Origin of the sequence: Photobacterium lipolyticum (assembly GCF_003026475.1) — a bacterium.
Taxonomy (GTDB): domain Bacteria; phylum Pseudomonadota; class Gammaproteobacteria; order Enterobacterales; family Vibrionaceae; genus Photobacterium; species Photobacterium lipolyticum.
In genome coordinates, this window is record NZ_PYMC01000001.1 from 115,343 (window position 1) to 346,028 (window position 230,686).

Consider the following 230,686-nt stretch of genomic DNA (forward strand, 5'->3'; position numbering starts at 1 on the left):
ATAATTACTCCAAAACAGACTTGATATGTAGCTGGCAGTTGTCCTTTCTCATCTCGAAACTCATCGTAGGCGCTTTCTAATGCCTTAATCGTTTTACGACCGGCCAAGCCTGCTTTGCGCCCTTGTTGCAGATGTGTCGCCCCTATCCCTTTAAGATCCTTCATGAGTCCAACTGCCGCTGGATAGTTCACTCTAATTGGCGTGAATTCTAGGGTATCGATTACACAGCCCGCTTGCGCCAGCGCAAGTTTTATGGCGTTTTGCGAAAGAAATTGGTTCACATGTTGATATTGATCAACCTGCTTCCACGCTTGGACAAGCTCATACAGAGAACCCTCTACTAAAGTGGTAAAGAGGATCAACCCACCCGGTTTAACTACTCGCTTCAGTTCTTTCAGCGGCACTGACAGGTCATCACACCACTGCAACGCCAGGCTGGAAAAGGCGGTATCAAATTGGTTATCACTAACAGGCAGACACTCGGCGTCGGCTTCAAGGTACGTCACCTCATCGCCGCAACGTAACCTAGCTTGATCCAGCATTTGCAACGACAAGTCTGCAGCACAAACCTGATAGCCCCGTTGGCTTAAATGCTGCGAAAAGTAGCCAGTACCGCAACCTAAATCAAGCGCTTTACTTCCGGCATGGGAGCCGGCCGACAGCCGGTCTAATAACCGATGGCCGACTTCACGCTGAAACGCCGCAGCATTATCATAGTGCTTGGCCGCTCGGCCAAAGGCTTCTGCAACCGCTCGTTTATCGACTGGCGACATTTTATCAACGTCCATTGAGATCTGCGCCATGTGCGTCTCATGAGTGACAGCATTCATTCTGTTAGCCATGAATCACCTCATTTAAAGTTGTTGCCAAGTACTCAATATCGGCAAGCGTATGTGCTGCAGTTAAGGTGATTCTTAAACGTGCACTGTTTACCGGAACAGTGGGCGGTCGTATGGCGCTCACCCACAGCCCTTGTTCTTTTAAAGCCTGTGACGCAGCCACAGCCTGCGCACTCTCACCAATCATCAGCGGCTTTATGGGGGTTTGGGTGTCAACTAAACGGATCCCACCATCTAGCCTGGCGGTCAGGTGATGACTTAGCTCTTGCAGTTTTTCGCGACGCCAATCGCCCTGTTGGATCAAGCGGCAAGCGGTACTTAAGGCATACGCTTGTGCCGGCGGCATGGCTGTTGAATAGATAAAGTGGCGGGCAAATTGGATCAGGTATTCCGCGGTATTTTCATCACATAATACGGCCGCGCCTGATAAGCCAAACGCTTTACCAAAAGTGACGACTAAGATATCAGCCTTCACATTAGCATGCGCACAACTACCGCGTCCTTGTTCACCTAAGACACCACAGCCATGGGCATCATCAACCATCAACCAGCTGTCATGCTGACGACAAAGCTGAGCCATTTCGGCGAGTGGCGAGAGATCCCCATCCATGCTGAATACGCCTTCGGTGATCACCAAAGGCGTTGCTTCTTGTTTATCGGTATTCACAGCCGTTTTGCCATTGCCGAGTTTATTAAGAGAGCGGGTTAATGCTGTCATATCGTTATGGGCAAAACGACGCATGGAGGCAGGAGATAACATGCCCGCTTCCATCAGCGAGGCATGATTGAGCTTATCTTGCAGCAGAAGGTCGTTCTTCTCCGGCAAGGTAAAGAGTACGGCCTGGTTAGCACTGAATCCGCTGTTAAACAGCAAGGCACGGTCATAACCCAACCAGTCGGCTAGCTGAACTTCAAGTTCTTGATGAGCGGTATGAAAACCCGTTACAAGAGGTGATGCACCACTGCCCGTGCCGTAGCGCGTTAAGCCTTCCTGCCATGCGGCAAGCAAAGCCGGATCTTGCGCCAGACCGAGGTAATCGTTGCTGGAGAAGTTAACGAACGATTGACCGTAAGCCTGAACCCTTTGCCTGTCGCGAGACAAGCAAGCACGCTGGCGATATAACCCCCGGCTCTTTCGCTCAGCCAGTGCCTGCTCAATTTTTTGATTAAAGCTTCGATTAAATTGACGCATCGTAGAACAAGTCATCTTTGTCCGGACGGGCAGCAACCCGCTGTGCTACTTGCCCCAGCAGTTCTTGCTCTTGAATTTCATCAGGTTTAGTCACTTTTTCCTGACTATTAATACCCAGTTTCGCAAATAGCTGCATATCTTTATCTTCACCTGGGTTTGGTGTGGTGAGTAATTTACAACCGTAGAAGACTGAGTTCGCCCCCGCCATGAAGCACAGCGCCTGCATTTGTTCATTCATGTCTTCACGGCCCGCAGACAGACGAACTGCCGACATTGGCATGATGATACGGGCAACCGCGATGATCCGGATAAAATCAAACGGGTCAACATCATCGACATCTTCAAGTGGCGTACCTTTGACTTTTACCAGCATATTAATTGGTACACTTTCCGGGTGAGTCGGCAAAGTTGCTAGCTCAACTAACAGGCCGGCACGGTCTCGAGAGCTTTCACCCATACCGATAATACCGCCCGAGCAGATTTTCATTCCAGCATCACGGACATGGCTCAGGGTATCTAAACGATCCTGATAAGTACGGGTGGTGATAATGTTGCCGTAGTATTCCGGCGACGTATCCAGGTTGTGGTTATAGTAATCCAGACCGGCATCAGCCAGTTCATCAGCCTGATCACCGGTGATCATTCCCAGTGTCATACAGGTTTCGAGGCCCATTCCTTTCACGCCGCGGATCATATCCATCAAATAGGGCATATCGCGTTCTTTCGGGTTCTTCCAAGCCGCCCCCATACAGAACCGGGTTGCACCAGACGATTTCGCTTTCTTCGCGGCGTCAAGTACACTCTCCACTTCCAGTAAGCGCTCACGTTCTACATCAGTACGATAATGCGCACTCTGTGGACAGTACTTACAATCTTCCGGGCATGCACCGGTTTTAATTGATAATAAAGTACTTACCTGCACTTTGTTTGGTTCGTGATACTGGCGATGTACCTGCTGCGCTTCAAACACCAGATCCATAAACGGCTTTTCAAATAAGGCTTGAACTTCCTCGACTGTCCAGTCGTGACGTACTTCCACGTGTAGTAACCTCTTCTTTATTATCATTTCACATCTGAACAATGCACCTGTCGGTTTCTAAGGCGAAGACTTCACAAATCATTGTTCAAACAGGTTTCAATACTTGGCTAGTCTACTTCTAGTGAGTAGACTGTCAACCAAGAATAAGATTGAAGGTTTACAACTGTGCAAAACTCAACCAGCTACATTGATCTGGAATTTGACCAACAACACGTTTGGCACCCTTATACATCGACTATCATTCCGCTGCCTTGTTACCCTGTCGAAAGCGCACAGGGCGTATACCTGAAACTTGAAGATGGTCGGGAATTGATTGATGGCATGTCATCATGGTGGTCTGCCATACATGGCTATAACCACCCGGCTCTGAATCAAGCAGCTAAAAGCCAGCTTGATAAAATGTCGCATGTCATGTTTGGTGGCATTACCCACCAGCCTGCCGTCGAGCTGTGTCGCAAGCTGGTAGCACTGACTCCAGCGCCACTACAACACGTTTTTTTGGCCGATTCCGGCTCTGTCGCCGTTGAAGTTGCACTGAAAATGGCCTTGCAATACTGGCATGCAAAAGGGCAGCGTCGTCCGAAATTTCTGACCGTACGTCATGGCTATCATGGTGATACATTTGCCGCGATGTCGGTCACCGATCCCGACAATTCTATGCACAGCCTTTATAAAGGCTTCTTACCCGAACACATTTTCGCAGAATCCGCTGAGTGCGGTTTCTATGATGAGTGGTGTGAAGACGACATCACTGATTTTAGGAACAATCTGATCGCCTATCGCAACGAACTGGCGGCTGTTATTATCGAGCCCGTCGTTCAGGGCGCGGGGGGGATGCGTATTTACCACCCGACTTATCTGACCCGTATTCGCCAATTATGCGATGAGTACGATGTGCTGCTTATTGCCGATGAAATCGCCACCGGATTTGGTCGTACGGGCAAAATGTTTGCCTGTGAACATGCCAATATCAGCCCTGACATCATGTGTGTAGGAAAGGCACTGACAGGTGGCTACATGACATTATCAGCCACTTTAACAACCAAACATGTTGCCGACACGGTATGTAGCGGGGAAGCCGCCTGCTTTATGCATGGCCCGACTTTTATGGGCAATCCATTAGCTTGTGCGGTAGCAAATGCCAGTCTTGAACTGCTGATGCAAGGTGATTGGCAGCAGCAGGTTCATAATATTGAGCGGCAACTGGCTGAAACGCTTCCTGAAATCGGAAAACTTAATAAGGTGAAGGCAGTACGCTGGTTAGGGGCGATAGGCGTCGTCGAACTGCATGAAACGGTCAACATGGCCGAAATTCAAAAATCCTTCGTAGACAAAGGTGTCTGGATTCGCCCTTTCGGCAAGCTTATCTACATCATGCCACCTTTTATTATTAAGCCTCAAGAACTTAGCTGTCTCACTTTAGCAATTTTGCAAATACTTCAATAGTATCGAAAAGCAGACAAATTCCTATATTTGTCTGCTTATAATCAATATTGGTAGTACTAGTACTGCATCACAGAAGTTTTGACGAGTTCAGTCACCAAACGTCGTCATTCCGTAAAGTGGGGAACGAACTTATACGGAATCTAAGGCGCACACGGTTAGATCTGGATCCCGGATATCTCGTACCTCGATTCCGGGATGACGTGTTTAGCTGCTTCAACTATTCATAATTTATGTGAAACAGACACTAATGATCATTTCGATCACTTGAGCGAATTCGCGCTACCGGAAATCATTACTAGTAACGATATCAGTAAGGATTAAGAATGATGCGTTTACCCCTTTTCCCTCTGCAACTTTACTTGTTACCCGGTGGTATTAGTAAGCTGAGGATTTTTGAAGCTCGATACACTCGTTTAGTCAAGCTGGCTATGGCGTCAAGCGATGGCTTTGGGCTCTGTATGAAAGACGATGATAAAATCTGTCATTTTGGTACCCGTGCCATCATAACCGACTTTGAGAGTCTGCCCGATGGCCTGTTAGGCGTAACGATTCAAGGTGTTGATAAGTTCATTATTAATGACTATTGGCACGAAGATGACGGCTTGCACTTTGGTGATGTTAGCCTGATGGACAACTGGTCAAAGACTGAAATTAGATCCATTGACCGTGACGTCCCCAATACCCTGAGAGTTTTGCTTAAAGAATACCCTGAACATTCAGTCAATTATCCAACCCCTGATTTTGAGGATATGACATGGGTCTGCCAACGGTGGTTGGAAATTCTTCCTTTAGATACAACTCAGAAACAGTGGTTTATGAGTAGAAACGATCATCGTGCCGCACTCTCTTTTCTGCATGGCGTGATTGATGAAAAATATAGAAATAATTAGTCCATTTCATATCTCAATAGATGCTAGCGGATCCTAGCATTGTTGAGACTTTTTGTTGTAATTTTACTACAATTGTTGTGCTTGATAATTAATTCCTTTTTCCAGCATCGCTCTAGACTTGCCTGCTACCTTGATACCCAAACTATTTCAATTAGGTAACAATCACAAAATCATTGTTTCCAATAACCCACCAATCAAGATAACCGCTCGACTGTCCCATTAATACAACTAGATGATAACTAGGTTAATAATCTAATATTGTGATTATTAACAGATCGATTTTAGTAACAATTAGTTCAATTTTCAGAACATTTACGATAAATAAATTCATAGCCAGCCAGTATTTCCTACTTAAAATACTCTCCCGATTGTGACTCCGGCAAGTTCGTGTGCAGCAACTGTAAAAAAGTACCCGAAATATCTGGCTGATGAGCCAGATTGGGCTGAACGTGCACAAAATATTGCAGATCGCCTTTATGAACTGACATTGTTCATTGTCGGTCAGCTGGGTGTTGAGAATGTTGGTGCTCGCCTTAACGGCCGCGCGGTTTATCACCCTTCTTGTAGCCTGATCCGCAAACTGGGTGTACGAGAAGAGCCACTTCGTTTGCTGGCTACACCAGAAAACCGGCAAAAAGGATCCAAGCTCTAATCGAGCATATCCGTGAACGTTATATGGAAATCAAAGATCATTTCTGATACCGACAAGAAGACAAAAAAAACACAGCCTGAGCTGTGTTTTTGATACCAATTAGTATTAGTGGCTAAGTTAACCTTCAACCAACTTCATCAGCAAATGGCCGTCATACATGGCTTGCTTGACCAGTGCCGCCCCCGGCATAGTTGCCTGAGTATAAAAACAGCTTTCTTCAATCACTAATTCCCGGTTATAGACCGGCAGCGACTGAGTACGAATACACTCCATTATCGCTGGATAAAGAACATTCTTTGCTCGATTAAACTCACCACCGATCAGGATCTTCTGCGGATTAAACAGATTTACCATAATGGCAATGGCTTGCCCCAGGTTATGACCCAACTCAATGATTACCTGCCTTGCCAAACTGTCACCGGCCACTGCTGCGTCACAAATCTTCTCGATGGTCAGTACCGTGCCATACAGGCTGGACGGATGCCCTTCCCTTAGTCGTTGGTCAATCTGCTCCAAAATAGCGCTGAGACTGGCAACGGTTTCTAAACAGCCATGATTGCCACAGAAACAGCGTTTGCCATAGGGTTTGATCTGGATATGCCCCAATTCTCCGACATTACCCGTACTGCCCTGCAATACCTTGTCATCGAGGACAATACCTGCTCCTACTCCCTGATGAACAGAGATCAGGATAGAATTTGCCACGCCACGTGAATTGCCAAATAGCTTCTCAGCCAGCGCCCAGGAACGGGTATCATTACCGATAAATACGGGCAATCCCGTTGCCTCATGAATAACCGGCCCCAGTGACAGATTACGAACATTGTAGTGCGGCATCTGCAAGACAATGCCTTCCTGCGCATTGACTAATCCCGGTAGTGTCACCGCAATGGCGGTGATCCGATCAAGCTCACTGACATGATTGGCAAAAAACACATTAATTTCAGACAGTAACTTCTCGACGACGGCATCCTGATTAAGTTCTTCAATATTCTGGCGTTCCTCAACCAGAATATCCCCCCCCAACTCATGCAAGGCGATCGTCAAGTAACCACGCCCTAGCCTTAGAGATAAAAACTGCCAACCTTCATTGGCCGGCAATAGCCCAATAGCTGGCCGGCCTCGGCTGGTAGACTCTTGATATTCGGTTTCTTTTATAAGGTGAGCATCAATTAACTCACGGGTAATTTTAGTAATACTGGCCGGTGCGAGCAGGCTTCGCTTAGATAATTCAATGCGCGAAATAGGTCCATATTGATCAATAAGCTTGTATACGCTGCCAGCATTATTTCGTTTTATATGGTCAATATGTCCTGGCTGTGCGACATACATCTTGTATGCTCCCGTAATAAAAATCAGAAAAACAACAAATTAATAAATAGATGCTAACACCACCAACTACAAAAAACAAAATTTGTTAACAACCTTTAATTCTCAGCCTAAAAAAAAACTGATTTTCACTAAAGCATGAACAGCTTTTTTTGAATATTAGCCTCAACAAACCTCTCATTAAGAGGATTAGCTCACAGATTTCATTCTCCAAGCAATCTAAAACATGATCAAATTTTCGTGTGAAGGATGTGAAGTGCATATCACTAACAACATTTTTCATGGTCTAAATTAAATCAATCCCTTCCTTGTTCGATGTATATCACACCACTGTTATAATAACGATACAATCAGCATATAAAACACAATGCTTAAGCTGATATTTTTCCTGAAAGCGAGTCTTCACCAGATTTAACCGCGTTAAATCTGTTATAGGGGGACGTCTGTGTGAAATTTTTGCTATGTAAGCATTTTCGCGGTATCGGAGAGACGTTAGGTCTAGAGAAAGCGATGCACTGCATTCAGCAACCTTTCCCATCCATACGGATGCGGGTATTCTCACATTTCAACATTCCCGTAAATGTTACGCTAATAAGCTGATTGTCCTCAGCTTTGTTGATAATTTCAGAATCATTATAACGCGCCATGGCAGTCACAAACATTCTCTTACTTACCCATGAACCACACGAGGCCCGCGGCCCTTCCGAGCGTCAGGTTCGTATCGTTGCCAGGCACAAGTCCATTAACAGGAGATAATATGCTGTATTTTTCGGATCATGAACTCGATACCTTTTTGCTAGAAGATGCTTACCGGGGAGATTTAACGACCCGCACCCTAGGGATCGAGCAACATACGGCAAAAATGGTATTTAAGAGAAAACAATCAGGCCGTGTTGCGGGGATCGCGGTGGCGAGCGCCTTATTGACGAAACTCGGGCTTCAGCCTGTCAAACATATAGAAGATGGTGTCGACGTTGATGCCGGTACGATCTTGCTTGAAGTCGAAGGGAAAGCAGAACAATTGCACAGTGGCTGGAAAACCGCGCAGCTGGTGCTGGAATGGTGCTGTGGCGTCGCCCAGTATACCGCGGATATGGTTGCGCAAGTTCAGCGGGTCAATCCTAATGCCATTGTCGCTTGTACCCGAAAAAGCATCCCGGGAACCCGTAAGCTGGCCACAGCTGCCGTATTGGCCGGCGGTGGGCATATTCATCGTTCGGGACTTAGCGAAACTTTACTGGTTTTCACAAACCACCGTCGCCTCTGCCTAGAACCTGAAAACTGGCAACAGCATGTCAGCCTGTTACGCCAGCAGGCACCGGAAAATAAAATTACAATTGAAGCAGATACACCCGACCAGATAGCAGAGCTAGTGAAAGCCGCACCGGATATCATTCAGCTTGATAAGTTTTCCGTATCAGAAGTGATCCAATCACAGCAACTGTTAGCCAAGTCAGGTCAGCAAACGATGCTTTCTGTCGCCGGAGGGATCAATCGTACGAATGCTGCGGAATATGCTCAGACAGGAGTAACCTTGTTTATTACCTCTGCTCCATACTATGCCGCACCAGAAGACATTAAAGTAATTATCACGCCAATTTAAAGGTAATAATTAACATGATCTGCGCATAAGCAATGAACTAAAGGCCCAAGTCGCGATCTGGACATTTGACAGAACATAGAACCTTGGGCATGTTCAACAAAGCCTCTCTTAGCGCTTCATAAAACGTGCAGTACTTTTTGCCATAAGCTGTCGATCAACATAAATATCTGCTTCAACTTTATAGAGCGTTAAGTAGGAAGAATTTATTTTGCCTCGAATAATAATATCCGCTGTGAGTGGAATTTCTGCAAGGTAGCGGATATTTATATCACCTGTTACAGCTTCAACGCCTTGATTAAAAATCGCGTTGCACATTCCGGCATCAAGTAACGCCGCAATAAAGCCACCATGTAAAATGCCTTGATAACCTTGCTGATGAATACTCCCTTTAGCCTTTGCCCAAACGACACCCTCTTGATCATTGTAAAAATCAAGTTTCAAACCAAAGGTTGATTGTGTGCCACATAACATACAGTGTTGATGGCTCTTTTGTTTATTCACTTTATCCAAGAGAAGCGTTGACTTGAATAAATCGCATTTCTTAATCTCATTTTGTAAAAATCTTTTTTCCGGATTATTCATTACAGATGAAGACATGGTGGATCCATTTTAAAATAAATCTGATGCTAAATAGGCTCCCGGACTTTCTCAGGAGCCAAGTTATTATTTGTGCTATTGAGGCCCTAATACTCGCGGTATGACAACCACAGTTTTCCTTATGCAGCTTGGTCAGTTACCTGAGCGAAAAATGCAATAAACTAAACAGGGGTCGTGCGGCAACAGTGGCTGCCTCTCGACGTACCATGTCCACATCGACCATGGCCTCGGTTATGAGCATTGTGACCATCTTTATGGTGATGTCTTCCATGTGCCTCATGACCGTCAGTCTGCTGCTGACAACAGCGTCCCTGTTTGGATATAGACACTCTCTTATGTCGACAACCACCCTCTTTTTCCTTTACTTCATGATTGAGAGACGGACGTCCCTGGTCGGCTTCAGTCAGAGGAACCAACCCGGCGGCTTCCGGATTGGCCAGCTCTACTGTGTTGCGACGACCACAGTTGGTTTGAAAAACGGTAAGCTGATGCGCGAGTAGTTTGGCTAACATCTGCATACCAATGTTACGTACGACGATGCGCTCAGCATGTTGCTGGATTAGCAGATCCAGCAGATTCTGCTTACCAGCACAATGGCTGCTGTGTGCCGGATTGGCATGGCGGCTAACTTCCTCGCCTTGCTCATTGATAAAACTAAAGTTTTCAGCCTTAGTGAAATGATTGGCAATACGATCTTCATTCATCGGAATTGCGGTGATCATAATTTGTTACTCCTTTTCTTCCTCACAGTGCATGATGAGGGCCTTGCCCTGAGTAAGGCAGTCCATTACTTTAAAACGGGCTGATTTCAGAACATTGGCCAGGGTCTGCCGGGAGACACCCATCTCGATTGCCGCTTCTTGTTGCTGCATTCTCAATAGATCAACCAGTCGCAACGCCTCAAACTCATCATTGGCAAGTTGAACCTGTTCAAGCTGACTCATTGGGATCCTGTTGGGTTTAAAGCAACTATCAGCAGGGCGACCACAAATATTTCTTGGGATTTTTGGTCTTGGCATGAGGCCTCCTATAAATGGCATATGCTATTTATACACCTAGTTATTGGCTTATGCCAGAAACTTTTTACTCCATGGCATCCATCACGTCGAATGGCTAAAGACAACCGCTTTTGGTTCTGACATAATGTTCTGCTGCTGTTTTTATCGCATATATTTTCCGAAATAGAATTGCAGTCATTCAACATTTCTCTCTGTTTCGGCTCAATTGACACGTAGTTCGTTCATGAAAAGAGAAATAAGTCGGTGTTTATTAGCGCTTAAGATCGGTGTTGAACAAAACAGCAAGAAGTGAATAGTTATTAGGTATTTTCCAATTCACCGCGAGGTTAGCAGTGTACAAGATTAATGAAGTCTTCGAGACGATTCAGGGTGAAGGTGTCTTCACCGGGGTTCCAGCCATTTTTGTTCGCTTACAAATTTGCCCTGTTGGCTGTTCATGGTGTGATACCAAACAAACCTGGAATGCCGAGCCTGCTGATTATGCGTCTGTAGATGACATCATGGCGAAGAAGGGCGATTCCCCGCTCTGGACCAATATTGATGCACAAGGCGTTGTAGCATTGCTTCGTGAGCATGGTTATACCGCCAAGCATATTGTGATAACTGGCGGTGAACCTTGTATCTATGACTTAATACCACTAACTCAGGCACTTGAGCAGGCCGGTTACCGTTGTCAGATCGAAACAAGTGGTACCGCAGAAATTCGTGCAACCGATGATACCTGGGTAACGGTTTCACCGAAAATCAATATGAAGGCGAAATTACCGGTTCTCCCTTCTGCACTGCAGCGTGCCGATGAAATAAAGCATCCGGTTGGTACCGCTAAGGATATCGAACAACTTGATAACCTGCTTGACGGCGTGCCGCTAAAAGAAACAGTGGAAGTGGCTTTGCAGCCGATCAGCCAGAAACCACGCGCAACTGAGCTTTGCATCGACACTTGTATAAAACGCAACTGGCGTTTATCAATCCAGACTCATAAATATCTGGCGATTGCATAAGCCGTGTAAACAGATAAGAAACCGCTGATTCAGCGGTTTTTTTATTCTCAGATTCTTATGATAATCTCATAAATTAGATTCAGAACTATCTGCGAGATCCCCCTGCAGCTTTTACATTATTAGAATTTCACCTACCTATACTAACCAAAAACATAGACATCATAGACAGCAATGTTTTCTATTATTGGGGAAATTAGTATGCGCGCTTATCTTGGCCTTTTTCTTTGCGCTGCCGCCGCAGGATTATTGCAGGCCTGCGGTGGGGGTAGTGGTGATCCCGTGAACGTAGCCGGTGAACAAGTACCGGTTTCAACCCAGTTTAGTATCAACGTCGACTCCCCCGTGGGGCTGACAACCGCTTATAACACTGGCTTTACCCTGATTAATCACGCTTACGCCGATGCTCAGGTCAATCTGACTGATAACAACTTTGCTATCGTATTACTCGACCAGGTTGGCAATATTTACCGGCAAGCCAATATTACCAGCTGGGAAAAACAGTCGAATGGCCTCTATATCATCGATGCAAATGTAGCGAAGCGTTTTAATGCAGTTTTGTTAGTTGATCTGTATAACACACCTGATTTTACGGTTGGTGAACCCTTGCCTGATAACCTGTTAATGGCACCACTCACAGCATCCGATGTGGTGGTGACATTAAATTCAACAATGGCCTATTCCGCCCTCGCCAAGCGAGTAGTACAAGACCAAGAATGGAGCATTTTCTACGAAGTTGTCAGCGATCCCAGCCGCCGTAAGTTAGCTGCAGCCCAAGACTTTGTTGATGATGTCGGAGAGGAACTTGATGTCACATTAATGCCGCAAATCGGCACCCTGGGCATGAGGATCCGTGATTTGATGACCCTCAGCATCGTGAAAAGAGTTACGGCAGGAATTATTGAACGTAAATACAGCGAACAAACTGGTAATAAAGACAGCGTTGAAGCGGTATTAAACGGCGGCTATTGGCGTTTAAACAGCTTTGCTTCGAATGATGGCAGCGGTATCAATGCCGATAACATGCAATATATCAATCCGATCACCACAACGACGGAATACGACTGGGGAAAAGACGGGGTTAATGACATTGCCCTGACGGAACAGTTTACCTATATCAGTGAGAATACCACCTTTACTTCCAATGACATTAAAAACCAAGTGCTCACCGCTCGAGGTTGGGTCGGTCTTTACAACTATTCCAAGGTGTTACTTGCGACATCCAGCACAGCCATGCTCACCGATGCCGCACTAACGGAGAGTGATAATGCCGGAACCTTCTTAGAAGTCAGTTCATATTCACTGGCAGGCAAAAAGCTCCACGACTTCTTATCGACCAAAGAGAACCACCACTTAATCAAATACATTGCAGAAGGTGCTGTCTTTGAAGACGGTGCAATTGGATATTACTTTACCTGGCGGCCTGAAAATGAGCGCTATACGCTATGCAACAACCGTAATGACTCCGCCGCTTGTCGTATCTCACCGATAGCGATGCCTGTTACCTTTTATACCGCTGTCAACGATGTAATGAACAGCGAAGCCAGTGGAACCATCCTAAATGTTAACGGCTTTAAGCTCTCTGACAACGTCATTGTGGAATTCGTCAAAGATGAAGATGAACCTAACGGCGGCAGCGTCCATTACTGGTTCAATATTGCCGGTGACAACTGGCAAATTCAAAAAACTGCCAGCTGGGCATCTGCGCAACCATTTGGTTTCAATATGATTCAGTTCGAAGTACCTGAAGCGATCACCCAGCTCGACAACAGTTATCGCTTTAACACCCGGTATCTGTTTCTGGTCGAAGACCAAGGTTACGTCAACATTGGTGAAACCATACTGGATCCTCAGGAATTTCACTATTCAGGCTTTAATGACGCAGCTAAAGAGCAAATTTTTACTGCTGCCAGCCGAGACAACCTGCCACCGTTTGGCTACTGTTACTTTGGCGACAATCAAGCTGCAACAGAAGACAAATTCTTAAATGCGGTGATCGAGTGCGGCGGCGATGAACGCTTCACCACCCAATCAGTGTCGGATCTGTTTGACCAGCAGCTGGTACAAATCGACCCAGAGGGCAATATCAAAACCATTATCTTAAAAGAAAACAACATCTGGGAGTTTTATACTAATGGCGTCTTACAGGGCTCGGAAAAAACCTGGTCGCTGACCGAACAAGGTTATTTGCGTCTTAACTGGAACCCGCCGTTAAAAGATGATGATTTCGATCTTTGGGCGTTGACCAGCCGAGACCCGGATAACAAGTTACTGGCAATCAAAACCTATATGGCTCGCAAAGAGGACATAGGTGCACCGACCCGTGAAATTTATACGCAAATCACCAAAGAGTATGCGCCAGACGAACTAGCGGTTTGTGCAGACAACGATTCGGGCTGGAGTCAGGAAACCACCACCCCGACAGTTAAAAAATCTCTGCCTCAATATCAGGATCAGGCAGCTAGCTGTATGGTTACCTGGGATAACAAAACCACCCGCTTCACCGAAGCGATGCTGATCGGCCAAGACGGCGACAACAGTGATGACATGGCGTTAACTTTCCGCAATGACACATCCCGTTATCTGAGATTAAGCGATAGTTTTAGTGGCGATTTCTTCTTAGGCAAGTATGTCGATTCGGACGGATGTGGATTCAACTTCGATATCAAATGGAAGATAAACGAAGATGGTACGCTTTACTACGAAGCGAGCGACGGTTCGATGAACGAACGCATAACTATCACTGAATCAGACGGCTTAGACTTTGCGATTAAAGCCTTTAACCATCAGACCCGCTGGCAAACCGACGAAACACTGCAATACACCGCTGAAGAAGGAGAAATCTGGAGCGACACCGTCACCTTGATAAGGGCTTCTGACGTACCAGACGTAGAACATAACCCAGACGGCGCTGAGCCCCTGGCAGGAGGCACAATTCTAAATGACGGGCAAGAGTGTGAACTCCCCCCTCCTCCGGCAGAAGGTTAGCAATATCAATGAGACGAGTATTGAAATACTCGTCTCATTGATTGTGCCATACAACAAATTAAACCATTGCTTAGCATGTGATTTATTCAATCAAGCTCATCACCCCTGATTATCTTTAATTACTAAGCATTCAGCATAACCATCTCTGCTCAAATAATGCACAAATGCTACAACCTTACGAGATTAGTGTAATTATTGAGCAGCTATCAGAACAACAAGAGCAATTACTTCATCAATTTACCCTTTCAAGTGATAACAAAGCTTGATGCTTGACGTAAGACAGGTAATATTGCTCTTTCGGAATGAATCTTAAAGCACAATATATCTTTAATGACAAAGTAAGTGCCTTAACGGAGAGTAATTTAAACATGACTTACGCGCCTGTAACAGACGTATTAAGCGGAAAGCTAGCAGTAGACACTGAAGTCACTGTTCGTGGCTGGATCCGCTCACGTCGTGATTCCAAAGCTGGGATCTCTTTTCTTGCCATTTATGACGGCTCTTGTTTCGACCCGATTCAGGCCGTGGTCCCGAATGAGTTAAATAATTACCAGGAAGAAGTACTTAAACTGACAACTGGTTGCTCTGTTGAGGTAACAGGCAAGATTGTTGAGTCTCCGGCTAAAGGTCAGGATTTCGAACTAGCAGCAACTGACGTTAAAGTTGTTGGTTTAGTTGAAGACCCTGATACGTACCCAATGGCGAAAACTCGTCACTCAATTGAATACCTACGTGAAGTCGCTCACCTACGTCCGCGTACTAACGTGATCGGTGCTGTTGCGCGTGTTCGTAACTGTCTGTCTCAAGCCATTCACCGCTTCTACCACGAGCGAGGTTACTTCTGGATGTCAGCGCCACTTATCACAGCATCTGACTGTGAAGGTGCCGGTGAGATGTTCCGCGTGTCGACTCTCGATATGGCTAACGTTCCAATGACTGACGCTGGTGAAGTTGATTTTGATAAAGACTTCTTCGGTAAAGAAACCTTCCTGACGGTATCTGGCCAGTTGAACGCTGAAACGTACGCTTGTGCACTAAGCAAAGTGTATACGTTTGGCCCGACGTTCCGTGCAGAAAACTCAAACACCAGCCGCCACCTTGCAGAGTTCTGGATGGTCGAGCCCGAAGTGGCGTTTGCTGATCTTGATGACGCAGCAAAACTGGCTGAAGACATGCTGAAGTATGTATTCAAAGCCGTGCTTGAAGAACGTCGTGATGACCTTGAGTTCTTCGCACAACGCATCAACAAGGAAGCAATCACTCGCCTTGAGCAATTCGTCGACTCCGACTTTGCGCAGGTTGACTACACAGACGCAATTGAAATCCTAAAAGCCTCAGGCCGTGATTTTGAGTTCGACGTTGAGTGGGGCATCGATATGTCTTCTGAGCACGAGCGTTATCTTGCAGAAGAGCATTTCAAAGCACCTGTTGTCGTTAAAAACTACCCGAAAGATATCAAAGCGTTCTACATGCGTATGAACGACGATGGTAAGACAGTTGCAGCGATGGACGTTCTAGCACCAGGTATCGGTGAAATCATCGGTGGCTCTCAGCGTGAAGAGCGTCTAGAGCTTCTGGACAAGCGAATCGAAGAGATGGGGATCGACCCTACTCACCTAGATTGGTACCGTGACCTACGTCGTTACGGCACAGTTCCTCACTCAGGCTTCGGTCTAGGTTTCGAGCGTCTGGTCACTTACGTAACCGGCATGGCAAACATCCGTGATGTGATCCCATTCCCACGTGCACCGCGCTCTGCAAACTTCTAATTGACGCTTTCTCAATAAGCTGAAGTTTCAAACATATTAAAAAGGCTACCTTCGGGTAGCCTTTTGTTTATATGTAATACCTGCAGTACATCAAGGCATTCGCTTTAACGTCCGCTCATCATCGTTATACTAAAGGTGTCATCCACACTGCATTACGCGTCAGATTGTTCGTTACCTTCATCGCTCTGTTCTGCAGCAGATTCTGGGCGTATATCCAGCTGAATACCTTGTAAGAAATTACGCAGAATTTGATCTTTACACTCGCGGTAGTGCTTATTTTCAGGTTTACGGAAGAACGAGCTAAGTTCGTGCTTACTAAGGCTAAAGTTCGCAAGCTTCAAGATATCAATAATATCTTCCGCTTTCAGATTTAACGCAATACGCAACTTCATGAAAATCATATTGTTGGTTAAGCGCTTTTCGGGCTCAGCTTGAGGGCCTTCTTTCTTACCACGCTTAACATTGATCAAACCATTTAAGAAGATCGCTAATTCAATGTCTCTGCATTTTTTAAATGCTGCGTCTTCTTCTTTCTTTAACCAATCGCTGACCTGCTCCCGCGTTACCTCATGATCGGCCGCGCCGAAGATCTCAATCATTGTTGAATCATTAAAATCAAAGGTATAGCGGATACGGCGCAAGATATCGTTATTGGTCACAAATATGTCCTAGTTCAATTGCAGTTGTGTCACAACGACTCACTGCCAAGTTAGCCCGCTATTTTAACAGATTTCACCGCATTCTATGCCCCTACCCGCTATTTATTTATCAACCCACCTTAAATAACGGCCTTAACTACATACTAATCAATTCTCGTAAAACTCTGCATCTCAAGTTAGTTTGGGTATAATCACTTTATATTTTTGAACGAATAACTTCATAATAACGGATAGTGCAATGGAAGCAGAACAGCTCGAAATACTTAACTTTATCAGCCAGTTTCCTCCTTTCGACAAGTTGCCTGAAGAAAAGTTACAGCATGTAGCATTACAAGTCGAAGTTGCATATTACCGTGCGGATTCCATCATTTTTAATTTGGGTGATGAGATCCATGATCTTTTCTTAATTCGTAGTGGCGTAGTTGAGATTTATCGACGTAAAGGTGAGCTTTACAACCGTATCGATGAAGGGGACATTTTTGGCCAAATGGGGCTGCTAATGAACAATCGCGTACGTATGCCAGCTAAAGCAATAGAAGATACCCTTGTTTACTGTATTCCCGAGGAAACTTTTCACAACCTTTATGAAGAATTTGAAAGCTTTGCCGACTTTGTAGACGTTGAAGATAACGCACGGCTACGTCATGCAGTCTCGTCTCATACCGATGCTAACGATCTCACTACTTCTAAGGTTCGCACTTTACTCACCCGTGAAGCGGTTATCATTCCAAAAACTGAAACTATTCAGGTCGCCGCGCAAACCATGGCTGAAGAAGGGATCTCTGCACTACTACTGAGTGATCCGGACTCTGCTGGCGACGAAGACGGTAAAGATGACATGATAGGCATCATCACAGATCGCGATCTCTGCACCCGCGTGCTGGCAGCAGGTATGGATCTCTCATCACCCGTATCTGAAGTCATGTCAACAGAACTCATTTCGCTTGATTACAATGCATATGTTTTTGAAGCAATGCTAACCATGCTGCGCTGTAACGTGCATCACCTGCCGGTACTGCGCAACAAACACCCCATAGGTATCATTGGCCTAACAGATATCGTTCGTTACGAGTCACAAAATAGTCTCTTGTTAGTCAGTACTATTTTTCAGCAACAAAGTGTCGACGAGTTGCAAATATTATCAGAGCAAGTAAAAGATTGCTTCGTCCGTATGGTAAACGAAGATGCCAACGCCCATATGGTTGGCAGTGCAATGGCAGTGATTGGTCGTAGTTTTAAGCAAAGGCTACTGGAGCTTGCTGAAGAAGCACTAGGTCCACCGCCGATCCCCTACTGTTTTCTTGCTCTTGGATCGATGGCTCGAGATGAACAACTTATCGTTACAGACCAAGATAATGCGCTGATCCTCGACAATGCTTATGATGAACTTCATCATGGTGCGTATTTTTCCAAACTAGCCACTTTTGTCTGTGATGGTCTTGCGGCTTGCGGTTACAGTTACTGTGAGGGTGAAGTGATGGCTACTAATCCTGAATGGCGAAAAACACGCCATGATTGGGAAGTCTGCTTTGCCGACTGGATCGACAATCCAAAACCACAAGCGCTGCTCAATAGTTCTATCTTTTTTGACCTCGATGGTGTCTGGGGCCGGGTCAAATGGGCTGAACAATTGAATTCCTTTATCCGCCGTAAAGCTCAGCGAAACAATCGTTTTCTCGCTTGTTTGGCTCGTAACGCCTTAAATCGCACACCACCGCTTGGCTTCTTTAAAGACTTCGTCATGGAGAAAGATGGCCGACATAACAATTCAATTAACCTTAAACGACGCGGTACCGCCCCATTGGCCGATTTAATCCGCGTTCATGCTCTTGCTGTTGGGTCTCATTCTCAAAATTCGTTTGAACGCCTGGATGATATAATTGAATCAAGCATTCTGCCAACAGGCAAAGGACAAGACCTTCGTGATGCGATGGAATTTATCTCCATGGTTCGCATTCGACATCAGGCACTGGATATTGAAGCCGGTACAGAACCCGATAATAGTATTGAACCTGAAAACATGTCCGATTTTGAGCGTCGCAACTTAAAAGATGCCTTCCAGATCCTCAGTAATGCGCAAAACTTCATGAAATTCCGTTACCAAGGCAATAGACGCTAGCCACCATTAGGGTATTTATGTTCAACCAGCCAACAAAACGTTTGTTAAACAATACTGCAACCCCTGACTGGCCGGAGTTTTTTGCCAGGCTTGCCAGTCAGGCCAAAGATCCCCGTCTCAAGAAGTACTACAGCACCGAGATGGTCAGCGGTGACACGCCATTACGTAATGTTCCATTTGTCGCATTAGACTTTGAAACGACAGGCCTTGATCCCAATAAAGATGGCATTGTTAGTATCGGACTCGTGCCATTCACTCTCCAGCGTATTCGATGCCGTGAATCGGCTCATTGGGTCATCAATCCCCATCAACCTCTTGGCGAAGAGTCAGTGGTAATCCATGGTATTACCCACTCAGATGTAAACAATGCACCTGATTTATTGCGAATTCTCGAAAAAGTACTGGATGCTTTAGCGGGTAAAATAATTGTGGTGCACTATCAGCGTATTGAGCGGGAATTTATGGACCGGGCATTAAAGAAGCGACTCAATGAAGGGATTCAATTTCCTGTTGTCGACACGATGGCGATCGAATCAGCGATACAGTATCGCCAATCAGGGGGATTTTGGAAACGCCTGCAAGGGAAAAGACCGGATTCCGTTCGGCTAGGTAAAGCCAGACAACGCTATGGATTACCCGCGTATCAACCACACCACGCCTTAACCGATGCATTGGCAACTGCTGAACTGTTACAGGCTCAAATTGCCCATCACTTTGATCCTGATACACCGTTATCGGATATTTGGCAATAGCTCCTGATAATATACGCACCACCCGTCTTGCAAAAGACGCGTATAAAAAACGCCGCTGTCACTTATTTAGAGTGCAGCGGCGTTGTGTTTTACTCTCTGCGCACTTCGCTAATTAACGAAAACGCTCAGTACGGAAGCCTAATATCAAGCTCACGCACATTAACAACAGAATAAAGGTAAACGGTAATGCGGTTGAAATTGCACCAGCCTGCAGTGCTTCAATAGCCTGTGTACCACCAACCCACAACAATACGGCTGCAATGGCACCTTCAACAGTGGCCCAAAATACCCGTTGTGGCAGTGGAGAATCAATTTTGCCACCAGAGGTAATATTGTCGATAACCAATGAACCTGAGTCAGATGATGTGATGAAAAACACCATCACCAAAACAATGGCAATCACAGACAATAGCGTACTAAATGGCAGTGCATCGAACATCTGGAACATCGCCAGAGGCACTTCTGTTATACCATTCTCACCTAAACTGCCGACACCATTTATCACCTGATCAATCGCCTGACCACCAAATGTAGACATCCAAAGCACGGTTACCATGGTCGGAACAATCAACACGGCAGTCATAAACTCGCGAACGGTACGACCTTTTGATATACGAGCGATGAACATACCAACAAATGGTGACCAGGAAATCCACCATGCCCAGTAGAATACAGTCCAGCCATGAAACCACGTTTGATCTTCACGGCCATGTGGATTGCTCAGTGCAACAAAGTTATCAAGATAAGCACTTACCGTCGTTGGAATTGATCCCATTGACACAGCAAAGCCCACCAAAGCGACAAATACCAGCAGCGCAACAGCAACCAGCATATTGATATTACTTAACAGCTTTACACCGCCGTCGATACCGCGAGCTACCGAGAAAACAGCCAACAGAGTCACCACGACGATAACGCCGATCTGCATGCCTATATCACTCTCGATACCAAACACATGTTCAATACCACTTGCCGCCTGCTGAGCACCTAAGCCTAATGACGTTGCCAGACCAAATAAGGTCGCGAGAACAGAAAATATATCAATAACATGCCCTGGCCATCCCCAAACGCGATCACCAAGAATTGGATAAAATATCGAACGAATCGAAAGTGGTAGGCCTTTATTGTAAGTAAAGAAGGCCAAAGATAGCGCAACAACCCCATAAATAGCCCAAGGGTGAAAACCCCAGTGGTACATCGTTGCACCTAGTGCCAGCTTAGCCGCTTCAGGGGTATTAGCTTCTACGCCCAAAGGCGTTCCATACCAGCCTGTATAATAAGCAACAGGTTCTGCTACGCTCCAAAACATCAGACCGATGCCCATACCGGCGGCAAAAAGCATAGATAGCCACGACATACGTGAATAGTCTTTTTCCGCCTCTTTACCACCTATACGGATTTTCCCGTATGGTGAAAAAATCAAACCCAAACAGAAAACGACAAAAATATTTCCTGACCATAAAAACAGCGCATCAAAATTATTAATGATGCTATTTTTCACCCCATTAAGAACCGCTTTTGCTGTTGCTGCATCGCTGACTAAAGCTGCAATCAAAAACAACGCGATTAAAGCAACACTTATTCCGAAAACAGGGTTATGTACATCAAATCCCCATTTTTGGATATTATCTTGCCCAACCGTGTAATCCGTATTATCTATACTGTACTTATCATGTTTACTCATCATTGAATCCCATCCTGACATTCAAGCCGCCAAGATACTTAGCCCTGTAAATAAATCCCAACTAAGAGATCAAATCACTTATGTGGTTTATGTGTCAAGTTTAATTGGAAAATACTAGACAAATCGCGTTTCCATGCATGCTTTTAGCTTAAAAACAGAATATTGCCAGCCAATAAAGATAAAATAATATTTCGATCACTAATCATTGCCCTGCATTTTTGGAAAGCTGATTCATTTAAAAGCCCTATGGCGGAATGTTAAGTAAAAGCAACAACAAATGAGGGCTATGCAATTTTCTCTCAGGAAATTGTTGCATTGTCTTGTCAACCTTCCACTGCAAAGGGTATAAATAGAATTCTTGACCGAATCATTTATCAGCATGGATGACCACTAATGTTTGAAAAAATCACTGCAGCACCTGCCGACCCTATTCTTGGCTTAACTGATGAGTTTAAAAATGATGCCCGCCCGGGGAAAATTAACCTTGGTGTTGGGATCTATAAAGACGAATCAGGTAATACGCCTGTACTGGCAACAGTAAAGAAAGCCGAAGCCATTTTACTGGAAAAAGAAACCACCAAGTCTTATCTAAGCATTCCCGGTACGGCAGAATATGGCCTGGCAGTACAACAACTGCTGTTTGGTGCTGACGCTGCTATTATTTCAGACAAGCGAGCGCAAACCGCTCAGGCTCCTGGTGGCACCGGTGCCCTGCGTGTTGCCGCAGAATTCATTAAGCGCCAGCTTGGCAATGTAAAAGTGTGGATCAGCAACCCGACCTGGGCCAACCACATGGGTGTCTTTGGCGCTGCGGGCTTAGAAACAGCCCAGTACGGCTATTACAATGCTGAAACTAAAGACATGGATTTTGGTACCATGCTGGCCGACTTGGCTGGCGCACAAGCCGGTGATATTGTTTTGCTTCACGGATGCTGCCACAACCCGACAGGTATCGACCCAGATGCTGCTCAGTGGGAGCAACTCGCACAGCTATGTGTCGAGAAGCAACTGCTCCCTATGTTTGACTTCGCGTATCAGGGCTTTGCTAAAGGGGTTGAAGAAGATGCACAAGGTCTACGTATCTTCGCCGCACAGTGTAAAGAGCTGCTGGTTGCAAGTTCGTTCTCGAAAAACTTCGGTCTTTACAATGAACGTGTTGGTGCTTTTACGCTGGTCGCCGAAAATGCAGATCTGGCTGTAACCGCCTTTAGCCAAGTGAAAAGTATTGCACGTGTTATCTACTCTAATCCACCCGCGCACGGTGCTGCGATTGTTACTGAAATTCTGAATGATGACGCTCTGCGTGCTGAATGGGTACAGGAAGTCGCTGATATGCGTGACCGTATTCAAGAAATGCGCACCCTGTTCGTACAGACGCTTAGAGATCTAGGTATCGATGCAGACTTTAGCTTCATTGAACGTCAGAACGGTATGTTCTCATTCTCAGGCCTGAATAAAGCCCAGGTTAACCGTCTGAAAGAAGAGTTTGCGATTTACATCGTAGGCTCCGGCCGCATCAGTGTGGCAGGTATGACTAAAAACAACATGCTACCACTCTGTAAAGGCATTGCTGCGGTTCTTAGCTAAGGCTAAACCTGTCAATGTCATCTGACTAAATTAACAAAAAGGGCGCAAAAAGTGTCCTTTTTTATTGCTCAGAAATACCCAAACTCTTTGTAATCATTATTTTGCTGCTGGTCATTATCCGGATTTATCTAGAGGCAACACATTACAAAAAAGCTCTCTTTCATACTGGCGCTCCAATTGCTCACGCCAGGGCTTATTAGAGAGCGGGATCAGATAGAATACTTCTCGGGACGTATCCGTGACGAATGCCATGCCATGCTGCATCAGTTCGTAATGAATATCGTGGACAAATCCCAGAGAAAAGCTCTGTCTGCCTGTTAACTGATTAATATCTTCGCGCGTCAAACAGACCCCTTGATTATCTTCAGCAAAGCGATTACGAAGCCAGTCAGAAAATTCTCTAGCACTTATCATTGTCATAAATAATCACTCCCGAGTGTCTCGAACCCTGAAAAAATCACTCTTTCATAAATAAGTTATAGCAGAGGCAGGCAAAACCGTCAGGTTCTAAGTATTGGTGACACTTATGGAAAACAGCCTTGGGTACTTCAATCACACGTTGTTGGCGGTTTTATAAAGGCAAAAAATAATTCGGGGGGATGTTACAGAGGTACGCGGGGGGACACCTGCTCCTTAATACTAAGGAGCAGGTCTAGCAGTCATTAAGCAGCTTTATAAAGTACTTTGTTTCCTGCTAATTGGATGCGCTCAACCAGACCTTCTTCAGTCAGTTTCTTTAGCGCACCTGTAGCCCATGAAGCTGCTTTCGCATCTTCCTGACCAGCCTGAAGGCCGATACCTTTAGGGTTAAGGCCATCTTGGTTTTTAACCACGATATCCAGCACTTGTTGCTGTTTCGGAGTCAAAGACACTTGAACTGCAGCAGATGCCGCCGTTTCAACTGGCTTTTGCTCTTCAACAGGCTTTGCCGCTGGAGCAGCTTTTACCGTTTCTGCAGTTGGTGCTTTTTTCACAGCGTCTTTCTTCGCTGCTGGTTTTGCTACTGCTACAGATGCCTGTACTCGCTTTTGTAGCTTAAGCTGAACTTTACGTTTGTGAGAGATTCTCATTAAATTTCCTACTCCGTTGCACTACTTTCAGTCACCACTGTACCAGCGGGAAAAAGTAAGCGCGTGTTATACCAAGGATGCCAGGGAAATGCCAGCAAACGGCTATTTAACCGACAATAAAACATGATTTCACTCAAAAACAAGCGATAAGATCTCGGTTTTCACAAAAAACCAACGCGATATGAGGTGAATTTTGGCAACTTTGCAATGTTCGTTTTTGGATAAAAAACCACCAGCAAATGCAACTAAAGTACTAAACAAAAGTCACTTTTCCGGCTGTTAACAGTATAAAATACGCATCCTGTTCATTTTGATGCATATCGCCGAGCCACCTCAAGATACAGAGTTCAGCCATACTTATGATAAGCCTGTATAAGCAAAACAGACTGTAGGGGGTTACTTGGATACGTTATTTATCAGGCCACCGATACCTAAACCCAGCGCTTATTTATTGGTCTTCAGCCTCATTGCGTTTATTGCGATTGGAGTGGGGGTGTTTTTGTATCCAGAGGCCAATGGCGCTGCTATCGCTATTTTGCTGATTGCTGCTCTGACCCTGCTAATCGTCGCGATAAAGCAATCAAACGAACCCGACCTCTCATTTACCCTGACCTTCATGCATATTCAGTCTCATAGCCCTGCTGGTGGATGGCTGGCCAGATGGAGAAACATCACGGAGATAGGCCCGGTCTCGCTCTCTTACGAAGGCTGGCACCGCCCATTGCCTTGGGTAGGGATCAAATTAAAAGACTACGACGAGTTTCTGGAATCCATCTGCCCTCGTATTGCCAGCAAAATATTGCTGGAGCAGCGCGGGCTACTGATCCTTGCCTATAAACGGGCCGATGTTCCGCCCCATGATATTGAGGACATGTTGTTTGATGATACGCATTACGTGACACATAACGGTAACGTCATCAAAGGACTGTTGGCTATGTTAGCAAACCGGATGCGCTATAACCGAGAGTTACTGGGATTTGATTTTTTCATCTCTGATGATTTGCTCGACAGGCCTGTCGATGATTTCATTGGCCTGCTCCGCCGTTACCTCGCGCAATCGAGATAGTCTCTGTCACAAACACCATGATGAACGTTGTGGTTACTCAACAAATACACCAACGTCATTAGCTTCAACAGCAGGTGCCTGCGCTTTTAAGAAAGGCAGCAGAAGTAAACCAACCACCGCCGCCGCACAAGAGATCACGGTAAAAAAACCGGTCCAGTGATATTGCTCCATCACTAACGCCAGCGGATAACCCGCCAATGCCGCACCCATGTACGCAAAAAGGCCGACAAAACCGGTCGCGGCTCCTGCAGAGTCTTTATGGGAGCACTCTGCGGCCGCCATGCCGATCAGCATCTGTGGACCAAAGACAAAGAATCCGATAGCAAAGAAACAGCCCGCCTGGAGCACAAAACCGGTCATAGGCATCAACCATAATGCGGCGACCGCCAGAAAAATCCCAATGGCAAAAATCAGATTCATGGGCCCACGGTTCCCGCCAAACAGTTTATCCGACCCCCAGCCTGCAACCAGCGAACCGATAAACCCGCCGACTTCAAACAGTGATAAAGCCGTATTGGCGGTGATCAGGCTGTAGCCATGCTGTTCGGTCAGGTAGAGGTTGCCCCAATCATTAATTGCCGTACGCACGATGTAAACCAGCACATAGCTAAAGGCCAGCAACCAGATGTATTTATTGGTCAGCACGTACTTTTTCAGTATCTCGGTGTGGCTTAAGCCTACGCCTTCATTTTCATGGGCCAGCTCCAATACATCCTGCCGCCAGTGCCCTACCGTCGGTAATCCCAGCGTGATGGGTTTATCGCGTAGTCGCCAGCATAAGAACAGCCCGACAACCACCGCTATTATTCCGGGTATAATTAAGCCGTAACGCCAGCTGTAATGCAATGTCAGGAAACCCACTAGCAAGGGGATCAAGGCGCCACCGACATTATGGGCGGTATTCCAAAACGCCCACCGGAATCCGCGTTCTGACCGGGAATACCAGGTTGTCAGCAACTTAGAGCACGGCGGCCAGCCCCACCCCTGAAACCAGGCATTTAGCATCCACAACGCGGTAAACATCATCATCGAGCTGGAGAAGCCGAACAGAATATTGACCACGCCAGTCGCAATCAACCCGATCCCCATGAAGTAACGGGGATTCGAACGGTCAGAGATGATCCCTGACAGGAACTTAGAGCAGCCATACGTAATGTAAAACAGCGTCCCCATGATCCCGATATCCGATTTATCCAGCCCCAGATCGGCAATCAAGGCCGGCATCACATAGTTAAAGCTTTTACGGGTGAAGTAGAACAGTGCATAGCCAATATACATGGTAAACATGATATGGAAACGCCAATGATGATAGAGATCATCCACCTGGTCAGGATCTGTCACTGCGGGAGCGTGTGGTTCAGACTTAAAAAAACCGATCATAACTTCATATCTACAACTAATAAAATGTGCAAAGCATCGTTAATGCAAACCAAGCTAAAGGACCGGCAATACAACTTGCAACTCAGTTCCCCGCCCATCTCCATTCTGGCAACTGATCAGAGTGAACCGGCCGCCTAAAGCCTGTACCCGTTCTCGCATACCGCGCAGACCAAATCCACGGGTTGTCTCTTCCGGTTGAAAGCCGATACCGTTATCTTTCACCACCAGAAATGCATCTTTCTGGAATGACAAAGTAATACTGACTTCCGTCGCTTCTGCATACTTCACCACATTATTCAGTGCTTCCTGGCAGATCCGATATAACGTCACACTCATCGCATCGCTTAACTCAGTATCACTTTCATTGAGTTCATCACAGGTTATCGAGGTACGAATACCGCTCGCTTCGCATTCCATCTCTCGGACTAACTGGTATATCGCTTCTTCAAGCCCTAAATCATCAAGAGTTTTAGGACGTAACTGAGTCAGCAAACCTTTAGTTGTGTCATAAATATTCAGAGACAGATGCTCGATAGTCGAAGCGCAATTTTCGCCTAGCGGCGTATTTTCAACCCGCTTCAGGATACTGGCCTGAGTTCTGATCGCCGTGATGTTCTGCCCAATTTCGTCATGCAGCTCACGGGCAATATCCCGTCGTACTGACTCTTCAGCCTTCACCAATTGACGTGACAAGCTATGGTTTCTCGCCAGCTCATGCCTGAGTTTCTGATTGAGTTCACGCTGGCGCTGAATCCCCATCCCCAGCAAAATACCAGTCAGGCTTTGTGCCGACAGTGATAACAGCAGATCGGTAATTTCCATATTACTGACACCGCTTCGCGCGGCGATTAACGCCACACTATTTAATAACGTACCAAGTAACGCTCCCTGCCAGCCATAGCGAAATGCCAGCAGAATAATGGGGATCGCTAAGCAGAACGGGGCAAAACGTCGCATCTCATCCGGTAATCCCACCTGAAGAGCAATACTGAGTGCGAACAGGATGACGTAAAACACCACATGCCGACTACGCAGCTCGACAGGCTTTGATACCAGATTGACCGTGAGTGGGATCCAGGCATTCTGGAACAAATAGCTCCAGATCAGGTAACAGCTGGGCACTAGCATCAGGCCCCCTGTGATACTCACCAGTAACACCATCCAGGGGGAGTGGCTGACGACACCGATAGCCAGGGTATTCACCAGCGCGGTCAGTGCTATCACCGCCCCCATCACACACAGTCGTCGCCACTGAGAACCGTAATAATATTTTTGTGCTAACCACAAAATGGGCACACTGACGATGCTGGCAATGATCGCCGAGAACCACTGCGATTGTTCGAGCAATACCGCCAGCGACACCATGAGCCACCATTCAGCGCTATACACCGCGGCCCAGTAGGCTTTCGGAGTATGCAGCGTTATGCCAAGTCGCAGGGCAAAGGGAAAGAGTAAAATAGCCAGCTCAGGGTCTAAGGTAAAATAGTAGGACAGGACCCACAGACAAAACCAGCAGCATGAGATCAGTAACCAGCCACACAGTGAGGTAATGAGGTAACTGCGCATTAAAGCGCCTCACTCTCAAAACATTTCGCCAGCTCTACGTTATTTTTCACCCCCAGCTTATCCATCGCATTGGCACGATGAACATGAATGGTTTTATGGCTTAACCCTAAACGAACGGCAACGGCTTTGACATCCAGTCCCAATGCCAGCATCTCGCCGATCTCGCGCTCTCGTTTTGTCAACTGGCCAAGAAGCTTACGCCCCCGATCGGGTGCTGCCAGCTTCATTGCTATATCAGGGGTAAGGTAGCAACCACCAGCGGCTGCCGTGCGTACGGCCTGCACCAGCTCATCAGGGCTGCAACGTTTAGTTAAATAACCACGAGCACCAGATTCCAGGGCTTTTTCAACGATTGCCACAGAATCATGGACACTGAGCATGATACACGCTATCCCTTTAGGCAAATCAGCCAATAAGGAGAGTCCGCTCTCGTCCGGCATGGATATATCGAGGATACAAACATTCGCATTCGATCCGGGTAAGCCTCTGCGAGCTTCATCGGCCGAACCAAATTCACCCACCACCTCAACATCAAGTTCCAGTGATAACAGCTGAGCAAAACCCGAACGTACAATGAAGTGATCATCAACTAACGCAACTTTGATCATCTAGAAAAATACCCAGTCATAGCGAAAAGAGGCATAAACTACATCCATCCTTCGGCGCAAGCAAGATAGAAAAATGAGATACCATAATAATTAGAATTACTCTTCGTTTACCATCATGATTCTATTGCCATAAATAGTTGAAATTGGCGTTGGCACAAACAAAATAGCCACCGTAAAGGTGGCTATTTTCATCGACTATCAACCAAGACAATGGTTATGCTGCTGTGGTCGCTGTTTTAAGCAGACGTTTTTCATGACGGATCTTTTTCTCTTCGGCAATGGCAACGAAAACCAATAGCCCGATACAAATAGCGGCTGAGGTATCCAGAGCTGCGAATGTCCCCTTCCAACCGGTCAGGCCAAAGATAGGCGTACCGTCAGCAATCATGCCTAAACCTAGTTTGGCAAAACTGTCACCAATCAGGTAAGCAAACGTACCTTTGACACCATCTGCAACACTGATTGCTTTCTTCGGTACAAAACCAACCGCAGCCACACCAATCAGCAGTTGAGGTCCGAACACAAGGAAACCTAGTACAAACAGTGAACCAAGGTACATGTACTCGCTTGTCGCATGTTGGTAAAACTCTAAGGCGAAAATGATCAGAACAAGTGAGACACAAGCAACTAGTGCGCGGCGACCATTAGCAAGGTCAGACAGATAGCCCCACATCAGCGTTCCCACAAGTGCGCCGACTTCGAATAACGTGAAACCAGAGATAGCCGTTTCTTTCGATAGCCCCAGCTCTTGGTAAGCATAAACGGTAGACCACTGGTCGATACCAATCCGTACGATGTACAAGAAGATGTTAGCGAAGCAAAGCAACCAGATGATTTTGTTCTTAAGCACGTATTCCATAAAGATTTCGCGCTTGGTCATTTGATTTTCTTCAGCTTCCAGATCTTCGGTACTGATCTCTTCACCAAAGAGCTCTTCCGCGGTGCCTAAACCGTAAGCTTCCGGTGAATCATTACCAAAACGCAGGCCGATAAAACCAACAACCAGTGCAATGATGGATGGGAAGATGAACATACCAATAACATGACCATCAAACAGGTAGTTAGCACCGAATAGTGCAACACCGGCAGCACCCGCACCACCAACATTGTGGGACATATTCCATAAACCAAGGTACGAACCACGCTTGTTACGCGGGGTCCACTTGGTGATCGTAGAATAACTTGAAGGGCCGCCCGTACTTTGGAAGAAACCACTCAAGCCGTAGAAAGCAATCATCAGGAACAGACTCACACCTGAACCACCCATGCTGACACTGAAGCCCAGCATAGCGATACCTGACAGAATTAACATGAATGGAAGAAACTGCTTGGTATTTTTTCCGTCAGCGTAATATGAAACGACTGTTTTACCGATGCCGTACGTAATAGAGAAACCAAGGCCGATCAAACCCAGCTCTGTCATCGACAAGCCATATGTCGAGATCATGTCATTTTGGGCAACATTGAAGTTCTTGCGAATCAAATACATTGCCATATAGCCAATAAAAACAACCAAATATGATTGAATAAATGGCTTGAACCACATTTTACGGCGTTCTTCTACAGGCAGGTCTAAAGTAGGCTTTCTGACCTGTTCCAACAGTTTAAACATGTGAAACCCTCAACAGATTTACTCGGAATAAGCCTGCTTACTAAATGCTGCGACTATCGGCACAGCATCCAGTAAGCAGAATCGCTGGGTATCATCAGGAGCCAGAGGAATTGTTATATGTCCAAGCCATAGCAACTAACTGCAAAACATACATCGGGGGTGAGTATTATTTGCGGGTAAGCGGCCAAAGATGATGATTAACCAGATTTGCTGAGGATTCTAAAGAGTGGGCAGTTAACTGGCTTGAGAAGGCGGCCTAAAACCGTTAGGAAAAATTCCTAGTTTCTGGGGGCCAGATAAAAAAGCGTGAAAGTAATCACAAAAAAATGGGTTTCGAGGGACAAGAGACCAGGAATGAGAAAGCATCAATATACCTCTCCTACTTCCCCTCCAATAAATACTGGAAAAAAAGCGCTTCTCCCTAAATAGAAAAGCGCTTCTCAAACAAGCTGCTGCAATCTAGCGCTCTCGCTACTCGAAACTTAATAGATCGGCATCTCATCAGCAACAAACGGGTTTGATGCTCGTTCATGGCCGAACGTGGATACCGGGCCGTGACCAGATACAAAGGTCACATCACTACCCAGCGGCCATAGTTTTTCTTTGATCGAATTAATCAGGGTTTGATAGTCACCCTTAGGGAAATCAGTTCGACCAATCCCCCCTTTGAAGAGTACATCGCCGACAAAAGCCACTTTGGCTTCAGTGCTGTGAAAAATCACATGACCAGGAGTATGGCCGGGGGTATGCAAAACCTGCAATTTTTGGTTGCCGATGGCAATCTCATCACCTTCAGCTAACCACTGATCAGGATCGAATGCATCTGTTAGCGGAAAACCAAACATCTCACTTTGACGCGGTAGACCTTGCAACCAGAAAGCATCATCTTTATGAGGACCAACAACAGGAACACTGAGCTCAGCAGCAAGTGGGGCTGTACCGCCAACATGGTCAAGATGGCCGTGAGTCAAAAGTAGCTGCTTCACATTCAAACCAAGCTGCTTAACTTTGTCGATAAGAAGATGAATATCGCCGCCAGGATCGATAATTGCGGCGTCTTTGGTTTCATCGCACCAAACGATAGAACAATTTTGTTGGAATGGAGTTACAGGAACAATTTCAAACTGGAGACTCATACGTCCTCTTTTCCTAAACGGGCATAAAAACTAGGGGGAAGGATGCCACGGTTACAACAAAAAGGGAATGACGACTCTTACCAACGACGAACGGGGCCGGTATCAATATGGACAAAGTTACTCTTCGGGTAGTAGCCCACGCCGCCGAGCCGCAATTCAAGTGCCGCCTTTCGGACTTTTGACAGTGGCACGCCTTCTAAGTTGAAGTCAACGGCCTCTCCCTTCATGTGATAACTCTTGGTTGCAACGCCACCTTTTTTCTGCAGCATCTTATTCGTCGCCGGCGAGCGATAACCCGAAATAATTCGCACCTGACCTTTATGGCCTAAATTCGCCTGAATTTCCGTTATAGCATCAAACAGACGGCGATCCATTTTAGCCGCTTCATTTCGTCGGAAATCACGACACAGATGATTAATGCGCTGTAACTCAGCGGGGATGTAACTTTTACCGTTAAAATATTCCGTTTCTAAATCTTCACGCGTGTGAATATTACAAAGAGAAATTTTACGTGGGTTCGTTGCTTTAAACGGGCTGGCAATCGCCACTCCTGGCAACAAGCATGCGCCCAGTGTTAGCCCACCAGCAACTAAGAGCTGACGGCGCGTGTAATCAATCTCAGACATCCTAACCAAAACCAAAATCAGACAAGAAGCGGACCATAAGGCCTCTATTATCCAAGCACGATAACGCTCAGATAATGTTCAGTCAAACGACGCGATCGCAAAAAAACACCAATTTATAACTAAAGCGGCGTCTACCTATTGAGTTATAGATAAATTATTATTTGTGCGGTATGTGAATTTTTTCTCTAATTGCGAACTGTCACTCACTGTATCATAGCGATATACATCATCACGGAAGTTCACCATGCCTTGGGTATCAACCCATGCAGTCTGGTAAATGACATGAACTCTCACCCGGTTCTTTAAACCCACTGTCTTGGTTTCTGTATAGGATTTCAGATCGTTTATTTGCTGCTGTGACATACCCGAGTAATTCAACAATATCATAACCAGATGTTCTGCTTGCTCAACACGTACGCATCCTGAACTGAATGCCCGCTCTTCTTTATTAAACAGACTCTTTGCCGGCGTATCATGCAAGTAAATGGCATTTGTGTTGGGAATATTAAATTTATAAAGCCCGAGAGCATTCTTGTCACCCGGTTTTTGACGTAAACGGTACGGGAACAACTTGGCATTCACAATACGCCAGTCGATTGTATGGATAGGTATCTGCTCTGTATTTGTCCAGCTTCGGATAACGGCATAGTCATGGCGATACAAATATCCCCGGTCACGCTGTGCCTTGGGTAAAATATCTTTGCGCATAATAGAGATCGGGACATTCCAATATGGATTAAATACCACCGAATCAACCCGAGAACTCAACAACGGTGTGCGCCGGCTAGGACGCCCGACAATCACTTTACTGTCCAGCACATGCTCGTTGTCGAGCCATAGGTTCATTTCATAATCGGGAATATTGACTATCAAGACCGATGAATACTTGACCGACCATAACCGCACTCTTTGCGAATTCAATGCCAATACGCGGATCCGCTCCTGCGGTGGTATCGCTAACCAATAACGGGTCTTCGGCCCAATAACCCCATCACTTTTTAAACCGTGACGACGTTGAAAATGTTTCACCCCGGCTGATAAGTCCAGATTCAAAGTACCAACATCCATCGAGCGCAAATGCTGCGCCTCATACCTGCTGATATCTCCCAAGCTTTCCAAAATAGTAATTAATGCATCAGGCCTCTGTAACCGGTCACCTAGCCGGATAATACCTTGCTGGTAAAAACCGGGCCAAGGTGCCGCTTTTAGCGCTTCGAGCTCTGTCATTGCCTGTACGATTTTGGTGTAACTCTCATCAGCAGGCTTTAGCGAAGCAATAAAAAATCGCAGACGGTTACTTTCAACAGCTCGTAACATACGTTCGATAGCCATTTCCGATGGTAAGGGCAATCGCAAATCAACTCCGGCACCAAACAGCCAGCCCCTGCCGTACGCTGGTAAATTTTCAACATAGCTCATGAACGCAAGCAAGGTATCTGTCGCCAAAAGATCGTACTGACGCCAATCGTTAGACGACTTGTAATACTTGAGCCGGGAATAACGTTGGGAAAAATCAGAGCTGATTGCGGATAAGGCAACGATGCGGAGTTGCTCTTCAAATTCAGTCGCGGCAAGAGAATCATGCCATAGCGGGGTATAACCGATGTTGAAATAAAATACCGCCAACTCATCAACATACTGGATTTCAGATAAATCATCCGAAACTTCCTCTACCCATAGTTTTGCTTGTTGATATTGCAAAGCGATATCAGGTTTCACTGTTGGCTCAGACAGTGCCTGCTGCTCTGATAAAACATCAATTAAAGGTGTCGTCAGCAGCGGTTGTTTTGCCAATACCTGCGAGCTAAAGGCGAATATCAAAACCAGCGCGATACAAGATTGCCTTATCATTGCCATTTCAGCTCCCCGAAGAACGTCAATTCAAGTATGGCAAATTCACATACCTTTGGGCTTAAATGTAGCTTTCAGTGCTCATTTCTACCAATTCTTATCAAAATCTTGCCATCCGTAACGAACACGAATGATTCTCAGGTTTTTAACAATATCTTTTACAGTAAAATCATCACGTTCATAACATTTCAAATTAGCCAATAGAGCCAAACCAGTACACAAGATGGTAAAGTTATAAAAACAGGCGAAAATATCACCATAACATTACAATAAGGGTCGTGATGTGATGATTTATCAAACACACACGTTAAAACCCAAAGTATACCCCCAGTAGTACACTAAACTTTTCATGTCAAAGTTTAGTGTACTATTGAGACGACACAAATGTCGTCCCTGTAAGCAACAAAGGCTTTCATGTTTAAGCGGTTTGATGTACCTTCGCGACAGTTATTTTGGGAGAGTTAAATGGACAAACACGAAGAAGTTCTCATTGCCCTTCGACAGATAATCCGAGCCATTGATTTACATTCGAGAAAACTCAATAAAGATGCAGGATTAACGGGCCCTCAATTGGTGTTGATGCGAGCAATCCGGGGCTCTGGCGAAGAAATCACGATCCGACAGTTATCAAATAATACCAACATGAGCCAGGCGACAGCGACAACGATTCTTGATCGTCTTGAAAAACGAGAGCTGGTGGTTCGTGAAAGAAGCAAGCTTGATAAGCGAAAAGTTCATGCTCATTTAACTGAAAAAGGTAAAGAGCTGCTTGAAAAGGCGCCACTCCCTTTGCAAGACAATTTTGTATCAGAATATCAGCAACTTGAAGATTGGGAACAATCGCTGCTTTTATCATCGGTACAGCGCATTTCATCGATGATGAATGCGGAGCACCTGAATGTTGCCCCGCTGCTTGAAGTCGGTAGCATTACCCAGCAAGAGACGCCTCCTGAATAATTGAAGAAAGCCAGACCTACTGGCTTTGTTGCGCATTGGTTCTGGCTTTCACTCCTTACTATCATTATATTAATGCCATAATTTCAATGATCGGAATGCGTTGTGTTACTAGAAGGAATTGAAACCTTATTGGTTCTGGCAAAAGAAGGAACCATGAGCAAGGCCGGAAGCCGCTTATATATCAGCCAATCGGCGGTCAGCAAGCGCATTGCCAATTTGGAAAAACGGTTAGGAAAAAAGCTGATTGAGCCTGTAGGCAGGAAAATAAAGCTCACCTCTGATGCCATGGCTTTAATCGAGAGTGTCGCTCCGAGCCTGACCGAAATTCAGGGGGCATTGTTTGACCATCAGGCCATACAAGATCACTCTCCAATCTTGCTTGCTTGTTCTGAAACACTGGTCTCGGCCTACCTGAGTAAAATGATGAAGCGCTATCTTGCGCAAGATCCTTATATCAATATCTCAACCCATCAAACGCCATTTATCGTTGAACGAGTGCAATCCGGCGATGCCAGTTTAGGTTTTTGTGCCGGACACCTTCCCCCCCAGCATGGCTTAGCAACCAAGCATATTTTCAACGAGTCGTTTACCATAGTCAGTAATACGCCGCTAGAAAAGGCACCATCCGCCCTATTAACCAACGACCTAAAAAACCCGGCTAATACCTATCAAGCGGGAATATTACAGAAAGCCGGGATCAAGCCGCTGATGCAAATGGACTCCTATACGGCAGCTGCACTCTTAGCGCTCGGTGGAGTAACACCGGCCTTGGTACCCGAGTCTGTGGTAAAAACACTCAATATAAATTCAGAGCATTGCCATCATTTTGATTTTCTCGACGATTTAACCAGACCGGTCAACCTTTGTTATCGCCCCAATAGTTACAAAGTTGATAGAATTAAGCAGCTTATTGAAACCATTGTGGATTTTGTTCGATCAACAGCTTGATAGCCATAACCATAGAAACAATCACCACCAAGGGACGGATAAGTTTCTGTCCCTTGGTAACCACAATTTTGGCCCCCGATCTCGCGCCAATAAATTGACCGGCGGCCATCAGCAGACCGACTTCCCATACCGGAAGCCCCCCGATAATAAAGAACAATAACGCCGCGATATTTGATGTAAAGTTCAGCACTTTTGTTTTAGCCGTCGCCTCGATTATTCCTCGTTTCGCAATCGCAACAAAGCAGATGGTAAATAAGGAACCAGCACCCGGACCAAAAAAACCATCATAAAAACCGATTGATGTACCTACCGTTAAGGCAAACATATTCTCGGACAGCTTAGACTCACCCGGCTCGGCAATGGATTTTGGCGCCAGAAGAAAATAAAATGAGATCCCGAGCAGCAGTAACGGAATAATCGCGGTTAATACCGACGCATCAATTTTTTGTACCAATACAGCGCCTAATGCCGCACCGATGAAAGTACAAATGATCCCATTTCGCATCTCACTGAATTTCACGACGCCATTACGGATAAAATAAAGGGTGGCGGAAAAACTACCAAAAGATCCCTGAAGCTTGTTAGTCGCTAAAGCCTGTGCCGGTGATAACCCGACAGCTAAGAGTGCGGGAACGGTTAATAATCCTCCCCCGCCCGCTATTGCATCGATAAATCCAGCCAATGCCGCAACACCGAAAAGAATGGTGATAATCTCGAGCGATAAATCCATCTATTGTTTCCCTAGTCATAATCATCGGCCGCTAGATTACCTGTATATATCAATAAACAACAACGAAACACACGACAGCAACCCATTCCAGTTTGGAATAGGTCGCCATACCAAATCTATTCGTTATCTAACCATGTTGCACAGCATTTGCCATACTTGCTCACCGGCAGGGTGCAACCGAGCCTGATAACGATACGCGTAATAAGCAATAGGTAACCTCAGATAGGGTTCACCGATTAAGGCCACTTTTCCTGCGGCTAATTCCCGCTCAATCGAATAATCAGGCAACCATGCCACCCCTAACCCTTGCAGCACCTGAATTTTCAGCAGATCCGTCATCGACGAAGAAAACACGGCCTCTAATTTTACCTGTTCTCGTATCGCTTCGACTTGCCGTCCCATATAGGAACTCGGGTTATAAGCAAGCCAGGGTACCGCTTTATTATTATCAAGCAGGTATAACGGCTTTCCTGCACTATCGCAGGCACAAACCGGTAATAGCTCTGCTTCCCCAATGCGCAGTGACTGGTAGGGAGGTAATCGCAACAATTCGTTATCGAACGCAAGTAACAAATCGCACCCCCCTTCCTGCAGTTCTACGATCGCCTGATCAACATCAATCGCTTCAACGCTTAGTAAAGGGTTATGTTTGCCGGATAGTAGCTGGGGTTGGATTGTTGGCACTAAGCTGGTTGCCAGGGAGTGGGCAGCAGCAACCCGCACAATATTTCCGCCAAGCTTTGAGAGACCAGATAGCTGACCAATGCCATCCACCATCTGATTAATTAAGTTACGTGCTGAAATCCGAAAGAGCCTTCCACTTGGTGTTAACTCGATAGGAATTTTACTTCGATCGACCAGCTCTGCACCCACGGCATGTTCTAATGCTCTGATACGGCGACTAAATGCCGGTTGTGTCACATTACGTTTTCCTGCTGCCTGGGAAAAATTACGAACATCCGCCAGTGTCAAAAAATCTTCCAGCCACTTACTTTCTATATTCATGCGTTATAGTCGCGAAATAAAAAACAGTATAACGGACCATTAGTGTATATCGACCAGACTTCAAGCGATCAAGCTCACAACTCCAATCATTCACCATACCGATCCGGCATGGGAATGACAGCAATGGCATTTCTCAATGTGAAGGTTCTATTTTATCGTTATTACAGTTAAAAACACTGTAGGGATAAGAACATGAGCAGGAAATTAGGTATTTTGGGCGGAATGGGTCCATTAGCTACTGTGGAATTTATGCAGAAAATCATCGCACAAACTCCCGCTCGTAATGATCAACAACATATTCCTATGCTGGTTCGTAATATCCCCCAGATCCCGGACCGGACCGATTTTCTGATTGGAAATGGTTTGGACCCTTTCCCTGCATTAAAAAAAGGCTTTGAAGAACTTCAACAAGCTGGCGCTGAGTGCATCGTTATACCGTGTAATACCGCACACTATTGGTATCCACGACTTCAGGCAATCAGCAAGGTGCATACCATCAACATAATCGATAGTGTCGTTACTGAAGCAAAACAGCGTGGTTATAGTCAAGTGGGCATTTTAGCAACATCAGCCACTATGATGACGCGTATGTATCAGGAAAAACTGGCGCAATGTGGGATTGATGCAATAGAAACCACAGAGCATGAGCAACAGGCTGTTATGGAAGGTATCTGTGCAGTCAAAGCCGGGGACGTTAAACGCGGGCAACGCTTAATGGCACCTGTTTTTGAGGCCATGCTTTCCCGCGGTGCAAATGCCGTTGTTTTCGGGTGTACTGAAATTCCCGTAGCCCTGGCAAAACAAGGCCTCCAACACCCTGATCAGTGTCTGGATTCACTTGAAATCTTAGCGACTGAGTGTATTTCCTGGGCGCAAGACGAATTTCACGAACTTGTCGCCTAGTGGTTTCACCTCATATCGGCTGCGCTCAAAACCTCATGGGCAACGCAGCCATGGGTGTCACTATTATGGGTTTTGTCGCAGAGTTTAACTACACGCGCACTGATTTCCATCCTAAACATTGATGCATTTTACCTTTCACTCTGCGGTGACTTTGCTCTGCGATATTGTACAGATACTTGATTGAAATGATTTCAATTAGACTCAGCATATACCCGTTATGCCAAAGTCCAACATTGATGCCACGCTCTGCCAATATATCTTCAATTTCACGGTAGCTCAGCGTGTAGGAAAAATAGTAACGAACAGACTGCAGTATGATCTCGGAAGGAAGATGATGGCCTGCGAATTTAATAGTCATAATGTTGGAAGTGACGAATATTGATGGAGAGCACAACTTACTACTCCAGCTTGCGACAGAACCGTTTTGGCTGCCTAAATACCTCAACCTCAGAAAAATCTGTGACCCCGCTTCAATATTCTGTTCAACTAAAAATTACAGCCGGTAAATTAACAATACAAAACAACTGAACAGTATTTTTAACAAACACTCCCACTATGCATTAAAAGCATTATTGCTTACTTTTTTGCATTTCACTTTGAAAAATAAAAGGACCATTGTGTTGGTGTCATCTCATTATCAATAAAGGTAAAGGCTATGCTCGATACTGCAAATAAGGTTCGTATTGAAGAAGATCTACTAGGTGAACTTGAAATTCCAGCATCTGCTTATTATGGGATCCATTCACTTCGTGCCTATAAGAATTTCTCTATTTCATCGTCGAGAATTTCTGATGTTCCTGAGTTGGTTCGCGGTATGGTGTTTACCAAAAAAGCAGCCGCCAGAGCAAACATCGAACTAGGCACTATCCCTAGCGATGTTGGCAAGTACATTATTGAAGCCTGCGACTTGATCATCGACACCGGCAAGTGCATGGATCAGTTTATCTCTGATGTGTATCAAGGTGGTGCCGGTACCTCAGTAAACATGAACGCCAATGAGGTTATCGCCAATGTTGCGCTGGAACTAAAAGGCCACGAAAAGGGCGAGTACCACATCATCAATCCAAACGACCATGTCAACCGAAGCCAGTCGACCAACTGCGCCTATCCAACTGGATTCCGTGTAGCCGTATACAACAGCATCATGAAAATGCTCGGTTCGGTTCAGTACCTGCAGACAGCCTTTGATGCAAAAAGCGAGGAATTCCAAGACATCCTTAAAATGGGCCGAACCCAACTTCAAGATGCCGTGCCAATGACTGTGGGTCAGGAGTTTCATGCTTTCAGCATCTTGCTAAAAGAAGAAATCAAAAACCTGAAGTATGCAGCCTCGCTGCTGCTGGAAGTGAACCTTGGTGCAACAGCTATCGGTACCGGACTTAACGCAGCTAAAGGTTATCAGGAGCTGGCAGTAAAATACCTTGCCGAAGCAACCGGGCTGGACTGTGTACCGTCCGAAGATCTCATTGAAGCCACTTCTGACTGTGGTGCCTATATCACCGTTCACGCTGCACTAAAACGTTTAGCGGTCAAACTGTCAAAAGTCTGTAATGACCTCCGCCTGCTTTCTTCCGGACCGCGCACGGGCTTAAACGAGCTTAACCTGCCGGAAATGCAGGCTGGCTCATCAATTATGCCTGCCAAGGTTAACCCGGTTATTCCTGAAGTGGTAAACCAAGTCTGCTTTAAAGTATTCGGCAACGATACCACGGTGACATTTGCCGCTGAAGCCGGTCAGCTTCAGCTCAATGTGATGGAACCTGTAATTGGACAGGCTATTTTTGAATCCATTGAACTGCTGAACAATGCCTGCATCAACCTTGCCGATAAGTGCATCCGCGGGATCACCGTAAATAAAACGGTGTGCGAAGACTTCGTCTTTAACTCCATAGGTATCGTTACTTATCTTAATCCGTATATTGGCCACCACGAGGGCGATATTGTCGGTAAGATTTGTGCAGAAACGGGTCGAAGTGTTAGAGACGTGGTGCTGGAACGCAAATTACTGGCCGCAGAGCAGCTGGACGAAATTTTCGCCGTACAAAACCTGATGCACCCTGAGTACAAAGCTAAGCTATATAACTAATAAAAACAATAAATCAGAGGGCTAATTAATAGCCCTTTTTTATAACAAAAACGATTCGAAGAGGAATCATTATGAAACATAATCCAATACGTTTAGGTCTGATCATTGCCGGCTTGTGTGGCAGTTCGCTTTCTTACGCAGCAGATCTTCCTAATATAAAGATTCTCGCAACCGGCGGCACAATTGCAGGTGCTGGCCAATCAGCAACTGAATCTAGCTATACTTCAGGCAAGGTTGGGGTAGATGAACTGATTGCAGCGGTGCCAGAGATGACTAAAATCGCTGACATCAGCGGTGAGCAAGTAGTCAAGATTGGCTCACAAGATATGAATGATGAAGTGTGGCTGACTCTAGCAAAACGCGTGAATGACTTGCTAGCGCAAGATGATGTCGATGGCGTGGTGATCACCCATGGTACAGATACCATGGAAGAGACAGCATACTTCCTTGATCTGACAGTGAAGAGTGAAAAGCCAGTGGTACTTGTTGGCGCAATGCGTCCGTCAACAGCGATGAGTGCTGACGGGCCAACGAATTTGTACAACGCCGTTGTTACTGCCACTGACGAAGATTCTAAGGGCCGTGGAGTACTGGTTGCGATGAACGACAGCGTGTTTGATGCGCGTGATGTGACGAAAACCAGTACCACTGCGGTTCAGACTTTCCAGTCACCAAATTTTGGTACCTTGGGTTTCATCCATAATAGCGATGTGAAGTATCAACGTAGCCCAGAACGTAAGCATACCACAGACACCCCATTCGACGTCTCAAAATTAAACGTACTGCCTAAAGTGGGTATAGTTTATAACTATGCGAATGCATCTGAATTACCAGTAAAAGCGTTAGTGAATGCGAAATATGACGGCATCGTGAGTGCTGGTGTAGGTAACGGTAATATGTACCACACCGTTTTCGACGAACTTGCTAAGGCGAGTAAAAATGGTGTCATGGTTGTTCGTAGCGCACGTACGCCAACAGGTTCAACAACCCTCCATGCTGAAGTGGATGATGATAAATACGGTTTTGTTGCATCAGGTACTCTGAATCCACAAAAAGCCCGTATCCTACTGATGCTCTCTTTAACTCAGACCAAAGACTACAAAGAAGTTCAGAAGATGTTCCAGTTCTATTAATCAGTGGTATTTTAAACTCATTGAATCGTGAGTAAATAAAAGTCATATAAAAAAGGGCTATTATTTTTAGCCCTTTTTAAATAATTATATTAAATAAAATTATTTTTTAGTGATATCTTTCAAATACAGTTGAATATCATACTGTGGATATCTTACACGACTTAACCGCTCAGCTCTTTTATCGGACTTACTTGACTTAACTCGTTCCATATAGCTTCACATGATGAGTGCAGCTTAGAATAATAGCGATAAACATACAGGTCTAAGGGTACTGGCTCTCTCTCTGTGAGTATTTTTAATTTGCCTGACGCTAACTCTTCTTTTATCGCATAATCAGGTAGCCAGCTAATTCCCTTGCCTTGCAACACTAAAGCCTTAATAAAATCAGTCATTGATGATGAACAGACCGTATTAGAAGTAAGCTTGCTATTGGCTCGATGAAGTGCTCTTCCCATATAACTTTCAGGAGTATAGTCCAGACATGGGACATCATCATTATTTGCCAAATCATAAAGCGGATTTCCGCTTTCATCCACAGCAGAAACACAATACAAATAACTACGACCAAGATAAATAGACCGGTACGGGGCAACTTGCAGCCTATCTTCATAAAATGAAAATAAGAAATCACACTTACCGTCTATAAGCAATTCAACGGCGTCATCAACTTCATTCGCCACAACAGATAAACTGGTATTCAGCTCAGGATTAAACAGGCTCGAATGAAGCTTGGGAAGCAAACTGATGGAAATAGAGTGAGCAGCACTTAATCGCACCGTATGTCGGCCATGAAATGAGCACCCGGCTAAACGACTAACTTCTTCATCTATTTGATGAATAATAGATTGTGCCGTGGTTTTAAACTGCTTGCCGCACAGAGTCAATTCGATAGGTGATTTGCTGCGATCAATCAAGACTAAACCTAATTCTGCTTCGAGCGATTTTATTCGTCTGCTAAATGCTGGTTGAGTAACATTGCGGACAGCTGCAGCATGGGAAAAATTTTGTAGTTCAGCAAGGGTAAGAAAATCTTGTAGCCACTTTGTTTCTATATTTTTCATTTATCTTTCTCAATACTGTTGATTTACGGCAGTCATCACCCCAAAAATAATCCCTTATAAAAACAATCCATTACATATACAATCAAATGTTGCCAGCTAAATAAGAACAATCATCAATAACTTCTTAACGCTTGTCTATTAAGTTGATCACAAACCTTAAATTTAACCTGATGCTTTTTAATAACCAAGTCTTTATTTTCAGCATTTCACAAGCATGAAAGATAACCATAATATCCACCTGCAACATTATTAAAAACAACAATACCATTGTGTTAACAAGTGCAATGAGCAATACACATACAAATAGATTCAATATTAACCGTTCAATCCAAATTAGAAACAAGTGAATATATTATTATAAGAAACTCGTATCCTAATAAAATTAAAGGTCAATAAAATGAACTTAATCGTTAAATTATTGTGTGGAATATTAGTGGGCATACTGATGGGTATGTTTGCACCAGATGTCCTTATTCAAGGACTGATCACGGTAAAGTATTTAGTTAGCCAGTTAATTAAATTTACCATCCCCTTATTAATTCTCTTCTATGTCACCAGCGGTATAGCAAGCCTGCCCAAAAACTCCGGAAAATTACTCGGAAAGACCGTTGGTCTATCTTATATGTCGACTCTCGGCGCCGGTATTCTTGCGTTCTTGGTCGCAAAAAGCCTGTTCCCTATTTTGCTTGATGGTGCAGGCCAACTGCCCGAGGCCAAAACCGCTCTCGCGCCATTTTTAGCACTTCAGATCCCACCAATCATGAATATAATGACGGCATTGACCATTGCCTTCATTTTTGGTCTCGGCATCTCAAGTATGGGTTCGGAACACCTGAAAAAATTAAGCGATCAGGGCCGTGATATCATTGAGTTGTTCTTAAATAAAGTCATCATCCCGGCACTGCCGTTTTATATCGCTGGCGTCTTTGCCGATATGACGGTAAAAGGCACCGTATTTGCTACCTTGCAAACCTTTAGCCTAGTGCTCATTGCTGTCATCGCGATGCACTGGGTTTGGTTGACCTTCCAGTTTGTCACTACAGGTATCGCCATACAGCAATCTCCGCTAAAGATCCTTCGTACCATGATGCCAGCCTACTTTACCGCTGTTGGTACTATGTCTTCCGCCGCGACCGTTCCGGTCACTTTGCAACAAACTAAACGCAATGGCGTATCAAGTTCAATTGCCAATTTCGTCGTGCCATTGTGTGCCAACATCCACATGTCAGGCTCGGTGATCAGTATCGCCAGTGTTGCGGTAGCCGTCATTCTTATGACCGGTGCAGGTCCTGTACCTAGCCTGCTCGAAGCCCTGCCGTTTATCGCCATGTTAGGTATCACTATGGTTGCGGCACCGGGTGCGCCAGGTGGTGCCGTCATGGCTTCTGTCGGCTTGCTTGGCTCAATGCTGGGCTTTACCGAAGAAATGATTGCACTGCAAATTGTTCTTCACCTAGCGCAAGACAGTTTTGGTACCGCCTGTAATGTAACCGGCGATGGCGTGATTGCCCTGTTGATTGACAAGATGTCTGCCGAGACAGCAGATGCTGAAGAAGGATTAGAGCTGGCAGAAGAGACTATCTAACCAAGCTTAATTTGATTCATTGAATATCAATAAGAGTTGTTTCAGGGCAACTCTTTTTTTAAAGATAAACTGGATGAGTTGCTAAATGTACGAAAATAATAAAACGTTATACCTTCCCTATGCCGGTCCAACCCTGCTAGAAAATGCCCTGCTCAATAAAGGCAGTGCATTTTCGCCGGAGGAGAGACAAAACTTCAGCCTGATGGGACTGCTGCCAGCAACAATCGAGTCCATTACCGAGCAAGAAGAAAGAGCATACAGCCAATACCAAACTTTCAATGATGATATGGATAAGCATATCTACCTACGCAATATTCAAGACACTAACGAGACTCTCTACTATCGTTTGATTGATAATCATATCGAAGAGATGATGCCAATCATTTATACCCCGACGGTGGGTGCAGCCTGCGAGAAATTTTCCAATATATATCGTCGCGGCCGCGGCCTGTTCCTTGGCTATCCCGATAAAGGCAACATCGTTGATATCTTAAACAACGCAGCCCGTCAGGATGTGAAAATTATCGTTATTACCGATGGCGAGCGTATTCTTGGCTTAGGCGACCAAGGCATTGGCGGCATGGGTATTCCTATCGGAAAACTGGCTCTATATACCGCTTGTGGTGGCATCAATCCTGCCAACACATTGCCAATCGTATTGGATGTTGGCACCAATAATACTCAACTATTATCAGACCCTATGTATATGGGATGGCGCCACCCGCGCATTACCGGGCAGGAGTATGATGACTTTGTAGAAGAATTCATTCAGGCCGTAAAGAGCCGCTGGCCGAATGCATTAATCCAGTTCGAAGATTTTGCTCAGAAAAATGCCATGCCTCTGCTCAAACGCTATAAGGATAAAGTTTGCTGTTTTAATGATGACATTCAGGGAACAGCCGCTGTTACCGTCGGCAGCTTACTTGCCGCCTGTAAGGCCGCCGGTTCAAAGCTTTCCGAACAACGCATTACCTTTGTCGGTGCAGGATCGGCCGGATGCGGAATTGCTGAAGCCATTGTGGCACAGATGATCGCCGAAGGGCTAAGTGATAGTGCTGCACGCGAACGTGTCTTTATGGTTGACCGCTGGGGACTACTGACCGACGACATGCAGAATCTGCTCGACTTCCAGAAAAAGTTAGTCCAGAGAAACGCCCTCGTCACTCAATGGAATGAAACCGGTAATATCTCGTTATTGGATGTGATGCGCAATGCCAAGCCAACGGTTTTGATCGGCGTTTCGGGGGTTCCCGGTCTATTCAGCCAAGAGGTGATCACAGAGATGCATGCACATTGCAAGCGTCCGATTGTCTTGCCGTTGTCAAACCCCACCAGCCGTGTCGAGGGCACGCCGTCCGACATTATTCGCTGGACAGAAGGCGACGCGCTAATTGCTACAGGCAGTCCGTTCGACCCAGTTATTTTTGCTGAAAAAACCTATCCAATCGCGCAATGTAACAACAGTTATATTTTCCCCGGCATAGGTCTTGGTGTGCTGGCATCTGGCGCTACCCGTGTCACCGATGAAATGTTGATGGAGAGCAGCCGTGCTTTAGCCGAATGTTCTCCACTTGCCCGCCATGGTAAAGGGGCTTTATTGCCGCCGCTACAAGAGATCCAACAGGTTTCTCGCCATATTGCTATGGCTGTGGCCAAAAAAGCCATTGAACAATATAAAGCGCCGCAACGTACAGATGAACAGTTGCTGGAAAAAATTGACAGTTTTTTCTGGAAACCTGAATACTTAAAATACAAAAGAACCGCACTGTAAATTTATACCAGTCTGATTAATGCCCCCACATTATTCAGATTGGTATTTTTTGGGTTTTTAAGGGCCTGTCAACAGCTGACAAAATGGCTTGGAACATTTTTTACGCCCCAAGCCATTTGTGCCAAAGCTTATCTAACTGTCATAAAGCGGCCCGCCAAACGATGTCACTGGCGGCACGTCACCGCTGAACTTCTCAAGATCTACATTACAGGTGTTAGCACTGGTTGCCTGAGCCAGTTCTGATGACGCAATATCCTGAGTGAGCGTATTCGGATCACCGTAAGTATCGATAGCACCCACCTTTTCATTCAGTGGGCCATACCACGCACCTTCTTCGATGCGCACCACACCAGGGGCATAGCTATCAGAGAGTACGGCGCCGGCTAATAGCTGACCACGGTCGTTAAATACGCGAACCAGGTCACCATTCTTGATCCCTTTTGCTGCGGCATCTGCCGGATTGATATAAATCGGCTCACGGCCCTGTACCGTATAAGTCTCACGGAACTCATCAGATTCACACATCTGCGAGTGCAAACGCTTATCCGGGTGACAAGACTGCAGCCAGAACGGATGTTTATCTGAGCCGGGACCACCATGAGATCGCTCGCTCTTCTCGAACCACATTGGATGGCCCTGGCACTGTTCATAACCAAAACGGTCGATTTTACGGCTGAAAATTTCAACAAAGCCAGATGGTGTACCTAATGCATTGATTTCCGGATCTTCACGGAAGTCAGCATGACGAACCCAGGGTTTACCACCACCAAAATCAAGTACCCCCTTTTCCCAGAACACGTCAAACTCAGGCATCTCAAACTTGCCTTTATTAGCGTTACGACAGTCGGCATAGAGTGAACGTACCCATTCCATTTCGTCCATACCACGGGTGTATTCTTTATGGCGGCCGAAACGGCGGCTTAATTCTGTAAAGATCTCGAAATCCGTTTTTGACTGAAACAGTGGGTCAACCAGCTTGTGCATCGCAAGCAGGCCACGACCACTGTATGAACCATAAACATCAATGTCATTACGTTCGAACTGGGTACAGGCAGGCAGGACGATATCAGAGAAGCGACAGGTCGCGGTCCAGGCAAACTCAATGGTGACAACAGTTTGCAGCTTCTGAAACGCTTTTTTCATTCGATTACGATCCTGGTGGTGATGCCATGGATTGTTCCCACTCACCACCATCATTTTGTAATCCGGTAGTTTCACTTTTGAGCCGTTGTAACGAATTTCTTTACCCGGCTCCAGCAGACAATCCACCCAGCGCGCGACAGGGATCGTACGGCTGTAACCCTTGAAGTCGTCATTATCCCATTTAGGCTTCTGGCCTTGGTCGACGTTACGAGGGAAACCACCCGGTGCAGCAAAACCGGTCGAAGGTACACCAATAGAGCTGTAGTGGTGACCATAAGAGACCCCGCCACCAGGCAGACCAATCTGGCCAATCATTGCAGCTAGCACAGCCCCCATCCAGTAGGGCTGCTCACCATGTTGCTGACGTTGAACAGCCCAGCCAAACAGGAGCTGAGTGCGTTCAGCCACCAACATCCGCGCAAATTCGCGGATCTTGTCAGCCGATATACCACAAATTTCAGCTGCCCATTCCGGCGTTTTCTCTATTTTATCTTTACTCTCACCTACTAGGTATGGGACAAAATCCTCAAACCCTAAGCAGTAAGTCTTAATAAAATTCTTATCGTACAGATCTTCTTTATATAAGGTATGCGCCAACGCCAGCATAAACGCCACATCAGTCTGCGGGTTAATATAAAGATGCTCATTAGCCAAATAACGTTGAGTTTTATTTTTAACCGGATCAACAGAAACAACGTTGATTATTCCTTCCGCAACTTTCTCTTTCAGCAGTTCCAGGTAAGCAAACGATTCATGAGTTTCACAGTTCCAGCCAACTTGCAGGTTCTTGTTTGGATCGCACGCCCATAAGATAATATTCTTACTGTTATCCAGAATTTCTGACCAGGACGTACCTTGCGCATAGACTTCGGTTGAACCAAGGACATACGGAAGAATAGTCTGACCGGCACCCGTCGAGTAGTCACCCACTTTGGTAATATAGTTGCCGTGCATACCCACTGCACGTTGCATATGGCTGGTACAACTGTGGAACTGACCGGTCTGACGCCAACCGGTCTGGCCGGCATGCAATGCCCACGGGCCGTAATCTTTCTGTACGCGTTCCAGCTCCTGATAAAACAGATCCAATGCTTCATCCCATGTCACCCGAACAAAGCGATTATTACCCCGGGTTTCACCACTGTATTTATGCTTTTTCAGCCAATCAAGGCGAACCATCGGGTAACGTACCCGCGACGGATTATAAATAATTCCCTTGATCCCGTTGATCATCTCCGTCGGATGCTTATCCAGCTCTAATGGTTTAATTTCAGCCACTTTGCCATTATAAATACGAGCCCGAAAAGCGCCCCAGTGCGAGCCTGAGACCTTCCAGATACCGCTAGCTTGATCACCTGCCGCTTCTGTTGCGGCTTTAGCCGCTGACATTAACAAACCCGGCCCGATGACAGACGCAGCGCTTGTTGTGGCCAACCCTTTTAAAAATTTACGTCGACTCAGAGACATATTAAATCCCTCGCTTACTCTGTCACCTTAATGGCCTGCGTCAGAAAAATCTGACGAGTGTTTTTGTAGGTATTTCAATACCAAGGCTTGACTGTCATGATCGAAGTTAACAAACGCTTGCATTCCGTCGTACATACCAGGCCAGGTATTGGCGTCAAAGTGATTTTCAGCCGGTTGGGTATGGCACACACTACAGTTGGTATTGTAAGCAGATTTCGCTTCATCCCAGATGACTTGAACATCATCAATTAATGAATCTTTCGACATCCAGAGCTTCACCGTTACACGCTGCCAAGGAAGCCCCGTCAGTTCGTCTTCTTTTTGTTCAAATTGTTCTACCAGGCTATCATTCTGGGCAGTCTCTTTACTCAACGCCGCAGTTGAAATATTAAAACCAAAGTCTTCATTAATTACCCGCCCGAATCCTTTCATTTTGCGCCAGCCGGCTAGCTCGACCTGTATCGCCTTCTCGGTGACGGCTGCAACCTTAATCGCAGAAGCGGGATTCAACAGGCCGCCATCAACGGTTAACGCTTCGTCTTCATATATCGGCAAATGACGCACGCTGTAATAGGTTTCTCCGGCGCTAAAGCTTGTACTGGAAGATTGCTGAACCAATTGGGAAATCATTCCACCGGAACTTTCCATATCGGCGGGTAGCTGGTGAGCAATGCCTTTATGACAGTCAATACAGCTCTGATCACGCTCGGCGGCCTGCTTCATCTGTACATTGGCAAGGCTCGACATCTCTTCCCAATTCAAACTGTCGTAATCGTGGCAATTCTTGCATTCCAGCGATTTATTCGACGAAAACCGCTTCCACTCATGCTGTGCCAGCTCTAAACGTTTTTCCAGAAACTTTTCGCGGGTATTAATGGTGCCAAAAATAGAACCAAAAACTTCTTTGCTGGCTTGCATTTTGCGCGCAATTTTATCGGTCCAGTTATGGGGAACATGGCAGTCCGGACAAGTCGCCCTAACCCCCGAACGATTCGACCAATGCACCGTTGATTGCAGCTCTTCATAGACGTTGTCGCGCATTTCATGACAACCAATACAAAATTTTTCGGTGTTGGTCATTTCCAGGGCAGTGTTAAATCCACCCCAGAAAAGCACTCCGGCAATAAAGCCACCCAGGGTTAATACGCCCAAACTAATATGCACTGCAGGACGCCAAAAGGTAGCCCACAGCTTTTTTATCAAACTCATCATAATAACCTACCTGTTTTCATTGGCCGTGATTTTGATTTAGCCGTGACCAGGAGGACCGAGAAAGAAAACCTGGATTGCCCAGATAAGAAAACCGTAGCCACCAACTAATGCAACTGCAAGAATAGGGAACAGGCAGACGGCGATAAATAAGAAGGAGCCCCACTCATATTTAGCTCGTTCTTTTTCTTCTACCGCATCAGAGTTTCTCATTGCTGACATCCTATTACTGTTATCCCCCTTAAAACCTAAAGGGGCTGCCATGCCTGACAGTATAGTTAAACGCCAGAATTGTTTTAAAAAACTATCGTCGCAAAAATAAGAAAGGAGCCTTTCGGCTCCTTTCTCTGATACTAAATAGACAATCGATTTATTATAGTGATGCGTTGTACATTGTCTGGCTCTGTTTATATAACTCTAAACGCTGTTCGAATTTTACAAAACGTTGCGTATTTGTGTTTTCCAATTTACCAATGGCTTCTTGCTCCGCCTTCACAGCCGCTCTGAATTCTCCGCATGCCGCGTAGGCCGCTGCCAGATTATCATAGTCACCAGCATCTCCGGTTCCGCTACGACTCAACACTTGCTTTGCCAATTTTAGTGCCCGCTGACCATCACGCACACGTGCATCAGAACAGGTCGCATACAACCAAACTAAGTTACGCTTCGATTCCAATGAGCCGCCATTTGCTGCTTCATTGAACCATTTAATTGCATTCGCGCAGTCAACCTGACCAGAAGCACCCGAAGCATAATACCCCCCGAGTTCAACCATTGCAGGCACTGAACCTTCTTCAGCCGCTTTTGTATACCACTCTACTGCCTGTGAAGAATCTTTTGGCAACACCTGACCGGCTTTGAACAAGTCACCAATCATTGTTTTCACTTCTGGCATATCAACGGCAGCTTTTTGCAACCAGTACAAGCCTTTCAAGGTGTCCGATTTTAAGCCGTTAGAGCCTTCAAGATATGCACGCCCAAGAAACAGTTGCATGTTTGTATCACCCTGCTCTGCTTCCAGTTCAACGTATTTAAGTGTAGAAAGCAGGTGATTGGCCGGGGAGGTCGTCACTGAAGCGGTGGCAGTAGAAATACTGTACCCCGTAACAGCCAAGCCAAATACGGCACTGAGGGTGAATTTTTTCAGAGTCATAACAGCTTGCATAAAAAGGTCTCTTTCAAAAGGGGGCTAACTGGTGTTGGAATAGAATTTATATAAGCGGCGATTAAAAAACAACCAGAAAGATATAGGCAGATATGACTGACTTCGCTGACAAAACGCGTTATTTATAGTTTGGTCAGGATGTTATCGCAGATGAAAGTGTGTAGCACATTCTTAATAATGAGAGGTAGATCTAGCTTAGTATCGTTATACTGGCATATGTCAACTGACCTATTACTGAACAAACTATCAACAATCGCCTCATGCTCGTGACGAAAAGCCGACAAACTCTCAAGGTTCATCGGCTTTGATTTTATATGGCAGAAAAATATTAGAAAGGTTTGTAGTACTCTTCACCACCATGTACAGACTGATCTTCATGCATAGATTCTGCATCTAAATCGATATCTAAATCAATTTGATTCGGTAGATCTACCGAAGCATTACACGCCAATACAACGTCATACGTACCCTCAGGGACATATTTCATTGAATATTTATTATCGATGACCTTGGCAGTCTTCACTGGCGCATTTATAGAACCTAAATCACCATAACCGGAACCGTCTGTGTGATAAAGATATACATAAGCATTATCTGAAGTGTCGCATGTTGCTGGATCAACATCCCCGTAAATGACACCCGCCAGTGAATTGTCGACTAAACTCAATCCTTGATTTTTCATGTAATAAACATTTTCAATTAACTGCAACATGCTTCTGAGATCAAATGACATTGTATAAGTTGTTGGCACATCAATATTAATATTTAAACCATCAAAAGTCAGTTCATCAGCAATTTCCATCTTGTGTTTATCAACTAAGTTACCGATATGACAATATGGCGTATCATAAAAGTCACCGTAGCTTCCTTGAAGAATAGAGAGTGACATACTGGTATATTCTCCAGCCGTAACCAACTGATCTGTCAGCAACTGAACAATATCGATACCTGTCAAATCATGAAGATCTATCACAATAAACTTAGGATAGCCGTCACTATCAATAGGAATTTCGGAATCCGCCGGTATGCATTGCTGAGAATTATTATTAATGCCCTCAGGATCATTCATACTTCTTGTTGTCCACTCTGTAACCGTTCCCGCTAAATCTGTCACGCTGATAGCATCAATTGCAATACAAGCCTGTAATTCATCTTGATCTGGGACTTCTGTCGGCGGTACTACCACATCAACAGATATTGGCACCGGATCAGATACCAAACCCGGCTCACCTGTATCTGAGCTTGAAAGTGTTAAATCTAGTTCCGTATCTCCAGAAGAGCCGCCACATCCTGCCACCACAAACATGGTGAGCACCATTAAAATTATTTTTTTCATGTCATCACCCCTACGACAATGTGAAAATAGTCATGTTGGATGGCCGAATCCAACACTAAAATTTTAGGAGCTAATCAGAGCGCCAAATATTTATCGAAGGTGTTATTAACTATTGAGAAAGGGATCTTACTCTCAAGACAAAATTGTCCGAGTTATGCTGACATATCTTTAGGTTACGCCAGGCCGTAAATAAAAAAGGCCAGTCGATCCGTTTTAACGAAATCATACTGGCCTTGATTGTAAATTACCGCGTTAACAGATAATCATATTGAACAGATTGGGATTATGCAGGATCCAATTCTAGCATTTCCTGAATATTGAGTTGAGGCTTAACCTCTTGACCAAATCCACGCAGACCCACCACATGTACGTGTTCGCGATCTTTAAAGATCTTACGTACCAGCTTGTAGGTGGTGCCTTTTTCAGGACTGATATTTTCTGGTGCCGCAATCAATAACTGCATATCAAGACGATCACACAACTCGAATAAGGTGGCGATTGATTTGCCATCCAGGCGGGCCGCTTCATCAAGGAACAGCAGACGACATGGGATGATGTCTTTACCACGCAGACGACGAGATTCTTCTTCCCAGCTCTGTATTACCATCAGCAGGATTGCCTGACCGGTACCGATCGCTTCACCTGTTGATAATGCGCCCGATTCTGCTTGTAGCCAACCGTCTGTACCGCGGTTAACTTCAATGCTCAGTTCCAAATAGCTACGGTAATCCAATAGCTCTTCACCCATGATCTGTGGTGAGCGCTGGCCCATTTCGATATGCGGATTCAGGCGCTGGAACAGCTTCGCAATGGCTTCAGAGAACGTCAGGCGGTTATTACCGAACAAATCCTGATGCTGATCTTGCTGTTCAGCCAGACCTGTCAGTAATGATTCGTGGGTATCCCGTACCTTCACGTTCAGTCGCACACCATTGACCTGACCAAAGCCAATATTTTGCAAGCCCTGGTTCAGCATCCGAATGCGGTTCTGTTCACGCTGGATTGTTTTACGAATGATATTAGCGACAGAATCAGAGCTGATTGCCAGACGCTGTTCACGCGCTGTCAGTTCTTCAGTCAGACGAGCCAGTTCCACTTCCATCTCTTCGATTGCTTCAACCGGATCATCGGTACGAATAATATCATGACGGATCCGTTCGCGAAGGTGCTGATACACTGCGATATAGAATAGTACTTTTCGCTCCGGACGAGACACATCTTCTGATGCACGTAATGCATCCCGCAGATCTTCGTTATTAGCAACAGCAAGACGCAGAGCACCCAGTGATTTATCTGACAGCGAACGCAGTTCATCGGCAGACATATACGCCATTTCACGGCGGTGCAAGCGGCGTTCAACATCACTTTCGCGCGCCAGACGCAGTACTGCACACCAGCCCGCTTTGGCATTCACCACCAGCTTACGGATATCCTGGTAATCTTTACCGACTTTGCGCAGGCGCTTCATCAAGCCTTTCATTTCAAGCTCGATGGATGTGAGCGCTTTTTCCAGCTGGCTACGACGAGCACGTGAGCTATGCAGGCGCTCAGTCAGTTCATCTCGACGTACACGTGCCCGCTCTTCTGCTTCGAGATCGGCACGAACACCCAGCTCTAGCAGTTCACGTTCAAATTCCTGAACCGTTTCCTGTTTTGCCTGGTGCGAACTCTTCAGGGATGCAAATAGCTGGTTGTACTGGTTCGCCTGAGCACGCGCTTGTTTCAGGCTTTCACGGCAGCGTGTACGTTCACGTTCTGCTGCAACTAATTTCGCTTTCAGCTGTTCATTCAGCTCTGAGCTCTTATTGAGCAACTCAACAGAATCGGCGTAACCGAAGTGGTGACGACGCTCAACCAAATCAGCAACCGCAAACATCTGGGTTTTCAGTCGTTGAAGGGCGCTATCCGCTTCAACATAATTTGCTTGCAGGGCATCAAATTGCTCAGGATCGGCATCTAGGGCAGAGACCAGACCTTCTAGCTCAGTAATTGCCTTACCGTGACGGTCAAGATAATTACGCGCTTCATCAAGGTGCGACAACTGTTGCTCAACGTCGGCGAAACGTTCGGTTAAGGTCTCATCTTCCAGCAGGTTAACGACCGGATTCAGTTTACCCAATAATGCTAAACCTTCACGTGCAGCGACAAGTTGGCTACGTTGCTGCTGCTCTTTGGCATCCACATCGGTCAGTTGGCGTACAACCTGATTACGCTGGTCACGAGCGACTTTCAGCTGCGCTTCAGGATCGGCATTGAAGGCCACGCCCATATGGGTTGCCACAAAGCTATTGAAGCTCTGGTACAGGCGCTGCAGTTTTTGCGAATCAAATGCGGCTTTTGCATGATTTTCGACAACTTGCTCACGTTCGTCACGCAGCTGTTCCAGACGTTGCTCACGGGCAGCACGGCCAAACAGCGGCACTTTAGGAAAACGCGAATAACGTAACTGGCGATCATTAAGATGAACGCATACCGCGCCATCCAACTCGTCGACATCAAAACCACTGTCATCAAATGAATCGACATCACCTTCGATGATATACAGATCATCCGGGCAATCATCCAGGGCGCTCAATTTCTCTTTGATGCCTTTCAGATCGGGAACGACGATGGCGTGACGTGACGGGCCATACATCGCACTAAAATACGGCGCATCTGCCAGAGTAATATCATCATAGATTTCTGAAAGCAGGCTGCCACCTAAGGTCTCAGCCAGTCCACTCAGACGTGAATCATCACTGCCACCCGGCTGTGCAAGGCGTTCAATGCTCTCTTCAAGCTGCTGTTTACGCGCAGCCAGCTGGTCACGGTTTGCTGACGCTGTACGCTCTTTATCCAGCGTCACCTGCATGGCGTTCATCACGGCCTGGCTATCGAACAACTCTAATTCAGACTGTTCCGCCAGCTTTTCTAATGCGTCAGATGCGGTGAACCATGCCGGTGCCGTCGCTTCCAGCGTTTTGATCTGTGCAGCCAACGTTTGCTCATGACGGCGCAGGTCGCTGCGTTGTTCAACCAGCAGATCCTGTTCTTGCTCCAGGCTTTCCAGCGTCGCTTCGTGACGCGCCTGCTCTTCAACCAGCGCCAGCTCACTGTCAATTGCCGTGGCAAAACGCTTGTTATAGGTTGCAGCCAGTTCTGTTGCCTGGCGTTGATTGTGAACACTACGCTCAAGATCGCGATACTGTGCCTTGAGCTGCTCACCACGTTCAGCAACGGTACTAAGCTGACGGGCACGGGCAATCAGTTCGCGCGCTTTGTTACCCGCCGTCGCACGATCAATCACACCGGCGATCGTGGTCACAATCTGCAGGCCTTTATCAAACTGCTGCGCCGCAGCTGATGACATATCTAACTTATGTTTCAGTGCCAGCAATGCGGTTGTTTGTAACTCTTGCTGCTGCTTCAATTGAGAAAGCACTGCGGGTGCGTTATCAGCAAGAAGCTCATCATCACCTGAAAGCTGACGGGCTTTTTCAAGCGCCTGAACAGCCTGCTGATACTGCAGTGCCCGTGTTTGCTGCATATCCAGCGCTTGCTGATAATCAGCCAGCTGGGTTTTCAGGCTATCAACTTCTTCTTCCGTCAGCTGTGCCTGTTCTTCCGTCATCGCAAGTTGTTCAGCAGCTTCTTCCACCACCATTACTTGCTCTTCAAGACGTTCTGTCAGCTCTTCAAGATCTTCTTTATAACGCTCGATCTTTTCTTGCTGACGAACTGCCGTTTGCACGAGTTGCAGATGATCAGAAGCCGCCTGATGATCCTGCTCCAGCGCCCCTTCGCGCTCTGTCAGCTCATCAAGTTCGCCGGTCATATTGATCAGCGATTTTTGCTGATCGTCTAAGATCTGGCGTGAACCTAATAGTTCGCCCCGCAGACTAAGTGTTTTTTCCAGCTTCTGACGACGCTCGTTGGCATGGCGCATATAATCTGCTGCCACGTAATTGGTCGCTTCGGTGATCAGGTGCTTAAACAGATCACGGTCGCTTTGTGTCAGCTTAATTGCTTCCAGCGTCATACGGTTTTCACGCAATGCCGCTTCCATATCCTGAAAGGCTTTCTTAACACCGGTATTCTGTGGCAACAGGTAGTCACGTAGGGAGCGGGTAATGGCACTGGAAATCCCCCCGTAAAGTGACGCTTCAATCAAACGGTAGAACTTAGAGCGATCCTGGCTGTTACGTAGCTTCTTCGGTAATACACCGAACTCAAACATTTGGACATGGTAATCGGTTACCGAGCTAAATGCTTTGAACTGCACACCTTCATGTTCGCTAACGATTTCTTTTACTTCGTTAATTTGGCGAACACGAGCCTGGTTTTCAGACAAGGTTTCAACCAACAACTCGGTTGGCTTAATATGTGATGGTAAGCCTTGAATGATAAACGGCTTAATATCGACTTTTTTGTCGCGACCAGCCACTTGCTGCAATTTCACTGCAAAAACAATGCGCTGCTTTTTCGAGTTAACCACATCAAGGGCCGCATAACATGCGCCGGGTTTCAATTTACCGTGCAGGCCTTTATCACGTGAAGCATTCGAACTACCCGCTTCCGTGGTATTACGGAAGTGAAGCAGGCTCTGATCGGGGATCAGGGTGGTAATAAATGCTGCCATGGTAGTGGATTTACCCGCACCATTACCGCCGGATAAAGTGGTTACCAGATTATCAATATCAAAAGTACGGGCAAAAAAACCGTTCCAGTTGACCATTGTGAGCGATTGATACTTACCGCGTTCCATTAGGCTTCGCCCTCCAGTCCTGCGTACTCGGTTTCTAATTCTTGTTGTTCTGTACCATCTAGCAAGCTTGACTGGCTTGGCTCTTGCTGGTGAACAACGGCTTCACCATCACGGATCAGACGCAGCTGAGCTTCACGGACATCATCGCCGGTACGTACATCAGCACCAAAACGGAATACCGCCTCACTGATCCGGAATTTACCATTTTCACCAATTGGGATGATCATGCCGATACGACGAAGGCGACGGAGTGAGGTTTTCACTTTGTCGTACAGTTTTTCGCGATCTAAGTCAGAACCACTCGCACGGTTAGTCACCAGCTTCATCAGCTTGTTCTCATCAGCCAGTGCCAGTAACTCTTCGAACATCTCCTGATTGGTAAAAATCCCTTCATGGGCCAGGCGCTCAGGGCTGAGGTAAAGGAAACACAGCACTTTACCCACCAGCATGTCAATTTCAGACAGAACCGAGCGGCTGATTAGTGAGGTTGAACGCGGACGCAGATATAAAAAACCTTCTGGCGCGCGTACCAGTTCCGCATTGTAGCGGCGGTAGAACATACCCAGCTCTTGTTCAAATTCAATCAACAAAGCATGGTTGTCTAAATCTTCGCTGGAAATATGGCGTCCAGAACGAAGCGCATTATCCAGCGCCGGAAAAAGTGGGTTAGCAATTGCTTTTGCCAACTTTTCAGGCATGAATTCTTCAATATTTATCGATGACATTGGCTTGTACCTTGGCTCCGTATTCATTAATCGCTTCCCAATCAGGCTGAATCGCATTGAAATCCGATTCTGAGTAACCGAGTCGTACTGCCTGATCAATCACAATTCGCGCTAAATCAAAATGTTGCGCGTATGGGTGTTGAGCCAAATAATCTTTCAGAAGCAGACTCAAATTAATGGCTGCACCTGTCGCTTTATGGGCTTGTAGCATCTCGGCAACCTGTTCGGCAAGCTGATCATTGACGAGGCTGAGTTCTTCAAATTCCATCTCTTCCGGCACGATACCCATGACCTCATCATCACGTAATATCAAGGCTTCATCACGCATATCCAGTAAGCGATCTGCATCGGCATAGGTCAGTAACCACGGATCATCGAAATAGTCGGTCACAGACTGACGTAAACGCTGACTGAAGGCCCGGTTTTTATCCATGTCGATCGCGGTTCGAATAAATTTATGCACATGACGGTCATAACCAATCCACAAATCAATCGCTTGCTGACCCCAGTTAATGATGCGATCTAACTTCATCTGCAGAATGAAGATCATTCCATCAATGAAATCTAACTCCGGGTTACCCTGCACTTCTTCCTGGATCGCCAGTAACTGACTCTGCAATTGATCACCTGCAGCCTGCAAAGTATCTTGCAGTTCTCGCAGCGTACTGGACGTTTCGTTCAGCAGGCTTTCACAACTGGTAATCGCCGCACGCCAGTCCTGGTTTAACAGCTCAGCAATATCGGTTTTCACTTGTTGCTGTTGTTCATCCATGGTGCGCTGGTTTAAATCGATTCGATCGAAAATTTCAGCAACCGAATACTTCAGTACTGCGAAAACGTCCTGGCGCCAATGTTTTTCATCACCGCCCTCTTTTGCTGCCTGAGCCGCTTTGTTAATTTCATCGGCCACCATGGCTAACTGGATCGACAATTTCAGCGTCGAATATTCGCGCTGGCGGATGTAGTAATCGGTAATGCCCAAGGCAAGCGGGCTCAGACGGTAAATACTGGCACCGTCAGTAACTTCACTGGTAAAACGCGTAATTAGGCGCTGGCGTACCAGTTCATTTATGGCGTTATTGGCACGAAAGGCCAGGGTTTCCTTCGACTGATCGAACATATCGCTCACGATGCGGAACGCATCAACCAGCTCGCTTTCCCCTAATTCTTCATCAAAGCGATCGCCGCTTAATACCGCAATCGCCAACAAGAACGCCAGCCGCTCGGTTGGTAGGTTAAGCGCAAAGTCATGTTGCTTAACCCAGTTAACCAACTCAGGAACGGTCTGGGATACTTCACTCATCCGTTGTCCTTATTGCTGTCATATCATTTTCTTAATAAGGCTTCTGGGCATACACGTGAATGTAGCGGCCAAGAGACAAATAGGGTTCCTGACGACAAAGCTGCTGCTCCATCTCAAGAACTTGTTCAAAACTGTAATCACCGACCATATGGTTTTGCATATAGTCGTGAAAGGTACGTACGCCCGTTTTGCCTAAAATCGTTAACCCTGATTTTTCTAGACAACTATACACCTCTTCAGGCTTGATACCTTGCTGCGGCTGTAATTTAAAACGCTTCCGATGAGGCATTCCTTCTTCGATGTGCGTCAAATTTCCACAAACAAGATTTTTAAATAACAAGCCGTTGTAGTTATAAAACATGACTGAGATAACCCCGCCAGGTTTTACTTGTTCTAGTAACGCCTCAAGCGCAGCGATTGGATCTGCCAACCATTCCATGACGGCATGAAATAGCACCAGGTCAACAGGCTGTTCAAGATGCTCGCCTATCTGTTGCACCGGACAATGAACCAGACGATATTGCTCAAGCAGATCCTTTTTAGCAATTTCTTGCTCTGCTAATTTCAGCATTTCACCAGAAAGATCACATAAAGTGACGTGATGACCTCGCTGGGCGATTTTTTGTGACAATTGCCCAATCCCACCGCCGGCATCCAAGATGCGTAGCGGTGTTGCTTCATTGAGCACAGCAAGAATCTGCTCTATGTCTTGCCAGACGACTGTCTGGCGGATCTGCCCTTTGGCAGTTCCATAAATGTTTTTCGCAAATTTTTGCGATAAATCATCAAAATTTCGATCTTCAATCACGTCTGCTTTACGCTATGATGGCGATTCTAAAAATGAGGCTTATTTTCTCACAAGCGTTAAAGGAATAAAGGCTTGTGATGCTTTTTCAAGCTCAACTGCTGAAATTTCGGACTACATTGCATGTTTGAACTAAAAAAAATGATATCTGCTTTACTCATGCCCTTGCCCGCGATGCTCATTCTCGGGTTCATCGGGCTATTGGTATTATGGTTTACCCGACGAAAAGCTCTCGCATCCTGTTTTATTGCTTTTGCTTTTTTGGGTATCTTCCTGGTGTCCTTCCAGCCGGTTACTACCAGTCTGCTAAGGCCGCTGGAGCGTGAACACCAACCATTTGTTCCGTCTTCAACCCCCGTCAACTACATCATGGTACTCGGTAGTGGCCATGTTATCGATAAGGCGATGCCGATCACATCGGAACTTTCCCGCACGGCCTTAATGCGTCTGGCCGAGGGGATACGGATCTATCGTTTATTCCCGGACTCAAAGCTCATCCTGTCTGGCTATGGCGGCGGTACCGGGATAAGCCAGGCTCGAATGATGGCAAAAGCCGCACTCGCGTTAGGGGTCAACAAAACGGATATTTTACTGCTGGAAACAGCTCGTGATACCTGGGAAGAAGCCTTCCAGGCGGCATCGGTTGTTGGCAGTAAGAAAATGGTGCTTGTCACCTCTGCCAGCCATATGTCGCGCGCATTATACGAATTTAAACAGGCAGGTTTGAATCCAACCCCTGCACCAACCAATTTCCTAGCGAGCAATAAGATTAAGCAACCGTGGGTTAGATACGCGCCAAAAGCACAATATCTCGAACAAACAGAACGTTACTGGCATGAGACCATGGGGCAATGGTGGCAACAGCTGCGTAATATGGCATCGAGTACAGAAAAAAGAGAAGCCGACCAACACTCCACTGACAGTCCGGCTGAAATGTTATTGGATGAAGCAGAGATACAGACGCCTTAGCTCAGCTTTAAAGCAAAAGCAGCCAGCTCTTTCCATGACAGAAATAAAAAAGGCCATCCGTTCGGATGGCCTTTTTTATCTGTCACCTAACCGAGTAATGCCCTGACTTTTTCAAGATCTTCCGGCGTATCGACACCTGCTGGCGGCGCATCAATAGCGACATCAACATGGATTTTTTCACCGTACCAAAGTACACGAAGCTGCTCTAACGCTTCAATTTTTTCCAGTGCACTTGGCTCCCAGTTAATATAGGTATTAATAAAGCCGGCCCGGTACGCATAGATCCCAATATGACGCATCAGATTATGATGAATTTCTTGTGGTTGTTTGGCGTAGTTATCACGGTCCCAGGGGATCGATGCACGACTGAAATACAGCGCATACCCATCTTTATCCGTTACAACTTTCACCGCATTTGGGTTAAAGACTTCATCAGGTTGATCTATCTCAACGGCCAGTGTCGCCATTGGCGCACTGTTATTAGCAAGGTTATCAGCCACCTGACGAATGATCGTATCAGGGATCAACGGTTCATCACCCTGCACGTTAACCACGATGTGGTCATCAGCCAATTGATACTTCGCGACAACTTCAGCCAAACGCTCGGTACCGGACTCATGGTCGGCACGGGTCAGACACACTTCACCACCGAAACCTTTCACCGCATCAACAATGCGCTGATCATCGGTTGCCACAATAACCTGGTCGGCACCGGCTTTGCTTGCTTGCTCATAAACCCACTGAATCATTGGCTTACCGCCAATATCAGCCAATGGTTTACCAGGCAAGCGGGTCGACTGATAACGAGCCGGAATGATAACCGTAAATGACATTATTTAACCTCGTCAGAACTTAGCGTACGAGCTTCTACTTCCAGCAACACAGGAATGCCATCCTTAATTGCATAAGCAAGGCGATCGAACTTGCAAACCAGTTCACTCTTATCTTTATCGTAGTTCAACTTGCCTTTACAAACTGGGCAGGCCACGATTTCAAGCAGACGATGATCCATACTCTTCCTTTACCTCAATAATCCGGTTAATAATGGCTTGCGCATCAAATTCGGGCAGCACTGCGTCTACAGGTAAATACCACCAATTTGATTGTGCGAAAGTGTGGCATTTCACCGCATCTTTCTCTGTCATTACTAAATGTTGCCCCTGCTGGGCCAATTGGTTTAATCCATTTTCTGAAAATGCCTGATGATCGGCAAAAGGCTGACAATGAACAGGGTTCACTCCCAGCTCATTCAATGTGTTGAAGAAACGTGGCGGATGGCCTATTCCGGCCATTGCAACAATATCTTCCAGCTCTGTTACGGCGCAACGCGCTCCGGTTTTCAGATTAATGAGCTGTGACGGCTTAAGTTGCATCGGTGCTTCACTGGCCTGAGCCTGGCCACCATTGCAAATCAGAAAATCAACGTCTGTTAATCTTGCACAGGTTTCACGTAGCGGCCCCAACGGGATCAGCTGCTGATTACCGAAGCGGCGCTGACCATCAATGACGACAATTTCAATGTCTCGCGCTAAGGCGTAATGCTGCAAACCATCATCGGTAATAATGACGTCGACATCATGTTCAAGCAGCATTTTTACCGCTTCAGCTCGCTTTGGCGAAACGGCAACAGGTGCCCCTGTTCTGCGGCTGATTAATACCGGCTCATCACCCGCAATATCGGTTGAGGTCTGTTCCGTTACGAAATATGGGTAATACGGTGCTTTTCCACCATAACCACGGGACACCACACCGGGTTTCAGCCCTTGGGCCTGCAATTGCTCCACCAGCCAGATAACAACCGGAGTTTTACCATTGCCACCTGCGGTAATATTGCCCACCACAACAATGGGCAGGGGGGCGCGATATGATGTTTTCTGACCGGATTGATACTGCATACGGCGTCGCTGACTGATCAAGCCAAACAGTTTACTTAGCGGCCACAATAGCGGCCACAACAACACAACTAATAGCAACAACAGCCCGCGAGGGTGGTGCTGGAACCAGATTTTTTCAATGAGCGTAGCCATTAGTCACCAAATTGAATGCGATGAAGTTGGGCGTAAGCACCATCATGTTCAATCAGTTCGGCGTGTGTACCACGTTCAATAATTTCACCGTCATCAACAACCAGAATTTGGTCGGCATTTTCAATCGTCGACAGACGGTGGGCAATCACCAGTACGGTACGATCTTTTTGCAGCTCATCCAGCGCCGACTGAATGGCACGCTCCGATTCAGTATCGAGTGCAGAAGTCGCCTCATCAAGGATCAACACAGGCGCGTTACGCAGTAACGCACGCGCAATCGCTAAACGCTGGCGCTGACCGCCAGAAAGACTGACACCATTTTCACCAATAACGGTATCAAGCCCTTTATCCATGTCTTTGATGAAGTCCATCGCGTAAGCCAGTTCAGCAGCCTTTTCAATATCAGCTTGGCTATACTTATCACCACTGGCATAGGCGATATTGTTGGCGATGGTATCGTTAAACAGATGAACATTTTGCGAGACAACCGCGACCTGATCACGCAGGTTCGACAGTTTATAGTCACAGACATCGTGACCGTCTAAGCAAAGCTCGCCAGAATCAATATCATAAAAACGGGTCAGCAAGTTGGCAATGGTACTTTTACCGGAACCGGAACGCCCGACTAGGGCTAGAGTCTTACCCGCAGGAAGTGTGAAGCTTATATTGCGCAATGCCGGTGTATCTTTGGTTGGGTAGGTAAAGGTGACATTTTTCGCTTCAATATCACCTTTCGCACGCTCAACCTGATACTTCCCGTTATCTTTTTCAGCGTCCAGATCCATCAGCTCAAACAGGGTCTGACAGGCCGCCATACCACGCTGGAATTGTGATGTGACGTTAGTAAGGGCTTTCAATGGACGCATTAAGCCAAACATAGCACCGAAAACAACCGCAAAAGTACCTGGGGTTAACTCTGCCCGCAAAGACTCTGAATTCGCTAATACAAGAACCACAACCAGCGCAAGCGATGCAATAAGCTGAATGATCGGATTGGCCGTCGCCTGAGCAGATACCAGCTTCATGGTCTGCTGGCGCATACGGTTGCTCACGGCATCAAAACGTGAACTCTCAACCTGCTGGCCACCATAACTTAATACAACTTTATGGCCCTTCAGCATTTGCTCGGCAGAGGATGTGACGGATCCCATTGCATCTTGCATATTTTTGGAAATTTTACGGAAACGCTTTGATACCACCCGAATGCTGATTGCAACAACAGGTGCAATAACCAGCAAGATGGCGGACAGCTGCCAGCTGTTCCAGAACATCAAAGCCATCAAACCGATGATTGACGCTCCTTCACGTACCATACTCACTAATGCACTACTGGTGGCAGCTGCAACTTGCTCTGAGTCATAGGTAATACGAGAAAGGAGCGCACCTGACGATTCTTTGTCAAAGAAGCTGACAGGCATTTTCATAAAATGGTTGAACAATTGGCGACGCAAATTCATCACCACATTGCCGGAGACCCAGGACAGGCAGTAAGTCGAAACAAAACCACTGAGACCACGCAGGAACATTAATCCAACTAAATAAAATGGCATCATGGTTAGGAAATCTGACTCTATCTGATCAAAGCCGCCAAAACTTTCATCAAGAAGCGGCTTTATCATCGAAAGCATCAGGGTATCACCCAGTGCATTAATAATAAGTGCAACGACCGCGACCGTTAAGCCGGCCTTATAAATGCTGATATATGGCCAGAGTCGCTTATATGTATCCAAGGTAGACTGTTCTGTAGATTGCGTCATGAAAACCAGTTTTTTTAAAAACAATTCCGCCTATTCTACTCCTAACCGGCGAATGCGCCAAATAAGTTAAAACATCTATGCTTGACCCGGCTAATTTTTGTACAGCCATTAATCATCTGTATTTACTCGGAATAAAATAAACGTCGATACCAGGAATCAGAAACATCTTGCCGGTATCGCTGAACATCAAGTTCACCACTATTAATTGTTATTGATACCTGCCCTGTTTGTGCGGTGTTTAGCCAGGTTGTTCCTTTTGCAAGAAACCGCTGCTTTACCTCTTCGGATGGTAGCTGCCAGGGATTATGTTTTGCGACGGAAACCAATGCATAATCAGGCGACATGCCCGCTAACCAGGTTTCCGTCGAGGAAGTCGTACTGCCATGATGAGGAACAAACATAATATCGGGCTTTAGATCTGGCGCCTGACGAGCCAGCAACAATTCAGATATTGCATCAATATCCCCGGTAAACAGCACTGTCGTCGGCATTGTTTGGCTGATTGCCTGATCGCTGACCTGGATCACACACGAATGTGGATTGGCAGCACGCGAGACCCTTTTCGGCGGCCAAAGCACGATAAAGTCTAAGCCTTCCCATTGCCACTGAGTATCTTTTATACAGGCAAGAAAACCATCTCGATAATCACTGCTTCTCTTCCAGCCCGGTTGTAACCGCTTTATCACTTGCCTCGCACCACCAGCGTGATCGCCATCAGCATGACTTAAAATAAGTCCGTCGAGTTGATAAATGCCTTTGTCACGCAATACAGGTTCTATGACAGCTGATGCAATACTGCCTTGTTCCCACCTCTCACCGGTATCATACAAGACAGCCTTATCATTACGTTCGATCAGTATCGCAAGACCGTGTCCGACATCAAGCATCTCTATCTTCCAGTCCGATGCTAATGTCTCCGGCACTGCAGACTGAACAAATAGCTCGGCGCGCCAGCTGGTAATAACCAGTATTACCGAAAGATGCAGCCACTTAAATGACCGCCATGGCAGGAACCATAACAGCAGCGATCCCACCATAATCCCCCAGATATATGGCAACCATCGTGATGATACTGCCCACCAGGTTCCTGCTGATAAATCAGCTAACCACATCACCGGGTAAAGCGTTAGATCGGCGAGTAGCCAGAATAGATTTGACAGCCCCGGCCACCATAATGTCGAGATAGCAGCTAACACCAGTGGTACCGTTAAGATGCTCACCCAGGGCACCGCAAAAAAATTAATAACCGGGGCAAAAAGAGAAACCCCGCCAAACCACTGCCACTGTAGCGGCAGCATAAAAACCAGCAATGCGCATTGCAGCAGGGCAAGCACCTTCACTTTGCTCCACCACAAGGCCCGTGTTTGTGCTGCCGATGGCTGAGTCCGCATACCGCTGAGATTAGCCAGATATAAAATCATCACGGCGGCGAACGACATCCAAAAACCTGCAGCATACGATCCCAATGGGTTTAGCACTAAACAACTTGCCAAGGCTACGATAAACACTTGCCAGCCAGCCCACTGTGCCCGAAACCGGATTAACACCATCACTATGCTACTCATCAGCAAGGCGCGCTGGGTCGGTAAACTAAACCCCGCCAGCCATGCATAGCCGAATGCACTCCATAAACCGCACCATAGCGGTAACCAGACGAAGCAATTGCGCTCTGGCAGCAGCGCTTTCACTTTACTTCCCAGCCCCCAGCCAAGCAGCATTGCCAGACCAATATGCAAACCAGAGATAGCCATCAGATGTGCTAACCCACTGTCGCGAAGGCGCAACCAGTCTTGCTCACCTAATGCATCCCTGACGCCAAACCCCAAAGCGATCAGATACGACATATGACGTTTATCAGCCAATACGACCATCGCCCGATCAAAAACTTGCTGCCTCAGGGTTCGTGAGTCATAGGAATGATCGACTTCACGGACATAAGCTGGTGTTAATTTATGACCTGATTTCACCGTACCCCGTCCATGAAATCCATGGCCGACATAGTACTGTTCGGCATCAAATCCGGCGCTATTTAAACGCCCGTAGGGACGGCGCAATTTCACCCTGAGTTGCCAGGTTTCACCCTGTTTCAATTCAGGAGCTTGCGGCCAGTCAAGGCGCACCCGCAGAGGGTAGAAAAAGGGGACTGGCTGCGTATTAAGCGATACAATAATGAAATCTATTTTTGTACTGGGGATCTTTTCATTTAAAAGGCTGCTAACCTGGCCAACTATGGTAATATTTCCGGGTTCAACAGGTATTGTTTTTACCGCAGCTGAATAGCTAATTGCTGACAAACCAGCCAAAAGAGCGCCAACAGTGGCCCAGATCAACAAACGGGTTCGCGAATAGTAAGAAACTACACCTGCTATCATCAGGGCTGTAATAAACCAAAAGAACCCTGGAATAAAGAGCCACCAATGAAGTGATAAAAGCCCCAAAGCAATACCAGCGGCTGCTTGATTCACCCCTGTATTGCCTTAGATACCGTAACTTTTAAAACCGTTAGTTTTAAAATCATTGCTTTCAAAAACCTTTGCTTTTAAGAACATATGTAACGATGCCAAGACTATTAATTAAACGTTTCTTGCCAAGCCATGAGCTTATAAAACGTCAGAAAGCCCTGAAGATATTTGGCAATGTACTGTATAACCCCAATTTGTGGTGCCTGAACCGCCGTTCGGCATCGGGGGCCTTTGCTGTCGGTCTGTTTATGGCATTTGTTCCTCTGCCCAGTCAAATGATCATGGCCGCAGGGCTGGCCGTTCTACTCGGTGTGAACCTGCCTTTGTCTGTCGCCTTGGTTTGGGTCAGTAACCCAATAACCATGCCCGTACTTTTCTATGGTGCCTATAAAGTGGGAGCCTGGTTGATGAATACGCCCCATCAGCCTTTTCACTTTGAACTGTCCTGGGAATTTCTACTGCACCAAATGAGCCAAATCGGTCCTCCTTTCCTGTTAGGCTGCTTTGTCAGCAGTATGCTGTTCGCGCTGTTGGGCTACTTTGGTATCCGAGGCCTATGGCGCTACTCTGTCGTTCGAAGCTGGAACAAGCGTAAATCCCGCTAATAGTATAAATACTTGTCTTATATAACCATATACAGCAAACGCTTCAGAACTCCTGAACTTGAAGTGAGAGTGAATTAACGACAATATTTTCAACATTCAACACGTATTCACCATTATCTTGGCACTACTCACATATCTCCCTTTCACAAAAAACGGAGCCAGAGGCTCCGTTTTTAGGTTTATTTCCGACAGTCGCCGCTATTTAGCACTCAACACCTGCGCAGGATGCAATGCACTGGCTCGTCTGGCCGGATACCAGGTTGCCAGTAAACTTAAGGCAATGGCCGTCATGGTGACAATGGCAACATCCTGAATCGCCAGCTCGGTCGGTAAAAAATCGACAAAATAGATATCACCTGACAGAAATTGATGGCCAATAAGACCTTCTAAACCTTGTATCAGGCGAGTCAGGTTTACCGCGACAAGTGAACCTATCGCCGAACCAATCAGGCTTCCTACAACACCAGATAAAATACCATGCCAGATAAAAATCGATTTCACTAAACCATCGCTTGCGCCCATCGTGCGTAAAATGGCGATATCCGGGGCACGATCTTTCACCGCCATCATCAGGGTCGATACAATATTAAAGCAGGCAACACCAATCACCAGCACCATGACCAGGTACATAATGGTCCGTACCATCTGGATATCACGATAAAGATAACCAAACTTTTGTGTCCAGCTTTTCAGATAGACATACACGGGTAAGGTAAAGCCAACTTCTTTCACTATATATTGGGCATCCAGCACTTTATCGACATTGATCGAAATTCCGGAAACACCCTCGCCCATCGATAGATATTGCTGGGCATCGTTTAACGGAACCAGCGCAAAATTATGATCAATCTGCCCGCCCAAGGCCAGCAAACCTGCGACTTGCAGCCGAATACGATGCGGTGCTTTAAGCTTCAGTGCCGGATCAGAATTCGGGATCATCGCCGTGATCCAATCGCCGACATCGATACCTAATTTATCCGCGACACCCTGACCAATAATGATCTGTTTTTTTCCCGCTGAAAGCTGCTGCCAGGCATTATCTTTCACATATTGAGGTAAAGCGCTGATCTGTATCTCAGACTGCGGATCCACCCCCCGTACTTCCACGGCTTTTAAGTTGCTGCCTTTTTCTAATAGAGCCGTAAACGAAATATACGGTGCCGCCCCCGTCACTCTAGGGTGCAGCCTGACGGTTTCCAGTACTGATTGCCATTCAGTAAAAGGCGGTTCCACCGCTTCCAGCTCGCCATGAGGGATCACCGCCAGCACCCGATTTTGCAGCTCACGCTCAAAACCGTTCATCGCAGATAATCCGATGATGATCACTGCGACGCCAACTGCGATACCCAAGGTGGAAGAGATCGAAATAAACGACACCAGTCTATTTCGTTGTTTGGCACGGCTAAAACGGCTGCCGATATAAAGCGATAACGGTCGGAACATCAGGCTACCTCTACCTGAACTAACTCACCATCTTGCATGTGCATGCAGCGATCAAGCTTAGCGGCTAATTCGTTATCATGAGTAACCACCAGAAAAGCCGTCCCCGACTCTTTATTGAGCTTACGCATCAGATCGTAAATCTCTAATGCCGTTTTATGGTCCAGGTTACCGGTCGGTTCATCGGCCAGCACGACCGATGGGTTATTAACTAACGCACGGGCAAAAGCCACTCGCTGACGCTCCCCGCCACTTAATTCAGAGGGCCGGTGTTCATAACGGTGGCTCAAGCCGACCAAATTAAGAATATCTTTGGCTTTCGCTTCTGCCTTATCAGTTGCAATACCGGCGATCAAAAGAGGCATCGCAACATTTTCCATTGCGCTGAAATCAGACAGCAGATGGTGAAACTGGTAAACAAAACCAAGTTCCTGATTACGGATCTTGGCCTGTTTATTGGCATTCATCGCATTCAGCTTCTGGCCTTTGAAAAACACATCCCCCCCGGTCGGTTCATCTAATGCACCAAGCAGGTGTAATAAGGTACTTTTACCAGAACCCGATGAACCAACAATCGCGACCAATTCACCGGCATCAATAGCAAAACCGACGCCTTTCAATACTTCGGTTTCAAGCTGGGCTTCACGGTACACTTTACGCAAACCATGACAAACTAATAACGAATTACTCATAACGCAGTGCCTCCGCAGGACAAACAGATGCCGCACGATAAGAAGGAAAAATAGTTGCTAATAAACTCAGAAAGATAGCGCCCAGAATAACAAGGATAACTTGTACAGGTTCAACGACCACAGGCAGTGAGCCTCCGACCATCAACAGTTGCACTCCCAGTACAGACAGAACGGAATTGAGGTTGAGTGCCAATATCGTACCTAGCAGGCCGCCGCTAATCGCACCGATAACACCGCTGCTTGCCCCCTGAACCATAAACACCGCCAGTATCTGGCGATTCGTCATACCTTGAGTTTTTAAGATGGCGACCTCGGCTTGTTTTTCCATTACCACCATGATCAAAGCGGAGATAATATTAAAGGCGGCGACACCGATAATCAGGCCCAGCATTAAGCCCATCATGTTCTTTTCCATTTTTACCGCCTGAAACAACTCACCACGCTGCTCTCGCCAGTCAGACCATACCCAATCATTCGGCATCGTCATTTTTGCCAGCTCAGTCACAGCAAAGGGATCATCTAAAAACAGCCGCCAGCCTGACATCTGATCCGCTTTAAACCTAAGGAGTTTTCCGGCATCGGTAATATTAGTCAGGATCAGTTGCTTATCGACATCGGAACCGGTATTAAATATCCCTTCCACCTGAAAATTGCGTTGGCTGGGAATCCGCCCTAATGGCGTATACTGACTGGCACTGGTTACCATCAGGCGAACCTTGTCACCGACCTTGACACCCAGTTGAACAGCTAATGCCTGACCGATCACGACCCGGTAGCTGCCTGGTGTCAGGTTCTCTAACTTACCCCGTGTCATATTAAATGCGACGGGCTCATAAAATTCCGGGGCAATCCCCATAAGGCTTCCGGCGGCTAATGATGAGGCACTTTGCAACACTGCCTCACCTCGGGTGATCGGGGTAACGCGTGTCACATGAGGCAGTTGTTCCAGTGACGGCGGAGGCGTACTCGAAATTATCATTCGGTGATCGGTTGGCGACTCAGTTTGAGAAACGGGTTGGGAGATCACTGCCTGCGGCAACACCCCCAAAATGCGCTCCTTCAATTGTTGTTCGAAACCATTCATGACAGACAGTACGGTTACCAGCGCTAATACGCCAATAGTAATGCCTGCCGTTGACATATAAGAGACAAAACGGCTGAAACGGTCACCGGAACGACCTCGCAGATAACGCAGACCGATAAAAAAAGATACTGGATGAAACATAGAATTGAGAAATCGTCCTTATGGGGATTAAAGCAAGAATACCTGTTGCAGGCAGTGATTACCATTCAGTGGCGCAAAAGTAATGCAAAAACAGTGAGTAAAATCTATACGGTCAGTTCCGTTTACTTGCTCGAACGCGATACCTAAGTGATAATCGAATAATAGTTAATTAATTATGAGTGCGACATGAATCAGGATGAGTATTTTTCAGTCAATACCGGGCTAACCATCAATGTCGAGCCACTCGGCGGTGACGAACACTTGCCCGATGAGCTTGATTTTATTAAGGAAATCCCGCCTCTGTTTCGTGTCGCCAGTGAGTGCAGTGGCCTGGAAGAGAGCGCAGATCGATCTCTCGCGGGATTTGGCAAAGATGAGAGTAAAGCCTTATTAGCGTATCTCGCTGCACAAAACAGTAAAATCAACTTGTTACTCTCTTTTGTGTTATCTCAACAGGATGATCCTGCTATTCGGTATACCACCGAAACTTTTGGAGCCAGTAAACTCACCTACCTCTCAGGTACGCCTTTTATTGTCGGCAACTCTGTTCGCGTTAAGCTATTTTTAGACCATCCTCCCGCAGCCATCTACTGCTATGCCGAGGTGAGCAACTGTGAAGCCAAAGATGACAAATTTGAAGTGACGCTGCGCTATAATCGGTTACAGGAAGAAGATCGGGATCTGCTGATCCGTGCTGCACTGAATATTCAACAAAAACTTCTGCGCCAACGCGCCCAACAGCGAACAGATGCATAATTAAGTCTCATGAAATCATTATCTATACTCTCTCTTCCCTTACCGAGTAAAAAAGGGGATAACCGTTTCATTGGTAACTTATCAGGCGCCGCCCTGGCCCTGTCTGTCGCGGAACTGGCGCATACACACCAGGGCCCGGTACTGGTTGTTGTTCCTGACACTCAAACCGCACTGCGTCTGCAACCAGAAGTCTGTCAGTTTACCGATGTTGAAGTGAGTGTGTTCCCCGATTGGGAAACCTTGCCGTACGATAATTTTTCACCGCATCAGGATATTATTTCTGACCGTTTGGCGCGTCTTTATAAGCTACCTACTCAGGAAACGGGCATTATTCTGGTTCCTATCAGTACCTTATTGCAGCGCTTAACGCCGCGTGAATTTATTCACCAGCATGCCTTAATGGTCAGCAATGGTGATCGCCTGTCCCTCGATAAACTTCGCCTACAACTTGAAGCATCCGGCTACCGTCACGTCGATCAAGTGATGGAGCACGGTGAATACGCGAGCCGGGGCTCATTACTCGACCTGTTTCCAATGGGCAGCAATCACCCCTACCGGATCGACTTTTTTGATGATGAAGTCGATTCTATTCGTCAGTTTGATCCGGAAAACCAGCGTTCAATTGGTGAAATCGACAATATCAACCTGCTGCCTGCACATGAATTTCCAACCAATGACATTGCCGTCGAGAGCTTCCGTATGCGCTGGCGTGAACGCTTTGAGGCGCGACGTGAGCCCGAGTCGATTTATCAGCAAGTCAGTAAACGTACCTGGCCGGCGGGTATCGAATACTGGCAGCCACTGTTTTTTGACCAGACAGAGACCCTGTTTGATTACCTGCCGGAGCCCACGCTGCTAGTCACGTTAGGCGATCTGGAAACCTCGGTTGATCATTTCCTCGCGGATGCAGAATACCGCTATGATCAGCGCTGCGTTGATCCGCTACGTCCACTATTAGCACCCCGTGAATTGTGGTTGACCAAAGATGAAATGTTCATCGGCTTTAAAGGGTTGCCTCAAGTTCGTATTCGCCAGGACAAAGAACCGGAAAAGGCTGGTCGTTATAACCCGAGCCTGAAACCCGTTCCCGCACTTACCATCAACCACCAGCTGAAAGAGCCTCTGGCAGAGCTGCGCCGCTTCTCTGAGCAGTTTGATGGCAAAATTATTTTCTCGGTCGCATCTGAAGGCCGCCGCGAAGCCTTACTCGATCTGCTGACGCGCATTAAGCTGCGTCCAATGGTATGCACCAGCCTGGAAGATGCCATTAACGCACAATCCAAGTTTACCTTAGTGATCGGTGCGGCAGAACAAGGCTTCATTCTTGAAACACCGTCGCTGGCCTTTATCTGCGAAAGCGATCTGCTAGGCGAACGGGTAATCCAGCGCCGACGCCGGGAAGAGAAGAAGAGCGTCAATGCCGATATTATTATTCGCAATTTGGCAGAATTGCAGATCGGCCAGCCCGTCGTGCATATTAATCATGGTATTGGTCGTTATCAGGGCTTACAGACACTGGAAGCGGGCGGCATAAAAACTGAGTATGTCACTCTTGAATACCAGGGTGGCGCCAAGCTCTATGTACCTGTTGCATCGCTGCATTTGATCAGCCGATACTCTGGTGGCGCTGATGACAATGCACCGATCCATAAACTAGGCGGTGAAGCCTGGGTCAAAGCGCGTAAGAAAGCGGCAGAAAAAGTACGTGATGTGGCAGCAGAACTATTAGATGTTTATGCCAAACGAGAACTGAAACCTGGCTTTAAGTTCAAGCTGAATCGTGAAAGCTATGCCGATTTCTGCACCGGTTTCCCATTTGAAGAAACCCATGATCAGGCCCTGGCGATCAACGCCGTACTGTCAGATATGTGTCAGGCTAAAGCGATGGATCGTCTGGTATGTGGTGATGTTGGTTTTGGTAAAACCGAAGTAGCCATGCGTGCGGCATTTGTTGCAATCGACAACAACAAGCAAGTGACCGTGTTAGTTCCAACCACTCTGCTGGCCCAGCAACATTTTGAAAATTTCCGCGACCGTTTTGCCAATACACCGGTTCGTGTCGAAGTACTTTCGCGTTTCAAAACAGCAAAAGAGCAGAAGCAAATTCTGGCTGATGTGGCTGAAGGCAAAATCGACATCCTGATCGGTACCCATAAGCTGCTGAATGCATCAGTCAACTATTACGATCTGGGCCTGTTAGTCGTCGATGAAGAGCACCGTTTTGGGGTCCGCCAGAAGGAGAAAATCAAGGCCATTCGTGCCGATATCGATATTCTGACCTTAACAGCAACCCCGATCCCTCGTACCCTGAATATGGCAATGAGCGGCATGCGAGATTTATCGATCATCGCAACGCCACCAGCGCGTCGTTTAGCCATTAAAACCTTTGTCAGAGAAACTGAAGAAGCTATTGTGCGTGAAGCGGTACTGCGTGAAATCATGCGTGGCGGTCAGGTTTATTTCCTTCACAACGAAGTCGATACGATAGAAAAAACCGCTGAAGAGCTGGCAAAGCTCATTCCCGAAGCGCGAGTGACCTTAGCCCACGGCCAGATGCGCGAACGCGAACTGGAAAAGATCATGGGAGACTTCTACCATCAGCGTTTCAACGTCCTCGTGTGCACCACTATCATAGAAACCGGTATCGATGTTCCGACGGCCAATACCATCATTATCAACCGCGCTGATCACCTTGGCCTAGCACAGCTACACCAGCTTCGAGGACGTGTTGGCCGTTCGCACCATCAGGCTTACGCCTACTTGCTGACACCGCACCCGAAACGGATGACCAAGGATGCGGTGAAACGACTGGAAGCCATTGCCTCGCTGGAAGAGCTAGGGGCAGGCTTTACTCTTGCCACCCACGACCTTGAAATTCGTGGTGCCGGAGAATTGTTAGGGGATGAACAAAGCGGCCAGATCCAATCAGTCGGCTTTACCCTGTTCATGGAAATGCTGGAACAGGCTGTCGAAGCTCTCAAAGAAGGTAAAGAGCCCTCTCTGGATGATCTACTGCGCGAGCAGACAGAAGTCGAACTGCGATTACCGGCATTGTTACCAGATGACTATATCCCGGACATCAACACCCGTTTATCACTTTATAAGCGTATTGCCAGTGCCAATAACGAAAACGGCTTAAATGAGCTGAAAGTCGAGCTGATTGACCGCTTTGGTTTACTACCGGATGCAACTACCAACCTGCTCACTATTAATAAGATCAAGCTGAAAGCGGCAGGAATTGGTGTTCGCCGCATTGAAGCCGGTGAAAAAGGCGGCTACTTTGAATTTAGCCAAAATGCCTCAATCAATCCGGGGTTCTTAGTCAATATGTTACAATCACAGCCACAGTATTATCGCATGGAAGGCCCGACTAAACTCAAGGTCATGGCGCCTATGGCTGATCGTAAAGACAGAATTAAATTTGTTGACGGACTTTTAACAAAGCTGGCAGAAAACACTTTATAATCAATACCAATTGCATTAAGTAACCAGAGCTTTGGTTACTTAATCCCAGATTGCTATATTGCACAACAGTGCGGAGTCTTATCTTGAAAAAACTGGTTTATATACTGCTTTTAGCCGTGAGCTGGCCGACATTTGCAGCAAGACAGTTCGATGTGGAAATCATTCTGTTTAAGCGTAATATCAATCCGGATCAAGTCAGTGAATCCTGGCCGGATCAGCTAAAACCTCTTGATATGCGCGGAACGATGACGTTTGGCAATACCGACAGTCTGGCCGCCAAGGGGGTTACCCCGCTTTCACCGGACCAGTATCAGCTGACGAATCAGTATCAAAAACTGCAGAATCACGCGGGCTTTACCCCGCTGGCACATGTGGCATGGCGCCAGGGCGATGAGGGGAAAGGGGCCGCACCTAAGTTCCACCTGGTTTCAGGCAAAGATTTTTCTGACCGTTATTTAGCTGACGGTACATCGAAAGCTGAATTACGCCGCCGTCAGTTATCAGCGCCAGACAGTACTCATGATCCTGAACTGGGATCTGATATTACCATCACAATCGGTCAGGAGGGGGCGGATACTGATTTAGCCACCGATGCTGCCGACAGTGAAGCGCCACTGTATCAGCTGGATGGTAGCATTCAGGTCTATGTCCAGCATTACCTCTTTGCTGATGTAAACCTTGATCTGCGTGAGCCCGGTCGCCGTGAAGTGATCGTAGGGACTGAACCACTTGAAAGCGATAGTATCGAAACTGAAACAGAGACTAACGTGCAGGTTGGCCACCTGCAGGAAGTGAAGAAAAAAGTTGAAGTGGAAGAGTTTCTTAAATCTTACCGCTTATCTCAGCAACAGCGTATGCGCAGCGGTGAAACCCACTATCTGGATCACCCTCTGATGGGGATGATCATCCAGGTACGTCGTGTCGGCGAATAGCGTTCCTACTGCTACTGGCCCTCGCAATTGCGAGGGTTTTTTTATTATAATTAACACTAACATTTGAGTTTCATTTCCAAGCCAGAATAAACAGAATGAAATAGCAGAATCGAAAGCGTGATTTCATTCCACATCTCAGATCAAATCTGTATTATCCCTTATCCTCAACAGCTCACACATGCCAGCATGGTCACATTATTACTGAAGCCATAAAGAGGTAGTTAATAGTGTTGTTTAATAGAATATGCCCGGCTTGTGCTGCCTCTACACAGTTCATTCAAATACACCGCACTTTTGTCGAAAAATTTATCACAAAAAAACATTGGTCAAAATATCAATGCTGTCATTGCCAATCAGAGGTCTTTGCTCATCGCTTTAAACTCGGAAAGATGGTGTTGCATCAAACTACCCTTGCTTCAACGAAATAGAACTTTATTCACATTGTGAGATGTCTGTTTATTCAAATCACATAGAAAAACCGTTACTTTGCTCTAACCTGAATGCGGATCTACTCTGAGCTTATGAAACTGGATTTCTCTCTAACGACTCCTCGCCTGATACTTAGGCCCTATAAAACTGTCGATCTGCTGGAATATTTCGCAGCAGTTCAGGAATCCGCAGAGCAACTCTCTCCTTGGTTGGAATGGTGCTACCCGGACTACAACCAGCATGATGCCCATGAGTGGATCACATCCAGCAGGCTCAGCTGGCAGACAGATATAAGCTATGAGTTAGCCCTCTTCAGCCGCCATGACGATACCCTTATTGGCAGCGTAACGCTCAGTACCCTGTTTCCGATGTGTAATAGCGCTAACTTAGGGTATTGGATCCGCTCGTCTCACCATCAACAGGGACTCGCCAAGGAAGCGACGATAGCTGTCGCCAACTTTGCTTTTCAGGCGCTGGATCTGACGCGACTTGAGATTGTGACTCATACCGACAATATTGCTAGCCAGAATACCGCCCTCGCCTGCCATGCAAAATTTGAATGCGAAGCAAGAAACCGTATATTTGCCCATGGCCAGGTATGCAATGGGCTGGTTTATTCTTTGATCCCGGAAGACCTATGCTAAAGTAAATGTGTTTAATTTTTACTACTCAGGGACTTACCGTGTTTAAAATTATTGTCGCCGTTGCCATTATTGGCTTAGTCATTCTCTTCATGCAATACTCGAAAAACAATAATCAGGCCGCTGATGAAAACATCAAAATTGGTCAGCAATTTCTGGAAGATAATAAGCATACTGAAGGGGTCAAAACGACCGCATCAGGCCTGCAGTATTTAGTGTTACAGGAAGGTACAGGTACTGTGCATCCGAAAGCATCCGATAAAGTCACAGTGCATTACCACGGTACGCTGATTGACGGCACGGTTTTCGACAGCTCGGTAGAGCGAGGAGAGACTATTGCTTTCGGTCTGAACCAGGTGATTAAAGGCTGGACCGAGGGGCTGCAGCTCATGGTTGAAGGTGAAAAAACACGCTTGTTTATTCCGGCAGCGCTGGCGTATGGCAACCGGGCAACTGGCGGTATTCCACCAGGTTCAGTACTGATTTTTGATGTTGAGTTAATCGGCATTAATTAGTTAACCGACTAGTATCGAGTATCGAGTATCGAGTATCGAGTATCGAGTATCGATAAGTCTAAGTAAAAAACCGCCAAAGAAGGCGGTTTTTTTATTAAGCTTTTAAACCTGAATTAGTGTAGTTTCAGGTTCGGACGTAATACACGGTTGATACGACCAACCAGCATCATCAAACCCGTTTTAAATACACCATGCAACGCAACCAGGTGCATCCGGTACAGGGAAATGTAAACGATACGGGCAATCCGCCCCTCAACCATCATTGAACCTTTGGTCAAATTCCCCATCAGACTGCCAACGGTAGAGAAACGACTCAGTGATACCAGAGACCCATGATCACTGTATACATAAGGCTTCTGATCGCGGTCCGTCATTTTCGCGACAATATTAGAGAAACAACGACTTGCCATTTGGTGAGCAGCCTGGGCGCGAGGTGGTACAAAACTTCCATCGTCCTGGGCACAACAGGCAAGATCGCCGATAACATAGATGTCGTCGTCACGTGTTGTCTGCAACGTAGGCTTAACCACTAACTGGTTAATACGGTTGGTTTCCAGCCCAGCAATATCTTTAATAAAGTCAGGCGCTTTAATACCTGCAGCCCAAACCATTATTTGCGCGGCAATATGCTCGCCATCTTTGGTGGTCAGGCCGGTTTCATCGGCTTTTGTCACCATGGTCGCAGTACGGACATTAACACCCAGCTTAGTCAGCTCGCTATGAGCGGCAGACGAGATACGTGGTGGCAATGCCGGGAGAATACGTTCACCCGCTTCAACCAGGTTCACATTCAAGCGTGAGCTATCAAGATCACCGAAACCATAAGTACGCAACTCTTTGACAGCATTGTGCAATTCAGCCGACAATTCTACGCCTGTCGCGCCTGCGCCAACGATGGCTATATCAACCGTCTTCTGATCTTTATTAGCATGCAATTTCAGGAACTGGTTATTCATCTCGGTACGGAAACGATGAGCCTGCTCTGGGCTATCCAGGAATATGCAGTGATCACAAACACCTGGTGTATTAAAATCATTTGACGTCGAACCAATCGCCATGACCAGAATATCGTATTCCAGCTCACGCTCTGGCATTAAGAGATCACCCTGCTCGTCATGAAGCGGGGCCAACTTAATTGTTTTATTCTCACGATCAATCTCTTGCAAACTCCCCATCTGAAACTCAAACGAGTGGTTTTTAGCATGGGCTCGATAGCTCAAAGCATCAACCCCGGCATCCATCGATCCGGTTGCGACTTCGTGTAAAAGCGGCTTCCACAGGTGGCTAGCTTTACGATCGACAAGCGTGACAGTTGCACGGCGTTTACGACCCAAGGTACGACCTAACTTTGTCGCAAGCTCAAGACCGCCCGCTCCGCCACCGACTACGATAATTCGCGTCATGATAACTTCCTCTTATTTGTAATAATTTTCTATTGCTCAGGGCCTTATCTCGGTTCTTCATCCTTAAATTACAGATGATAATGCTCTGGCTGGCTGACTAATACCAAACAGAACAATGCTCTGGCTGTGCGAGCCACACCAAAGTTCGCTGTTCAATTTGGTATCGATGCAGACGGATCGGCTCCGTCTGCGGAGGGTAGGAGGTCGCTACAATGTTTCTTTAAAGGATTTTATAGTTTTTAGATGCTGTGAGATCTTTTTAAATTTATGTGTTTCTGTCTCATCCCAGATGATTTCATAGTAATCATCCAATGCATCACTTGTAAGGCGATTATCTAATACTTCGTCATTAGTTGAAAGGATACAGAGGCAATTACCCGCATTTTTTTTACGAAAATCTGTAACACATTTTGTCCCAATGTCGGCGTATTCTTCCGGACGGTCGATCCGTCCTTCCATATTGATTTCAGGATGGAGGTTAGGGTTAAAGATAACCTGTCGAATGCCGCTTAAGAAGCCAATACGTTCAGACCAATAACCGCCTAATCCGACACCGCAAATTAATGGATTGGGATCGTCCGACTGCTCCTTTAACTTATGCACTTCTTTGAGGATATGTTGCATATCGTGTTTAGGATGCAAAGTACTGTAGTTAACGAAACGAACATCGGGGTCAATAAACTGAAGCTGTAATACTTTTTCGTGATTACCCGGGCTTGTGGAATCAAAGCCATGTAGATAAATAATCATCTCTTCTCCCCTGTCGTTCTTATTGTCCGTGGCACTAAATGTGCGCCTGAATTTAATCTAACATGTTTTTTATACCCAAGTAACCTCAAGGTGCTCGTTTCAGCGAGAATTTCCAGGCGCTAAGGTCAGGCGCTGATTTGTCGATATAGTTGCTCTACATCAAAAATCAGCAACGCAACATTAGTGCCTGGAAAACTCGCCCTTCGGGAGTGATCCAGCATCTTGAGGTAACCTGGGTATGTAGTTTAAAAGAACAAATATACCCTTATTGATGAATCAGAATCGCCAAATCGATACGAATACCAGACAATTTCCGGTCGAGATATCGACGTTGTTTATCGTTCAGACTGTTATTCAACCGGCGCATGACATCAAAGCGACGATTAAGGTAGACATTAATATCGATCTGAAGCTGCTCATTCTCCAGTGCAACAAACTTCTGCAACATCTGACTCAGCTTTTCGTCAAAGTCAGGCTCAAAGCGTTTTTCCATCAACCCTCGCCAGTTCTGCAAGAAACTGCGATAAAAAGAGAAGAATATCGGCTCCATTTCGACTTGATATTCGGCCAGTTCGTGTAATAGCTGCTTCTGCTTATAAGTTAGCGTGCCAATCCAGTCCAGTGATATCTCTTGCAGCTGTCTCGTTCGCTTGGCCATCTTTTGTTTAGTCGGCAGTATTGCTCTTTCAGCGATCACGTCCTCTATACTTTTTTCAATATTGCGGTTGAGCTCAGCGATTTGATCTTCATTAAGATCACGGATCATTGACGCCAGAGGTATCGCCAATAATCCTATTGAATCTTGTCCTACTTTGGTAAGTTTAAAATGATAACCGCGGGTCTGGCTGAAAGTGAGTGGCTTTTTCAGATCTGATTGCAACTCAGAGATCAGACGGTGTAATTTTGGAAGATCGCGATCACGATGAATAAGCAGTGCATTATCAAGGTCGACTTCAAAATCTCTTTCCTGACTAGAATTGAGACTGACATAATCGGCCAGGTAATAAGAGATCCAGAAGTCTAATGTGTTATAAGCCAGACGCATAACACAGCCGGTCAACAACACCGAAATCAGTAAACAAAAGACCCGTTGTTTAATCCGACCAGAGAGCTTCACCTTAACCACCTTCCTGCTATTAGCTAAAAGCCGACAACCTCAAGATCAGTGTAGACCTGTGTTTTCTCGGAACATGAGAAAAATCAAAACAGCGGATTAACGATTGTTTATCGAGGAAGAAAGCTCAGTTTCTGTTGCAGCTGATTAGCCGACTCTAAATACGTTTGCTCTTGCCAGATATCAGCCCCGACGAAGAACCATAGCATGGCCAAATAGTCACACCAAGGTTGCCAGTCAGCCACAGCATCTAACCACGGTTGGTTATTGCTGATCCTACGGTGCTGACAATACATCTTTACGGCCCCATTTGGTTCAAGGCCATTAGCATTGATGGTCAGTGCTAAATCTAATGAAGGATCGCCCGCAGCAGCATATTCCCAATCGATCACCACATCACGTCCGTTATCGGTGTGAATAATGTTATAACGCCCCAGATCATGATGACAGCAAGTATCTGCAAACTTAGTCTCGAGTTGCCGGTATTGGAAATGATGGAAAATTGAGATAAGTTCAGGAGTTTTAAAATGTTGCGGTATAAATTGCCAATAGTGTGCCGCTTTTTGCTGTACATCTAACCGCCAGTGAGGCACTGGCAATGTGTGAATATCAGCCTGAAGCTTCAGTAAAATCGTATCTGATAATTCATTACTGGCTTCTTCCCCTTCAATCCATTCCACTAACAAGCCATGTTCCAGCAAGTAAGCAGGCTTAGGTGCGATTCCACTGGGCGCAATTTGTGCTAAAACTCGATATTCATGATGCCGAGAGACGCCAAAAGCGCTTGATGAGGCGGCTATCGGTCGCCAGACCAGAGAAGAGTATTGACCGGAAGTACCATTACGGATTTTCAGTAACCAGCAACGGTTAGTCAGGCCGCCGGAAAGCGGCCTGGCAGATATAAGCTCAACGTCATGTAACGCACTAAGCAAAGATTGGTCGAATATTTCCACTTAGTGCCTCAATAATACCAATCGGAACAATTATCCCGATTGGTATAACATATTGCTATTCGCTGCTTAATTACAACGATAAGATCCCCAGCTAACGGCGATTACCAGCCAAGAAGGCTTTTCGCTTCTTGCTTACGGATCTCGCTTTCGTCAGCCCATTCGATCAGACCCGTTTCCAGATCCATCAGACGCATCGTCATTTTGTAGTAAACGTCTTTATCACTACCCGCTTGCTTCACAATGCTCGCAAGGTTGCCATAAAGCATATACTCCGCACCGACCATTTTACCGAACTGAATCGCAGTGCTCTGGTTAACCAGTTCATCGTTATTCTGGAAGTTCAACTGCTTACGAGCGGCTTCTACACGCGTCATATCAACAAAACGAAATTTTCCAGAGTTTAGCAGACGGGTACTGACAGAATCGGTAATGGATTCGGTATCAATATGCTCGCTGGTTTTGTTCTTAATACCATCAACCACGATAATAGGACGCTGGTTGTTTCCCGTAATGTAAGCAACGGAGCCCGAAGCCAGCATGCTGTCGGTCATCTCTTCCGCAATTTTTTGCAGATCGGTTGAACCAAATTCAATGGTTGTCGTTTCCGCCTCTTGGGCATCACCATAGCTGACTTTCTGCGCACAACCACCCAATAAAACAGCGACGCTCAATAATGCAATAATGCTTTTTTTCATTTTAGACCTTCAAGGGTTGTGATTAATAATTTGCTTGACGAATATAAATACGGTATTGCTTCGCTTTCGGGCTTCTTGCAACAGCTTGCAGCGTCATTGTATCCTTGCCATGAAGTACAAATTGCCGCCATGGTGCATCACTGCCATCCACTTCTAACCCTTGAGCATCATACCAATAAAAACGGTATTGCAGTTTCATATCATCGCTAACCTGACTGGTTACCGGTACACCGGCTTTCATCAGACCGTTAACGTCACCAACAATGGCCCTTTCAACCGCGACACGGCTTGCCAGCGATGAATTACCAATAACCACATTCTGGTTACTGCTTTCAATACTGATCCCCGATGTTGTTGTGGTACATGCCGCTAAAAATAATGTAACTAGCAATACTGAGATATATCTCATTAGATTCCTCCTAACAGTGCCGACCACCAGCTGACTTGGTTTCCTTGTCGAGACACCCAAACCATTGTGGTTCGTCCGGCTTTAATATCTACATTTAACTGTTGTCCATTCCAACTCAAGCTATGCGTGCCTGCAGCTAGATCGGTATGGAAAACATCAACACTGGCAGGTAAAGACTGCCAACTACGCGTATCTGGCTGTTCGGTTAGTGTATTGAAAATGTTTGCAAGTATATTGCCTACATCGTTTCCTTTACTCGCAGCGGTTTTGCGAACTTCATTTTTCGCTAATACACGCAGCGCCTGTCGAACCACAATGACAGGTAGATCTTCATTCAGGCTATTCCTTGCCATGGCGTTCACATCAGCCAGCTGCGCCCCCTTCACGGTATTGTTTTCCAGTTTTAACGGCGTAAGACGAGGCATTGTTGCGGTAGGGTAATATGGCAATGCCAGGTTATAAATCACACCATCACCGCGACTGTCGTACAACCACAGCGGCAAGCGCCAACCGTCTCGAGCCTGAACCACCCCCTGCTCATCAAAAATAATGACCCGGCCTTCATTCGGCGCAGGCTTGTTATACTTACCGTAACGCGCTTCTAGGGTTTTTAAGTCACCCGTCATATTCATAACGGTCGCCACTCGCAGTACTGTATTGGCAATATAGAGATTGCCCGGGGCTACTGCTAAAGCCCGCTTATAATCAATATACGCATTATTCAGATCACCATCGGCTTCATACAACACCCCTGACAGATAAAACAGATAACCATTCTGCACTGCGCCTAATTTTTCACCCGCATCAGGGTAACGAGCCAGCACCGAACCAATGTTATCGTTGATACCTTTGCTCTTTACTTCTTTTTCTGCCCGCAGCAGTTCTGCCGCCCGCTGTTTTCGGGCCGCTTCCTGGACCTGATTTGCACGACGAACCTCTACCAGCGCCCCTTCAAGGTTTTTCTGTTGCAGGTAGTTAAGCGCCAAATAAAGGTGCAAAAAACCTAATTCATAATCGGCAGGCTGGTAGGTGATCATATTGTCATTGGTGAGTAAGGCACCAGCCTGGTTAATTCCTTCAGAGAGCTGAATCGTCGCCTGACGTTGCTGCTCTTTCACCGCCATATCGGCATGCTTTAATGCGGTAAAACTAAATGGATATTGTTCTGCAACAAAATGAACCCTGCCGCGTTCCATGCCATCAAGAATATCGCCTGCAGGGGCATCGGGTAATGCTTCTGCCGCTTCGGTGTAAAGGCCTTGTTGCATGGCCTGATGAGCATCTGCATTCGCGGCGCTGTAATGGCTAAACAAACTCTGGGTGGATAAATTGGCACAGGCCAGCAGATTTAGAGAGAGTAGCGCAACTACAGCATGTTTATGTATCGAGTTAATGACCACTTTCCTATGAAAAAGCCTGAGTAATTAAAAAATATCTCAATATACCCAGACTTTACTTAACAAGCACTTACTCAAAGATAAGAGACGGTTTAACCAACTAACATTGGACCCAATGGGCGACCACCCAGTAAATGCATATGAACATGGTACACTTCCTGGCCGCCATGTGGGTTACAGTTAACAATTAAACGATAACCGTTTTCAGCAACGCCTTCTTTTTCTGCCAGCTTACGCGCTACGGTAAACAGTCTCCCCATCATCACTTCGTCATCAGCTTCAATCTGATTCACCGTCGGGATCAGTTTGTTGGGGATAATTAAGATATGGCTTGGCGCACGCGGGTTAATATCGCGAAACGCAGTGACCAGATCATCTTGGTACAATACGTCTGCAGGAATTTCCTTACGAATAATTTTGCTGAAGATAGTTTCTTCTGCCATATCAAGCTCCATTTCAATTTTTACCTTTGATGTAAAGTATGCTTGAGTCCGTCTAAGAGAGCAATATTGAACATCGTTTTAAACGTTAATTCTAGTGAAATATTCATAAATTACGTTTTTTTTTGATGCCGCCGTCAAAGTATGTGCACTATGAATTCAATTATCATTAAGCATTGTAACGAGCTTTCGCTACAGGGTGTTGGAGTAGCAATTGAGTCAATAGTGTCAATTTTATGCAACTTTATTTACTGCTTGAAATTTAGACCTCACACTCTTTGCAAGGCTCCATTAACAACAGCAAAGCTTAGTACCATTATGATCGTGAGCATGTTGCTGCTGCACGCCTTTTGCTATTTTTAGGGACATTATGAATACAATGAGACAAGCCTCTGTCATACGCCGTATGTACGCCGGGTTTGCGGTGATGGTCGGGCTTATGGCTGCGGCAATCGTTCTGATGCTTGATGGAACAAGCCGCATTCACCAGCAATTAGAATCTGTAACAGCAGTTGCACTCCCATTAGTATCAACAACCAACCAGGCCAGTGTCAGACTTCTTGCTGCTGATAAAATATTTAAAGATTTTCTGACCAGTCAAGATCCTGTCCGAATGAAAGTCTACGAGGCCAATTTCACCCAAGCTCATGAAGCCTTTGCCGATGCGCGTGATCAATTGGTAAAAGCAGCCGAAAGTAATCCGGAACTCAGCGCACACCTTAGCAACCTGCTCGCTTTAGAAGAACGCTATTTCACCGAAGCGCGTACCGCAATGAACAACTACCGCGCCCAGTTGTTAGCGCAGGATGAACGACTGCAGTCGACACGTCGTTTTCAGCAACTTCACACCGAACTTAGCGTTCGCATGAAGGAGTACATTGACGATCAAGATAATATTTCTGTCAAAATGATGGCAAAAAGTTATTTTCTAAAGCTGAAGCAAACTGAAACCGCCACCTCTGACGCCCTTGCCACCGACGATATTGTCAAAATTACCGCCGCAGTTAAATCCAATAAAAAAAGTGTCAATCATCTTGGCCAAAGCTATCGCGGCCTGTCTGCCCACCTTCCGGCTTTGAAAACGATTTTTGATAAAACGGTCGAACAATATACCCAGGATATCGGTAAAAAAGGAGGCGTACTTGACCTTCACTTTGAATATATTGACGCCAGAAATCGACTTTACGACAATATTGCAACCCTAGCCGCAGAAATTAACCAGGCCATGGGACTGTTAGATAACTTCAGAGCCCAGGCAAACACTCAAATGGATACCGCAATTGAGACGGCCAACACAGCTTACGATCAGAGTTACACGAACGCTGTACTTATCGGGGTCTGCGTTACCCTGCTTGCAATTTTTATTGGCTGGTATCTCGCCGGTAGTGTTCGCAAGCCGCTTGAATCAACATTGAAAGCTCTGGAAGCCCTGACTGATGGCGACATGACCCAGCGGATCGACAATAACAATTTTATTGAATTCGATAAGTTAAGCCGTCATATCAATACCCTGGCTGATAATTTACAAGAAATTCTGGGGAAACTCAGCCAAGCTTCAGAAGATCTGACCGCAGTTGCGGCTGAAAACCAGACCACCACCACCCAGGCCAAACATCGCCTCAATGAACAACGCCAGCAAACCGCGTCTGTGGCCACGGCAATGACAGAAATGGAACAGTCGGTTACCGACGTCTCGCACAGCGCACAAAACACCATGGAAAGGGTCCATGAGGTAGAGAAGGCATCAGCAACAGGCCGTGATGTGATGAGCCGCAATATCAATACGACTCATCAGCTTTCTGAACGCTTAGACGAATCCGTTAACGTTGTTTCACAGCTTCAGGAAATGAGCAGCAACATTGGCTCTATACTGGATGTTATTCGCAACATTGCAGATCAAACTAACTTGCTGGCACTGAATGCGGCAATCGAAGCCGCACGAGCCGGTGATCAGGGCCGAGGATTCGCTGTCGTTGCCGATGAAGTACGGGTACTGGCTAAACGTACCACTGACTCAACCTCTGAAATCGAAAATATGATCCAGAGTCTGCAGTCCAGTTCAGGTCAGGCCGTATCGGTAATGCAAGGCTGTGTTACCGAAATGGAAAACAGTATTTCGCAAGCTTCTGATGCTAACAGCGCGATGGAAGAAATTCAGGCCATCATTATCGAAATCAGCCAGATGAGCGCTCAGATTGCACAAGCGGCAGAAGAGCAGCAAAGCACCACAGGCTCCATTGCGCGCAGTCTGGAAGATATCAGTCATATTGCTGATGCAAACTTCAGTTCAATGGAAGAAGTCGCCGAAGCCAGCACAAAACTGGATGAACTGGCTAACCAGCAAAATACATTGGTGCATCGCTTTAAGTTGTAGGGGGCAAGAGCCTAGAAAGAGCAAGTTCTAGGCCCTAAGTAAAGCAAAGGCGCACAGAGGTCCATCCCCTCACCCTATAAGCTTATAAAGCCAGCAATTATTGCTGGCTTTATTATTTCCCCTCTTCATTGCCCCCACCAGCAGCAAACGATTGCGCTATTAATCATCAATTAAATACATTGTTTGATAATTGACCTTTACTTACTATGTGGATGATTTTAGAATCGGGCGAATTTTTTGGGAGGGAAGCAATGATGACAACGATTACTATTACACGTCCTGATGACTGGCATGTACATTTACGTGATGGCGACGTACTAAAAGATACGGTTCGTGACATCAGCCGGTATATGGGACGAGCGATAATCATGCCGAATCTGGTTCCTCCGGTCACTGATACAGACGCTGCATTATCCTATCGCGAACGTATTATTGCCCAAGGCCCTCAAGGCAATTTCTCCCCTCTAATGGTTATCTACCTCACCGACAACACCACCGCTGAAGAAATTCACAAGGCAAAATCCTCCGGTCATATCTACGCTGCAAAACTTTACCCAGCAGGCGCAACGACTAACTCTGATTCTGGTGTCACGTCTGTCGAAAATATTCGCCCAGCACTGCAAGCCTTGCAAGAAACCGGTATGCCTCTACTTGTTCACGGTGAAGTGACGACTCACGATATCGATATCTTCGACCGTGAAACCGTATTCCTTGAAACGGTACTGGCGCCGATTGTTGAGCAGTACCCTGATTTAAAAGTGGTGCTTGAGCACATTACGACAGCTGATGCGGTAGAGTTTGTGACAAACGCCGGGCCTAATGTCGGCGCGACAATTACCGCGCATCATCTGATGTTTAACCGCAATCACATGCTAGTTGGCGGTATTCGTCCCCACTTCTACTGCCTTCCGATCCTAAAACGTAACGTTCACCAGCATGCATTAGTTGCAGCCGCCACCAGCGGCAACCCTAAATTCTTTTTAGGGACAGACTCGGCGCCCCATGCTCAGGGCCGCAAAGAATCAGCCTGTGGTTGTGCGGGTTCTTACACTGCCCATGCGGCCATAGAGCTGTACGCTGAAGTGTTTGATGACGCAGGAGCTTTAGATAAGCTTGAAGCTTTTGCAAGCTTCAATGGCCCTGATTTCTACGACCTGCCACGTAATACCGATAGCATTACGCTGACAAAAGAAAGCTGGACAGTTCCTGAGACTATGGCATTCGGTAACGATGAGGTGGTGCCTATTCGTGCCGGTGAAGCGATGGCGTGGAAAGTCATTTAAGCGATATTGATAGTCATACCAATCGGGATAAGACTAAACCGTAATTAAAAAGGGCTCCTTCGGGAGCCCTTTTGCTATTTTGATTTATCACCAAACCGCATTATTGTTCCTGAGGGATCTTCAAACTATGGAACATTCGATACAGTACTGGCACAACGATCAATGTCAGTACTGTCGCAAAGCCCAGCCCGAACATAATCGTTACCGCCATGGGTTTAAAGAACACATCAGGCAACAGCGGGATCATACCGAGTACTGTTGTGATTGCCGCCATGCATACCGGACGCACGCGGCTCACTGCCGCATCAACCACAGCCTGGTACTTCTCTTTACCACCGCTGATTTCAATCTCAATCTGATCAACCAATACGATACCGTTTTTGACCAGCATGCCAGACAGGCTCAAGAATCCGAGTAATGCCATAAAGCCGAACGGAGTATTCAGCACCAACAAACCGGTTGTGACGCCAATTATTGCCAGCGGTACTGTCGCCCACACAATCACCGCTTCTTTCACTTTGTTAAACAGGAAGATAGTGATCAAAAACATGAACAGGTAGCCCATCGGCATGGTCTGGAACAGTGACGCTTTCGCATCTGCCGATGATTCATATTCGCCTCCCCACTCCAGTGAATAACCGGGAGGGAAATCCAGTGCTTCTATTTTTGGCTGAATACGGGCCTGCAGGGTTGCCGCAGTTTCATCACCTAATGGATCAGGATCCGCCATGATTGTCAGCATACGCTTACGGTTCTTACGGACAACCAATGGATCTTCCCATCGAACATTTACGCCTAGTATAACCTGTTGCAGTGGTACATAGCCTTGAATTGCCGGGCTCCAAATCTTCATGCCTTCAATCGTGCTCACATCTACACGCTCCGCTTCCGGTAAACGTGCAACGATTGGCATCAAATTGGTGCCATCACGATAGATACCAACAGACAAGCCAGAGAATGCCATTTGCAGCAAATCATCAACATCAGCTTTGGTAATACCATAACGGCGAGCCTGACTTTCATTGAAGATTGGCTCAAGTACTTTCGTACGTTCCCGCCAATCATGACGAACGTTAAAACTACCCGGATCAGCACGCATAATATCCAGCGACTGCTGGGCGAGACCACGTAAAATCGTTGGATCGGGGCCTACTAGACGCGCTTCAATTTTAGAACCGGATGACGGACCTAATTCAATTCGCTTTAATTTATACTCAATGTCAGGGTGCTTAATATCAAGCTCGTTACTGACTTTTCGCATCATCGGCATCACGTCATCATAGCTGTTAACACGGATGATTAGCTCACCGTATGACGAGTAACTCTTCTCTGGCGCATACGTCAGCATGAAACGCTGCGAACCTTTACCCGCACTTGAAGATACGTGACTTACGCTGTCTTGCGTACTCACTAACTCTTCCAGTTGGCGTAATTTGTCATTGGTTGAACGAATGTCGGTCCCTTCCGGTAGCCACACATCGACCATGAACATCGGTGTAGTAGAGGATGGGAAGAAGGACTGTTTTAACTGAGTAAAACCATACAGACTGGCACCAAGCATCACAATCAATACGATCACGGTTGTCCATGCGTACTTCATGCACATTTCTAAAAATTTCTTGTACATCACGAAAAAGACACCTTTATAGGGGTCATTTTCTTCCTCTCCGGCATTGTTTTTAACACTTTTGAAGAACATGTCGGCAAAAAATGGGGTCAATGAAATCGCCGTGAACCAACTCAACATCAGTGAAATTAACAGTACGCTAAATAAAGTCGCACAATACTCACCCGTCGAATCCTGAGACAAACCGATCGGCGCAAAGGCAGTCACCGCAATCACGGTAGCCCCTAACAGTGGCCACTTCGTCTGGGTTACGATATCTGATGCCGCCTGCATCCGAGTTCGCCCTTTTTGCATCCCGATCAGCACGCCTTCGACAACCACAATGGCATTATCCACCAGCATCCCAAGTGCAATAACCAAAGCCCCGAGCGATATACGCTGCAAATCTATAGCCATCGTGCTCATGAACACGAATGTACCCAATACCGTTAACAGCAGGATCAATCCGATCAGGAGACCTGAACGCAATCCCATAAAAAACAACAGCACCACAATAACAATCGCTACCGCCTGTCCGAGACTGATAATAAAGCCCTGAACAGACTTATCCACTTCATCGGGTTGGCTATAGACGACATCAATATCGATACCAACAGGCTGTTGTTCTTTCAGTTCATCCAATCGGCGATAGACGGCTTTACCAATATCTACAACATTGACTCCCGACACAAACGAGATGCCGACATTCAGTGCCACTTTTCCATTGTAGCCAACAAGATTATCGGGTACTTCTTTAAAGCCGCGTTCGATCGTTGCGACATCACGTAAATAAATCAGACCTTCAGCACCATTGTCGGTGATGATCAAATCACCTAGCGCATCTACATCAGTAAATTCACCAGTCGGGTGAACACGGATATATTCCGTTCCAATTTTTACCGCACCTGCGCTAGAAACGAGATTCTGCGTCGCCAGAGTGTTATAGATCGTTTGCAATGAAACACCCAAACTACTCAAGCGCTGCACCGATATTTCAATAAAGACCTGCTCTTGCTGAGTGCCTGTTACCGCAACTTTACCGACTCCTTCAACCAGTTCTATCTCACGACGAAAGTAATCCACATAGTCGTTCAGTTCTTTATACGAATAGGCATCACCAGTAATAGCCAGCAAGATCCCGTACACATCACCAAAGTCATCGATAATCGATGGGTCAGCCACCCCAGGTGGCAACATCGGCCTCAGGTCGTTTACCTTTCGGCGAAGTTCATCCCAGATTTGTGGCAAATCATCGGGACCAAAATTGTTTTTCATGGTGACCGTGATTTGTGATAAACCGCGACTGGAAATGGAGTTTACTTCATCAACATAGGTAAGCTGCTTAATTGCCTTCTCGATCGGGTAGGTAACTTCCTCTTCCACCTGTAGCGGTGTTGCGCCGGGATAGGCTGTCACCACCATTGCATCTTTGATGGTAAAATTAGGATCTTCCAGCCTTCCCAAGCCAAAGAAGGCCATGGTACCGCCAACCAGAAAGATCAATGTGACCATCCAGCTGACAACTTTGTTCTTGATAAAATAGGCGGCGATATCTTGTTTCATTATTGTCCAGCCTCCATGTCAACGAGCTTCACTTGCTGTCCATCCCGCAAGCGATTTCCCCCGGCAATCACAATTTGCTCACCTTCTTCCAATCCGGATTGCAGACGAACACCTTCTGGAACAACTGTATTGGTAACAATACGGCGCTTACTCACCGTGTTATCTGCACCCACTACCCAGACAAATTTATTATCCAAATCCAAATCATCCCCATCTTCATTGAAGATAGCTTCCAGCGGAATAACGGCTTCACCGCGAGGGTAGATTTTCAGTTTTTCCGCATCGGCTCTGACTTCAACAGACATACCATCAAGAATAAAAAGGTCTTCAGGCATCGGCATGGTTAAGGTCACCATAAACGACCCTGATTCCGGATCCGGCTCGGTGGTGAACTCTTTAAGGTAAGCTTTATATTCCAAACCATTTGTCAGTATAATTCGGGCTCCTGGCCTTGAATCTTCAACGTCAACCGCTGACCGTTGTGAATAGATCATATCCGGAGCCTGAATATGAATATCGACCATATCTACACTATGAATATTCATAACTTGCTGTCCAACCTGCACATTTTCAAATTGCTCGGCAGGTACACGCGAAATCACGCCATCAAATGGTGCCTTCAGCTGGGTAAAGCTTAAGCTTAATTTCGCCAGGTTCAGTCTCGCTCGGGCAATACGACGCTGGGCTTTCAGTTCATCAAACTGTGACTGGGCTAAATAGCCTTTGTCGACCAATTTGGCGGAACGTCGGTACTGGCTATCCGCAACATTATACTTTGCCTGGGCATCGTCAACTTCTAACCGATAATCAGTCGGTTCAAGTTGCGCCAATAACTGACCTTTTTTGACTAAGTCGCCGGGACGTACCGCTATTTTTATGATTTCCCCCTGGATACGAAAAGACAGGCTTGATTTATCAGCTGCCGCAGCGACTCCAGAATACGCTAGCTGAGGCGATGCCGATGCTAAAACCACTGGCATCACCGTCACGGGTTGCACCACTTGCCTCTCTTCAATCAGTGGCTTTTCACACCCCTGCAGGGTCAAAACAGTGCCAACAGCGAAAACAATTAAGGATAGCTTTTTCATATTACAGTCCTCGCTCCTTAATCCAGGCCCTTACTTTCTGGCCTTCTTGTAATTCATTAACACCTGAGATAGCAATTTGGTCGCCATCCTTCAAGCCTTTAACCACGCGTCCTTTATCATCCAGTTCGACCCGGGTTTTGTGGACAATACCCGCCTCATCGACATACCAGACATAAATGCCATCATCTTCCTCTATGATGGCGCGCTTTGAAATGGCACCTGAGTTACCTTTAGGAATGGCAATTTTGACCTGACTCGCCATACCAGGAAGAATATTTCTACCTTCCGGGCGTTCCATAAATAAGGTCACTTTATAACTGGATGTTTTTGCATCAGCCTCGGTATCAATTTCTTTAAATTGAGCTGCAAAGCTTTTCCCAGGAATGGTATCGAACATGACAGTAGGCTGGCTATCATACTGCCCTTGAAAACGTGCCAATAAATGATCCGGAAGCTGGAAAGCGACATTAATAAGTCCAGCACTTTGAATATGCATCACTGGCTGTTTCGCCATCACATATTCATAATTTTCCACCAAAGACAGCGATAAAGTACCCTCATAAGGTGCAACCAATGTTGCATAGCTGAGATTGGCTTTTTGCTTATCCAACGCTGCTTGAGCCTGTTTCAATGACGCTTTAGAGGTATCATAATCGAGTTCAGATACCACGTTTGTTTTCCGCAATTCTTCATCACGTTTAAACTGAACATACGCCAGTTCATATTTCGCTTGTGCCTGCTCAACCAATAGAGAAAGCTCATCTGTATTCAGACTGGCTAGTTTTTGACCATGCTTAACCGTTGTTCCCGGATTAACATCAACGGAGGACAACTGGCCTGAGACCCTGAATGCCAACACCGCCTTATCGCCCGCTTCAACCGTTGCAGGAAATGTTCGAAAAGTTTGATTATTACCCACAGATACCGTTTGTAATTTTACCGGACGAGACTCCGGCTCGGGAACCTCCACCTGTTTTTCACCGCACCCTGTCAGCAATACACCTAACAGTAATGCGGCAGATACTATGCGCCCCATAGATTCTCCCCAATCCTTATGATTGTCAGACTATTCTTAATATTTTGATCTTCTTATCCGTAGCCAGATAGATTCTTATTCAGGCTACTCAATCGCGACAGAAACGCCTACAACACATCAAACCGCGCAAGCTATCAGTGTAGCCAATAATAGACAACAAAATACCAACAAGGTACTAAAAAACAAGAAAAACCATAGAAAAGGGTACATTGGCAACTCACCGGGCTGATTAAACCAATCGGGGAATAGCCTGATCATTACGTAGAGTGAAAGGGACGAAGACAAGGCGAGTCACAACGAACAAAGATCGGCTTTATGTACTTGGCTGATGAGGTGACTTTCAGATCAACGAAACTAGAAAAAAGGAGCCAACTGGCTCCTTCATACAAGATGTAATACCCACCGGTATAAACGCTTAATGCTTACGCATCCATTTCGGCGATTTTAACTTTCCAGGTATCCGGTCCCGTCTGGTGAGCATTGGTACCGTCGGAATCAACCGCTACCGTTACCGGCATATCTTCAACTTCAAATTCGTAGATTGCTTCCATACCCAGATCTTCAAACGCGACAACACGCGCTTTCTTGATCGCTTTTGCAACCAGGTAGGCTGCACCACCTACGGCCATCAGATATACTGCTTTGTGCTTTTTGATTGACTCAATGGCTGCCGGGCCACGTTCTGCTTTACCAATCATGCCAGTAAGACCCGCCTGGCCAAGCATCATATCGGTAAATTTATCCATACGGGTTGAGGTTGTCGGGCCTGCAGGGCCAACGACTTCATCCCCCACCGCATCAACCGGACCGACGTAGTAAATAAAGCGATTATTAAAGTCGACAGGAAAATCTTCTCCTCTCGCCAGCATATCCTGAATACGTTTATGCGCAGCATCACGACCGGTCAGGATTTTGCCCGACAGCAGAACGGTCTCGCCTGATTTCCATTCCTGAACGTCGGCTTTAGTGACTTCGTCAACATTTACACGACGGACGTTCTCGCCCACCTCCCAGGTCACCTCAGGCCAGTCTTCCAGCTTCGGTGGCGTTAATTCTGCCGGACCATTGCCGTCTAGCGTAAAGTGTACGTGACGAGTCGCCGCACAGTTCGGGATCATACAAACAGGTTTAGAAGCTGCATGAGTTGGCGCCGTTTTAATCTTCACATCAACCACGGTGGTTAAGCCACCCAAGCCCTGCGCGCCAATGCCCAACTTATTTACACGGTTATAAATATCTAACCGCAGTTCTTCTTCTGCATTTTGCGGACCACGCTCCTGAAGCTCATGGATATCGACCGATTCCATTAAAGATTCTTTCGCCAGTACTGCGGCTTTCTCTGCAGTACCGCCAATACCAATACCCAGCATACCCGGCGGACACCAGCCCGCGCCCATAAGAGGAACGGTTTTCTCAACCCATTCTGCTACATCGTCCGATGGATTCAGCATCACCATCTTAGTTTTATTTTCTGAACCACCGCCTTTAGCGGCAATTTGAATTTCAACTTTATTGCCTGGCACCATATCGATATGTACAACCGCGGGTGTGTTATCTTTGGTATTCTTACGGCTACCCGCAGGATCCGCGACGACAGAGGCTCGCAGCGGGTTATCCGGGTTGGTATATGCCTGACGGACACCTTCATCAATCATCTCTTGCACAGTCAGATCACTGTCCCACTGCACCTTCATACCAATCTTAACAAAACAGGTCACAATGCCGGTGTCCTGACAGAGAGGACGGTGACCTTCGGCAGACATCCGGGAGTTGATCAAGATCTGCGCAATCGCATCTTTCGCTGCTTGATTTTGTTCTTTGTTATAGGCTTTTTCCAAGGCCTGAACAAAATCCAGCGGGTGGTAATATGAGATGTACTGCAGCGCATCCGCTACGCTACTAATCACATCTTCTTTACGGATGACGGTCATAATTGCCCTCGTTGATTATTATCATTCCATGGCGCCCGGCTTTTTTACCACTACAGCACGCTTCCAATGTAGGGTGTGGTTTACATTATTCAAACCCTGCCAGTAGGGTTAGGCGAATACTGTGAATAATGCAACCACGCAGCCATGATCCTCGTGGCTGTTGTCCTTGGTGAGTCAGCTTCTACTGATGAAATAGAAAATAAACACAAAGGATCGTCCTTGGGCGTCGTATTAAATTCCGGGTTTATGATACTCTTGCGGACAATTTCGCGCTACGCGCCAATCGATCACCTGTCACAAAAAAGAAAATGATTTGTAAATCACATCCTCAACTGAGTATTGAACAACTCGATTACGCCCAAGAAGCGACACTTTCGTGGTTTGAACCTTTAGCGGGCCAGCCGTGGGCAATGATATTACGCTCGGCCGCTCAGGATCACCCAGATAATCGCTTTGATATTTTAGTTGCCGATCCTTTAGCCACTTTAGAGACTCGTGGTGAAACAACTCGTATTAAATTTTCAAATGGTGATGAACAAACCAGCAACGAAGATCCTTTCAAGTTAGTAGAATATATTCAGACTCAGCTTTTGCCACCACTTAACGCTAGGACAGATGTGCCTTTTATTGGCGGAGCGCTAGGATACTTCGGCTACGATTTAGGCCGCCGAGTCGAAAAGATAGCCAATATTGCCTGCCACGATATTACCGCTCCGGATATGGCTATCGGCATTTATGATTGGGCACTGATCGCCGATCATCAGGAACAAATGTTATTTCTGATCTCGCCACAAGATAGCGGCCGTTTGAAATGGCTGAGCGAGCAAAAAGACGCCTGGCTGCAGCTGCACAAAAATCGCGTTTCACAACAAAGCCAACCATTCACATTAACAAGTGACTGGTCTGCAAACATGACAACCACAGATTATTGCAACAAATTTGATCAGGTACAGGAGTATCTGCTGTCAGGTGACTGCTACCAGATTAATCTGGCACAACGCTTTGATGCATCCTATCAGGGAGACGAGTGGCAAGCGTATCTGCGTTTAGAGCAGATCAATGGTGCCCCTTTCTCTGGCTTCATTCGCACTGAGCACGGCACCGTACTGTCCGTATCGCCTGAACGCTTCTTGCAACATAAACAGGGCTATGTGGAGACAAAACCCATCAAGGGGACACGTCCGCGTTCTGAAGACGTCACGCAGGATCGAGCCTATGCCGAGGCATTACGCTACGCAGAGAAAGATCGCTCAGAAAATCTGATGATTGTTGATCTGCTGCGAAATGATATTGGTCGAGTGGCAAAACCTGGCAGCGTCAAAGTGCCAAAGCTATTTGAGATTGAAAGCTTCCCTGCCGTACACCACCTGGTTAGCACAGTTACGGGTCAACTCGATGAACAACATTCACCGACCGACTTATTACGGGCCTGTTTTCCTGGCGGCTCGATCACCGGCGCACCTAAGGTTCGTGCTATGTCGATCATTGAAGAGCTAGAACCTCACCGTCGAAGCGTGTATTGCGGCAGCATCGGCTATATCAGTCGTTGTGGTCGTATGGATACCAGTATCACCATTCGTACACTGATCACTCAGCAGAACCGGCTCTTTGCCTGGGCTGGTGGCGGAATTGTCGCAGACAGTGAAGCTGAAAGCGAATATCAGGAAACACTGGACAAACTCAGTAAAATTCTGCCAATCTTAAAGCAGTAACATCGTATGCCGACAGCTATGGGATGATCGACCATACTGTCGCAGCTAAACAGATCGAACCCACATAACCACGGATGGTCTATGAACAATCAGCAACAGATTTTAAGCCGATTTTTGCTAGCTCCCACGACCAATTATGACACCAGTCATAATGTGCGTGTGCGCCAGTATGTATCTAAAACAGATACATTTAAGCAAGCGGCAGTGCTGATCCCCTTAGTCCCGCGTAATGACAGTTTCAACATTTTACTGACACGCCGAGCTAAACACCTAAAACACCATCCGGGTCAGGTAGCATTCCCTGGTGGCCGCCATGAAGCCTATGATGTGGATTTAATCGCCACAGCCATCCGCGAAACCAAAGAAGAGACTGGAATTTTATGCAAGCGCAGTCATATTCTGGGTCAGCTTCCTTCTCTTCCCACTATCAGCGGATATATGGTTACGCCATTTCTCTCAACCATTGCTCCAGATTACACGCCACAGCTGGATCCTAATGAGGTCGATGAACTGTTCGAAGTACCGATTCACTACCTATTAAACCCAGTGAATATGCGCACTCAGCAGTTCCGGGTAGAAGGCAAAATCCACACGATTTATTCAATTCCATTCAGCAATTATTCAATTTGGGGGGCAACCGCCCAGATGATTAAATTGTTATCAAAACAGCTCTGGTATTAAAAAAAACCTTCTAACACGTCATTTCCCCTAACCTTGCCGCAACAAGTTATGTGACCCAGATCACCTTTAATTGTATTGCAATTTGCACCCCTTACATAACGAGATCTTGATCAAAGTTTTCCTGCCATAAATCCTCAAAATGCGCCCCGTTCCTGTTCCGTTCCGTAAAAAAACTTTGGACATATAATCATGCAAACTACAGTAAGCTCGGCATCAGCTGGTGCCACAAAAGCAAGATGGACATACAAAGATTTCACTTGGGCTCTTTCACTATTCGGTACCGCTGTTGGTGCTGGTGTACTTTTCCTTCCAATTAAAGCTGGTGCAGGTGGCTTCTGGCCGCTAGTTATTCTTGCTCTTATTGCTGCACCAATGACTTGGTTTGCACATAAAAGCCTTGCTCGCTTTGTGCTTTCAGCAAAAAATCCTGAAGCAGATATCACTGATACTGTAGAAGAACATTTTGGTAAATCTGGCGCTAAACTCATCACTTTTGCTTATTTCTTTGCCATTTACCCTATCGTTCTAATCTACGGTGTAGGTATTACAAACACTGTTGATTCTTTCCTGGTAAACCAGATGGGCATGGAATCAATTCCACGTTGGTTGCTATCAGGTGGCCTAATCTTGGCAATGACTGCTGGTGTTGTGTTCGGTAAAGAACTAATGCTTAAAGCCACTTCTGCGATGGTTTACCCACTAGTATTCATTCTGCTAGCGTTGTCAATTTACCTGATTCCTGGATGGAATAATTCAATGGTATCTGTAAGCCCGGATTGGAGCGCTATGCCTTCAGTTATCTGGTTAGCAATCCCTATCATTGTATTCTCTTTCAACCATAGCCCGGTTATCAGCCAGTTCTCTAAAGAACAACGCCGCGTTTACGGTGACAATGCAGTAGGTAAAACTGACATGATCACTGGTGGCGCTGCAATGATGCTAATGGGCTTCGTAATGTTCTTTGTGTTCTCAGTGGTTCTGTCTCTATCACCTGAACAACTAGCTACAGCGCAATCACAAAACATCAGTGTTCTGTCTTACCTGGCGAACATCCACGAATCTCCGTTAATTTCTTTACTGGGTCCTCTTGTTGCTTTTGCTGCAATCACTTCAAGCTACTTTGGTCACTTCCTAGGTGCACATGAAGGTCTTGTAGGGCTAGTGAAATCTGGCTCAAGCATGCCAGTTAACAAGATTGAGAAAATCTCTCTTGGCTTCATCGTTATCACAACCTGGATTGTTGCAATCGTAAACCCTAGCATCCTAGGCATGATTGAAACTATGGGTGCACCGATGATCGCTGGTATCCTTTTCTTAATGCCTGTAATCGCAATGTATAAAGTACCCGCTATGGCGAAGTACAAGACATCAGCACCTGTAAGTATTTTTACCGCTCTATGTGGTATTGCAGCTATTACTTCTGTAATCTACGGCGCGTTATAATGCAATCATCGCTATAACAGCGATAACCATCCTTTACGGCTTGTTCGTCCAAGAAAATGTGCTACAGCGCATAGCCTTCTGAGACAATTTGCGTAAAATAGATGATACTTAAGAGCAGGAAGCGTTTGCCACCTGCTCTTTTGTTTTTCTAGTGATCTCGCCAAGGAAGGGGCGAGAATAATAAAAACTATGACAGTCTTGGCCTGAGGCAAGAGCGCTTCCCCCGACTGAGGTAATACACATGATCAGTGTTTTTGATATCTACAAAATCGGTGTGGGTCCTTCCAGTTCACACACTGTTGGCCCAATGAAAGCAGGTAAAGAGTTTATTGATGACCTGCGCGCTATGGGCAAATTACGTGATATAACCAAAATTACCGTCGATGTTTATGGTTCACTTTCTCTTACCGGTAAAGGTCACCACACAGATATTGCTATCATTATGGGCCTTGCGGGCAACGGCCCTGAGCATGTCGATATCGATAGTATCCCCGGCTTCATTGCCCGCGTAGAAGAAACTGAACGCCTACCTGTTGGCATGCACTGCCACACAGTTGAATTCCCCCGTGACGGTGGTATGAACTTCCATACTACTAACCTTCCTCTTCACGAAAATGGTATGTCAATCCACGCATGGATTGGTGATGAAGAAGCGTATACTAAAACGTATTATTCCATCGGTGGTGGTTTCATCGTTGATGAAGAGAACTTTGGTAAAGAACAAGTATCAAACGTTACAGTGCCTTACATGTACACAAAGGCTGATGAGCTTTTGAGCCATTGTAAAGAGTACGGTCTATCTATCAGCGCTCTCGTTATGGCAAACGAACGAGCGATGAACGCAGAAGACGAAATTAATACTTACTTCTCGAAAATCTGGAAGACCATGCGTGAATGTATGGAACGCGGTATGAACGAAGAAGGTATTTTGCCTGGCCCTCTACGCGTACCTCGCCGTGCTGCCGCTCTTTACCAACAGTTAATGGCAACCGAAAAATTCAGCAATGACCCAATGACTGTTGTCGATTGGGTGAACATGTATGCATTTGCGGTAAACGAAGAAAACGCAGCGGGCGGTCGTGTTGTTACAGCACCAACCAATGGTGCATGTGGCATTATTCCAGCGGTTTTGGCTTACTACGATAAGTTCATTCAAAATGTTGGTCCTAAAGACTACACACGTTACTTCGCCGCTTCCGGCGCTATCGGTGGCCTTTATAAGCGTAATGCCTCTATTTCCGGTGCTGAAGTAGGCTGCCAGGGTGAGGTCGGTGTAGCATGTTCTATGGCGGCAGCTGGCCTTGCTGAACTGATGGGCGGAAGCCCTGAGCAAGTCTGTATGGCGGCTGAAATCGCTATGGAGCACAACCTTGGTCTGACTTGTGATCCGGTTGCTGGTCAGGTACAGGTGCCATGTATCGAGCGTAACGGTATTGCAGCAGTTAAAGCAATTAACGCATGCCGTATGGCGCTTCGCCGTTCATCAGAGCCGCGCGTTTCACTTGATAAAGTTATTGAGACAATGCTTGAAACTGGCAAAGACATGAATGCTAAATACCGTGAGACATCTCAGGGTGGTCTGGCAATCAAGGTTGTTTGTTAATCACAGAGACGAGATAAGAGAAGCGAGTCACTAGAAGCTCACTTTGCGAAACTCGATACTATCGTAAAAAGCTACCGTCTTATCGGTAGCTTTTTTTGTTTGGATTCTCTCTCGTTACTCACTTCTAGCCAATCGCTACTTTCAACAACACCTCAATATCTTCTGCGATCGCCTCACCACACTGCAACGTCGTGATCCATGAAATGGGAATGCCCTTATCATCACCAAAACCGTAGCAAGCTCCTGCTAATGCGCCGACGATAATACCGCGACCACAGGAATCACCCGACACCAGTATATTTTTGATAATTGCTTCGGTATAGCTTTCACTGTTTTTTAAAATCCAGGCAGCCATCGGTATACTGTCAGTCAAATGATTGGCTTGGTTGACGATCGATAGTACATGCTTGAGATCATTTACATCGCCACTGAGTACCCTCACCTGCTCAATTAAATCCTGGGTCTTCGGTTCCGATTTGATTTTTAAGACATTCAGTACCGGCTCCATACGGCGTGAACGTAATGCTTCATTCAAGGCGCTGGCAAATGCCTTGGCGCTGGAAATGGCAATATCATTTTGATGAGTAATACCAACAATGCGCTCAATTTCCTGCTCTAACTTTTCAGAAGAGTGCTTTAAAGCCACTAATGCAGGTACCGCACATAAAGCCGTATTCTGATCGTCATCACAACCCGAATCTTCCGGCCAGTCTTCGGGCGGAAGAGAAAACAAGCTCAGTAATAATGCTTGGGTCGGACTATCGATATAACCGACAAATTCGCCACCTGGACCAAAATAATCAAGAACTTGTTGCTGAATACTGTGGGTATCAACATCGGGATTTGCCAGCAGTCGAATGTATAGCGCTAACCACTCACCGTAGGCGGTAAGCTCACCGGCTGTGAGTTTGTCGTGTGCATAATAGCTATCAACACCTTCATAGTGCGAAGCATCCGGTTCTATGAATGGAAAGTGAGGTAAGTCAGTAAGAGTTTTGACACGTTCCGGGGAGTAAATCCAGTGTGTTCCCATACTCGCGGCATCGGCAACCAATGCCCCCATCAGTGCTGCGTAACGTTGCGCCATACAACCTCCAGTAATAAACCAAGCTTCTGATAACAATAATCATAGTTGGTAGAAGGTATATACCCAACTACTTTAATATGGAGTGTTCTGCGAGAATTCCGTGACTTTTCGACAAGGCAGTCATATGGGCGAATAGGGCTTTATTTAGAGTTTGGGTATACGCAGGTACAAAAAAACCCCGCCGCTGCGAGGTTTTTTAATGTTCGGTCAGATTAAGCAGCCGCTTTCAGGCTTGCTTTCTCTTTCTTCACTTCGCCTACAGGCAGAATTGTACGGCCGTATTCGTTGTTGAGTACCTGTGCCATTGCAAAGTAGATTGCGCTCGCACCACAGATAATACCTTCAAAACCAGCGATCGTACCGATTAGCTCGCTACCAGTGAAGTCACGAGCAGCCAGCAGGAAGAATAGTACCGTCAGAGAACCGAATACGAACTGCTTTGCACGTGGGTAGCATAGTGAACCAACGAACATGAATGCCGTGAATACACCCCACAGACCCAGATACCAACCCATGAAGTTTGCTGGGCTTGCTGCTGCCAAGCCCATTTTAGGCATAACAATCAGACCAACCAGAGTCAGCCAGAACAGACCGTATGACGTAAATGCAGTGGTACCAAATGTGTCGCCACGCTTGAAGCACATCATGCCCACTAGCACTTGACCAAGACCACCGTAAAAAATACCCATTGCAAGGATCATAGAATCAATCGGGAAAAAACCCGCATTGTGGATATTCAAAAGGATAGTGGTCATACCAAAACCCATTAGGCCAAGCGGCGCCGGGTTAGCTAGTTTCGTGGACATTTAGTTCCCCTACAGGAGTAATTCAACAAAAATGATAAAATTTCAAAAATGGATGCATCTTAAATGCGCGGCGAATTCTAATGGATGATGAGAGGCAGATCAATCCAAATCAGGACTAAAATTCAGCCTTAGGGAAAAAAAAACATGATTATATTTGATATATATACAGTTTTTTTGAACCATGAGTGTAGATAACGGACAAGACGCTCTATCCTTATCCCATTAAGAAAAAAGCAGCCAATGGCTGCTCTTATAGGATCGACAAGTTATTCAGATAAAAGTGTCCCTTCAACCGATGGTTCAGCCAGATCTGTTGCGACGACAACTGGCATACTCTGCTCTGTCGGGTCCGTTTGTTCGACATCTTTAAGCTGATACGGCGCAGAATAAGAATCGGGTTGTGACACAATTTTTGCGCGCAACTGCTGTATAACCTGCTTCTGGTTTTCCACCAATAAGGTTAAAGCCTGAATTTGCTGATCTTTGGCCGGATCTTGCTGAGCCGTAATACTCTTAACTGCACGCTGCTGACGTGCCGTTGCTACACCATCCGTAATTAATTGAGCCTGGGTACGCATCGGCTTGTTTCGCAAATCCTCATCATTGAGGGCGCGTGAAATACGCAGTAATTTAGCTTCAATATCTAGAATGAAATTCTCATATTCATCTTTACTGCGGTCACGCAGGCTTTGTACTTCCAGCGCGATATGTGCAGCATGGTCGAGCTCAAACTGGATCTCCGTGACGGCTTTGTTAATTGTCGTAAAGTCTCTCGGTGACAGATCAATAACGGTATTGCCAGCACCAATTTCCGACTCTACACGGGCGTAGCTTAGGGGGGCGTAATATTTCACGTCTTTTTGACGCAGACTACGCAACTCGCTCTCTAGCGGTGCGATATATATCTTTTTCACCGTCTTCACTTCTAAGCTATGGCTGCGTTCGAGAAATTCATCCTGCTCTTCACGGGCATCACTGATAACTTCTTGCTCAACTAAACGGAATAACTTGGCATATAAACGATTCAATCGAGTATATTCACTTCGATAGTATTGCTGGGCACCTAAGGAATTAAGGTAGCGCATTTGCTCAATCGCAGGTTCGAGCACGTTATCTGCCTGTACTTTCAAACGCTCCAGATCCGTTAAGATTAACTGGGCTTGATGTATCTCATCGAAGAACCGTTCAAGGTACGTTGTTGATGAAAAAATAGAGTAGTTTTCAAATGCGACATCAGGCTCATCGGAAAATTCCAGATAAATCAGATCTGCTTTTTTCCATCCTGACTGAAGCGCATTAAATTTATTCGGTGAATAGAGTGCCAGATGGTCTATATTCATCATCTTCTGTTGCCAGTTCTTATGCATTTCTAGTGCATTTTGGTAGGCATTTTCAGTGTTGATTTCAGACGTAGCCGCCAGACCGTCTTCCGGTGTGCTTTGACAGCCACTCAGTAAAGTAGCAAAAAACAGTGCAAGTGCCACTTTCCTTATATTGTTCATATTCTCTTCCGCTTTTATTCTTCTTATTGCAATTTCATTCGCAACCAATTAAAAAATAACAAAAAATCGAATTAATTATTAAAGCGACATCAATTGAATGTGCTACTGCACGAGACTTTAAGCTGGTTAATCAAGTGTATCTGAGTCTCAACGGGTACTAAAGTCCTTATTATTAAGGAGGTCCGTCATAACGGTCACGTTTCTGTATTCAGGGTTATCTTGTATAACGTCAATGTAGCACAACTCCCGCATTACGAGAATCACCTAAATCTGGCTCGATATATTAATTTTGCATTCCTGACAGACTTGCTCAAGGATCCCCTGCAAACGTTGCTTGTTAAGCGGCAACGGATTTCCCTTTATCGCATTTGAGCGCAAGGCATCTTCGGCGACGTCATCAAACATGGTGTCACACAACCCAAATTGCGAAACTGGCGGTAAGTTTAACCGCTTTAACGTCCGTTTCGTCCATAGAATGCCATCAATAACTTCTGCGTTGATCCGTCCGGTCAAAATACAGGCCAATTGGCGATAACGATTGAGTACATCGGCACGGCCAGCTTCCCTTGCCGCTAAGACATTTTCCTGCATCACAAAAGGGGCCAACTGGGCGGTGATAAGCCCATGAGGTGAATGTATCCGCCCGCCGAGCGCCGAAGCCAGACCGTGTGCGGCCCCTAATTTGGCATTGGCCAATGCCATTCCCCCTAGCATCGCAGCAAATGACATATCAGATCGCGCCCTCGGATCATCATCTTCACAAGCAGGAATGATTGCTCCGGCTAAGCGCCTCAAGCCTTCTTCGCACACCATGTCAGTCAGAGGGTTGGGTGCACCACAGACATACGCTTCCATTAAATGGGTAAATGCATCCATGCCACAGCACCCCGACAAAACAGGGTCCATACCATAGGTTAAGGTTGGATCGATAATGGCCAGATCCGGAAGCATATCAGGGCTGCTAAGGCTCACTTTGACACTTTCCTGAGCAGAACGAAGCACGGCATTCTTGCTGACTTCCGAACCGGTACCTGCCGTGGTTGGAATCGCAATAAAGGGTAATGGTTTCGCCTGCAGCGGCACATTACGTCCCACGACGTCGACATAATCATAAACGCTTCCCTGATTGGGAATAAGTGCCGCCAACGCCTTCCCGGCATCAAGAACACTTCCGCCGCCAAGCGCTATCACCATATCCGGGCGGAATCTTCTCCCCATTGCAGCCATTTCTTCAATCATGGCAATCAGAGGCTCACCGAGCACAGCAACCTGCTGATAGCGCATGTTCTGTTGTTTTAGGTAACCGACAACTGGTTCAGACCGCAGGCTATCTTTCCCCGTGACTAACAAGACGCTATAGCCAAATTGGTTAAAAGTTGAAAATGAGTGACTCAGCGCCCCTTCGCCAAAAACGATCCTTGAAGACGTCATAAACTGAAACATAGGTCCTCCGCTACACAAATAGCATCATCTGATTTGAGAAGGGACTAACTAGCAGTCAATGCGAAGCTGACACTAGCTCGATGGGTTTTCTGCCCTTATTTCAATCATAATCCTCTTCTAATACCAGGGTCTGTTTATCTTTCGACATAATTGCTGCAATGGTGAAAGATAAACAGACCCTCGTGAGTGTGCACCGATAACTATTCCTAGTTTTGATTCTGGACAACATTCCCGTCATATTGAAAAGATCTCACACCATAACAAGTGCTCTATCACATTCGGCAATGATGCGTCAGGTTTGGTTGACACCAACAAGGATGTAAAGCAATACAGGCCTCTCATTTCCATAAAGAAATCATCTTTCTGTTACAGCAAAGGTATATACCCAAGTAACCTCAAGATGCTCGTTTCAGCGAGAATTTCCAGGTGCTAAGGTCAGGCGGTGATTTGCAGACATAGTCGCCCTACATCAAAAATCAGCAACACAACATTAGTGCCTGGAAAACTCGCCCTTCGGGAGTGATGCATATTGAGGTAACTTGGGTATAGTTTTACTATCAATCGGTTTTATCTATCAGAGCGAGAGATAAAACCCTCTTTCTCATCAGTCAGAGTCACGATATAGTAAACACAATAAAGTTGAGGAGAGAAATTATGTTCGTTGTTATTTTTGGACGCCCCGGTTGCCCGTTCTGTGTTCGCGCTAAAGAGCTCGCTGAAAAGCTAAAAGAAGATCGTGATGATTTTAATTTCCGCTACGTTGACATTCATGCGGAGGGCATCAGTAAAGCGGACCTGGAAAAAACCGTCGGTAAGCCCGTTGAAACCGTACCTCAAATCTTTGTCGATCAAGAACACATTGGCGGCTGTACTGAATTTGAAGCCTACGCGAAAGAAAACCTGGAACTATTCCAATAACCCCTCCAATAAAGGGCTGAAATTTCAGCCTTTTTTATATTTACTGTACTTCTTGTAAATCTGATACCAAACGTAATAAACCCACTGATTTAGTATATTTTGCTCAGGCATCATTTCCTGTGAATTTTTTACACTGTTTTTACCTTTAATAGGTATAACAAACCTCTAAAATCAGCTAGAATTCCGGCACTTTTATCGCGCCTACCCTTCCCGGATATAATGTTGTGAATATCAACGTAGCAGCCCTTCTTCATCAGAATGATATTCTGTTGCTTTTTGTCGTTCTTGCCGTCGGTCTTAGTTTTGGTAAAATTCGAATAGCCAACATGCAAATTGGCAATTCAATTGGGGTATTGCTCACTGCCCTGTTGTTCGGAAATGCCGGATTTACCTTTAATACCGAAGCACTTAACATCGGTTTCATGCTGTTCATTTTCTGCGTTGGTATCGAAGCGGGGCCAAACTTTTTTGGTATTTTCTTCCGTGACGGTAAACATTATTTATTACTTGCTTTAGTGGTGTTGCTTTCGGCCATCACAATCACCATGACGATGGCTCATTACCTAAACCTTGATTTAGCTTTGGCAACCGGATTAATGGCAGGCTCTCTGACCGCAACACCTGTGTTGGTGGGTGCTAAAGATGCGCTTAATAGTGGCTTATCCGGGATCAGCGACGCCAGTACCATCCAACAAATGGTTGATAGTCTGAGTGTCGGTTATGCGATGTCTTACTTAGTTGGCTTGATTAGCCTGATTCTGCTTGCGAAGCTGATGCCGAAGCTACAAAAACAAGATCTGGCTGAATCATCACAGCAAATTGCCCGCGAGCGTGGGATTGGTGAAATTGCCCAACGGAAAGTCTATCTGCCCATTATCCGTGCTTACCGGGTTGGCCCGGAACTGATCAACTGGATTGACGGCAGAAACCTGCGCGAGCTGGGTATTTATCGCCAGACAGGTTGTTATATAGAACGTATTCGTCGTAACGGGATTTTGGCAAACCCTGATGGTGATGCGATCTTACAGGAAGGCGATGAGATCGCATTGGTTGGCTATCCTGACAGCCATGCCCGACTGGATCCGAGTTTCCGCAATGGTAAAGAAGTTTTCGACCGTGACCTTCTCGATTTACGTATTGTAGAAGAAGAAATCGTGGTTAAAAATGATAGCATTGCAGGAAAACGTTTATCCGATCTGAACCTGTCTGAATACGGGTGTTTCCTTAACCGAGTAGTCCGGGCGCAAATCGAAATGCCAATGGACCATAATATCCGACTCAATAAAGGGGATATCTTGCAGGTCAGTGGCGAAAAAAGCCGTGTTTTAGGCTTAGCTGAACGCATTGGCTTTATCTCCATTCACAGTCAAATCGCCGATTTGTTGGCTTTTTGCTGTTTTTTCATTGTTGGTTTACTGATCGGTACCATCACTATGGTCTTCGGCCATATTGCCTTTGGGCTAGGTAGCGCGGCAGGCCTGTTGCTTGCGGGGATTACCCTGGGCTTTTTACGAGCCAACCACCCTACTTTTGGTTATGTGCCGCAAGGCGCATTGAATATGGCCAAAGATTTGGGTTTGATGGTCTTTATGGTCGGTATTGGGTTAAGCGCGGGTTCTAATTTGCTTGAATCCATCACCCAGATTGGTCCGACTGTCTTTGTAACCAGTATTATGGTCAGCGTCATCCCAGTGGTGTTAGCCTATCTGTTCGGTGCCTATATCTTAAAAATGAACCGGGCTTTGCTTTTCGGCGCGATTATCGGTGCCCGCACCTGTGGCCCGGCAATGGACATGATTAACGAACATGCACGAAGCACTATTCCGGCCTTGGGTTATGCCGGTACCTATGCGATTGCCAACGTGCTGTTAACCATCGCAGGTACATTGATCATCATCCTGAACTAGCCGCTCTTCTTTTAAAGACGCTGAACTATCAAAGATCCCATTTGTTTTTGATCAGTCAGCGTCTATTCAGTCACATTGCCTACACTTATTGTCGCAAGCTCCCTCTCTATTAAGTATATTCAATAGATATATTTATCTTTGGTAATCAAAATTATGCGAATCCTAATTGTCGAAGATGATCAAATACTGAGTCATCATCTCAAATCCCAACTCAGTGAATTGGGTCATCAAATTCAATGTGCAGGCACAGCCGAAGAAGGCTTGTTTTTTGCGCAGAACTACCCCAATGATATTGCTATTGTCGACATCGGATTACCTGATCGCGATGGTATCAGTCTGATTAAAGACATGCGAAAAAAAGGATTACGACTACCCGTTCTGATCCTGACCGCCCGTTCAAACTGGCAAGATAAAGTCACCGGGCTTGAAGCCGGTGCTGACGACTACCTCGTCAAACCGTTCCAGAAAGAAGAAATGGTGGCTCGCCTGAGTGCCTTGGTGCGCCGCAGTGCCGGATTCGTGAAACCTGAAATGACCGCTGGTGACATCCGGGTAGACTTGTTAGCCAAGCAAGTCTTCGTAGGGGAAACACTACTTGAACTCACCGCCTTTGAATACGATTTGCTGGAATACCTGATGCGCCATAGCCGCCAGGTGGTCTCAAAACAGCGCCTGCTAGATGTACTTTATGAAGATCAGGAAGGCGATCCGAATACCATTGAGGTTATGATCAGCCGCTTGCGTAAAAAGTTCAGCAAAACAGGTCAGGAGAACCCGATTTCAACCATTCGTGGTCAGGGTTACATTTTCGAGTTACTCGCTCAATGAGGCGAATCCTGCAACCCCGATTACGTCGCCGGGTCTTAGTGACCTCGGTGGCCATTATCGTCCTGATCACATCCGCCCTGGCCGGGGTCATTAATCAGCTGTACACCCAAAGCTATATGGCTGGTTATTCATCTGAACTGGTGGCGCAAATGCCAATGGTGGTCGCTCAGCTAAACCGTGCCGGGTTGATCAAGGATGTGGACAGGTGGATTAAATCTGTTGACCCTTCAGATACCGACTATATGTCGGTTATGTGTGATGCTAACGATAATACAGTATGGCTTTCAGATGAAGCGAAAAAAGCTAATCTTTCAAATATTTGCGATTACTTGCCGGATGAAATAGCGACACCTACTTTAATAGAATCACCGAACAACACCAGCTATATTGCTTACAACCTGGGCCGGGAGCGTGAAGATGGCAGCATTTATCAACTGGTCGTTCTACGTTCAGGTGATGCCTTTGAATCGTCTCTGGCCAAATTACACAAACGCACGACCTTTTACCTTGGTTTGTTTGTCTTGATTGCCATTACCTTTCTGATTGCCGCATTCCACTGGAGTTTTCAGCCACTGCGAAAACTGGCTGTCCAGCTCGATGAGATGACAGATGCTAAACGAGATCGATTAGACAGCAATTATCCCATGGAGCTTCAGGATATTACTCTGGCTCTCAACCGATTGATCCGGATCAGTAACGACCAGAAAGGGCGTTATCGTCATGCCATGGACGATCTGGCACATAGCCTTAAAACCCGTTTGGCCGCAACCAATGCGTTGCTGGATGACAAGGATATCGCCCGCCATGAATTGAATCAGCGCGTGATGGAACAAATCAGTCAGATGGATGACCAGGTTCAGTATCAGCTAAAACGTGCAATGATGGGCCAGCAAGGCCTGCAGAAAGATAAAACGGAACTCAAACCTGCTATTGACAGTTTTGGCCGTATGCTGAGTAAGATTTATGGAGACAAGCAAGTACTCTTGCGCTGTCAGTTTTCCCCATCACTGAAACTGCCCGTTAACCGTGACGATTTAATGGAGTTACTCGGTAACTTATTAGAAAACGCCTATCGTTTCTGTATCAGCGAAGTGCGGGTAAACGTAAGCGAGCAAGACAATCACTTCCTGATCCGTATTGAAGATGACGGACCAGGGGTCAACCCAACAATGCGAGAAGCCATATTCCAGCGAGGCATTCGCGCCGATCAGCTCAATCCGGGGCAAGGTATCGGCCTGTCGGTCTGCCATGAAATCGTTGAGAGTTACCAAGGCAAGATCCATGTCGAAACGGCTAAGATTGAAGGTGCAGCGTTTGTTATTCGTTTACCTAAGCATTAAGTTCAGGAACAAGTAGCGAGTGAAGAGTAACAAGGGGCGAGGGAAGAGATTCTAGGTTCTAGAAACTCGTATCTCAACTCTCGCTTCTGGCCCATAAAAAAACCGCCGTTTGGCGGTTTTGTATTTCTTCTTGGAAAACCTGATTAGATAGTTTCCACATCAAACTCGACGAGCGGATTCACATCAGCGTCATAGTCAACAGACTCGATACCGAAACCAAACAGCTTCATGAACTCATCTTTATATTGCTGGTAATCGGCAACATCAAACAAGTTTTCATTGGTTACGGTAGGCCATAGCTCACGACAATGCTTCTGAATATCTTCACGCAGCTCCCAGTCATCCAGACGCAGACGATTGGCTTCATCAACTTCCGGTGCTGTGCCATCCGCTTTATACAAGCGCTGAGTGAACATACGATAAATTTGTTCCATGCAGCCTTCGTGAACACCTTCTTCACGCATCTTCTTGAAGACCATCGCGATGTACAGTGGCATTACCGGGATTGCAGAGCTAGCCTGTGTTACCACGCTCTTAAGTACAGCCACATTTGCTGAGCCGCCACTAGCAGACAGTTTACGGTTCAACTCTGTTGCAGCACGGTCAAGGTCCATCTTCGCTTTACCCAGAGCACCATGCCAGTAGATTGGCCAGGTAATTTCTGTTCCTATGTAGCTGTAAGCAACTGTCTTACAACCATCAGCCAGTACGCCAGCATCTGCCAGAGCATTGATCCAAAGCTCCCAGTCCTGACCACCCATAACGGTAACGGTATCAGCAACTTCCTGCTCGGTTGCAGGCTCTATGCTTGCTTCAATCAATACATCTTTGTTGGTATCAACAGCCGTCGCCGTATACGTTTCACCCATAGGTTTCAGGCATGAACGAACGACTTCGCCCGTTTCAGGCATTTTACGAACCGGTGATGCTAATGAGTACACCACCATATCAATCTGACCTAATTCTTCTTTGATCAGATCGATCGTTTTTTGTTTGGCTTCATGAGAGAAAGCATCACCGTTCAGGCTCTTCGCGTAAAGACCTTCTTCTTTCGCTAGTTTGTCAAACGCTGCTGAATTATACCAACCTGCCGTACCTGGTTTTTTCTCCGTACCTGGTTTTTCGAAGAACACGCCAATAGTCGCCGCACCGCCGCCAAATGCCGCAGCAATGCGGGAAGACAAGCCGTAACCACTGGAAGAACCGACAACCAGTACACGTTTCGGTGCGTTGGCGATTGGGCCTTGTGCTTTAGTATAAGCAATTTGCTCTTTGACGTTCTCTTCACAGCCCACCGGGTGTGTTGTTGTACAAATAAATCCACGAATTCTAGGTTTGATGATCATTTTCAACTTCCCTTACATAATTGACTGTAGGATAAAAGGTTACCGACAAATTCGCATTATTTTTATGCGCGAAAACGCTAAATATAGCAGTGGTTGGAGGTGTTATTGACGATTTTAGCCAAGTAATACTAATCGGGACAATTATCCCGATTGGTATATTGGCAACTTTTCGTGCGTTCTGCTCGAGTGCTATTCAGATCATTGCCGGCAAAAAAAGTGCCACGCAAATGCGTGGCACATGGGAAACACCAGGTTTATTCTTCCATTGTAGAGTGCTTATTGTCCTATTAAAGAACAATACCTCTTAAGCAGCCTTCCCTGGTTGTAGACTGCTCTTTTTGAAATGATCAGCAGCAAAGTTATCCACTTGAATCGCTTTTTGCCTGAGCTGTTCTGCATTGTCCATTTTTTCAACATCCTCTTCTGTGACGATGCCCGCACTCAGCGCAACCTGCAATTTTTCTGTTAAGGATGCTTTGCGTGGGATCTCACCCGCTTTTGCTGCCTTGGCCAATTTCCGTTCAATGTCTTTGACGTTATGCATCGCAATAAAAGCACGTTCCATGATGGCTACCGGATCCGATTCTTTCTCACCGACGTAGCACAAGCTAGTCAAACGTTCACGGTGTGCCCCTGGTGTCATTAGCAGTTCTGCAATTTTAACGGTGATATCATCACTTGGCGCTTTGTAGCGAATACCTAGCGGGAACAGCAGAACACGTAACATGCTGCCGACCCCTTTGCGAGGGAAGTTATTCAGCACACCATCAAATGCAACGCCACACTGATGCAAACAGTGTTGCAGCGCATAATGCACCATTGGTAAATCCTGCTGCTGGCGGCCTTCACCTTCAAAGCGCTTCAAGGTTGCCGATGCCAGATACAAATGACTCAGGACATCACCCAGTCGGGCTGACACTAATTCGCGACGCTTCAGCTCACCTCCCAGGCTTAGCATTGCGAAGTCAGCCGCTACCGCTAATGCACGGCTCATCCGTGATAGATGACGATAATAATCCGCCGTCTCACCGCTGACTGGCGCTGGGTTAAAGCGTGAGCCAGTAAAAGCATTGAGCATTGATTTCGCGACGTTGCCTGTCGCAAAACGGATGTGCTTAGACAATAAGCCATCAAACTCTTTTGCCCCTTGCTCGGCATCACCGTTTGCGGCCGCTTCCATCTCTTTTAAGACAAAGGGGTGGCACCGGGTCGCCCCCTGACCAAAAATCATCAGGTTACGAGTCAGAATGTTGGCACCTTCTACGGTGATTGCCACCGGTATGCCAAAATAGTGATGACCAAGATAATTCATTGGACCAAGCTGAATCGCCCGACCGGCATGAATATCCATTGAATCATTCAGTATCGTACGTGCCATTTCCGTCATGTGATATTTGGCAATCGCTGTCACAATTCCCGGAGTTTCACCCATATCCAGTGAGGTCGTCGTGAGCGTCCGTGACGCTTCAAGCATGTAGGTATAACCACCTATACGCCCCATCGCCTGGGCAACACCTTCAAAGTTACCGATCGACATACCAAACTGTCTACGCACATACGCATAAGCTCCTGTTGTACGTGCCGTCAGGTGACCTATAGCGGATCCTAATGCGGGGAGTGATATACCCCGCCCTGCTGACAGACATTCCACCAGCATGCGCCAGCCCCGACCCGCATATTCCTGGCCACCGATAACCCACTCCATCGGAATGAATACATCTTTACCGCGAGTCGGCCCGTTCATGAAGGCCATATTCAGCGGATCGTGACGCTCACCGATTTCCACCCCCCGGTGATCGGCCGGGATCAACGCACAGGTAATACCGATATCGACTTTATCGCCCAGCAGTCCATCGGGATCCTGCAATTTAAAAGCAAGGCCTAACACCGTCGCCACTGGGGCCAGTGTGATATAACGCTTATTCCAGCTTAGTTTAATACCCAGCACTTCTTGACCTTGGTATTCGCCGTAACAGACAACGCCCATGTCAGGAATGCCACCCGCATCAGAACCAGCTTCCGGGCCGGTCAGTGCAAAACATGGGACTTCTTCACCGTGAGCAAGACGAGGCAGCCAGTAATCTTTTTGCTCCTGAGTACCATAATGGGATAACAGTTCGCCCGGCCCCAATGAATTTGGCACCATCACCGAAACCGCAGCACTCAAGCTACGGGTTGCAATGCGAGTAACAATGGTCGAATTAGCCAACGCCGAAAAATTTAACCCACCATATTCTTTGCTGATAATCAGCGAGAAGAATTTTTCTTTACGTAGGTATTCCCAAACCTCAGGTGATAAGTCCTTATCTTCCTGAACAATCTGATGATCGTTCAGCATTTCAAGCAAGGTTTCTAGTTTGGTGTCGATAAATGTTTGCTCTTCATCCGTGAGCTTTGGCTTAGGGTAGTTCAGCAACGTATTCCAGTTCGGTGAACCGCTGAACAACTCACCATCCCACCAGACACTGCCAGCCTCCATCGCTTCACGCTCGGTTTCTGATAGTGGCGGCAGCACTTTTTTAAACATCTTAAAAGCGGGATCACTTATGTAGCGTTTACGCAAGTTGGTTAAAGTGCTCATTTTTCAGGTCCTTTTGTTTCATTTATCGTTATTATTTCATGTAGGTATACGTTTCTTTTTATTCCGTACCGGTTGACGTTGCGCCAACGAGAGACAAAGCTTGCTCTATCGGAGCCGAAACACCTGCTGCCAGATAAGGCATCAGACGGTCAATTAAGTCTTCTGTTTCCACTTTTCGTGAGAAGTCATTTTCAGCGATTTCACAAAGCGCAGTACTCGACGCCATGGTAAATACCGACGCCCCCAAGGTGAAATGCAATCGCCAGAATAGCGTTTCAGGGTCTAATGATGGATTTGCACGGCAAATCGCACTAGTAAACAGCGTTAGTACATCATCGTAGCGGGTCATAATAAACCAACGAAGGTGGCCCTGAACGTCGGTATAGCCACGGCCAATCAATGACATAAAAATAGTCGCCCCCTGATGGCGAAAATTATTCAATGAGATTAAAGGGCTTTTGAGACAGCGAAAGACATCTTCCATCGTGATTTCATCTCGGGTTAACAGCGCCTCCAGCTCATTCTTCAATGCCGGCATGAACTGTTCCAGGTAGCGGCTTAACACGGCTCTCACCAGTGTTTTCTTATCACCATAATGGTAATTAACAGACGCGAGATTAACGCCAGCTTTACTTGTTATAGTCCTTAAAGACGTTTCCTTGAATCCGTGCTCAGCAAATAGCAGCTCTGCAGCATCCAAAATTCGGCTCTTCGTTTCTCCTTTCCCCGCCATTTTCACTCACCCGTATTAAACACACGTTTAAACTTTACATCTCATTAATATTTTTAACAAGTGATGAGGAATCAAACAACGAGAATCCTGCGCCATAGACCCCGTAAAGATTTGAGAGTGTGATGATGATCGCTAATATGGAACGGTCGAGATAACGTGAAAGGTAGCTGTGTATGATTGGAAATATAATGATTCAATTTGCCATGAAATATCCCAAGAAAAATTAATGGGGATAAAGTCAATCGCCAATAGCTATATTTAAAGCCTTCGAGGTATGACTAAAAATAGGGCAGAAAAAAATGATAAATATCACATTTAATGGGAACAAAAAACGGGCTAGCGGGTCTTATATTATGCCACTGCTTTTTCTTAGAAGATTTTCTTCAGAACCCGTCCCCTTATGGAGATGGGTTTTTTTATTAGGCTTATACCGAATCCATTCATTATATGAACAAGCCCCGCACTGCGAGGCTTAGTCCGGCAACCACTTTATCCAACGAATACTACAAACGTTTTAACACCTGAGCCAATAGCTGAATACGCGGTTCAATAGAATCAATGAGCAAATATTCTTTGTCACTGTGGAAACCCGCGCCCATTGGCCCGAAACCATCAAGCGTCGGCGTACCAATTGCAGCCGTAAAGTTACCATCTGAACCACCACCGGCATCTTCCCAGCCATAGACAATATTTAACTTGTCCGCTTCTTCACTGACCAAACGGATCAGAGCTTCGGTGTCTGCACTTGGCTGCATGGAAGGTTTAAACGTCGCTCGATTGACCGTTACCCTCGCGCCCTTTTCAAAAGGTGCTTGAGCCATTTCGCGTAATCGACTATCAATCGTTTCTGCTTCATCAGTATTCCAGAACCGTAGATCAACAATGGCTTTGGCATAATCCGGCACCACATTCACAGCCATTCCGCCTTCGATAACACCGACATTCATCGTTGTTCCGGTTTCAAGATTAACCATGCCTTTAATTGCCAATGCCCATTGGCTCAGTTCATAGATAGCGGACACGCCTTCACTCAAGGCAGAGCCGGCATGAGAAGCAACGCCATGAAATTCAATTTCATACTTTGCGTTGCCTTTACGGGAACGAATTAAATTACCAGTCGGACGAGCAGCTTCACACACCAGTACCTGGCCGCTTTTACGAGCCATACTTTCCAGCCATTGGCGAGAATATATTGAACCAATTTCTTCGTCACAATTTAATACCACAACAATCGATAAACGTGCCAATTCATCCGACGTCAGAGCTTGCAGAGCATACCAAGCACTCAGGATGCCTGACTTCATATCTGTTGCACCCGGACCATATATTTTATGCTCATCGAAAGTCATTGGGCGCTCAGAGGCAGTACCAACCGGAAACACGGTATCCATATGGCCGCAGAGCATAACATCATAGAACTCGGCATCTGGCTTATTGGTAATTTCCAAGCAAGGGCCCGCTTTTTCATCCAGCTGATGACGAATCACGGTAAAGCCAATTTGCTCAAACATGGGTGTAAGAATGTCAGCGATTTGAGCAATCCCCTCAGGGGTATAACTACCGCAATCAACATTGACCAGTTGTTCTAGCTGTTTCAGATACGTTTTCAGGTCGAAATTCAGAGCCATTTTGCTCTCCTTTTATGCTTAAGAGGCCACGACTGACACGGTTAAAACATGAATGCAATGTGTCAGGCCACAAATATACCCATGCAACTTCAAAATGCGAGACTCACCATTTGGGAGTGGTTGGGGATACAGGCGAACAATGTGCCAGAGCCACATTCGTCGTACCCTGATTTAAATCATATCTTGCCGAAACAGCTTAGATAGTCATCGCAAAATCGTAGGAATAATATCCCCTAACATATCAAAACCTTAAAAAAAACGGGCAAAATTCGCACAATTCCTTTGAACTAACCCTAAAAAGACCTGTCTCAACTAGTGACATTAAGATTAGAGACATCTGTTTTTGTGAGCTGGCCGCCCTACAAAGCCTTCTCTTCTGTAATCGACAATGCCACTGCTGCTTAACTCCTTATTGTGTAAATAGAGCTTTGACTCGCTGACTATCAGCGAGTTTTTTTTATCCATTGATAGCCCCTTCTTGTGAACACCAAGGGACTTCGCCGTTATACCCAAACCACAAAAAAATGCGAGATTTAGAAGAAGTTTGGGTATCGCTTACATAAATGTTGAACCAATACAGATATCCGAAGTCATAACTAGTGACATTGATATTAATGGAGATAGCAGCCATGAGGTTCATTTTCATTAATCAGAGATGCCACTGCTGCTACAAACTCCTAATTGTTTTATGGAACATTCCGCCCGCTGAATTTCAGCGGGATTTTTTTATCTAAACACATTTTCTCCCCCCAGATCACAGCAACTAAAGCATGGTTTTGAGTAACAGAGCCACCAATGAAGAAAAAATCTGTTTTTTTAACATTTATTGGAACCTTCTTTGATCCCCAGAGTCATAATTAGTGACATTAAAATTAATGAAGATAGCAACCCAGACGGTTCATTTTCATTAATCAGAGATGCCACTGCTGCTAAACTCCTATTTGTTTGAATGAACATTCCTCCCGCTGGTTTTCAGCGGGATTTTTTTGCCTCAGACTCTTCAGCCCACATCAGACACACGTTTACACAGAGAGCAGCTCTTATCGATACCAACCAGAAATTTTCAAAAAAACGACTTGAGCTAAAGCTTTGATTTTGAGCAGCTCAGCCCCCCATTGAGAAATAATCCGTTTTATTTGAAATTTATTGGAACCTTCTCAGATCCCCATAGTCATAATTAGTGACATTAATATTAATGGCGATATCAACCTAGCGGTTTACTCTTCATTAATTTCAGATGCCACTACTGCTTTAATTCCTTATTGTGTATGGAACATTCCTCCCGTTGATTTTCAGCGGGATTTTTTTATCTGAAAGATAAGGGAAAAAAGAGCTGGGGACACACACAATCAATGGCCGTCAATCTCAGGAGAAAGGCCCATCAGATCATCATGCTGCAGTATTATATCCAATTCTCTACAGCTGTTATCAGCGTTTATCATCTTGCCGCCCGTCGAAGAGCCTGCCGTGAAAATGGGCTCCGGCAAACCGGCTTTCGATGCCATTGCTGTATAATATTGCTTTCGCGTGGGGTGTGACTTTGCAGCCAGATGCAAGACTTTTATGGCTGGCTGCTGATGTATAATACTATCAATAGCCTGGATACAGTCATCAAGGTAAACCAAGTTCACGGGCTCTTCACCTCCGCTCAGACCTTCTCTACCTGCTAAAAATTTAATCGGGTGACGACCCGGGCCAATCAACCCTGCCAGACGCAGTACGACCAAGTTGTCGCCCCAAGATTTTCGCAGTTGTTGTTCAATATAAAAATGTGCACGGCCCGATTCCGTATCAGGTTGAGGAATGGATGTTTCCAGTACCTCCCCTGTCAAACCACCGTACACGGAAGTTGTACTGACAAAAATCACCCGCTGGCATCCTGCTTGTTTTGCCGCATCAGAGAGCGATAAGATAGCTTCGACATACTGATGACCTGTCATCGTCTTCCGCCGCGGAGGAACATTTATCACCAGTACGTCAGTTTGAAAGAATTCAGTAAAGTCGCTTAACTGCTGAGCCCTCTGATGTTTTTGTTTATTTTTATTATTATCAAGCGTCTTTTCTTCCGCCCCACTCACGAAAGGAATTGTTATCGCAATACCATGAATTCCATATTGGAGAAGCTGGCTAGCCGATTCAGGCTGAGTTTTACTTCCGTACACCTCTATCCCTTTTGCAACTAAATATTTTGCTAATGGCAATCCTAACCAGCCACACCCACAAATACTCACTTTCATAAACAATAATCCTTAATCTCTCAAGCAAATAACTACCCACGGTATACCCTGACTATGCCAAAATGCTCAGGACTCGGCATTTTTAAAAGGTTTAGGTATATAACGTTGACTGAAACACCAACTACAACAAATGGCATTAAGTCATTACATTTATTTCGACCTGTAAATTAACTCCCTCCTGATGAAATTTAATAACAGAAATAACACCTAATTGACCTAAAAAAGAACGAATATTCAAAAAAAAATTTCAGAACTGAAAGAAAAAATTCGATCCCGGTCAAACTATAATAAAAAGAGAAACCAAGATTCGTAGAATAACTAGGAGCAAATCCATGAAAAGTAGTATAGTTTCAAAATAATTGGCTTCGTGAGAACGAAATGGCCTTTAATGAAATTCAGTAACGAAGCGCGGTAATCTCCATGAATACCCTAGAAAAGATTCAAAAAAATTTAGACAATTTCAGTAAGTCTGAACGTAAAGTTGCAGAAGTGATCATCGCTTCACCGCAAACGGCTATTCATTCTAGCATTGCGACTCTGGCTAAAATGGCCGACGTCAGTGAGCCGACAGTAAACCGTTTTTGTCGCCGTCTTGATACGAAGGGGTTCCCTGATTTTAAACTTCACTTAGCACAAAGTCTTGCCAATGGTACGCCTTATGTGAACCGTAATGTCGAAGAAGATGATGGCCCAGACGCTTATACAGCAAAGATTTTCGAATCGACAATGGCTTGCCTCGATGTGGCAAAAAACAGCATAGACCCAATGCAAATCAACCGTTCCGTTGATTTGCTGACCCAAGCAAAGAAAATTTCTTTCTTTGGCCTGGGGGCATCCGCTTCCGTGGCTCATGATGCACAAAATAAATTCTTCCGTTTCAATATCCCTATTGTTTGTTTTGATGACATCGTAATGCAACGTATGAGCGTCATTAACTGCACCGATGGTGACGTTGTCGTAATGATTTCTCACACCGGCCGTACTAAAAGCCTGGTAGAAATTGCTCATATGGCCCGTGAAAATGGCGCAACGGTTATCGGTATTACCGCAAAAGACTCTCCACTCGATCGTGAGTGTTCTTTATCTATTTGCTTAGATGTACCGGAAGACACTGATATTTATATGCCAATGGCAAGCCGTGTTGTACAAATGACCGTGATTGATGTGCTGGCTACCGGCTTCACTTTACGTCGCGGTGCTGGGTTTAGAGAAAACCTGAAACGCGTGAAAGAATCTTTAAAAGACTCCCGCTTTTCAAAAGAAAATACTCTGTAATTCAGACTCTCAGCCGTAAATCAAAAAGCATGAATAATCATTCATGCTTTTTTATGCCACCAACACCGCATCCCACAAAATATCTGCCCCCGCCATTTATACCCAAACCACCTCAATACCGCAGCTACACTTAAGCAAACGCTTAACGCGTTTACAGCATCCTTTATGGGCACTTGTGAATACAATGGCTCTTTTATTCATCAATTTTTCACGACACAAATGTATTTTTGTTTCAGTTTGTTGATAAAGAACAGCTGTTAGTGCCCTGTTTATGTAGTAAAATTTCAACCACATTCAGCGGCAAGTCAATTTTTGTGACCTCTCCCACTGAAATTGTCAGATTAAATAATAGATGGAGTTTCCAATGTCAGAAAGACTTAGACGTACAAAGATCGTAACGACCCTTGGTCCTGCTACCGACCGCGATAACAACCTTGAAAAAATTATCGCTGCAGGTGCAAACGTTGTTCGAATGAATTTCTCTCATGGTAGCCCTGAAGACCACATTCAGCGCACAAAAAAAGTACGTGAAATCGCCGCTAAACTTGGTAAACACGTTGCAATTCTTGGCGATTTGCAAGGTCCGAAAATCCGCGTTTCAACATTCAAAGAAGGTAAAATCCAGCTAGCTATCGGTGACAAATTCACTCTGGATAGCGATCTCCCTAAAGGTGAAGGCGATCAGAATTCGGTTGGTCTTGATTATAAAGAACTGCCAAAAGACGTTACTACCGGCGATATTCTTCTTCTTGATGATGGCCGTGTGCAGTTGAAAGTTATTGCTGTAGAAGGCAACAAAGTTCACACCGAAGTGACAGTGGCTGGCCCGCTTTCTAATAACAAGGGTATCAACAAGAAAGGTGGTGGCCTGTCAGCCGAAGCCCTGACAGACAAAGATAAAGCCGACATTCTTACTGCTGCGAAAATGGGTGTTGACTACCTTGCGGTCTCTTTCCCTCGCAACGGCGAAGACATGAAATATGCCCGCCGTCTGGCGACCGATGCTGGTCTGGAAGCTAAACTGGTTTCAAAGGTTGAACGTGCGGAAGCCGTTGCAACCACCGAAGCGATGGATGACATCATCATGGCATCTGACGTGGTTATGGTTGCTCGTGGTGATCTGGGTGTAGAAATTGGTGATCCAGAGTTAGTTGGCGTGCAGAAGAAGCTGATCCGTCGTGCTCGTAGCCTGAACCGTACGGTGATCACGGCAACTCAGATGATGGAGTCAATGATCACCAGCCCAATGCCAACACGCGCAGAAGTCATGGACGTGGCCAACGCCGTTCTTGATGGCACCGATGCGGTAATGCTTTCTGCTGAAACGGCTGCGGGCGACTTCCCGGTTGAAACCGTAGAGGCAATGGCAAGCGTATGTATTGGCGCAGAAAAAGAGCCAAGCATTAACATTTCTAACCACCGCCTGTCTCGTACTTTCTCATCTCCGGAAGAAACCATCGCAATGTCGACCATGTATGCTGCTAACCACATGGAAGGCGTTAAAGCGATGATCACGATGACAGAATCTGGCCGCACACCACTAATGATGTCTCGTATTTCTTCTGGTCTACCTGTCTTTGCAATGTCCCGCAATGAAAAGACCCTAAACCGTGCAGCACTATACCGTGGGGTAACACCGGTGTACTTTGATCGTGATAGCGATGCCGGCCTTGATGCCGCTAAGCACGCAATCGCCGTATTGAAAGACAAATGTTACTTAGTGAAAGGTGATCTGGTCATCGTCACTCAAGGTGATGTGATGGACACCGTTGGTTCAACGAACAACATGCGTATTCTGACAGTAGAATAAGATACTAGGCACTAGGCACTAGCCACTAGCCACTAGCCACTAGCCACTAGCCACTCGATACTCGATACTCGATACTCGATACTCGATACAGTTTAAAGAGGTTCGCTGTTACAGCAAGCCTCTTTTTTATTTCCATCATTTGTTTGGCGGCGTCCAGTCCGGATTTGTCTTTGCGGTCAGTACATGATCTTCCCATTGGCCATTTATCAACAGATAGTCTTTGGCCAGACCTTCTTTTTCAAATCCGAGCTCAGACAGCACCTTGCCGCTTTTTCTATTTCTCGGCATGTACCCCGCCATAATGCGATGGAAATGCCTCTCTTCAAACATCCATTGCACCACGGCATTCAACGAACGGCGCATAATACCTTGGCCCTGATATTCGTCACCCAGTGAGTAGCCAACATGGCAGGCATAGAAAGGATGCTTGATCAAATTACTAAAATTAATCACACCACAAATGTCGTCAGAACCCTGCTTTACGATCACAAAATAATAAGCTAAATGATGCTTTTGCAGCTCCGATAATTGGATCAGCCTTTTTTCCCATCCTTCTACCGAAAAGAAACCTTCTTCACGCAGCGGTTCCCAGGGCTGGAGAAATTGACGATTTTTTTGGTAATAAGCTGATATGCGTTGCGCATCTTTGGTACCAATCAAACGAATTTTAAGTTCATCAACCACTAATGTTGAAGAGCGGTTTATAATAGTATTAAACAAATTAGCCTCTTATAACATATGATGCATTACGACTGTCTAGATACCGTATTAGGAAAAATCTATCTGCTTGCTGATGACAAGGGGCTACGCCAATTGATTGTTGGCAGCGCCGGTTTTTGCCCCGATGAGAGTTGGGAACACAATCCCGATACAATGAAACCCTATATTAGCCAGCTAAAAGAGTACCTCGGTGGCAAGCGACGCACCTTCACTCTTCCGCTAGCGCCACAAGGTACCGCTTTTCAACAACAAGTCTGGCACTCTCTCACTGAGATACCATTCGGTCAAACCCGTAATTACCAACAAATAGCAAAAAAAATCGGTATGCCGCTTGCTGGCCAAGCGATTGGAATGGCAAAGAATGTCAATCCAATCCCGATAATCATTCCCTGCCACCGTGTTCGCAACGACAGTGATAGCTTATGTGGCTACCGGTATGGGCGCGAAATGGTGTCTCAGCTATTAGCGCTGGAATCAGGCCAGCTCTCTTTACTGAACAAAACTTAACCTGTAATTTTGAGCTTAGGCTATCGCTTCGTCAGACCGTATTCACGCAGCTTATTGGCCACCGCTGTATGAGACACTCCCAGTCGTTTTGCCAGCTTACGGGTTGATGGATAGCTGCGATAAAGGTTCGCCAGGATCCCCGACTCATAACGCTTCATGATTTCATCAAGTGAGCCGTCTAACGTCTCATCGCTGATGATAGTGGTCGACTCATTTTCGGGTAACTGCACATCGTCAACCGTTATTTCGGGCCCCTCGAGCTGAGTCATCGCCCGAAATAACACATTGCGAAGCTGTCGGATATTACCAGGCCACGCATACTGGCTGAGGTATTGCGCCAATTGTTCAGAAATCTGCGGCTTTGGCTGTTGTAACTCTTGTGCAAACTGGGCCAAAAACAACTCTGCCAAAGGTACAATATCTGCGGTGCGCTCTCGCAACGACGGGACAACCAACGCTAGCACATTCAATCGATAATAAAGATCTTCCCGAAAATCACCCGCAGCGACTAGGTCTGGCAGTTTTTTCTGGGTTGAGCAAATCACCCGAACATCAACTTTAATCTCTTCTTCTTCACCGACCCGGCGGAATGTACCGTCTTGCAAAAAACGCAGTAGCTTAATTTGCAGGTGAGGCGACATTTCACCGATCTCATACAAGAAAACAGTGCCACCAGCTGCTTGCTCAAAAATACCTTTCTTACCGGGCTCATGGTGATCACCCGCAAAACCGAACAACTCGGTTTCCGCGGCATTATCTGGCATAGAGACACAGTTAACCACGAGAAAAGGCTGCTCTCTACGTATCGAACGCTGGTGACAGGCGCGCGCCAGCATCTCTTTCCCGGTCCCTGTTTCCCCCTGGATCAGTAAAGGAGCATCCAGCAATGCCAGTTTTTTCGCTTGAGCAAGCAAATGCTTGAAGCGGGAAGACTGCCCGACTAAATGCTCAAAACCGTTATCTCCACTGAATTTGCGCATTGCGATCGGCATTTTCGCCTCAGACAGAGATTTAAGCAGGATCACGGCACTGGCTAATACCGGCTCTTCACTCTCATCAGCCACATATACAGGCATGACTTCCATCAGATAATCAAGGCCTGAAATCACTACCATTTCACTGCGTTTTTTAGCACCCTCTTTTTCCAACCAGCGACTATAGTTGAAGCCTAGGATCACCTGGATGCTTTCACCTAACAAATCATGACTGGATTTCCCCATCAGGTGTTCAGCCGCTTCGTTGGCAAGATCAACCTTTCCGCTGAGGTTGATCGAGAAAAAAGGATCCGGCAGGGTCTGCAAAAGTGCCTTTAGTTCTTTATGTTCCCGTTCACTGGGCATAAACTGAATTTTACGAACATCGGTTACACCATCTAACTGACGAATTTGCGACATGAGCTGACTAAATTGCTCAAACTCAATCTCTGGACAATTGAGATAAATTATCCCGATGCGGTCAATCTCAATCCCCCTAAGGTTAATCTCCTGGCTGGTTAATATATCCAGCAGTTCTCGGGTTATTCCAAGCCGGTCTTCGCAATTGACTTGTAACCTCATATCGTGCGCCTTCTCGTTTCAACGTTCGGTTTGTGCTCAACAGCTGACATACTCTGGGTGGATCAGAAAATTATACTGTTTGATCTGTTAATGTGTCAGGAATAGTTGACACTATTAAAGTGTGCGACGAAGCTGAATTTGAGTCAAGTCACTGATGTAACATGATGAGAGGTGGAACAATCATAGACTGTACGTACGACCGTTCTCTGACCAATACGAAGCAGAGATAATCTGATCATTCGAACCACGTCGAGAAGTTCAGAGCATCACATCTTGACGTGGTTGAGATATATTCGCTGATTAACCCGTTACAGTTTTATTCACTGCCACCGGATGGTTTTCGTGTCAGTTGCGCTAACAAGTCACGGCGAATTTCACCCAGCCTTGGTTGCTGCTCAGGCTGCCAGGGTAATGGGCGCATTAAACCCATGGCCTTCAGGCCTAATCGTCCGGTAAGTAAACCCACACCAACCCCTTGTGCAACCCGTGTTGACATTCGTCCGGCCAAATCCATTGAGAGCATGTCCATTCCAGTATCTGCAATGACTTCTGTTGCCCCGGCAAATGCCATATTTGCCAGTACCAGTTTTACCAATTTAATACGTGACCAATAGCCAAGTTCGACACCATAAACGGCTGAGATTTGCTCGATTAATTTAAAATTACGCCATGCCACCAGCAACATATCTGCTATTGCTAACGGGCTAAGCGCAACCATGACAGAGGCTTCACTCGAATATTTCGCCACTAAACGTCGCGCTAACTTATCCTGATGGCAGAGTACCAGCTGATCATAGAGCTCCAGCACTTCTCGATCATTGTGTGTCGCCGCAAGTGCCTGTACCCAGCGATCATAGCCGACATGTTCATCCCTGATGTCGCTTTGTTTTGCCAACTTCATGCAAAACGCTTTGCCCTGACCGATACCGTCGGCCTCTAATAATGCCTGAGCCTGATCTCGCTCTGTTTGTCGTTGTTTCAGTCGGCGCAACTTCAGCAACTCTCGCCCTAGCGCGATCATACCGGTCGCAGCCACAGCCGCGACAATACCACTCCATCCCAGCGCTAACCAGTCACTGCCTTGGTACGCTGACACAACATAATCAACAGTCTGCCAACCCGTCATAGCTGCCCCCGCAATTAACAGGCCTTTCAGCCAGCCAGTGCCGCGCTTAGGTTTACTGGCAAGGGTTTGCGAAAGCTGTTCTTCAACATCATGGTCAACTTTAACGTCAGGTAAAAATCCATTTTCTTCGGCAAACTGCATCTGACTGGTAAGTTCGCTTTCTGGCTTATTACGTTCGTTGTCTGGCTGAGTAAATTTACTTGCCACGGATGCCTGGTCTGGTTCATCAAACAAGATCTTGTTTTTATAGGATTCACTCATTTCAATTTATCTCCAAGCAGATACTCTAAGGCTTTATCCATTCTGATATGGGGTAATGGCTCGTCACTCTGCAGTGCCAGCGGTCGAAAATTCACAAAATCGAACCCATTGTTTTGCCAGAAACTCTCATTTGGCAAACGTCGTGGCACCTCGCCAGGAAACAGGGTTTGCACCTGACCATTTAAGGTATGCCCCCGCAAAGCGGGCATTTGCTCACCTTTATAAGCGACAAATCCCGGCTCAGTTGCCTGAATTGATGAAAGACTGACACAATCCATCTTAATCCCTTCAAATGAAGCCGTATGCCAGGCTTCATTGACTAATTGCTGTAACAGGCTCACTAGATTGGGATGCTGCTCTGCCGTCACATGATCAGCTTTGGTCGCCGCAAATAACACTTTATCAATGCGTGGTGAAAACAAACGGCGCAATAACGAACTGCGCCCGTATTTAAAGCTCTGCATCAGCTGATCAAGCGCCTGTCGCATATCGTTAAACGATTCAGGGCCACCATTTAGCGGTTGCAGACAGTCCACCAGAATGATCTGCCGATCGAATGTAGAGAAATGCTCCCGATAGAAGGCTTTCACTACATGTTGCTGATAATACTTATAGCGGTCTTTCAACATTGCAAGGTTGCTGTGTTCATCGGCCTGTTGCAGCTGTGCATCGGTGTATTTATCCGCCCAGACAAACGGGAAAAACTGCAGTACCGGTGCCCCGGCAAGCTCACCGGGCAACACAAAACGTCCCGGCTGCACCCAATGTAAGCCTCCCTCAGCTTTGCACTTGAACAGATAATCGGTGAATGCTGCTGAGAGGCGCTCGATCAAGGCTTCATCTGCCGGAGCAAGTGGATCGAAGCCATCCCTTTGCGCCAGCCAATCTTGAGCCAGCGTCAGGCGTTTTCCCTTCAGTAGCTGTGCTTGCTGGCGAGACCAGGTGAGGAAATCCAGGTTCAGTAAGGGTAAATCAAGTAACCACTCTCCCGGATAATCAACAATATCAAGATATAACGTTGCCGTTTCCTGCAGTAGCTTCATCGGCCCCTTTTGCGGTTTATACCTGAGTGCCAAACGGGTCTGACTGACATCACGAGTAGGCTCTGGCCAGCTCGGGGGCGAAGAGAGTAAAGCATTCATTCCTTCATCATAAGCAAACTTAGGCACATGCATATCTAGCTGAGGAACACGCTTAGATCCCAGCAAGTTACCATCACGAACAGCGGAAAAAAGAGGCAAGCGCGGGTTAGTGCTTACATGCAGGAGCTGATTGACAAGAGAAGTAATAAACGCCGTTTTACCGGCTCGGGATAACCCTGTCACCGCCAGACGGACATGGCGGTCTAAACTACGATTCACTAATTTGTTCAGCTCGCTACTAATTCGATTCATACTCTTTCCTGCGTTATTCAAAGACTGCTCTTAACCACTTATACCGCAACGAATATTAACGGGTGATGAATATCCGATTCAGCTATTTATAGCAAAATGAAGGCCAAACCAAAGACCAAAAAGCAGGCCGAGAGCCTGCTTCTATACTTCATCGTTGCTCGACCACCGTTGCTTAATCGTATGCGCTAGAGGTTTTTAAATTCACGCGCCACTTTAAAAGCCGATGAAGTCACATACGCTTCCATTTTGCGCAAGTTTTTCTCCATGCTATTCAACTCAGCTTCCACGCTCTCCAGTACTTGCTCTGGCGGTCTTCCTGCCTGCCACGGCTTTTGTTTCACATTATGTTCTTTGTAAATATTTTGCTGCTGGTGACGCTCTTCAGGCATTTTATCTAAGATCAGACAAGCAGCAATATAAGCCAACGTAACAAAAAAACCACCTCCGAACAAAAAGGCGGATACCGTTAATATCCGCACCAGCCAAATTTCAACACCGAAATATTCGGCAAGACCTGCGCACACCCCACCCAGTTTGCCGTTCTTCGGATCGCGATATAGGATTTTACTCATGGCCTTTGCCTCCATTGCGGCGCTTCGGCATCAAGAATACGCTCGAGCGTCACGATACGGTCCTGCATCTGTTCTGCGCGGGAGACTAACGCCTGTAACTTTTCTTGATCTTCACCAGACAAACCTTGTCCCACATTCCGCTTACTGCGGTAGTGAAGAATAAGCCACAGCGGTGCAACAAATATTAAGAACACCATAATTGGACCAACAATAAAACCCATAGACATTTGTTCTCTCCTTTTTCCCGCAGAATCAGTCTGTTATTCGCTGTGATTATTCTTGTAGCCGTTTAACTCACCGCTATTATTCTTTATCTTTAATGTTCGCTTTCATTCGAGCCAGTTCTTTCTCGATCTCATCCTGAGCTTGAAGGTTGGCAAACTCATCTTCTAAGTTTTTGCCACGCCCCAGGCTATAACTGTCGGCTTCTGCTTCTACTTCATCAATACGACGTTCGTATTGCTCGAATTTCGACAATGCTTCATCCACTTTACCGGTATCAAGCTGACGACGAACATCACGACGGTTACCTGCCGCTTTATGACGCATCACCAACGCCTGCTGACGAGCACGAGTTTCTTGCAGCTTAGTTTCAAGCTCGGCAACTTCACCGCTTAGCTTATCAATGGTTTCTTCAACCAACTTATATTCTTCATTCAGTGTTAGCGCCACATCACTGATTTTTTGCTTTTCAATCAAGGCTGCACGGGCCAAATCTTCACGGCCTTTTTGCAGTGCCAGGCTCGCTTTTTGCTGCCAGTCATCTGTTTGTGCTTCAATTGCATTTATACGGCGTTGCAGCTCCTTCTTATCAGCCAAAGCACGAGCTGATGTGGTACGTACTTCAACGAGTGTGTCTTCCATTTCCTGAATGATCAGACGGATCATCTTCTGCGGATCTTCAGCTTTATCAAGCAATGAGTTTACATTTGCATTTACAATGTCTGCGAAGCGAGAAAAAATACCCATAATCAAACTCCTTAGTTAAACCCGCCGCTGTTTAAGCTTCTGGCTGGTTTTTTATTTACTAACTTAATAACACACCATAAATATATCAAGTACTGTGCCAGTTTATTGTTAAATAAAAATCATACACTTAGCTTTACAGTTCAGTAAATAGACTGTTATTGTGTGGGGACACACGCCAATATTTAGCGAGATTGACCATGCGTAAGGCAGATAATTTAATCGGTGAATCAGAAGCGTTTCTTTCTGTACTTGATCAGACCTCCCGGCTTGCTCCTTTAGATCGTCCTATTCTTATTCTTGGTGAAAGAGGGACGGGGAAAGAACTGATTGCACAACGTATTCATTATTTATCACGCCGCTGGGATCAACCGCTGATCACCTTAAATTGCGCAGCACTGAGCGAAGGGATCATCGACTCTGAGCTTTTTGGCCATGAAGCTGGCGCATTTACAGGCGCAAAAGGCCGTCATCAGGGACGATTTGAACGAGCTGAAGACGGAACACTCTTTCTTGATGAGCTAGCTACGGCTCCTCTTGGCGTGCAAGAAAAACTATTAAGGGTGATCGAATATGGCGAATATGAGCGCGTGGGAGGCAGTAAAACCTTTCAGGCCAATGTCCGTTTAATTTGCGCAACCAACGCTGATTTACCGCAATTAGCCCGAGACGGTACGTTCCGCGCCGATCTGCTTGACCGCTTGGCGTTTGATATTATTCACCTTCCGCCATTACGTGAACGCCAGGAAGATATTCTCCCACTGGCTGAATATTATGCCGTACGTATGTGTCGAGAGTTAGGTTTTAGTTATTTCGCTGGCTTTTCATCTGATGCCAAGAATGAATTACTTCATTACCGCTGGCCCGGTAATATTCGGGAGCTAAAGAATGTGGTCGAACGTTCGGTGTTTCGTCACAGTATTGAGGATGAACCGGTTAGCGAAATCATTGTTGATCCTTTTCATGCCCCTTGGCACACCAAACCGGCGAATAGTGAACAGAGCGAAACCGTGTTACCGGGTGGCTCAGCTACCGATATTTGCTTTCCTGTCGACCTGCGCCAGTGGCAGCAAGATCAAGAGATCGGCATTATACGTAACGCATTGGATCAAGCTAAATTTAATCAGCGAAAAGCCGCTGAACTGTTGGGATTAAGCTACCATCAACTAAGGGGTTTACTGCGTAAATACCAATTAGTCGGTGGCAGTCTTGATGATTAATACTAATGATCAGCACCAAAATGCTATAAATAAACAGTTATTAAGGATGATTGCTTGGTGACAGTGATGGAAAATGTTAAATTTACTCACTTGTTTTCAATAAATTCCTTTTCAATATGAGTGCCTATTCTCGTCTGCTCCTTGCGTGTTTCAGCCTTTTGGGTTTGCTGGGGTGCAGTGAACCTCAACAAGATAGCAATACTCGTAACCGTGGCTTTGTCTATTGCGGACAAGACACACCGACGACGTTCAACCCACAATTAACCGATGGCGGACTTACTGTCGATACCCTGGCAGCACAAATCTTCGATCGTCTGTTGTTGTTAGATCCCGTCAGCCACCAGCCGCTGCCAGGTCTCGCTCGCAGCTGGTCAATCAGTGATGATGGGCTTGAGTATACTTTTAGTCTGCGTAAAGGGATTGAGTTTCAGTCTACAGACTGGTTTAAGCCAAGCCGCCAGCTCAACGCGCAAGACGTCATATTCAGTTTCAAGCGGGTGATTGAGCCCAACCACCCTTTTCACACGGTGTCTGGAGGCCGTTACCCTTGGTTTGAAAGTCTCGATTTTAGTCATCTGATTGAAGATATTCAGGCGCTGGATTCACACACCGTAAAATTCACTCTGATTCGGCCGGATAATTCCTTCCTATCAAACCTCGCAACCAGCTATGCCGTCATTTATTCGCAGGAATATGGCCAGCAGCTGTTTAAAGCCGGTAAGCTCAACCAGCTTGACATGAATCCGATTGGTACCGGACCTTTTTATCTTGATCAATACATCCCGAATGACTTGATCCGCCTTAAGCGCCACTGGGGATACTGGCAAGGTGCCGCACCAATGGAGCAGGTGGTATTTGATATTTCCTCTCGCGGCACTGGCACGTTAGCCAAACTGTTAAGCCATGAGTGTGATGTTCTGTCTTCCCCGCTTGCCAGCCAGTTACCGGTTATCACTGATAACCCGGATTTTGAATTAATGGCTCAGACAGGGATGAATGTGGCTTTTCTTGCTATCAATAACAACAAGCCTGTGCTGCAAGACTTAAAAGTACGAAAAGCCATCAGCTTGGCAATAAACCGTGAAAACCTGCTGAACTCTGTGTATTACGGTACCGGCACCAAAGCCAAAAGCCTGTTACCTCCGTTGTCGTGGGCCTACAACCATAATAGCCAGCCTCTGGATTTTTCACCGGAGCAAGCGTTAGCCCTACTGAAAGAAGCTGGCTATGACAAAAACCTGAATTTAACCATGAGGGTAGCTCTTGAACCCCGCCCTTATAACCCCAGCCCGAGAAAGACGGCCGAGCTGATCCAGGCTGATCTTAATGCCGTCGGTATTCAGGTCAGCGTCTCGCATCAGGAAAAGCGGGATCGCATCAGTATCGGTGACACGAACGGTTTCGATCTGATTTTAACGGGCTGGATTGCCGATAATGGTGATCCGGATAACTTCCTCCGTCCGTTGTTATCATGTAATGCCAAACAAGCGGGTTTAAACGTCGCGAATTGGTGTGACCTGAGATTTGATAACCTGCTTGAGCTTGCCTTACGTACCACTAAGATCGATCAGCGTTTGAATTATTACCAACTTGCCCAGGACGTACTGGATGAACAAGTACCGATCATTCCACTAGCACATGGTGTGCACTTTCAGGTTCACCATAAGTCATTAGGTGGATTACAGATGAGTCCGTTTGGCACTCGCTCTTTCTCAAGCGTTTATCGAAGCGAGTAGAACATGTTTATTTATACCATTCGCCGCCTGAATCTCTTTATCATTACGCTCGCCATACTAACGATGATCGGGTTCAGTATATTACGCCTGGACCAGAACTCATTATGGAGTAATCAACCATTATGGAGTGGCTGGATCCTCTATGTAGAGAATTTGGCGTCAGGTAACCTGGGCTTGAATCTCAATGGAGAACCAATTACTCAGGAAGTCTTAGCCGTCTTCCCGGCAACACTGGAACTGTGCTTCTTTGCTTTCCTGCTGTCATTACTGATTGGTATCCCTGTTGGCACACTGGCTGGCGTACGCCGAGGTCGTATCGTTGATACCGTCATCTCCTCCATTACCTTGCTGGGATATTCCATTCCCCTGTTTTGGCTTGCAATGCTATTAATTTTTTTGTTTTCGCTAAATTTAGGCTGGCTGCCTGTCGCAGGCAGGTACAGCTTACTGTATGAGATTGATCATATTACCGGTGTTGCTATTATTGATGTGCTGCTGTCAGACAAACCTTATCGTGCCGATGCGCTTTTTGATGTTATTGAGCATCTGATTCTGCCAACGCTGGTATTAGCCATGGCCCCGACAACCGAAGTCATTCGTTTAGCCCGCTCATCGTTCTCGGAAGTAATGACCCAAAACTTCATTAAAGTGGCACAAACTAAAGGTTTGTCGATGTTTGAAATTGTAATGCGCCACGGTATGAAAAATGCCATTCCCCCCATAATTCCAAAACTCGGGATGCAGTTTTCAACCATGATGACCTTCGCCATGCTGACTGAATCTATCTTCAACTGGCCGGGAATAGGTCGCTGGCTACTGAATGCTATTTCTGAACAAAACTACGTTGCCATTCAGGCTGGGGTCATTACCGTGGCGAGCTTTACACTGCTTGCCAATATCCTGTCGGATCTTGCGGGTGCAGCGGTTAACCCACTGGTAAGGAAGGAATGGTATGCTATCAAGTAACGTTTACCAGGAGCAGAAAATTCCGACCCAATGGGAGCGCTCCTGGCTAAATTTCCGTGCTAATTCGCTCGCGATGTTCGGCCTGTGGTGCTTGCTGTTTCTGATTTTAGTCACCATCACGGCCCAATGGCTGGTACCGTATCTGCCTCATCAGCAAGTTGGCGAACTGTTAATGCCGCCATCGTGGGATCCGTCAGGCCATGTTGAGTTCTTCTTTGGGACTGATGATTTAGGCCGCGATATGTTAACGCGCTTACTGCTAGGGTCTCAGCTTACTTTTGGCTACGCGCTGCTTATCGCTTTCGCATCCGCTGTAATAGGCTTTGCTATCGGTGTCCTGGCCGGTATGACCCGCGGCCTGAAATCAAGCATCCTTAATCATGCATTAGACACGGTACTCTCTATTCCCTCGCTGCTTCTCGCCATTATTGTGGTGGCATATATGGGGCCAGGGGAAAACAATATCCTGTTAGCTATCTGGCTGGCATTGATCCCTCGCTTTATCCGCGCGATTTATACCGCAGTACATAACGAAGTCGAAAAAGACTACATCATCGCTGCGCGCTTAGACGGTGCCAATAATTTTTATCTACTGTATAACTCGATCTTGCCCAATATATTAACGGTCGTCACCACCGAATTAACCCGGGCAATTTCTATAGCCATCCTAGATATTGCCGCCTTAGGCTTTCTGGGATTAGGAGCACAAGCCCCTTCTTCAGAGTGGGGAGCAATGCTTGGCGATTCAATTGAATTAATTTATCTGGCACCGTGGACAGTCACACTGCCAGGATTGGCAATCACGTTCAGTGTATTAGTCGTAAACTTAGTAGGAGACGGACTCCGCCAAGCTTTAAATGCGGGGATTGATTAATGCCATTACTCGATATTCGAAACCTGACCATCGAAATTGATACTCCTCAAGGAATGGTCAAGGCGGTTGATCGCATGAGCCTGACCATTAACGAGAGTGAAATTCGTGGATTAGTCGGTGAATCAGGCTCCGGTAAAAGTTTGGTCGCCAAAGCAATCGCCGGTGTAACCAAAGATAACTGGCGAATCAGTGCTGACCGTATGCGGTTAGGTGACATCGATTTGCTCACACTTTCGCCACGGGAACGCCGTAAAATCGTCGGGCGCGAAATTGCGATGATCTTTCAGGAAGCCTCATCCTGCCTTGATCCGTCAGAAAAGGCTGGTGAACAGCTTGAAGAAGCGATTCCGTCATCATCCTTTTCGGGCAAATGGTGGCATCGATTACGCTGGCGTCAAAAACAGGCCATTGCTCTATTGCACAAAGTGGGGATCAAAGATCATAAACGGGTCATGAATAGTTACCCTTATGAGCTGACCGATGGCGAATGTCAGAAAGTGATGATTGCGATGGCTATCGCCAACCGCCCTCGCCTGCTCATTGCCGATGAGCCCACCAATGATCTGGATCCAATCACTCAGGCTCAGATCTTCCGTTTGCTAAGTCGCATGAATCAGCTGAGTAATACGACCATTCTGTTAGTCAGCCATGATTTAACTACGGTTACCCAATGGGCCGACCGTATAACGGTAATGTATTGCGGGCAATCGGTTGAGTCTGGTAGTCGTAAGCAATTACTTGAATCGCCCCACCATCCTTACACTGAGGCATTATTACGGGCGATGCCTGATTTTAGCTTGAATATCGCCCACAAAAGTAAGCTAGAAACCTTACCTGGCTCAATTCCTCCACTGCAACACTTACCAATTGGCTGTCGACTCGGACCGCGCTGTCCGCATGCTCAGCGTAAATGTGTTGAGGTGCCTAAACGACAGAAAATCAAAAGCCATAAGTTTAGCTGCCACTTCCCGCTAAATATGGAGGAAACAAAGAAATGAGTGCACTCCTCGAAGTCGAAAATCTGAAAAAAGATTATCATTACCGCTCCGGGCTATTTCGCCGCCGTACGATTGAAGCCGTAAAACCCGTTTCTTTTTCTCTCGATGCTGGTGAAACTATCGCTTTCATGGGTGAAAACGGCTCAGGTAAGTCAACATTGGCCAAAATGCTCGCTGGTGTAGTAGAGCCGACCGATGGGATTATTAGGGTAAACGGTGAGGTACTCGAGCCGAAAGATTTTAAGACCCGCTGCAAACTCATCCGGATGATTTTTCAAGATCCGAATACGGCGCTGAACCCACGAATTCAGATCGGTCGTATTCTGGAAGGCCCACTGAAACGAAACACCAATATGACGCCGCAAGAGCGTGAGCGCCGTATTATGCAAACCCTCAAACGTGTCGGTCTATTACCCGAACATGCCTACTTTTACCCGCAAATGCTGGCGACAGGCCAGAAACAGCGTGTCTCACTGGCTCGCGCATTGATCCTTCAGCCTTGCATCATTGTGGCCGATGAAGCCTTAAACGGCCTGGATATGTCAATGCGCTCTCAGATCCTTAACCTGTTGCTGGAGCTGCAAGAAGAGATGGGGCTGTCATATATTTATGTTTCCCAGCATATGGGCGTGATCAAACACTTCAGCGATAAAATCATGGTGATGCAAGATGGCGAGGTGGTTGAGCGAGGACCGACAGAAGAAGTATTCAGTAACCCGCAACACCCGTTAACGCAGAAGTTGCTCGATAGCCACTTTGCAGCACCGGCACTCGACAGAACCACGCGCATCAGTCGCGCGACGCCGAAGATCAGTACCTAGGCAGGGAGTAAAGTAAAATCATCGGGCTGCTCACTCAGCAGCCCGAATCTTCAGAATTGAGTTGATAAGTTGAAGTCGCTTTTGACACCGGATGAAAATACATCACCCAGCAGCTTTGGCTCTTATTTGAATAGCCCCGGGGCATAATGTAGAGTCCCTTTCCACCGGGATTATGCCACATCCATTCATGTTTAGTCGCGTCATCATATGGCACTTCACCAAACTCTGCATTCAGAATTTTGCTCCAAGCATTCTTAAAGTCTGATTTGGGGTAACCATACACCGTAGAAACGTCTTCACCACTAACAAGAAGTTTTGCCGATTCTTCATGATCTGTTCCAGCAAGGGCAGAAAGGCCATACACTTGCGTAATCGCAGCTGACATCGCTCCCTTCATGCCTGATAGCGTGGATTTTCTCGCATCACTCTGTAAATTCATAAATTTCGGTGCAGCCGTAACAGCAAGAACACCTAAAATAACGATCACAGTAACTAATTCAATTAACGTAAAACCGCCCTGTTTTTTGGCTGTTTCATTAAACATCTGAATCCCTGTCACAACTGATAATTCAATTATTTATACTTTTCAGGTATTGTACACGTAAGGTATTAGTGAACAAGTGCGTGAGAAGCTATTTGCCAATTCCACCATAGTATTAGTTGAGCGTTGATCAGGATATCAGCCAAATCGAACCGCCTCCTAACAATACCGAGCTGATCACCGGGATCACGACATACTTGCCCAGCGCTTTAGACCCGATTGTTAATGCCATTCCCATCTTAACCAGACTATTGACCGCTGCCGCAATAAAAATACCCAAACCTGCCGTTGCAATTAAGAGTTCAGCTTTACTCTGTCGCCCTAATGCCAGAGTAATCGCATCAACATCGGTGATCCCTGATGCGGCCGATAGCAACAAAACCCCGGCGTTACCAAACCACTCTTGCAGTGCATGTGATAGCAGCATAATAAGCAGTAACACTAAGCCAAAAAATAGCGCCGATGTCAGAATAAGTGGATTTTGGTCTACCTGAGGTTGTTCACACCCCATAACCTTATTGTGACGCCAAATCCACCACGCCGGCAAATAAAAGCTAGCCATCATCAATAACATCGGCAACCACAATAATTCCACCAGCTGTCTGTTTACAACCGAACAAACAAACAGAATTCGCGGAAACATGGTACCGCAACTGATCAGTATCCCGCTGGCTAAAAGCCCGCTCAAGTGCGACTGTTTTTTTGACAAATTAGAAAATTGTATCGTTAATGCGGTCGACGAACTCAATCCGGCGAAGAGGCAGGTAAACAAAATACCTTTTTCCGGCCCGCTAATTTTGATTGCAAAATAACCGACAAATGAAATGCCCGCAATCAAGACCACCATCCACCAGATCTCATAGGGATTAATCGCCTGCCAGGGGCCGAACCCCTGATTTGGCAAAAGTGGTAACATGACAACTGAAATCAGCAGAAACCGCAAAGTCGCATCCAATTCATATGCCTGCAGTTTTTTCAGGGCATCATGGAGTTCTTTTTTGTTATCCAGAATAAGGGCTGTGATCACAGCTGCCGAAGCTGCAATGACAGGCTCACCTACAACCGCCAATGAGCCCAGCATAAAGGTGATGAGCATGCCAATCAGACCAGTAATACTCAGATCAGCTTTCACGTTCTGGCTATAGACATAGGAAACAGCAATAACAACCGCCAAAGCGATCAGTGAGAAAGCAAAAATCAATTCAGAAAATGTCAGCGCTAACAGTCCTGAAATTCCCCCCATCAAACCAATCAATGCGTAAGTTCTTATCCCGGCGACACGCGAACCCGCAGCTTCATTGCGATATACCCAGCCACGCTGAGTACCAATAATGGCACCTAGCAGCAGCGAGATTATCAGGCCCAAGAAAGGCGAAGAGGTATCAAATGGCTGGTCCATGGCACTTCCCTGATGTCATATATACAAATATAAGTGTATGTGACTAAGAAGAAATTACGGTAAAAATCACTAAAAAACCCCGCTAGTGCGGGGTAAGTCAAACGTTTGCTTTTTTCACTAAATCAGTTAGACGAGTGACTTGTTGATCTCTGCCAGTACTGCCGCAGGATCCGCAGCTTGAGTAATTGGACGGCCGATTACCAAATAATCTGAACCCGCCTTAATCGCTTCAACCGGTGTCATTACGCGGCGTTGATCACCCGCAGCGCTACCAGCCGGACGAATACCAGGCGTTACCAATTTAAACTCTTTACCTAGCTCAGCTTTAAGCATACTTGCTTCCTGCGCAGAGCACACAACACCATCGAGGCCACTATTTTTAGTCAGTCTAGCCAAGCTTAATACCTGCTCTTGTGGCTGACGCGAAATACCAATACCTGTCAAATCTGATGCTTCCATGCTTGTCAGTACCGTCACAGCAATCAACAATGGGCGGTCTTTGCCATAAGGTTCAAGAATTTCACGCGACGCCGTCATCATGCGCTCACCACCACTGGCGTGAACATTCACCATCCAGACACCTAATTCAGCAGCAGCAGCCACGGCACGCGAACACGTATTGGGAATATCGTGAAATTTTAAATCAAGAAATACTGAATGGCCCCGTTCATGCAGTTTACGCACAAAGTCAGGGCCATATAAAGTAAACATTTCTTTGCCGACTTTAAGACGACAACTTCCCGGTGCAATACGGTCTACAAAAGCCAAAGCTTCATCTTGGTTCGGGTAGTCGAGTGCGACAATCACTTTTGGGTCTAACATTAAATCTCCTGCTTAGACTTCGTCTTTCTAATTCATTGTTGGCAAGGCAGCTTAAAGAAAAGGGCTCACCATAAGCGAAGCCCTTTCTCAAATTACCTAATTTAATAGTCAGTAAGATACCAAACGGTATTACTCACCATCCAAGCCACGAATCGGCTTAACCGCCCCCCAGCCTTTACACGATGGACATTGCCAGTATAAAGAGTGGGTGGCAAACCCACATTTACGACAACGGTAATGTGGCTTCATTTTAAGCTGCTCACCCACCAGGCCTCGTAACGTGGTTAAACTTTCTTTTGCCCGCCCTTCTTCGGCTTCATCAAGATGGTAATCCATCAACTGATAGAAACCTTTCATTGTCGGGTTTTTTGACAACTGCCGAGTCATAAACGTTTGGGCCATAACAGCGCCTTCGCGTTTATATATTTCATCAGCAAGCATTAACTCCGCAGTTGATCCGGCTTTCATTTCAACACAATGCTGTAAGTACTTCAGCCATCCTGTTTCATTATTTGTTGCTTCATAACATTCAAGAAGAAGCGGCAGGGCCTCGCCAGCAAAATCGATTTCCTGCTCCGCCACGCGTTCCAGCTGTTTCGCAGCGGTTTTGTATTCACCATTTTTTATCAAGATACGTGCCATTGTGATAGAAGCCCGTACACAGCTCTTATCAGCAGACAAAGCCTTTTTCAAACATTGCTTTGCCTTATCATGGTTCTGAGCGCCCATCTCTATCATCGCAATTTCGCACCAATAATGGGCAATATCATGCTTAAGTTTTGGCTTGCCGATTTTAACGAGCTGATTCGCCATCTCGATGGCTTTTTCCCACTCACGCGTTTGCTGATAGATAGACAACAATTGCTGCAGCGCACCTTTACGGTGATCGGGCTCGTCAAGTAACTGTTCAAAGATTTTTTCTGCGCGATCAAGAAAACCAGCAGCCATATAGTCTTTTGCCAACTGCTGCAACGCGAGGTTACGTTGGTCAATGGTAAGATTAGGTCGGGCAATAAGGTTTTGGTGAATGCGAATTGCGCGATCAACCTCACCCCTGCTTCGAAAGAGATTACCCAAAGCAAGGTGAGTATCAATGGTTTCACTATCGACCTGAAGCAACTCAATAAAGAGATCGACTGCTTTATCTGACTGATCAGATAACAACAGGTTTAAACCCGTTACATATTGACGTGACAGGTGATGAGACTGCTCTTGACGTTCATTTTGAGCGCTCCTGTTACCCATATACCAGCCATAGGCGGCGGCGATAGGAAGTAACAGGAACAACAGCTCTAGCATTAAATCTTATTCCTTAACAGGCTCGGCACGAAGCTGATCCAATTCTTTTTGCTGTTTTACGACTTTCTTATTCAGGCGGTTACGAGAAAAGCGCGCCTTTAAATATAGCATGCCACAAATTAGCCAGCCTATAGTAAAGCCCGAGCCAAATGCAATTCCCAATAAGGTCGACATCTGGAACTCACCTTGAGCAACCAGATAATTAAAATTTACCAACTCCTGGTTCTGAGCCCCGAGTGCCAGCGTGATCAAAAAGCAAACCACTAGAATAAGAATGCTGATTATCTTCATCGTGAATCCTCTCACTAGATCAAAAATTTGATGGGTTGATTATGCAAGATTTTCACTCGTCAGACCATGATCAATAGACATAAAAAAACGGCATACTACACAGCATGCCGTTTTTTTGTTCTATTCGCTATTAACCAGCAACCGCTGCGTTAACACGGTCGCGTAATTCCTTACCAGGTTTAAAGTGAGGAACGTACTTGCCATCCAACTCAACTTTGTCACCTGTTTTAGGGTTACGACCTACACGAGGAGCACGGTAATGTAAAGAGAAGCTACCAAAGCCACGGATTTCAATACGATCACCTTCTGCGAGGGTGCCCGCCATGTGCTCAAGGATTTCCTTGATTGCATCTTCTACCTGTTTGGCAGAAAGATGTGTTTGTTGACTACATAGTCTTTCAATTAGCTCAGACTTTGTCATAAACACTCCGTTTTTAGTATGTTTCTCAATAGTATAACCGCTCAGGGGGAAAATGCTTCCCCCTGTGCCCAATTATTCGCCTTTAGCCGCTTTGAAAGCGTCAGCCATAGCGCTACCGAAAGAAGCATCTTCTTGCTTGTTTAGGCTTGCCATTGCTTCTTGCTCTTCAGCAACATCTTTAGCACGAACAGATAGGTTGATTACGCGGTTCTTACGGTCAACACCTGTGAACTTCGCTTCAACAGCGTCGCCTACAGAAAGAACTAGAGTTGCGTCTTCAACACGGTCAACTGATGCTTCAGAAGCACGTAGGTAACCTTCAACACCTTCAGCTAGTTCTACTGTTGCGCCTTTAGCGTCAACTGCAGTAACAGTACCGTTTACAAGAGCGCCTTTCTTAGTTACTGCAACGTAACCGTTGAATGGGTCTTCTTCGATCTGCTTAACGCCTAGAGAGATACGCTCACGCTCTGCGTCAACTGCTAGAACAACTGCAGAGATTTCGTCGCCTTTCTTGAAGTCACGAACTGCGTCTTCACCAGAAACATTCCAAGAAATGTCAGATAGGTGAACAAGACCGTCGATGCCGCCTTCAAGACCGATGAAGATACCAAAGTCAGTGATAGACTTGATCTTACCAGTTACTTGGTCGCCCTTAGCTTGCATTTCTGCAAATGACTGCCATGGGTTAGCTTTACACTGCTTAAGACCTAGGCTGATACGACGACGTTCTTCGTCGATATCAAGAACCATAACTTCAACTTCGTCGCCAACGTTAACAACTTTCGATGGGTGGATGTTTTTGTTAGTCCAATCCATTTCAGAAACGTGTACTAGGCCTTCAACGCCTTCTTCGATTTCAACGAAGCAGCCGTAGTCAGTTAGGTTAGTTACACGGCCAGTAAGCTTAGTGCTTTCTGGGTAACGCTTAGCGATTGCTACCCATGGATCTTCGCCAAGTTGCTTAAGACCTAGTGATACGCGAGTACGCTCACGGTCGAACTTAAGAACTTTAACGTTGATTTCGTCGCCAACATTAACGATTTCGCTTGGGTGCTTAACGCGTTTCCAAGCCATATCAGTAATGTGTAGAAGACCGTCAACACCGCCAAGATCAACAAATGCGCCGTAGTCAGTAAGGTTCTTAACGATACCTTTAACTTCCATGCCTTCTTGTAGAGATGCAAGTAGCTCGTCACGCTCAACGCTGTTTTCAGATTCGATAACTGCGCGGCGAGAAACAACAACGTTGTTGCGCTTCTGGTCAAGCTTGATTACTTTGAACTCTAGCTCTTTGTTTTCCAGGTGAGCAGTGTCACGAACTGGACGTACGTCAACTAGTGAACCAGGAAGGAACGCACGGATACCGTTAAGTTCAACTGTGAAGCCGCCCTTAACTTTACCGTTGATGATACCAACAACTGTTTCAGCTTCTTCGTAAGCTTTTTCAAGCTGGATCCAAGCTTCATGACGCTTAGCTTTCTCACGAGAAAGTTTAGTCTCACCGAAACCATCTTCGATTGCGTCAAGTGCTACGTCGATTTCTGCACCAATTTCGATTTCAAGTTCGCCAGCAGCGTTTTTGAATTCTTCAACTGGAATAGAAGACTCAGACTTAAGGCCCGCATCAACAAGTACGTAACCGTTCTCGATACCGATTACGGTACCTTTAACGATCGCACCCGGGCGAGTTTCGATTTCGTTTAGAGACTCTTCAAAGAGTAAAGCAAAAGATTCAGTCATTTAATTAATCTTCAATATGATAAACAACCATGGGTATCCTACCGCATGGGGTTGAAAGTAATGTCAGTTTTCTTCCATGAAACCGACAGCATCGCTGATCACTCAGCAAATAATGATTTTGTATCTAATTTCTGTTCAATATAAGCCAACGCTTGTGCCGTCACTTGCTCTATTGACATATCAGTAGAGTCTAGCACCAAAGCGTCGCCTGCGGGACGTAACGGAGCCACCGAACGATTACGATCGCGGTCGTCACGTTCCTGAATTTCACTTAAAAGGCTGTCAAAGTTAACATCTAAGCCCTTTTGTTGCAACTGATTCATACGGCGGTTAGCGCGCTCTTCTGCGCTCGCGTCAAGAAAGAATTTCACTTCTGCGCTCGGAAATACCACCGTACCCATATCGCGTCCGTCAGCCACCAGACCGGGAGCATGACTAAAGGCACGCTGGCGACGAAGTAAGGCTTCTCGTACGCGCGGTAACGCAGCCACTTTTGACGCGGTATTCCCCACGTCTTCTGTACGAAGCGTGTTCGATACGTCTTCACCTTCCAGAATAACCTTCACCAGTTCACCTTCAGCGATAAACTGGACATCTAAATGCGCTGCAAGCGGAACCAAGGCGTCTTCTGACGCAATATCAACACCGTGATGAATGGCAGCCAGTGCCAATACGCGGTAAATCGCACCAGAATCGAGTAAATTCCAGCCCAGCTTTTCTGCTAACAGCATACATAGCGTACCCTTACCGGCACCACTTGGACCGTCAACAGTGATAACTGGAGCGTGAGTAGACATAGGTTTTCTCCGAAATTGTTACAACAATCATTTCGTTAAGCAGAATAACTGCCTATCAAACGGGGGCATATTATACGTGAGAAATAACAAAGTTACACCTAAAAACATAAATGAGCCAATCAGTTCTTTTTTTGAAATAAGCCCTTGCAAATAAAAAGCCCGTAGCTACGAGTACGGGCTTTCTCTGCAAGCTAAAGACTGTCAGCCGTTATGCGGGCTGACTCAACATGGCTAACTTGTCGAAATAGTCAGGGAAGGTTTTCGAGGTACATTTAGGATCATTGATAGTCACAGGCGTATCACTCAGGGCCACTAATGAAAAACACATCGCCATGCGATGGTCATCATAAGTATCGATGGCTGCATGTTTAAGTTGCGCCGGTGGCGTAATCGTAATGTAGTCATCGCCCTCTTCAACTTCAGCACCCACTTTACGCAACTCTGTTGCCATGGCAGCCAAACGATCCGTCTCTTTCACACGCCAGTTATAAACATTGCGGATAGAGGTTGTGCCCTCAGCAAAAAGTGCCGCGATGGCAATCGTCATTGCCGCATCAGGAATGTGGTTAAAGTCCATATCAATAGCTTTCAATTCACCACGACGGGCAATCACGAAGTCATCGCCCCATTCAATCTCAGCGCCCATAGCGGCAAGCGCATCAGCAAACTGTACATCACCCTGAATGCTTTGCTTGCCTATGCCCGTTACTTTGATTTCGCCGCCTTTTATCGCCGCAGCGGCTAAGAAATAAGACGCTGACGACGCATCCCCTTCGACCAGAAATTCGCCAGGAGCCTGATAAGTCTGACCGGCAGCAACGACAAATTCCTGATAATCCCGGTTTTCGACGGTAACACCGAACTGCGCCATAATATGCAAGGTAATATCAATATAAGGTTTTGAAACCAAGTCGCCTTTAATACGGATAACCGTCTCTGATTTAGCCAGTGGTGCCGCCATCAAAAATGCTGTTAAAAACTGGCTAGAAATCGAGCCATCTATTTCAACCTCACCACCTTGCAGACCTGTACCTATAATTTTCAGCGGCGGGTAATTTTCATTTTCCAGATAAGTCACATCTGCGCCCGCAGTGCGTAATGCATCAACAAGGTGTCCGATTGGACGCTCTTTCATGCGGGGCTCACCCGTCAGTACAAACTCGCCATCCGCTAAGCATAATGCTGCAGCTAAAGGACGCATAGCCGTTCCGGCATTGCCCAAATATAATTCGAGAGCTTTTTCCGCTTGAAATGCTGAGCCCAATCCTTCCACTTCACATACGGTTTTGTCAGCCGATAATTGATAGTTCACACCCAGCTGTTTTAGTGCATTCAGCATATGGCGGATATCATCACTGTCTAACAAATTGGTGAGGCGAGTATTACCTTGCGCTAACGCTGCCAATAATAGTGCGCGGTTAGAAACACTCTTCGAACCAGGTAAATTCACTTCCCCATTGACCTTCTTTATCGGCTGTAACGTTAAACTTTCCATCTGTTATTTATTCAATCCTGTATTTTGGGCGTTCCTGCAGATTAGCGAATAATGCCTCAGTTCGCTAGTACCTTTTTTAATCCAAATAGCATATGGCTGTTTTGCCTAAATGCCACTGAATTCTCACTGAACTCTGTACCTTGAAGGTATTTGGGTATAAACCCTTATAGATTTTGGTCACACCAGCAGATACCCTAAACCAGATAAATTTATCAATAGTGTCAGGCAACTGCTGTATCAAATTTCAATCATCAAATAAGGGATCAAACGTGAGTTCAGTAACGCCCAAGGTCGGCATTGGCATCATCGTTGTAAATGACAGCGGTAAGATCCTTATTGGCAAACGAAAGAACAGCCATGCACCATATTATTCAATACCGGGCGGTCACCTGGAAATTGGCGAAACTTTCTCTGAATGTGCCATTCGGGAGATGGCGGAAGAAACGGGGATTACCATTTATAACCCAGAAGTTATTGCTGTGACGAATAACCTCGTGACTTACCGGGAATCAGGCAAGCATTACATCAGCGTTGCGCTCCTTGTGACCGATTTCAACGGTGAGCCGGAATTAAAAGAGCCCGACAAATGTGAGGGCTGGCAGTGGGTCGATCCTAACAGTCTACCCTACCCGCATTTTGATGCCAGCGAACAATCTATTCGCTGTTATCTGACGAAAAAATTCTGCATAAATAAATAAAAAAACCGCCAAATGGCGGTTTTTCATATTCAAGTATGATCAAGCATTTGTCTGCTCAAACTGCTGCATAAAGTCAACCAGAGCCTGCACGCCTTCAATCGGCATGGCGTTGTAAATCGATGCACGCATACCGCCGACAACACGGTGTCCTTGCAGCGCTTTCAAACCCGCAGCATCAGCTTGCTCCAAGAATTTTCCATCAAGTTCCGGAGTCTTTAACTGGAACGGTACATTCATCAATGAACGGTTATCCGGGTGGACATTATTCTTATAGAAGTCTGAGCTATCAATAAAGTCATATAGCAAATTCGCTTTTGCTTCATTCCTTTTTTGCATCGCTTCCAAGCCACCGAGATCTTTCAGCCACTTAAACACTTCACCTGCCAGATACCAGGCAAATGTCGGCGGTGTATTGAACATCGACTCTTTGTCGAACAGTACTTTATAATCAAAGATGCTTGGGATCACTTGCTTCGCTTTACCCAGTAAATCGTCGCGAACTATCACAATGGTTAAACCTGCAGGACCAACATTCTTCTGTGCCCCCGCATAAATAACACCATACTTCGACACATCGATAGGGCGAGACAAAATCGTTGAGGACATATCTGCAACGATGGGTTTGTCCGTATCTGGTAAATCACGGATTTCAATGCCGTCAATCGTCTCATTCGGGCAGAAATGGACAAAAGGTGCATCATCAGAAAGTGGCCACTCACTTGCGGGCAGAATCGCCTTTTTACCATCACGCTCACATGTGATATCCACCGCATTGGGCTCACAATATTTCTTCGCTTCAGCAATCGCACTGTGTGCCCAATAACCGCCATCCATATAGTCGGCCGTTTGTGCATCACCCAATAAATTCATTGGTACTGCGGCAAACTGACCACGAGCACCGCCATGACAGAAAAGAACATGATAGTTGGCAGGAATCGCTAATAGCTCACGCAGATCTTTTTCCGATTGCTGCGCAACAGCAAGAAACTCTTTGCTACGGTGGCTGATTTCCATCACCGATGTTCCTAAGCCATTCCAGTTAACGAGTTCTTCCTGAACCTTTTTTAAAACTTCCGCTGGGATCATCGCTGGGCCAGCGCAAAAGTTATAGACTTTTTCCATGATGAAAAACGTGCTCCTGCAGTGCAATTGGGGGGATATTTATATTTCTTATCACAAACCGTTGAGACAACGAGCAGTGACAAGGATCAACTTATATCATTTTTTACACCTTTATCGCGGATCTGGAAACCCCTTGAGGCAACTATTTATAGAAAAAAGATCGACTCGGCTGTAGTCATTGTCATCATCGGCTGTTTCCGCTTTTTCAGGTATAAAAAAGCGCAACCCGTGGGTTGCGCTTTTATCAGCATAGCAAACTAACGATTAGTCTTCGTCAGTTGATGCGTCTTGCTCTGAATCCGCTTCTGGTTGTTGCGTTGCTTCTGTATCCGTAGCCTGCTCACCGTCGACTGCAATTTCACCATCTACGATAGCGTCTTCATCCAGTTCAACTTCTTCTGGCTCATCAATACGCTGAAGACCAACAACAAGTTCTTCGTCAGCAGTACGAATTAGCGTCACACCTTGAGTGTTACGACCAACACGGCTTACTTCAGAAACACGAGTTCGTACTAATGTACCACCATTGGTGATCATCATGAACTCATCGCCATCTTCAGCCTGAACTGCACCAACAACTTTACCGTTACGATCAGAAACCTTTATAGATACAACACCTTGTGTCGCACGGCTCTTCGCTGGGTATTCTTCTAGTGAAGTACGCTTACCGTAACCATTTTCAGTTACTGTCAGTACATCACCTTCGTTGTGTGGAACAATCAATGATACAACTTTGTCACCTTCAGCCAGCTTAATACCACGAACACCAGCTGCAGTACGTCCCATACCACGAACACCGCCTTTCGCATTGCCGTCTTCGTCAATGACAGGACTTTCGTAGAATCGAACCACTTTACCGTAAGAAGAGAATAGCATGATATCGCGTGTGCCATCAGTGACGTCGACACCAATCAGCGAATCTCCTTCACGCAGGTTCACTGCAATGATACCAGCGCTACGAGGGCGGCTGAAATCAGTCAGAGGTGTCTTCTTCACAGTACCGTCAGCGGTTGCCATGAAGACAAACTTATCTTCTTCGTACTCGCGTACGGGCAGGATCGCAGTAATGCGCTCACCTTCTTCCAACGGAAGAATGTTCACGATTGGCTTACCACGAGCAGTACGGCTCGCTAATGGTAACTGGTACACTTTCAGCCAGTACATACGACCACGGCTAGAGAAGCACAAGATAGTATCGTGAGTATTGGCCACCAGCAGACGCTCGATGAAGTCTTCTTCCTTCATGCGCGTTGCCGCTTTACCTTTACCGCCACGACGCTGAGCTTCGTAGTCGCTCAGAATCTGGTACTTCACATAACCTTCATGAGAAAGCGTAACAACAACATCTTCCTGAGTGATCAGATCCTCAAGATCGATATCATGGCTCGCAGCAGTAATTTCAGTACGACGTTCATCGTTAAACTGCTCTTTAACGGCAAAAAGTTCTTCGCGAATTACTTCCATCAGGCGCTCAGGGCTACCAAGGATCAGTAGTAATTCTTCGATGATATCAAGAAGACCTTTGTATTCTTCAAGGATCTTCTCGTGTTCCAGACCAGTTAAGCGGTGCAGACGAAGCTCAAGAATTGCTTGTGCTTGTGGCTCTGTCAGGAAGTACTGACCGCCATGAATACCAAACTCAGGCGCTAACCATTCAGGACGTGCGGCATCAACACCAGCACGCTCAAGCATTGCAGCAACATCACCTAGCTGCCATGGACGAGCCAGAAGCCCTTCACGCGCAACTTGTGGTGTTGGCGCATTACGGATCAACTCGATAATTTGATCGATGTTAACCAGTGCAATGGCCAGACCTTCAAGAAGGTGCGCACGCTCACGCGCTTTACGCAATTCGAAAATTGTACGACGTGTCACCACTTCACGGCGGTGATTCACGAAGCACTTCAGCATCTCTTTTAAGTTGAATAGCTTCGGCTGGCCATGGTCAAGTGCAACCATGTTAATACCGAATGTCGTTTGCAGCTGAGTTTGTGAATAAAGGTTATTAAGAATAACTTCACCGACAGCATCACGCTTACATTCAACAACAATGCGCATACCGTCTTTATCAGACTCATCACGTAATGCACTGATGCCTTCAACTTTTTTATCTTTAACTAGCTCAGCGATCTTTTCGATCAAACGTGCTTTGTTCACCTGATATGGGATCTCAGTGACAATAATGGTTTCTCGACCATTTTTCTCAACTTCAATATCAGCTTTAGCACGCATGTAAACTTTACCGCGACCAGTATGGTAGGCATCAATGATACCTTTTCGACCATTGATCAGTGCCGCAGTCGGGAAGTCAGGGCCTGGAATATAATCCATCAGCTGATCGATAGTGATCTCTTCATTATCGATATAAGCCAAACAGCCATTGATGACTTCACCCAGGTTATGAGGCGGTATGTTTGTTGCCATACCAACCGCAATGCCCGATGAACCGTTGACTAAAAGGTTTGGAACCCTAGTCGGTAGCACTGCCGGAATATGTTCTGTACCATCATAGTTCGGCACATAGTCGACAGTTTCTTTATCAAGGTCAGCCAAAAGTTCGTGGGCTATTTTTGCCATACGAATTTCGGTATATCGCATCGCCGCCGCCGAATCGCCATCAACGGAACCGAAGTTACCCTGACCATCGACAAGCATGTAGCGTAGCGAGAATGGTTGCGCCATACGTACGATAGTATCGTATACAGCACTATCACCATGCGGGTGATATTTACCGATTACGTCACCTACCACACGGGCGGATTTTTTGTAAGCTTTATTCCAGTCATTGCCTAGCACATTCATCGCGAATAATACGCGACGGTGCACTGGCTTAAGGCCATCACGCACATCCGGAAGAGCACGACCCACGATAACTGACATCGCGTAGTCGAGATACGAGCCTTTCAGCTCATCTTCAATATTTACGGGCGTGATCTCTTTTGCAAGATCGCTCATTGAGCCAATATCCCTCAGGTAATTTCTGTCGTATACGTATACCAAACGGCATAGTTATCACGCCTATCTGCGCGTCATTGGTTGATAACTGCCTCAAAGAGCTTTGATGTAGCCCCCTACCGCTTCAACCATTCGGATTGCTCTCAAACAGCTGAGACCGCTCAGATTGGGTCTGATAACTATGACGTTGGGTATAATACGTGCAAGGTGCGAGAATATAGCATAATTCCGAATTAATAGGCACACCTTTCACTCCATATGTTGTGACTAATTTGGTGTATTTACGAAAAATCAGAATCATTGCTATTAATATTCGAATGAACATCCCCTATCTCAGGTCGATCTTTAACCATTCTATTCTCCTCATTCTTCACAATCGTTCAAAAAAAGTGCAACCAATTGTAAAAATACGACCCATACCTTTTTTATACACATTGGTCACCCGACCGGAATAAATCCTAAACAAACTCTGATCGCTGTCACCTTTATCGTCAGCACCAGGCGTAAAATCGGTGATGATCACAGGGAAATTTATCGTGAAAAAATAAGTGAGGTTGCCATGTTAAGTTCTGCAATAAATACCATCGGATTGTGCATCATCTGCGGGAAATATGTACTTATGTTAATTCTGGCAGCAATGACCATTTTTTCAGGCTCTATTAGTCCTGATTTCTTAACTTTTCCTATTATTGACTCGTCAGAATAATTCTCACTGAACTCTGCATCTTGACGTAGTTTAGGTTTATAATACGCCAACCAGTTAAGGAAAATGGCGATAACAATGACCAAGCAGTTAAATGTCGATCCGGCAGAAATCAGTAAATTTGAAGATATGGCGTCACGCTGGTGGGATTTCGAAGGTGAATTCAAGCCTCTTCACCAAATCAACCCGCTTCGCCTGAACTATGTGATTGACCGTTCCGGTGGGCTGTTTGGCAAGAAAGTACTGGATGTTGGCTGTGGAGGCGGCATTCTGGCTGAAAGCATGGCGGTGGAAGGTGCCGATGTCATTGGATTAGATATGGGGAAAGAACCCCTGACCGTTGCCCGCCTGCATGCATTAGAGACAGGCACAAAGCTAGAGTATGTACAACGCACAGCGGAAGAACACGCCGAGCTGCATCCACAAACCTATGATGTGATCACCTGTATGGAAATGCTTGAGCACGTACCCGATCCTGCGTCAGTGATTGCTGCGTGTGCCAAAATGGTTAAACCGGGTGGTCATGTGTTTTTTTCCACCTTGAACCGTAACAGCAAATCTTTCCTCTTTGCCATTGTTGGCGCAGAGCACCTACTCAAGCTGGTACCTAAAGGGACACACGATCACAAAAAGTTTATTCGCCCATCGGAATTGATTGGCATGATTGACCCGACCCCGCTTCAAGATCGCCACATTACCGGCCTTCACTATAATCCGTTAACGGATCACTACTGGTTAGGTAGCAACGTTGATGTGAACTACATTGTGCACACCGTCAAACCTTAGTTTTTTCACGCCAGTATTGATATTCCCATAAAAGGGCATGCTATTGCCCTTTTATCCATATTCACTCAAACGCTTGTCTTGACTAAAAGCCAATGAATTCGCGCTGAACTCTGCATCTTGAGGTAGTTTGAGTATATGCTTCCTATAGTGCTTCTTTTTTTGTGGTTGCTATATGGACATTTAAGCATGACAAAAACCATCCAAGCCGTTCTGTTTGATCTCGACGGCACCTTATTAGATACCGCACCTGATATGGCAGAAGCGGCAAACCGAGTACTGGCCGATTATGGTCATGGCCCGCTCACCGCCCCCCAAATCAAAGCCAATACCAGCTATGGTGCAAAAGGATTGCTCAGTGCAGGCTTTGGCGTTATACCTCCGCATCTTGAGCTGCTCGAACTCAGACAGGAGTTCCTCGATTACTATCAGCAAAATATCTGTGTCGGCACGTCTATCTTCCAAGGTATCTGCCAGTTACTCTCATACCTTGAACAACAAGGGATCCCCTGGGGCATTATGACCAATAAACCTCGGTACCTGACAGATATGCTGCTGCCTTTTTTTCCGGAACTACTGAAAGCACAAGCCATCGTTTGCGGTGATACGCTCGCCTTAGCTAAACCTCACCCCGAGCCCCTGCTTTATGCCAGTAAGATACTTGGTGTCGACCACGATAGATGTGCCTATATCGGTGATATCGAAAAAGACATGATTGCTGCTCGCGCAGCAAATATGCATCGTTACATTGCTGGTTGGGGCTATATTGGCGAATCGCATACACCAGAGCACTGGGAAGCGCATGGCATTCTGCAAACACCCGAAGCATTTATCACCACCCTGAAAAGTCAAAATGAACGCAAATAAGCTATATTTCAAACAATTATCAGGGGTTGATCGAACTGCTTTAAAACGACTAAAAATCAAGAAAAATAAATTTTTATTTTTAAAAAAAGCAATCATAGACGGGTTGCTTTTTTCATTAATATTGCCATGTCTGACCAGAACGGGTTAGTAGGCACTAACTATTTATTTTGAATCCCCACGTTATCCACAACCGGTTGAAAACTACCACCTTGCAAAATAGCGTCTTCATCACTATCTTGTAACCCCATAAGCTCAACACCACCATATATAGTGTTTTTACACGCAACAAGAAATGTAACAAAGATCACAATCTTTGCTAGCCTTATTATTAAAGTTGCAAAAAAGCACCGGATATATGAAATTTCGGGAAAACGACAAAAAATGAATCAACAACTCACTGTTACCAAGCGTGATGGCCGTAAAGAAACTATCGATTTGGATAAAATCCACCGCGTTATTGCCTGGGCTGCAGAAGACCTCGTCAATGTATCGGTATCTCAAGTTGAACTGAAATCCCACATCCAGTTCTACGATGGTATTAAGACTGCAGACATCCACGAAACCATCATCAAAGCAGCAGCAGATCTGATCTCGGAAGAGTCACCCGATTACCAGTACCTTGCAGCGCGCCTGGCGATCTTCAACCTGCGCAAAAAAGCATATGGTCAATTCGAGCCACCAACACTTTATAAGCACGTTACTAAGCTTGTTAAACAAGGTAAGTACGACCAGCATTTGCTTGAAGATTATAGCGAAGAAGAATTTGCCCAGATGGATAGCTTCATCGATCACTGGCGCGATATGAATTTCTCTTACGCTGCGGTTAAGCAGCTTGAAGGTAAATACCTGGTACAAAACCGTGTATCCGGTCAGATCTTTGAAAGTGCCCAGTTCCTTTACATCATGATTGCTGCCTGCCTGTTTGGTAAGTATCCAAAAGAAACGCGCCTTAGCTACATCAAACGTTTCTACGATGCGGCATCAACATTCAAAATTTCACTGCCTACGCCAATTATGTCTGGTGTACGTACGCCAACACGCCAGTTCAGTTCTTGTGTCCTGATCGAATGTGACGATAGCCTTGATTCAATCAATGCAACAGCAAGTTCAATTGTTCGCTATGTTTCTCAACGTGCCGGTATCGGTATCAATGCCGGTCGTATTCGTGCATTAGGGTCTGAGATCCGCGGTGGTGAAGCCTTCCACACCGGTTGTATTCCATTCTACAAGTACTTCCAGACGGCAGTTAAATGCTGTTCTCAAGGTGGTGTTCGCGGCGGTGCAGCAACCTTGTTCTACCCAATCTGGCACGGCGAAGTTGAATCGCTGCTGGTACTGAAGAACAACCGTGGAGTTGAAGAAAACCGTGTACGCCACATGGACTACGGCGTACAAATCAACAAACTGATGTACACCCGCCTGATCAAAGGGGCAAACATCAGCTTGTTCTCGCCGTCAGATGTACCCGGTCTTTATGACGCATTCTTTGCCGATCAAGACGAATTTGAACGCCTGTACGTGAAATACGAACAAGATAGCAGCATCAAACGTAAAACCATTAAGGCTATCGACCTGTTCTCGCTGCTTATGCAAGAGCGTGCTTCTACCGGCCGTATCTACATTCAAAACGTCGATCACTGTAATACCCACAGCCCGTTTGACCCAAGTGTAGCGCCGATCCGTCAATCTAACTTATGTCTTGAAATTGCATTGCCAACCAAGCCATTAAGCAATGTTGAAGACGAAAATGGCGAAATTGCACTATGTACGCTGTCTGCATTCAACTTAGGCGCCATTGATACGTTAGACGATCTCGAAGAGCTCGCCGATCTGACGGTTCGTGCGTTAGATGCCCTGCTAGATTACCAAGATTACCCGCTACCCGCTGCGCGTCGTTCAACCATGAACCGTCGCACCCTTGGTGTCGGTGTTATCAACTTTGCCTATTATCTTGCCAAACACGGTGTTCGTTATTCTGACGGCAGTGCAAACAATGTTACTCACCAGGCATTTGAAGCAATTCAGTACTACCTGTTGAAAGCGTCTGTCGGCTTAGCAAAAGAACAAGGTGCTTGTCCTGCGTTTAATGAAACAACGTATGCGCAAGGCATTTTACCTATCGATACCTACAAAAAAGAGATCGATAAAGTCTGTAGTGCAGAGCTCCACTACGACTGGGAAACTCTACGTGAAGAAATTAAGACTCACGGCCTGCGCAATTCAACCCTGTCTGCGCTTATGCCTTCTGAGACATCATCCCAGATCTCTAACGCAACCAATGGTATTGAACCACCTCGTGGCTATGTGTCAGTAAAAGCCTCAAAAGACGGCATCTTGAAGCAAGTTGTTCCTGAGTACAACAAGTACAAAGATAACTACGAACTACTGTGGAATATCGGTAGCAACGACGGTTACTTGCAGCTTGTAGGCATTATGCAAAAATTCATCGATCAGGCGATCTCTGCCAACACCAACTATGACCCGAGCAGCCAGCCAAATGGTAAAGTTCCGATGAAACTGTTGCTAAAAGACCTGCTAAACGCGTATAAACTCGGCGTGAAAACGCTTTACTACCATAATACACGTGACGGGGCCTCTGATAGCCAAACTGATGCTACAGACGACTGCACCAGCTGTAAGATCTAAGCGCTATATACGTTAATACAGCGACAGATGCGCACTTTTGGTTCAGACCTTGTGCAAGCTGCACAGTACTGAATAATGAGTATTTAAACATTAAATGGGAGCGTCAGCTCCCCTTTGATTTTGAGGAAATGATGGCATATAGCACTTTTTGTCAAACCAATAACGATCAGCTACAAGAACCTATGTTCTTTGGCCAGTCAGTCAATGTTGCTCGCTATGATCAGCAAAAATTTGAGATTTTCGAAAAACTGATTGAAAAGCAGCTTTCCTTCTTCTGGCGTCCTGAAGAAGTGGATGTCTCAGGCGATCGTATTGATTACAACAATCTGCCTGATCATGAGAAGCACATTTTTATCAGTAACCTGAAATATCAGACGTTACTGGATTCTATTCAGGGCCGTAGCCCGAATGTTGCCCTGCTGCCCATTGTGTCTATCCCAGAGTTAGAGACATGGATTGAAACATGGTCGTTCTCTGAAACGATCCACTCGCGTTCTTATACCCATATCATCCGCAACATTGTCAATGATCCTGCGGTAGTCTTTGATGATATCGTTGAAAACGAATACATCATCAAACGTGCTGGTGACATTTCCAAGTACTATGACGATCTGATCGCGGCAACAAACGATTATCATCGTTTAGGCGAAGGGACACACACCATTAATGGCAAAATCATTACGGTAAACCTTCGCGACATCAAGAAAAAATTATACCTTTGCATGATGTCGGTGAACGCGCTGGAAGCTATTCGCTTTTATGTCAGTTTTGCCTGCTCATTTGCTTTCGCAGAACGCGAGCTAATGGAAGGCAATGCGAAAATCATCAAACTAATCGCCCGTGATGAGGCCCTGCACCTGACAGGTACTCAGCACATTCTTAACCTGCTTCGTAACGGTCATGACGATCCTGAAATGGAAGAGATTGCGAAAGAATGTGAGCAAGATTGCTTTGCCATTTTCAAAGAAGCGGCTGAACAAGAAAAAGAATGGGCAGAATACCTGTTTAAAGATGGCTCGATGATTGGTCTGAACAAAGATATTCTTTGCCAGTACGTTGAGTACATCACTAACCTGCGCATGAAAGCGGTTGGTCTGGAGCACGCCTACCCGGGCGCGACGCAAAACCCAATTCCGTGGATCAACTCCTGGTTGTCATCAGACAATGTTCAGGTTGCTCCGCAGGAAGCGGAAATAAGCTCTTACCTTGTCGGCCAGATTGATAACGATGTCAGTGCCGATGATCTGGGTGATTTCGAGCTGTGAGTCGGCTAACCATTACGGTTAACGGACAAGAGGTTCACGGCAATAGCCGTGAGCCTTTGCTCGTACAGCTAGAAAATGCCGGCATACAGCCAGAGTACCAATGCCGCAATGGCATGTGTGGCGCTTGCCGCTGCCAGCTCAAATCAGGCGCTGTCGATCAGCAGGACGCCATGGCTTTTGTGGGTCAAAATGAAATTCTTGCCTGCCGTTCAATCCCAAAGGCAAATGTAGAATTAGAGTTCAATTACGAACTGATACCTTCCTTAAAGTCCCATACGGGTTAATAGCCGTCGGGCTAAGATGCTGCGCACGGTAGCGGCAGCATTCATCGCACCACTACGCTCTCATGAACCCTGCGTTTTAATAGATCCTATCTATCGGCAGGCAAAAAGATCTCGCTCTCACGCTGGATCGATTCATAGCGACCAATCACTGCTCTGTCATCCAGCCAGCGGCGTAACATATCAAGCATCACTGTCGCGACCATATTACGGTGGTCATTTGATGCATAACGACGTTTTGTTTTAATTAGCTGCGCCCAATCACCTTGTGGCGTAGATAATGCGACAGCAACTTTCTCGTCATGAACAGGCCCTGATACCAATGCAATATCTGATGCCGTGTCGTCTCTGGCCGCTGTTGCGATTGCTAACGCAGACGCAAGCAGATCCTTTGTCGCCATCTCAGGCTCGGTATTCGCCGCCAGCATCCATCCCTGGCGGAGTTTAGCCTTGGCGTTCGGGAAATCCTGCAGCCAACTGGTTAACCAGCCTCCGGTAGACTGCTCTGCAATGGTTAAGCTAAGATCTTGCTTAACCAGCAGCTCTCCAACCAGCTCAGGCAGCGTTTTCCCAACACCGACTACGTTATCACCCAGCAGTGAGACCATTGTTTGCTGCAGAGAATGAGCTTGCTCATCGCCTCTCGGTGCAAACAATTTAATTTCAATAAACGGCAATGACGAGCGATAGCCAATTTCATACCCTTTAGGCAAAGACAACGGAGATAATGTCTCGCTAATGCCCGATTCTGATAAACCAAACGTATAAAAACGGAGGCAATCACGCGCTGCTACCTTAGGAAAGGCACGGGTTAAACGAGGTACAATTTCAACTTGCACCATCTGCTTAAATTCACTGGGAACTCCTGGGGTGAAAAACAACCAGGCGCGATTCAGTTTCATCGCAAAACCACAAGCTGTACCTATCGGGTTTTCTAACAACTCTGCCCCTTCAGGTAACATGGCTTGCTTCAGGTTAGTCTTTGGCATTTCCCTGCCCAGTTTCTGATACTTAACCTGCATCTGCTCTACCCAATAATCAGACTGCTCAAGGCCAACATCACTGGCTATGGCAGCGGCCTGAGCGGTTAAATCATCACTGGTTGGCCCTAGTCCCCCATTAATCACCACAATATCAGAGGTAAGACTGCAGTGCTCTATTTCAGTAGCTAGCGCTTCTAGCTGATCACCAACCGTCGTACGACGTGATAACGCGAAACCATGCTGAAAAAAAAGACGTGATAACCATGCCGCATTCGTATCCAAAATATCTCCGTGCAGCACTTCTTCACCAGTACTGATCATCGCAATCTGCAACATGACTTCCTCTTCTGCAATTCATCAGATATCAATATATACCCAAATTATACCAATTCCATTAATTATCTAACCGTTATGAACACCACTGGGAGTCAAGTTCAAGGGAGCGATTTCTAAAGAAAATCACTCTGCAAGGGCGAGCGTCAATAGAAAGACAAGAAAACACCCCGTGATGTAAATTTTTATTTACACCCAGATTCACAAAAGTTGACAGTTAAGCGAACTGGCTTTAAGGTATCGACCAGCAGATAAAAGTACCTTTTCGTCTTTATTCTGCCCGTTACCACTAATCAAAGAGCAAGAATTGTGAATATCGCCTATTGCTACACCTCTTATCGCCAGCCACAACGGCACGATCGGGTGTAAACTAAAGTTAACAGTTTCATCTCAATGACGCCGTTGTGGCTTTATTTTCCGATTGGGAGATTAACCACAGGTGTACACGCCTCTCCCTAACCACAAAAACGCTTATAAATCCGGGAACTACAATTTTAATGACCATGAACAAAACTTTCGGCAGCATGCTGATCATCGCCGGAACTACGATCGGCGCAGGCATGCTGGCATTACCACTGGCTTCTGCCGGGCTTGGATTTACCGCTGCAACTCTCACTATGTTCGCCATTTGGGCATTAATGATTTATACCGCGTTGCTCATGCTGGAAGTCCACCAGCATGCGGATCAAAATGCGACCTTACATAGCCTGGCCCATCAGCTACTAGGTCGAAAAGGTCAGGTTATCGCCAGCTTTGCTATGATGTTCTTATTTTATGCATTATGTGCCGCTTACATTGCCGGTGGCGGCGATCAGTTAAACGATAAACTCAATAACTGGATGGGATTAAACGTGGCCCCTCAGGTTGGCGTTATTAGCTTTACCCTGATTATTGCAACGGCTGTCTCTATTGGTACTCACTCGGTCGATATTGTGAACCGTATTCTGTTCACTCTGAAAGTCATCGCACTGGCTGTGATGCTTGGTTTACTTGTTCCGCATGTTCAAGGCCAGCACCTTGTTGATATGCCAGTACAAAACGGGCTAATCATTTCTGCTCTGCCAGTGATCTTCACCTCATTTGGCTTTCACGGTAGCATCCCTTCAATTGTTCGCTATGTCGGTTTAGACATTAAAGTACTGCGTAAAATAATGGTGATAGGCTCTGCTGTTCCGCTGATCATTTATATTCTTTGGCAAATTGCCAGTCAGGGGGTATTAAGCCAGCCTGATTTAATGGCCAGTACAACACTAGGCTCATTCATTAATACGTTAAGTGAAATGCTCCATAACCCATTGGTCAGTAGATCGGTCTCTGTTTTTGCTGATCTGGCACTAGCGACCTCTTTTCTTGGTGTAAGCCTGGGCCTGTTTGATTTCCTATCCGATATTTTAAGCCGCGACAATCAAGTAAAAGGGCGCTTGCAAACAGCGCTGGTCACTTTCATTCCGCCATTGGGTTTTGCACTTTTCTATCCGCAAGGCTTTATTACGGCACTTGGCTATGCGGCAGTTGCTTTGGTGGTTCTGGCTATTTTCTTACCGGTTGCAATGGTTAACGTGCAACGGAAACAACAGACAGACTTGGGCTATCGGGTTCGTGGCGGAACGCCAGCTCTGATTGCCGTTACTGGCGCAGGTATTCTTATTATCAGCGCACAGTTCCTGCAGATGGCAGGCCTTATTCCTGCTGTTGGCTAGGGTCGGTTTATCTTTCAACATAATTATTTATCCTGCTAATCAAATACCCATTCCTCCTCTTGTTCAGGCTCGGCAATACGAGCCTGAACATAGCCAATCAAATTCATATTAATGCTAGGAATATCACTGATAATAAGTGATACTTATTGCACATATATTTCTTAAGCTTTAGCAATAATTATCAGTGCACTCATTGAGTTATGGCGATTTGCACTCATAAATATTGGAATCAGCCTTCGTTTTTAATTTTCGGAGCATAAGTTGCGCAATAAACTTTACTCTTCATTTTTACTTAGTTGCACATTAACCGCTCCGACTTACGCATGGAATGAGCCTCCCGTCAGCAACGAGTATTATGATGGCCAGAGTCTTTTTCTAAAGTATAATTATCAACCCGATTACCAGGCTTTATCTGGTAGTAACAATGCAAATGACATAAATAAAGAAGTCGATCCTTTATTCTCTGTTAATTCCATCAATACGATTCCGATGCATCTTTCTGCGGCACCAGAGCAGAACTGGGATTACCTTCTGGAACAGTCTTACACCATTTTAGGCCTGAGTCTGGCAATGGTCGGCATGATGACGTTACTGCCTGAAAGTGTGACCAATTGGGATGAAGAAGATCGCAACTTAAGTAATCTCGGCAGCAAGTGGTGGGATAACGTCAGCCAAGGTCCGGTATGGGATAATGACGATCATTATCTAAACTACATCATGCACCCTTATTTTGGTGGTGTTTACTATACAGCTGCCCGTCATTCAGGTTTTGATGAATGGGAATCGTTTTTATATTCAGCCACTATGTCAACGTTCTTCTATGAATATGGCGTCGAAGCCTTTGCGGAGGTCCCCTCGATACAGGATATTATCGTCACACCTTTATTCGGTGCTGCGGTGGGTGAGCTGATGTTCCAGACTGAATTAGACATCACAGCAAATGGTGGTGAAGTACTCGGCTCTGAAACTCTGGGAGAAGTCAGCCTCTTTTTCCTCAATCCAGTCGGTCATATCCATTATTGGGTTTCAGATTGGTGGCATGGTGATACCGACGTCAGCTTTACCTATACCCCTTGGTTTGGGAACGCTAATGCGGCAAATTTTGCATTAGAGGCGGGCGCACCTTATGACAAGCAGTTCATTGGTTTACAGCTAAAGCTCGCATTAAACTAAGAAACACAGTGTTACATAATTCAACATAACAACAAAGTAACCACTACAGTCTTTATCGCTATTTTTCAACATCTTACACCTCGAGTTTTTGCAATTAATGAAGTAATATCACGCTTTTCCATTAATTAAATATTTATAAAAATATTTTTACGTTACTCTCGTAGCACTTTCTAGCCAATCAATGTCTAAGCACTGGTGATGAACGATACCTTTTCGCTTTTTGATCATATTCAATCGCCAATATGGGTGTTTGATCTCGACTGTAAAAAAATAATCTGGGCCAACAAAACCTCTTTACCTTTATGGGAAGCCAGCTCTTTAGAAGAATTAACTGCCCGAGATTTCGCCCAGGACATGTCAGAGGCCGTTGAAGCCACCTTGAATGGTTATCGTCAGCGATTTGGCAACGGAGAAGCGATTAAAACGTGGTGGAACTTTACCCCTAAGCAAATATTGAAAAAGGCTCTTTGCACATTCTCGGGTATTACCTTACCAGATGGACGTGTTGTCATGCTGGTTGAAGTGATTGCCGAAGAATCCACCATGCGTCACGATCTTGCCTTTTCAGATTGTTCTAATCTTGCTCTGCTATTTTCCGACCGGGGTGATCTGATCAGTGCCAATAATACCTTTAGTCACTCTTTTGGTCAGTCTTTGCATGATCTGGCTAACTTTCTTGGTGATATTGAACTCGCGAGCGCATGGATAGAAGATGCCAAACAGCAGGGTTCAATTATCCATACAAAGTTGTGCTGGACCGGACAAAACCACCTTTGGTTTGATATCAAAGGAAAATGGCTGCAAGACAACCAGCAGCTTTTACTACACCTGATCAATATTAGCCCTGAAAAAGAAAGGCTTAAACAAGCCACACACTATGCAAAACATGACTTTTTGACTGGATTATTGAATCGTCATGGTATCTCTAATGCAATAAATGAGTCGCATCATAGTCAGCAACCTTACGATTTGCTATTTCTCGACATTGATGGCTTTAAACTGGTGAATGATACCTATGGCCATGCCATCGGCGATAAACTGTTACGCGCCATTGCGGTACGTTTGACAGAAACACTGCAACAGAAAGGCTTGTTAGCCCGTTTTGGTGGTGATGAGTTTATTATTCAGGTTGAACATCGTAATGTCCAAAACACCCCGTTGTTTGCAAAGACAATCATCAAAGAGCTGAATAAACCTTTCCACGTTAAAGACGTCGGTGAACTTTCTATTGGGTGTAGTATCGGTACTGCTAGCTACCCAGTTGATGCGCAGGAGATTGAAACTCTGATCAGCCAGGCCGATATGGCAATGCACCGTGCTAAATTGCGAGGCCGTAATCGCAGCCACCACTTTTCGCCAGATATGGCTGATGTCTTATATCGAAAGATGACGTTACGTCATCACCTGACATTGGCACTCGAAGCTGACGCTTTTGAACTCTACTACCAGCCAATTGTTGATTTAAAAGCTAGAAAACTTAAAGGTTTTGAAGCATTGATTCGCTGGTACGACGAAGAGTTGGGACAGGTTTCGCCGGCTGAATTTATCCCACTAGCGGAAGAAACAGGTCAAATAGTACCTTTGGGGAAATGGATTCTGAAAACGGCCTGCCAGCAACTTGCCTCATGGCAAAGCCGGTATGATGAGAAGTTCATTATGAGTGTTAACTTGTCACGTGCTCAGCTTCAATCCAATCTGGCGCCGACAATTGAATCCATAATAAAGCAGTTTGATATCGATCCCGCCCAGTTGGCGCTGGAGCTAACAGAATCAACCATGTTGCAGGAATATGATGATGCTAAACAGTGTCTGGAAGATCTGGCAGCATTGGGATTAGAGCTCTACCTTGATGATTTCGGAACCGGATACTCTTCCCTTTCACAACTCCAGGATCTGCCAATCAGCACGGTCAAACTGGACCAAAGTTTTGTTCAGGGAGAGCACAAAGGCAGCCAGGCTATCGTTGAAGCAACTCGGGCCATCTGTGAAAAACTCGATTTAAAAATCGTTGCAGAAGGCGTCGAAACCGCCAACCAGCTGCAATACCTGCAAACATGCAATTTCGATTATTGCCAGGGCTATTTCCTCGGCAAGCCAATGCCGCCAGGTGAACTCGAAGCAAATAAATTTGCCTTGCTCAATGAGATCCCCGTAGCAAAATACATCCACTAACAGATATTTAGCACAACGCACAGCTTTACTGCAGAGTCAGACGGCCCCCCAATCGGTCGAACATCACAAAACACAACAATATAAGAAATTCTTAATACCCAACAACATGTAGTTTTGTATGCAACTGGATTGTTTATATTTTCACTAACCATCTGATTTTGGCTTACTCCAGAAGATAAATTATTCGCTAATTTATTGTATAAAAAGATAAAAACATCCCTGTTCCGCCATAACCACCAAAAACATCCTTTATCATAATATTCTACTGGCATTTCAATCCGATAGAGTATGAGTGATCTCAGCTCTCTACAGTGCATCGATTTAAGATTAGAATCTTTATCCGTCTGATAAATCGAATATTTTTTTATAGTAGTAACTAAGAAGGCAGATATGAAAGACCTCTCATTTCGACGTATTGGTTTTAAGCAACGCATTATTTTTACTGTTGCTCTACTGGTATCAGCGGCACTGTTGGTCACCAACTGGCTGTCTTATAACAATTTCAAAAACGACAAAATTGCATCGATTGAAGAACAATCGCAATTAATTGTAAAAAGTGCAAAGCGAGAAATCGAATTATCAATGCAGACAAAAGTGAGTGCGCTCGACTCAAGCAAAGCTTTTTTCCGATCCAATCACTCAAACAGCGAATATGTTGAGATAGCAAGGTTACTCACCGAATCTGTTGGATATTCCAGCTTTACCGTTGGCTACAGTGATGGCCGTGCCTTCGGTGATTCCGGTGGCAATAATGGTGTCTTTGATGTGCGTGATTATGATCCGCGTACCCGTGATTGGTACCAGCAAGCATTAGCAAAAAAGGAAACCATACTGACCGATATCTATACCGATGATACAACCGGAGATTTGATGGTGAGCATTGCGACCCCAATTAGCAGCGAGGGTGTGGTGGTCGGTGATCTCTCATTGAAAAGTCTTAATGATGCTATTAACAATGTAGATTTCCCTGGTGCGGTGATCTTAATCCTTAGTGAACAATTTTCTCAGCTGGCATCCTCAGATCCCAGCGATGAGCTAGGGATCTATTTTGATATTCCAAAATTGGAACAGCAGATGGCGACCTTGGGCTCTGGTGCTGCCGATTACCAGTGGGCCGGAGCTGATAAACGTGCCTATTTCTCTGAAATTCCACTTGTTGACGGTCATAAATGGTATCTCTATGTCGGCGTTGAAAAATCTGTGGTTTATGCCGATGTTGAAGCGGCGCTCGTCAATGCATTATCAACATCCGCTGTTATTCTGATCATTGCACTCCTGATTGTCATTGTGGTGTTAAACCAGCTATACCGCCCAATACTCACACTTAAAGATGTGGTACTTGATTTATCAAAAGGAAACGGTGATCTCACTCGACGACTGCCGGTTACTAGTCGCGATGACCTGGGCCAAATTTCACAAGGGATCAATATTTTTATCGAGAACCTGCAATCATTGATGCTTGAAGTCTCGCAGTCTTCCGAACACATTTCCCGTAGCGTCGACCAGCTTAAACACCAAACAGACGCAAACAACGAGGTATTAACAGCTCATGCGACAGAGACGGTGCAAATCGTTACTGCTATTGAGGAGATGAGCGCTACTGCGAATGATGTCGCGAGTAATGCATCTGAAGCCTCCCAATTCACTCATAAAACCAATTCGCAAGTGACAGACTCTAAAAATGTTGTAACCAGAGCTACATACACGGTATCTCAACTTGTTGATAATGTTGAAAATACCTCTGCCAGCATTGCCGAAATAGAAAAAGACACCTTGGAGATCACCAATGTGCTGAATGTGATCGGTGAAATAGCCGATCAGACAAACCTGCTTGCGTTAAATGCTGCCATAGAAGCAGCCCGAGCCGGAGAGCAAGGCAGAGGGTTTGCCGTTGTTGCTGATGAAGTAAGGGCACTGGCAGCCAGAACACAAACGAGTACAGCAGAAATTGAGCAAACATTAAAAAAATTACGTAATGGTTCATGTTCCGCAATTTCTGCAATGGTTGCGACTAAATCAACATGCGAAAAAACGGCAGAAAGTACGTCTTTGGTGGAAAATGATCTTGATACTATCGCTCACTCGGTAACCCACATTAATGACCTCAATACCCATATTGCTACCGCAGCCGAACAGCAAAGCTCTGTTGCAAATGAAATCACCCGTAATATGGCTGCTATCCGTGAAATCGTAGGGAAGTTATCTTCTAATGGAGAAGCGACAACAAATGAGACCATCAATCTGGCTGCGGCAAACAGTCAGTTAAAATCTGTTGTGGGGAAATTCAAATTGCAGTAAACCGCTTTTCGACAAACTAGCACTTCATCACAGAAGTTTTGATGAGTTCAGTCGCCAAACATCGTCATTCCATAAAGTGAGGAACGAACTTATACGGAATCTAAGGCGCGCACGGTTAGAACTGGCTCCGGGATATCTCGTACCTCGATTCCGGGATGACATGTTTAGGAACTTCAGCTATTCATAATTTATATGAAAGGGTACCAGGAGATCAGCCAGTAATTATTGATCATGCTGGGAGCTAATTATAGCTCCCAAGCTTGATCTGAAATTACATTGATTGCCAGCGCGGTATGGGAAAAATCGTCAATAGGCAATCTCGGTAGGCAGAGCACACAAACCTGGCAGCTTGTATGGTCGAATGAGTTAGACCATAATGAATTTTTAATATCGTGATAATTACTTAAATAATAAGTAATAAAAGTATTCACTTACCCTATGAAACTACATCAATTAGAAGGTTATATTCAATCGATATATTTAGCTGAATATCAAGATAAGCTTTTATTACTCGATGGCTGTAGCCGTGCTGATATACCCGTGTTAACACAATTTATTACGGGCTCGCTGCAACGACCAATAAATGATCTTAGCCTCGTTGTTGTTACCCATATGCATCCAGATCATGCAGGTGCCGCCCAAAAACTACGCCGTTTAACGGGTTGTAAAATTGCAGCAGCCAATGTGGCTGGACAGTGGTATGCAGGGTTTGACGGTATATTGATGCATTTCACCGATATGCTGCTGGCTAAATGGGTAGCGAAACGCATGAACAAGCCCCGGCGTAATGTATGGTACTCAAGTAAGCTTCGGGCCGACTATAAGCTTGGTGACGGTGATACTTTACCCGACTTTCCTGAATGGGTTGCACTTGCGACCCAAGGTCACACCGACCGAGATTTATCTTTGCACCACTTACCGAGCAATCGCATTTATGTCGCTGATTTAATGGTCAAAGTAAAAGGTCGCTATATTCCTCCATTCCCTGTTTTTTATCCTAACCGATATCGTTCTTCATTAAATAAAGTCATGGCATTAAAGCCCGATTCAATTTTCCTCGCCCATGGTGGTGAGGTCCAGCCTTCTGAACAGGAATTCCAATACCTACTCAACCGTGCACCAAAACTTCCAATGACCCACTGGCGTTCAGTAAAGACAAAACTAAAAAAAGCACTAAAACGATAAGTGTCTAATTAATCGATATTTCATTAATTATCTGGCAATTGTCCCAATAATGAATAGATTTGGGATTATAACTGACGCGTCTTCAGCTCTGCATGAATGAGAATATTACGAGGTGTCACCGGTTTAGCGCAAAATGTACCGAGTGAGACTTGATAGCCTGATTGCTCTAAGAAGCAGACCCGATCATACACCAGCCACATTTCGAGCGGTCGCCGAAATAGCTGGCGAACCAGCTCCATACGCTCAGTGATCTGGTATCTGGCTTCACCTTCTTGCTGCCAATAGGCGAAATCAATATCACCGGGCAACAACAGTGATTTTTTCTCCGCCGCCCAAAAACAGAAGGCGGAAAACCCCTCATTGAGCAACGCTTTCTGCACATTGGGTACTGGTAAATAGTCATCACAACCGCGTAATTCGCGCTGCAGCAAATCAAATCCTAAACGATAACTGACTTCCACAAAGCGCTGACGGCGAACACGCTGTCCTGCCGTAACGGTTTCTTGCAGAGGCAGACGCAGATCATGCTTGGTCAAAGTGATCTCACTCTGCTTCGCGAGATCTGACAGTGGTTGATAGTGCTTTGCTCGGATCAGATGATAGCAACAAGGTGAAATACTGACTGCAGCACCTTGTTTAGCAACCACACGCTGCAACAGTGATACATGTAAATCACCGCAGGCATGCAAAGCAACAGCATGTTGTTGGGGCTGAATATATTGCTCGCTACTCTTATCAAAGGCATCGGCAGTAATAAAGGTGATCGGTAAACCTAATCGCTTAGCAGTCGCCTCACCTTCAACGCACAACTGACGTTGCCATTCAAGGCTGGTTACCGGCATGTGGTGGTTCGCAGCAAGTATCCGTCCTAAGTGACCTTTACCCGCACACCATTCTAACCACGGTAGTTGTAGCCGAGGTAACGCGGCGCTAAATGCAGAGATTTGGGTCCATTTCCGCCCCGGAATACCAACATCAAGTCCTTTGGCAACGGCGGTATTTTCAACTGGCAATGACAGGCATTGCGATAATTGATACAGCTCAGGAGAATCCGGGATCCACGTCGATAAGGCTTCGGCTAACGCAGCATTATCTTCATTAAAATACGTGACCTGCTCTTCCGTTAAGCTGATTAACCACTGACACAACCCTGGATGAGTCTGGTTCCAGACAAAGCTCCGTTCAGCAAAGGGCATAAACTGCCAAAACTCACGATTTCTCGTTAATAGATCATTTAGCTGGCGAAACTGGTGGATATGCCCTGTCATGAAGTGGCTCTTAAATTACGGAAATCAAAAATTGGTCGGCTATTGTATACCCAAGCTACCTCAAGATGCTCGTTTCAGCGAGATTTTCCAGACGCTAAGGTCAGGCGCTGAATCCAGCGGCTTCATTAATTATGTCTTTCATATATCAGCGGACCGGTAAGTCCATCTTGGCGAACATCGCCTCGATCTCACCATTGGTTTTTAGCGCAACTGCCTGATCAACCACATTTCGCACCAGGTGAGGAGCAAAATGCTCTATAAAGTCGTACATATAACTACGCAGAAAAGTGCCTTTCTTAAACCCGATCTGAGTTGTACTCGCTTCAAAAAGATGGCTGGCATCGATAGCAACCAAATCACTATCCTGTTCAGGATCCATTGTCATACTGGCCATAACGCCGACACCAATTCCGAGACGGACATAGGTCTTAATGACATCAGCATCTGTGGCAGTGAAGACGATTCTTGGCGTTAAGCCTGAACGATGAAACGCACTATCCAGCTCTGAGCGACCAGTAATACCAAACATATATGTCACCAGTGAATAGGCCGCCAAATCATGGAGCGTGATTTCCGCTTTGTTTGCCAACGGATGATCAGATCGTACGACAATAGAGCGATTCCAGTGATAGCAAGGTAACATAATCATATCTTGATACAGGTGCCGTGCCTCTGTCGAAATCGCAAAATCTGTGGTGCCCTTAGCCACCGCGTCGGCTATCTGTGCAGGCGTTCCCTGGTGCATATGTAACGACACTTTCGGATAACGGGAAGTGAAATATTGAATCACCGGAGGCAAAGCATAACGAGCTTGGCTATGAGTCGTTGCGATATTCAACGTTCCCATTTCAGGATGCGTATGCTCACCAGCCACGGTTTTGATGCTTTCTACCCGCGATAGAATATCACGCGCAATTTGCACAATATCCGTTCCCGCTGCCGTTACTTTAGTCAGGTGCTTGCCACTGCGTTCGAAAATCTGAATGCCCAGTTCATCTTCAAGCAAACGTACCTGCTTGCTGATGCCCGGTTGTGAAGTGTATAAACTCTCTGCCGTTGAGGATACATTAAGGTTATGATTCACAACCTCAACGATATATTTTAATTGTTGTAATTTCATGGCACCGTCCAACCTATAATCCGTTATATCTTAGTACCAATTTAATTAAAAAAATGCGCATTCAGCGGAAATTATTCAATGTAACCAGTATTCTCTGTGCAAGCATATAGCTGGATTCTCGCATTTTGAAGAGGTTCAGCTATATCACCATCTTTATGAGTGAAAAACAGCCTATTCGTAGACACAGGTAGCAATTTTAAGGTTCTCGCTATCGCCAATTTGTCAGATAGTGTATCTTATACCCCCTGTAAAAAACGCATAGAAGATAAACATATCTTATGAGTATACCTTTAGTTATAGGCCTTTTCGCCTTATTGCTGATACTAATTGTTGGTTACAACATATTAATTCAGTATCGACAGCGTTTAGAAAGTGCGAAAAACCAAGAACTGGCAAAGCATATTTCGATCATCGATGCCACTGAAGAGCTTATTGGTAATGCTCACCACTTGCCGTACAGTAAAGAACTACTGGTATGTCTGAACCAGCGTATCTTATTCGCACTGCAAAGTATGAAGGAAGCCGATCCTTCGGATAAAAGCTTGTCGCTACGGATAAAAAATGTAGCTGAACAAATCAGCCACCTGCAGGCAAATTATTCAAACAGTGACGTAGCCGGCTTCAAAGTACCGACTACAGACAAGCAAGCCATTGGCATGTTACAGCTGGTTAAACGTCTGAAAAATATCATCAAAAATGAACACAGTAAGGGACGTTTCTCGACCCAGTTATTTGTCACGGAAAACGCCCGTCTTGAGGGTCTCCAGCTTCGCATAAACATAGAAAACGTGGTTAAGCGTGCTAATGATTCCATCGTAAAACGTCAGCTTGGTACCGCCAAACAGCTATTAAAGAAAGGCATTGATGTACTTTCGACGAGAAATGATAGCTACGCGAATACAGCGCGTGAGAAGCTGCAACTCATGCTTAGTGAGATCGATAGCAATCAATCTCTCAGCAATGAGCAAGAACGCAAGCAGATGATTGCCAAAGAGCAGGACGAACTCGATGTCTTGTTCCAGCCAAAGCAGAAGTGGTAATGTTACTCCACTCTATTCAAAGGTCGCTTATGCGGCCTTTTTTATTACTGCTTTTTTATTACTAAAAGATATGAATCGACAAAAAATAGCCCACCACACCCAACACATGGTTGATAGACTGCTTACACCCAGCAACCAATTTCTCCAGTCTGAAACGCCAGACGCTTGGATTGATGAAGCCCGAAAGCCTGAAAATCTCACCGCTTAAAAACAAAAAACCGCCTTTCGGCGGCTTTTTCTTATTTCTCTTCTTTTTCTTTCTTCGGCTTTTTACGTTTATCGGTAATTACCCACTTACCATCGATAAACAGACCCGTCCAGCCAGAAGGCTTCGCGTCAATTTCCGAACGGATATAGTTCTCTTTGCTCTTACGGCTAAAGCGAACAACCGTCTTACGACCATCCGGATCTTCGGTTGGCGCATCAGCGAGGTATTTAAACTTCTCTGGTAAACGATCTTTAAAGCGAACCAGCTCTTCGACGTACGGTGCACGCGTCTCGCGTGATTTAGGGAACGTACTCGCTGCCATAAACAGACCTGACGCACCATCACGTAAAACGAAATAGGCATCCTGATCTTGTGTGCAAGGGATCTCAGGCAAGTGAACCGGATCTTCTTTCGGTGGGGCAATTTCACCACTCTTCAGGATCTTACGGGTGTTCTTACAGCTTTCGCTGGTGCAACCCATATATTTCCCGAAGCGACCCGTTTTCAGCTCCATGTCTGAACCGCACTTGTCACATTCGATAACAGGACCATCATAGCCTTTCAGCTTGAATTCGCCTTTCTCGACAATGTAACCGTCACAACTCGGGTTGTTACCACAAACGTGCAGCTTGCGATCCTGATCAATCAGGTAAGCATCCATTGCCGTGTCACATTTAGGACAACGCTTCTTGGCACGAAGAGCCGCTGTTTCTACGTCTTCTTCAAGAACGTTAACAATACCTTCTTCGTCACCTAAGTTAATGGTGGTTTTGCAACGCTCTTTGGGCGGCAGTGCATAACCTGAACAACCTAGAAATACGCCTGTCGACGCAGTACGTATACCCATTGGGCGAGAACAAGTCGGACACTTAATATCGGTTAGTACGATATTGTTTGGCTGCATCCCCCCCTGATCTTCATCCAACTCGGCTTTTTCAAGCTCGGCGCTGAAGTCACGGAAGAAGTCATCCAGAACCGCTTTCCAGTTCTTCTCACCTTCAGCGATTTTATCCAGGTTACCTTCCATGCGAGCGGTGAAGTCGAAGTCCATCAGATCGGGAAAACTCCCGTCAAGACGATCCGAGACGATCTCACCCATTTTCTCAGCATAAAAACGACGCTGATCAACGCGTACATAGCCACGATCCTGAATCGTTGAAATGATCGACGCATAGGTAGAAGGACGACCTATCCCGCGCTTCTCTAATTCTTTAACCAATGCTGCTTCTGTAAAGCGCGCTGGCGGCTTAGTGAAGTGTTGCTTAGGCTCGATGTCTTCTAGCTTCAACGTATCGCCTACGTGAACTATAGGCAACGTCGTATCTTCATTCTTGCCAGAAGGTCGTTGCACCTGTGTCCAACCTGCAAAGCGCAAAGTACGACCTTTCGCTTTCAGCGTGAATTCATCGGCCTGAACAGTAATTGTGCTTGAATCGTATTTAGCCGGAACCATTTGACAAGCGACAAACTGACGCCAGATTAAGTCATACAACTTAACCGCATCCTTATCCATGCCTTCCAGGTTTTCAGCTAGTACATCGACACTTGATGGACGAATCGCTTCGTGCGCTTCCTGTGCGTTCTTTTTGCTGCCGTAAGTAACCGGCGCTTTAGGGAGATAATTCTCACCATACTCACTAGCAATAAATTCACGAGCAGACTCAACGGCTTCTTTTGACAGGTTCGTCGAGTCAGTACGCATATAGGTAATGTAACCCGCTTCATACAGACGCTGAGCCAGACCCATTGTACGTTTTACACCATAACCAAGACGGGTACTTGCCGCTTGCTGGAGTGTCGATGTGATATACGGCGCTGAAGGCTTGCTGCTGGTCGGGCGATCTTCACGATCAACCACCTTGTAAGTAGCACTATCAAGTACAGACTTAGCCGCCATGGTTTGTGCTTCATTAACAGGACGGAAAGCTTTACCCGCCTGTTGAGCAACCATCAAGCGCAGTGCATCTTCACCAACCGTTAAGGTATTGGCGTGAATGTCCCAGAACTCTTCCGGCGTAAACGCTTTGATTTCGCGTTCACGTTCAACAATCAGCTTTACCGCAACTGACTGTACACGACCGGCAGAAAGGCCTCGCGCAACCTTCTTCCAAAGAAGCGGCGACACCATGAAACCCACTACGCGATCAAGAAAACGTCGAGCCTGCTGAGCATTAACACCATCGATATTCAATTCGCCCGGCTGTTCAAACGCCTGCTGAATTGCATTTTTAGTGATTTCATTAAAAACCACTCGCTTATAACGTGCATCATCACCACCGATGATCTCACGAAGGTGCCACGCAATAGCTTCTCCTTCGCGGTCCAAATCGGTAGCTAGGTAAACATAGTCAGCGTCGGCAGCTAGCTTTTGCAATTCGTTTACGACTTTTTCTTTGCCCGGAAGCACTTCGTAATGCGCATCCCAATCGTTATATGGGTCAACACCCATTTTACCGATCAGCGACTTACGGTCTTTTTGTTTTTTGAGACGTGCTTTTTCCTCTGCGCTTAACCCTTTGGTTGAAGTCGCAGCTGCTTTCTTTCCGGTACTACGCGCACCCGTTGGCAAATCACGTATGTGACCAACGCTTGACTTTACAATGAAGTCCTTCCCCAAGTACTTGTTAATAGTTTTAGCCTTGGCAGGGGACTCCACGATAACGAGAGATTTACCCATAATGACTCTATTACGTCCTCGTGCTCGCAAAATTTTCAATTAAAAACATAATGTTGCACGTTAAAAAACATCATTTAGGCACGGCAACGCTATTACAATAGTGATCTACTCTACAAGAAGGTCAACTGGTTTTTGACGAAATTGAACTGTTTGGTTGTCCCTTCCCCAGTTGTTAATCATAAGTTAAAAATACGATTCCATCTTTTTTAGCAAAAACTCACCCTTAATTCATCTAATATAGGGTAAGTGAATACATTGAGGGCGCTAATCATTACCACCTCACATGGTATTTGACTATTCAAACTGGCGATTATTTGTCTTCGCTCACAGAATCAACCCTTTTCTGCCTTTAGTTTAACCACCCATTCGTCATTTTTATCGTGCACGCAGCCTTAATTAAGGATTTGTTTTCTACTGGCAAGATCAATACACTGCTCGGTGTTTTTCATACCAGAGAAGTCACCATGAGCGGAAAAAAATCTATTTCTTCAGCCGATCTCCTACTGATTGCGAATCAGCTTATTCAAGAACACGATGCTTATATTGAAGGCATGCGAGCGACAGCAGTTGAAGAAAAAGCAGATGTACTAGTCTTTAAAGGTGAATATTTCCTCGACGACAGTGGCCTTCCAACGGGAAACACGACTGCGGTATTTAATATGTTTAAATATCTGGCACACCAGCTATCGCCGGAATTTACGCTGAAGAAGTAAACGGGGCCCATCAGTCAGCACACCATGTTGTGTACGGCTGAATAAATAACCCGCTATACTAGCGGGTTATTTTCCTTTCTATCATAGGGTTCACATCTCAATAGTCACTGTTTCATCACCTGCACCGGACGGTAGCACGGAAGGAAATTTAGGAGACAAACCGTATTGATTTGGCCCTTTCGTTCCATCAAGCATACCCAGTTCAATAATGACAAAAACTGGCCCAATCAAAGGCACAAAGGTCAATAATACCCACAAAGCACTTTTATTTCGGTCATGCAGTCGTTTTACATTTAAGGCAATGGAAGCCCAAAACACGAAACCCATAATCAGCATGGATAAAATATTCAGTACTGAATTGTCACTCAGGTTATCAGGATGGGTATACCAGAACACCGGAATAGTAATGAATAATAACGGCAGGCTATACAGCCAATAATCCCTGCGACGTAACCGACCTTTAAGGGAAAATAACGCCCATTTCTGATCCATAATACAACCTTACACCTGACGCATTACATGAACGGACGCTGGCCACGACTCATCCACTTTAATAGCAGGTTATCAGCCGCATCTCCCGTAACGCCAGCCAGTTTTTCAGCTAATTTTTTATGCTTGATAAAGTGAATACCTAACACTTCACGTTCTTTGCATGCCCGAACAATAAAATCGTCACTGGTACCAAGTTCATCCACCAGGCCTAATTCTTTGGCTTTCTGACCAAACCAATGCTCACCGGTTGCAACTTTTTCCAGATCAAGTTCCGGGCGGTGTACCGCAATGAAATCTTTAAACAGACCGTGGGTTTCTTCAATCTCAGACTGAAACTTTTCTCGGGCCTTATCGGTATTCTCACCGAACATGGTCAGCGTGCGCTTAAACTCACCCGCCGTCACTTGTTCAAACTCAATATCATTCTTTTTCAATACTTTATTGAAATTTGGTAGCTGTGCAATCACTCCGATAGAACCTACAACCGCAAAGGGTGCAGAGATGATTTTATCGGCCACACAAGCCATCATGTAACCACCGCTTGCAGCCACTTTATCAACCGCTACGGTTAGCTTAATACCTGCCGCTTTCAAACGATCTAACTGAGAGGATGCCAGTCCGTAACCGTGAACCATACCGCCGCCGGTTTCAAGGCGCAGCAATACTTCGTCGCCTTCGACCGCGACAGCAAGAATGGCACTGATTTCTTCACGTAACGAGGTCACTTCGCGGGCATCAAGACTGCCGTGAAAATCAAGGACAAACAGACGCGACTCGCGGGCATGATCGAGATCGCCCTCTTTCGCCGCTTTCTTAATTTCATTCTGACGCGCTTTATCTTTTTCTTTGTCCGCTTTTTTCTCTGCTTTTTCACGCGCTTTTAAAAGCGGCTTATCAAATAAATGAGACTCCAGCTGGTGAACAGTATGCTTATACTGCTCAGTCAAATCAGTGACTTCAAGCTCACCTTTTGGTGCGCCATGACGTCCGCTCAGCCCTTTCGCTAAAACGAGAATACCGGCAATCGCAATGACAACCGTCGCAATCTTGGCCAGGAACAGCCCATAATCAAACAAAAATTCCAATGTTGAGTCCTCATTTTTGGAAGTTAATCCCTATCGCATTTAATCATTGCCCACGGCACTTTTCTTATGCGACTGGTATTTCCCATTGTAACCAAGTTGTCACCGATACCGCTATGGCAATACAATAGGAAAAACTAAAAACTGATAAGGAAGTTATACGTGGAATATCAGATTGCTGCAGATTCGCTCAAAGATCGTGTCATTTTGGTCACAGGGGCTGGTGAAGGCATTGGTCGTGAGGCAGCCATTAGCTATGCCGCGCATGGCGCAACCGTTATTTTGCTTGGTCGCACTGTTGCGAAACTGGAAGCCGTTTACGATGAAATAGAGGCGCAAGGATATGCCCGGCCAGCTATCATCCCGCTCGACCTGCAAGGCGCGACCAAACAGCACTATATTGATATGGTTGAAACCATCGAAGAACAATTCGGCCGTTTAGACGGTGTATTGCACAATGCCGGGTTACTCGGGGTATTAAGCCCGTTTGATCAGCTGGGCGAAGATACCTTTGACGAGGTTATGCAGGTGAATGTCAAAGCACAGTTCCTACTGAGCCAAGCGGTTATGCCTTTAGTCAAGAAAGCGGAAGATGGCCGTATTGTGTTCACCTCATCAACCGTTGGTCATGAAGGCCGTGCATTCTGGGGAGCGTATTCTATTTCTAAGTTTGCGACCGAAGGAATGATGCAGGTACTGGCTGACGAACTCAGCAACAGTAACGTTCGTGTCAATGCGATTAATCCGGGTGGTACTCGTACTGGTATGCGAGCCAAAGCCTTCCCTGCAGAGGATGCCAGCCAGTTAAAAACACCTAAAGATATTATGCCGCTATACCTGTATCTGATGGGGCCGGAAAGTAAAGATGTGAATGGCCAGTGTATTGATGCGCAGCCGAAGGGTTAGGAATGAGATATAAGATACAAGGTTCGAGATGCGAGATTTGAGGTTCGAGGCTCGAGGCTCGAGGCTCGAGAAACTCGAAACTCGAAACTCGAAACTCGAAACTCGAAACTCGAAACTCGAAACTCGAAACTAGATTACTAAAATCTCATCCCGAGGAAACCAGATTCAGTTTTTACCCCAACAAAAAGCCGACGCAATTGCGTCGGCTTTATTATTCTCACTGATAAGACGGATCTTATTTACGAGTACGTGGTTTAGCCGGCTTATTGGCTAACGGGTTGCGGCGGTTAGCAGCATTACCTGAAGGTTTGCGCTTGCCCGGTGTACCAGATGCCGACTGGCTATCTGAAGGCTTACGTTTACCTTGCGGGGCCGAACCGGTTGATGGTTTGCCACTGGTAGGTTTACCGCTCGGTTTGCCATTTGACGGCTTACGCTTGCCCTGAGCCTTCTGATCTTCAGCGGCATTACGGCTTGAAGAACGACGTTCCTCATTGTTACGGCCACGGCGACCACGAGGCGCTTCGCTCGCACGCTCTTCATGACGGCGTACCGCACGACGGATCTGACGAACACCTTTCTTGCGTTTCAGGCCTTCAACCGTCAACAACGTTGTTTCTTCAGGTGCAAGCTCAACAGCTTCGCGCAGGTAGTTGACTTCTTTAAGCTCAAGCTCCATCCAGCCACCGCGCGGCATATCTTTCGTTAGGTAGATGTCACCATAACGTACACGTTTCAGACGACTAACCGTTACCCCTTGTGAGTCCCACAAGCGACGTACTTCTCGATTACGTCCCTCGGTGATCATCACGTAGAAAGTATGGTTCATCCCTTCGCCACCGGCATACACAACGTCTTCAAAACGTGCCATACCGTCTTCCAGCTTCACGCCCTGAACCAGGTTTTTAACCATCTGCTCAGTCACTTCACCGAAAACGCGTACCATATATTCACGTTCAACTCTGTGACTTGGATGCATCAGGCGATTAGCCAATTCACCATCAGTGGTAAATAACAGCAGACCTGATGTGTTCGCATCGAGTCGGCCAACAGAAACCCAACGACCGCTCTCTAAACGCGGTAAGCGGTCGAAAACAGTACGACGACCTTCAGGATCACTGCGAGTACATAACTCACCTTCCGGCTTGTTATACACCAGTACACGACATACTTCATCAGAAGTTGCGACCATTTCAATCTTGTGACCATCGATACGAACAGTGACATTGAGATCATCAAGACGATCACCTAATTTTGCCACCTTACCGTCAATACTCACTCGACCATTCTGGATCATTAATTCGATCTCACGACGAGACCCCTGGCCAGAACGAGCCAGCACCTTCTGTAATTTTTCACTCATCAGACAAACCTTTGTCACCTTCACAGGCGTCGAAACATCATCGAAAAAACACTTTAAGCCATCTTAAAGCGGTCGCGCATTATGCCAAAAACTTGGCATAGATGCTATCGGTAAACATAAAAACCACCATAAGTCCGGATGAGCTTTACTGTGCATACCGCGGAGTATTACCGTCATTCAAATGGGCTTGGATCCCCGGTTCCGACTCGCAACACTTTCATTTCGTCATCGCTGAAATCAATTACCGTGGTTGGTTGCTCGCCTAAATAACCACCGCTCATGATCAAATCCACCGCATGTTCTAATTTATCGCGGATATCTTCCGGATCAGACTCAGCAACATCGCTGTCGGGCAAAATGAGACTGGTCGACATTAGCGGCTCACCCAGCGCTTCTAGCAAAGCCAGGGCAATCGCATTATCCGGAATACGGATACCGATGGTTTTCCGCTTCGGATTCATCAAACGACGCGGGACTTCCTTGGTGCCTTTAAAAATAAAGGTGTAAGCGCCCGGCGTATTATTACGCAATAAGCGGAACGCGACGTTATCAACCCGGGCATAGGTGGCTATCTCAGAAAGGTCGCGGCATAACAAGGTGAAATTATGCTTATCATTGAGGCGGCGGATCTGACAAATACGCTCTAGCGCTTGTTTGTTTTCAAGCTGGCAACCAAGGGCATAACCGGAATCGGTTGGATAAATAACCACTCCGCCATTGCGCACAATTGCCACCGCTTGATTAATCAAACGGGTTTGCGGGGTTTCTGGGTGAACATAAAAAAATTGACTCATTCTTCCTCCGGTGACGATTCCGATTCAATCAGAACCGGCTCATCGACTCGCTTCTTTTCAACACTCCACTCTTGCCAAACTTCCGTTACGCCTTTCGGTAACCATAAGTTGCGGCCGAGTTCCGTCCACGGCGACGGATAATGGAAATCAGAGCCTTGCGAAGCCAGTAAATTATAAGTGATCGCATAATCCCCTAGGGTGCGACGTTCTTGTTGTCCCTGTTGCGGCTGTGCCACTTCCATGGCGTCGCCTTTGGCCTCTCCAAATGCTGCTAACAAACGCTTCAGCCATTTTGCTGTCATTTTATAGCGACCCGGGTGTGCCAGTACGGCCTGTCCGCCCGCCGCATGAATAACAGCCACAGCTTCAGCAATGGAACACCAATTGGGCGGGACATAACCAGGGTGACCGCGGGTTAAGAATTTCTTGAATACTGCCTGCATGTTTTTGGCATAACCTTGCTCAACTATCCAACGGGCAAAGTGTGCACGCGTAATTGTTGCGCCAGCAGCAAGTGCCATCGCGCCTTCATAGGCACCCGGCATATTGTTTTTTTCCAGGCGGGCGGCAATCTCTTGGGCTCTCACCGAGCGACGTTCTGCTTGCTCTTGGATCAGCGTCACCATTTCTGGATGATCCGGATCAATATTCAAACCCACGATATGAATATCAAAATTACGCCAAAGCGTCGATATTTCAATACCTTTGATGAGAGTTAGAGGCAATTTATCGTCATCAATTGCCTGTTGTGCCGGTAGTAGCCCCGCCACCGTATCGTGATCGGTAATCGCAAGCGCATCAACCCGACGTTCAACCGCTCTTTTCACCAGCTCTTGGGGGGAGAAGCTCCCATCAGATGCCGTGGTATGGCTATGTAAATCAAACAACATATTTTTATTTCTGACTTTATCTCTTGACTTTACATCAGCGAACTAGTCTACTAGTACGCAATTACCCGTTGTAAGAATTCACTCACAGGACTTTTACATGTTACAGCAAATTCATCATCCGCTCTTCGCTTTCTTGATCACTTGGTGGTGGCACTTCCCAACGCGGGTGGTGTGATTAGCTGTACCTTACAGACAGAATAGACACAAACCCGCCTAGCGCGGGTTTTTTTATATGAAAAATTCAAGTTTAACAGAAACTTATCAGCACGGTGCCCAGAAGCTAACTAGGACCCAAGCAGGTCAGACCGTGTCGAATCCGGCATCGCACTCAACAGGATTACATGATGATTATCGTACTAAAACCACATGCAACAGAAGAACAAGCAAAAGAAATACTGAACCGAATTGAAACATCTGGCCTGAAACCCCTTTATATGCCAGGTGTAGAACGCATTGTTCTGGGCGCTTTAGGCGATGAACGGGTACTGCAAAGACTTCATCTTGATGCTTACCCTTGTGTTGAAACTGTTAAACCTATTTTGACTAAATACAAAATGGTCAGCCGAGAAGTACAAGCGCACGATACTGTGGTGCGCTTCGGCAATGCCGCTGTCGGTGGTAATAAGTTTGCGGTGATTGCGGGTCCATGCTCTGTCGAATCTGAAGAGCAGTTGATGGCTGTCGCTGAAGTCGTAAAGAAACACGGTGCGATTGCTCTGCGTGGTGGTGCTTATAAGCCACGGACCAGCCCTTATGATTTCCAGGGTCTTGGCATCGATGGTTTGAAATTACTGCAAAAAGCCAATCATCAGTTAGGCATGCCTACGGTATCTGAGGTTATGGAAGTCAGTCAGGTTGATTTGATGTGTGAATATGTCGACTGCTTACAGATTGGTGCCCGTAATATGCAAAACTATGCTTTGTTAAAAGCGGTGGGCGAAAGTAAAAAACCGGTCTTGCTCAAACGCGGACTTTCAGCCACTATCGAAGAGTTGCTGCTGGCCGCAGAATACATTTACGACGCAGGAAATCCGAATATTATTCTGTGTGAGCGTGGTATTCGCACCTATGAAACAGCAACACGCAATACGCTGGATCTGAACGCCGTCGCTTATCTGAAGCAACGTACTCACCTTCCGGTTGTGGTTGATCCTAGCCATGGAACAGGGGTGCGTGAGCTGGTTATTCCACTATCGCGCGCGGCGGCGGCTGTAGGTGCTGATGGTATTATTGTCGAATCACATCTTAACCCATGTGAAGCGTTATCCGATGGCCACCAGGCACTGACAGGTCCAATGTTCGAACAGTTAATGCAAGAACTCAAACCGTTTGTAGAAGCGGCAGGGAGAACGCTGTGAATACGACCCCACTAGGTGTCGGCGAGCTAGAAGTGCTCAGCCTTGATGTGCCCTATGTAGCGGACCCGACGGAACTTTATTACTCCGTTTGTGGCAACCGCTCACATAACCTGTTACTGGAATCGGCAGAAGTCGATTCCAAACAAGATTTAAAAAGCCTGATGCTGATTGATGCGGCGGTACGCATTGTGTGCCGTGGTACTGAAGTACGGTTAGAAGCATTAACCGACAATGGTCTGAGCGTACTGCAAACCATTGAAACCGCTATTTCTGACGACATTAGCACAGAGCGTAAAAACCGCTGTTTAGTCTTGAATTTCGCAACAGCTGAACGTGCCGTCGACGAAGACAGCCGTCTGCGCCAGACATCATCATTTGATGCGTTGCGTATAATTCAGCATGCATTCAATACCTCAGGGCATCCGCAAGAAGCACTGTTTCTGGGTGGTTTATTTGCCTACGATTTAGTCGCAGGTTTCGAACCGCTGCCGGACGTTGAGCAGGATAATAGCTGCCCTGATTACCTGTTCTATATTGCTGAAACACTGCTGGTTATCGACCACCAGCGTCGTAAGGGAAAATTGCAGGCAACCTTGTTTGGTGGTGATGATTATGCCGCCAGCTATTTCGAGTTAAGCCGTCGTCTGCAGCACATCAAAGAAGCCTGTCTGGAGCCTAAACCGCTTCCGGCGGCTGAGCTACTGGAAAGTTGCGAGCCGGAAGTCAGCATCAGTGACAACGAGTTTTGCCAGACGGTCAAAAAGTTAAAGCAATATGTCATCGCCGGCGATGTATTTCAGGTCGTACCTTCACGTCAGTTTCGCCTGCCTTGCCCTTCACCTCTGATCGCTTATAAAGAGCTGAAAATCGGCAACCCGAGTCCATACATGTTCTTCCTGCAAGATTCAGAATTTACCCTGTTTGGCGCATCGCCGGAAAGTGCACTTAAATACTGCACCCAGAGCAATCAGGTTGAAATTTACCCGATTGCAGGTACCCGCCATCGCGGCACAAATCCAGACGGCTCAATCAACCTCGACTTAGATGGCCGTATCGAGCTTGAACTGCGCAGCGACACGAAGGAAAACGCCGAACACATGATGCTGGTCGATCTGGCCCGTAATGATGTGGCACGTATCAGTACGCCGGGTAGTCGTTACGTCGCTGATTTATTGAAAGTTGACCGCTACAGTCATGTAATGCACCTGGTATCGCGTGTGGTTGGCCAGTTGCGGGACGATTTAGATGCCCTGCACGCCTATCAGGCATGCATGAACATGGGAACCCTGACTGGCGCACCTAAGATCCGCGCAATGCAACTGATCCGCAATGTCGAGCAACGTCGCCGCGGAAGTTATGGCGGCGCGGTGGGCTATTTGACCGGTCACGGTGACATGGATACCTGTATCGTTATCCGCTCTGCATATGTTGAAAAGGGGATCGCCAGTGTTCAGGCGGGTGCTGGTGTAGTGTACGACTCTATACCGCAAGCCGAGGCCGATGAAACCCGTAGCAAGGCGCAAGCGGTGATCACCGCCATTCGCAAGGCGCACAGTGCACCGCTTCAGACTCTGTGCAGCCAACATAACCCGAATAAATAAGGAGCCGGAAATGACACAAGCACATATCGTCCTGCTGGATAACTTTGACTCCTTTACCTATAACCTGGTCGATCAATTCCGCTCGCTGGGTTATCCGGTCACCATTTACCGTAACAGTCTGAGTGTTATCCAGATGGAACGTGCGCTGGGTGAAAAAGACAATCCGGTATTGGTACTGTCGCCGGGGCCGGGCGCACCGGCCGATGCCGGTTGTATGCCGGCGCTGATACAGCGCGTTAAAGGAAAAGTGCCAATCATTGGTATCTGCCTCGGCCATCAGGCCATTGTTGAAGCTTACGGCGGTAAAGTCGAAGGGGCCGGTGATATCGTTCACGGCAAAGCGGCGATGATGACCCATAACCATCACCCGGTATTCGGTGATTTACCCAATCCGCTCTCCATTGCCCGTTACCATTCCTTAGTCGCTACCCGCGTACCGGAAAGCCTGGAAAATATTGCCGATGTGAATGGCCTGGTGATGGCGGTTACCAATGATGCCGATCGCGTTTGTGGCTTCCAGTTCCACCCCGAATCAATTCTCACCACTCAAGGCGCACAACTACTCACCAACACACTGAACTGGGTGACGTCAACAGCAGAGACAAGCGCGGGCACCAGCAACAAATAAGATAAAGGAAAACAGATCATGGATGCAGCAATCTACACCATTGCAAATAAATTATACCAGCAACAAGCACTGACTCAGGATCAAAGTCAGACGCTGTTTGATGCCATTATTAAAGGTGACGTTGACCCTATATTACTTTCGGCGGTATTGACGGCGCTGAAAATTAAAGGGGAAACACCGGCAGAGATAGCAGGCGCAGCACGTGCATTGCTGGCAAACGCCAATCCTTTCCCAAGCCCCGACTATGATTTTGCCGACATTGTCGGTACCGGCGGCGATGGTGCTAACACCATCAATATTTCGACCACTGCGGCTTTCGTCGCGGCAGCCTGCGGCGTCAAAGTGGCTAAACACGGTAACCGTGGAGTATCAAGTAAATCCGGCTCCTCGGATCTGCTGGATAAATTCGGTATCAACCTGGCGATGAGCCCAGAGAATGCCCGCGCCGCGTTGGATGAGCTCGGCGTATGCTTTTTGTTTGCGCCGCAATATCACGGCGGTGTCCGCCATGCGATGCCGGTTCGTCAGACACTGAAAACCCGGACTATCTTTAACGTGCTTGGCCCGTTGATCAACCCGGCGCGCCCTAAAATTGAATTGATGGGTGTCTATGACCAGGCATTGGTTCGTCCTATCGCCGAAACCATGGCAGCAATGGGCATGAAGCGTGCGGCAGTGGTTCACGGTTCGGGGCTGGACGAGGTCGCTATTCACGGTGAGACACAGGTTGCCGAAATCATTAATGGCGAGATCAAAGAATACACCTTAACACCCGCTGATTTTGGCCTTGATACGTATCCTCTGGAAGCCATTAAAGGTGGCGACCCGGAAGAAAACCGCGCCATCATCACCAATATCCTGACCGGTAAAGGGACTGACGCCCAGCAAGGTGCCGTCGCCGTGAATGTCTCACTGTTGCTGCGTCTGTTTGGCCAGGAGGATTTAAAAGCCAACACCCAAAAAGCGATTGATGCCATGCAATCTGGCAAAGCATATGAACTGGTTGAAAAACTGGCAGCACGAGGTTAATCATGGAAACAGTACTTGCGAAAATTGTTGCTGATAAACGTATTTGGGTTAACGAACGCCAAAAGCAACAACCCTTAGACAGCTTTATCGAACAATTGAAGCCGAGCGATCGCAGCTTTTATGACGCACTGTCAACGGATACGGCAGCCTTCATTCTTGAGTGTAAAAAGGCGTCGCCATCGAAAGGGCTGATCCGTGACGACTTCGACCTTGATTACATTGCGCAGGTTTATAACGGTCATGCCAATGCGATCTCGGTATTGACTGACGAGAAATACTTCCAGGGCAATTTTGATTTCCTGCCACTGGTTCGCCGTCAGGTAAAACAACCGGTGTTGTGCAAAGACTTTATGATCGACACCTATCAGGTTTACCTGGCACGCCACTATCAGGCCGATGCCATTCTGTTGATGCTGTCGGTTCTGGATGATGACGAATACCGTGAACTTGCCGCCGTAGCTGAAAAACTCAATCTGGGTATTTTGACCGAGGTCAGCAACGAGCAAGAGCTGGATCGCGCCATCGCACTGCAGGCCAAAGTTGTGGGGATCAACAACCGCAACCTGCGCGATCTCAGTATTGATCTCAACCGCACCAAAGCGCTGGCTCCTCGCCTGCCGCAAGAGACGATTGTTATTTCTGAGTCTGGTATTTATAACAACCAGCAGGTACGCGAACTGTCTGCCTATGCCAACGGCTTCCTGATCGGCAGCTCGCTGATGGCAGAAGATAACCTTGAGCTAGCGGTTCACCGGGTATTGTTTGGCGAAAACAAAGTCTGTGGCCTGACCCATGCCGATGACGCTTCGGCAGCCTATCAAAGTGGCGCCGTATATGGCGGCCTGATTTTTGTGTCATCCTCGCCACGTCAGGTGGATATCGAGCAGGCGCGTATGATCATGAGTGGCGCGCCACTCAAATACGTCGGTGTGTTCCGCAATGCCGATCCGGATGCGGTGAAAAAGGCGGCTGAATACCTGTCGCTGTCTGCTGTTCAGCTTCATGGCGATGAAACCCCGGAGTATGTACAAGGTTTGAAGGCCCAGCTACCTGCCGACTGCGAGATCTGGAAAGCCCATGGCGTAACTGATGCCATACCTGAATTTTCGCAGTGGCAAGTTGATAGACACCTGCTAGACAGTAAAGTCGGGCAGCAATCTGGGGGGACGGGCAAGACTTTCGACTGGAACCTGCTCAGTGATACCGATAAAGAAAACATCATGCTGGCTGGCGGTTTGACTCCCGAAAATGTCAGTGACGCAGCAAAGCTGGGGTGCAAAGGACTTGATTTGAACTCTGGTGTTGAAAGTACACCAGGTAAGAAAGATCGGGAAAAATTGAATGCGGCATTTGCGGCAATCAGAAAGTATTAAGGATTACAGATAATTATGAGCAAATTAGATGCCTATTTCGGCGAGTTTGGTGGCCAGTATGTACCTCAGATCCTGGTTCCGGCGTTAGATCAACTTGAAGCGGCTTTTATAGAAGCGCAGCAAGATCCGGCCTTTCAGGAAGAGTTCATGGGCTTACTGAAAGATTATGCCGGCCGTCCAACCGCATTAACCCTGTGTCACAACCTGACCAAAGGCACCAAAACCAAGCTGTACCTGAAGCGTGAAGATCTGTTGCACGGCGGCGCGCACAAAACCAATCAGGTGCTGGGTCAGGCACTGCTGGCAAAGCGGATGGGTAAAACAGAAATCATCGCAGAAACCGGGGCCGGTCAGCATGGTGTAGCGACGGCACTGGCTTGTGCTTTGCTGAACCTGAAATGCCGTGTTTACATGGGTGCCAAAGACATGGAGCGTCAGAGCCCGAACGTATTTCGCATGAAACTGATGGGTGCTGAAGTGATCCCTGTTCATTCGGGTTCCGCGACCCTTAAAGATGCCTGTAATGAAGCCATGCGTGACTGGTCTGGCAGCTATGAGAAAGCCCACTACCTGTTAGGTACTGCGGCCGGTCCCCATCCGTTTCCGACGATTGTCCGTGAATTCCAGCACATTATTGGCGAAGAAACCAAAGCGCAAATCTTAGCAAAAGAAGGACGCCTGCCTGATGCCGTCATTGCTTGTGTCGGTGGTGGCTCTAATGCAATCGGTATGTTTGCTGATTTCATTGGTGACACCGAGGTTGGCCTGATTGGTGTTGAGCCAGCAGGCAAGGGGCTGGATACCAATATGCACGGTGCGCCGCTGAAGCACGGTAAGCTGGGGATCTTTTTTGGCATGAAAGCACCACTGATGCAGGATGAGCATGGTCAGGTAGAAGAATCTTACTCGGTCTCTGCTGGGCTTGATTTCCCGTCGGTCGGTCCTCAGCACGCGCACCTGAACGCGACAGGCCGTGCTGAATATGGTGCAGTGACTGATGATGAAGCGCTTGAGGCCTTCCAATCACTGGCTCGTAATGAAGGTATTATTCCGGCACTGGAATCTGCGCACGCCCTGGCCTATGCGTTAAAAATGATTAAAGAAGCGCCTGAGAAAGAACAACTACTGGTTGTTAACCTTTCTGGCCGAGGCGACAAAGACATTTTCACTGTACACGATATTCTGGATGCTAAGGGAGCGCTGTAATGGATCGTTATCAATTATTATTTAACCGCCTGGCAGAAAAAAATGAAGGCGCATTTGTTCCTTTTGTCACCATCGGCGATCCGACACCAGAACAATCAATGAACATCATTGATACACTTGTCGAATCAGGCGCTGATGCCCTGGAGCTAGGGATCCCATTTTCTGATCCGCTGGCTGATGGCCCGACAATTCAAGGAGCCACTATTCGCGCTCTGGAATCTGGTACAACACCTGCGGTTTGCTTTGATTTGCTTGCTCAGATCCGTGCTAAGTATCCTGAATTGCCGATTGGCCTGCTAATGTACGCTAACCTGGTTTTTACCCATGGCATTGATACGTTCTACAAGAAATGTGCCGTTGCAGGTATCGATTCCGTCCTCATTGCTGATGTCCCGGTGAAAGAGTCTGCAGAGTTTCGCGAAGCCGCCGAAAAACACGGTATTCACCCGATTTTTATCGCCCCACCTAATGCTGATGAAGCCACGCTAAAAACGGTGTCCGAATTTGGCGGTGGCTATACCTATCTGCTTTCTCGCGCGGGGGTAACGGGTGCTGAAACGAAGGCCGGCATGCCGATAAATCATCTGCTGGAAAGCTTACAGGCATTTAACGCGCCACCAGCACTACTCGGTTTCGGTATTTCAGAACCCGCACAAGTTAAAGAAGCGCTGGAAGCGGGTGCGGCAGGAGCAATCTCAGGTTCAGCAGTAGTTAAAATTATCGAGCATAATCTGCAAAATCACCCAGCAATGCTGGATCAGCTCGGCCAGTTTATCAGTAGCATGAAGGCCGCTTGCCGACTTAACTAATACTTGATAAGGACCACAAAAGCCGCACAATACGTGCGGTTTTTTTGTTTGGAATAACAATTCAGAAATTCTTTCATTACCAGACAAGGAGAAGGTAAAAGCCAGTAATGTCGATATTTACAACTAACATATCAAGAATGACTGAAACAATCACACCCCACATATACCCTGAATAAATACCACCAAAACAATACATCGGAAATAATTATTGATAATGCTTAAAATTGCGTGTAAAAACACTTCTGCAATATATTGAGTTAACATTTATAACAACAACAGCACTTAACTCGGCGCAAAATTAACAAACACGACAGAGGTATCGAAAGTGTTAAAAGAAAAAGGATTATTAGGCAACATCGGCGTTCAAGTCGTTATTGCGATGGTTGTTGGTACTATTGCAGGCGCAATGATGGGGCCTTCGGCCAGCATCTTTGCCCCTTTAGGTAATATCTTCATTCACTTGATTAAAATGCTGGTTATCCCGCTTGTTGCGGTGGCTATCATTTCGGGAGCGGCAGGTCTTGGTAACAGCCATGCTGCAGGTAAAATAGGCCTGACAACCTTAGGCTTCTTTGGTTTCACTTCAGCAGTCGCTGTGGCACTGGCACTGGTTATGGGTGAAGTCTTCGAGCCAGGCATCGGTGTTGATCTGTCTGGTGTTGAAGGCATCTTCTCTGATGCTTATGCTACAAAAGGTGATTTACCTTCATTCTGGGCAACCATTCTGGGCATGATCCCAACCAACGTTTTCCAGTCCCTGAATGAAGCTAACATCCTGCAAATTCTGGTGTTCTGTCTGTTCTTCGGTATCGCCGTATCCAAGCTGGATAAAGAGCGACGTGATCCGCTGATCAATGGCGTAAATGCGATTGTTGATGCCATGGTGTGGATGATCAACGTTGTCATGAAAATTGCCCCATTAGGTGTATTCGGTCTGATGGCTGATGCTGTGGGTACCTTCGGTTTCAGCGCCCTGATGGTTGTATTCAAGCTATTTGTGGTATATGTCGCGGCAATTCTGATCTACGGCTTCATTTTCTACCCGTTAATGATTAAGGTGTTTAGTAAAACATCACCAATCAAATTCCTCGCTGCAATGAAGAAACCGCAGGCTGTTGCACTTTCTACCGCATCATCAATGGCTACTCTGCCGGTAACCATGGAAACCTGTGAAGAAGAGCTAGGCGTTAAAAACTCAACAGCCTCGTTTGTACTGCCGTTGGGTGCGACCATCAATATGAGTGGCAACGCAATCTACTACGGATTAGTGGCTATCTTCTTTGCGCAAATGTTCAATATTGATCTGGGCATGAGTGCATACATTGCGATTATCGTTACTTCAACTCTGGGTGCGGTTGGTCAGGCCGGTGTTCCGGGACCATCATTCCTGGTTGTGGCAGTATTGCTATCGGCAGGTATTCCAATCGAAGGTTTACCGCTACTGTTCGCTCTTGACCGTATTTTCGACATGATCCGTACTGCACTAAACATCACGGGTGATGCTGCATGCGCCGTTATCGTTGATAATCTGGTTAAAGATGAAACCAGTGAAATGAGCCCGGAAGCACAGCAGGCATAAGGCAGATCCACTAAACCTTATCCCTCCCTACCCACAGGAAGGCTGCAGACTCAGATCTGCAGCCTTTTTTGTTATTCCAAACTGACAGAGCTCTGATTGGATCAGATTACTAGCACTCTTCCACATAAATTATGGATAGTTGAAGTTCCTAGACACGTCATCCCGGAATTGAGGAACGAAATATCCGGGATCCAAGCTCTAGCCGTAGGCGCCTTAGATTCCGTATAAATTCGTTCCTCACTTTACGGAATGACGACGTTTTGTGACTGAACTGGTTAAAACTTCTGTGATGGAGTACCAGTCTGTTTGGTATTATGCCAATTGTATACGGTATACTTATAGAACATTACACACCGAGGTTGCCATTTAATGAAACAACTGCTCGATTTCATCCCTTTGATCATCTTTTTTCTCTTATATAAAACCCACGATATTTTTGTTGCGACAGGTGCATTAATGGTTGCGACAGCAATTCAGGTAGCACTGACCTGGTTCTTATACAAAAAAGTTGAAAAAATGCAGCTGATCACTTTTGTAATGGTCACACTGTTTGGCGGGCTAACTCTGTTTCTACATGATGAGGATTTCATTAAGTGGAAAGTCACCATTATCTATGGCATCTTTGCTGCCGGTTTAGCCTTTAGCCAGCTAGTACGCAAACCTCTGATAAAAACCATGCTCGGCAAAGAGATCAGCTTAGCCGAGGCGATATGGATGCGCATCAATCTCGCCTGGACAGGTTTTTTTGCCGTCTGCGCGATGATTAACATCTATATTGCGTTCAATTTCCCTCTTGATGTCTGGGTTAATTTTAAAGTCTTTGGCTTATTAGCCTTAACTTTGATTTTTACCCTTGCCACGGGCGGTTATATTTACCACCATATGCCCAAAGAAACCGATTTAAAATAGTAGTAGAGTCCTGAAACGATAATGAACACAGAAAATAGCATCCCACGCGGACAACTGCTGCTCCGCACCCTGGCAATGCCAGCAGACACCAATGCCAATGGCGACATTTTTGGTGGCTGGATCATGTCCCAGCTTGACCTTGCAGGTGCAATCCTGGCAAAAGAAATATCAGGCGGTCGTGTCGTTACTGTTTCTGTCGACAGTATTGCGTTTAAAGCCCCTGTTGGTGTGGGCGATGTCGTATGTTGCTACGGTGAATGTAAACGTATTGGTAACACCTCAATGAGTATCGCGCTTGAAGTCTGGGTGAAGCCTGTCGCCCATGAAGGCATTGGCGAACGTTACAGGGTGTGTGAGGCAACCTTTAACTATGTTGCCATTAACAGCGAAGGAAGACCTCGCCCAATTAAAAGATCCTAGACTCTCCTTAATCATTTTGCAGTCATCGCAAATGATTGGAGGATATAGCTTAATGTCTTTAAAAAGGCCTGAAAATCTAGTTCAGGCTTTTTTTATTGGGTACTATAGTGAAGTTATACCAATCGGGATAATAATCTGGTCATTCAGATAATTGTCCCGATTGGTATTAAATCGCCTAATAAGAAGGGAGTAACAAGCGAATGTGGTATGTGATTTTTTCTCAAGATGTTGAAAACAGTTTAGAGCGCCGTATGGGTGTGCGTGAAAAGCATCTTGCCCGCCTGCAGGATCTGCAAGCCGAAGGGCGCCTTCTTGTTGCTGGCCCGATGCCTGCAATCGATAGTGAAACCCCGGGAGAAGCCGGCTATACAGGCTCAACGGTCATTGCCGAATTTAATTCTTTGGAAGAAGCGCAGTGCTGGGCTGATGCCGACCCCTATATCGATGCTGGCGTTTATGAAAACGTAATTGTTAAACCATTCAAGAAAGTATTGCCATAGTATGTTGAAGAAAATTATAGCACTTGGCGCACTTCTGATATTAGCTGGCTGCGCCTCAACCCAGGATGACACTGCTCGCGCGCTTGCAGAAAGCCGAGCCGCCTCAATCAACAATAAAGCCCCTTATAACAAGGTCGACCAATATCAGGTCATGAAGGCTCAATCACGGGATAAAACGGTAGAGATCACCATTCTTTATGGTGGGGGTAGCAAAATTGCACCATCACAGGCTGCGAAAACAGCCGCCAGCAATTACTGTAATAGCAAAGAAATTACCCCGCTGTTCAATGAAGGCGTCAGCTATAACATCGTGATAATAGATATGCGCGGTCGTAAGATGGTTGAGCAGCTGGTATATACCGACTACTGTAAAAAACTTGCTCAGTAGCTGCTAAGTTTATCAAGCGATTGCTTTTATATAGAACAAGCTTTATCGCCCCCTTCAGCATTACATCAAAACCCTGAAGGGGGCTATTTTGTCTCGAGTGAAAATTAACGCTTTCAGACCACCTGATCGATTTGCATTAAGAATTCAAGCGCAACTTATTGCTCAATCATACTTGTACTTAACAGCAAGTGACTCGCCATAGTTAACTCACATGAAATTCTTATACCCAAAACACTTCACCTAATATAAAAATTCAAATCTCATTGTTACCTGGGATATTACATCTCAACAAATTTGGACTAACATATAAATGCAATGGTGCAATGATGAAATTTGACGGAGAATATTATGAACATAGTACCTCGCAATCCATGGCGTGACCTTTTTCATATGTTTGACGATATCGAAAGTGCATTCCCTATGCTGCGGCAAACACTGAGTGCAGAAACAATGACACCAAGAGTCGATATTGTTGAAAATGAAGATAACTTTGAAATATCAGCAGAGCTACCTGGTGTAAATAAAGAAGATGTTTCTTTACAGATCGAGAACGGTTCACTGATAATCAAAGCGAGCACGCAGCAAGAAGTCGAAGAAAAGGAGGGCGGTAGAATAATTCGTCAGGAGCGCCATATCGGTAAATTCATGCGCAGTTTTTATGTCGGTCAAGATACCAAGCAAGAAGATATTCAAGCTGAGTTTCACAATGGTTTACTGAAAATTCAAGTCCCCAAACTTGAATCGAGCAAACCTCAACCAATTCAAATAGAAGTAAAATAATCTCATTATTATCATAAAAATAAAGAAAAAAGGCTGGTGCTGTTTGCAGCCTTTTTTTACATTAAAGAAGTGATTTTTTACCTTTTTAAGATCGCGTCTCACTTTTCCCCCACTGACTTCCCCCATCCTCTTTCAGCCATAATCCAGTCTCCGCACACCCCGCCATTGTCTACGCCAATTATGATTCGGTGAATTTTGCCCTATCTGCAATGCATTTAATTTTATCTATCCTATAATGCAATATATCAACAGCAATAGCGTGGTCGGTCATCCGACCTGCCACAAAAACGTTAACCTGAAAGGAGATAACTAAGCCTTACGGTATTTATCAATAAAACAATACTGAAAAAGTATCATTATTTAATTATGGCAAGCATTCTTATTAATGAGAATTGTCCTGATAATTAACGTCATATTGGTATTTCACGAGATAACGACAGGGAATTGACTTAGATGAATAAGAAAGTATTAGTAACAGGTGCAAAAGGCGGAATTGGTTCTTCAATTACAAATGTTCTTCTTGATGCAGGTTATCGTGTTATTGCCGCTTACTCTCCAGGTAATAAAGAATATGCTATTGAATGGTTTGAAAAAAATAACTATTCAGAAAATCAGGTTCGCTTACTCCCCCTTGATATTACAAACACTCAATCTTGCCGAGAATCTCTTGAGTCTTTGCTTCAAGATGAAGGTCATATTGATGTTCTGGTGAATAACGCAGGGATAACGCGCGATTCAACCTTCACACGTATGTCCGTAGAGCAATGGCACGAGGTTATCAATACTAATCTCAATAGCCTATTTAATGTCACCCAACCACTTTTTTCTTCCATGTGTGAGCGCGGAAATGCCCGCATCATCAATATCTCATCGGTCAATGGCTTAAAAGGGCAGTTCGGTCAGACGAACTATTCTGCGGCTAAGGCTGGCATGATTGGCTTTACTAAGGCCCTTGCCGCAGAGGGCGCACGTTTTGGGGTAACTGTAAATGTGATTGCACCAGGCTATACTGGTACACCGATGGTAGAAGAAATTCAGCCAGCCGCACTTGAACGTATCAAAGCACAAATACCGTTGAGACGCTTGGCTACACCAGATGAGGTCGCTGGAGCTGTTGCCTATCTTGCAAGTGATGCCGCCACCTATATCACCGGAGAGACGTTGTCTATTAACGGCGGTTTATACATGCAATAAGCATTAGCAGCTTTGACCTATAGGGCCGCATTAATCCCCAATGAGGAGTCGCAATATGTACCCGGAAATGTTTGAAACATATATAGAACAAGCAGAAAAAGCATTTGCCCCATATGTGAAGTTCAATCAACTCATTACTAAAAATATTGAAGGTATTGTAGAGCTTCAACTAAACGCAATGCACAAATATAGAGATATTGGCTTGTCTCAGCTGAAAGCTACTGGTGAAGTCAAAGATGTTCAATCTTTAGTTGCTTGCAATAACCAACAGTTAGAAAACCTGACTAAACTCTCTCAGCAAATGAATGATGATAGTCATCAACTGACAGCCATGACACAAAAATTCATCAAGGACGTCGATCACTTAATAGCTGAAAACGCAAAAGCATCACTTTAGCTTAGGGCTTTGCTGACTATCAACCGAGATGCATTCTTGATAAATACTGTAAATTGAGGGGCACAAGCTAAGCTTTGCCCCTCTAATGGCGCGGTGAATTTGTCTCCTGATATAGAAAAGAGGCTGTTAAATGCATATCTAAGTGACCTTAAGGTTAGTTAGGTAAAAAGATTTCCATAAATTCATACATCCAATTACTGTCATTCAACACAGGTCGTTACACTCATTCCCCCTTAAAATGAACTATTGTCAATAGTATCCATTTAGCTCTGTAATAGCCGTGATGTCGTATCACCAATGCGCGCTTAGAATGGTGCAATTATTCATTTTGGGAGGCCATTTTAGTGAGTTATTCTATATCAGAATTCTTTATGGCCATGTTTATCTTGCTGCTCGCGTCAGCCATCACCAAGCCGCTGGCTAAGCTAACCAGGATTCCCTACTCTGTACTGCTAGTACTAGCCGGACTTTTGCTCCATGAAACGCAGGATTTACTCTCCCTGCCCCTGGAAGCGCTGACAAACAAAGAGGTAACCCACGACATTATCCTTTTTGTGCTCTTGCCCACCCTGGTCTTCGAAACAGCATACAATCTGGATATCAGCAAGTTAGCCGCAAATCGGCTGGCCATTTTTGTGCTGGCTCTACCTTGTGTACTGATTTCCACGTTAGTGGTTGCAGCATTTATTAGCGGATTTACGTCCCTTGACTGGCACGTTGCCTTGCTGCTCGGGGCAATCTTAAGCGCCACTGATCCCAGCGCAGTCATTACGGCCTTTCGCCAACTCAGAGCACCCAAAGACCTGATCATGCTGATTGAGGGTGAAAGCCTGTTCAACGATGCTACTGCCATCACTCTTACTAAGATACTGGTGGTTAGTTTTGCTTTCGCAGAAGGATTCTGGCCGACCCTATTGAACGGTAGCGGCCTTTTTCTATTGACACTCGGCGGCGGTATTATTTGTGGCTGGCTACTTGCCCTATTCTTGCTTCTGCTATTAAAAAAGATGCCGGATGATCCCTTTTGGGAAATCAGCCTCAGCCTTCTTTTAGCTTTCGGTAGCTATCTCTTTGCTGAAGAAATTCTGAATGCCAGTGGCATCGTAGCAACAGCCACCGCAGGTATTACCATAGCAAGCAAGGCACCGCTTCCCATTTCACGTAAATCCCAGCAGTATCTCAATCACTTTTGGTCTTATCTCTCTTTTATTACAACGGCCAGCGTCTTCCTAATTGTGGGACTCTGGATGGATTTAACCTTGATTTGGGAAAATGCCGCCATTTCTCTGATTGTGCTTGCAGCTCTGTGGCTGTCACGCGCATTCATCGCCTACGCCCTGATCCCAAAAATCGGTCACCTACAACGTCAGGCTAAGGCGATTCCCATTGAATTCCGCCACCTTATATTTGTAGGCGGACTGCGTGGGGCTGTCACCATGGCTCTGGCTATGGGACTGGTTACTCTGTTTGGAAATGAAACCATCTTGTCTGTCGCCATCAGTGTGGTCTTTTTCACGACACTGCTCCAAGGGATGCTAATTGGCCCGCTTACTTCTCATTTAGGCTTAAAAGAACGAGACATTAATGACAGTATTGCCTGTGCGGAACTCACCCTATCCACACTCCATCATAGCCGGAAAGCATTGCAGCCCCTGCTCAAATCGGCGTTCGCCAAAACAGGCGCTCCGCAAGAACTTTCCCTCAAGCTGCTCCCTATGATTAAGGCTCAGGAGAGGCAGTTGCACCACTGGTTTAGCGTTGAAGTGGGCCCGATCGGCTTATGGAACCGTCTCATGCTACGTTGCGCGAGTATTGAGATAGGCTACTTATATCGGCTATTTGACCAAGGCTTGATTAGAGGCGTTATTTTTGAAGAGCTAAAAAACTCACTTGATGAGCAGATGGAAGCGATCCGCCACCAATATCAAAGACCGAAATTCTCACTACTACCTAAAGAGTTATCAGGCTTGCTTCATCGTGCAAGAATACATATAACAAGCTCCTCCCAAAAGCTTATAGAACAAGAATATGAAATGGCCTGGGCTAGATTTCTTAGCTGTAATAACGTGCTCGACGAGTTTAAAGCTTGGACGGAAGATGAGGAAATTCCAGAAGCCGTTGCGGGTAGTGTGGCAAAAATATGGCAAGGCTGGCTAGATAGCTGCGAAACAAAAATCGTAACAATAGAACACCAACAGCCTATTATTTCCGCACAGGTTCAGCGGAGACTATTAAGAAACTATTTGCTAACAGCCCAATCCGAGCATTTACAGAACTACGTCCAGCAGTACCTCATATCGGAAGAAGATGCAGAGCAGATCAAAGAACAATTAAGATCGATGGAAACCTAGCTATTACTGACACTCATACCATTAGCTGATATGGCAGAGTTTAACTGGCCTGCCTTTAGTAGATTGATTTTCCACCTTGGTTTGAAGGCGAAAGCGCCTTAGCATAATTGTTCAATTCGCACATGACCATTCAGATCAACTCTACCGGTAATAGACGTCAATTTAACCTACTTTTAGGGGCATTTTTGAGCTAGTGGCACTGAATAAAACCTTCGTGGTTGCTAATGGTAAAAGATTTTCCACTAGCTACCACTGTAAAAAATCAATAGGTAAATCGCATAACTTTCAATCCTCTTTCAGGATCAATTTCTTCAAATTCAGGCGGATTATCTAAACGCTCAATAAAACGCAGTTCAGGCGCTTCCGTGGCCATTCCTTCAATTAAAAAACTGGTTGATACTGCAGGAGAATTGACACAAGCCAATACTTCCCCAGTTTCAGTTAATAAGCTCGGTAAACGACGTAAAACTTTCTGATAATCTTTCGTCAAGGCAAAACTATTTTGCTGAAAGCTAGGGGGATCAATCACAATCAAATCATAAGGACCAAGTTTCTTTAATCTTCCCCAAGATTTAAACAAGTCATGTCCAAGAAACTTCACTTTGGATAGGTCATGCTGGTTTAGCCTATGATTATCACGCCCGCGACTCAACGATGCTTTTGCCATATCTAAGTTGACGACTTGGGACGCTCCCCCTTCAATAGCAGCCACGGAAAAGCCACAGGTATAAGCAAACAGGTTAAGGACGCGCTTACCTGCAGCATTGTCTTGTACCCATTGACGGCCATAGCGCATATCAAGGAACAAACCGTTATTCTGATTACGCCCAAGATCCAGCTTGAATGTCAGGCCATTTTCAACGACATTCTGCTGTTCAGAGGTTTCACCCCATAATACTTCAGTAGGTGCACCCGGGCGATCACGGTGTTGTAAGAGCAATGATGTTGCACCACTTTTTTGCCACACATCCGTTTCAGTCAGTGACATTAACAGTGTGTGCAATGCGCTCAAAAAGGCTTCGGAAGGCTCCTTAAACAAGGATACCAGGATTTGTCCCTGCAACCAGTCAACGGTGACTTGTTCTAAGCCAGACCAGCAACGGCCACGACCATGAAATAGGCGGCGAACTTCTACAGGTGGTGTAGCCAGTTTCGCAATCAGATGTTGTTCTAAGGTAGTTAGCGCGCTGGTTTCCATAACTTTACTGGGTATATTGAAATAAGGTCGCCATTCTATACCCAAACCACCTCAAGATGCGAGATTCAGCCCTTTCACTGGGAACTCAATTCGAATGAAATGTGTAGGAATGGCGAGCCCTTCCAAACACATTTTGTGAAGACGTAACTTCCCACCAACAAAAAATGGGTATCTCGCGATCAGGCAACCAACTTCAACTGCTCTTCTGGTAGGCGATTATTCGCGAGGACAACATATTCTGCGGTAATACGCACTTGTCGTTGACGTTTGATTCGATTTTTAATTTTTTGACTATTACGGCGGATTGACGCTAGGCCCCAAAAACTAGATTGGTTTTTTTTCTTTTTAAGACGCATGCGAAGCGATACTGAGCGGGTAAGGCGCATTTTATTCCTCAGACCAGGTAAATCCTTGGCCGGCATTATATGTGACCTATATCAAAAAAATAATTGCGCTTGCTCAATTTCCCTAAGGTTAGCGATAAAAAAAGGGCTTTTTATCGCTTACGGCTTCACTTCTTATCTCAACGCTTATTTGTAACAGTCAAAGAGGCTTAATTAGTTCATTTCTTAACCGAAAGATTAGGCCAAGTCAGCTCCCAAGGGCTATGCCATTCAGTAAGCGCTCGTTTCACTTCCTCAGTTTGCCATAGCACGCCAGCCTCAGGCGGACAAAGGAATTGCTGTTTTTCACCTTGATAAGGAAACGATAAGGCAAAAGCATGTAAATATCCTCGATCCGCAGCTTCACAGCCATAAATATCATCACCGGTGATGCCTGAGCCAACACTCCTTAATGCCACTCTGATCTGATGGGTTTTACCCGTATGGGGTTTGCATAAGAACAAACGGCGTCCGTTTCCTGCTGCAGTGGAAAAGAACTGGGTTATCGCTGGGTTCTCCTTGCTCGATTCGAGCTTCCAACTGCTTCTGCGAGAGCGAGTCATATCACCGACAACAACACCTTGTTTCTTTTTAGGCTTTTTAGTTCCAATTGCCACATAAAATTTTTCGACGTCTCGGTTAGCAAAGTTAGCCGACAGCTCTGCTGCGGCTTTACGGTTGCGACCCAATAGCAGTAAACCTGACGTCATCTTATCTAACCGATGGATCAGATATAGCTTTTCATCACCGGTCTGCTTAGCCACTTCAGCAAGCAAGGGCTGATCGTTATCATCTTTATGAACACTCACTCCGTGATGTTTATTGATAACCAGAAAGTCAGAATGTTGATAAACCAGAGTGAACATAGCCAGATACCAGTCAATGAGACAAAAAATCAAGACGCGGAGTATATACCGTTTGCTATTAAACACAAAAGCCGCTCAATTGAGCGGCTTTATTTGTCCTTTGTTATAACTAGGGATCAGGCAAAGAACACCATCAGCATCATAATTGGACAAACAACACGTACATACCAAGGCCAGATTTTCCAGAACAGACCTTGTTCCAGCTCCGGGTAACCTTCTTTGATTTCTTTCAGTACGTTGTCACGCTTCCATACCCAACCAACCAGTAAAGCAAACAACATACCCAAAATTGGCTGTGCATATTCAGTGGTTAAAGAAATGACCAAACCAAATAAATCGCCGAAGTTGAATACGATAAGCGCAGAGAACAGGGTGATCAACCCACCGATCCACCAAACAGCCACTTTTCGGTCTTGGTTTAGCTCTTCGGTTGCGCATGCTACTGGCACTTCAAGCATAGAAATCGATGAGGTTAAAGCTGCAATCACCATCAGCACGAAGAACATCACGCCGACAAACAGACCTCCAGCGCCCATGGTATTGAACATGGCAGGAAGTACACTGAAGACCAAAGTATCAGAATCCAGCAATGCACCCGCTTCATTGTAGATTTCTACGCCGTTGTGCTGTGCGACGAACATCGCAGGTAAAATAAGCATACCGGCAATAAAGGCGACAGAGGTATCAAGCAATGCAACCTGCGCTGCCGTTTTGGGTAAATTCGCATCTTTTTTCAGGTAAGAGCCATATACCATCATTGAACAGACACCCAATGACAGTGAGAAGAAGGCCTGGCCCATTGCACTCACAACCAAATCAGGGCTGAGATGTGAAAAATCTGGAACCAGATACATTTTCAGCCCCTCCATTGCCCCTTCCTGGGTCAGGATGTAAGCCACCATCACAACAAACAAAATCAGCAGTACAGGCATTAATCGGGTTGACCAGCGTTCAATACCGTTAGCAACACCATTGCGTACGACCATAATAGTCAGCACCATAAAGGCTATCATCAAAATCAGGTTACGACTGGCGCTGAATGATTCCAGCCAAATTGCCGCATTCACAAAACCAATTGCTTCGAGTATAGGCCCTACCAGAAAGCCAAATAACCACCCTGCAACAATGGCATAAAAACTAAGGATCATAGATACCGCAATCATACCCGCGATACCCAGAACGGTTGCCGCACCACGTTGCTGAGGCCAAATAGAACGAATTGATTTAATTGGGTTTGCACTGCCGTAACGACCAATTGTCAGTTCTGCGACCAACAATGGATAAGCCAACGCAAAAACCATTACCAGATAAACTAAAAGAAAAACGGCACCACCGTTACTTGCCGCCTGGGTCGGAAACCCCCAAATATTGCCAAGACCAACCGCTGAACCGGCTGCTGCCAAGATGAATCCTATCCGTGAGCTAAATTGCGCTCTTGAGCTACTTGCCATACTACTTCTCTAATAATTTGTGTTTGATGATATCGCTGTTTGCATACCCATCGACCTGTGCATGTAAAGTATTGTGTACACTTTATGAATACCAATTCCTTTACCATTACTGGTAAGTAGAACAGTTTAAGAATAGAATGTGAAGTCTGCGTTTCTATTTTTTGATCCATCACTCTTATTTAACAATAACCCCCCCCCTTTTTGGTTATATTTTAGCCGCCACTCAAACAATTATTTTGTATTTATCCGATCTTGTTAGAATTTCTAGCTTCTCTTTATTACGCCCAATCTATCGATATCACCTCAGATCCAGAATTCATTGCCTTTCAGGCAAGACTGTACAATTCAGAAATTGATCATAATTGGTATTAAGGCTATGTTTTGTTGATGAAAGAATGCAGAATAGAAACAACATAATCGGTCCGATAAGTCATTCACATGGAACAGTTTTATCAAGTCTTAGCCTGGGTAGCTGTATTTGCTTACTGGTTGATTGTTGCCGGTGTGACCATTCGTGTGGTATCGAAACGCCGTGTCGTTGGCGTCTCTCTCGCCTGGCTGATGATTATCTATATCATCCCTATCGGCGGCATCGTTTTTTATTTCTTATTTGGTGAACTCACGCTTGGTAAAAAGCGGGCTGAACGTGCTAAAGAAATGCTTGCCCCGTTTGCCGACTGGTTCCGACACCTCAGCGATTGTCCGGGCCACCAGCCCCAGTTAATGAGCAGAAATGCACGTCCTATCAGCGAGTTGTGTGAAAAAAGATTAGGCATTCCGGGGCTTTCCGGCAACTCACTTTCGATACAGGATTCCCCCGCTAAGATCTTACGTTCGCTGATCGATGACATTGAACAGGCAACAGAATCGGTCCATTTTGAATTTTATATCTGGCATCCGGGTGGATTAGCCGATGAAGTGGCCATCACGCTAATTAATGCTGCAAAACGTGGTGTATCGGTCAAAATCCTACTCGATTCTGCCGGTAGTATGCGTTTCTTCCGCTCTCACTGGCCGAAGTTAATGCGTCATGCGGGGATCGAGATCATTGAAGCCCTTGCCGTCACCCCTTTACGTGTGTTCCTGCGACGCCTGGATTTACGCCAGCACCGAAAAATTGTGGTTATCGATAGCAAGATTGCTTATACCGGTTCAATGAACCTGGTCGATCCTGAGCATTTCAAAGTTGATGCTGGCGTCGGCCAATGGGTTGACGTTATGGTTCGTCTGACAGGCCCGGCAGTCTCTGTTCTGAATGGCATCCAAGCATGGGATTGGGAAGTGGAAACAGGTGAACGCTTCTTACCACCCCTACCTACTGGCGAAATCAAACCCTCAGCAGAAAATACCGATACGGTGCAAGTGATCCCTTCCGGCCCGGGCATGCCAGATGAAATTATTCACCAAGTGTTATTACTCAGTATTTACCAGGCGCAAGAAAGCGTGGTTATCACTACGCCTTATTTTGTCCCCAGTGAACATTTACAACACGCCCTTAAAGGTGCATCACAACGTGGGATCAGCGTCCACATCATTGTGCCGGATAAAAACGACTCAGTGATGGTTGAATGGGCCAGCCGCTCATTTTTTAGTGAATTGCTCAGCGCAGGCGTGAAGATCCATCGTTTCCAAGGTGGGTTATTACATACCAAATCCGTCATTATCGATGACAGTCACTGCTTAATTGGAACCGTCAATCTGGATATGCGCAGCTTATGGCTGAACTTTGAAGTCACCATGGTTGTCGATGACCCGGAATTCACCCAACAGCTGAGCTGGCTGCAACAAGAGTATATAAAGGGTTCAACTTGCCTGGATGAAAAAGAATGGGCCCAACGTCCGGCACTCAATAAACTCATTGAGCAGTTATTTTATATGTTTAGCCCGTTGCTGTGATACTCGCCTACTCTGAATGTTTCATTATCTTTAATAATAAATCCTAAAGATTATCTTTATTGACAATATGGTTATTAATCACTTTAAGCCATGGAGCTCATACAAATACTCACCTTATACTTCTTTAGGCAAAACTGAGAACTAAACAGTGTACAAATAATCACGATCATATTAATATCCTCAGCGAATGATTTGAGTGGTGCATATTCATATCTAACTATCAGTTATTGTCAATTCTATCAAAGAAAAGTATTAATGATAGGTAAGCCAGTAACTGACTAATGAAAATATAACAGCTCTTATTAGCTTCACTTTTTACATTTCAACAACATTCAGAAGAATAAATGAAACTACAACTCGAAAATTTAAGCTCATTTATTACTGCTGCCGAGAAAGGCTCATTCAGCGCTGCGGGTCGGGAACTCAATAAAAGCCAGGCATCGATCAGTATTTCAATCCAGAATCTAGAAATTGATCTTGGTTTCGAACTTTTTGATCGTACCAACAAGTATCCGAGACTGACCGAAAAAGGTGATCGAGTCTTTAAAAATGCAAAATTAATGATGTCTCAATACGATAATTTTATCGAGAAGACCAAGTCAATTTACTCAGTGCATGAAGTTCGCCTTAGAGTCGGGATGGATCCGCTTATTTGCGGACCTGAAATTATTCAGATTCTTTGCGAATTTTCTGAAAACTTTCCTCTCGTCGAACTCTTTCTCATGCAGCAAAGTAGCTGTACTCTTTTCGACGAAATCAAAAATAACAATCTCGACTTAGCATTAGGTATCTTTCCGTCCAGAGACAAAATTGATTGCGAATTTGTTACAGCTTTTCATATGCATAGTTCCTGGGTTGCCTCTCCTGACTTTCTGAAAAAGCAAGGTGAAAGCCTGAGTTTTCATGATTTTTGTAACTCACGACTCCTGCTCCCGACAGACTTATCGTGTATGGGGATGGGTGAGTTGAAAACAGCCCCTCAATGTTGGCATGTCGAAGACATTCATACCATTCTTACCTTATGCCGTAACGGTATGGGGATCAGCTTTCTGCCTAATTTTGTCATTGCTAATGACCTTGAATTTGGTCGATTAAAAACGGTTTCCCTCTCATTTAATCAGTTAAAGAATGATCACTGGCGTACTTCCATTATATGGCCTAAGAGCTATATTTTAGGCCCGGCGATGAATTGGTTACATCAACGCCTTACTGCAATCGAATACATCTAAACGAGTTGCTTTTTCATCAAAAAATATAAAAACAACATAAGAGTATTGTGATGCGGTAAAACAATCACAATACCCTTCTGCTCATTTTAATACCCCTCTTGCTTCTTCTTGCCACCTCCCCCACAAAACAATTAACCAACATTGCAGCAAGAAACATAAAAAAATAAACCGTGCATGTATAACATCATGAAGATAAATTTACGATAAAAATAAAAGAACAGCGACCTATAAAAAAACCTAATAGGTTGTATTTTTCATTCTTTTTGTGAACTATTTATGATGCCGCAGCATATTTATCATGCCCCCTACGAAGGACATTCAAAATGATGAAATTATACACAAACACAATGGCATTTCTGTACACATATAAAAACGATGAGCGCGGAGTTACGGCAATTGAATACGGTTTGATTGGTGTGGCAATGGCTGTGGCACTAGGTTTAGCATTTAGTGACACTGGCTCAATTATGCAAAGTTTAAAAGCAGCATACGCTGCGATTGGCAAACAGCTAAAAGACTTAACACCTACAGCTTAATAATGTCTCTATTATCTCTCTTGGGTTTAATCGTTCTTTACGTAAGTTATTCCGACATTCGTTACCGTTTAATTCCTAATTGGGTATGTGTAGTCATTTTTTCCTTGTCACTGCTTCTCGCTATAGAACAGCATCAAGTGATTGTCGGCTTACTTAGTACCACAATCGTCTTTTGTACCAGTCTGTTACTGTTCTACTTTAGGATCATAGCAGCAGGTGATGGCAAGCTGGCTGCGGCATTAGCCGCAGCTCTGTTGCCCGGGCAACTCCTCAATGCGGTAATCCTCACCCTGTTGGCCGGAGGCGCCCTGGCTGCTTTCTATTTGATTAAAGACCGACTGATCCTCAAGAAAAAACCGGGCGAAGACCGGGGCTTGCCCTACGGCGTTGCCATTTCATTTGGGTTTTACCTGACCATTGTTGCCAACTCTATCTAGTGTGATTGCACCATGAGCTCAAAAGTGATTTTCGTTATTGCCTTTCTGGCCGTCATTACCGGTATTTATGGTGTTGCTGACACACTATTCAATGCCACAGAAAGCACCACGTCAGAAACTGAAATTCCCGCGCAGGCTGAAGAAACCTATGTCACCTTCTGGCGAGCAAAAACAGATGTGCGTAAAGGGGAAACCTTGCCTGCAGAGTCCGTAGAAAGGCAACAAGTCACTCTGAGCGAAGCATTGGCATTGGGGATTAAAAAAGATGTTGAGCTTAGCTTTAAGCCGACAACCTTGATGAATACCATGGTGAAAACCGACGAGTTGGTGTTCCCTGAATATCAAACCACTAAAGATCAACCGGGTTATCTTGATCTACTGATCAGCGAGGGTATGACACTTTATCCGTTAACCATCTCGTCCAAAAACATGATCGCCGGTTATATCAAGCCCGGTGACAATGTTGACATCATGGCGATCAGCTCACCGAAAACCAATCTGTCGAACACGACCAATCAGCTGGAAGAGTTTGAAGGCGTGAAAGCCACCCTGTTGTTATCTCAAATACGGGTTATGTCCGTCGGTAACGGTGACTCAGAGGCGATTAATCCGCAAGTTAACAATAACGGTAACGGTGAATCCACCATCGTTATCGAAGTAAAACCAGATGATTTAGCCCGATTAGCGCTGGCACAACGAACCATGTATTTAGAGATTGTCCGCAGTCAGCACTATCAGCGTCAACCGGAGGCGAATGTCAGTGATGTTGTTCCCAATTACAGCGGCATTATTGAACTACGTGGTACCGAGAAAGGAAACCTGGGAGAGCTGTTCTAATGGCTGATTGCAGACAATTTAAAATATACGCAACAGCTCGATTCGGGCTATTTACTACGCTAAGGGTACTGCTGCTAACAACGATGGCACTATTTGCTCAATCGACCATGGCATCAGGCCGTTACTTGCCGGTTAATGCCGCGACCAATATCGACTTTGAACAGGACATTGGTACTGTTTTTATCAGTCAACCTGACATTGCCGACTACAAGATCATTAACAAACGCACTTTAGTCTTATTTACTAAAAATATCGGTCAGGCTCAGCTGATTGTTTACAGTAACAATCAAAATAAGCTGCTGTCTCAGCTTATCCATGTCGATATTAATCTGACAGATATTCGTCGCCAGCTAACACTTTATTACCCGGATCTGGATATTTGGATCACCTCTGTCGGCGATAAGGTCGCGGTTCGCGGCAAAGTCTATTCTGAAAAGCAGCGTGATGATATTTACCGCCTGATCGCCAACCTATTAGGCCGAGAAAAAGTAACCCGCTACGGTGAAGCTGAAGACCTGAGTATCAAAAACGGCGACAACGAGTTCGAAGAAATGCAATGGGTTAACTTCCACCGTAACTACCGCTGGGACGGCATTATCGAAGGGCTGGAAATTGATAGCGTAAAACAAATCAACGTTAAGATTTCTGTGGCCCAGGTTTCAAAAGAGTTCAACGAAACCCTCGGGGTAGATTGGGGCAGTCTCGGTCAGTCAGTAGGTACCTTTTCTTATCAGCAATTTAATGCAACCGATCTGTCGACCGTGATCAGTGCCATTGGCAATGACAGCATGGCAGAAGTATTGGCCGAGCCCAATCTCACCGTGATGTCAGGTGAAAGTGCCAGCTTTCTGGTCGGCGGCGAAGTGCCGGTGATCGTTACCAACCAAAATACCACCAACATCAGCTTTAAGGAATTTGGCGTTAAGCTCAATCTTTCGGCCAAAGTTGAAAGCAACGACAACATCCGCCTGCAAATCGCACCAGAAGTCAGTGCTATTGAGAGGATCATTAAAGCGGCGGGTATCGAAGTTCCTCAGTTGAGCACCCGCCGTGCCTTAACAACAGTAGAACTCGCCGATGGTGAAAGCTTCATGCTGGGCGGCTTAATGAGCAGCGACGACTTTGAAGAAATCAGCCGCATCCCTCTATTGGGTGATATCCCAGTATTGGGGGCAGCCTTTCGCAAGGCAACTACCAAGCGCATGAAAACCGAGCTAATTATTGTAGCTACCGTGAACCTGGTTAAACCCGTCACATCGCAAGAAGTACGACTGCCGGTAATACATAAAACATCCACCCTGAGCCGTTTGTTTAATATCTATGGCAAAAAATCAACGCACAACGAAAAAGTAGCGGACTCATTAACAATAGACATGTTAAACCGCGGAGGCTTTATTCAATGATACGACACATTATTCTGCTGACTTTCGCTTTGCTGCTTTCTGCCTGCGTTGATAAACCACTGCCCGCCAAAGGTGCTGAAGCATTGATTTATCCTGAGGAGCATAGCTTTAACATTGATGTTAAACGCCATGGTCTAACCGCAACCCAAAGCAGGGTTGAAGCAATCATTACAGACTTTTTACCTGCAGCCCCTGATACCGATTGGGTAATCTCTTATCGGACACTGCGGGAACAAAAGATCGCAAAAAAAGCAGAACAACAGCTTAATCAGGCCGGCGTGTCGCCAAGACGAATAAAACGACAGCAATTACCCTCACAGGCCAATGATATTGTTATAAAAATCAAACAATACCACCTGATTACAGAAAACTGCTCAGCCTACCAAATCAATACTAATACAGTAAAAACAGGCTGTTTTGTTGAAACATTAAGAATGAAACAAATTGCATCGCCAAGTCGACTTGCAGCACAGTCTTAAGGAACAACTATGTTTGATATTGCCAAAGCGATCAGCCAGACAGCCGAAAAAAAGAAAGTTCAGCAGGGACCTTCCGGTTGCAGTTTGTTTTACCAAACAGACAGCTGTAAAGAACTACTACAGGAAGTTTTCCGTTTTGAGGGTTGGTCTGAACCTGACTGCGTCAAAAACACCTTACCTCAGCCTAATCTGAAGCCTAAAGGATTAGAAGAAATCATCATATTGGAGCTGAATCAATCCGACAATGTGGTGGAAGATGCAAAGGCATTTGCCAGCCGGTTACCCAATCACAAGGGTATTATCGTCATCGGCCAGGAAGATGCGATTACCACCTTGCGCGGGTTAAAAGAGATGGGGCTGTATTACCTGTTCTGGCCGATCAATAAACAGGAGGCCAGTGATTTCATACGTCATGTGCATTCCAACATTGAGCGCTTTACGGGTGTCAGTCAGAACCGTAAAGCGAAAAAAGTCGCCATTATTGGCAGTAAGGGCGGGATCGGAACGACATTAATCAGTGCAGAGATTGCATCCAAACTTGCCAGCTCAGGGACAGATACGATTCTGGTCGATCATCAATATCACACAAGTAATATTGATATTATGCTCGGGCTTAAAAACTTTGAAAAACAAAATGCCGAAAATCTCGGGCTGCAATTTCACGATATGGATGAAGAAAGTGCAGCGGGCTATCTGCAACCCATCAGCAATAACCTTCGCATGCTGGCACTAAGCGGAAACGTGCCAGTGACCGATCTGCTCGGCTACAGTCACAGTATTGTTGACCTGCTGCACCGTCAGGCAAACTTTATTATCGAAGACTATTCAGGATCTGCCGATTTCAAATTGGATATTCCCTTACTGGTAAAGCGCAGCAACGTTATCGTATTAGTCATTGAACCTACGGTAGCTTCGGTCCGAAATGCCCGACAGTTAATGGAGTCGATATGCCAATACCGGCAATTAGAGCAAAAAGAACTGCGTCTGTTCCTGTTTGTCAATGTACATCGTCCGGATGCCTATTTTCCGCTTAAACCAAAGGAAATAGAAGAGCACCTAGAAAAACCTATTGACGTTGTATTGCCATACAACCGCAATTTTGCCGCCATGTTACTGCAAGGACAGCGCCTGCATAAACAGAACGCTAACCTTGCCGGACCTTTCCATGATATTTCACTGCTGCTGAACGGGAAGTTACTTGATAGTAAAGGTCGCAAACTATCATTGACTCGACTATTCAACCGGGTTAAACGATGAATAACAATAAATCACTCTATTTAGATTTTAGAAACAGAATTTTTGAGGTACTGGATCCTCAGGCTGTTGCGAACATGCAAAAACCTGATCTTGAGATCCAGATCCAGAAAGCCATAGAGATCCTGGCTAACAATTATTCACGGCCAATCCCAAGTGTCGTACGTAGCGGACTGGTAAAAAATTTAATTGATGAGCTGGTTGGTCTGGGGCCATTACAACCGTTGATAGAAGATGACAGTATCAGCGATATTATGGTGAATGGCTGTAACCACATTTTTTTTGAACGGGGTGGTAAGGTTCATCAGTCAGAGGTCAGCTTCGTCAACGAAGAACAATTGCTGGAAATTGCACAACGCATCGCTTTCAGAATTGGTCGTCGGGTAGATGAATCCTCCCCCATGGTGGATGCCCGCCTTGAAGACGGCAGCCGAGTCAATATTGTTATCCCGCCAATCACACTTGATGGCACTTCGATCTCAATTCGTAAATTTAAAGAAAACCAAATTGGTCTAGAAGAACTGGTAGGCTTTGGTGCTATGTCTCCCGAAATGGCCCGAGTTCTGATGATAGCTGCACGTTGTCGATTAAATATTCTGATCTCGGGTGGTACCGGTTCAGGTAAAACGACACTGCTTAATGCGCTTTCACAATATATAAGTGATGATGAGCGTGTTATTACTATCGAGGATGCTGCCGAACTGAAACTTCAGAAGCCGCATGTAGTACGGATGGAAACCCGATCTGCCAGCACCGAAAACACCGGGGCAGTCACGCAGCGAGAGCTGGTGATCAACTCACTGAGGATGCGTCCTGATCGTATCATACTGGGTGAGTGCCGGGGCTCTGAAGCATTTGAGATGCTACAAGCCATGAATACCGGCCATGATGGCTCGATGTCGACCTTACACGCCAATACCCCTCGCGATGCAATATTCCGAGTTGAAGCTATGGTCATGATGGCAAATCTGAGTCTGCCATTAGAAGCTATTCGCCGCACCATAGTCAGTGCGACCCACTTAATTATCCAGGTCAATCGCCTGCGCGATGGCTCACGAAAAGTGACCAGTATTTCAGAAGTTGTCGGTCTCGAGGGCGACAATGTCGTGATGGAAGAACTCTTTCGCTACCAGGCAAACGAAGCACAATCACTCGATCATGTCACCGGTGAGTTTACGACATCAGGTATCATGCAACGCTCTATCGTCATGCAGCGAGCCAGCTATTGTGGCTTACAGGACGAGTTGATGGCCGCATTCAGGAGTCTGTGATGATACTGTCTCTGTCATTGATCCTGTTTGGCATTGCTGCTTACCTACATGTTCGACAAAAAGAAAATCTGAAAAACCATTTTCTGATTAAAAATATAGAACAGCAAGAGACGGAAAGTGTCGAGGCGGTCAATCTTGGCTCCCTCTACCGAGCGCCTATCTACCGTAAGCTGAAAACATCACTCACCCCGGTATTTTTAATGCTGGGAAAAGGTGCCTGGCTGAAGCTAGTGGTCTACTTTTCAATCATTACAGTATCATCTGCATATATCAATCAAACGATCCTGCGACTAGATCACTATTGGCTGCCGGTTTTAACCCCTGTTATCGGCTTTTTCTTCGGCTGGCAATGGCTATTAAATAAACGTCGCCAAGAATTTGAACATACCTTTCCTGATGCGCTGAATATCATGATGAGTGCAGTAACAGCCGGTGAAAGTATCACCCAGTCAATCAGTTACGTGGGTAAAACCATGGATAACAATATTGGTCAGGAATTTCACCGAATGGGAGAACACCTTAAGCTCGGTGAACCCCCCGAACAAGTGTTTAAACGGGCGTGCAAAAACGTGCCTTATCCAGCATTTCTGTTCTTCATTGTGACTATTCGGGCCAATATGGCTCGCGGCGGTCAATTAAAAAACGTGATGGCACGGCTTATTCGGGTACTGGTTGATGCCAGAACGCTGGAAAAGAAAAAGATGGCGATGACTTCAGAAGCCCGTCTTTCAGCGAAAATTGTCGCGATTATCCCGTTGGCATTCATGGTGTTGCTCAATTATATCAACCCAGATAACGTAAATTTTGTACTCACCGATCCAAGTGGCCGCTTAATACTTTATTACGTATTAGGCAGTGAATCACTCGGGCTATTTATCGTCTGGTTGCTGGTTAGAGGTGTACGTTGATGACGTGGCTAATTGTTTTGCTATTGGTGATCAGTACGGTGATCGCTGTCGTGGTTACCCAAAGCATTAATAAAAAAATACTCAAAAATAATACGCGTCATTTCCTCGATATCCGGAAAAAGACGACACTGTCACAAGTCAATAATTTCCTTGCTAACGTTGGCCGGGATCATCAGGCCGATCTAGAAAAAAAGCTTATTGATGCCGGTATTTATAATCAACAACTGGCCAAGTACTATTTGCCCGCCAAATTTGGCACTCTGTTAATTGTTAGTGTGATTATCGCCCTATCCGATATGGATTTAACCAATAAAGGTTTATTCGGTGCTTTAAGCCTGATTGCCATTTTGGTGCTACCGGATGTTTTTTTAGAATTACGTAAAAAAGCAGTCGTAAAGAAAACATCACGTCAACTTCCCTATATGCTGGATATGATGGCGGTTTGTGTACAGACAGGGATGACGATTGAAGCGTCACTGACTTATCTCAGTAAAGAGCTCAACGCCTTTGATAAAGATCTCTGTTACCACATTCGTAAAACAGCGGATTCATCCAAAGTACAGGGCCTGGAAAAAGCCTTGTATGATCTCGGTGAACGCCTGCCGACACATGAAATACGTAGCTTCACCTTAACGTTGATTCAGAATCTGCAATACGGTACTTCAATTTCAAACATTCTGAGTTCTCTTGCTGAAGATATGCGAAAAATGCACGTCTTAGGGATGGAAGAAAGGATCGGTAAACTGTCCGCTAAAATGAGCGTACCTCTTATTCTGCTAATCATGTTCCCGATTGTGATCCTGATCCTGGCTCCGGGTATAATGCAAATGTCATTGGATATTGTAAATTAATGTGCAAATTCTACGTTATTCTTCTTTCAGCATTACTGCTTGTCGGCTGTGTCTCTCAGCCCCTGCCCGATAAAAACGAAGCTAATTTAATTGCGGCTAATAATTATCAGGGGCTAACAGAATATTACAAGTCTCAACTTAAAACATCGCCTGACGATAAAGCATTGATGGCAAAACTCACTGGTGCTTATTTTAAAGCAAATGACTTAGAATCGGCGCGCTTCTATACCCAACACTTATTGACATCAGGCTATGACAGTGCTGATTTTCTCTATCTGGCGGGCAATGTCTATATGGCTTCAGAACAATATCCTGAATCAATAGATGCCTTTGAGCAAGCCCACAATAAAGGCTATGACGAATCAGATCTTAATGTCAGTTTAGGTATTGTGTACAGTAATCTGAGTGAGTTTGAAAAAGCGCAAGACCAATTTAATCAAGCCCGGCTTAAAGGTCATAACGACATTGCCGTCAAAAATAACTTAGCGGTTATTTACATTGCAAAAAATCAGCCGGAGCAGGCAATCAATATTTTAACCCCTATTTATCAAGCTTACCCTGATAATGACAGAGTAAGAATGAACCTGGCTGTTGCGCTAATAAAGTCCGAAGATTACGCGACTGCCCATCAACTACTCAAGAACTATTACTCCGATGATGAACTCATCACGTTGATGCGTTCAATCAAAGCGCTGTAACAGGACAACTGAAAATGCAATCTAGACAGAAACAGAAAGGGGTATTCAGCATTGAGTTTGCACTCGGTGCAATCGTGTTGTTCTTCATCACATTCGCTGTATTTGAACTGTGCCGTTTTATCTACATTATCAATCTGACCGAAACCGCGCTCAGAGAGTCTGCTCGTGATACTCGTTTATATGAAAGACAACAAGACCACCTTGATTACCAGCTGCGATTTCAACAAATGTTCAAGCAACAAGGCGCTTTATGGCACTACCTGGTTGCCCCAAAGCGCTACAGCCTGACGATTGATTACTATCAAAGCTATTCGGACTTACTCGCAGGTCAAACGTCCAGCAACCGTGGTGACAGCCCATTTGCTCAATACACAGTGACTTACCGTTATGTACCGGCATTGCGTATTCCGGGGATATCAGAAAGAACCCTTAGCCGCTCCATGCTGATGGTGCAGGAGCATGAAGGATGGGATAAAGAAAATGAGGAATAAACAACGAGGAGTTTTTGCGATTGAAATGTCCTTTGTGATGTTTTTTCTCGCCGCACTGCTGTTTTTTACCGGAGATATCGCCTACAAGCTGTTCAACCGAGGCAACCTGGATCGGGCCAGCTACTCGCTGGTGAATATTGTCAAAGAACGAAGCCGATTTTATGACAAACGGTTTGAGCTAAACCAGCAAGATCTTTCTGATATGCAGAAGCTCGCCTCAGAGTTACTCAATGATCATAAGCAATTTGGCTTACGGGTTGAATCATTGGTCAAGGGAAGCTATCAAGAGTTCAATAACACCGTTGACGCTTCAACAGCCTGCTCAACATTAGACAGCCTCAATAATCCAAAAAGAAAAGAGCTGGTACCTGTCAGTTTAAAAGGAAAAGAATTTCCGCTGTATCAGGTCACCCTCTGCTATCGCGTCGACAACTGGTTTGACCGTTTTATGGGCAAAAATAAAACCAGTTACCTTCATTCCTCATCTGTGATTGCAGGGCGTTAACAATGGCAACAATGATGCGAAAACAGCGTGGCTCAGCCGGTATCTATATGGCTTTATTCCTTATTCCGCTCTTTGGCGCAATTTTTCTTGCGCTGGAGGGAACACGCTATATCCAGAAGCAGAACAGACTAGCCGACGGTGCCGAGGCTGCTGCTCTTGCGGTGACGATGGCAAACCATGGCAATACCTCTTCTTATGAAAAAGATCTTGCTGAAAAATATATTCAAGCATATGTGCGGAATATCAAGGGGATTAGCCAATTAGAAGTGACTAGCAAAGAAGACCAAACAACTATCCCCTCGTCAGAAGGTAATATTGAAAAAAAATATACCCAATACAAGGTCACCGCAAAAACCAACCATAATTCCTGGTTTTCGAGCTTCTTGATCCCAAGCTTTTCTCCAATCGAAACGGTTGCCAACCAGGCTGTGGCGAGGAATTACCCTGAAATACTAGGAGATAAATTTGTCGATATCGTTTTTGTCTCTGACTTCTCCTACTCTATGAATAATAATTGGGGTAATGGAAAGACAAAAATCAAAGTGCTCACTGATGCAATCAAACAAATATCAGATGAAATTCTTGTCTCGACTTCTGATGGTAACATCAGTCAAAACAGAATTGGTTTTGTTCCCTTTGGATTGAGAACTCAAATTAAGAACTCAGCAGGTAAATATTTTTGCGAATCAAACGTCAGATATACAGATGAATATGAAAAAGTCAATTGGCAGTATTGGTCAATATTCACTACGGATTATATAAAAAAATGCTCCGAAGATAAGAACAACTGTAAAAAACACAATTCCCTGTTAAAAACACAATTACAGCAACAAGCAAAGATTGTGATGAATGTTTACAATAATACAAATTACAGAAACTGGGGAACACCTGATAAGCCTGTTTTTATTGATATAAAAAAAACAATTGAAAACATTTTTACACCCAACATTAGAACAACTCGATTTAATACAGCCAAAAACAAGTTATGGGATTCGTCTGGATTATGCAGCAAGCATAACAGTAAAAAGTTTTGGTCAATTAAACTAACAAGCGACCCTAAACAACTCGAGCCTATCTATAATTCCATGTCTCCTGGTGGCTGGACAGGCGGTTTCCAAGGCATAATTAAAGGTGCAAAAGTATTACACGCAGGGAAGCCTGCACAGGGTTCTGATAAATACAGTGAGTATAAAAGAAGATTGAAGCTTTTATTAATTCTAACTGACGGAAAGGAGTACCCTTACAATTTACTACTACCAGATCTTGTAGAAAATAAGATGTGTGAAAAAATCAAGGAAGAGTTTAAAGATAGTGACGTACCATTGCATATAGGGGTCATCGGCATTAAATTTGCAGCCAGTAAGGAAAGTGGCTACATAGATTGTGTAGGAGAAGACAATATTATCGATGTGAACGAAGTGGATGACCTTGTAGAAACAATTAAGGAACAAATTAAAAAAAGCAGTCAAGCCGAAGGCGTTTCCAAACTGCATTACCGCTACACAGACGAGTTTATAGAGAACTAAAACAATGATAAAAAATCTACTGATCCTAATGACATGTTTAGCCTCAACAGCCGTGAATGCCCAAACCGGCTTCAATGATCTACTGGTTAAATACTGCGGAAAATCGAGCCACAATACCAGCCAGTCAATATCGATTGATCAGGTGACCGCCATCGGCCATCACCGCAACGGTTATTTGCAAATTTCGCAAGAGGTCAGTGATCCGGAACTTCAGCTTGAGCTAATCAAACTGGCCCATCGTGTCGATATTAATGATGGTTGTATGGAGTTTCTTGATGCAACTAAGATTATCACCTCGAAACGAAATAACGAGTTGACTGCAGAGATTGAAGATAACGTGATCGCACGAGTCTATTTTGACTTTGATCGTTACTCCCTAACACCGGAGTCAAAACTCATTCTGGATAGCATTGTGGCACGGTTGATCCGCCATAAAGATATCATCCATATGGAAGGCCATACCGACAGCACTGGCAACAAAAAGTACAACTATGCCTTGGGCTTGCGCCGTGCAAAGGCTACCACTCAATATCTGGCTGATAAAGGTTTGGCAGAGTCTCAGATTGAAGTGTCTAGCCACGGTGAAGAACAACCGCTGAAGGATAATCAAACCGTTGAAGGCAGAAAAACTAATCGCCGTGTAGAAGTATTGCTATAACGACTCAAGCAACCCTACCCTGATGTTGACAGAATCCGCTCTATTACAGAGCGGATTCTTTCCTCATCCGCAATCACGTAATTTAAAGCTCCTGTAAATAATTCTGACTTCTTATATATCCAAGATCAACGCCATACTAGGCTCAAAAAAAACGGGCAGCACGAAAGTGTTGCCCGTTTTTACTTTTATCTGGCGCTATGCCATACGGTTACCCGTATTACATCGCTGCAGCATAAATTGCTGAGATTTCATCGTGTGTTGCTTGTTTCGGGTTAGTGAAACCACAAGCATCTTTCAGTGCGTTATCTGCAAGAATCGAAATATCTTCATCCTTTGCACCAAGCTCTTTCAAACCAGCCGGGATACCAACATCTTTAGACAGTACCTGAATTGCTTCCAATGCAGCATCAGCACCTTGTTCTGCTGTCATACCTTCTACATTTACGCCCATTGCTTTTGCAACATCACGAAGACGCTCAGGACACACTTGTGCGTTGTAACGCTGAACATGAGGCAGCAGTACTGCATTACATACACCGTGTGGCAGATCGTAGAAACCACCTAACTGGTGCGCCATTGCGTGTACATAACCCAGAGATGCATTGTTAAATGCCATACCAGCCATGAACTGTGCATATGCCATTTGCTCACGCGCTTCAAGGTTCTGTCCATCTTTAACCGCAGTACGCAGATTAGCCTGAATCAGTTCAATTGCTTTGATTGCAACAGCATCAGTAATTGGTGTTGCCGCAATTGAAACGTATGCTTCGATAGCGTGAGTCAGTGCGTCCATACCTGTCGCAGCAGTTAACGAAGCAGGTTTCGCTAGCATTAACTTAGGATCATTGACTGAAATTAATGGCGTAGTGTTCTTGTCAACAATTGCCATCTTGATGTGACGAGCTTCGTCAGTAATGATACAGAAACGCGTCATTTCAGAAGCTGTACCCGCCGTTGTGTTAATTGCAACTAGCGGTAGCTGAGGTTTCGCAGACTGGTCAACACCTTCGTAATCACCAATTTTACCGCCGTTAGCAGCCACCAGCGCAATACCTTTTGCACAGTCATGCGGAGAACCACCACCTAAAGAAATAACGAAGTCACAGCGGCTCTCTTCAAGAAGAGCAAGACCAGCTTCTACATTACCAATTGTTGGGTTTGGTTGTGTACCGTCAAAAACAGCAGCTTCAACGTCACGCTCAGCTAACAGATCCACGACCTGCTTTACCACACCAATCTGGTTCAGTACTTTATCTGTAACAATTAACGCTTTCTTAAAGCCATGAGCTTTAATTGCGTCTGCCGCGTCAGTTAGACAGCCAGCACCCATCAGGTTAACAGTAGGAATAAAAAATGCGCTGCTCATAATAAAATCTCCATAATTATCAAATACTAATTACGATAGCACTCTGCAAAATCTAAAATTACCCGTTTCATATGCCGGATATTTTTCTACTGAGCAAATACTCTATATGTAATGAGTATCATCGAATTCACGACTTTCCGCTTGGGTTGTTTTATACCACCTGAGGATTATATCGAAACTTGATCTCGGACAATTTCTGCAACTCGAATGTAAGTACTTATTTGGAATTATGACAGCGATCACCTTTACCTTGACAAACCACAAACTTACTGTTTACAACAGGAAACAGTGCATTTCATTTAATCAACAAATGCGTATAAAAAAAGCGCTGATTTGCATCAGCGCTTTTTGGGGACTAGGCAAATCGAATAAACAAACTCAGTGAAATAAATTTCCAAAACAGTACCGGGTGGTGACCCATGAAAGGAGCTGCTTCATGACTCTTTAAAATCAGCTGATTAGGTGATGTCGACAAGTCCGCTAAAAAAACTGTCATCACCTGATAGCGTAATTGAGGGAGGGGGAACGAAAAACCAATGCCAACTAAAACAGCGTATTTCAGCTTTTGACACAAAGATAAGTAACAAAAAAAAACAGCTAAAAGAAAGTTAGGACTATATTATTAAACAAGGGCTTGCCGGAGATAGCCAGCCTGTATAAAGCGGCCTTCTTTTGAAACAGACAAGGAGCAGAGAATGTTTCAGCAATACGTTCACCAAAGCACTCAGAAAGTCCATGAAATACTGCAAATAGCAGTAAACGAGCTGATTGGCCTGCATTTGTTTACGCTGTCTTCCGACTTTATTCTATTGGGCTTGTTACTACAGGATAAATCGGAAGCGCTGGATATTCTGGCCTCCTTGTTACCTGATCATATCACCAAACGCAAAGCGATGATGGATCTCATCTATCAGCAGCATCCCCCGCAACAAAACGTCAATATTGAGAAGATCACGACGGCCACTGATGCCGATAAGGCCCTTGAAATTGCCAGCCAGGAAGCCAACCGTATCGGTGATACCTATATCGGTACCGACATTTTGCTGGTCGCACTGTTTGACGATATGTGCGGCCCTGCAGCCAAAATCCTGAAAACGACAGGATTAACCCAAAGCCAGGTTCGGGCAGAGTTACTGAAAAAACGTGAAGGCAATATTCTGACCACCGCCGATGCCGAAAGCCGGGTAAACGTACTGAAGGAATTTACGGTAGATCTGACCGAGCAAGCATTGAAGGGAGAACTTGATCCGGTGATCGGGCGCGAAGAAGAAATGGATCGGGTGATCCAGACCCTCTCCCGGCGCAAGAAAAATAACCCGGTGCTGATCGGTGAAGCTGGTGTCGGTAAAACCGTGATCGTAGAGGGCATAGCCCAGCGGATGGCCGAAGCCGATGTGCCGGAAACCTTAATCAATAAACGGATATTATCGCTGGATATGGCACAAATTGTCGCCGGTTCGAATATGCGCGGTGAATTTGAACAGCGATTAATCGGTGTCCGAGATGCGATCATCGAGGCCGAAGGACGTATTATTCTTTTTATCGATGAATTGCACACCGTGGTGGGGGCAGGAGCGACACCCGGTGGACTGGATGCCCCCTCGCTGCTTAAAACCGCATTGGCAAAAGGCAGCCTGCAAGTCATCGGTGCCGATACCACGGATGAATATCGCAAGTACATAGAATCGGATAAAGCACTGGAACGGCGCTTTCAGCCGGTTTTTGTCAAAGAGCCCACAGTCGAGGAAACCGTACAAATCCTTGAAGGCATTTGCTCCAAGTACGAAAAACACCATCAAATCCGCTACGATAGCGAAGCCCTGCAGGCTGCTGCGCGTTTATCCGAACGTTATATCGCCGACCGTAACCTGCCGGACAAAGCCGTCGACCTGCTGGATGAAGCAGGCGCCCACAAGCGCCTGCAGTTTATCGCCATGCCGACCAAATTGCGTAAAATGGAAAAAAAGCGCCAACAGTTACTGAGTAAAAAACAGGCGGCTTTTGATCAACAAGATTATGAAACCGCAGCCGCTCATCAAATGGAGCTAAGTAAAACATTGGAAGCTCTCGATACTGAGCGGCAGACATGGCAAAAGACCATCGCCAACACAGCAAAGGTCGTCACTGCCGAAGATATTGCCGCCGTTGTGGCGAAGTGGACAAGCATTCCCGTCGCGAGAATGGTTGAATCGGAAGCCGATAAACTTGGCCACATGGAAACCAATTTGCATAAACGTATTGCCGGTCAGGATGATGCCATCAAATCCGTGTCGCATGCAATCCGCCGAAACCGCGCCGGAATTTCACAATCAAAACGTCCCATCGGCTCCTTTCTGTTTCTGGGTCCGACAGGTTCGGGCAAGACGGCCTTAGCAAAAGCCCTTACCGAATTTTTACTCGATGATGAGTCGCGTATTATCCAGCTGGACATGTCGGAATACATGGAGCGCCATGAAGTGTCAAAAATGATCGGCGCACCTCCGGGGTATATTGGCTATGGCGAGGGCGGACAGCTTACCGAAAAAGTACGGCGCAACCCCTACTCGGTTGTCCTGCTGGATGAAATTGAGAAAGCCCACCCCGATGTTTTTAATATGCTGCTGCAGATCCTCGAAGATGGTCACCTGACCGATGCCCAGGGGAGACAAGTCTCGTTTCGCAACACGGTGATCATCGGCACCTCAAACCTGGGAGTCGAAACCCTGGGGCCCGATCACAAGCAAATCGGTTTCATGTCCTCGGTCACCCCCAGTTATGAAGATGCCAAGCGCAATGTCCTGCAGGAAGTAAAACGCTTCTTCAAGCCGGAATTTTTAAATCGCCTTGACGATATTATCGTCTTTCATTTTCTTGAACGAAATCATGTTCTGCTGATTGCCCATATGATGGTTGCCGAGCTGCAATCGCGCCTGCTGGAAAATGAGATCACCCTGAATGTCGATGAAGCAGTGATCGACAAATTGGCAACCGACGGATTTGACATCAATTTTGGTGCCAGACCCTTACGCCGTGAGATAGAAAAACAGCTGGAAAACCCGCTGGCTTCTTACTTAATCAATCAGGGAGGAAAAAAGCGATGCATCGTCGATGTGACCCTGGAAAACAAAGACATCTGTTTCCAGGTTGATGGCGAAACGGTTATTAAAGGTCTGAATGTTCAGTAGATGGCATAAAAGCCATCACAACATCTTTGCTGTGATGGCTTTGAGGGATATTAAGGACGAAGAATGACTTTTACGCTGCTATCAACTTCCGACTCATCAATATAACCAATCGCATTGCTTTGATTGGCAACGACGCTTTTCACGAGCGCTGAAGATGCCAGTACTTTTGGCGGTTTACCTTTACCGGTAAAGACCTTTTTGGCCCAGTACGCCTGTAACTGAGCTTCGGTTTTACTTGTCACCTTACTGTGAAACTCGGCTTTTAAAGGGTTGCCGTCTTCCAGCTCAAGCGCCTCAATATTTAGTGATTTGGCTTTACCAAGATACACCTTCTTAATCGTGCCGGCATCAAGATCATTAGCCCCCGGATTCGCCACCACAACAACTGCGGCATTGGCAATTGCCGAAGCACAAAACATCAGGGCCAAAAGTGATTTTTTCAACATGCGGATCCCCTTAGAACATCACATCAAGTTTGACGGTATAAACAATGGTGTCATCGATGGTGCTATCAGTCGCAGCTCCACTCAGACCGCCCCGGGTATCACCAAAATCTGTGCTGTAGGTGACATCGGTTGTGATCGCCACGTTGGACTGCACATCCCAGCGCAGACCTGCACTGTAGCTGGTACGTTCGATATCTAGCAGCGCCTGTTGCATACCTTTAACTTGTGCTAACTGGATGGTTTGCTGATTAATCGGAAAATCAACCGCACGTTCATCATTATCTTTGGTTTCTGAACGGGCAACGGACACATAAGGGGTGAGCGAATTCACGTTATAGCCCAGAGTCAGATAAGCGGCATCCACATCCTGATAAAAGCCTTCAACTTCTGTTCTGGTCAGCTCTGATAAGGCAAAGAAATTTCCCTGATCATAACGAGCCCCCAAGCCAATAAAGGTTGCCTTGTCGGAATCAAACGTCGTCATAGGGATAACATTCCCGTCTATGTTCCAGTCTTCATCTCCATTAACCTTGGCTTGGGTATAGCTGGCACGTAACGTGACCGTCTCATCCGTCCAGCTCACTACACCACCGATAATGTCACGGAATTTCGTCTCGACACCTAAACTACTCTTACTCGCAGACACTGTACGGTTACCACCAAAGGCCTGTAGCGAGACGGTGCTGTCGTCGAGCTCGATATCATACAAAACATCGACACCGGTGAATGAAGACACAACTACAGTGCCGTACACTTCTTCCGGCACGCGTACCCAAGGAGTCGCGTAACCTACCTCAAGATAATCGGATAACATAAACAGCGGTAAACGCAGTTTACCTGCGCGAGCCGTTAAGCCATTATCAAAATGGTGACTGATAAAAGCCCACTCCACCTCGGGATCCCAGTCGTCTTCACCGCGAGCAACCAGCTGTACTGTGACATCAGTTCCCTCAGCGACATTGAAAGATCCCTGCAAACCCACCAAGGACCCGTTGTCAAATTCAGCCTGATTCGTTGCGCCAGCAAAGCCTGCATCATTGTCAGACACTTGCATCGCCACAGAGGCAAACCCATTGAAAGTAAAGCGGTCTGACATGGTTGATGCCTGTTGTTCTGACAACAACGCAACCTGTCTTTCCAGTTGCTCAATGCGTTGTTCGGCTGACTGCTCTGTCTGTGCCTGAATTGAAAACGCACACAGGGCAGCTAGTGGCAATAGGCGAAATGCCTTGATTGTCATTATTATTCTCCAATTATTGGGGGTATTAAACTTTAAATTGCGAGGTGGAGTGGCTTAACTGGCCTACAACTTTACTCAGTTGTTCACTCGCACTGTCGAGACGTCCGGTTGCAGAGTTAACCTGCGCTGCGCTCGATCCAAACTCACTTAATAAACGTTGGATAAGGATGGAAGTTTGGTGCTGCTCTTCTGTGGCAGACACGATTTGCTCATTAACCACAGTAATATCGGCTACCTGACGGGTAATGGAGCGCAAGCTTTCGCCTGCCAGCGCTGAGCGCGATACACCTTCATCAGCACTTTTTTGCCCCACCTGCATCGCGGACACCGCGACTTTCGATGCATTTTGCAGCTCTTCCAACACCTGCTGGATTTCTTCGGTTGATTGCTGAGTCCGTGCTGCCAGTGTGCGGACTTCATCGGCGACAACGGCAAAACCTCGCCCCTGCTCGCCCGCTCTCGCCGCCTCAATTGCCGCATTTAGCGCTAATAAATTGGTCTGATCAGCAATAGCTCGAATCGTATCTAAAATAGCACCGACATTGCTCGTGTCGACGGCCAGCTTATTGATAACCTCTGCGGTTGCTTTGACTTCATTTGATAAATCATTGATAGCTTCGACCGTATGCTGAACAACAGCAAAGCCATCATCGGCATTTCGGCTGGCATCATTGGCTTGCTCAGAAGCTTGGCTTGCAAACTTAGCAACATGATTGACGGTTTGGAGCATTTCACCGACCGACAAAGTCACCTGCTCAATATTATTCGACTGCTCACCTATCTGGCGGCTGGTATCGTGGCTGCTTTCGGTCAACTGACCCGTGATAGATTTCAGTTGATTGATACTGACGATAGTGTCAGAGATGGTCGTATGGAGCTTGCCAATAAAGCGGTTGAAATTTTCAACCAATTCAGCCATTTCATCCTTACCGTCATAATCAATGCGTACGGTAAGATCGCCTTCACCCTGTGCGATCTCCTTAAGACGGACAGTTACGATTGAAATAGAGTGGCCAATAGAGCGCCGGATGGCTTGCCCGAAGACCAGTAACAGTAAAACACTCATACCGCCTGTTAGTATTGAACGAGTACCTGCCTGCTCAGCGTTTTCTCTGGCACTGCCCATCATTAAAACAACTTGGCCACGGACAAAGCTTTGCAAGGTGTTTATTTCATCTTCGAGGGCTTGCCTTCGTTTGCTGTTAGCATCGGCAAGTGCAGACAGCTCAGCCATTGGCCGATCAAAATTGATCAATGCAAGAGCTAACTGATTGCCGTTTGAAAAATAATCACCAAGCAACCCTCCGATGGTATCAAAGCTCTCTTGTTGCGAAAGCAAAAAAGAATGCGCTTGTGCCAACTGACTTTTCATTTCTTCTGACAGTAATAAGGCACCCTCTAACGCCTCTTCATCTCCCGTTATTACTGCCGTTTCAAATTGTTGCTCCAATTGAGGCAGTAGCCCATTAAGCTGTACCACTTTTTCCATGGCGGGATAATACTGCGCTTCCAACATTGCCAGTTGTTGGTTATTCAATTGGTGAACCTGCACATTCATCCAGATAATAATACCAACACCAAAAGAACCCAGTCCCATCAATAACCATAATTGATGCCGAATTGTGAGCAAGCGAGAAAGATTCATATATTCCCTGATGAAAATATCAATAGCAGATAATTATCGCGGATTATATGGGTGAGGGGTATATTGTACAACTTATATTTTCACAAAAAACAATAAACTGTTCACATTTTAAATATGTTAGCTAATTATTGAACACCTGATGATATCTATATTATTTCATAGGAAAATGATTTACTGCGGTCTAATGCCATATATAACATGTCTTAATTGAATGTTATTTACCCATATAAAAAACACTCTTCAAATGAAAATAAATCATGATTTGCACGCAAAACAAACAGAAAAACAGACTTATAAAAAACCGTCAATAATATAACCCTACCCGTCAATAATATATCCTCAGATATATTACAACATAAATAACCAATTTAATTCACCAGAATAATAGTGCAGCTTACAATACGTTTTTTATTTAGTTTAATATTTCCTGATTAAGAAGAACGTATTCATTCCTGTGTTGTTGAATGCGATAAAAGACAACTTTCATCGCGTAAGCATGCTAGATAGAACTGCAAAAAAACCAGTACCTAAGTTAGGTACTGGTTTTTGACATCCTCAAAGGATCGTTCAACCGATCATTTATCGCTAACTGATCGGCGTTACTGCTCAAAAAAACTATTTTAATCCGGGAAGAGAACTTAGTAATGCCAAGGGAAGCGGCTGAAGTCCTGGTCACGTTTTTCCAAAAAGGCATCACGGCCTTCTTGGGCTTCTTCGGTGCCGTAAGCCAGGCGAGTCGCTTCACCGGCAAACAGCTGCTGTCCAACAAGGCCGTCATCCGGTAGGTTGAAGCCATACTTCAGCATTCGCATCGCTGTTGGCGACTTGCTGTTGATCTCTTTCGCCCAAAGTAGAGCTTCATTTTCCAGTTCAAAATGATCCACAACCTTGTTGACCATCCCCATTTCATAGGCTTCCTGTGCGCTATAGTTAAAACCACAGAAGAAGATTTCACGGGCACGTTTCTGGCCAATCATCTTTGCCAGATAAGCCGAGCCGTAGCCTGAATCGAATGATGCAACATCAGGATCTGTTTGCTTGAAAATAGCGTTTTCTTTCGACGCAAGAGTCAAGTCACACACCACATGTAGGCTATGGCCGCCACCTACTGCCCACCCTGGTACGACAGCAATGACGACTTTTGGCATAAAGCGAATCATGCGCTGAACTTCAAGGATATGGAGGCGACCCATGCGGGCAACATCTGCTTTGCCGGCTTCTTCACCTTCGTATTTATATCCGTCTTTACCTCGGATACGCTGGTCTCCACCTGAAGAGAACGACCATTGGCCTTTCTTCGACGGACCATTACCGGTTAGCAGTACACAGCCAACATCAGACCATTGGCGAGCATGGTCAAGGGCCGTGAAAAGCTCATCTACGGTTTTCGGGCGAAATGCATTCAAGCAATCAGGGCGACTGATTGCAATACGAACCGTACCGTGCGCTTTGGCGCGATGGTAGGTGATATCTTCAAAATCAAAGCCAGGGACTTCATCCCATAGTTCGGGATTAAAAATTTCTTTGCAGGTCATGATGACGATTGCCTCATTGGTTAGATGCTGTAAGGCTATGGTATTAGCGCAAAATGTCAATGAATTATGAAGAACGGCGATAACACCAACGCTTACCCTGGTTGATATAGCAAATACCAGTCAGTTAAGCTGACTCGCTGACCGTGCTGCGTTTTCTTTGCATAATACGACAGAGTGATCTAGGAACGGTGGATTTGAACCTTAGTTCTACCAAGCAACAGATGCAAAAAAGGCTCGCATTTCTGCGAGCCTTTAGAATGTGGCGGAGAGATAGGGATTTGAACCCTAGATACGCTATAAACGTATGCCGGTTTTCAAGACCGGTGCTTTCAACCACTCAGCCATCTCTCCAATTTTTTCACCTTAAAAGATGATGGCGGTGAGGGAGGGATTCGAACCCTCGATACGTTGCCGTATACACACTTTCCAGGCGTGCTCCTTCAGCCACTCGGACACCTCACCACATTGTTGTTCAACGCTCTGCGTCTCAACGGCGGCTAATGTAATGGCTTAATGGATTAGGGTCAAGAGCTTTTCTTCAATTGCAGTCCGATTGCCGACTATTAGATCAAATCGTTTTATTCTTGGCCCAATCACTTATTTTTACTCACTGATACAGATTTATTCACCATTTTTATTAGAACGCCCCATCATTATGAGCATCTTCTCCCTTACCATCGCTTCTTATGGATTTACTGGCCAATAATGGTACTGCAAAAGTTTACCTGTCTGTACAGTGATACTAATGTCAGCTCTTTGCGGGTACAAAGCGCTGACTATGCTTCCTGATAGTAGCCTGGCACTTTAAACATTCGACGGCAAACATCAAGAAACTGACCGTAAACGATTCCAAGCACACCAGATACCAAGGCGCTACTGGTAACGGCTGTCATTATTTGGTCTGCATCGGCACCAACCACCCACAAAATGCCTGCGTATACCGGTGATTGAAATAAAACGTAGGCAACCATATCTGACACAGCTTTCATCCAACGACTGGGGGACAGACGGTAGCCGGAACGTAAAACATAATCACGGAAAACACCGTAAGGCCACGCAATGGCAATATTCACGGGAATCGATAAGGTTCGCGATGCTAAAGATTGTTCGAATGTCATACCAGATACAAAAACTTCAATAACCATGCCGGTAACAAAGCAAAATAGAACCATCGCAAATGTATCTGCCGCAGCATTGCGCATGTTGAACTGACCCTTAACAGACATACCGACCTACCAATAGATAGCAAATAAAGCTATCAATAAACAAGATAATAGAGAGTTTAACTGGGTATTTGCTTCGCACCAGTTGATTCGCGTATTAAAACAGGTTTTTAGCAAAATATGCCACCAAATATTTTAAATATTGGTAAATTTACAACTGATTTTTATCCGATTTTCAACATGATTAGCTAGCCAGGCGGCACTTCCGTGCTACAGCGGCAATATCTTCCGGCATCCTCCACCATTTTATTAGCTAAACTTCATCATTTTTCCTATTTTCCTAATGGTTAAGTCACAAAATTGACCTATCTGGTATAGAACATACTGATTAATCAATTTTATCGACAGTTCAAGATGGAGAAAATCAATTTTCACACCCGCAACCTTTACAACATAAATAATTGTATTAAAAGTGATTTAATGAGTGTTCATCCGGGGGGTTATTGAGGCTTCTGTAAAACAATGCGAGTTCCACATTGAACTATGCATAATTCAGCTAATTCAACGGATGATTAGCTAAAAAATAGCGCTCCTTTTTAGAATGTTCACTCAAGGTGTAGAAAATAGTTTTTTCGCCACTGCATGACAATGTATAGCCAAATTTCAACCAGCACTAATCGGGGATTTCCCAGATGATATTTGTTCCTATTTGGCTGTAAATCAAACTGGTCATATCGAGGGAATATGATTGCAACCGTGTAAATTCACCACCTCTAATAAACCTTACGCTAATGAACTCTTTACTAATTTAGCATTTACTTAAACTATTTGACCCAGATTGCATTTACTCACCAAATTGCATGCTAAAGTTGGATCATATAGAAACTGTCAAAGCAGAAATTTAGCGCATTGAGTTGCTTGTTATTTCCGACATTGATAGTTGAGCCGGTTTCACATTGAGGGAGATGTTTCTATATGAAACATAACATTGTGCTGCTATTTTTACTGTTCTTCGCTTGGTGTGGGTATGGAAACGCTTCCACTTCGACGATGAAAACACCGTTGCCGACAGCGACCAGTACCAGCTTTAACACCGCCGATCATGCCAAATTCGAATCGCTTGATCAGGAGTTTGACTATGCGCCCGACGTCACCGAGGCGTGCCTGGAATGTCATACCGAAGCGGCTAGCCAGCTCCACCAGACCTTCCATTGGCGTTGGGCCGCCAAGGTCGATGGCAAGATGGTCGGTAAGGGACAAAACGGCTTCAACAACTACTGCATATCCGCACGAGGCAACGAGAGCTGTACGCAATGCCATACCGGTTACGGCTGGCGCAACGATGATTTTGACCTTGAAGCGGAAGAAAATGTTGATTGCCTCGTTTGCCACGACACCACGGGCACTTATAAAAAGTCGGCGGCGATGTCGGGTCATCCCTACTACGAAGACACTAAGGTCGGTGGCAAAATCATTCCTGCGGTTGATCTACGCAAGGTGGCACAAAATGTCGGCGCACCTCAGCGGCAAAACTGCCTGGCCTGCCATGCCAATGGCGGTGGGGGGAATGGCGTAAAACATGGCGATACCGATATGTCATTGGTTGATCCGGTTCATGAGCTTGATGTACATATGAATTCTGACAAGCTCAACTTTACCTGCCAAACCTGTCACTCAACAAGCGGCCATCAAATTTCAGGCCGATACAACGACCGGAAAGCCTTTATTGACCACGAACCGAATATGGGTCGCCAGGCTCGCGAGGGCAAAAATGTCTCCTGCGAATCATGCCATGACACTAAACCTCATGAGGAAAGACAACTCGATAACCATACATCCAAGGTTGCCTGTACCGCCTGCCATATTCCTGAAATGGCTCGCGGCCCCTATCTGACCAAACTCAGCTGGGACTGGTCGACAGCAGGCAAATTGAAAGATGGCAAGCCTTATGCCGAAGACGAAATGTTCGATGGCGTCGAGGCACACAGCTATATGAGCAAAAAAGGCACCTTCACCTGGGGGCGTAACGTCGTACCTGAATATCGCTGGTACAAAGGCGAGCTCAAGCAGATGACGCTTCAGGACGAAATCGATCCTGCTTCGGCACCGATCGACATCAACCCTCCCAGCGGCGATTACCAAGATCCGGATGCCCGCATCTGGCCATTCAAGATCCATCGTGGCAAACAACCCTATGACACTGTGATGAATCGGATCCTTCCGCTCAAGCTCTATGGCCGCAAAGGCACGGGCGCCTTCTGGACTGAATACGATTGGAATAAAGCACTCGAAGCCGGTGCCAAAAACAACGAAGTGGAATTCAGCGGCGAGTTCGACTTTATCGAAACCAATGGCTACTGGCCGATCAAGCATATGGTTGCGCCCGCTGAACAGGCATTGGAATGCGAAGCGTGCCATGCACGTGATGGTCGCCTGGATGAACTCACCGGTTTTTACCTTATAGGACGTGATGCCAATCCATGGATTGAAGGCTTTGGTGCGCTAGCCATCTTTGGTGGCCTGTTCGGAGTTGCCGGTCACGGCGGCTATCGCTACATCGCAGCGCGAAGAAGAAAGCAGCAACAGGGAGGCCGTAACGATGAAAAATAAAGAGATGAATAAGGTCGTTGTCATATTCAAACGATTTGAGCGATTTTGGCACTGGGGCCAAGCCGCCCTCGTCCTGTTGCTGATCCTGACAGGATTGGAAGCGCACGGATTATTTACCCTGTTCGGGTTTGGCTCTGCGATCGAACTCCACAATATTGCCGGATTTATCTGGGCCGGACTCATTGTGCTGATCTTCACCTGGATATTCACGACCGGTGAATGGCGACAATACACGCCTTCCTTGAAGAACGTCGATAGCACACTCCGATTCTACCTGTACGGCGTATTTGTCGGGGAGAAACACCCCCACCATATGACGCCGGAAAATAAATTCAATCCGCTGCAACGTTTGGGATATCTCGTCATTATTTTTGGTTTACTGCCATTGCAGGTAATCACAGGGATATGCTTTTACTTTTTCCCTGAATTGCGAGCATACGGCGTGATCAACCAGATCGATCTTATCGCGATCTTACATACGGTCAATGCTTACGCGCTGCTGAGCTTTCTGGTGATACATCTGTATATGATCACCTTTGGCGAAAAGCTTTCATCGCATATTCGGGCAATGATCACCGGTAAAGAACAGATCTGAAACTAACTGGAATATTAATAATAAAATCAAGGTGGCAACTATGAAAAAAATAATTTTAACCGCATTTAGCTTAATGCTCGCATTCAATGCTTCAGCAGATGTCGATAAAGGACAGAAATATTACCTGAAGTATCTTCGTCCGCACTTTGAATACAATGGCCAGGACTTTGCGAGTCAACATCTCAAAGTGGAATGGAAGCGATTATTCAAGAAAGATTCAGCCAGGTTCATTAAGGAATACTCAAAGAAACACCCGGAATCAAAAGAGTTTCTTGAAAGCGATACGTTCCAGAAAATAGCCCCAGATGTGAAAGATTTTGCAATGAAATATGCAGCTGACAGCGGTGAGTTAGCGAGTTGTAATTAATACAGTGAAATAAAAGATGGTGTTATCGAATTATATGATATTGGGTTACGGATAACTCCATCATTGTTCATTCTATATAAAAACAAGGACGAATTATGAACAGGTTAACTCCTATTGCTACTGCCCTTATTCTTGCATTATCAGCCCCGGTATTAGCCGATCAGGCTGAAGATATTGAAATGCTTAAAGAACAAGTCCGAGAACTACAAAAAAAAGCGGGTGGCCATAACTTAAAATTCAGTGCTGATTATCGTGTTACCGCAGATGCTATTGAGTATAAAATGGCTGACGGTTCAACAGCTAAAAATGATGGCCTTTTTGCTAACCGTTTAGAAATTGGTATGGGTTATCAATATAATGAAAACCTTATTTTTAAAGGTTTACTTTCATACAATAAAGCATTCGGCGAAAGTATGGACCGCGACGATTATGGTGACTTTGATTGGGTTGTCAATGAAAACCTCGATGATAATTCACTTAATGTAAAAGAAGTATACATGCTTTATTTAGGTGACCAATTCTTAGGGAATAACCAAATCCCCTGGTCATTCAGTATTGGTCGTCGTCCCTCAACTAACGGTTTTTTAGCTAATCACCGTGAAGGGTATGATGAGGAAAAATCTCCTTTAGCACATTCGATTAATGTTGAATTTGATGGCTTCAGTCTCGCAACTAAGCTGGATAAAATAACAGGTGTTGATGGTATGGCTGCCAAAATCTGTGCGGGCAGAGGGGTAAGTGCTACGGCTGCGCCACGATTTTCAATGCCTAATCCAGAAGATGGTTCATATACTCCTGATTATGCAGAAGTTCCGGGCGGGCTAGATAATACTGACATGATAGGTTTGATTTTCACGCCTTATGATGATGGGCAGTATCATATAAAAACCCAATATTATTATGCCAATAATATGATAGATATAAATCAAGCTACCGGGCAATTTGAAGACCTTGGTAATTTGCAGAATCTAACATTATCAATGGAAATTAATGGTATTGGAGAGTTCATCAACGACTTCTTAGATGACACTGTATTATTTGCATCTGTTGCTGCCTCACAAACAATGCCTAAAGACAATCAACCCATGTTAGGATCATTGGATGATGAGACGGGTTACTCATATTGGGTCGGGGCTAAAATCCCGGGCTTTTTTGCAAACGATTCGTTTGGTTTTGAGTATAACCACGGTTCTAAATACTGGCGTTCATTTACCTACGGTGAAGATACTTTGGTCGGGTCTAAGATTGCCGCACGTGGTGATGCGTTTGAAGCGTATTACACTATCCCAATTATTGATGAATCATTATATTTCCAGCTTCGTTATACCTATATTGATTATGACTATACAGGAAGCAACGGTTTCTTTGGTGATAGTGGTGCGCCAATGTTAATTAATGATGCCAAAAACTCACCTTTTGCCGGTATGGTCGTGGAAAGCGCACAAGATGTTCGTGCGATGATCCGCTATACCTATTAAAAATAGGTGAGTTGATTACTATCTTTCACCCACTAAGTTTAGACATGCAATTTCTAAACGACAGGCGTAAAAAAGCCAGCTATTAAGCTGGCTTTTTTGAATATGGCGGTGAGGGAGGGATTCGAACCCTCGATACGTTGCCGTATACACACTTTCCAGGCGTGCTCCTTCAGCCACTCGGACACCTCACCACAAATTGTTGTTGAACGCTGTGCGTCTCAACGCAGCGTACTATAGTGATCAGGAACTGTCAGGTCAACTAAATTCATTCAAATCAACATTATTTGTTCTTTTATTCAGCAAATTACACCACGTTCAACAAATAACGGCTGATGCCTACTGCTCAGGTTTAACCAGGCTGTTACAATATAAAAAATATTATTTATTCTGTAGCTATTCAAATCAGCGCGGACTCGTTTACGCGAAAAAAGATGAATAGTGACACG

The 230,686-nt window shown here is 45.8% G+C and carries 193 protein-coding genes, 3 tRNA genes, 2 pseudogenes and 1 other annotated feature (1 of these 199 only partly in view); of the genes and pseudogenes, 97 read left to right on the plus strand and 101 right to left on the minus strand.

Annotation, left to right across the window (positions count from 1 at the left end; all coding sequences use genetic code 11):
• The 3 genes in view from bioC to bioB are tightly spaced (each overlapping or abutting the next) and all read right to left on the minus strand, a layout consistent with a single transcriptional unit that may run on beyond the window.
• Positions 1-842: the 5' portion of a malonyl-ACP O-methyltransferase BioC gene (gene bioC / locus C9I89_RS00480; protein WP_107281386.1), read on the minus strand. 10 nt of this gene lie to the left of the window's left edge; 842 of the gene's 852 nt are visible here — the first part of the coding sequence; the start codon lies at positions 840-842; the stop codon falls past the left edge of the window.
• Positions 835-2,046, minus strand: coding sequence for an 8-amino-7-oxononanoate synthase (bioF, locus tag C9I89_RS00485; protein ID WP_245905369.1), 1,212 nt, complete (start codon positions 2,044-2,046; stop codon positions 835-837). The genes bioC and bioF overlap by 8 nt, the downstream gene beginning before the upstream one ends.
• Complete coding sequence (bioB, locus tag C9I89_RS00490) at positions 2,018-3,070, minus strand: biotin synthase BioB (RefSeq protein ID WP_107281388.1); 1,053 nt, start codon at positions 3,068-3,070, stop codon at positions 2,018-2,020. Before bioB ends, bioF begins: the two co-directional genes overlap by 29 nt.
• 165 nt (positions 3,071-3,235) lie before the next feature.
• Here bioB and bioA point away from each other — a divergent pair, with 165 nt between their 5' ends.
• From bioA to C9I89_RS00505, 3 genes are all read left to right on the plus strand, one after another.
• Positions 3,236-4,516, plus strand: a complete 1,281-nt coding sequence (gene bioA, locus C9I89_RS00495; protein ID WP_107281389.1) for an adenosylmethionine--8-amino-7-oxononanoate transaminase — start codon at positions 3,236-3,238, stop codon at positions 4,514-4,516.
• 323 nt (positions 4,517-4,839) lie between these two features.
• Positions 4,840-5,406: an LON peptidase substrate-binding domain-containing protein gene (locus C9I89_RS00500; RefSeq protein WP_425440396.1), complete on the plus strand. Its 567-nt coding sequence runs from the start codon at positions 4,840-4,842 to the stop codon at positions 5,404-5,406.
• Between the two features lie 370 nt (positions 5,407-5,776).
• Entirely contained in the window at positions 5,777-6,058 is a 282-nt protein-coding gene (locus C9I89_RS00505; RefSeq protein ID WP_281258227.1) for a (Fe-S)-binding protein, read from the plus strand.
• A 117-nt stretch (positions 6,059-6,175) separates the two neighbouring features.
• On the opposite strand, the gene mlc is transcribed toward C9I89_RS00505, so the two are convergent.
• Positions 6,176-7,390, minus strand: a complete 1,215-nt coding sequence (gene mlc, locus C9I89_RS00510) for a sugar metabolism global transcriptional regulator Mlc (protein ID WP_107281390.1) — start codon at positions 7,388-7,390, stop codon at positions 6,176-6,178.
• 754 nt (positions 7,391-8,144) lie between these two features.
• On the opposite strand from mlc, the gene modD reads away from it, so the two are divergent.
• Positions 8,145-8,990, plus strand: a complete 846-nt coding sequence (gene modD / locus C9I89_RS00515) for a ModD protein (RefSeq protein ID WP_107281391.1) — start codon at positions 8,145-8,147, stop codon at positions 8,988-8,990.
• A 108-nt stretch (positions 8,991-9,098) separates the two neighbouring features.
• On the opposite strand, the gene C9I89_RS00520 is transcribed toward modD, so the two are convergent.
• From C9I89_RS00520 to C9I89_RS00530, 3 genes are all read right to left on the minus strand, one after another.
• Positions 9,099-9,587, minus strand: a complete 489-nt coding sequence (locus C9I89_RS00520) for a PaaI family thioesterase (protein ID WP_245905370.1) — start codon at positions 9,585-9,587, stop codon at positions 9,099-9,101.
• Between the two features lie 161 nt (positions 9,588-9,748).
• Positions 9,749-10,309, minus strand: a complete 561-nt coding sequence (locus C9I89_RS00525) for a NifB/NifX family molybdenum-iron cluster-binding protein (protein ID WP_107281392.1) — start codon at positions 10,307-10,309, stop codon at positions 9,749-9,751.
• A 6-nt stretch (positions 10,310-10,315) separates the two neighbouring features.
• Positions 10,316-10,606, minus strand: coding sequence for a DUF134 domain-containing protein (locus tag C9I89_RS00530; protein ID WP_107281393.1), 291 nt, complete (start codon positions 10,604-10,606; stop codon positions 10,316-10,318).
• A gap of 332 nt (positions 10,607-10,938) precedes the next feature.
• Between C9I89_RS00530 and queE the strand changes: the two genes are divergently transcribed.
• The 3 genes from queE to asnS all read left to right on the plus strand — a co-directional run bounded on the left by queE (position 10,939) and on the right by asnS (position 16,361).
• Positions 10,939-11,607, plus strand: a complete 669-nt coding sequence (queE, locus tag C9I89_RS00535) for a 7-carboxy-7-deazaguanine synthase QueE (RefSeq protein WP_107281394.1) — start codon at positions 10,939-10,941, stop codon at positions 11,605-11,607.
• Positions 11,608-11,805: 198 nt separating this feature from the next.
• Complete coding sequence (locus C9I89_RS00540) at positions 11,806-14,592, plus strand: hydrogenase expression protein HypA (RefSeq protein WP_107281395.1); 2,787 nt, start codon at positions 11,806-11,808, stop codon at positions 14,590-14,592.
• A 368-nt stretch (positions 14,593-14,960) separates the two neighbouring features.
• Entirely contained in the window at positions 14,961-16,361 is a 1,401-nt protein-coding gene (gene asnS, locus C9I89_RS00545; RefSeq protein ID WP_107281827.1) for an asparagine--tRNA ligase, read from the plus strand.
• A 152-nt stretch (positions 16,362-16,513) separates the two neighbouring features.
• On the opposite strand, the gene C9I89_RS00550 is transcribed toward asnS, so the two are convergent.
• Positions 16,514-17,020, minus strand: coding sequence for a YehS family protein (locus tag C9I89_RS00550; RefSeq protein ID WP_107281396.1), 507 nt, complete (start codon positions 17,018-17,020; stop codon positions 16,514-16,516).
• Between the two features lie 238 nt (positions 17,021-17,258).
• Here C9I89_RS00550 and C9I89_RS00555 point away from each other — a divergent pair, with 238 nt between their 5' ends.
• Positions 17,259-19,139 carry a DUF294 nucleotidyltransferase-like domain-containing protein gene (locus C9I89_RS00555; protein ID WP_107281397.1) on the plus strand — a complete coding sequence of 627 codons (1,881 nt, stop codon included), beginning with the start codon at positions 17,259-17,261 and terminating at the stop codon, positions 19,137-19,139.
• 17 nt (positions 19,140-19,156) lie between these two features.
• Entirely contained in the window at positions 19,157-19,891 is a 735-nt protein-coding gene (locus tag C9I89_RS00560; RefSeq protein WP_107281398.1) for a 3'-5' exonuclease, read from the plus strand.
• Between the two features lie 112 nt (positions 19,892-20,003).
• On the opposite strand, the gene C9I89_RS00565 is transcribed toward C9I89_RS00560, so the two are convergent.
• Positions 20,004-21,578, minus strand: coding sequence for a BCCT family transporter (locus tag C9I89_RS00565; protein ID WP_107281399.1), 1,575 nt, complete (start codon positions 21,576-21,578; stop codon positions 20,004-20,006).
• Between the two features lie 390 nt (positions 21,579-21,968).
• On the opposite strand from C9I89_RS00565, the gene C9I89_RS00570 reads away from it, so the two are divergent.
• Positions 21,969-23,162: an amino acid aminotransferase gene (locus C9I89_RS00570; protein ID WP_107281400.1), complete on the plus strand. Its 1,194-nt coding sequence runs from the start codon at positions 21,969-21,971 to the stop codon at positions 23,160-23,162.
• Positions 23,163-23,276: 114 nt separating this feature from the next.
• On the opposite strand, the gene C9I89_RS00575 is transcribed toward C9I89_RS00570, so the two are convergent.
• On the minus strand, positions 23,277-23,582 hold the full coding sequence (locus C9I89_RS00575; protein WP_107281401.1) for a hypothetical protein: 306 nt from the start codon (positions 23,580-23,582) through the stop codon (positions 23,277-23,279).
• Between the two features lie 242 nt (positions 23,583-23,824).
• Positions 23,825-24,232 carry a MarR family transcriptional regulator gene (locus tag C9I89_RS00580; protein WP_107281402.1) on the minus strand — a complete coding sequence of 136 codons (408 nt, stop codon included), beginning with the start codon at positions 24,230-24,232 and terminating at the stop codon, positions 23,825-23,827.
• 400 nt (positions 24,233-24,632) lie between these two features.
• Here C9I89_RS00580 and C9I89_RS00585 point away from each other — a divergent pair, with 400 nt between their 5' ends.
• Positions 24,633-25,298, plus strand: a complete 666-nt coding sequence (locus tag C9I89_RS00585) for a DUF2982 domain-containing protein (RefSeq protein ID WP_245905371.1) — start codon at positions 24,633-24,635, stop codon at positions 25,296-25,298.
• Positions 25,299-25,331: 33 nt separating this feature from the next.
• Here C9I89_RS00585 and uhpC read toward each other — a convergent pair whose 3' ends face one another.
• From uhpC to C9I89_RS00620, 7 genes are all read right to left on the minus strand, one after another.
• Complete coding sequence (uhpC, locus tag C9I89_RS00590; protein WP_107281403.1) at positions 25,332-26,678, minus strand: MFS transporter; 1,347 nt, start codon at positions 26,676-26,678, stop codon at positions 25,332-25,334.
• A 54-nt stretch (positions 26,679-26,732) separates the two neighbouring features.
• Positions 26,733-28,244, minus strand: a complete 1,512-nt coding sequence (uhpB, locus tag C9I89_RS00595; protein ID WP_107281404.1) for a signal transduction histidine-protein kinase/phosphatase UhpB — start codon at positions 28,242-28,244, stop codon at positions 26,733-26,735.
• Positions 28,244-28,852 (minus strand): response regulator transcription factor UhpA, encoded by a 609-nt coding sequence (uhpA, locus tag C9I89_RS00600; RefSeq protein WP_107281405.1) that lies wholly within the window; start codon positions 28,850-28,852, stop codon positions 28,244-28,246. The genes uhpB and uhpA overlap by 1 nt, the downstream gene beginning before the upstream one ends.
• 214 nt (positions 28,853-29,066) lie before the next feature.
• The gene (gene uhpT, locus C9I89_RS00605; RefSeq protein WP_107281406.1) at positions 29,067-30,464 is read right to left on the minus strand and encodes a hexose-6-phosphate:phosphate antiporter; all 1,398 of its coding nucleotides are present in this window, start codon (positions 30,462-30,464) and stop codon (positions 29,067-29,069) included.
• Positions 30,465-30,946: 482 nt separating this feature from the next.
• Entirely contained in the window at positions 30,947-31,600 is a 654-nt protein-coding gene (locus C9I89_RS00610; protein ID WP_107281407.1) for an MBL fold metallo-hydrolase, read from the minus strand.
• A gap of 77 nt (positions 31,601-31,677) precedes the next feature.
• Positions 31,678-32,226, minus strand: coding sequence for a peptidoglycan L,D-endopeptidase MepK (gene mepK / locus C9I89_RS00615; RefSeq protein WP_107281408.1), 549 nt, complete (start codon positions 32,224-32,226; stop codon positions 31,678-31,680).
• Between the two features lie 135 nt (positions 32,227-32,361).
• Positions 32,362-34,083, minus strand: a complete 1,722-nt coding sequence (locus C9I89_RS00620) for a L,D-transpeptidase family protein (RefSeq protein ID WP_107281409.1) — start codon at positions 34,081-34,083, stop codon at positions 32,362-32,364.
• Positions 34,084-34,542: 459 nt separating this feature from the next.
• On the opposite strand from C9I89_RS00620, the gene C9I89_RS00625 reads away from it, so the two are divergent.
• Entirely contained in the window at positions 34,543-35,034 is a 492-nt protein-coding gene (locus C9I89_RS00625) for a MarR family winged helix-turn-helix transcriptional regulator (protein ID WP_107281410.1), read from the plus strand.
• A 102-nt stretch (positions 35,035-35,136) separates the two neighbouring features.
• Entirely contained in the window at positions 35,137-35,982 is an 846-nt protein-coding gene (locus C9I89_RS00630; RefSeq protein ID WP_107281411.1) for a LysR family transcriptional regulator, read from the plus strand.
• Here C9I89_RS00630 and C9I89_RS00635 read toward each other — a convergent pair.
• A complete protein-coding gene (locus tag C9I89_RS00635) occupies positions 35,942-36,712 on the minus strand; it encodes a TSUP family transporter (protein WP_107281412.1) in 771 nt (256 codons plus the stop codon). The two genes, C9I89_RS00630 and C9I89_RS00635, sit on opposite strands and share 41 nt — an antisense overlap.
• A 123-nt stretch (positions 36,713-36,835) precedes the next feature.
• Positions 36,836-37,717, minus strand: coding sequence for a LysR substrate-binding domain-containing protein (locus C9I89_RS00640; RefSeq protein WP_107281413.1), 882 nt, complete (start codon positions 37,715-37,717; stop codon positions 36,836-36,838).
• Positions 37,718-37,909: 192 nt separating this feature from the next.
• Between C9I89_RS00640 and cuyB the strand changes: the two genes are divergently transcribed.
• Positions 37,910-38,620: a cysteate racemase gene (gene cuyB / locus C9I89_RS00645; RefSeq protein WP_107281414.1), complete on the plus strand. Its 711-nt coding sequence runs from the start codon at positions 37,910-37,912 to the stop codon at positions 38,618-38,620.
• Positions 38,621-38,708: 88 nt separating this feature from the next.
• Here cuyB and C9I89_RS23010 read toward each other — a convergent pair.
• Positions 38,709-38,858 (minus strand): annotated as a pseudogene (locus C9I89_RS23010) (IS6 family transposase); the annotation flags it as partial.
• 417 nt (positions 38,859-39,275) lie between these two features.
• Between C9I89_RS23010 and aspA the strand changes: the two are divergent.
• Both aspA and ansB read left to right on the plus strand, forming a co-directional pair.
• The gene (gene aspA / locus C9I89_RS00655; RefSeq protein WP_107281416.1) at positions 39,276-40,706 is read left to right on the plus strand and encodes an aspartate ammonia-lyase; all 1,431 of its coding nucleotides are present in this window, start codon (positions 39,276-39,278) and stop codon (positions 40,704-40,706) included.
• A gap of 71 nt (positions 40,707-40,777) precedes the next feature.
• A complete protein-coding gene (gene ansB / locus C9I89_RS00660; protein WP_107281417.1) occupies positions 40,778-41,839 on the plus strand; it encodes an L-asparaginase 2 in 1,062 nt (353 codons plus the stop codon).
• 161 nt (positions 41,840-42,000) lie between these two features.
• Here ansB and C9I89_RS00665 read toward each other — a convergent pair whose 3' ends face one another.
• Positions 42,001-42,900, minus strand: coding sequence for a LysR substrate-binding domain-containing protein (locus tag C9I89_RS00665; RefSeq protein WP_107281418.1), 900 nt, complete (start codon positions 42,898-42,900; stop codon positions 42,001-42,003).
• A 397-nt stretch (positions 42,901-43,297) separates the two neighbouring features.
• On the opposite strand from C9I89_RS00665, the gene C9I89_RS00670 reads away from it, so the two are divergent.
• On the plus strand, positions 43,298-44,485 hold the full coding sequence (locus C9I89_RS00670) for a dicarboxylate/amino acid:cation symporter (RefSeq protein ID WP_107281419.1): 1,188 nt from the start codon (positions 43,298-43,300) through the stop codon (positions 44,483-44,485).
• 85 nt (positions 44,486-44,570) lie between these two features.
• Entirely contained in the window at positions 44,571-46,256 is a 1,686-nt protein-coding gene (locus tag C9I89_RS00675) for an NAD-dependent malic enzyme (RefSeq protein WP_107281420.1), read from the plus strand.
• 132 nt (positions 46,257-46,388) lie between these two features.
• Here the strand turns inward: C9I89_RS00675 and torA are convergent, their stop codons facing one another.
• The 9 genes from torA to cmoM all read right to left on the minus strand — a co-directional run bounded on the left by torA (position 46,389) and on the right by cmoM (position 60,156).
• Positions 46,389-48,866 carry a trimethylamine-N-oxide reductase TorA gene (gene torA, locus C9I89_RS00680; RefSeq protein WP_107281421.1) on the minus strand — a complete coding sequence of 826 codons (2,478 nt, stop codon included), beginning with the start codon at positions 48,864-48,866 and terminating at the stop codon, positions 46,389-46,391.
• A 27-nt stretch (positions 48,867-48,893) separates the two neighbouring features.
• A complete protein-coding gene (torC, locus tag C9I89_RS00685; RefSeq protein WP_107281422.1) occupies positions 48,894-50,078 on the minus strand; it encodes a pentaheme c-type cytochrome TorC in 1,185 nt (394 codons plus the stop codon).
• Positions 50,079-50,114: 36 nt separating this feature from the next.
• Positions 50,115-50,288 (minus strand): periplasmic nitrate reductase, NapE protein, encoded by a 174-nt coding sequence (locus C9I89_RS00690; RefSeq protein ID WP_107281423.1) that lies wholly within the window; start codon positions 50,286-50,288, stop codon positions 50,115-50,117.
• Positions 50,289-50,448: 160 nt separating this feature from the next.
• Positions 50,449-51,240, minus strand: coding sequence for a tetratricopeptide repeat protein (locus C9I89_RS00695; protein WP_107281424.1), 792 nt, complete (start codon positions 51,238-51,240; stop codon positions 50,449-50,451).
• A 328-nt stretch (positions 51,241-51,568) separates the two neighbouring features.
• On the minus strand, positions 51,569-52,576 hold the full coding sequence (locus C9I89_RS00700; RefSeq protein ID WP_107281425.1) for a hypothetical protein: 1,008 nt from the start codon (positions 52,574-52,576) through the stop codon (positions 51,569-51,571).
• A gap of 283 nt (positions 52,577-52,859) precedes the next feature.
• Positions 52,860-57,320, minus strand: a complete 4,461-nt coding sequence (gene mukB, locus C9I89_RS00705) for a chromosome partition protein MukB (RefSeq protein ID WP_107281426.1) — start codon at positions 57,318-57,320, stop codon at positions 52,860-52,862.
• A complete protein-coding gene (mukE, locus tag C9I89_RS00710) occupies positions 57,320-58,045 on the minus strand; it encodes a chromosome partition protein MukE (protein WP_107281427.1) in 726 nt (241 codons plus the stop codon). The genes mukB and mukE overlap by 1 nt, the downstream gene beginning before the upstream one ends.
• Positions 58,026-59,348 carry a chromosome partition protein MukF gene (gene mukF / locus C9I89_RS00715; protein WP_107281428.1) on the minus strand — a complete coding sequence of 441 codons (1,323 nt, stop codon included), beginning with the start codon at positions 59,346-59,348 and terminating at the stop codon, positions 58,026-58,028. The genes mukE and mukF overlap by 20 nt, the downstream gene beginning before the upstream one ends.
• 31 nt (positions 59,349-59,379) lie before the next feature.
• The gene (gene cmoM / locus C9I89_RS00720; RefSeq protein ID WP_107281429.1) at positions 59,380-60,156 is read right to left on the minus strand and encodes a tRNA uridine 5-oxyacetic acid(34) methyltransferase CmoM; all 777 of its coding nucleotides are present in this window, start codon (positions 60,154-60,156) and stop codon (positions 59,380-59,382) included.
• A gap of 120 nt (positions 60,157-60,276) precedes the next feature.
• On the opposite strand from cmoM, the gene elyC reads away from it, so the two are divergent.
• Complete coding sequence (elyC, locus tag C9I89_RS00725; protein WP_107281430.1) at positions 60,277-61,122, plus strand: envelope biogenesis factor ElyC; 846 nt, start codon at positions 60,277-60,279, stop codon at positions 61,120-61,122.
• An 86-nt stretch (positions 61,123-61,208) separates the two neighbouring features.
• On the opposite strand, the gene kdsB is transcribed toward elyC, so the two are convergent.
• From kdsB to C9I89_RS00750, 5 genes are all read right to left on the minus strand, one after another.
• The gene (gene kdsB / locus C9I89_RS00730; RefSeq protein WP_107281431.1) at positions 61,209-61,955 is read right to left on the minus strand and encodes a 3-deoxy-manno-octulosonate cytidylyltransferase; all 747 of its coding nucleotides are present in this window, start codon (positions 61,953-61,955) and stop codon (positions 61,209-61,211) included.
• Complete coding sequence (locus tag C9I89_RS00735; RefSeq protein ID WP_107281432.1) at positions 61,955-62,134, minus strand: Trm112 family protein; 180 nt, start codon at positions 62,132-62,134, stop codon at positions 61,955-61,957. Before C9I89_RS00735 ends, kdsB begins: the two co-directional genes overlap by 1 nt.
• Complete coding sequence (gene lpxK / locus C9I89_RS00740; RefSeq protein ID WP_107281433.1) at positions 62,115-63,149, minus strand: tetraacyldisaccharide 4'-kinase; 1,035 nt, start codon at positions 63,147-63,149, stop codon at positions 62,115-62,117. Before lpxK ends, C9I89_RS00735 begins: the two co-directional genes overlap by 20 nt.
• Positions 63,149-64,906 carry a lipid A ABC transporter ATP-binding protein/permease MsbA gene (msbA, locus tag C9I89_RS00745; RefSeq protein WP_107281829.1) on the minus strand — a complete coding sequence of 586 codons (1,758 nt, stop codon included), beginning with the start codon at positions 64,904-64,906 and terminating at the stop codon, positions 63,149-63,151. Before msbA ends, lpxK begins: the two co-directional genes overlap by 1 nt.
• Positions 64,907-65,028: 122 nt before the next feature.
• Positions 65,029-67,371: a DNA internalization-related competence protein ComEC/Rec2 gene (locus C9I89_RS00750; RefSeq protein ID WP_107281434.1), complete on the minus strand. Its 2,343-nt coding sequence runs from the start codon at positions 67,369-67,371 to the stop codon at positions 65,029-65,031.
• A 92-nt stretch (positions 67,372-67,463) separates the two neighbouring features.
• Here C9I89_RS00750 and C9I89_RS00755 point away from each other — a divergent pair, with 92 nt between their 5' ends.
• Complete coding sequence (locus tag C9I89_RS00755) at positions 67,464-67,973, plus strand: DUF2062 domain-containing protein (protein WP_107281435.1); 510 nt, start codon at positions 67,464-67,466, stop codon at positions 67,971-67,973.
• Between the two features lie 198 nt (positions 67,974-68,171).
• Here the strand turns inward: C9I89_RS00755 and lolE are convergent, their stop codons facing one another.
• From lolE to lolC, 3 genes are read right to left on the minus strand one after another with little or no spacing between them, the layout of a single operon-like run.
• The gene (gene lolE / locus C9I89_RS00760) at positions 68,172-69,416 is read right to left on the minus strand and encodes a lipoprotein-releasing ABC transporter permease subunit LolE (protein WP_107281436.1); all 1,245 of its coding nucleotides are present in this window, start codon (positions 69,414-69,416) and stop codon (positions 68,172-68,174) included.
• Positions 69,416-70,105: a lipoprotein-releasing ABC transporter ATP-binding protein LolD gene (lolD, locus tag C9I89_RS00765; RefSeq protein ID WP_107281437.1), complete on the minus strand. Its 690-nt coding sequence runs from the start codon at positions 70,103-70,105 to the stop codon at positions 69,416-69,418. The genes lolE and lolD overlap by 1 nt, the downstream gene beginning before the upstream one ends.
• On the minus strand, positions 70,098-71,330 hold the full coding sequence (gene lolC / locus C9I89_RS00770; protein ID WP_107281438.1) for a lipoprotein-releasing ABC transporter permease subunit LolC: 1,233 nt from the start codon (positions 71,328-71,330) through the stop codon (positions 70,098-70,100). Before lolC ends, lolD begins: the two co-directional genes overlap by 8 nt.
• Between lolC and C9I89_RS22375 the strand changes: the two genes are divergently transcribed.
• The 6 genes from C9I89_RS22375 to bamJ all read left to right on the plus strand — a co-directional run bounded on the left by C9I89_RS22375 (position 71,322) and on the right by bamJ (position 78,068).
• Positions 71,322-71,477, plus strand: coding sequence for a hypothetical protein (locus C9I89_RS22375; protein WP_170107591.1), 156 nt, complete (start codon positions 71,322-71,324; stop codon positions 71,475-71,477). The two genes, lolC and C9I89_RS22375, sit on opposite strands and share 9 nt — an antisense overlap.
• Before the next feature lie 39 nt (positions 71,478-71,516).
• Complete coding sequence (locus C9I89_RS00775; RefSeq protein WP_107281439.1) at positions 71,517-72,086, plus strand: PilZ domain-containing protein; 570 nt, start codon at positions 71,517-71,519, stop codon at positions 72,084-72,086.
• Between the two features lie 9 nt (positions 72,087-72,095).
• Positions 72,096-75,551, plus strand: a complete 3,456-nt coding sequence (gene mfd / locus C9I89_RS00780) for a transcription-repair coupling factor (RefSeq protein WP_107281440.1) — start codon at positions 72,096-72,098, stop codon at positions 75,549-75,551.
• An 83-nt stretch (positions 75,552-75,634) separates the two neighbouring features.
• A complete protein-coding gene (locus C9I89_RS00785) occupies positions 75,635-76,483 on the plus strand; it encodes a peptidoglycan binding protein CsiV (RefSeq protein WP_107281441.1) in 849 nt (282 codons plus the stop codon).
• A 521-nt stretch (positions 76,484-77,004) separates the two neighbouring features.
• Positions 77,005-77,556, plus strand: a complete 552-nt coding sequence (locus C9I89_RS00790) for a GNAT family N-acetyltransferase (RefSeq protein WP_107281830.1) — start codon at positions 77,005-77,007, stop codon at positions 77,554-77,556.
• Positions 77,557-77,645: 89 nt separating this feature from the next.
• Entirely contained in the window at positions 77,646-78,068 is a 423-nt protein-coding gene (bamJ, locus tag C9I89_RS00795) for a BamJ family beta-barrel-assembly machinery protein (protein ID WP_245905386.1), read from the plus strand.
• Between the two features lie 113 nt (positions 78,069-78,181).
• On the opposite strand, the gene C9I89_RS00800 is transcribed toward bamJ, so the two are convergent.
• The 8 genes from C9I89_RS00800 to hinT form a co-directional block, all read right to left on the minus strand.
• Positions 78,182-79,471, minus strand: coding sequence for an NAD(P)/FAD-dependent oxidoreductase (locus tag C9I89_RS00800; RefSeq protein ID WP_107281443.1), 1,290 nt, complete (start codon positions 79,469-79,471; stop codon positions 78,182-78,184).
• Between the two features lie 207 nt (positions 79,472-79,678).
• Complete coding sequence (gene ycfP / locus C9I89_RS00805) at positions 79,679-80,221, minus strand: alpha/beta hydrolase YcfP (protein ID WP_107281444.1); 543 nt, start codon at positions 80,219-80,221, stop codon at positions 79,679-79,681.
• Between the two features lie 265 nt (positions 80,222-80,486).
• A complete protein-coding gene (locus tag C9I89_RS00810; protein ID WP_245905372.1) occupies positions 80,487-81,338 on the minus strand; it encodes a DUF6279 family lipoprotein in 852 nt (283 codons plus the stop codon).
• Between the two features lie 107 nt (positions 81,339-81,445).
• Positions 81,446-82,288 carry a phosphotransferase gene (locus C9I89_RS00815; protein WP_107281445.1) on the minus strand — a complete coding sequence of 281 codons (843 nt, stop codon included), beginning with the start codon at positions 82,286-82,288 and terminating at the stop codon, positions 81,446-81,448.
• A 101-nt stretch (positions 82,289-82,389) separates the two neighbouring features.
• A complete protein-coding gene (gene lpoB, locus C9I89_RS00820) occupies positions 82,390-82,983 on the minus strand; it encodes a penicillin-binding protein activator LpoB (RefSeq protein WP_107281446.1) in 594 nt (197 codons plus the stop codon).
• A 22-nt stretch (positions 82,984-83,005) separates the two neighbouring features.
• Positions 83,006-83,392, minus strand: a complete 387-nt coding sequence (locus tag C9I89_RS00825) for a YcfL family putative periplasmic lipoprotein (protein ID WP_107281447.1) — start codon at positions 83,390-83,392, stop codon at positions 83,006-83,008.
• Positions 83,392-84,792, minus strand: coding sequence for a COG3014 family protein (locus tag C9I89_RS00830; RefSeq protein WP_245905373.1), 1,401 nt, complete (start codon positions 84,790-84,792; stop codon positions 83,392-83,394). Before C9I89_RS00830 ends, C9I89_RS00825 begins: the two co-directional genes overlap by 1 nt.
• Positions 84,793-84,881: 89 nt before the next feature.
• Positions 84,882-85,232: a purine nucleoside phosphoramidase gene (gene hinT, locus C9I89_RS00835; protein WP_107281833.1), complete on the minus strand. Its 351-nt coding sequence runs from the start codon at positions 85,230-85,232 to the stop codon at positions 84,882-84,884.
• Between the two features lie 367 nt (positions 85,233-85,599).
• Between hinT and C9I89_RS00840 the strand changes: the two genes are divergently transcribed.
• Positions 85,600-87,603, plus strand: a complete 2,004-nt coding sequence (locus tag C9I89_RS00840; protein WP_107281448.1) for a methyl-accepting chemotaxis protein — start codon at positions 85,600-85,602, stop codon at positions 87,601-87,603.
• 254 nt (positions 87,604-87,857) lie between these two features.
• Positions 87,858-88,886, plus strand: coding sequence for a dihydroorotase (pyrC, locus tag C9I89_RS00845; protein WP_107281449.1), 1,029 nt, complete (start codon positions 87,858-87,860; stop codon positions 88,884-88,886).
• 100 nt (positions 88,887-88,986) lie between these two features.
• Here pyrC and C9I89_RS00850 read toward each other — a convergent pair whose 3' ends face one another.
• The 4 genes from C9I89_RS00850 to C9I89_RS00865 form a co-directional block, all read right to left on the minus strand.
• A complete protein-coding gene (locus tag C9I89_RS00850) occupies positions 88,987-92,055 on the minus strand; it encodes an efflux RND transporter permease subunit (protein WP_107281450.1) in 3,069 nt (1,022 codons plus the stop codon).
• Positions 92,055-93,143 (minus strand): efflux RND transporter periplasmic adaptor subunit, encoded by a 1,089-nt coding sequence (locus C9I89_RS00855; RefSeq protein WP_107281451.1) that lies wholly within the window; start codon positions 93,141-93,143, stop codon positions 92,055-92,057. Before C9I89_RS00855 ends, C9I89_RS00850 begins: the two co-directional genes overlap by 1 nt.
• A 1-nt stretch (position 93,144) precedes the next feature.
• Complete coding sequence (locus C9I89_RS00860) at positions 93,145-94,179, minus strand: efflux RND transporter periplasmic adaptor subunit (RefSeq protein ID WP_107281452.1); 1,035 nt, start codon at positions 94,177-94,179, stop codon at positions 93,145-93,147.
• A gap of 422 nt (positions 94,180-94,601) precedes the next feature.
• Positions 94,602-96,110, minus strand: coding sequence for a fumarate hydratase (locus tag C9I89_RS00865; RefSeq protein WP_107281453.1), 1,509 nt, complete (start codon positions 96,108-96,110; stop codon positions 94,602-94,604).
• Positions 96,111-96,418: 308 nt separating this feature from the next.
• On the opposite strand from C9I89_RS00865, the gene pabB reads away from it, so the two are divergent.
• From pabB to C9I89_RS00885, 4 genes are all read left to right on the plus strand, one after another.
• A complete protein-coding gene (pabB, locus tag C9I89_RS00870; RefSeq protein ID WP_107281454.1) occupies positions 96,419-97,822 on the plus strand; it encodes an aminodeoxychorismate synthase component I in 1,404 nt (467 codons plus the stop codon).
• An 81-nt stretch (positions 97,823-97,903) separates the two neighbouring features.
• Complete coding sequence (locus C9I89_RS00875; RefSeq protein WP_107281455.1) at positions 97,904-98,503, plus strand: CoA pyrophosphatase; 600 nt, start codon at positions 97,904-97,906, stop codon at positions 98,501-98,503.
• Between the two features lie 189 nt (positions 98,504-98,692).
• Positions 98,693-99,946 (plus strand): aromatic amino acid transport family protein, encoded by a 1,254-nt coding sequence (locus C9I89_RS00880; protein ID WP_107281456.1) that lies wholly within the window; start codon positions 98,693-98,695, stop codon positions 99,944-99,946.
• Positions 99,947-100,187: 241 nt separating this feature from the next.
• Positions 100,188-101,549: an L-serine ammonia-lyase gene (locus C9I89_RS00885; protein ID WP_107281457.1), complete on the plus strand. Its 1,362-nt coding sequence runs from the start codon at positions 100,188-100,190 to the stop codon at positions 101,547-101,549.
• Positions 101,550-101,673: 124 nt separating this feature from the next.
• On the opposite strand, the gene C9I89_RS00890 is transcribed toward C9I89_RS00885, so the two are convergent.
• From C9I89_RS00890 to C9I89_RS00905, 4 genes are all read right to left on the minus strand, one after another.
• Positions 101,674-102,636 (minus strand): ADP-ribosylglycohydrolase family protein, encoded by a 963-nt coding sequence (locus C9I89_RS00890; protein WP_107281458.1) that lies wholly within the window; start codon positions 102,634-102,636, stop codon positions 101,674-101,676.
• A 212-nt stretch (positions 102,637-102,848) separates the two neighbouring features.
• Positions 102,849-103,442, minus strand: a complete 594-nt coding sequence (locus C9I89_RS00895; protein WP_107281459.1) for an acetate uptake transporter — start codon at positions 103,440-103,442, stop codon at positions 102,849-102,851.
• Between the two features lie 266 nt (positions 103,443-103,708).
• A complete protein-coding gene (locus tag C9I89_RS00900; protein ID WP_107281460.1) occupies positions 103,709-104,944 on the minus strand; it encodes a hypothetical protein in 1,236 nt (411 codons plus the stop codon).
• A gap of 264 nt (positions 104,945-105,208) precedes the next feature.
• On the minus strand, positions 105,209-106,387 hold the full coding sequence (locus C9I89_RS00905) for an iron-containing alcohol dehydrogenase (protein WP_107281461.1): 1,179 nt from the start codon (positions 106,385-106,387) through the stop codon (positions 105,209-105,211).
• Positions 106,388-107,041: 654 nt separating this feature from the next.
• On the opposite strand from C9I89_RS00905, the gene C9I89_RS00910 reads away from it, so the two are divergent.
• The 4 genes from C9I89_RS00910 to C9I89_RS00925 all read left to right on the plus strand — a co-directional run bounded on the left by C9I89_RS00910 (position 107,042) and on the right by C9I89_RS00925 (position 111,380).
• The gene (locus C9I89_RS00910) at positions 107,042-107,305 is read left to right on the plus strand and encodes a GrxA family glutaredoxin (RefSeq protein WP_107281462.1); all 264 of its coding nucleotides are present in this window, start codon (positions 107,042-107,044) and stop codon (positions 107,303-107,305) included.
• Between the two features lie 224 nt (positions 107,306-107,529).
• Positions 107,530-109,212 carry an aspartate:alanine antiporter gene (locus tag C9I89_RS00915; RefSeq protein ID WP_107281463.1) on the plus strand — a complete coding sequence of 561 codons (1,683 nt, stop codon included), beginning with the start codon at positions 107,530-107,532 and terminating at the stop codon, positions 109,210-109,212.
• 153 nt (positions 109,213-109,365) lie between these two features.
• A complete protein-coding gene (locus tag C9I89_RS00920; RefSeq protein WP_107281464.1) occupies positions 109,366-110,040 on the plus strand; it encodes a response regulator in 675 nt (224 codons plus the stop codon).
• Positions 110,037-111,380 carry an ATP-binding protein gene (locus C9I89_RS00925; protein WP_107281465.1) on the plus strand — a complete coding sequence of 448 codons (1,344 nt, stop codon included), beginning with the start codon at positions 110,037-110,039 and terminating at the stop codon, positions 111,378-111,380. Before C9I89_RS00920 ends, C9I89_RS00925 begins: the two co-directional genes overlap by 4 nt.
• A 143-nt stretch (positions 111,381-111,523) precedes the next feature.
• Here the strand turns inward: C9I89_RS00925 and fabV are convergent, their stop codons facing one another.
• The 5 genes from fabV to C9I89_RS00955 all read right to left on the minus strand — a co-directional run bounded on the left by fabV (position 111,524) and on the right by C9I89_RS00955 (position 119,905).
• The gene (gene fabV / locus C9I89_RS00930; protein WP_107281466.1) at positions 111,524-112,726 is read right to left on the minus strand and encodes an enoyl-ACP reductase FabV; all 1,203 of its coding nucleotides are present in this window, start codon (positions 112,724-112,726) and stop codon (positions 111,524-111,526) included.
• A 304-nt stretch (positions 112,727-113,030) separates the two neighbouring features.
• A complete protein-coding gene (locus C9I89_RS00935) occupies positions 113,031-115,307 on the minus strand; it encodes an acyl-CoA dehydrogenase (RefSeq protein WP_107281467.1) in 2,277 nt (758 codons plus the stop codon).
• 58 nt (positions 115,308-115,365) lie between these two features.
• Entirely contained in the window at positions 115,366-116,040 is a 675-nt protein-coding gene (gene psrA, locus C9I89_RS00940) for a TetR family transcriptional repressor PsrA (RefSeq protein WP_107281468.1), read from the minus strand.
• 503 nt (positions 116,041-116,543) lie between these two features.
• Positions 116,544-117,668, minus strand: a complete 1,125-nt coding sequence (locus tag C9I89_RS00945) for a M20 family metallopeptidase (RefSeq protein ID WP_107281469.1) — start codon at positions 117,666-117,668, stop codon at positions 116,544-116,546.
• Between the two features lie 1,349 nt (positions 117,669-119,017).
• Positions 119,018-119,905, minus strand: coding sequence for an SDR family oxidoreductase (locus tag C9I89_RS00955; protein ID WP_107281471.1), 888 nt, complete (start codon positions 119,903-119,905; stop codon positions 119,018-119,020).
• Between the two features lie 420 nt (positions 119,906-120,325).
• Here C9I89_RS00955 and C9I89_RS00960 point away from each other — a divergent pair, with 420 nt between their 5' ends.
• Together C9I89_RS00960 and pyk are read left to right on the plus strand one after the other, a co-directional pair.
• Complete coding sequence (locus C9I89_RS00960; protein WP_107281472.1) at positions 120,326-121,180, plus strand: MurR/RpiR family transcriptional regulator; 855 nt, start codon at positions 120,326-120,328, stop codon at positions 121,178-121,180.
• 364 nt (positions 121,181-121,544) lie between these two features.
• Positions 121,545-122,990 carry a pyruvate kinase gene (gene pyk / locus C9I89_RS00965; protein WP_107281473.1) on the plus strand — a complete coding sequence of 482 codons (1,446 nt, stop codon included), beginning with the start codon at positions 121,545-121,547 and terminating at the stop codon, positions 122,988-122,990.
• 135 nt (positions 122,991-123,125) lie between these two features.
• Here pyk and rimJ read toward each other — a convergent pair whose 3' ends face one another.
• A complete protein-coding gene (rimJ, locus tag C9I89_RS00970) occupies positions 123,126-123,710 on the minus strand; it encodes a ribosomal protein S5-alanine N-acetyltransferase (RefSeq protein ID WP_107281474.1) in 585 nt (194 codons plus the stop codon).
• Between the two features lie 21 nt (positions 123,711-123,731).
• On the opposite strand from rimJ, the gene C9I89_RS00975 reads away from it, so the two are divergent.
• The gene (locus tag C9I89_RS00975; RefSeq protein ID WP_107281834.1) at positions 123,732-124,217 is read left to right on the plus strand and encodes a methylated-DNA--[protein]-cysteine S-methyltransferase; all 486 of its coding nucleotides are present in this window, start codon (positions 123,732-123,734) and stop codon (positions 124,215-124,217) included.
• Between the two features lie 20 nt (positions 124,218-124,237).
• On the opposite strand, the gene tyrR is transcribed toward C9I89_RS00975, so the two are convergent.
• From tyrR to pspA, 6 genes are all read right to left on the minus strand, one after another.
• Complete coding sequence (gene tyrR / locus C9I89_RS00980; protein WP_107281475.1) at positions 124,238-125,773, minus strand: transcriptional regulator TyrR; 1,536 nt, start codon at positions 125,771-125,773, stop codon at positions 124,238-124,240.
• Between the two features lie 316 nt (positions 125,774-126,089).
• The gene (locus C9I89_RS00985; RefSeq protein WP_107281476.1) at positions 126,090-127,160 is read right to left on the minus strand and encodes a YcjF family protein; all 1,071 of its coding nucleotides are present in this window, start codon (positions 127,158-127,160) and stop codon (positions 126,090-126,092) included.
• The gene (locus C9I89_RS00990; protein WP_107281477.1) at positions 127,157-128,554 is read right to left on the minus strand and encodes a YcjX family GTP-binding protein; all 1,398 of its coding nucleotides are present in this window, start codon (positions 128,552-128,554) and stop codon (positions 127,157-127,159) included. Before C9I89_RS00990 ends, C9I89_RS00985 begins: the two co-directional genes overlap by 4 nt.
• A gap of 185 nt (positions 128,555-128,739) precedes the next feature.
• Positions 128,740-129,126, minus strand: a complete 387-nt coding sequence (gene pspC / locus C9I89_RS00995; protein WP_107281478.1) for an envelope stress response membrane protein PspC — start codon at positions 129,124-129,126, stop codon at positions 128,740-128,742.
• Complete coding sequence (gene pspB / locus C9I89_RS01000) at positions 129,123-129,353, minus strand: envelope stress response membrane protein PspB (RefSeq protein ID WP_107281479.1); 231 nt, start codon at positions 129,351-129,353, stop codon at positions 129,123-129,125. The genes pspC and pspB overlap by 4 nt, the downstream gene beginning before the upstream one ends.
• 76 nt (positions 129,354-129,429) lie before the next feature.
• Positions 129,430-130,095 (minus strand): phage shock protein PspA, encoded by a 666-nt coding sequence (gene pspA, locus C9I89_RS01005; protein ID WP_107281480.1) that lies wholly within the window; start codon positions 130,093-130,095, stop codon positions 129,430-129,432.
• Between the two features lie 197 nt (positions 130,096-130,292).
• Between pspA and pspF the strand changes: the two genes are divergently transcribed.
• From pspF to C9I89_RS01035, 6 genes are all read left to right on the plus strand, one after another.
• Positions 130,293-131,312, plus strand: a complete 1,020-nt coding sequence (gene pspF / locus C9I89_RS01010; RefSeq protein WP_107281481.1) for a phage shock protein operon transcriptional activator — start codon at positions 130,293-130,295, stop codon at positions 131,310-131,312.
• A 116-nt stretch (positions 131,313-131,428) separates the two neighbouring features.
• The gene (gene sapA, locus C9I89_RS01015; RefSeq protein WP_107281482.1) at positions 131,429-133,048 is read left to right on the plus strand and encodes an ABC transporter substrate-binding protein SapA; all 1,620 of its coding nucleotides are present in this window, start codon (positions 131,429-131,431) and stop codon (positions 133,046-133,048) included.
• 3 nt (positions 133,049-133,051) lie between these two features.
• Entirely contained in the window at positions 133,052-134,014 is a 963-nt protein-coding gene (locus C9I89_RS01020; protein WP_107281483.1) for an ABC transporter permease, read from the plus strand.
• Positions 134,001-134,888, plus strand: a complete 888-nt coding sequence (gene sapC, locus C9I89_RS01025) for a putrescine export ABC transporter permease SapC (RefSeq protein WP_107281484.1) — start codon at positions 134,001-134,003, stop codon at positions 134,886-134,888. The genes C9I89_RS01020 and sapC overlap by 14 nt, the downstream gene beginning before the upstream one ends.
• On the plus strand, positions 134,888-135,886 hold the full coding sequence (locus C9I89_RS01030; RefSeq protein ID WP_107281485.1) for a peptide ABC transporter ATP-binding protein: 999 nt from the start codon (positions 134,888-134,890) through the stop codon (positions 135,884-135,886). Before sapC ends, C9I89_RS01030 begins: the two co-directional genes overlap by 1 nt.
• The gene (locus C9I89_RS01035; protein ID WP_107281486.1) at positions 135,883-136,707 is read left to right on the plus strand and encodes a peptide ABC transporter ATP-binding protein; all 825 of its coding nucleotides are present in this window, start codon (positions 135,883-135,885) and stop codon (positions 136,705-136,707) included. Before C9I89_RS01030 ends, C9I89_RS01035 begins: the two co-directional genes overlap by 4 nt.
• Positions 136,708-136,741: 34 nt before the next feature.
• On the opposite strand, the gene C9I89_RS22905 is transcribed toward C9I89_RS01035, so the two are convergent.
• The 9 genes from C9I89_RS22905 to aroA all read right to left on the minus strand — a co-directional run bounded on the left by C9I89_RS22905 (position 136,742) and on the right by aroA (position 145,515).
• Positions 136,742-137,251: a type II secretion system protein gene (locus C9I89_RS22905; RefSeq protein WP_107281487.1), complete on the minus strand. Its 510-nt coding sequence runs from the start codon at positions 137,249-137,251 to the stop codon at positions 136,742-136,744.
• Between the two features lie 127 nt (positions 137,252-137,378).
• Entirely contained in the window at positions 137,379-138,647 is a 1,269-nt protein-coding gene (locus C9I89_RS01045) for an MgtC/SapB family protein (protein WP_107281488.1), read from the minus strand.
• 126 nt (positions 138,648-138,773) lie between these two features.
• The gene (gene pyrF, locus C9I89_RS01050; RefSeq protein ID WP_107281489.1) at positions 138,774-139,469 is read right to left on the minus strand and encodes an orotidine-5'-phosphate decarboxylase; all 696 of its coding nucleotides are present in this window, start codon (positions 139,467-139,469) and stop codon (positions 138,774-138,776) included.
• Between the two features lie 129 nt (positions 139,470-139,598).
• Positions 139,599-140,768: a lipopolysaccharide assembly protein LapB gene (gene lapB, locus C9I89_RS01055; RefSeq protein ID WP_107281490.1), complete on the minus strand. Its 1,170-nt coding sequence runs from the start codon at positions 140,766-140,768 to the stop codon at positions 139,599-139,601.
• Positions 140,769-140,774: 6 nt separating this feature from the next.
• Positions 140,775-141,059, minus strand: coding sequence for a LapA family protein (locus tag C9I89_RS01060; protein WP_107281491.1), 285 nt, complete (start codon positions 141,057-141,059; stop codon positions 140,775-140,777).
• Between the two features lie 130 nt (positions 141,060-141,189).
• Entirely contained in the window at positions 141,190-141,480 is a 291-nt protein-coding gene (ihfB, locus tag C9I89_RS01065) for an integration host factor subunit beta (protein ID WP_107281492.1), read from the minus strand.
• A gap of 72 nt (positions 141,481-141,552) precedes the next feature.
• Positions 141,553-143,223 (minus strand): 30S ribosomal protein S1, encoded by a 1,671-nt coding sequence (gene rpsA / locus C9I89_RS01070; RefSeq protein ID WP_107281493.1) that lies wholly within the window; start codon positions 143,221-143,223, stop codon positions 141,553-141,555.
• A gap of 98 nt (positions 143,224-143,321) precedes the next feature.
• A complete protein-coding gene (cmk, locus tag C9I89_RS01075) occupies positions 143,322-144,020 on the minus strand; it encodes a (d)CMP kinase (protein WP_107281494.1) in 699 nt (232 codons plus the stop codon).
• Between the two features lie 208 nt (positions 144,021-144,228).
• Entirely contained in the window at positions 144,229-145,515 is a 1,287-nt protein-coding gene (aroA, locus tag C9I89_RS01080) for a 3-phosphoshikimate 1-carboxyvinyltransferase (RefSeq protein WP_107281495.1), read from the minus strand.
• A gap of 269 nt (positions 145,516-145,784) precedes the next feature.
• Between aroA and C9I89_RS01085 the strand changes: the two genes are divergently transcribed.
• On the plus strand, positions 145,785-146,213 hold the full coding sequence (locus tag C9I89_RS01085) for a nucleotide triphosphate diphosphatase NUDT15 (RefSeq protein ID WP_107281496.1): 429 nt from the start codon (positions 145,785-145,787) through the stop codon (positions 146,211-146,213).
• A 39-nt stretch (positions 146,214-146,252) separates the two neighbouring features.
• Here the strand turns inward: C9I89_RS01085 and serC are convergent, their stop codons facing one another.
• The gene (gene serC / locus C9I89_RS01090) at positions 146,253-147,335 is read right to left on the minus strand and encodes a 3-phosphoserine/phosphohydroxythreonine transaminase (RefSeq protein ID WP_107281497.1); all 1,083 of its coding nucleotides are present in this window, start codon (positions 147,333-147,335) and stop codon (positions 146,253-146,255) included.
• A gap of 264 nt (positions 147,336-147,599) precedes the next feature.
• A complete protein-coding gene (gyrA, locus tag C9I89_RS01095; protein ID WP_107281498.1) occupies positions 147,600-150,290 on the minus strand; it encodes a DNA topoisomerase (ATP-hydrolyzing) subunit A in 2,691 nt (896 codons plus the stop codon).
• A 781-nt stretch (positions 150,291-151,071) separates the two neighbouring features.
• Here gyrA and ubiG point away from each other — a divergent pair.
• Together ubiG and C9I89_RS01105 are read left to right on the plus strand one after the other, a co-directional pair.
• A complete protein-coding gene (ubiG, locus tag C9I89_RS01100; protein WP_107281499.1) occupies positions 151,072-151,779 on the plus strand; it encodes a bifunctional 2-polyprenyl-6-hydroxyphenol methylase/3-demethylubiquinol 3-O-methyltransferase UbiG in 708 nt (235 codons plus the stop codon).
• A 186-nt stretch (positions 151,780-151,965) separates the two neighbouring features.
• Entirely contained in the window at positions 151,966-152,643 is a 678-nt protein-coding gene (locus tag C9I89_RS01105) for an HAD family hydrolase (RefSeq protein WP_107281500.1), read from the plus strand.
• Positions 152,644-152,801: 158 nt separating this feature from the next.
• Here C9I89_RS01105 and C9I89_RS22380 read toward each other — a convergent pair whose 3' ends face one another.
• Positions 152,802-152,951, minus strand: coding sequence for a hypothetical protein (locus C9I89_RS22380; RefSeq protein ID WP_170107592.1), 150 nt, complete (start codon positions 152,949-152,951; stop codon positions 152,802-152,804).
• A gap of 73 nt (positions 152,952-153,024) precedes the next feature.
• On the opposite strand from C9I89_RS22380, the gene nrdA reads away from it, so the two are divergent.
• From nrdA to C9I89_RS01120, 3 genes are all read left to right on the plus strand, one after another.
• Positions 153,025-155,289 (plus strand): class 1a ribonucleoside-diphosphate reductase subunit alpha, encoded by a 2,265-nt coding sequence (gene nrdA / locus C9I89_RS01110; protein WP_107281501.1) that lies wholly within the window; start codon positions 153,025-153,027, stop codon positions 155,287-155,289.
• A gap of 131 nt (positions 155,290-155,420) precedes the next feature.
• Positions 155,421-156,554, plus strand: coding sequence for a class Ia ribonucleoside-diphosphate reductase subunit beta (gene nrdB, locus C9I89_RS01115; protein WP_107281502.1), 1,134 nt, complete (start codon positions 155,421-155,423; stop codon positions 156,552-156,554).
• Complete coding sequence (locus tag C9I89_RS01120) at positions 156,551-156,838, plus strand: 2Fe-2S iron-sulfur cluster-binding protein (protein ID WP_107281503.1); 288 nt, start codon at positions 156,551-156,553, stop codon at positions 156,836-156,838. The genes nrdB and C9I89_RS01120 overlap by 4 nt, the downstream gene beginning before the upstream one ends.
• A gap of 86 nt (positions 156,839-156,924) precedes the next feature.
• Here C9I89_RS01120 and C9I89_RS01125 read toward each other — a convergent pair whose 3' ends face one another.
• Positions 156,925-158,154, minus strand: coding sequence for a CinA family nicotinamide mononucleotide deamidase-related protein (locus tag C9I89_RS01125; RefSeq protein WP_107281504.1), 1,230 nt, complete (start codon positions 158,152-158,154; stop codon positions 156,925-156,927).
• Positions 158,155-158,648: 494 nt separating this feature from the next.
• Between C9I89_RS01125 and tyrP the strand changes: the two genes are divergently transcribed.
• The 5 genes from tyrP to C9I89_RS01150 all read left to right on the plus strand — a co-directional run bounded on the left by tyrP (position 158,649) and on the right by C9I89_RS01150 (position 166,679).
• Positions 158,649-159,851, plus strand: a complete 1,203-nt coding sequence (gene tyrP, locus C9I89_RS01130) for a tyrosine transporter TyrP (RefSeq protein ID WP_107281505.1) — start codon at positions 158,649-158,651, stop codon at positions 159,849-159,851.
• A 261-nt stretch (positions 159,852-160,112) separates the two neighbouring features.
• On the plus strand, positions 160,113-161,024 hold the full coding sequence (locus C9I89_RS01135; RefSeq protein ID WP_107281506.1) for a DUF3943 domain-containing protein: 912 nt from the start codon (positions 160,113-160,115) through the stop codon (positions 161,022-161,024).
• A 198-nt stretch (positions 161,025-161,222) separates the two neighbouring features.
• Entirely contained in the window at positions 161,223-163,196 is a 1,974-nt protein-coding gene (locus tag C9I89_RS01140) for an EAL domain-containing protein (RefSeq protein ID WP_107281507.1), read from the plus strand.
• A 390-nt stretch (positions 163,197-163,586) separates the two neighbouring features.
• Positions 163,587-165,494 (plus strand): methyl-accepting chemotaxis protein, encoded by a 1,908-nt coding sequence (locus C9I89_RS01145; protein WP_107281508.1) that lies wholly within the window; start codon positions 163,587-163,589, stop codon positions 165,492-165,494.
• Positions 165,495-165,932: 438 nt separating this feature from the next.
• The gene (locus C9I89_RS01150) at positions 165,933-166,679 is read left to right on the plus strand and encodes an MBL fold metallo-hydrolase (RefSeq protein ID WP_107281509.1); all 747 of its coding nucleotides are present in this window, start codon (positions 165,933-165,935) and stop codon (positions 166,677-166,679) included.
• 65 nt (positions 166,680-166,744) lie between these two features.
• On the opposite strand, the gene C9I89_RS01155 is transcribed toward C9I89_RS01150, so the two are convergent.
• Positions 166,745-167,947: a methyltransferase gene (locus C9I89_RS01155; protein ID WP_107281510.1), complete on the minus strand. Its 1,203-nt coding sequence runs from the start codon at positions 167,945-167,947 to the stop codon at positions 166,745-166,747.
• 145 nt (positions 167,948-168,092) lie between these two features.
• The gene (gene cysB, locus C9I89_RS01160; protein WP_107281835.1) at positions 168,093-169,067 is read right to left on the minus strand and encodes an HTH-type transcriptional regulator CysB; all 975 of its coding nucleotides are present in this window, start codon (positions 169,065-169,067) and stop codon (positions 168,093-168,095) included.
• A 278-nt stretch (positions 169,068-169,345) separates the two neighbouring features.
• Here cysB and C9I89_RS01165 point away from each other — a divergent pair, with 278 nt between their 5' ends.
• Entirely contained in the window at positions 169,346-170,107 is a 762-nt protein-coding gene (locus tag C9I89_RS01165) for a DNA repair protein (protein ID WP_107281511.1), read from the plus strand.
• A gap of 106 nt (positions 170,108-170,213) precedes the next feature.
• Positions 170,214-170,306, plus strand: a pseudogene (locus tag C9I89_RS01170) (tRNA-(ms[2]io[6]A)-hydroxylase); the annotation flags it as partial.
• Between the two features lie 40 nt (positions 170,307-170,346).
• Here C9I89_RS01170 and topA read toward each other — a convergent pair.
• On the minus strand, positions 170,347-172,992 hold the full coding sequence (topA, locus tag C9I89_RS01175) for a type I DNA topoisomerase (RefSeq protein WP_107281512.1): 2,646 nt from the start codon (positions 172,990-172,992) through the stop codon (positions 170,347-170,349).
• A 464-nt stretch (positions 172,993-173,456) separates the two neighbouring features.
• On the opposite strand from topA, the gene C9I89_RS01180 reads away from it, so the two are divergent.
• Positions 173,457-173,705: a YciN family protein gene (locus tag C9I89_RS01180; RefSeq protein ID WP_107281513.1), complete on the plus strand. Its 249-nt coding sequence runs from the start codon at positions 173,457-173,459 to the stop codon at positions 173,703-173,705.
• Between the two features lie 90 nt (positions 173,706-173,795).
• On the opposite strand, the gene C9I89_RS01185 is transcribed toward C9I89_RS01180, so the two are convergent.
• Together C9I89_RS01185 and sohB are read right to left on the minus strand one after the other, a co-directional pair.
• The gene (locus C9I89_RS01185) at positions 173,796-174,197 is read right to left on the minus strand and encodes a DUF805 domain-containing protein (protein ID WP_107281514.1); all 402 of its coding nucleotides are present in this window, start codon (positions 174,195-174,197) and stop codon (positions 173,796-173,798) included.
• A gap of 23 nt (positions 174,198-174,220) precedes the next feature.
• Complete coding sequence (gene sohB, locus C9I89_RS01190; protein ID WP_107281515.1) at positions 174,221-175,282, minus strand: protease SohB; 1,062 nt, start codon at positions 175,280-175,282, stop codon at positions 174,221-174,223.
• 159 nt (positions 175,283-175,441) lie between these two features.
• Between sohB and C9I89_RS01195 the strand changes: the two genes are divergently transcribed.
• Entirely contained in the window at positions 175,442-176,185 is a 744-nt protein-coding gene (locus C9I89_RS01195) for a YciK family oxidoreductase (RefSeq protein WP_107281516.1), read from the plus strand.
• 235 nt (positions 176,186-176,420) lie between these two features.
• Here C9I89_RS01195 and rluB read toward each other — a convergent pair whose 3' ends face one another.
• The 3 genes from rluB to rnm all read right to left on the minus strand — a co-directional run bounded on the left by rluB (position 176,421) and on the right by rnm (position 179,232).
• Positions 176,421-177,548, minus strand: a complete 1,128-nt coding sequence (gene rluB / locus C9I89_RS01200) for a 23S rRNA pseudouridine(2605) synthase RluB (RefSeq protein ID WP_107281517.1) — start codon at positions 177,546-177,548, stop codon at positions 176,421-176,423.
• Between the two features lie 173 nt (positions 177,549-177,721).
• A complete protein-coding gene (locus C9I89_RS01205) occupies positions 177,722-178,342 on the minus strand; it encodes an L-threonylcarbamoyladenylate synthase (RefSeq protein ID WP_107281518.1) in 621 nt (206 codons plus the stop codon).
• Positions 178,339-179,232 (minus strand): RNase RNM, encoded by an 894-nt coding sequence (rnm, locus tag C9I89_RS01210; protein ID WP_107281519.1) that lies wholly within the window; start codon positions 179,230-179,232, stop codon positions 178,339-178,341. Before rnm ends, C9I89_RS01205 begins: the two co-directional genes overlap by 4 nt.
• Before the next feature lie 136 nt (positions 179,233-179,368).
• Positions 179,369-179,464 (plus strand) — a sequence feature (Trp leader region).
• A gap of 112 nt (positions 179,465-179,576) precedes the next feature.
• On the opposite strand from rnm, the gene C9I89_RS01215 reads away from it, so the two are divergent.
• The 16 genes from C9I89_RS01215 (at position 179,577) to C9I89_RS01290 (ending at position 195,754) form a co-directional block, all read left to right on the plus strand.
• Positions 179,577-180,590 (plus strand): bifunctional 3-deoxy-7-phosphoheptulonate synthase/chorismate mutase, encoded by a 1,014-nt coding sequence (locus tag C9I89_RS01215; protein WP_107281520.1) that lies wholly within the window; start codon positions 179,577-179,579, stop codon positions 180,588-180,590.
• Positions 180,587-182,191, plus strand: coding sequence for an anthranilate synthase component 1 (locus C9I89_RS01220; protein WP_107281521.1), 1,605 nt, complete (start codon positions 180,587-180,589; stop codon positions 182,189-182,191). The genes C9I89_RS01215 and C9I89_RS01220 overlap by 4 nt, the downstream gene beginning before the upstream one ends.
• Before the next feature lie 10 nt (positions 182,192-182,201).
• Positions 182,202-182,819: an aminodeoxychorismate/anthranilate synthase component II gene (locus C9I89_RS01225; RefSeq protein WP_107281522.1), complete on the plus strand. Its 618-nt coding sequence runs from the start codon at positions 182,202-182,204 to the stop codon at positions 182,817-182,819.
• 18 nt (positions 182,820-182,837) lie between these two features.
• Positions 182,838-183,848: an anthranilate phosphoribosyltransferase gene (gene trpD / locus C9I89_RS01230; RefSeq protein ID WP_107281523.1), complete on the plus strand. Its 1,011-nt coding sequence runs from the start codon at positions 182,838-182,840 to the stop codon at positions 183,846-183,848.
• Between the two features lie 2 nt (positions 183,849-183,850).
• A complete protein-coding gene (trpCF, locus tag C9I89_RS01235) occupies positions 183,851-185,221 on the plus strand; it encodes a bifunctional indole-3-glycerol-phosphate synthase TrpC/phosphoribosylanthranilate isomerase TrpF (protein WP_107281524.1) in 1,371 nt (456 codons plus the stop codon).
• A gap of 15 nt (positions 185,222-185,236) precedes the next feature.
• Entirely contained in the window at positions 185,237-186,427 is a 1,191-nt protein-coding gene (gene trpB, locus C9I89_RS01240; protein WP_107281525.1) for a tryptophan synthase subunit beta, read from the plus strand.
• Positions 186,427-187,236, plus strand: coding sequence for a tryptophan synthase subunit alpha (trpA, locus tag C9I89_RS01245; protein WP_107281526.1), 810 nt, complete (start codon positions 186,427-186,429; stop codon positions 187,234-187,236). The genes trpB and trpA overlap by 1 nt, the downstream gene beginning before the upstream one ends.
• A gap of 325 nt (positions 187,237-187,561) precedes the next feature.
• On the plus strand, positions 187,562-188,815 hold the full coding sequence (locus C9I89_RS01250) for a dicarboxylate/amino acid:cation symporter (protein WP_107281527.1): 1,254 nt from the start codon (positions 187,562-187,564) through the stop codon (positions 188,813-188,815).
• Between the two features lie 369 nt (positions 188,816-189,184).
• Positions 189,185-189,724, plus strand: a complete 540-nt coding sequence (locus C9I89_RS01255; RefSeq protein ID WP_107281528.1) for a septation protein A — start codon at positions 189,185-189,187, stop codon at positions 189,722-189,724.
• 21 nt (positions 189,725-189,745) lie between these two features.
• The gene (yciA, locus tag C9I89_RS01260; protein WP_107281529.1) at positions 189,746-190,144 is read left to right on the plus strand and encodes an acyl-CoA thioester hydrolase YciA; all 399 of its coding nucleotides are present in this window, start codon (positions 189,746-189,748) and stop codon (positions 190,142-190,144) included.
• Between the two features lie 200 nt (positions 190,145-190,344).
• Positions 190,345-190,644 (plus strand): YciI family protein, encoded by a 300-nt coding sequence (locus tag C9I89_RS01265; RefSeq protein ID WP_107281530.1) that lies wholly within the window; start codon positions 190,345-190,347, stop codon positions 190,642-190,644.
• Between the two features lies 1 nt (position 190,645).
• The gene (gene gspS2 / locus C9I89_RS01270) at positions 190,646-191,032 is read left to right on the plus strand and encodes a type II secretion system pilot lipoprotein GspS-beta (RefSeq protein ID WP_107281531.1); all 387 of its coding nucleotides are present in this window, start codon (positions 190,646-190,648) and stop codon (positions 191,030-191,032) included.
• A 348-nt stretch (positions 191,033-191,380) separates the two neighbouring features.
• Positions 191,381-191,812 carry an Hsp20/alpha crystallin family protein gene (locus C9I89_RS01275; RefSeq protein WP_107281532.1) on the plus strand — a complete coding sequence of 144 codons (432 nt, stop codon included), beginning with the start codon at positions 191,381-191,383 and terminating at the stop codon, positions 191,810-191,812.
• A 453-nt stretch (positions 191,813-192,265) separates the two neighbouring features.
• Positions 192,266-193,006: an SDR family oxidoreductase gene (locus C9I89_RS01280; RefSeq protein ID WP_107281533.1), complete on the plus strand. Its 741-nt coding sequence runs from the start codon at positions 192,266-192,268 to the stop codon at positions 193,004-193,006.
• A gap of 55 nt (positions 193,007-193,061) precedes the next feature.
• A complete protein-coding gene (locus C9I89_RS01285; RefSeq protein ID WP_107281534.1) occupies positions 193,062-193,403 on the plus strand; it encodes a phasin family protein in 342 nt (113 codons plus the stop codon).
• Between the two features lie 344 nt (positions 193,404-193,747).
• Complete coding sequence (locus tag C9I89_RS01290) at positions 193,748-195,754, plus strand: cation:proton antiporter (RefSeq protein ID WP_245905375.1); 2,007 nt, start codon at positions 193,748-193,750, stop codon at positions 195,752-195,754.
• A 262-nt stretch (positions 195,755-196,016) separates the two neighbouring features.
• Here the strand turns inward: C9I89_RS01290 and C9I89_RS01295 are convergent, their stop codons facing one another.
• From C9I89_RS01295 to C9I89_RS01310, 4 genes are all read right to left on the minus strand, one after another.
• Positions 196,017-196,952, minus strand: a complete 936-nt coding sequence (locus tag C9I89_RS01295) for a class I SAM-dependent methyltransferase (protein ID WP_107281536.1) — start codon at positions 196,950-196,952, stop codon at positions 196,017-196,019.
• A gap of 179 nt (positions 196,953-197,131) precedes the next feature.
• Positions 197,132-197,338 (minus strand): hypothetical protein, encoded by a 207-nt coding sequence (locus tag C9I89_RS01300; RefSeq protein ID WP_107281537.1) that lies wholly within the window; start codon positions 197,336-197,338, stop codon positions 197,132-197,134.
• Positions 197,339-197,514: 176 nt separating this feature from the next.
• Complete coding sequence (locus tag C9I89_RS01305) at positions 197,515-198,201, minus strand: TIGR01621 family pseudouridine synthase (RefSeq protein ID WP_107281538.1); 687 nt, start codon at positions 198,199-198,201, stop codon at positions 197,515-197,517.
• 116 nt (positions 198,202-198,317) lie between these two features.
• Positions 198,318-199,652: a sodium-dependent transporter gene (locus C9I89_RS01310; protein WP_107281539.1), complete on the minus strand. Its 1,335-nt coding sequence runs from the start codon at positions 199,650-199,652 to the stop codon at positions 198,318-198,320.
• Positions 199,653-200,090: 438 nt separating this feature from the next.
• Between C9I89_RS01310 and cls the strand changes: the two genes are divergently transcribed.
• From cls to C9I89_RS01390, 16 genes are all read left to right on the plus strand, one after another.
• Positions 200,091-201,548, plus strand: a complete 1,458-nt coding sequence (cls, locus tag C9I89_RS01315) for a cardiolipin synthase (RefSeq protein ID WP_107281540.1) — start codon at positions 200,091-200,093, stop codon at positions 201,546-201,548.
• 344 nt (positions 201,549-201,892) lie between these two features.
• Entirely contained in the window at positions 201,893-202,777 is an 885-nt protein-coding gene (locus tag C9I89_RS01320; protein ID WP_107281541.1) for a LysR family transcriptional regulator, read from the plus strand.
• Between the two features lie 323 nt (positions 202,778-203,100).
• Complete coding sequence (locus tag C9I89_RS01325; protein ID WP_107281542.1) at positions 203,101-203,313, plus strand: Flp family type IVb pilin; 213 nt, start codon at positions 203,101-203,103, stop codon at positions 203,311-203,313.
• Between the two features lie 2 nt (positions 203,314-203,315).
• Positions 203,316-203,750 (plus strand): A24 family peptidase, encoded by a 435-nt coding sequence (locus tag C9I89_RS01330; RefSeq protein ID WP_107281543.1) that lies wholly within the window; start codon positions 203,316-203,318, stop codon positions 203,748-203,750.
• A 12-nt stretch (positions 203,751-203,762) separates the two neighbouring features.
• Positions 203,763-204,587, plus strand: coding sequence for a Flp pilus assembly protein CpaB (gene cpaB, locus C9I89_RS01335; protein ID WP_107281544.1), 825 nt, complete (start codon positions 203,763-203,765; stop codon positions 204,585-204,587).
• Entirely contained in the window at positions 204,587-205,990 is a 1,404-nt protein-coding gene (locus C9I89_RS01340) for a type II and III secretion system protein family protein (RefSeq protein WP_245905376.1), read from the plus strand. The genes cpaB and C9I89_RS01340 overlap by 1 nt, the downstream gene beginning before the upstream one ends.
• Positions 205,987-206,469, plus strand: a complete 483-nt coding sequence (locus C9I89_RS01345; protein WP_107281545.1) for a hypothetical protein — start codon at positions 205,987-205,989, stop codon at positions 206,467-206,469. Before C9I89_RS01340 ends, C9I89_RS01345 begins: the two co-directional genes overlap by 4 nt.
• Positions 206,470-206,478: 9 nt before the next feature.
• Positions 206,479-207,726: a CpaE/TadZ family protein gene (locus C9I89_RS01350; RefSeq protein WP_107281546.1), complete on the plus strand. Its 1,248-nt coding sequence runs from the start codon at positions 206,479-206,481 to the stop codon at positions 207,724-207,726.
• Entirely contained in the window at positions 207,723-208,994 is a 1,272-nt protein-coding gene (locus tag C9I89_RS01355; protein WP_107281547.1) for a TadA family conjugal transfer-associated ATPase, read from the plus strand. Before C9I89_RS01350 ends, C9I89_RS01355 begins: the two co-directional genes overlap by 4 nt.
• Positions 208,995-208,996: 2 nt before the next feature.
• Positions 208,997-209,902 (plus strand): type II secretion system F family protein, encoded by a 906-nt coding sequence (locus C9I89_RS01360; RefSeq protein WP_425440400.1) that lies wholly within the window; start codon positions 208,997-208,999, stop codon positions 209,900-209,902.
• Positions 209,902-210,753, plus strand: coding sequence for a type II secretion system F family protein (locus C9I89_RS01365; protein ID WP_107281549.1), 852 nt, complete (start codon positions 209,902-209,904; stop codon positions 210,751-210,753). Before C9I89_RS01360 ends, C9I89_RS01365 begins: the two co-directional genes overlap by 1 nt.
• On the plus strand, positions 210,753-211,451 hold the full coding sequence (locus C9I89_RS01370) for a tetratricopeptide repeat protein (protein WP_107281550.1): 699 nt from the start codon (positions 210,753-210,755) through the stop codon (positions 211,449-211,451). Before C9I89_RS01365 ends, C9I89_RS01370 begins: the two co-directional genes overlap by 1 nt.
• Positions 211,452-211,465: 14 nt before the next feature.
• Entirely contained in the window at positions 211,466-211,942 is a 477-nt protein-coding gene (locus C9I89_RS01375; RefSeq protein ID WP_107281551.1) for a TadE family protein, read from the plus strand.
• On the plus strand, positions 211,932-212,447 hold the full coding sequence (gene tadF / locus C9I89_RS01380) for a tight adherence pilus pseudopilin TadF (RefSeq protein WP_107281552.1): 516 nt from the start codon (positions 211,932-211,934) through the stop codon (positions 212,445-212,447). The genes C9I89_RS01375 and tadF overlap by 11 nt, the downstream gene beginning before the upstream one ends.
• 2 nt (positions 212,448-212,449) lie before the next feature.
• On the plus strand, positions 212,450-213,973 hold the full coding sequence (locus tag C9I89_RS01385) for a pilus assembly protein (protein ID WP_107281553.1): 1,524 nt from the start codon (positions 212,450-212,452) through the stop codon (positions 213,971-213,973).
• A gap of 4 nt (positions 213,974-213,977) precedes the next feature.
• Positions 213,978-214,631 carry an OmpA family protein gene (locus C9I89_RS01390; protein ID WP_107281554.1) on the plus strand — a complete coding sequence of 218 codons (654 nt, stop codon included), beginning with the start codon at positions 213,978-213,980 and terminating at the stop codon, positions 214,629-214,631.
• A gap of 217 nt (positions 214,632-214,848) precedes the next feature.
• Here C9I89_RS01390 and yiaY read toward each other — a convergent pair whose 3' ends face one another.
• Positions 214,849-215,997, minus strand: coding sequence for an L-threonine dehydrogenase (gene yiaY / locus C9I89_RS01395; protein WP_107281555.1), 1,149 nt, complete (start codon positions 215,995-215,997; stop codon positions 214,849-214,851).
• A gap of 695 nt (positions 215,998-216,692) precedes the next feature.
• Between yiaY and C9I89_RS01400 the strand changes: the two genes are divergently transcribed.
• Positions 216,693-219,161: an ATP-dependent Clp protease ATP-binding subunit gene (locus C9I89_RS01400; protein WP_107281556.1), complete on the plus strand. Its 2,469-nt coding sequence runs from the start codon at positions 216,693-216,695 to the stop codon at positions 219,159-219,161.
• 50 nt (positions 219,162-219,211) lie between these two features.
• On the opposite strand, the gene C9I89_RS01405 is transcribed toward C9I89_RS01400, so the two are convergent.
• The 7 genes from C9I89_RS01405 to C9I89_RS01435 form a co-directional block, all read right to left on the minus strand.
• Positions 219,212-219,607: a phosphate ABC transporter substrate-binding protein gene (locus C9I89_RS01405; protein ID WP_107281557.1), complete on the minus strand. Its 396-nt coding sequence runs from the start codon at positions 219,605-219,607 to the stop codon at positions 219,212-219,214.
• A gap of 10 nt (positions 219,608-219,617) precedes the next feature.
• Positions 219,618-220,847, minus strand: coding sequence for a hypothetical protein (locus C9I89_RS01410; RefSeq protein WP_107281558.1), 1,230 nt, complete (start codon positions 220,845-220,847; stop codon positions 219,618-219,620).
• Positions 220,848-220,872: 25 nt separating this feature from the next.
• A complete protein-coding gene (locus C9I89_RS23100) occupies positions 220,873-222,492 on the minus strand; it encodes a methyl-accepting chemotaxis protein (protein WP_107281559.1) in 1,620 nt (539 codons plus the stop codon).
• Between the two features lie 638 nt (positions 222,493-223,130).
• Positions 223,131-224,027 (minus strand): 1,4-dihydroxy-2-naphthoyl-CoA synthase, encoded by an 897-nt coding sequence (locus C9I89_RS01420; protein WP_107281560.1) that lies wholly within the window; start codon positions 224,025-224,027, stop codon positions 223,131-223,133.
• Between the two features lie 260 nt (positions 224,028-224,287).
• A tRNA-Ser gene (locus C9I89_RS01425) sits at positions 224,288-224,378 on the minus strand.
• Positions 224,379-224,401: 23 nt separating this feature from the next.
• Positions 224,402-224,489, minus strand: a tRNA-Ser gene (locus tag C9I89_RS01430).
• Positions 224,490-224,803: 314 nt separating this feature from the next.
• Complete coding sequence (locus C9I89_RS01435) at positions 224,804-225,253, minus strand: L-alanine exporter AlaE (RefSeq protein WP_107281561.1); 450 nt, start codon at positions 225,251-225,253, stop codon at positions 224,804-224,806.
• 999 nt (positions 225,254-226,252) lie between these two features.
• On the opposite strand from C9I89_RS01435, the gene C9I89_RS01440 reads away from it, so the two are divergent.
• The 4 genes from C9I89_RS01440 (at position 226,253) to C9I89_RS01455 (ending at position 230,240) form a co-directional block, all read left to right on the plus strand.
• On the plus strand, positions 226,253-227,800 hold the full coding sequence (locus C9I89_RS01440) for a tetrathionate reductase family octaheme c-type cytochrome (protein WP_245905377.1): 1,548 nt from the start codon (positions 226,253-226,255) through the stop codon (positions 227,798-227,800).
• The gene (locus tag C9I89_RS01445) at positions 227,790-228,395 is read left to right on the plus strand and encodes a cytochrome b/b6 domain-containing protein (protein ID WP_245905378.1); all 606 of its coding nucleotides are present in this window, start codon (positions 227,790-227,792) and stop codon (positions 228,393-228,395) included. Before C9I89_RS01440 ends, C9I89_RS01445 begins: the two co-directional genes overlap by 11 nt.
• 40 nt (positions 228,396-228,435) lie before the next feature.
• Positions 228,436-228,762, plus strand: coding sequence for a hypothetical protein (locus C9I89_RS01450; protein ID WP_107281562.1), 327 nt, complete (start codon positions 228,436-228,438; stop codon positions 228,760-228,762).
• 95 nt (positions 228,763-228,857) lie between these two features.
• Positions 228,858-230,240: a DUF3373 family protein gene (locus tag C9I89_RS01455; RefSeq protein WP_107281563.1), complete on the plus strand. Its 1,383-nt coding sequence runs from the start codon at positions 228,858-228,860 to the stop codon at positions 230,238-230,240.
• Positions 230,241-230,343: 103 nt separating this feature from the next.
• Here C9I89_RS01455 and C9I89_RS01460 read toward each other — a convergent pair.
• Positions 230,344-230,431, minus strand: a tRNA-Ser gene (locus C9I89_RS01460).
• Positions 230,432-230,686 lie beyond the last annotated feature (255 nt).

What these genes read in the sequence shown, in the direction of transcription:
- bioF (WP_245905369.1), bottom strand. Translation starts at nt 2,046, where the DNA reads ATGACTTGTTCTACGATGCGTCAATTTAATCGAAGCTTTAATCAAAAA.
- C9I89_RS00500 (WP_425440396.1), top strand. Translation starts at nt 4,840, where the DNA reads ATGATGCGTTTACCCCTTTTCCCTCTGCAACTTTACTTGTTACCCGGT.
- mlc (WP_107281390.1), bottom strand. Translation starts at nt 7,390, where the DNA reads ATGTATGTCGCACAGCCAGGACATATTGACCATATAAAACGAAATAAT.
- modD (WP_107281391.1), top strand. Translation starts at nt 8,145, where the DNA reads ATGCTGTATTTTTCGGATCATGAACTCGATACCTTTTTGCTAGAAGAT.
- C9I89_RS00520 (WP_245905370.1), bottom strand. Translation starts at nt 9,587, where the DNA reads ATGTCTTCATCTGTAATGAATAATCCGGAAAAAAGATTTTTACAAAAT.
- C9I89_RS00525 (WP_107281392.1), bottom strand. Translation starts at nt 10,309, where the DNA reads ATGATCACCGCAATTCCGATGAATGAAGATCGTATTGCCAATCATTTC.
- C9I89_RS00530 (WP_107281393.1), bottom strand. Translation starts at nt 10,606, where the DNA reads ATGCCAAGACCAAAAATCCCAAGAAATATTTGTGGTCGCCCTGCTGAT.
- C9I89_RS00540 (WP_107281395.1), top strand. Translation starts at nt 11,806, where the DNA reads ATGCGCGCTTATCTTGGCCTTTTTCTTTGCGCTGCCGCCGCAGGATTA.
- asnS (WP_107281827.1), top strand. Translation starts at nt 14,961, where the DNA reads ATGACTTACGCGCCTGTAACAGACGTATTAAGCGGAAAGCTAGCAGTA.
- C9I89_RS00555 (WP_107281397.1), top strand. Translation starts at nt 17,259, where the DNA reads ATGGAAGCAGAACAGCTCGAAATACTTAACTTTATCAGCCAGTTTCCT.
- C9I89_RS00560 (WP_107281398.1), top strand. Translation starts at nt 19,157, where the DNA reads ATGTTCAACCAGCCAACAAAACGTTTGTTAAACAATACTGCAACCCCT.
- C9I89_RS00565 (WP_107281399.1), bottom strand. Translation starts at nt 21,578, where the DNA reads ATGATGAGTAAACATGATAAGTACAGTATAGATAATACGGATTACACG.
- C9I89_RS00570 (WP_107281400.1), top strand. Translation starts at nt 21,969, where the DNA reads ATGTTTGAAAAAATCACTGCAGCACCTGCCGACCCTATTCTTGGCTTA.
- C9I89_RS00575 (WP_107281401.1), bottom strand. Translation starts at nt 23,582, where the DNA reads ATGACAATGATAAGTGCTAGAGAATTTTCTGACTGGCTTCGTAATCGC.
- C9I89_RS00580 (WP_107281402.1), bottom strand. Translation starts at nt 24,232, where the DNA reads ATGAGAATCTCTCACAAACGTAAAGTTCAGCTTAAGCTACAAAAGCGA.
- uhpC (WP_107281403.1), bottom strand. Translation starts at nt 26,678, where the DNA reads ATGATCGGTTTTTTTAAGTCTGAACCACACGCTCCCGCAGTGACAGAT.
- uhpB (WP_107281404.1), bottom strand. Translation starts at nt 28,244, where the DNA reads ATGCGCAGTTACCTCATTACCTCACTGTGTGGCTGGTTACTGATCTCA.
- uhpA (WP_107281405.1), bottom strand. Translation starts at nt 28,852, where the DNA reads ATGATCAAAGTTGCGTTAGTTGATGATCACTTCATTGTACGTTCGGGT.
- uhpT (WP_107281406.1), bottom strand. Translation starts at nt 30,464, where the DNA reads ATGTTTAAACTGTTGGAACAGGTCAGAAAGCCTACTTTAGACCTGCCT.
- C9I89_RS00610 (WP_107281407.1), bottom strand. Translation starts at nt 31,600, where the DNA reads ATGAGTCTCCAGTTTGAAATTGTTCCTGTAACTCCATTCCAACAAAAT.
- mepK (WP_107281408.1), bottom strand. Translation starts at nt 32,226, where the DNA reads ATGTCTGAGATTGATTACACGCGCCGTCAGCTCTTAGTTGCTGGTGGG.
- C9I89_RS00620 (WP_107281409.1), bottom strand. Translation starts at nt 34,083, where the DNA reads ATGGCAATGATAAGGCAATCTTGTATCGCGCTGGTTTTGATATTCGCC.
- C9I89_RS00625 (WP_107281410.1), top strand. Translation starts at nt 34,543, where the DNA reads ATGGACAAACACGAAGAAGTTCTCATTGCCCTTCGACAGATAATCCGA.
- C9I89_RS00635 (WP_107281412.1), bottom strand. Translation starts at nt 36,712, where the DNA reads ATGGATTTATCGCTCGAGATTATCACCATTCTTTTCGGTGTTGCGGCA.
- C9I89_RS00640 (WP_107281413.1), bottom strand. Translation starts at nt 37,717, where the DNA reads ATGAATATAGAAAGTAAGTGGCTGGAAGATTTTTTGACACTGGCGGAT.
- cuyB (WP_107281414.1), top strand. Translation starts at nt 37,910, where the DNA reads ATGAGCAGGAAATTAGGTATTTTGGGCGGAATGGGTCCATTAGCTACT.
- aspA (WP_107281416.1), top strand. Translation starts at nt 39,276, where the DNA reads ATGCTCGATACTGCAAATAAGGTTCGTATTGAAGAAGATCTACTAGGT.
- ansB (WP_107281417.1), top strand. Translation starts at nt 40,778, where the DNA reads ATGAAACATAATCCAATACGTTTAGGTCTGATCATTGCCGGCTTGTGT.
- C9I89_RS00665 (WP_107281418.1), bottom strand. Translation starts at nt 42,900, where the DNA reads ATGAAAAATATAGAAACAAAGTGGCTACAAGATTTTCTTACCCTTGCT.
- C9I89_RS00670 (WP_107281419.1), top strand. Translation starts at nt 43,298, where the DNA reads ATGAACTTAATCGTTAAATTATTGTGTGGAATATTAGTGGGCATACTG.
- C9I89_RS00675 (WP_107281420.1), top strand. Translation starts at nt 44,571, where the DNA reads ATGTACGAAAATAATAAAACGTTATACCTTCCCTATGCCGGTCCAACC.
- torA (WP_107281421.1), bottom strand. Translation starts at nt 48,866, where the DNA reads ATGTCTCTGAGTCGACGTAAATTTTTAAAAGGGTTGGCCACAACAAGC.
- torC (WP_107281422.1), bottom strand. Translation starts at nt 50,078, where the DNA reads ATGATGAGTTTGATAAAAAAGCTGTGGGCTACCTTTTGGCGTCCTGCA.
- C9I89_RS00690 (WP_107281423.1), bottom strand. Translation starts at nt 50,288, where the DNA reads ATGAGAAACTCTGATGCGGTAGAAGAAAAAGAACGAGCTAAATATGAG.
- C9I89_RS00695 (WP_107281424.1), bottom strand. Translation starts at nt 51,240, where the DNA reads ATGCAAGCTGTTATGACTCTGAAAAAATTCACCCTCAGTGCCGTATTT.
- C9I89_RS00700 (WP_107281425.1), bottom strand. Translation starts at nt 52,576, where the DNA reads ATGAAAAAAATAATTTTAATGGTGCTCACCATGTTTGTGGTGGCAGGA.
- mukB (WP_107281426.1), bottom strand. Translation starts at nt 57,320, where the DNA reads ATGGAACGCGGTAAGTATCAATCGCTCACAATGGTCAACTGGAACGGT.
- mukE (WP_107281427.1), bottom strand. Translation starts at nt 58,045, where the DNA reads ATGTCATCGATAAATATTGAAGAATTCATGCCTGAAAAGTTGGCAAAA.
- mukF (WP_107281428.1), bottom strand. Translation starts at nt 59,348, where the DNA reads ATGAGTGAAGTATCCCAGACCGTTCCTGAGTTGGTTAACTGGGTTAAG.
- elyC (WP_107281430.1), top strand. Translation starts at nt 60,277, where the DNA reads ATGTTTGAACTAAAAAAAATGATATCTGCTTTACTCATGCCCTTGCCC.
- kdsB (WP_107281431.1), bottom strand. Translation starts at nt 61,955, where the DNA reads ATGTCATTTACGGTTATCATTCCGGCTCGTTATCAGTCGACCCGCTTG.
- C9I89_RS00735 (WP_107281432.1), bottom strand. Translation starts at nt 62,134, where the DNA reads ATGGATCATCGTCTGCTTGAAATCGTGGCCTGCCCAGTTTGTAAAGGC.
- lpxK (WP_107281433.1), bottom strand. Translation starts at nt 63,149, where the DNA reads ATGGCTACGCTCATTGAAAAAATCTGGTTCCAGCACCACCCTCGCGGG.
- msbA (WP_107281829.1), bottom strand. Translation starts at nt 64,906, where the DNA reads ATGACGCAATCTACAGAACAGTCTACCTTGGATACATATAAGCGACTC.
- C9I89_RS00755 (WP_107281435.1), top strand. Translation starts at nt 67,464, where the DNA reads ATGCCAAGACTATTAATTAAACGTTTCTTGCCAAGCCATGAGCTTATA.
- lolE (WP_107281436.1), bottom strand. Translation starts at nt 69,416, where the DNA reads ATGTTCCGACCGTTATCGCTTTATATCGGCAGCCGTTTTAGCCGTGCC.
- lolD (WP_107281437.1), bottom strand. Translation starts at nt 70,105, where the DNA reads ATGAGTAATTCGTTATTAGTTTGTCATGGTTTGCGTAAAGTGTACCGT.
- C9I89_RS22375 (WP_170107591.1), top strand. Translation starts at nt 71,322, where the DNA reads ATGAAACATAGAATTGAGAAATCGTCCTTATGGGGATTAAAGCAAGAA.
- lolC (WP_107281438.1), bottom strand. Translation starts at nt 71,330, where the DNA reads ATGTTTCATCCAGTATCTTTTTTTATCGGTCTGCGTTATCTGCGAGGT.
- C9I89_RS00775 (WP_107281439.1), top strand. Translation starts at nt 71,517, where the DNA reads ATGAATCAGGATGAGTATTTTTCAGTCAATACCGGGCTAACCATCAAT.
- mfd (WP_107281440.1), top strand. Translation starts at nt 72,096, where the DNA reads ATGAAATCATTATCTATACTCTCTCTTCCCTTACCGAGTAAAAAAGGG.
- C9I89_RS00790 (WP_107281830.1), top strand. Translation starts at nt 77,005, where the DNA reads ATGAAACTGGATTTCTCTCTAACGACTCCTCGCCTGATACTTAGGCCC.
- bamJ (WP_245905386.1), top strand. Translation starts at nt 77,646, where the DNA reads ATGCAATACTCGAAAAACAATAATCAGGCCGCTGATGAAAACATCAAA.
- C9I89_RS00800 (WP_107281443.1), bottom strand. Translation starts at nt 79,471, where the DNA reads ATGACGCGAATTATCGTAGTCGGTGGCGGAGCGGGCGGTCTTGAGCTT.
- ycfP (WP_107281444.1), bottom strand. Translation starts at nt 80,221, where the DNA reads ATGATTATTTATCTACATGGCTTTGATTCCACAAGCCCGGGTAATCAC.
- lpoB (WP_107281446.1), bottom strand. Translation starts at nt 82,983, where the DNA reads ATGAAAAAAAGCATTATTGCATTATTGAGCGTCGCTGTTTTATTGGGT.
- C9I89_RS00825 (WP_107281447.1), bottom strand. Translation starts at nt 83,392, where the DNA reads ATGAGATATATCTCAGTATTGCTAGTTACATTATTTTTAGCGGCATGT.
- hinT (WP_107281833.1), bottom strand. Translation starts at nt 85,232, where the DNA reads ATGGCAGAAGAAACTATCTTCAGCAAAATTATTCGTAAGGAAATTCCT.
- C9I89_RS00840 (WP_107281448.1), top strand. Translation starts at nt 85,600, where the DNA reads ATGAATACAATGAGACAAGCCTCTGTCATACGCCGTATGTACGCCGGG.
- pyrC (WP_107281449.1), top strand. Translation starts at nt 87,858, where the DNA reads ATGACAACGATTACTATTACACGTCCTGATGACTGGCATGTACATTTA.
- C9I89_RS00850 (WP_107281450.1), bottom strand. Translation starts at nt 92,055, where the DNA reads ATGAAACAAGATATCGCCGCCTATTTTATCAAGAACAAAGTTGTCAGC.
- C9I89_RS00855 (WP_107281451.1), bottom strand. Translation starts at nt 93,143, where the DNA reads ATGAAAAAGCTATCCTTAATTGTTTTCGCTGTTGGCACTGTTTTGACC.
- C9I89_RS00860 (WP_107281452.1), bottom strand. Translation starts at nt 94,179, where the DNA reads ATGGGGCGCATAGTATCTGCCGCATTACTGTTAGGTGTATTGCTGACA.
- C9I89_RS00865 (WP_107281453.1), bottom strand. Translation starts at nt 96,110, where the DNA reads ATGACCGTCATCCGTAAAGAAGATGTGATTAGTAGCGTAGCGGATGCG.
- pabB (WP_107281454.1), top strand. Translation starts at nt 96,419, where the DNA reads ATGATTTGTAAATCACATCCTCAACTGAGTATTGAACAACTCGATTAC.
- C9I89_RS00875 (WP_107281455.1), top strand. Translation starts at nt 97,904, where the DNA reads ATGAACAATCAGCAACAGATTTTAAGCCGATTTTTGCTAGCTCCCACG.
- C9I89_RS00880 (WP_107281456.1), top strand. Translation starts at nt 98,693, where the DNA reads ATGCAAACTACAGTAAGCTCGGCATCAGCTGGTGCCACAAAAGCAAGA.
- C9I89_RS00885 (WP_107281457.1), top strand. Translation starts at nt 100,188, where the DNA reads ATGATCAGTGTTTTTGATATCTACAAAATCGGTGTGGGTCCTTCCAGT.
- C9I89_RS00890 (WP_107281458.1), bottom strand. Translation starts at nt 102,636, where the DNA reads ATGGCGCAACGTTACGCAGCACTGATGGGGGCATTGGTTGCCGATGCC.
- C9I89_RS00895 (WP_107281459.1), bottom strand. Translation starts at nt 103,442, where the DNA reads ATGTCCACGAAACTAGCTAACCCGGCGCCGCTTGGCCTAATGGGTTTT.
- C9I89_RS00900 (WP_107281460.1), bottom strand. Translation starts at nt 104,944, where the DNA reads ATGAACAATATAAGGAAAGTGGCACTTGCACTGTTTTTTGCTACTTTA.
- C9I89_RS00905 (WP_107281461.1), bottom strand. Translation starts at nt 106,387, where the DNA reads ATGTTTCAGTTTATGACGTCTTCAAGGATCGTTTTTGGCGAAGGGGCG.
- C9I89_RS00910 (WP_107281462.1), top strand. Translation starts at nt 107,042, where the DNA reads ATGTTCGTTGTTATTTTTGGACGCCCCGGTTGCCCGTTCTGTGTTCGC.
- C9I89_RS00920 (WP_107281464.1), top strand. Translation starts at nt 109,366, where the DNA reads ATGCGAATCCTAATTGTCGAAGATGATCAAATACTGAGTCATCATCTC.
- C9I89_RS00925 (WP_107281465.1), top strand. Translation starts at nt 110,037, where the DNA reads ATGAGGCGAATCCTGCAACCCCGATTACGTCGCCGGGTCTTAGTGACC.
- fabV (WP_107281466.1), bottom strand. Translation starts at nt 112,726, where the DNA reads ATGATCATCAAACCTAGAATTCGTGGATTTATTTGTACAACAACACAC.
- C9I89_RS00935 (WP_107281467.1), bottom strand. Translation starts at nt 115,307, where the DNA reads ATGAGCACTTTAACCAACTTGCGTAAACGCTACATAAGTGATCCCGCT.
- psrA (WP_107281468.1), bottom strand. Translation starts at nt 116,040, where the DNA reads ATGGCGGGGAAAGGAGAAACGAAGAGCCGAATTTTGGATGCTGCAGAG.
- C9I89_RS00945 (WP_107281469.1), bottom strand. Translation starts at nt 117,668, where the DNA reads ATGGCTCTGAATTTCGACCTGAAAACGTATCTGAAACAGCTAGAACAA.
- C9I89_RS00955 (WP_107281471.1), bottom strand. Translation starts at nt 119,905, where the DNA reads ATGAAAGTGAGTATTTGTGGGTGTGGCTGGTTAGGATTGCCATTAGCA.
- C9I89_RS00960 (WP_107281472.1), top strand. Translation starts at nt 120,326, where the DNA reads ATGAATACCCTAGAAAAGATTCAAAAAAATTTAGACAATTTCAGTAAG.
- pyk (WP_107281473.1), top strand. Translation starts at nt 121,545, where the DNA reads ATGTCAGAAAGACTTAGACGTACAAAGATCGTAACGACCCTTGGTCCT.
- C9I89_RS00975 (WP_107281834.1), top strand. Translation starts at nt 123,732, where the DNA reads ATGCATTACGACTGTCTAGATACCGTATTAGGAAAAATCTATCTGCTT.
- tyrR (WP_107281475.1), bottom strand. Translation starts at nt 125,773, where the DNA reads ATGAGGTTACAAGTCAATTGCGAAGACCGGCTTGGAATAACCCGAGAA.
- C9I89_RS00985 (WP_107281476.1), bottom strand. Translation starts at nt 127,160, where the DNA reads ATGAGTGAATCCTATAAAAACAAGATCTTGTTTGATGAACCAGACCAG.
- C9I89_RS00990 (WP_107281477.1), bottom strand. Translation starts at nt 128,554, where the DNA reads ATGAATCGAATTAGTAGCGAGCTGAACAAATTAGTGAATCGTAGTTTA.
- pspC (WP_107281478.1), bottom strand. Translation starts at nt 129,126, where the DNA reads ATGAGTAAAATCCTATATCGCGATCCGAAGAACGGCAAACTGGGTGGG.
- pspB (WP_107281479.1), bottom strand. Translation starts at nt 129,353, where the DNA reads ATGTCTATGGGTTTTATTGTTGGTCCAATTATGGTGTTCTTAATATTT.
- pspA (WP_107281480.1), bottom strand. Translation starts at nt 130,095, where the DNA reads ATGGGTATTTTTTCTCGCTTCGCAGACATTGTAAATGCAAATGTAAAC.
- pspF (WP_107281481.1), top strand. Translation starts at nt 130,293, where the DNA reads ATGCGTAAGGCAGATAATTTAATCGGTGAATCAGAAGCGTTTCTTTCT.
- sapA (WP_107281482.1), top strand. Translation starts at nt 131,429, where the DNA reads ATGAGTGCCTATTCTCGTCTGCTCCTTGCGTGTTTCAGCCTTTTGGGT.
- C9I89_RS01020 (WP_107281483.1), top strand. Translation starts at nt 133,052, where the DNA reads ATGTTTATTTATACCATTCGCCGCCTGAATCTCTTTATCATTACGCTC.
- sapC (WP_107281484.1), top strand. Translation starts at nt 134,001, where the DNA reads ATGCTATCAAGTAACGTTTACCAGGAGCAGAAAATTCCGACCCAATGG.
- C9I89_RS01030 (WP_107281485.1), top strand. Translation starts at nt 134,888, where the DNA reads ATGCCATTACTCGATATTCGAAACCTGACCATCGAAATTGATACTCCT.
- C9I89_RS01035 (WP_107281486.1), top strand. Translation starts at nt 135,883, where the DNA reads ATGAGTGCACTCCTCGAAGTCGAAAATCTGAAAAAAGATTATCATTAC.
- C9I89_RS22905 (WP_107281487.1), bottom strand. Translation starts at nt 137,251, where the DNA reads ATGTTTAATGAAACAGCCAAAAAACAGGGCGGTTTTACGTTAATTGAA.
- C9I89_RS01045 (WP_107281488.1), bottom strand. Translation starts at nt 138,647, where the DNA reads ATGGACCAGCCATTTGATACCTCTTCGCCTTTCTTGGGCCTGATAATC.
- pyrF (WP_107281489.1), bottom strand. Translation starts at nt 139,469, where the DNA reads ATGTTAGACCCAAAAGTGATTGTCGCACTCGACTACCCGAACCAAGAT.
- lapB (WP_107281490.1), bottom strand. Translation starts at nt 140,768, where the DNA reads ATGCTAGAGCTGTTGTTCCTGTTACTTCCTATCGCCGCCGCCTATGGC.
- C9I89_RS01060 (WP_107281491.1), bottom strand. Translation starts at nt 141,059, where the DNA reads ATGAAGATAATCAGCATTCTTATTCTAGTGGTTTGCTTTTTGATCACG.
- ihfB (WP_107281492.1), bottom strand. Translation starts at nt 141,480, where the DNA reads ATGACAAAGTCTGAGCTAATTGAAAGACTATGTAGTCAACAAACACAT.
- rpsA (WP_107281493.1), bottom strand. Translation starts at nt 143,223, where the DNA reads ATGACTGAATCTTTTGCTTTACTCTTTGAAGAGTCTCTAAACGAAATC.
- cmk (WP_107281494.1), bottom strand. Translation starts at nt 144,020, where the DNA reads ATGTCTACTCACGCTCCAGTTATCACTGTTGACGGTCCAAGTGGTGCC.
- aroA (WP_107281495.1), bottom strand. Translation starts at nt 145,515, where the DNA reads ATGGAAAGTTTAACGTTACAGCCGATAAAGAAGGTCAATGGGGAAGTG.
- serC (WP_107281497.1), bottom strand. Translation starts at nt 147,335, where the DNA reads ATGGAAAAAGTCTATAACTTTTGCGCTGGCCCAGCGATGATCCCAGCG.
- gyrA (WP_107281498.1), bottom strand. Translation starts at nt 150,290, where the DNA reads ATGAGCGATCTTGCAAAAGAGATCACGCCCGTAAATATTGAAGATGAG.
- ubiG (WP_107281499.1), top strand. Translation starts at nt 151,072, where the DNA reads ATGACCAAGCAGTTAAATGTCGATCCGGCAGAAATCAGTAAATTTGAA.
- C9I89_RS01105 (WP_107281500.1), top strand. Translation starts at nt 151,966, where the DNA reads ATGACAAAAACCATCCAAGCCGTTCTGTTTGATCTCGACGGCACCTTA.
- nrdA (WP_107281501.1), top strand. Translation starts at nt 153,025, where the DNA reads ATGAATCAACAACTCACTGTTACCAAGCGTGATGGCCGTAAAGAAACT.
- nrdB (WP_107281502.1), top strand. Translation starts at nt 155,421, where the DNA reads ATGGCATATAGCACTTTTTGTCAAACCAATAACGATCAGCTACAAGAA.
- C9I89_RS01125 (WP_107281504.1), bottom strand. Translation starts at nt 158,154, where the DNA reads ATGTTGCAGATTGCGATGATCAGTACTGGTGAAGAAGTGCTGCACGGA.
- tyrP (WP_107281505.1), top strand. Translation starts at nt 158,649, where the DNA reads ATGACCATGAACAAAACTTTCGGCAGCATGCTGATCATCGCCGGAACT.
- C9I89_RS01140 (WP_107281507.1), top strand. Translation starts at nt 161,223, where the DNA reads ATGAACGATACCTTTTCGCTTTTTGATCATATTCAATCGCCAATATGG.
- C9I89_RS01145 (WP_107281508.1), top strand. Translation starts at nt 163,587, where the DNA reads ATGAAAGACCTCTCATTTCGACGTATTGGTTTTAAGCAACGCATTATT.
- C9I89_RS01150 (WP_107281509.1), top strand. Translation starts at nt 165,933, where the DNA reads ATGAAACTACATCAATTAGAAGGTTATATTCAATCGATATATTTAGCT.
- C9I89_RS01155 (WP_107281510.1), bottom strand. Translation starts at nt 167,947, where the DNA reads ATGACAGGGCATATCCACCAGTTTCGCCAGCTAAATGATCTATTAACG.
- cysB (WP_107281835.1), bottom strand. Translation starts at nt 169,067, where the DNA reads ATGAAATTACAACAATTAAAATATATCGTTGAGGTTGTGAATCATAAC.
- C9I89_RS01165 (WP_107281511.1), top strand. Translation starts at nt 169,346, where the DNA reads ATGAGTATACCTTTAGTTATAGGCCTTTTCGCCTTATTGCTGATACTA.
- topA (WP_107281512.1), bottom strand. Translation starts at nt 172,992, where the DNA reads ATGGGTAAATCTCTCGTTATCGTGGAGTCCCCTGCCAAGGCTAAAACT.
- C9I89_RS01180 (WP_107281513.1), top strand. Translation starts at nt 173,457, where the DNA reads ATGAGCGGAAAAAAATCTATTTCTTCAGCCGATCTCCTACTGATTGCG.
- C9I89_RS01185 (WP_107281514.1), bottom strand. Translation starts at nt 174,197, where the DNA reads ATGGATCAGAAATGGGCGTTATTTTCCCTTAAAGGTCGGTTACGTCGC.
- rluB (WP_107281517.1), bottom strand. Translation starts at nt 177,548, where the DNA reads ATGAGTGAAAAATTACAGAAGGTGCTGGCTCGTTCTGGCCAGGGGTCT.
- C9I89_RS01205 (WP_107281518.1), bottom strand. Translation starts at nt 178,342, where the DNA reads ATGAGTCAATTTTTTTATGTTCACCCAGAAACCCCGCAAACCCGTTTG.
- rnm (WP_107281519.1), bottom strand. Translation starts at nt 179,232, where the DNA reads ATGTTGTTTGATTTACATAGCCATACCACGGCATCTGATGGGAGCTTC.
- C9I89_RS01215 (WP_107281520.1), top strand. Translation starts at nt 179,577, where the DNA reads ATGATTATCGTACTAAAACCACATGCAACAGAAGAACAAGCAAAAGAA.
- C9I89_RS01225 (WP_107281522.1), top strand. Translation starts at nt 182,202, where the DNA reads ATGACACAAGCACATATCGTCCTGCTGGATAACTTTGACTCCTTTACC.
- trpD (WP_107281523.1), top strand. Translation starts at nt 182,838, where the DNA reads ATGGATGCAGCAATCTACACCATTGCAAATAAATTATACCAGCAACAA.
- trpCF (WP_107281524.1), top strand. Translation starts at nt 183,851, where the DNA reads ATGGAAACAGTACTTGCGAAAATTGTTGCTGATAAACGTATTTGGGTT.
- trpB (WP_107281525.1), top strand. Translation starts at nt 185,237, where the DNA reads ATGAGCAAATTAGATGCCTATTTCGGCGAGTTTGGTGGCCAGTATGTA.
- trpA (WP_107281526.1), top strand. Translation starts at nt 186,427, where the DNA reads ATGGATCGTTATCAATTATTATTTAACCGCCTGGCAGAAAAAAATGAA.
- C9I89_RS01255 (WP_107281528.1), top strand. Translation starts at nt 189,185, where the DNA reads ATGAAACAACTGCTCGATTTCATCCCTTTGATCATCTTTTTTCTCTTA.
- yciA (WP_107281529.1), top strand. Translation starts at nt 189,746, where the DNA reads ATGAACACAGAAAATAGCATCCCACGCGGACAACTGCTGCTCCGCACC.
- C9I89_RS01265 (WP_107281530.1), top strand. Translation starts at nt 190,345, where the DNA reads ATGTGGTATGTGATTTTTTCTCAAGATGTTGAAAACAGTTTAGAGCGC.
- gspS2 (WP_107281531.1), top strand. Translation starts at nt 190,646, where the DNA reads ATGTTGAAGAAAATTATAGCACTTGGCGCACTTCTGATATTAGCTGGC.
- C9I89_RS01275 (WP_107281532.1), top strand. Translation starts at nt 191,381, where the DNA reads ATGAACATAGTACCTCGCAATCCATGGCGTGACCTTTTTCATATGTTT.
- C9I89_RS01280 (WP_107281533.1), top strand. Translation starts at nt 192,266, where the DNA reads ATGAATAAGAAAGTATTAGTAACAGGTGCAAAAGGCGGAATTGGTTCT.
- C9I89_RS01285 (WP_107281534.1), top strand. Translation starts at nt 193,062, where the DNA reads ATGTACCCGGAAATGTTTGAAACATATATAGAACAAGCAGAAAAAGCA.
- C9I89_RS01295 (WP_107281536.1), bottom strand. Translation starts at nt 196,952, where the DNA reads ATGGAAACCAGCGCGCTAACTACCTTAGAACAACATCTGATTGCGAAA.
- C9I89_RS01300 (WP_107281537.1), bottom strand. Translation starts at nt 197,338, where the DNA reads ATGCGCCTTACCCGCTCAGTATCGCTTCGCATGCGTCTTAAAAAGAAA.
- C9I89_RS01305 (WP_107281538.1), bottom strand. Translation starts at nt 198,201, where the DNA reads ATGTTCACTCTGGTTTATCAACATTCTGACTTTCTGGTTATCAATAAA.
- C9I89_RS01310 (WP_107281539.1), bottom strand. Translation starts at nt 199,652, where the DNA reads ATGGCAAGTAGCTCAAGAGCGCAATTTAGCTCACGGATAGGATTCATC.
- cls (WP_107281540.1), top strand. Translation starts at nt 200,091, where the DNA reads ATGGAACAGTTTTATCAAGTCTTAGCCTGGGTAGCTGTATTTGCTTAC.
- C9I89_RS01320 (WP_107281541.1), top strand. Translation starts at nt 201,893, where the DNA reads ATGAAACTACAACTCGAAAATTTAAGCTCATTTATTACTGCTGCCGAG.
- C9I89_RS01325 (WP_107281542.1), top strand. Translation starts at nt 203,101, where the DNA reads ATGATGAAATTATACACAAACACAATGGCATTTCTGTACACATATAAA.
- C9I89_RS01330 (WP_107281543.1), top strand. Translation starts at nt 203,316, where the DNA reads ATGTCTCTATTATCTCTCTTGGGTTTAATCGTTCTTTACGTAAGTTAT.
- cpaB (WP_107281544.1), top strand. Translation starts at nt 203,763, where the DNA reads ATGAGCTCAAAAGTGATTTTCGTTATTGCCTTTCTGGCCGTCATTACC.
- C9I89_RS01340 (WP_245905376.1), top strand. Translation starts at nt 204,587, where the DNA reads ATGGCTGATTGCAGACAATTTAAAATATACGCAACAGCTCGATTCGGG.
- C9I89_RS01345 (WP_107281545.1), top strand. Translation starts at nt 205,987, where the DNA reads ATGATACGACACATTATTCTGCTGACTTTCGCTTTGCTGCTTTCTGCC.
- C9I89_RS01350 (WP_107281546.1), top strand. Translation starts at nt 206,479, where the DNA reads ATGTTTGATATTGCCAAAGCGATCAGCCAGACAGCCGAAAAAAAGAAA.
- C9I89_RS01355 (WP_107281547.1), top strand. Translation starts at nt 207,723, where the DNA reads ATGAATAACAATAAATCACTCTATTTAGATTTTAGAAACAGAATTTTT.
- C9I89_RS01365 (WP_107281549.1), top strand. Translation starts at nt 209,902, where the DNA reads ATGACGTGGCTAATTGTTTTGCTATTGGTGATCAGTACGGTGATCGCT.
- C9I89_RS01370 (WP_107281550.1), top strand. Translation starts at nt 210,753, where the DNA reads ATGTGCAAATTCTACGTTATTCTTCTTTCAGCATTACTGCTTGTCGGC.
- C9I89_RS01375 (WP_107281551.1), top strand. Translation starts at nt 211,466, where the DNA reads ATGCAATCTAGACAGAAACAGAAAGGGGTATTCAGCATTGAGTTTGCA.
- tadF (WP_107281552.1), top strand. Translation starts at nt 211,932, where the DNA reads ATGAGGAATAAACAACGAGGAGTTTTTGCGATTGAAATGTCCTTTGTG.
- C9I89_RS01385 (WP_107281553.1), top strand. Translation starts at nt 212,450, where the DNA reads ATGGCAACAATGATGCGAAAACAGCGTGGCTCAGCCGGTATCTATATG.
- C9I89_RS01390 (WP_107281554.1), top strand. Translation starts at nt 213,978, where the DNA reads ATGATAAAAAATCTACTGATCCTAATGACATGTTTAGCCTCAACAGCC.
- yiaY (WP_107281555.1), bottom strand. Translation starts at nt 215,997, where the DNA reads ATGAGCAGCGCATTTTTTATTCCTACTGTTAACCTGATGGGTGCTGGC.
- C9I89_RS01400 (WP_107281556.1), top strand. Translation starts at nt 216,693, where the DNA reads ATGTTTCAGCAATACGTTCACCAAAGCACTCAGAAAGTCCATGAAATA.
- C9I89_RS01405 (WP_107281557.1), bottom strand. Translation starts at nt 219,607, where the DNA reads ATGTTGAAAAAATCACTTTTGGCCCTGATGTTTTGTGCTTCGGCAATT.
- C9I89_RS01410 (WP_107281558.1), bottom strand. Translation starts at nt 220,847, where the DNA reads ATGACAATCAAGGCATTTCGCCTATTGCCACTAGCTGCCCTGTGTGCG.
- C9I89_RS23100 (WP_107281559.1), bottom strand. Translation starts at nt 222,492, where the DNA reads ATGAATCTTTCTCGCTTGCTCACAATTCGGCATCAATTATGGTTATTG.
- C9I89_RS01420 (WP_107281560.1), bottom strand. Translation starts at nt 224,027, where the DNA reads ATGACCTGCAAAGAAATTTTTAATCCCGAACTATGGGATGAAGTCCCT.
- C9I89_RS01435 (WP_107281561.1), bottom strand. Translation starts at nt 225,253, where the DNA reads ATGTCTGTTAAGGGTCAGTTCAACATGCGCAATGCTGCGGCAGATACA.
- C9I89_RS01445 (WP_245905378.1), top strand. Translation starts at nt 227,790, where the DNA reads ATGAAAAATAAAGAGATGAATAAGGTCGTTGTCATATTCAAACGATTT.
- C9I89_RS01450 (WP_107281562.1), top strand. Translation starts at nt 228,436, where the DNA reads ATGAAAAAAATAATTTTAACCGCATTTAGCTTAATGCTCGCATTCAAT.
- C9I89_RS01455 (WP_107281563.1), top strand. Translation starts at nt 228,858, where the DNA reads ATGAACAGGTTAACTCCTATTGCTACTGCCCTTATTCTTGCATTATCA.